The sequence below is a fragment of the Saccharopolyspora erythraea NRRL 2338 genome, assembly GCF_000062885.1.
GTDB lineage: Bacteria > Actinomycetota > Actinomycetes > Mycobacteriales > Pseudonocardiaceae > Saccharopolyspora_D > Saccharopolyspora_D erythraea.
Genome location: NC_009142.1, coordinates 859022 through 1089707, shown reverse-complemented (window position 1 = coordinate 1089707; position 230686 = coordinate 859022). Strand labels below are relative to the sequence as shown.

Here is a 230686-nt window from a genome sequence, read left to right as displayed (position 1 = left end):
CAAAATTGTTTTACGATCACGGTCCGGCCGGTTCTTTGATCGGTTTCGACTTCTTCGCGGAGGGGTAGGCCTCAAGCCAATGGGCCAGGTCGTCCCGTTACCTCAACGGAAAGTCAACAATGCGGAGCGAGTGTCGCCGCAGGTCCTGGGGGCAACTGGCGCGCCGGCGCCGGGGACCACGGGCCGCCGGTGAGGCGACTCCGGCAGGAGGTCGACATGAAATCAGGGCCTCAAATCGCCATGGCCGTGGCGGTGGGCTACATCCTCGGTCGCTCGCGCAAGATGAAACTGGCGATCACGGTCGGAGGAATGATGGCCGGAAGGCGGCTCGCGGGCAATCCCGCGAAGCTGCTCGAGCAGGGCGGCAAGTTGCTCGCCGAGTCGCCGGAGCTGAAGAAACTGACCGGTGACGCCAGGCAGCGGCTGCTGGAGGCGGCCAAGGGCGCCGCGCTGGCGGCCGCGAGCAACAAGATCGACTCGCTGGGAGCGAACCTCTCGAAGCGGGCCGAGGGCCTGCGCACGCCGCACCTCTCGGACGTGTCGGCGCCCAAGCAGGACACCGGGCAGGAAGAGCCGCAGGACGAGGCCGAGGACCGGGACGAGGAGCGGGAAGAGCGCCCGGCGCGGTCCTCGGCGCGCGGTGGGGAACGTCCCGCGCAACGCCAGGAGCCGGAACGCCGCAGCAGCGGCTCGGCGGGGCAACGCGCCCGGTCCGCCACCGCGAGCACCTCCAGCCGGTCGTCGGGGTCGAGCGGTGCGGGCCAGAGCCGGTCGGCAGGCCGGGCCAGGTCCGGCGGGGAGCGCCGGAGCACATCGACGCAGCGTTCGAGGCCCTCCGAGAGGAGGTCCACGGGGACTCGGGGTGATGACGATGGCTGAACCGGAGCACGGGCGCGCGGCGACGGGCGACGTGGGCAAGCTGCTGCAGGACCTGCCGCTCGACCCGTTGAAGAGCGGCCTGCAGGACCTGCTGGGCGCGATCGCCGAGCGTGCGGCGGGCGTGCTCACCGACAAGGTCGAGGGCATGACCGAGCGGCTGACCGAGTCCGCGGGCAACGGGGGCGCCGGACTGCTGGCCGCGGTGACCGGCGGCAAGGCGCTCGCGTCCGGGAAGTCCCCGGTGTCCGCCGCACTGAGCGCCGGACTGACCGGAGCCAAGGAGAAGGTCAAGGAGGCGGTCGGCTTGGGCGGTGGCGGCAAGGGCGGCAAGGGCGGCAAGAAGGGCAAGGCCAAGGTCGTCAACATCATCGAGACCAACGACTTCGGGCTGCCGCTGCGCGTGGTCTACGACAAGTGGACCCAGTTCGAGGACTTCCCCGACATGACCAAGAAGGTCGAGAGCGTCGACCAGCAGTCCGACGAGGCGGTCAACTGGCGCGCGCGGATCTTCTTCTCCCGGCGCAACTGGGAGGCCACGATCGTCGAGCAGGTCCCCGACTCCCACATCGTCTGGACTTCCAAGGGCGCCAAGGGAACCGTGGACGGCGCGATCTCATTCCACGAGCTCGCCCCGAACCTGACGCGCGTGCTGCTGGTCGTCGAGTACTACCCGGATGGTTTCTTCGAGAAGACCGCGAACCTCTGGCGGGCGCAGGGGCGCCGCGTGCGCGCGGATTTCAAGTACATCAAACGCCACATGATGACCCGCACGATCCTCGAGCAGGACGAGATCGAGGGCTGGCGGGGCGAGATCCGCGACCGCGAGGTCGTCAAGACCCACGACGACGCGCTCGCCGAGGAGCAGGAGCGGGAGCCCGGCCGCGAGGAGGAGGACCGCGAACGCGAGGAGGGCTACGCCGAGGACTACGGGGACGAGGAGGAATTCGGCGACGAAGAGGACGAGTACCGGGACGAGGACGAGGACCGGGAGTACGCGGACGAAGAGGAGGACCGCGACCACGACGCCGGCGAGCGCGACCGCTACGAGGAGGAGGAACACGCCGACGAGGAACCGGCCGAGGAGGAGGAAGACCGCAGCAGCCGCAGGCAGCAACCGACAACGTCAGGCAGGAGAGGGTGAGAGAGCATGACGCTCGCCAACACGCAGGCCGGAGGAGGCCAGGTCCAGCGCGGCGGAGCCGGTAGCAGCAGCCTGGCCGACGTCGTCGAGATGATCCTGGAGAAGGGCATCGTCATCGACGCCTTCGTCCGGGTCTCGCTGGTGGGGATCGAGCTGATCACGATCGACGCCCGCGTCGTCGTGGCCAGTGTGGACACCTACCTGAGGTTCGCCGAGGCCACCAACCGCCTGGACCTGCACGCCAAGGGCGGCAAGGACCTCCCCGAGCTCATGCAGGGCATGTCGCAGGGCGTGACCCAGGGCGGCGCGCACGGCAAGACCAAGGGAGTGCTCGACGCCGCCAAGGAGAAGATCGACGAGTTCCGCACCGAGGAGCCCGAGCGGGAGCGCCAGCCCGCGCGGCGCCGCGAGTCGCGCGGCCGGGAGCGTGGTGAGTCATGACCACGCAACCGCGGCACGACGCTCGCGAGCAGGGGGACGCGACCGCGGAGCGCGGCGTCTACGTCTACGGCATCATCCGGTCGCCGGACGACCTGCCCGCCGACCTCCCGTCGGTCGGCGACGACAAGGCGCCGGTCCGGCTGGCTTCGCACCGCGGGCTGAGCGCGCTGGTCAGCGAGGTGCCGCTGTCCCGGCCGCTCGGTACCCGCGAGGACCTGCTCGCGCACGAACGGGTGCTCGACACCCTCGCCGAGGAGACCACGGTGCTGCCGATGCGGTTCGGTTCCGTGGTGAGCACGGTCGACGCCGTCACCGACGAGCTGCTCGCACCGCACCACGAGCACTTCGAGTCGGTGCTGTCCGAACTGGACGGGCTCGTGCAGTTCACGGTGCGGGGCAAGTACGCCGAGGACGCGCACCTGCGCGAGGTCGTGACCGAGGAGCCGGAGATCATGCGGCTCCGCGAGTCGCTGCAGGACGTCGCGGAGGACGCCGGGTACGCCGAGCGGGTCCGCCTGGGCGAACTCGTGAACGAGGCCGTGGCGAAGAAGCGCCAGGCGGACGGCGAACAGCTCGTCCGGTCGCTGGGAGCGGCGGCGGTGGCCACCGCCTCGCACGAGGTCGGGGGCGTCGAGGACGCCGTCGACGCGGCGTTCCTCGTCGACCGCAGACGGGTGCAGGAGTTCGAGCTCGCCCTGGACGAGCTGGCCCAGCGCTGGACCGGACGGGTCTCGTTGCGGCTGCTCGGGCCGCTGGCGCCGTACGACTTCCTACCGGAGAGCTGACATGGGGCTTCTCAGCGCAATTCTCACGTTGCCGCTCGCGCCGGTGCGGGGCGTGGTGTGGATCGCCGAGCAGATGAAGAACCAGGCGGAACAGGAGTACTACGACCCCCGCGTGATCCAGCGGCAGCTCGCCGAGGTCGACGAGGCCCACGCCAACGGGGAACTGACCGACCAGGAGCGCGACGAGTTGCAGGACGGACTGCTCGCCCGGCTGTTCGAGGTGCAACGCCGACGCGGAGCAGGGGAGATGTGATCGTGTGGTCAAGGCTCGAGACGACGAGGCCGGGGACCGCGAGCGTCCGGCCGAGCGCACGAGGGCCCGGCGGACGAGCACGGACGCCGAAGGCCGTCGCAGGCGCACGCCGCGGGCCGAGGCGGAGGTCGGCCGGGAACGCCGCTCGCGCGGCGAACCCGACCAGGAACGCCGGTCACGCGGCGAGCCGGAACGGGAACGCCGGTCACGCGGGGAGCCCGATCGGGAACGCCGGTCACGCGGGGAGCCCGATCGGGAACGCCGGTCACGCGGGGAGCCCGATCGGGAACGCCGGTCACGCGGCGAAGCCGAGCGGAGGTCGGACCGCGAACGGGATCGGGAACGAGACGGCGACTCCCGGCCCCGGCGCAGGCCCAGGAGGTCGGAGCGCGAACCGGAGCCGCGGACCGGACGAGCCGACGAAGCCGAACGGGAACGCGAGCCCGAGCCGGAAACGGATGCCGAGCTGGAAGCCGAACCCGGCGTCGAGCCGGAAGTCGAGCCCGAGTCCGATGCGGAGCCGGAAGCCGAGCGCGAACGCGAACCAGAGCTCGAAACCGGAAGCGAACCGGAGCGCGAACCCGAACCGGAAGCCGAAAGCGAACCAGAGGCCGAACGCGAAACGGAGCCCGAACCTCGACGCGAGCCCGAGCCGCGCGCACCGGCGCGTCGCATCAAGGCCGCGCAGGCCGCGCAGCTCGCGCTCCAGCAGGTCTACGAGCTGACCGGCAGGGACACCGAGGGCGTCACCTCGCTCCAGCGCGGGGGCGAGGGCTGGATCGTCGGGGTCGAGGTGGTGGAGAGCCGCCGGATCCCCGACACCACCGACGTGCTCGCCGTCTACGAGGCGGAGCTGGACGAGGAGGGCGACCTCGTCTCCTACCGCCGCGTCGACCGATACGCGAGGGGGCGGGGCAACGAACGATGACCGGGTACGACGGAGAAGAGCGCAGGCCCGCCGCGGCCGGTGAGGCACGCGCGCCTGCCTGGTACGGGCAGCAGCAGCAGCGCGCAGCGCCGCCCGCGCGCCAGGAGGGCACGAACCTCGCCGACATCCTGGAACGGGTGCTGGACAAGGGGATCGTCATCGCCGGTGACATCCAGGTCAACCTGCTCGACATCGAGCTGCTCACCATCAAGCTGCGCCTGGTCGTGGCCTCGGTGGAGCGTGCGCGCGAGATGGGCATCGACTGGTGGGAGCACGACCCGACGCTGTCGTCGAAGCAACGGAACCTGGTCGAGGAGAACCGGCGGCTCCAGGACCAGGTGCGCGACCTGGAGTCCCAACGCGACGCGTTGCGGGGTGAGGCCGAAACCCCCGAGCTGGAGGACGACTTCGACGACCAGACCGAGTCGGCGAGCAGGTCCGGCCAGGAGCCCGAACCCGTGGACGCGGAGTACGAGGAGGACGAGGAGCGCGACCGTGGCTGACTCGGTGACCTACGTCTACGCGATCGCCCGCGGCCCGAGGGACGACATCGCCGCGGAGCTGGAAGGCATCGCGGGTTCCCCGGTGCGGCTGGTCCGCTCCGGGGAGCTGGCCGCGCTGGTCAGCACCGTGGACGCCGAGGAGTTCGGCGAGCAGGGGCTGCGCCGCAACCTGGAGGACATCCACTGGCTGGAGACGACGGTGCGCGGCCACAACCACGTGGTCAACGCCGCGGCGGCCGCCGCACCCGTCGCACCGCTCGGGCTGGCCACCGTGTACTTCAACGACGACCGGGTGCGGGCGGTCCTGGAGGAGCGCGCGGCGGTGTTCGGCGAGGTGCTGGACGAGATCACCGGACGCACCGAGTGGGGTGTGAAGGCCTACACCGACCCGGAAAGCGCACAGCCGGAGCGGGAAGGCGGCGGCGACACCGAGCGCCCCGGCGCGGCCTACCTCCGCAAGCTGCGCGAACGCCGTGAGAGCAAGGAGAGTTCGCGGCAGGAAGCCGTCGACCAGGCCGAACAGGTGCACGCGACGCTGAGCGAGCTGGCGCGGGCGAGCCGGGTGCATCCGCCGCAGAACCGGGAGCTGGCCGGCTACCGGGGCCAGATGGTGCTCAACGGCGCCTACCTCGTCGACGACTCCGCGACCGACGAGTTCACCTCGCTGGTCCGCGAGCTCGCCGACACGCACCCGGCGCTGCGCGTGGAGCTCACCGGGCCGTGGCCGCCGTACTCGTTCGCCGTGCTGCGGGACGGGACCTGACGATGTCGCAGCTCAGCACCCAACCCGCCGGCTCGACCGAACCCGCGCCCCGCCCGTCCGAACCCGTCCGCGCGTCCAACGAGATCGCGCTGGTCGACCTGCTCGACCGCCTGCTCGCGGGTGGGGTGGTGCTGACCGGGGACCTGACGATCTCGCTGGCCGGGGTGGACCTGGTGCGGGTGTCGTTGCGCGCCATCATCAGCTCCATCCGGGAGGGCGACACCGACCTGCGCGACTGGGAGCCCGACAGCCATGCCTGAACAACCCGGGACAGGTGGGCACGCCGGCCGGCTGCCGCACCGTATCGAGACCGACTCCGAGTCGGTGCAGCGCGACCTGGCCAAGCTTGTGCTGACCATCATCGAGTTGATCCGGCAGCTGATGGAACGCCAGGCGCTGCGCCGGGTCGACGAGGGCAACCTGCACGAGGACCAGGAAGAGGAGCTGGGGATGGCCCTGATGAAGCTCGAAGAGGCGATGGGCGAGCTGCGCGACCACTTCGGACTCACCACGGAGGACCTCAACATCGACCTGGGCCCGCTCGGCCCCCTGCTGCCGCGCGACTGAGGACGTGTCTCAGATGTGGCTTGCGTGATTGGTCGCCTGGTGGAACCTCAGCCGCCTTCTCGCTCCGGGATCTCCGACTGACGTATGTCCGCTAGGCCGCTCCCCTGGGCGCTGCGGCCACGCCGGACAGGAAGTCCCGCACCGCGGCCAGCCATTCGCCGGGGCGCTCGTCGGCGATGAGGTGCCCGGCGTCGATTTCGACCAACCGGGCGCCGGCGATGCCCTCCGCGATCCGCCGCGAGTTGTGGGGCGGCACGAGCGTGTCCCGCGCCGTGGCCACCACGAGCGTCGGGACGCCGATCCCGGGCAGGTCCGCGCGCACGTCGACGGTCCGCAGCAGCGCGAGGTGGTCGTCGGCCCCGGGAGCCTGCCCGTGCGCTGCCTGCGCGACGGTCTCCTCCCACGGCTCGACGGCGTCGAGGGACGCCGGGGTCAGGCCGTTGAGCAGCAGGAACCGCGACAGCGCGAAGTGGTCCCCCGTTTCGCGCAGCCGCTGCCAGAGGTCGAGCGTGAGCCGCAGGTGCCGGTCCGGATGCGTGAGCCCGGCCGTCAGGACGAGCGCGGACACCCGCCGCGGATGCCGGGTCGCGGCGCGGATCGCGACGGCCGTTCCCATCGAGTAGCCCAGGATCGCGAACGTCTCCACACCGGCGTCCACGGCGGTCGCGACCAGGTCGTCGGCGAGGTCGTCGAGCCGCAGCGGGCCGTCGGCCCTCGGGGTCGCTCCGGAACCGGGGTAGTCGGCCGCGACGACGGTGTGGTCGGCGGCCAGCTCGTCAAGGAACGGGAAGTTGCCCTCGACGTTCCCGGTGGCCCCGTGCGCGAGCAGCAGTCCCGGCCCGGACCCGACGATCTTGTGCGACAACGGCATCGCGGTTTCCCCTCACGGTCGTGCGGCGGGTGGTCGGCCCTTCCGCGGTCTGTGCCGTGAACGCTAAAGTCTTACATCGATGTCAGAGTCAACTCGCTATGCGCCGGATCTCATGAAGATCGGCGAACTGTCCCGCCAGACCGGCGTGAGCCAGCGCCTGCTGCGCTACTACGAGCAGCAGGGTTTGTTGTCGTCGCACCGCGCACCGAGCGGTTACCGGCACTACTCCCCCGAGGCGGTCACCGTCGTCCGCCAGATCCGGCGGTTGCTGGCCGCCGGGCTCACCACCGAGGTCATCCGCGACATCCTGCCCTGCGCACGCGGCGAGGTGCCGGTGCTCGACCCGTGCCCGGACCTCCTCGCGACCCTGCGCTCGCAGCTGAGCGGCATCGACGACCGCATCAGCTGCCTCCAGCAGACCCGGGGCGCGCTCGTCGACTTCCTGACCGCAGCGGAACGCGAGTCGGCCACCCGCTGAGCGGTTCGCAGTGCCGCAACGGGATCTGGTGGCCAGGTGGTACCCGAACGTCGCGACCGCGAGCGCGAGGCCCCACAGCAGGAACACGACTTCCGTTGCCGCGTAAGCCCAAACCCCACCCAGTTCCGCCCACGTCGTGGCGCCGACCGGCAGCGCCTCGGCGATGATGGCGATGCCGGGCAACCCGTAGGACACCAGCGCCACCGCCCCGGCGGGGACGACGGCGAGCGGCCTCGGGACCCGGCGTCCGCGCAGCAGCGGCACCGAGCGCGGGACGACCTGGCCCCAGCGGTGGGCGAGCCCCAGCTTCAGGAGCCCGCCGAACGCGCTGTGCGCATCCCCGGCCGCCGGACCCCGCCCTGTGCCGTCGTGGGGTCGGATGGGCGTACGCGGCGGCTGCGGCGCCGGTGGTCGTCGGGCTCAGCGTTCCGCATCTGCTGTGGGTGCTGGGCATCCCGTTCGGCATTCCCGCGGGTGGAACAGGGCCTCGGCAACGCCACCACCCGGTCGGCACCGTGACCGCTCGCGATCTCAGCAGCGCTCGACACCTCGGTCCGGTCGCACGCCGTGTAGCCCCACCGACCGCCCGCCGCCCAGTACAGGCGCAGCAGGCCGTACCCGACGGCGAAGGCCACCGCCGCACTCGCCCATCTGCGTGCCCACGCTGCGGTCCCACCTGGTGCAGCCGTCCTCGCCTCACCCGGTGCAGCCGTCCTCGCCTCACCCGGTGCGGTCGTCCTTTCCTCACCTTTGCCCATGCCACGAAGGTGCACCGGACCTCCCCCGCGAGAGGAAAGTTAACAATCCAGATTACCTAAACAATAGAGCAAGATTATTTCACTTGTTCTTACTCGTCCAGTCCGGCAATGTCCTTGCCAAGCGAACCGGCGAGGGAGGCCATCGTGGTCGGCAGTGGACGTGGACCGGCAGTGCGCATCGCGGTGCTCGCACTGCTGTGGGGGTCGGGTTTCCTCTGGATCAAGCTGGCGCTGAACAACGGCATGTCGCCGGCCCAGATCACCTTCGCCCGCTGCGCGCTGGGCGCGACCGCGCTCCTCGCGCTGGCGGCCCGGGCCCGTCAGCGCCTCCCGCGCGACCGGGCCACCTGGGGCCACCTGCTCGTCGCCGCCTTCTTCTGCAACGCGCTGCCGTTCTTCCTCTTCAGCATCGGTGAACAGACGCTCGACTCCGGTGTCGCCGGTGTCCTGAACGCGACGACCCCGCTGTGGTCGCTGCTGATCGGCATCGGACTCGGCACCGAGCGCGGGCTGCGCCCGGTCCGTTTGGGCGGTCTCCTGCTCGGCTTCGCGGGCACCCTGCTGATCTTCGCGCCGTGGCAGCAGACCGGCCTGCTCAGCTGGGCAGCGTTCGCACTCCTCGCGGCAGCGGTGAGCTATGCGGTCGCATTCGCCTACATGGCGCGGAAACTCGCCGGTCGGGGCACCCCACCGGTCGCGCTGTCGGCGGCCCAGCTCCTCACCGCGACGGGATGGAGCGCATTGGCGCTGCCCGTCAGCGGTGCGCCACCGGTCCACTTCGACCTGACGGCGTTGGCGGCCGTGGCGGCCCTCGGCATCTTCTCCACAGGCCTGACCTTCCACCTCAACTTCCGCCTCATCGAGGACGAAGGCCCCACCAACGCGGCGACCGTCGGCTACCTGCTCCCCGTGGTCTCGGTGGCCCTGGGCGCGGTCGTCCTCCACGAGGACCTCAGCGCCCGGGTCCTGACCGGCATGGCCGTCGTCCTCCTCGGCGTGGCCCTGACCCGCTGGCACAAGTCCACCCCGCAGCCGCGGTCGAGCCGGACGACGGCGCCGCCGGTGGCGTCTCAGTAGCTCAGCGTCGGGTACCAGTCGCCGCGGCCTCGCCGGGTGAGGTCGAGCAGGTGCCAAACCGGGGTGAGCAGATCGATGCCGCGCTCGTCGATGTCGTCGGCCATCCTCGGGTGCACCGAGTAGAAGTGGCGCACCGACCCGCCGTCGTCGCGGACGAACACCGACACCGTGGAGTCCTGGTTCCCCTCGGTGTCCTCGCTGCCCAGGTCCTGTTTGAACGTGCTGTCCTCGGCGCTGAGCAGGCGGACGTTCGTCCACCCCCGGTTCCTGGCGTGCGCGCGCAGCGAGGGCAGGTCGGCCGCGGCGACGACGGCGAAGTCGGCGTTCTGCCTGACGTGGTGGGCGATCCCGTTGAGCCCGTCGATCCACATCGTGCACATCGGGCAGGGCTCGGTCTGCTTCTTGCCGTACATCAGGTGGTAGACGAGCAGCTCACGCCCGGGGCCGGTGAACAGCTCGCTCAGCCGGACCGTGCGCGCCGGGGAGTCACCGGCGTCGAGGTCCTCGGGGCCTTCCTCGAACGCGTAGTCGTCGACGGCGGGCCCCAGCGGCAGCCGGCGGCGCAGCTCCGCGACCCGCTCGCGCCGGCGCATCAGGTCGATCTCGGCTCGACGCAGCTCCTCGCGGGCGTCGAGGTACTCGGCCGGCTCCCCGGTGAGGTTGGTCTGGCGCATCGCTGCCTCCGTGGACGGACGGCTACTGACCTGGTCACATGGTCTGATGGCACGCGGGGGCCCGCCAGACGGGCCGCCGCCGGGCCGATGCGGGACAGCTAGCGGGCGTAGCGGGCGGGCGGCGTTGCGGGTCGGCGGCATAGCGGGCGGGCCGATGCGGCATAGCGGGCGGGTCGGCGGCGTTCACCTTGCATGAGCGATCGGAAACCGCAGGCCCGGCTGGATGCGAAGACGGCGCGGAAGCTGCTGGCCGAGGAGCGCGCCGGCGCGACGGCCAGGATCAGCTCCCTGCAACGCCACCTGTCGTCCATCCGCGAGGTCTCGACGTGGACGGGCACCGACGACGAGCACGACCCCGAGGGCGCGACCATCGCCTACGAACGCGCCCAGGTGCAGGGCCTGCTCGCCGACGCCCGTCGCGACCTCGAAGCCCTGGACCGCGCCGCCGCCCGCCTCGACGACGGCACCTACGGCCTGTGCGAGCGGTGCGGGAGCCCCATCGCACCGGAGCGCCTGGAAGCCCTGCCCGCCACGACGACGTGCATCGCCTGCGCAACCCACCGCCGCTGAGCGCTGCGGCCGCCATCGCGGTTGTCAGAGCGGGGTTGACGGTCACCTGCTCCGCGCCCGGCGAGGACATCCCTTTGCATCAGAGTCCACTTCCAGCAGCTCGGGAACACCTGCCTTACCGCTTGGCCGCGCGCGGGTCGCCGAGATGGGCCACCAGGTCGCACGCCCGGCGTGCCCGCTTGCACTGGCAGGAGGACAGCACGCAGGTCCCGCTATAGCGTCCGGATCAGACGTTGAAGCGGAACTCGACCACGTCGCCGTCGGCCATGACGTAGTCCTTGCCCTCCATGCGGACCTTGCCCGCGGACTTGGCGGCGGCCATGGTGCCGGCCTCCAGGAGGTCGTCGTAGGACACCACCTCGGCCTTGATGAAGCCGCGCTCGAAGTCGGTGTGGATGACGCCCGCGGCCTGCGGGGCGGTCCAGCCCTGGCGGATCGTCCACGCCCGCGCTTCCTTCGGGCCCGCGGTCAGGTAGGTCTGCAGGCCGAGGGTGTGGAAACCGGCTCGGGCCAGCGCGTGCAGGCCCGGCTCCGGCTGGCCGATCGACTCCAGCAGTTCCCGGGCCGACTCCTCGTCCAGCTCGATCAGCTCGGACTCGACCTTGGCGTCGAGGAACACCGCGTCGGCGGGCGCGACCAGCTCGCGCAGCTCGCGCTGCTTGTCCTCGTCGGTCAGCACGCCCTCGTCGGCGTTGAAGACGTAGAGGAACGGCTTGGTGGTCAGCAGGTTCAGCTCCCGCAGCTCGACCGTGTCGGCGCCCTTGCCCGCCCCGAAGAGGGTCTGCCCCGAGTCGAGGATGTCCTTGGCCTCCTTGGCGGCCTCCAGCGCGGGACGCTTGTCCTTGTGCGTGCGGGCTTCCTTCTCCAGCCGCGGCAGCGCCTTCTCGAGGGTCTGGAGGTCGGCGAGGATCAGCTCGGTGTTGATCGTCTCGATGTCGCTTGACGGGTCGACCCGGCCGTCGACGTGCACCACGTCGGGGTCGTCGAAGACCCGGATGACCTGGCAGATCGCGTCCGCCTCGCGGATGTTGGCCAGGAACTTGTTGCCCAGGCCCTGCCCCTCGGACGCGCCCTTGACCAGGCCCGCGATGTCGACGAAGGACACCGTCGCGGGCACCGTCTTGGCGGACTCGAAGACCTCGGCGAGCTTGTCGAGCCGCTTGTCCGGCAGCGGCACCACACCGACGTTGGGCTCGATGGTGGCGAACGGGTAGTTCGCTTCGAGCACGTCGTTGCTGGTCAGCGCGTTGAACAGGGTGGACTTGCCGACGTTGGGCAGCCCGACGATTCCGAGGGTGAGACTCACGGGTGAAAAGTCTAGGCGCTGGGTCTGGACGATCATCGAGGCATGGGGGCCGGAGGCGCACGGCGGAGGCCCGCGGCCACGGCGGCAGCCGGGGGCGCGGCGGTCACGGCGGCAGCCGGGGACGGCGGTCAAAGCGGACGGCGGAGGCCGGAGGCGCGACGAACATGGCGGCAGCCGGGGCGCGCGACACTCGCGCCGGAACACGCCAGCAGCCGGACGAACAAGGCGGGGCCTGCGGACGGACCAAGCAGCGCGGGCCTTGCCGCTGACGGCGGCCCCGGCTGCCGGACCCCGCAGCGGGACGTGCGGCGCGACAGTTGCCCGCACGCACCCGCACGCCCCGCTCGACGGAGTCAGCGGTCAAGTCGAAGGAGTCAGCGACCGCTCGACCGGATCAGCGGTCAGTTGTCGTCCTGCTCGCCACCACCGTCCTGCTCGGGCTGCTGCTGTTGCGGGGGCTGCTGGGGCTGCTGCTGGTCGTCGCCGTCCTGCTGCTCCTGCTCCTGTTCCTGCTCCTGGTCGGCGGGCGGGGCGGTGTCGTTGCATCCCGCGGTGACCATCAGGGCGAACACGGCGGTCGCGACCGCCCCGACGACCTTCGAACCACGGGCGTTTCGGATCACGGATCGGGTCATGACACGACATTAGGGATGAATCGCCCGGTACGCACCCATCTTGATCGGATTCCCTCCCGGGCGGGAGGCGGACCCCTCCGGAGCGGGAGGTGACGGCCGCGGGTGCGGACGAGCATTCGTGGTGATCCCCTCCATACCCCCGGAGCCGCCATGGAAACCCCGCATCCCCGAACTCACGTCCACGCCGCCGCGGCGCTGGCCGCATCCGCGGTGACGCTGCTGGCCTTCCTGACAGCCAGCGTCCTCCCGCGCGGCGAGATCCTCTTCGTGATCCCCGCGTGGGTCACGCCCCTGGCCGCTGCCCTCGGCGTGACCGCGGCCGCGGCGATGATGTTCCGCCACCACAGCGTCACCACCGCCCTGACCGCCATCGCACTCGGCATGCTGCTGCTGGCCGCCGGTGGTGTGTTCTTCGACATCGCGATGCCGATCAACTACCTGTTCGTCGGCGAGCCGGTGCCCGACTGGCCGATGGCGCTCACCCGCGCACTCGCACTTGTCGCCGCGATCCTGCTGTTCAGAGCACTGGTCCGCTACCGGCGGCGAGCCCTCGCCCAGTGCCGCGACTGCGGCCGGAACTCCACTACTCCACCCGTCGAGCAGCGTCTCTGGCTCGGCTACGCGGGTTTCCTGTCCGGGCTGCCTTACCCGCTGCTCAAAACGCACTGGGCGCTGGGCGGCACGATCGGCCTCGACCACTCCGACCTCGCCCGCGACGGCTTCACCAGGGGATGGCTCGTGGTGCCCGCGGCGCTCGTCGGGCTCGTGCTGTCGCTGGCGCTCGTGCACCGCTGGGGCCGCGTCTGGCCCCGCTGGATCCCGGGCCTGGCCGGGAGACCGACACCGCGCGGCCTGCTGCTGTTCGGCGGATGGTTCGGCTCCGGGCTGCTGCTGACGATGGGGCTCCCGGCCGCCGTTCAGATGCTCGGGATTCCGGGGGCTCCGGCTCCCAGGCCGATCGAAGGCATGCACGCGTGGCCGCCGATGGTCTTCTACGGGAGCTGGCTGCTGTGGGGTCTGGTGCTGACCCCCGCCACGCGCTTCTACCAGCTGCGCACCCGCGGGCGGTGCGGACTTTGCGGGTTGGGGCCCGAACCGGCGTGAGCACCGAGGAGGATGCGGTGGTGCCCACGCTGTTGCGGCTCGTCCGGCCGTTCGCCGCCCGTTCCACCTACCTGCGATGGGCTCATCTGGTCCTCGGCTCGACGCTGGCGATCCCTTACCTCGCGCTGGCGATCACCGTGGTCGGTCCGCTGCTGGACCGAGGGCTGCTGATGCCCCCGCTGCCGGCGGGATTGGTGCTCGCCGTGCAGGTGGTCTTCGTGCTGGCGGCCTGCACGGCCACCGCGTTGGTCCCGGTCACGCGGCTGCTCGAAGGCTCGGTGTCGAAGGCCCTGATTGGCGGACCGGTCACCGGGCACGACATCGGACGCGCCGAGTCGTGGGCCGACCGCTGGCGCACCGCGGCCTGGTACCTCGTCCACCTGTCCGCCGGGACCCTGGTCGGCGCGCTGACGCTGGTGGTGCCGCCGTTCATCCTGGTCCTGCTCGTCTCGCCGGTGCTGGACAGCGCCGGACTCTTCCGCGCACACCCGCTCTACCAGTGGTTCGGCCTCGGTGAACCGTGGGCACCGCTGGCGGGACTCGGCCTGGTCGCCGCGGGTGTCCTACTGGTCGCCGGAATCGGGGAGCTGCTGAGCAGGCTCGCGCCGGTGCTGCTCGGGCCGTCGGCTCGGGAGCGGTTGCTGCACCGCGTCGAACAGCTCTCCGAACGGAATCGCATCGCCTCGGAGCTGCACGACTCGGTCGGCCACACGCTCAACGTCGTGACCCTGCAGGCGAGCGCGGCCGGTCGCGTGCTGGACACCGACCCGGAGTTCGCCCGGCAGGCGCTGCGGGCGATCGAGGAATCCACCCGCCGCGCGCTCGAAGACCTCGACCACGCACTCGGCGTGCTGCGCGCGGAGGCTCCGATCGACCGCAACACCGCGCCAAGCCTGCGCGACCTGGCAGGACTGGCCCGGTCGACCGACCTCGCGGGCCTGGAACTGCGGACCGACGTCCGAGGAGACGTGGACGCGGTCCCGCAACACATCAGCCGGGAGGCGTACCGGGTGGCGCGGGAGGGACTGACCAACGTGCTGCGGCACGCTGGGCCGGTCCCAGTCGACCTGCGCGTGGTCGTCGACGACGGCGAGCTGAGCCTCGACATGACCAACCCGGTCGGCTCCGCTCGCTCGAAGTGCCGGACGGGGCTGGGATCGAACCGCCGTTCGGGGCAGGGATCGAAACGCCGGATCGGGCTGGCTTCGAATCGCCGGTCCGGGCTCGGGCTGTCGGGTATCCGGCACCGCGTGCAGGCCCTCGGCGGCGAGATGAGCGCGGGCGCGGACGGTTCGAGGTGGCGGCTGCGGGTGCGCATCCCGCTACGGTCTTCGTCGTGAGCGTGACGGTGCTTCTGGTCGACGACGAGCCGCTGATCCGCACCGGCCTGCGGGCCGTCATCGAAGCGGAGGACGACCTGCGGATCGTCGGTGAAGCCGCCGACGGAGCGGAGGTCCTGCCGATGGTGCGGCGGCTTCGTCCCGACGTCGTGCTGATGGACGTGCGCATGCCCGCCGTCGACGGAATCCGCGCCACCACGGCGGTGCTCGACGCGGTCGCCGACCCACCGGCGATCATCGTCATCACGACCTTCGAGCACGACGACCACGTCTACGACGCGCTGCGCGCCGGCGCGAGCGGATTCCTGCTGAAGCGCACGCGCCCGGAGGAGATCGTGCAGGCGATCCGCATCGCGGCGCAGGGCGAGTCGCTTCTCTTCCCGGCGGCGATCCGGCGGCTCGTCGCACGGCGGGCACCTGCGGCGCGGCGCCCCGCGCCGACGCTGACCGAGCGGGAAGCGGAGGTGCTGCGGCTGATGGCCAAGGGGCTGTCGAACACCGAGATCGCAGGGGAGCTGTTCATCGGCATCCAGACTGTGAAGACCCACGTCGGCAACGTCCTCGCGAAGCTCGGCGCCCGCGACCGCACCCAGGCGGTGGTCTTCGCCTACGAGTCGGGCTTCGTGAGTCCGGCTTCGTAGCCGGGGCTGCGGCGCTGGGGTGGCCGATGCTGCGGTGTCTGACGCTGCGGTGTCGGGTTCGCTGCGGTGTCCGGCCCTGCGATCTGTGTCGCGGCGGTGTCGGGCTCTGCGACGCTCCGCTCGACGCTGCGGTGTCGGGTTCTGCGCGCGCAGCTGCGGCGGCCGGTTCTGGGGCGGCCCACGCTGGGGTGCCCGGCTCTGCGGTGTCCGATTTCCGCTAGTGGGGTGGGGCGGCCGCTGGGACGATTGGCGGCATGCTGGTCGCGGCGGAGCAAGCGTATCGGGCGGTCACCTCGCGGGACGCCCGCTTCGACGGTTGCTTCGTCCTCGCGGTGCGCACGACCGGGATCTACTGCCGGCCGTCCTGCCCGGCGCGGACGCCCAAGCCCGGCAACGCGGAGTTCTTCCCGACCACGGCCGCGGCGCAGGCCGCCGGCTACCGGGCATGCCGACGCTGCCTGCCCGACGCGGTCCCCGGCTCGCCGGAGTGGAACCTGCGCGCCGACCTGGCCGGACGCGCCATGCGGCTCATCAACGACGGTGTGGTGGAACGGTCGGGAGTCAGCGGCCTCGCGGCCCGGCTCGGCTACTCGGCGCGGCACCTGACCCGGGTGCTCACCGCCGAACTGGGCGCGGGCCCCCTTGGACTCGCCCGCGCGCACCGGGCGCACTCGGCACGCATCCTGATCGAGACCACGGACCTGAGTTTCACCGACATCGCGTTCGCTGCGGGGTTCTCCAGCCTCCGGCAGTTCAACGACACCGTCCGCGAGGTGTTCGGCGCGACGCCGACCCTCCTGCGCCGCCAGGCACCGAGGGCAAGCCGCCAAGCGCGGAAGGCTGGCAGTGGCGGGAGGTCCGTCGGTTCGGTACGGCGGACGCGTGCGGCGGATGTTGGGGGCATGGCGGGAACTGTGGGCGCGGCGGGAGCTATGCACGGGGCGGAGGCTGGAGCAGGAGCGGAAGCGCAAGGCGGAGCGGCAGCGGGAGCGCGAACTGGAGCGGGAGCGGGAGTGGCAGCGGGAGCTGGAGCGGCAGCTATGGGTCGGGCGCGAGAGGGCGCGGGGCCCGGAACGGGAGCGGCTGGTGCGGCAACTGGGGCGGTGACTGCGGGGACGGGGGTAACTGCGGCTGCGGGCGCAATTGCGAGTGCGGCGGCGGGGGCGAATGCGGTGATACCCGCGAATGCGGTGGCATCCGCGAGTGCGGAGGCATGTGCGAGCGTGGCGGCATCTGCGAGGACGGCGGGCGGGAATGGGGATGTCGCTGGGAATGCCGGAGTCTCGAGCGCTGCAGGGATTCTCAAGCTCCGGCTGCCATACCGCTCCCCCATCGACATCGAGGGACTGTTCGGGTTCATGGCCGCACGGGCGCTGAGCGGTGTGGAGGACGCCGGGCCAAGTCACTACACGCGGTCGTTGCGCCTGCCGCACGGCACGGGAATCGCGACGCTGCGCCCGGCGGACAAGCACGTCGCGGCCGCTCTGCGGCTGACCGACCTGCGCGATCTCGGCTCAGCGGTGTCGCGACTGCGCAGGCTCCTCGACCTCGACGCCGATCCCGTAGCGGTGGCGGACGTGCTCGGTGACGACCCCGCCCTCGCGCCGATCGTCCGCAGCGCGCCGGGCGTGCGAGTGCCAGGCAGCGTGGACGGCACGGAAATCGTGGTCCGCGCACTCGTCGGCCAGCAGATCTCGGTATCGGCGGCACGAACCACGCTCGGGCGCCTCGTCGCGGCCTTGGGAGAGCGGCTTTCTCACCCCGACGGAACCGTGACGACGCTGTTCCCCACCGCGGAGACCATCGCGAAAGCCTTGGCGGATAGAGCGGAGAACGTCCTACCCGGCCCCAAACGCCGCACCGAAACGGTGAGACGTGTCGCTGACAAACTCGCCACCGGCAACCTGCAGATCCATGCTGGCCGCGACGAGGCCGACCTCCGACGGGACCTGGAACGCATACCGGGAATCGGACCGTGGACAGCAGGCTACGTGTCCATGCGGGTACTCGGCGCCCCCGACGTGCTCCTCGACGGCGACCTGGTGCTGCGCAAGGGCGCAGCGGTCCTCGGCCTCCCGGCGGACGCGCGGAGCTTGCGAGCACACGCCGACCGGTGGAGCCCCTGGCGCTCGTACGCCGGGATGCTGCTTTGGCGCGCGGGGCGAAGCGGAGCGGTGTAGGGCGGCGGGTTTTCGGGGCAGCCGGCGGGGCATCGCGGGGCGCTTTCAGTGCGGGGGGCGTGGGTTTTCGAGGCAGCCGCCTTGGCATCGCGGGTCGCTTTCAGAGCGGGGCGCGTGGGCTTTCGAGGCAGCGGCTAATGCTGGCGGCTCACCTTGAGGGCGGGGGGGGGCGCGCGGGCTTTCGAGGCAGCCGCCTTGGCATGGCGGGTCGCTTTCAGAGTGGGGGCGCGTGAGACTTCGGCGCATCCAGCGGGGCTGGCGGGTCGCTTTGAGGGCGGGGGCGCGTGGGTTTTCGGGGGACTCACCCTGGCCTTGCGGGTCGCGTTGGGTACGGAGTTTCTGGGGCGCTCGCCGCCCCCAGGCCCCCGGCAGGTCTCCGGGATGAGTGGGTTTTCGAGGCATCCTGCGGTTTGGCGGGTGGCGGTTCTCATCCCGTCGACCTCCACGAGGGCTATCAGACCGCGTCAAGGGGGCCATTTCTCGAGGCAGCCTGCGGTGGGGACCGAGCGGGCCCCCTTGACACGGTCTGATCGGACTGGCGCCAGGTCGACGGGATGAGAACCACGGCACCGCAGTTGTTGTGCGGTTTCCCGTGGAACATGGGAAACCGCTGGTCGTCAGCGTTCCAGGACTAGGGTTGAGCCTGTTCGGGACTTGCGGACGCGCAGTCTGACGGCGATGCGCTGGCGCATCTCCTCGACGTGGGAGACCAGGCCCACGACCCTGCCGCCGGTGCGTAGGTCGTCGAGGGTGTCCATCACCAGGTCGAGGGTGTCGGCGTCGAGCGTGCCGAAGCCCTCGTCGATGAACAGGGTGTCCAGCAGGGCTCCGCCGGTCTCGGCTGCCACGACGTCGGCGAGGCCGAGGGCCAGGGAGAGGGAGGCGAGGAACGACTCCCCGCCGGACAGGGTCTTCGCCGGGCGGATCTTGCCGGAGTAGTCGTCGAGCACGTCGAGGCCGAGGCCGCCGCGGGTGCCGCGGGCGCCTGCGGCGTCGGAGTGGACGAAGGAGTAGCGGCCGTCGCTCATCCGCTGCAAGCGGCGGGTCGCGGCCTCGGCCACGTCCTCCAGCCGCGCCGCCAGCACGTAGGAGCGCAGCGACATCTTGCGCGCGTTCTGCCCGCGCCCGTTGACCACGTCCGCCAGGGCGGCGAGCTCCTCGTACTCCGCCTGCGCCGGACCGAGCTGCGCCCACGCCGCGCGCAGCCGCTCCGCGAGCTGCGCCACGTCGCGGTGCCGCTGCTCGGCGCGGTGCGCCATCGCGGCGGCCCGCTCCGCGGCCTCCCGCGCCACTGTCGCCTGCTCGGTGGCCTCTTCGAGGCCCACCTCGGCGTCCGGGTCGACGCCCGAGAGCTCCGCGCTCTCCAAGGTCGCGCGTGCGCCTGCGGCGCGCTGCTCCACCTCCGACAGTGCCCGGGACAGCTCGGTGAGGCGGTCGTCGCTGCGCTCGGCGGCGAATGCCGACTCGACGGTCTCGAAGCCCGCGGCCGTCGCCGCTTCGCGCAGGGCGTTGCGCTGGTCTTCGACCCGCGTTTCCGCGTCAGCGCACGCAACCCGGGCGTCGACGAGCCTTTCGAGCTTGCCCGCGAGGTCGAGCAGGTGCTCGCGACGGGCGCCGATACCGGGGAACTCGCCCCTGGCCTCTTCGAGCCGCGCCTCCCGTTCATCCACTGTGGACGACAGGGAGGAGTGCTCGGCGCGCGATGTCGCAAGCCGGGTGCGGACTTCCGCGACCTGCGTGGAAAGCCGCTCGGTCGAAGCTTCGAGGTCGGCGAGCCGTTGGGTGCGTTGCTCGCTGCGGCCCGCCTTGTCGCGGAGCGCGTCGCGCTCGGCGGTCAGGTCGGCGAGTTCGGTGGTGAGCTGCTCCTCCGTGTGCTCGCCGAGGCGTTCCCGCAGGCGCTCGCACGCCTGCTGCGCGCGTTGTGCTTCGGCGGCGGCCTTCTCGCGACGCGCCTGCGCCTGCTGCTCGACGGCCTGGGCGCGTTCCTCGTCGTCCGCGCTGACCTGGTCGTCGACCGGACGCCTTGGGTCCGGGTGCTCGGCCGAGCCGCAGACCGGGCAGGGCTCGCCCGTCGTCAGACCTCCGGCCAGCTCGGCGGCCATACCCGCGAGGCGGCGCTCCCGGAGGTCCTGCAACCGGTCGCGGGCCTGCTGGTGCTCGTCGACAGCCCGCTGGGCCGCTTGGGACGCGGTGGTGGATTCCCGTTCAGCTGCGGGGAGTTCGCGTGCGGCGGTGAGCTTGGCCGAGAGGTCGTCGAGCTTCGGGACGAGCGTCTCCAGGCGCAGTTCGCTCTGCTTGGACTCGTCGAGTTCTCTGCGCGCTTCGGCGATGCGCTCGGGTAGCGCCGCTTGCTGCGCCGTCAGCTCGGCCTCGCGCCGCGAGTCGGCCTCGATGCGGTCCGCGAGCTCGGCGAGTCGGCGGCGGTCCGCCTCCTGCTGCTCGGCCTGGGGAAGCAGCTGTGCGAGTGCGCCGGCCTGTTCCCGGTGGGCGCCCGCGAGGGTGCGCAGCCGGTCGATCGGCTCGTCATCGCCCACCTCGGAGCAGGCGGCAGCCGCTGCCGACAACTCGGACCGGGCCTGTTCGAGCGCGGCCGCGGAGCGATCGACCGACTGCCGTGCGGTGAGAACCGGAAGAACGCGCTGCGCGGCGTCCTGCTCGGCACGCCAGGCGTCGTGCTGTTCGCGGTTGCTCGCCAGCTCGGCCAGGTCGGCGTTGGCTTTGCGCACGCGCCGCACCTTGTCCGCGAACTCCCGTCGCTCGGCGAGCTTCGCCTCCGCCGCATCGCGTTGCCGACCGCGCTGCGCGTGCTCGGTGCGGGTGCTCTCCAGCTCGCGGATGCCGCGCTTCTCCAGCTCCTCCAGCCAGCTCGGGTGGTCCTCGTCCTCGGCGGGCTCGTTGCCCGAGACCTGGGAAAGCCGGGCGAGCAGCTCCCGCACCTGCTGCGTCTGCGACTCCAGTTCCCGGCCGCGCTCGCGCCTGCGGTCGACGAACCACTGCTCGACACCACCGAAGCGCTGCGTCGCGAACAGCTTCTCCAGCAGTTGCTCCCGTTCGGCGGTGTCGGCACGCAGGAACCGCGCGAACTCCCCCTGCGGCAGCATCACGACCTGGAAGAACTGCTCGACGCTCATCCCCAGCAGCCGCTGCATCGTGCGGGCGACCTCGTCGATCCTGGACAGCCCCTCCCGCGGCTGCCCGTCGGGCACCGCGTCCAGCCAGGTCAGCGACGCCTTCGCCTGCTGCGTGGTGAAACCCTCGCCGCGCTTCTTCGGCCGCTGGTACTCCGGGCTGCGTTCCAGCCGGAGCCGGTGGCCCTGGACCGTCAGCTCCAGGGCCACCTTGGTGGTGACCTCGGGATCGGCGGTGTCGCAGCGCAGCCGCTTGACCTCACCCCGCGCACCGGGAACCGCCCCGTAGATGGCGAAGGCGACCGCGTCGAGCAGCGTGGTCTTGCCCGCGCCGGTGTCGCCGTGGAGCAGGAACAGCCCGTCCGAGCCGAGGGTGTCGAAGTCGACCGACTGGGTGTCCCGGTAGGGCCCGAAAGCCGTCACTTCCAGGTGGTGCAGCCTCATCGTCGGACCTCCGCGATGTCCACGGCGCGAAGCGCCTCCTGCAGCAGCAGGCGCTCGGACTCGGTCGGATCGGACCCCCGGCAGTCGGCGACGAAACCCTTCGCGATCGTCTGGTCGTCGCGTCCGCGCACCGCCTCGGAGTAGCGCAGCGGCGCGGTCGCCCGACCGCCCTCCGGCTGCCACTCCAGGTGCACCGCGTGCGGGAACCGTTCTTGCAGCCGTCGCATCGGCTCCAGCGGGCGGACCTCGTCGGTGAGCGTCGCCGAGAGGTAGCAGTCCTCGTGCTCGGTGTGCTCGGCCGCCGTCAGCAGGTCTTCGAGTGTTCCCCGGACGGTCGCGAGGCGACGCGGCACCGGCAGCTCGCGACGCTCCACACCGGACAGTCCCCCCGCGTCGAGTTCCAGCAGCCACACCGACTTCCGGTGCGCGGCCTCGGAGAACGAGTACGCCAGCGGACTGCCCGAATAGCGCAGGTGCTCGTCGAGGCGCTGCGGACCGTGCAGGTGCCCCAGCGCCACGTAGTCGACGCCGCCGAAAACCGAGCCCGGCACGTCCTCGACGCCACCGACCGCGATCGAGCGCTCGGAGTCGCTGGAGTCGCCACCGGTGACGAACGCGTGCGCCAGCACGACGGAGCGGACCTGCTCCCCGCGCGGCGAAATGTCCGCGCGGATGCGGTTCATCGCCTCGGTGAGCACGGCCGCGTGGGTGCGCGCCTCGACGCGGGCCGCCGCGCCTGCGACATCGGCCGACGCCTCCAGCGCGTGCCGGGCCGGATCCGGTTCGAGGTAGGGAATTCCGTAGAACGCGACCGGCCCGTGCTCGTCGTCGATCAGCACCGGCTCGTGCAGGCGCGAGATCCTGGTCCGCAGGTGCAGGCCACCGGCGGAGGCGAAGTCGGCGAACGCGCCGACGCGGGCCGCCGAGTCGTGGTTGCCCGGTGTGACGACGATTTCGGCACCGGCGGCGCGGAGGCGCGACAGCACCCGGACGCAGGTCTCCACCGCCTCGCCCGACGGCACGGCGCGGTCGTAGAGATCACCGGAGACCACCACGACGTCGACGCGCTCGTCGGAGACCAGGTCGGCCAGTCCGCCGAGGACGGCCTCCTGGTCCCGGAGCAGGTCGCGACCGTGGAAGGTCCGGCCCACGTGCCAGTCGGAGGTATGCAGCACCCGCATGCGGCAAAGCTATCTACGTGGTCCGGAGAACGCGGCAACCCCCCAGGGCGCTTCGGCGTGTCGTGCACCGGTCACGGAGTGGGACGCCCGGATGGAGCAACCGCCACGCAACAGCCGTGCCAGGCCGGTCAGGCGGTGCGGGCCGCGGCGCTGTCGGTGGGGTTCGAGATGATGCGGTGCGGAGCACCGAGCGGCACAGGGAGCGGATGTGGGCACCGGCGTCCTGATCACCATCGTCATCGTGCTGACGCTGCTGTTCGCGGCGGCGCTCATGCTGGTCTGGCGCCTCTACACCGACAGCGCCCGGCGGGCCGACGAAGCGCTGCGCATGGTGGAGGCCGAACGGGCGCGGACGATGTCGCAGCAGGCGGCGCTGCGCCGGTACGAGGTCGCCTTCGCCTCCATCAGCGGACGCGGTGAGCTGGGCGAACAGGTCCTGCTGGAGACCGCGCGCTCGCTGGGACTGCGGGAGGACATCCACTTCACCCTGCAGACCGACCTCGCGGGCGGCGGCGCGGCCCGCCCGGACATGGTGCTCACCGTCGGCGGCGGCAGGCAGGTCCCCGTCGACGCCAAGGCCAGCCTCGCCGTCTGGGCGGAGGCGATGGAGACCGACGACCCCGAGGAACGCCGCGACGCGCTGCGGGTCCACGTGCGCAACATCCGCTCCCGGGCGGCGGAACTGGCGGGCAAGGGCTACCAGAAGTGGGCCGACGCGATCTACGGCTCGATCATGTTCGTGCCGTCCGACGCCGCCGTCATCGCCGCCATGGACACCGACCCGCAGCTGCTGTCCTGGCTGCTGGGCAAGCGCGTCTTCCTGTGCGGGCCGACCGGGTTCGCGGTCCTCGCCTCCGCCGCGATGTTCGCCGCGACCGAGCGCACCATCGCCTCCGACATCGAGCAGGTGCGGGCGCAGGCCGTGCGCGCCCAGCGAGCGGCGGCCGGCGCGGTCGAGGCGGTCAACCTCTCCAGCACGCACCTCCAGCGGTTCGTGTCCGCGCGGCGGCGGGAGCTCGACGCGCTGGAGGCGTTCCGCAGCGCGGCGCAGCCGCTGACCGACGCGGCCGGTGGCGCCACCCCCGTCGGCGAGGTGCGCAGGGACGAGGACGGGCTGGTCGGCAGCGCCGTCCCGGAGCTGGACGGCGGACGCGGCAACGGCGGGTACGCCAACGGCGGATAGGGGATCGGACCCGCCGAAGGCGGGGCAGGCAGCGGTGGGCCCGAAGTCGAGGTAGGCAGCGCGGCGAGCCGGTCGACGTGGTCAGGCAGCGGTGGACACGGCGGTGGTGGGCACGGCAACGGCGGACAGGTACCGCCCGACACGCCGGTTGGAGCGGGCGTGCCGACGGCAACGGCGGGTAGGACGACGTCCGACACGGCGGTGGTGACGGAGGCGAGACGAACCCTGTGCGCAAAGCGCCGCGCCTACCTGCCCCGGGAGCACGACCCCGGCTCGCGGCCACCGCCGATGGCGGCGCACGCGCCGCCGCCGGTGCTCAGCGCGCCAGGTGGGTGTCGACGAAGGCGACGGCGGTGTCGACGATGAGCGGCGTGCGCGGTCCGCGCCCGAAGCCGTGGTCGAACCCCTCGTACGGGTGCATGTCGACGGCGACGCCGAGGCCGCGCAGCTTCGCGGCGAAGTCGAGGCTCTGGTCGATCGGCACGATCGAGTCGCTGGTCCCCTGCTGGATCAGGAACGGCGGTTCGTCACCGGAGACGTTCTTGATCGGGCTCGACGCGTCGGCCGTCGCCGGGCACTCCAGCGGCACGCAGCCCAGCAGTTTGCGGACCGAGCGCTGCGAGTAGTCCCGCAGCTCCGGGTGCGAGACCTGGGCTTCGGCGCTCATGTCGGTCGGGCCGAACCAGTTCAGCACCCCGCGGATGCCGGTCAGCCCGCCTCCCGGCTTGCCCGGGTCGCCGGCGACAGCCGCGAGCTGCGACACGAGGTGCCCACCGGCGGAGGCGCCCCACAGCACGACCCGGTCGCCGTCCACGCCCCACTCACCGCCGCGCTGCTGGAGCCAGCGCACCGCGTCGGCCACGTCCACGACCTGGGCGGGAGCCTGCGCGACGCCGGTGAGCCGGTAGTCCACAGTGGCCACCGCGTAGCCGTGCCCGAGCAGCCGCTCGGCGGTCAGGGCCTCGGTGGTGGACAGGTCGGCGTCCAGCGTCCGCACCCCCGCGTCCCAGCCGCCGCCGTGGGCGTACACGACCAGCGGCACGGGTCCTGACCTGCGCTTCGGCAGGAAGAGGTCGAGCTGCAGGGCGCCGGAGTCGCGCTGCGCGTAGACCTCGCCGCGCAGCACGCGAGCGGCGCCGAGGTCGCGCCCGGCCGCGGGAGGGGCCTCGTCGGTGCTGGACGCCGCGGGGCGGGCGCATCCGGCGGCGGCCAGCGCGAGCAGGGCGACCGCCGCCGCCAGGACACGTCGTGCCACCGCCATCGGATCTGCCCTCCCCCTCCGCCGCACTGCACAGGGTGCGGAGACGGAGCGAGCCTAACAAGATCGCCCCTCAGTCCGCGGCGCGTTGCTCCTCGGCGAGGAAGTGGGCGATGCCGGTGGTGGCCTCGTAGAGGTCGCGGTAGTGGCGGTAGAAGGCGTCGTAGCGGTCGTGGTTGGCCGGGTTCGGCCGGACGGTGGTGGCGATCGGGTTCCACTCGTCGGGCGCGACGGCGGCCCCGGTGCCGACGCCGGCGAGCAGCGCGTCGCCGAAGGCGGCGCCGACCGTCTCGCCCGGCACCTGCTGCTCCTGCCCGGTGACGTCGGAGACGATCTGCGTCCACAGGCCGCCCTGCGTGCCGCCGCCGACCGCGACCAGCCTGCCCGCGGTGCCGCCGGCCTCGCTCATCGCTTCGAGGTTGTGCCGGACGCCGTATGCGATGCCCTCGAGCGCTGCCCGGTAGAGCTCGCCGCGCCCGTGGCTGGTCGTCAGGCCCGCGAGGATGCCCCTGGCGTCCGGGTCGAAGATCGGCGTGCGCTCGCCGGCGAAGTAGGGCAGCAGCAACAGACCTCGGCTGCCCGCGGGCGCCTGCGCCGCCTGCTCGACCAGATCGGCGAACTCGCCGTCCACCAGCTTGCGCAGCCAGTCGGTGACCGCGCCGGAGGTCGCCATCCCGGCCGCGAGGGTGTAGGTGTCCGGGAACGCCCCGCACGTGCCCCACAGCGCCGGATGCGGGTGCGGGTCGGTGAGGACCTGCACGAAGAACATCGTCGTGCCGTACATCAGCATCACGTCGCCGGGCTTGCGGACGCCGACGCTGGTCGCCTCCGCCCAGGCGTCGACGGTGCCCGCGGTGACCGGCAGGCCCTCGGGCAGCCCGGTCTCGGCCGCGGCCCGCGCGCCCACGTGGCCGACGACCTCGGTCGGCCAGGCCAGCTCCGGCAGCGGCAGGTCCGGGGCGACCCGCGCCGCCCATTGCGCCGACCAGTCCCGCGCGGCCAGGTCGTAGAGCGGGTCGCACTGGCTGGCCGAGTGGTGGTCGAGCACGTAGCGCCCGGTCAGCCGGTGCACCAGGTACGAGCTGCACATCAGCAGCATCTCGGTGCGCCGGTAGGTCTCGGGCTCGTGCTCGGCGAGCCAGCGGATCTTCGGCCCGACCGCCTGGCTGCTCAGCGCCGACCCGCCGCGCCGCAGGATCTCGTCGGCGCCCAGCTCCTCGGTCAGCGCGGCGATCTGCTCGGTGGCCCGGGTGTCGACGCCGTAGAGGATCGCCGGGCGCAGCGGGTTGCCGTCGCCGTCGGCGGGCAGCAGCACCGGCCCGATGCCGCTGACGCCAAGGCCGGCCAGCGTGCGGCCCTCGACCGCGGGCAGCAGCTCGGACACCAGCGCCCGGAAGTCGGCCCACCACACGTCCTCGGCGTCGTGCTCGACCCAGCCCGGGTGCGGGTAGGAGGTCTCGTGCGGCTTGGTCGCCCGGGCGACGACGCGCCCGTCGGCGGTGACCAGCACGCCCTTGGAGCTCGACGTGCCGATGTCGATGCCGAGCAGCACTGTTTCGGCCATCGCGAAGTCCTCTCCTGGTGGTGGCCGGTGGGTGAGCCGGTCCGGCTGGGACGCGTCGCGGCCGGACCGGTTCGGCTACGAGGATGCGTCAGCCGCGGGTCCACTCGTCGAGACGGATACCGAGCTGCTCGGTGACGGCGCGCAGCGCGGCGCGGTGGTCGCCCGGGATGGCGTGGATGTGGTTGGCGCCGAACTTCGACAGGAACACCTCGCCCGGCGCGTCGAGCCGTGCGAAGGCGTGCGGCCACTCCGGCGTCGACTGGTCCATCAGCACCTTGTTGGTGGCCTCGTCGTAGCTCTCGAACTCGCCGAGCATGAGCTGGAGCCGGTACTGGCCGTCCTCGCGCGTCAGCCTGCCGAGCGTCATCTGGCCGGGAGCGGCGATGTGCTGGACCGAGGCGCCGCCCGCCGGGAAGAAGAACACCTCCGGGTAGAAGTTGACCTTCGCCAGGTTCTCCGCCGGGTCGTCGCTGCGCGCGGCGAACCAGGTGGCGTGCTGGCCGGAGTTGCACAGGTCCCAGATGTCGCGGTCGGCGTGGTAGTGGCGGACGTCGGCGAACAGGACCGGGGTCTCGGCGATGCTCTTGAAGATCTGCATCGTCAGCGCCCCGTCCATGTCGGCCTCGGTGGCGCAGACGTGGGTCTTCTTCGGACCGTTCCAGTCGTAGGGGTCGTTGAGGAACGCCTCGGTGACGTCCATGGTGGCGAAGTGCTCGGTGAGCTCGGGCTGGCCCTTGATGCCGGAGAAGTCCAGGTTGCGCTCGGCGATGATGTCCCGGACCGCCATGTAGGAGCGGATCTGGCGCTCCAGCAGCTCCGGGGTGAGCTTCTTGCCGTCGTAGTGCACCCCGGCGGCGTGGCGCTCGATCCACTCGCGGGCGTGCTTGGCCTCGGCCTCGTCGGCCTTCTCCGCGCGCAGGACCAGCTCGTACTGGTCGATCTCCTCGACGTCGATGCCGAACTGGCGCTGCCACTGGTCGGTGTTGGCCACCGCGGTGTTCATGCCCATCGGACGGCCGCCGAAGCGGCCGAAGGTGGAGCCGTGCAGGGCCGAGACCGCGGCCGCCGCCCTGGCGTGCACGCTGATCTTCTCCGCCAGCTCGGTGTCGTCCGGAGCGCCCCACGCCCGGGTGTGCGAGCGGCCGATCTGGTCGAGCGCGCCGCCCGCCGCGAGCATGCCGACCAGGCCGGGCTCGGTGGGGTCGGTGCTGGCGACCAGCACCAGCGGGCTGCGGGTTGCGTCGGCTGCCAGCATCGTGAAGTGCGGGAAGGCCCAGACTGCGTAGTAGAAGACGGTGACGTCGACCTCGGAGGCGGCGACCTTGCGCGCCACCGAGGTGGCCAGGGTGTTGGTGGCGACCAGGTCGTCGCCCACGACGACCTCGTGCCCGGCCTGCTTCAGCGACCGGACGAGTTCGTCCTGCTTGGACTGGATGAACTCCGAGTTCCGCGCGTGCACATGGTCACGCCCGTCGGAGATGCTGATGACACCGATGCGAGCCACGGGTTCCTCCCAAGTTCTTCCAGACAGGCGGCGTTGACTGCTGAGAGCACGACGGCGGGGAGGGATCGCAGACGACCTGCGCCCCGGACGCCCGCGACTCCCCGGTGGCGGCCACTCGAACGGGAAGGTTTTTCACAATGCGCCGTACGAGCTATGAGCAATCGTTTTCTCGGACGCTATTCTCGTATAACACGGGCTGTCAAGGCTGACGCCCGGTGATCACGCGGGAAGAGGACAACGGGAGGAACGGTGGCGACGATCAGTGACGTGGCGACCCGCGCGGGGGTCTCCACCGCGACCGTGTCCCGGGCGCTCAACGGCAAGAGCACGGTCGATCCGGAACTGGCCGCCCGGGTGCTGGCGGCGGCCGACGAACTGGGCTACCGGCCCAACGGCCCGGCCCGCAACCTGCGCAAGCAGGAGACAGCGGTGCTGGCGCTGATCATCTCCGACGTGGAGAACCCCTTCTTCACCGCGATCTCGCGCGGTGTGGAGGACGTGGCGCACTCCGCGGGGTACTCGGTCGTGCTGTGCAACTCCGATGACGAACCGGACAAGGAGCGCGAGTACATCGACGTCGCGCTGCAGGAGCGGGTGGCCGGGGTGCTGCTGTCCCCGGCCGGCGCGGGCGACAGCGCCGACCTGCTCCGCACGCACGGGACGCCGGTGGTGGCGCTGGACCGGCCGCTGCCGAACTCCTTCGGCGACACGGTCCTGGTGGACAGCCGCGACGCGGCCCGGGATGCCGCGCTGCATCTCAGCGCGCAGGGCTACCGCGACATCGCCTGCATCACCGGCCCCACCGGTGTGCTCACCGCCGACGACCGCCTCGCCGGCTACCAGGACGGCCTGCGCGAGGCGGGCCGGACCGTCTCCGACGACCTGGTCCGGCGCTGCGAGTTCAAGGCCGCGGGCGCGAAGGAGGCGGCGCGGTCGCTGCTCACCCAGGACCCGCGGCCGGAAGCGGTGCTGGTGGCCAACAACGCCATGGCGGTCGGCGTGCTGGAGACGATGGCCGAGCTCGGCCTGCGAGCCGGCCGCGACGTCGGCGTGGTGGCCTTCGACGACGCTCCGTGGGCGACGCTGCTCGACCCGCCGCTGACCGTCGTCTCCCAGCCCGCCTACGACATGGGTGCCGTGGGGGCGCAGCTGCTGCTCAGCCGCATCGGCGGCGACCGCACCGACGCCTCGACCACCACCCTGTCGGCGCACCTAGTCACGCGGGGTAGCAGCTCCCGGAGCTGACGCCGTGGCGATGCGGGAGTGGCTCGACGGGCTCGACGAGGAGACGCGTGCCCAGGTGCGAGCGCTGGCGGCGCTCGTCCTGGGCACCGACTCGCGCGTGGAGCACGCGGTGAAGTGGGGCCGGCTGACCTTCGCCGTCGACGGCGACTGGCCCCACTGGGTGTGCGCGTCGCCGCGACGGCCGGGGGCGCGCGGCTGGTGTTCCACAAAGGTGTGCTGCTCGACGACCCCGAAGGGCTGCTGACCGGTTCCGGGCGCTACGTCCGCGAGGTCTCCCCCACCACCGCGGCGCTGCGCCCGGACGCGGTCAGCGCGCTGCTCCGCGACGCGTTCGCCCGCCGCACCGACCTGCTCTGACCAACTCGAAGGACCGCGCCCGCCGCAGCAGGGCGCACGTGCGGAAACGGGCCCGGTGGATGTGGACGAAGGGGCGCCCCCGGCGCCGGGGACGCCCCTTCAACGCGCTCATCCAGCCACCCCTAGCGCGAGTAGACCGAATACTTCGAGGCCGACCAGGCGGGTGCTCCCTGGACCGGGAACAGCTCCACCCGCACCGACTGCTTGCCGTCGGTCAGGCCAGGCGCCACGTCGAACTCGTCCTCGAGCCACCGGTGGTGCGGGTTGCCCAGCGGCTGCAGCCAGCGCCCGGCGGGCTGGCCGTCGATCCGCACGTCCACGGCCTGGTAGGCGTTCTGCTGGTCGCCGAGCCGCCGCAGCCGCACGCCCTCGCCGTTCGCGTCGACCGCCACGTCGAAGCTGATCGGGCCGGTCGCGGTCGTGGTTGCCCTGGTCATCGGCGACGGGTTGCGCCCGCCCTCGTAGGTTGCGTTCAGCGACGCGACAGCCTCGCCCTGCGCCCGGTAGCCGTGCCGGTCGCGGCTGGCCGGGTCTGCGAGGTCGACCTCGTCGGTGAGCCGCTGCTCGGCGGGGTGGCCGCCGTACCAGTAGGCCACCGAGCTGTAGTCGCCCGGCTCGTCGTTGAGCGGCCCGTGCTCGATGCCGGCCAGCAGCCCGTCGGCGAAGGGCACCGCGTCGGGCACCATCAGCCGGTAGGCGCCGGTGCAGTCGTAGCGGCAGCCGTCGGCGTTCAGCTCGTGCGACGGGTTGCCCGCCAGCGGCATCGAGAACGTCGTGCCGTCGCGGAAGTACCACCCGGCCTCGTAGTAGTCCTCGCTGCCGGTGCCGTGCCAGGCCGGGCTCGACGACCCGTTGACGTAGAAGCGCTCGTCGCCCTCCAGGTAGTTGCGCTGGTTGGCCGCTGCCTGGTTCTCCACCGAGAGCGGCCGCGCGGCGCTCCTCATCCCTGGCGGGATCAGCCCCCGCATGGTGTGCGTGACGCCGTAGAAGGTGCCCGCGCCCTTGGCGTCGACGAACGTCCAGTCCTGGCCCGGGGTCGTGGGGGCCCGCCGGTGCGTGGCGTGGAAGTAGCCGGTGTTGGTCCCGATCTCCATCGGCGCGCTGACCACCTCGGCGGTCGCGCCCCTGACCACGGCTCCTCCGGTGTTGACGATCTCGACGGTGGCGTTCCGGCTGAACGGCATCGGCCACCAGGCGGTGTACCAGCCGTCGAGGCCGGGGTCGACCGAGCTCATCATGGTCCGCACGTCGTGCTCGCCGAGACCGGTGCCGAAGAACTCGCCGATCGGGGCGTCCACAGTGGTCCTGCCGTCGAAGGTGATGCGCACCCGCGTCGTCTCCAGCATCGCGTCGGACGCCGCGACCTGGTCGGGCGGGAACCCGTAGCGGCCGACCAGCTTGGACCGCGCGAACACCGGGTTGTCGATGCGGTACCCGTGCGCGGCCTCCTCACCCGGGTGGGCCGGGCCGAGGTCGAGCACGTCGGTGCGCACCCACTCCCCGTTCACCTTGCTGTGGACGTCGTAGCGGAACTCGTTGACGTCCAGCGAGGAGGACAGGAACTGGTTGGCGATCTCGACCGAGGACTTGCCCGCGGTCAGCGCGGGCGGCACCTCGATGATCTGCACGCCCCAGGCGCCGGGCGCGGCCGCCCCGCTGCGCCACTCCCCCGCGGGCACGCCGTCGACGTTCATGCGCGCGACCTGGTAGGCGATCTGCGGGTCGTAGCGCCGGATCACCCGGATGCCCTGGTTGCCCGGGTGCACCGCCATCCGGAAGCGGCTGCCGCCGCCCTGGCCGTAGGCCATGCCGTCGTCGACGACCTGCGGGCTGGCCAGCACCTGCGGCAGGCGCACCCGGAGCTGGTTGATCTGCGCGGGCCCGCTGAGCTCGGCGACCCGCACCGACGCACCGGGCGCGAGTTCGAAGTCGCGGCGGGTGGGCCGCGCCCCCGGGGCCGACGGCTTCGGGTCGGCGACGCCGAAGCCGCGCAGCCTGCGCAGGACGTCAGATGCGCCGTCGGCGGGGTTGAACGTCTGCACACCGTTGCTGTCGGGGAAGGTGCGGGTGTTGACGTGGTAGAAGTACGGGTTGTTCTGCACGGTCACCCGCATCGACTCCCGGTAGGGCATCGGGACCTTGATGACCGCGCCGCCGGAGGCGTCGTCGGCGTTGCCGACCAGCGGCCACTGGAACGGTCCGCCGACCCGCCCGGTGACCACGTCGATCAGCGGCCGGTCGAGCACCACCCTGCCGTCGAGCTCGATGACGATGTTGCCGGTGCCGGTGACGTCGCCCCAGGGCTCCCGGGTGAACCAGATCGAGGAGATCTCGCCCGGCCCGGAGTGCTCGGCGATCACGCAACCGCGCTGCCAGGTGCGCAGGCAGGAGAAGGTGCCCTGGAATCCGTCGTTGTTGCTGCCGTCCCGGGCGAAGCTGGAGAACTGCCTGCTCTGCTCACCCCCGCGGAGCTGCGTCAGCCCGTTGACGTCGCGGTAGGTGTCCCAGCCGACAGCGCCCCGCGCGGCCGCGTTGCGCTGCGCGAACGCCGCTTCGGGGCTCAGGCCGGCGTCGGCCACGACGGTGGCCGCCGCCAGCGTCGCGACTCCCAGGTACACGCCGAACCTGCTCGGGCGACGGCGATACGCCGAATTCGCTTCCCTCGAGCCGTCTCTCATCCTGCTTGCCCTCCCCACACACGGCACCGTCCTCTGCGGACGGTGCCGTACCGGTTCCATCGGTCACGCGCGCGATTCGACTTCGCCTTCCCGGTTCGACTCGGGAACAAGACATCACTCGACTTTGTGCAAAAGGGTATGAGTGGGATCCGCCGCCGCAGTCCGAACACCTGTCGGTGCAACGGAAAACGGTGCGACGCATTCACCTGATAGAATGGTTGCCGGGCGGAGTAGCGCCGGACAACCCCCATCCAGGTGGCATTCGGCCATTCATTGCAAATCGGACTCACGGTCGGTCACGCGGTCGGCATCGTCAACCGACGCAAAGGAATTAGCTTCTCCACAATGGATGAAAACCGTAGTCCCAACGTGATCTGGGGGACGTGCTCAGGCGGACTCGCCGGTGCGTCCCGCGGGATTCTCCCCAGCGGGCCGCACCGGCGAGTGCCGGTTCCTGCTTCACGCGTCCGGGCGTTCTCGGCCCGGTTCAGCCAGGCGTGTCCGGGCGTCGACCGGGTGACCGTCCGGCAATCGGGTGACACTCAGCGGAGAAGAACTGGGATCCGCCACCTCGGCCGGACCGGTTCCCGATGCGGTCAGCCCTGGTTCAACCGCGTGTAGACCTGGGCCGCGTTCTCCCTGGTGACCAGTTCGGTCGGCAGCGTCTGCTCCTTCGGCACCGGCTGGCAGTCGATGAGCAGCTTGCGCGCCGCCTCGACGGCCTCCTCGCCGCCGGTCGGGTAGAGGTTGGTGGCCGACAGCCTGCCCTGCTCCACGGCCTTGATGCCGCCCGACTCGATGGGCAGGCCGTCGATGCCGACGAACTTCAGGTCCTTTCGCCCGGCGGCCTGGGCGGCCAGCCACGCGCCCTCGGCCATCGGGTCGTTCTGCGCGTACACCGCCTGGATGTCGGGGTGGGCCTTGAGCAGCGCGTCCATCTTCTGCTGCCCGACCGAGCGCTCCCACTCGCCGTCGGCGGTGTCGACGACCTCGATCTTCGACCCGGCTATGCCCTCCATGAAGCCCTTCTCGCGCTCGGCTGCGGGCGTGGAACCGGAGAGCCCCTTGAGCTGGACGATCTTGCCGCCCTGCGGCAGCAGCGTGTTCTTGAAGTACTCGCCGGCCTGCCTGCCGATCTGCACGTTGTCCGCGCCGATGTAGGTGGTGAAGGCCTCGCCCTCGACCTTGCGGTCGAGCACAACGACCGGGATGCCCTCGTTGTAGGCCTTCTTCACCACGTCGGTCAGCGGCGCCGCCTCGTTCGGCGAGATCATCAGCAGGTCGACCTTCTTGGTCATGAAGTTCTCGACGTCGCTGACCTGCTTGGAGTTGTCCTTGGCCGCGTCGGCGAACTGCACATCGAACTGCGGGACCTTCTCCGCGGCCTTGCGGATGTCCTCGTCCATCCGCACCCGGTAGGGTTCGGCGAGGTTGGCCTGGCTCATGCCGATCGTGTACTTGCTGTCCGGGCCCTTGCACGCCTTCGTCGGGTCCTGCTGCTGGACCTGGCCGGTGTTCTCACTCGTCGTACCGCAGCCGGCCGCGGCTATGGCCACCGCAGCGCACGTCATCGCGAACAAGGACCTCGTTGTCTTGCGCATCGTGCTTCCTCCCGGATGGTTCCCGCTGTGCGGCTACGACGTGGGGCGCAACCGTTGCAATGCCGCAGCCGCGACGATCACCAGACCCTTGATCAGCAACTGCATGTCGGTGTTGACGCTGTTGAGGCTCAGGATGTTGTTGAGGATGCCCAGCAGCAGCGCACCGGCGATCGTGCCGATCACCGACCCGCGGCCACCGGCGAGGCTGGTCCCGCCGACCACCACCGCCGCGATCCCGTCCAGCTCGTAGGCGATGCCGTCGTTGGGGCTGCCCGCGTTGAGCTGGCCCGCGTGCACGATGCCCGCCAGCGCCGCGCAGAACCCGGCGATGCCGAAGGCGATGATCTTGACCCGGTTCACCGGGACACCCGAGAGCCGCGCGGCCTTCTCGTTGCCGCCGATCGCGTACAGGTGGCGCGAGTAGGCGCTGGTGCGCAGGAACAGGATCGCCGCGACCGCGACCGCGGCGAAGATCAGCGCCGGGATCGGCACCACACCGCCGAAGGTGCGCTCGCCGAGCAGCGAGAACGCCATCGGTGCCTGGTCGGGTCCGTCGCCGTAGGAGATCTGCACCGTCTCGCCGCCAGACCACATGCGCGCGAGACCGCGGGCTATCTGCAGGCCGGCCAGCGTCACGATGAACGCCTGCACGCCGAGCAGGGAGACCGCGGTGCCCTGCAGGAGGCCGAACACGACACCCGCCAGCAGCACGATCGAGACCGTCGACAGCACCCCGAAGTCGCTGTTGATCATCAGCACGGCCGAGCCGACCGCGGCGAGCCCGAGCACCGAGCCCACCGACAGGTCGATGCCGCCGATCAGGATGACGAAGGTCAGCCCGATGCCGATGATCCCGATCTCCGAGACCGCGCGGATGATGTTGAACAGGTTGTCGCTGGACAGGAACAGGATCTCGCCGTCCTTGCGCGGCGAGAAGACCACCGCGGCCACGAACACCGCGAGCAGCCCGAAGAAGCTCTGGAATCGGAACAGCGTCTCGACGGTCCCCGCGCGCGAGGACCGCGGCGGCGCGGCGGGCGGCCCGCCGCCGGGTTGCGTGGCCGGAGTCGGGGCCCGCTCGTCGGTCCGGTCGGTCACCGCGCACCTCCCCCCGCGACGGGGCCGGTCCCCGCCGCGTCACCACCGCCGGCGGAAACCCTCTCGCCCATCGCGGCGGCCAACAATTCGGCTTCACCCGTCTCGGCGGTCCGGAACTCGGCCACACTGCGCCCGCCGCGCAGCACGACGACCCGGCTGCACACACCGACCAGCTCGGGCAGCTCGGACGAGGCCAGCAGCACCCCGATGCCCTGCGCGGCGATGTCGCTGAGCAGCTGGTAGATCTCGGCCTTCGCGCCGATGTCCACGCCGCGCGTCGGGTCGTCGAGCAGCAGCAGCCGCGGCTCGGTCAGCAGCATCCGGCCGAAGACGACCTTCTGCTGGTTGCCACCCGAAAGAGTGCCGACCGGGTCGAGGATCCTGCCGAGCTTGACCTTGAGCCTGCGGACGCTCTCCTGGGTCGTGCTCACCTCGGAGCGGCGGCGCACCAGCCCGCCGACGCCGAGCCGGTCCACCACCGAGAGCACGGTGTTGGCCATCACCGAGTGCCCGAGGACCAGCCCGGCCGCGCGGCGGTCCTCGGGGACGAAGGCGATGCCCTCGCGCAGCGCCTGGCGCGGCCCCCTCGGCCGCACCGTGCGTCCGCCCAGCGTCACCGTGCCTTCCCAGGTCCCCGGCGAACCCGCGCCGAACAGCGTCTCCAGCAGCTCGGTGCGCCCGGAGCCCAGCAGACCGCATAAACCGACGATCTCGCCGGCGCGCACGGTCAGGTCGATGCCGTCCGGCTCCCGCCTGCCCACGCGGGGCCTGCGCGGGCGGACCGCGAAGCCCGACAGCGTCAGCAGCTCGTCACCGATCTCGGTCTTCCCGGTGCGGAACATGGTCTGCACCTCGCGGCCGACCATCGCCTCGGCGGCCTGTTCGGCGGTGACCCGCCTGGCGTCGAACTCGGCGACCCACCGGCCGTTGCGCAGCACGGTCGCCCGGTCGGCGATCTGGCCGATCTCGTCCATGCGGTGCGAGATGTAGACGACGCCGGTGCCGCGGCGGCGCAGCTCGCCGATCACCGCGAACAGCCGCTCGACCTCGGTGTTGGACAGCGCCGACGTCGGCTCGTCCATGATCAGGACCTTGGCGTCGAGCAGCAGCGCCCTCGCGATGGTGACCAGCTGCTGCTCGCCGACCCGCAGCTCACCGACGGCGCGGGCGGGGTCGAGGTCGATGCCGGTGCGCTTGAGCAGTTCGCGGGTGCGGGCGGCCATCCGGCGCCGGTCGACACCGCCGAACCGGTTGCGCAGCTCCCGGCCGAGGTAGAGGTTCTCGGCCACCGAGAGCGCGGGCACCAGGTCGAGCTCCTGGTGGATCATCGCGATGCCGGCCTGCTGGGCATCGGCGGGCTTGCCGAAGCGCACCTGGCGGCCCTCGATCGCCACCGAACCCTCGTAGTCGGCGATGTCGCCGGAGAGCACCCGCATGAGCGTCGACTTGCCCGCCCCGTTCTCACCGAGCAGCGCGTGCACCTCCCCGGCGCGGACGGTGAGGTCCACGCCGTCGCAGGCCACCACGCCCCCGTAGCGCTTGGTGATCCCGGTCATCTCGACCAGCGCCGCTGCTGTGCTCATACGACCCCCAGTCGCGGTGGCATGCGCATGAGAAAACGATTGCCCGGACGCTAAGATGCAGGTGGGTCCTGTGTCAAGACTCACACGCTGGGCCTGGTGAACGGGCAGCCATTCGGCTGCACGGACATCACATACCGGTCACAACGGCAGGAACCGAACCGGTTCATGAGCAAGTTCGCCGACAGTGTCTCCGATCCCGGGTACTGGACCGTTACGGTTAGTACCTGTGACCGCCACCCGCGAGCGCCCGGACGCACCTGCCCCCGACAACGGCGCGCCTTCCTGGTCGGAACTCTCGGCTTTCGGCACCACCAGGGGCGTACCACTTTGGGGTGCATTGCTGCTGGCAGCAGTGCCCACCGCGGTGGGCACCCTGCTCGACATCCTGATCTGGTCGCAGCCGGGGCTGCTGTTCAAGGCATGCTTCTTCGTCGGCTCGATGCTGGCGGTCGCGTTCATCAAACGTGCCAACATGTTCGGCCCGATGGTGCAGCCGCCGCTGGTGCTGGCGATGGTCATGCCCGTGCTGGTGCTGCTCACCGGCAGCGGCACGCCCAAGGACGGCGGGCTGGCCGCCAAGGCGCTGGCCGTGGTCAACCCGCTGATCGGCAGCTTCCCGGTGATGGCCGCGACCACCGCGCTCGCGGTCGTGATCGGTCTGCTGCGGATGTACGTGCTACAGCGCTCGCCGCACGCCAACGCCGAAGCGGCCACCAAGCGGCGACCGCTGCCCAAGCTGCCGCCCGAGGACGGCGACACCCCGACCCGCAAGCAGGCCGCGGAAGGCCGCGCGAAGCGGTCCGCCGACCGCGACGCGCGCAGGGACGCCCGGCGCGACGCGAAGCTCGCGGCGGGCTCGGCGAAGATGGCCGAGCGCGAAGCCAAGCGCCCGCCGGAAGGCGGCGCGAAGCGCCCCCCGGAGCGAGACCCGCGCCGCGGCGCGGCGAAGCGCGGCGACGAGCGCGGGGCGGGACGCCCGGCGCGCGACGGCGACCCGCGGGCGCGCGGGCAGGCGCCCGGGCGCGGAGCGCGGGGCGCGGACCCGCGCGGACGCGCGGGCGACCCGCGGGCGGAGCGCGAGGGGCGCGCGGTGCCGCCTGGGCGGGGCGCGCAGCGGCCCGCGCCGGGGCGCGGGCGGCCGCCGGAGCCGAAGGCGGAGCCGCCGCGCCGGCCGCGCAGGCCGCGGCGCGACGACTCGTTCGAGTAGGCCGGGGCCGTCGGTCCCGCCGCGGGTGGCGGAGGGACTGACGGCGGCGTCCGGTCGCACAACACGCACGCAACAGGCCCGTGGCTCCGGTTGGAGCCACGGGCCTGTTCGTCATCGCGGGGTCACAGGACCCGTTCGGTGCCGACGCCTTCCGCCATGGCGTCGCCGTCGGCGTGCTTCGTCTCGGCGGTGCCTGCCGGAACGCCATGGCGTCGCCTGAGCGTGCGAGCGGGTCGACGCGGCGTCCACCGGCGGAAGCTTGACGGCAGAGGTTCCGCAGCCCTACCGGGCGCCGCGGCCCAGGCGGAGACGGGTCAGCGCACGCCCTTCGGGCCGTTCGGGTTGTCGCGCAGGTCCTTGCGCAGTTCCGGCGGCAGCGCGAAGGCGATCTTCTCGTTGGCCGTGGTGACCTCCTCGACATCGCCCCAGCCGCGCTCGGCCAGGAAGTCGAGGACCTGCATGACCAGCACGTCCGGCACCGAGGCACCGCTGGTGACGCCCACCGTGGTGACGCCGTCCAGCCAGGACTCGTCGATCTGCTCGGCGTAGTCGATCAGGTGCGAGTCGGTGGCGCCCGCCTGCAGGGCCACCTCGACCAGCCGCTTGGAGTTCGACGAGTTCTGCGAGCCGACCACCAGCACCAGGTCGCACTCGGAAGCCATCGCCTTGACCGCGACCTGGCGGTTGGAGGTGGCGTAGCAGATGTCGTCGCTCGGCGGCGCCTGCAGGTCGGGGAACCGGCCCTTGAGCTGGTCGACCCGCTCCATCGTCTCGTCCACGCTCAGCGTGGTCTGCGACAGCCACACCACCTTGGAGGGGTCGCGGACAGTGACCTTGTCGACGTCCTCCGGCTTGTCGACCAGCTGCACCCGGTCCGGGGCCTCACCGGAGGTTCCCTCGACCTCCTCGTGGCCCTCGTGGCCGATCAGCAGGATGTCGTAGTCCTCCCTGGCGAACCGGTTGACCTCCTTGTGGACCTTGGTCACCAGCGGGCAGGTCGCGTCGATGGTCCGCAGGCTGCGGCGCTCGGCCTCTTCGTGCACCGCGGGCGAGACGCCGTGCGCGGAGAACACCACGAGGGCGCCCTCGGGCACCTCGTCGGTCTCCTCGACGAAGATCACGCCACGTTCGCGGAGGGTCTCCACGACGTGCTTGTTGTGCACGATCTCCTTGCGCACGTACACCGGAGGGCCGTAGGTCTCCAGGGCCTTCTCGACGGTGATGACGGCGCGGTCGACGCCGGCGCAGTAACCGCGGGGCTTGGCAAGCAGCACCCGCTTGTTCGACGCCGCGCCGGGGCGGTCCTGGTCAGCGTGGTCGGCGGCCTGGGGCGAGGTCGTCATGCCATCCAGGGTACGGACCCTCCCGGATCGGGTCAGCCTCGCCGTCGGCGGGATCACCGGACGGTGTCCGCCGCGGTCCGCACCGTTCGCTCGTACGGACTAGTCGTGGCTTCCCGGGTGCGCATGCGGCAGGCTGTGGCCATGCGATCGTTCCCCCTGCCGGTGCGGGTCGCCGCCGGGCTCGCGGCCACCGCCGTCGAGCAGACCCGCCAGCTTCCGGCCACCCTGCTCGGGCTGCCGGTGACCGTCGTGAGCCAGGCGCTGCAGGTGTCGATGCGGGTCCAGCAGCAGATCACCGAGCTGGCCATCAAGGGTGACGAGGCTCTCGCGGGCCTGCGCACCTACGAGGAGCAGCCCGCCTGGGTGACCTTCGACGAGGACGAGGAGCCCGCCGCGCCGCAGCGTCCGTCGACGGCCGCGCCGGAGGAGGAGACGTCGCTGCTGGCCGACTACGACCGGATGAGCCTGCCGCAGCTGCGGGGGCGCCTGCGCTCCTACACCGAGGCGGAGCTGGCCGAGCTGCTGGAGCACGAGCAGGCCCACGAGAACCGCCCGGAGTTCGTGCGCATGCTCGCCAACCGGCTGGAGCGCGTGCGCAGCCAGTAGCCGGGCGAGCTGGGCACCAGGAGCGCAACCCGAGCGCTGGGCGGATGACGGGACTAGCAGCCCGGGGGTCGCGTGAGTCCGGCGGGCGGCCGGACCCGCCGGGCGTCAGCCGCGCGGGCTGTCGGCCAGGGCGAATACGCTCGGACGTCGCCGGCCCCGCAGCCGCCGGCGGGGCCCGAGCCCGGCGCCGCCAACGACCGCACGACCGAAGAGGAGCGGACCTGTCCTCCCCGACCAGCCCCGAAGAGCCGTGGCCCGTACGCACGGTGGCCCGCAAGATCGCCGACTGGATCAACCGGCTCGGCTCGATCTGGGTCGAGGGCCAGATCACCCAGATCTCCGCGCGCCCCGGTGCGGCCACGGCGTTCCTGACGCTGCGCGACCCGTCGGCCGACGTGTCGCTCACGCTGACGTGCTCGTCGGCGCTGCTGCGCAACATGGAGCCGCCGCTGACCGACGGCAGCCGGGTCGTGGTGCACGGCAAACCGACCTTCTTCGTCGGGCGCGGCACGCTGAGCCTGCGGGTCGACGAGATCCGCGCGGTCGGCATCGGTGAGCTGCTGGCCCGCATCGAGCGGCTGCGCCAGCTGCTGAAGGCCGAAGGGCTGTTCGACCCCGCGCGCAAGCGCCCGCTGCCGTTCCTGCCGAACAAGGTCGGCCTGATCACCGGGCGCGCCTCGGCCGCGGAGCACGACGTCCTGACCAACGCCCGGTTGCGCTGGCCGGCCGTCCGGTTCGAGATCCGCAACGTGGCGGTGCAGGGCTCCACGGCGGTGCCGCAGATCCTCGAGGCCCTCGGCGAGCTGGACCGGGTGCCGGAGGTCGACGTGATCGTGCTGGCCCGCGGCGGCGGCAGCGTCGAGGACCTCCTGCCGTTCTCCGACGAGGCGCTGTGCCGGGCGGTGTCGGCGTGCCGCACGCCGGTGGTCAGCGCGATCGGGCACGAGCCGGACTCGCCGCTGCTCGACCACGTCGCCGACGTCCGCTGCTCGACGCCCACCGGAGCGGGCAAACGGGTCGTACCGGACGTCGCCGAGGAGACCCAGCGCATCCACCAGCTTCGCGACCGGGCGCGTCGCGCGTTGCACGGATGGGTGGACCGCGAGCGCAGACTGCTCGACGCGCTGCGCAGCAGACCGGTCCTGGCCGATCCGATCGGGCCGCTCGACCGCAGGTCCGAGCAGGTAAGCGGGCTGCGCGACCGGGCGAGGCGGGCTATGACCTCGGTGCTGACCACCGAACAGCACCGGGTGGAGGGAGTTCGATCACGCTTGACGACCCTCGGACCTGCGGCCACTCTTGCTCGCGGGTACGCGATCGTGCAGCTCGTCGATCCGGACGGGGTGGACGGCGTGCTCAGGTCGGTCGACGAGGCAGGACCGGGAACCAGGCTCCGGGTCAGGGTCGTTGACGGGGCGGTGTACGCGGTCGTAGACGAATGACGGCGAGGACGGAGGAGCTGGTGCACCCGAAGCAGGAGCCCACGTTCCTCCCGTTGACCGTGGGCGTGGCCCGGTCGGCGGCCACCGAGCAGGCCGACCTCGGGCGGCGCGAGCCCGCCGGTGAGGTGTGGCGGCGGGCCGAGGAGGCCGACTCGGCGGCGGCGGGCTGCTGGGCGGCCCTGCTGGGCGGCTGCGACTCGGCCGAGCGCAAGTCGCTGCCCGCGCGGCTGAGCGCGCTGGCCGAGGCGACGACCGGCTACGTCGGTCAGCGGTGGTGGCTCGGGCACGGGTCGGCGCTGCGACGTAGGGTCGCGGAGGCGCAGTTGCGCATCAACGACGCGGTGCGCGAAGGCGACGGTGCCGAGTTCGCCGAGGCGTTCGTCGGCTACGACCAGGCGATCGCCACCGCGGTGGTGTCGGTGCAGAGCAGGCTGGAGAGTCCCACCCCGTGAGCGAGAACGACGCGAAGGACGAGCACTTCGACCCGGTGGCCGCGCACCCCGAGGTCGCCGAGATGGGCTACGAGGAGGCCAGGGACGCGCTGGCCGAGGTGGTCAAGCAGCTCGAGGCCGGTGGCCTCTCGCTGGAGGACTCGCTCGCGCTGTGGGAGCGCGGCGAGGCGCTGGCCGCGGTGTGCGAGCGCCACCTGGCGGGCGCGCGCGAGCGCGTGGAACGCGCCCTGGCGGCGGTCGAGGACGAGTAGCAGCGCGGCGCGGCCACGGCGGAAGCGCCGCGGGCCGGCGCACCTCGCGCCGGGCGGCGAAAGCGATGCGGGCTGAGAGCGGCGCGCCCGCGAGGCGGGGCATCAGTGACCGGGCACGCTGCCGTCGGCGGCTTTGAGTAGCACCCTGGAGATAGCCGACGCGGTCGGGCGCAGAGCCATCGCTTGCGCGCACGCGTCGTCGCGCCCGCAACACACGCACATCCGGTCACGCATGCTCTGCCAGATCCGTCCCGCCTCCAGCCGCCAGGCCCCGCGACCTGCTGCGACGCCGCGCGCGCTCGGGGACGCTCCTCACCGGGGGCGTAGTGGGCTGCCCCACGTGAGCCCGCTGGGGCCCCTCCGATCTGGGAAGATCTGTCGCAATGAGCCTGCGCGCGGCGCACGTCACACCGCGAACCGCGCCCGCGGGCCGTGGAACCTGAAGGAACCCGCTCACCACCGGGAGGCGCGATGAGCACGTCCACCACCGAAAGCCGCAACGAGGCCCCGGACCGCAACCTGGCGATGGAACTGGTACGGGTCACCGAGGCCGCTGCGATGGCCGCCGGTCGCTGGGTCGGCCGGGGCGACAAGAACTCCGGTGACGGCGCCGCCGTGGACGCCATGCGCAAGCTGATCGGCACCGTCTCGATGCGCGGCGTCGTCGTGATCGGCGAGGGCGAGAAGGACGAGGCCCCCATGCTGTTCAACGGCGAGGAGGTCGGCAACGGCGAGGGCCCGGACTGCGACGTCGCGGTCGACCCGATCGACGGCACCACCCTGCTGAGCAAGGGCATGCCCAACGCGCTGGCCGTGCTGGCGGTCTCCGAACGCGGCGCGATGTTCGACCCCTCCGCGGTGTTCTACATGGAGAAGCTGGCCGTCGGCCCCGAGGCCGCCGGCGTGATCGACCTCTCCGCCCCCACCGCCGAGAACATCCGCCGGGTCGCCAAGGCCAAGCACATCGACGTCTCCGACGTCACCGTCTGCATCCTGGACCGCCCCCGCCACGAGCAGCTGGTCAAGGAGGTCCGCGAGGCCGGCGCCCGCATCCAGTTCATCTCCGACGGCGACGTCGCGGGCGCCATCGCGGCCGCCCGCCCGGACAGCGGCGTCGACATGCTGATGGGCATCGGCGGCACACCCGAGGGCATCATCACCGCCTGCGCGCTCAAGTGCCTCGGCGGCGAGATCCAGACCCGCCTGTGGCCCAAGGACGACGACGAACGGCGCAAGGTCGCCGACGCCGGCCACGACGTCGAACGCGTGCTGAGCACCTCCGACCTGGTGCGCGGCGACAACGTGTTCTTCTGCGCCACCGGCATCACCGACGGCGCGCTGCTCAAGGGCGTGCACTACCGCGCCAACCGGTGCAGCACCCAGTCGATCGTCATGCGCTCCAAGTCCGGCACCGTCCGCATGATCGACGGCTCGCACCGCCTTTCCAAGCTCCGCGAGTACGCGAACGTGGACTTCGGCAAGGAGGGCGAGACCTCCCGGCACGGCCTGCTGCCCTGATTTCGCGGCCCGGCAGTTTTTCCCGCGTTTCACAGTTTCACCCGAAACCCGCCAATTCGGGTTTCGGGTGAAACCGCAGGAAATCGAGGGTTTTCCGGCCATCCGGAGTTCGTGGACGGCTAAGCACCCCGTTCCTTGGACGCGACGCACTTACTCCCTAAGTGGGTACACCTTTCGTGGAATGCCGCATACGGTCTGTGGCCATCCGGCGACCGGCGCCGGGGTTCACGGAAGGACTCCACGGATATGCGAAAGCGTTCCGTTCTTATCGGGGTGCTCGCTGCCGTCAGCAGCGCGATCAGCCTCCCAGCGGTTGCGTCCGCGGACGACGCGGGTGTGCGCATCATCGGTGGCCACGACGCCACCGAGGAGTACTCGTTCATGGCCTCGCTGCAGATCGGCGGCAGCCACGGCTGCGGCGCGTCGCTGATCAAGCCCGACTGGGCGGTCACCGCGGCCCACTGCGTGCAGGGCGGCAGCCCGTCGGACTTCAGCCTGCGCATCGGCAGCAACGACAACACCACCGGCGGCGAAGAGGCAGGCGTGACCAACGTCGTGACCCACGACTCCGGTGACATCGCGCTGCTGCAGCTCGACCACGCCGTGCAGGCCGCCCCGATCAAGATCGCCGCGGAGTCCGGCGCCCCGGGCACCGAGACCCGTATCATCGGCTGGGGCCAGACCTGCCCTGAGCAGGGCTGCGGCGAGGCCCCGACCATGCTGCAGGAGCTCGACACCTCCATCGTCGACGACGGCGACTGCACCAGCATCGACGGCCCGACCGAGATCTGCACCGCGAACCCGGGCGGCAACTCCGGCGCCTGCTACGGCGACTCCGGCGGCCCGCAGATCAAGGGCACCTCGGGCAACTGGGAGCTGATCGGCGCCACCAGCCGCGCGGGCAACAACAACCCGACCTGCGCCACCGGTCCGTCGATCTACACCGACGTGGTCGCCTTCACCGACTGGATCAACCAGAACACCGGCGGCTGATCCGGCCCACCGCCCGGGGTGAACCCCGAACAACCCGGGTCGCGGCGAATTCTCGCGGAACTCCCCAAACCCCACGCTTTCGCGAGCAATCGCCACCGGATCGGCTGACAGAGGCCGTGGGCGAATGCGCCGGAAACCCCGTCCGGCATTGCCGCCCGCGGCCTCACCCCATGTTCGAGGAATGCCCGGGGAACAGGTGGGCTTCGGGGTTGAGCGCGACCGCGATGTTGTTGACGGCGGTGGCCGCTTCCCCGAATCCGGTCGCTATCAGTTTCACCTTTCCCGGATAGGCGGCGACGTCGCCCGCGGCGTACACGCGTTCCCGACTCGTGCGCATCGTGCTGTCCACCCGAATCGTGCGCTTTTCGAGTTCGAGCCCCCAGGACTCGATGGGTCCCAGATCGGCGGTGAATCCCAGCGCGGCGACCACGGCCTGCGCGGGCAGCACCTGGCGCCGGTCGCCTGCCAGCGCGAGCTCGACCTCGTGCGGGCCCGCGTCGTCGCCCCTGATCTCGGCGACCTCGGCGTCGGTGATCAGCGGGACGCCCAGCCCCCTCACCTTGTCGACCAGGCCGGCGTGCGCGCGGAACCGCGCCCTGCGGTGCACCAGCGTCACGCTGCGCGCGACCGGGTGCAGGGCCAGCGCCCAGTCGAAGGCCGAGTCACCGCCGCCGACGACCACCACGTCCTGTCCACTGTGGGCGCCCAGCTCGGGGATGAAGTGCACGACGCCGCGGCCCAGCCAGTCGTCGGCGGCCGGCAGCGGGCGCGGGGTGAACTCGCCGATCCCCGCCGTGACCAGCACCGCCCCCGCCCTGACCGACTCGCGCTCGCCGACGTCGACCAGCAGGCCGCCCTCCACTTCGGACAGCTTCTCGGCGTGGCGTCCCAGCAGGTAGACGGGGTCGTACTGGGCCGCCTGCCGCACCAGCGCGTCGACCAGGTCGCGGCCGCGGACCTCCGGGAACCCGGCGACGTCGTAGATCATCTTCTCCGGGTACATCGCGGTCACCTGGCCGCCCGGCTCCGGCAGCGCGTCGACCACGGCCACCGACATCCCGCGGAAACCGGCGTAGTACGCCGCGAACAGTCCGGTCGGGCCGGCCCCGACCACGAGCAGATCGACTTCGCCTGGAACCGGGGTCATGCCCACCCCATTCGCTCGCCACCGTGCGGATGCTTCCCAGGCTAGACCCGGCAGACCCGCCCATAGCGCGCGAAATGCCGACGTTGCTCCGCCGTGTTGCGCAACTGCGCCCGGCAGTTGGCGGTACCTGGCCGGTAACCCCGCACCTAGCTTCGGCAGAACGGGTCTTTGAGCGGGAGAGGAGAGCCGTGAGCAAATCTTCACTGGTGCTCGGTGCTTTGGCGGCACTGGCAATGGGAATCGGGGCATTGCCGGCGACCGCCAACGCCGCACCCGCGCCGCAGGAGGGGCCGGGCACCCTGATCGTCGGTGGCCACGACGCCACCGAGCCCTACGGATGGATGGCCTCGCTGCAGCGCCAGGGGCAGCACAGCTGCGGCGCCTCGCTGATCGACGAGGAGTGGGTGCTGACCGCCGCGCACTGCGTCCAGGACGCCACTCCGGCGGACCTGGGCCTGCGCATCGGCAGCCCGGACCACACCGCCGGCGGTGAGCAGGCCGGTGTGACCGCGGTTGTGGTGCACCCCGACTACGAGACCAAGAACCCCAACGGTGACATCGCGCTGCTCAAGCTCGACCACGCGGTGTCGCAGGAGCCGGTCGAGATCGCCGAGGCGTCCGGCCCGGTCGGCACGGAGTCCCGGATCATCGGCTGGGGCGTGACCTGCCCGGTCCGCGGCTGCGGTGCGCCGCCCGTGCAGTTGCAGGAGCTCGACACCAAGGTCGTCGACGACGGCCAGTGCTCGCTGAGCGCGGTGGACGAGGGCACCGAGATCTGCACCGGCAGCTCGCGGCCGCTGACCAACGCCTGCTTCGGCGACTCCGGTGGCCCGCAGCTCGAGGGCACGCCGGGCAACTGGCGCCTGACCGGCGTCACCAGCAGGCTCGGCAGCCTGGTCCCGGTTTGCGGCACGGCGCCGTCGATCTACACCGACGCCACCGCCTACCGCGGCTGGATCAACGACGTCGCGGGAGTCTGACCTCTCGAGGCAAGCAGAAGACGCCGGTCCGGGGCGCGGGCCGGCGTCTTCTGCTTTCCGGGGGGTGCAGCCCGGACGCGAGCCCGAGAGATGCCGCACGTTGATCGCTCAAGAAGCCGGTCGCCGTGCCCCGAGTGGGGTCCCCCATACTGACCGGCCGGCCGGATCAGGGGCACACTTTCGCCATGGCTGAACAGGACTACCGGATCGAACACGACACCATGGGCGAGGTGCGGGTCCCCGCCGACGCCCTGTACCGGGCCCAGACCCAGCGCGCCGTCGAGAACTTCCCGATCTCCGGCCGGGGCCTGGAACGCTCCCAGATCCGCGCGCTCGGGCTGCTGAAGGCGGCCGCGGCGCGGGTCAACGGCAGGCTCGGCGTGCTCGACCCCGACCTGGCCGAGGCCATCGCCGCCGCCGCCGACGAGGTCGCCGAGGGCAGGCACGACGAGCACTTCCCGATCGACGTGTTCCAGACCGGTTCCGGCACGTCGTCGAACATGAACGCCAACGAGGTCATCGCGACCCTGGCCAGTCGCGGGCTCGGCCGCGACGTGCACCCCAACGACCACGTCAACGCCTCGCAGTCGTCCAACGACACGTTCCCGACCACGATCCACGTCGCCGCCACCGAGGCGGTGCTCACCGACGTGATCCCGGCGTTGGAGCACCTGGCCGCGGTGATCGAGCGCCGCGCGTCGGAGTGGACCGGCGTGGTCAAGTCGGGGCGGACGCACCTGATGGACGCGGTGCCGATCACGCTGGCCCAGGAGGCCGGCGCGTGGGCCTCGCAGGTGCGCTTCGGCGTCGAGCGGCTGCAGGCCGGGCTCGGCAGGCTCGGCGAGCTGCCCATCGGCGGCACCGCGGTCGGTTCCGGGCTCAACGCGCCCGACGGGTTCGGCGCCGAGGTGTCCCGGGAGCTGGCGAGGGTCACCGGCCTGCCGCTGACCGAGGCCCGCGACCACTTCGAGGCGCAGGCCAGCCAGGACTCGGTCGTGGAGACCTCCGGCAACCTGCGCGCGGTGGCCGTCAGCCTGAACAAGATCGCCAACGACCTGCGCTGGCTGGGATCGGGCCCGCGCACCGGGCTGGCCGAGCTGGCCCTGCCCGACCTGCAGCCTGGCTCGTCGATCATGCCCGGCAAGGTCAACCCGGTCATCCCGGAGGCGACGCTGCAGGTGGTGGCGCAGGTGATCGGCAACGACGCCGCGGTCGCCTTCGCGGGCGCGCAGGGCAACTTCCAGCTCAACGTCAACCTGCCGGTGATCGCGCGCAACGTGCTGGAGTCGGCCCGGCTGCTGGCGGCGGTTTCCCGGCTGCTGGCGAACAAGGTCTTCGAGGGGGTGCAGGCCAACGTCGAGCGCGCCCGCGAGTACGCGGAGGGCTCGCCCTCGATCGTCACCCCGCTCAACCGCTACATCGGCTACGAGGAGGCCGCCTCGATCGCCAAGCAGGCCCTCAAGGAGCGCAAGACCATCCGCGAGGTCGTGCTGGAACGCGGTCACGTCGACGCGGGCAAGCTGACGATGGAGGAGCTGGAGACCGCCCTCGACGTGCTCGGCATGGCCAAGGCGGACTGATCCGGCGACGGCCGTGGGTGCCCGCCGAGGCAAGGCGCCCACGGCCCAGCGCCAGCGGCGCGGGGTCGGCGGCGCGGGGTCGGCGGCGTGGAGACAGCGGCTCGTCCGGCGGCGCGGCAGCGACGACGCTCGGCGGCGGCCAGCGCCAACGGCGCGGAGACGGCGGCTTGGTCCAGCTCAGCAGCGATGGCTCGACTCGGCAGCGCGGGGCTGTCCGGCGGCGCGGCACCTTCGGCGATCGGCAGCGCGGCCCGGCGCCTCGGCACCTTCGGCGATCGGCAGCGACATCGCCCGGCTTGGAAGAGGCGGCCCGGCGCCAAGCGCCTCGGGTCCGACGGCCCCGGCCCGAGCCAGCAACGAGGGCTCGGCTCGGGAGCGCGCGGGACCTTCGATGATCGGCATCGCAGCTCGAAGACCCCCGCCGCCGGGCCGCGCTCCACTTGCGGCGTGGCCTGCCCGAACCACGCGCTCTCGCGACCTGCCGTATGGGAACGGCAGACCCCTAGCCCCCGTGCATCTGCTCCAGTGCCGCGCGGTGGCGCTGCCTGATCTCCTCCCCCGTCGCCGCGTCGGCGGCATCCGGCTCCGCCGCTGCCACGCCGTCCGGCTCCGCCGGCGCGCTGCCCCACCCGGACACCGATCCCGGCAGGTGCCACGCCGGTGGCTCCGCGCCGCCCGCCAGCGCCCACGCCGCCTGGCGCGCCGCGCCGACGGCGACGTACTCCGCGGGTTCGGGTACCACGACCGGCACGCCGAACACCGTCGGCGCCGCCACGCGCACCGCCTTCGACTGCGCAGCTCCGCCGATGAGCAGAACCCTGCGCACCTCGATGTCGGCCGCCCGCAGCGCGTCGAGTCCGGCGGCCAGCCCGCAGAGCATGCCCTCCACCGCCGCCCGCGCGAGGTTCTCCGGTGTCATGTTGTCGCGGCGCAGACCGACCAGGGTGCCGCTGGCGTCGGGCAGGTTGGGCGTGCGTTCGCCGTCGAGGTAGGGCAGCAGCGTCAGGCCGCCCGCGCCCGCGGGCGCCGCACCGGCCAGGCGGTCGAACTCGGCGGGGTCCGCGCCGAGCATGGCCGCGGTCGAGGTGATCACCCGTGCCGCGTTGAGCGTGCACACCAGCGGGAGGAACCCTCCGGTGGCATCGGCGAACCCGGCGATGGTGCCGGTCGGGTCGGCGCTGCCGCGCGGGGCGGCGGCGAAGACGGTCCCGCTGGTGCCCAGGGACACCACCACGTCGCCGGTGCGCAGGCCGAGTCCCAGCGCGGCGCCCATGTTGTCGCCGGTCCCGGCGGAGACCAGCGTGCCGTCCAGCGTCGTGCCCGCGGGTTCGGCGGGCCCGAGCACCCGTGGTGTGCGGGGAGTCCGGCCGCCGAACGCCATCGCCAGGATGTCCTCGCGGTAGCGGCCTTCGCGCGGCGACCAGTAGCCGGTGCCCGAAGCGTCCCCGCGGTCGGTCACCGGTTCCCCGCCGGTCAGCCGCGAGGTGAGCCAGTCGTGCGGCAGCAGGACGTCGCTGACCCGGTCGGCGAGCTCCGGCTCGTTCTCGGCCATCCACCGCAGCTTGGTGACGGTGAGGCTGGCGACCGGGACCGTGCCGACGGCTTCGGCCCACGCGCCGGGACCGCCCAGCTCCGAGATGAGGTCGGTCGCGGCGGGGGCCGAGCGGGTGTCGTTCCACAGCAGCGCGGGCCGCACGACCTGGCGGTCCTCGTCGAGCGCGACGAGCCCGTGCTGCTGCGCCGCGACGCCGACCGCCCCGACGTCGTCGAGCAGTCCGATCCGCGACAGCGCCGCCCACCACACCTCGGGGTCGGCGACGGTGCCCTCGGGGTGCGGCGCACGTCCCTGCCGCACCACCGCCCCGGTCTCGGCGTCGCACACGACGACCTTGGTGGACTGCGTCGACGAGTCGATGCCCGCCACCAGGCGGCTCATTCGGCACCTCCACGGCGGGCATAGACCGCGGTGGCCCATTCTTCGGACTCGGGTGTGATTCGCATGTGACCTACCGGGTCGTTCGGGGACACGACCTCGACGTCGGTGCCGAGGTCGCGGATCGCGTCGAGCTCGTGCTGCGGGGTGGCGTCGTCGGTGATCACCACGTCGAAGATCGCGGCGTCACCGTGGGCGTAGGTGGCGGTCTTGCCGAACTTGGAGTGGTCGGCCAGCAGGAACGTGCGCTCGGCTGACTCGTGCATCACGTGCTTGATCTCGGCGTAGTCCTGGATCGGGTGGTACATCCGGCCCCGCGCGATCGTGGTGACCGACATGAAGGCGATGTCGGTGCGCAACCGCGACAGCGAGCGCAGCACGTCCGGACCGGTGCACGAGTCGAACTCCGCGCGGTAGCGGCCTCCGGCGAGCACGACCTCCCGCCCGGCCAGGGACAGGATCCTGGCGATGGTCACCGAGTTGGTGACCGCCGTCAGCTCCTCGACCTCGCCGAGCATCCTGGCCAGCGGGAACAACGTGCTCGAGTCGTCGAGCAGCACCGAGGCCCCGGGCCGGACGCGGGCCGCCGCGGCGGCCGAGATCGCCTCCTTCTCGGCCGTGTGCAGACCTGCGCGGAAGCGGGTGGCGGTCTCCATCGTCTGCGGCGGGAAAGCCTCCACCAGCCCGCGCTTCTTGCGCAGCATCCGCCGTCCGGCGAGGTCGTCGAGGTCGCGGTGCATGGTCATCAGGCTGACCCCGAACACGCTCGCGAGGTCGCCGATGCGCGCCTCGCCGCGGTCGATGACGTAGTTCAGGACGTCCTGCCTGCGCTGCTCCACCACCGCCTCGGTCGGTCGCGCGTTGGACATCGCCGCTCCCCTCGTCATCCGCCGGCACCTACTCCTGCGGGCGCACGACGGTCTTCACCGCCGTCTCGTCCCGCGCGGACGCGGTGAGCGCCTGCTCTACCCCGGCCAGCCCGAACCGGTGCGTCACCAGCCGGTCGAGGTCGACGGCGCCCGACGCCGCCAGCGCGATCGCCGTCGGCCAGGTGTTGGCGTACCGGAACGTACCGGTCACCTCGATCTCGAAGTTCTGGACGTGCGAAAGCGGCAGCGGCAGCTCGTCACCGCCCATGCCCACCAGCACGACCCGGCCGGCCCGCGTGACGCGCCGGATGGCGTCCGCGGCGGCGCGGGGCGCGCCAGAACATTCCAGCAGCACCTCGGGTTCGAAGTCGATGGCCGACTCCCGCACGTCGACCGTTCCGGTCGCACCGAGCTCGGAGGCCAGCTCCAGGCGGCGCGGGTTGACGTCGGTGACCACGACCTCGCTCGCGCCGAAAGCGCGGGCGGTCTGGGTGGCGACCAGCCCGATCGGCCCCGCCCCGGTCACCAGCACCCGCGAACCCGGTCCGACCCCGCCCTTGCGGCAGGCCCACACCCCGACCGACAGCGGCTCGCACAGCGCTGCGGCCTCGTCGGTCATCGAGTCCGGGACGGCGTAGGCGAACTCCTCGTGCACCGCGACGTACTCGCAGAAGGCGCCGTCGACCGGCGGTGTCGCGAAGAACCGCACGTCCGGGCACAGGTTGTAGCGGCCCGCGCGGCACTGCGCGCACACGAAGCACGGCACGCCGGGCTCGATCGACACCCGCTGCCCCGGCTCGTGTCGCGACACCTCGGCACCGCGGGCCACCACCACCCCCGCGGCCTCGTGCCCCAGCACGAGCGGCTCGCGCACCACGAACGGCCCGATCCGGCCGTGCTCGTAGTAGTGGGTGTCCGAGCCGCAGGTCCCGACGGCGGTCACCCTGACCAGCACCTCGCGCGGCCCGGGCTCGGGCACCGGCCGCTCCTGCACCACCACGTCCCCGACACCGCGCAGGACCGAAGCGCGCATCTTCTCCGGGATCATTCCCCCGTCACCGCTCCCAGGGTCAGGCCGGTGACCAGCCACCGGCGTACGGCGAGTCCGGCGAGCACCATCGGCACCACCACGAACGTACCGATCGCGGTCAGCTGTCCCCAGTCGATCCCGGACTGGGTGACCAGCTGGCCGGCCGCGATCGGCAGCGTCTGGGAGTTCGGCCCGCTGAAGACCAGCGCGAAGGCGTGGTCGTTCCAGGCGAACACCAAGCAGAGCACGAAGGTGGTCACCAGACCCGATTTGGTCATCGGCAGCACGACGTGCCAGAACGCCTGCCACCGCGTGCAGCCCTCCACCTGCGCCGACTCCTCCAGCGCGGGCGGGAGCTCGGCGAAGAACGCGCTCATCAACCAGATCGCGAACGGCAGGTCGAAGGTCAGGTAGGCCAGCACCAGGCCAGGCACCGAATCGATCAGGCCCAGTCCCCGGAACATCAGGAACAGCGGCAGCACGACCGCGGCGATCGGGGCCATCCGGGTCGAGATGATCCAGAACGACAGGTGCTTCCTGCCGCGCATCCTGGTGCGCGCCAGGCCGTACCCGGCCGGCGCGCCGATCGCGACCGCGAGCACGGCGGAGATTCCCGCCGCCAGCACGCTGTGCAGGACGTACGGGCCGAGGTTGTTCGCGCCGGTGAACAGGTTCCGGTAGTTCTCCAGCGTCGGCGTGAACAGCACCTGCGGCGTGGCGGCGGTGACGTCCGCGCTCGACTTGAACGAGGAGAGCACCATCCAGCCCAGCGGGACGAGCGTCCACAGCAGACCGGCGCCGAGCACCAGCCACACCACCAGGCGCAGTCCCCGGCCGCCGCGTTCCAGCGGGCTTGCGGGAGTGGTCACCGGGTTTGTCCCTTCTTGTCCAGCAACCGCACGAAGGCGCGGGCGATCACGATGGAGACGGCGAGCATCACCAGGCCGAGCACGGCGGCGTAGCCGAGGTCGAAGAACCGGAACGCGGTCTCGTACAGCCGGACCGGCACGATCTTGGTGGCGTCGGCCGGGCCGCCGCCGGTGGTGACCCAGACGATGTCGAAGTAGCGGATCGCGTCCATGGACCGGATCAGCAGCGCGACCAGCAGCACGTTCGAGATCGACGGCAGCACGATGTGGCGCAGGCTCTGCCAGCCGTTCGCGCCGTCGAGCGCCGCCGCCTCGCGCAGGCTCGGCGGGACCGACGACAGCCCGGCCAGCGCGATCAGGGTGATCAGCGGCGTCCACTCCCAGACGTCCATCAGGACCACCGCCGCGAACGCCGAGTACTTGCCGCCGAGGATGTCGCCGGTGTAGCCGAGCGCGCCGAGCAGCCACGAGTAGAGGCCGAAGGTGGAGTCGGTCAGGAACCGGCCGAGCAGGCCGACGATCGCGGGCGCGACGAACATCGGCAGCAGGAACAGGCTGAGCACCGCGTTGCGGCCGCGCATCACCCGCCACACGCACAGCGCGAAGACCAGGCCCAGCAGCATCTCCAGGCCCAGCGTGAGGGCGAAGTAGACGCCGGTGCGCAGCCAGTTGGCGCCCAGGTCGGGATCGGTGAACAGCCGGGCCCAGTTGCGCAGCCCGGCCCATTCCACGCCCACCCCGCCGAGGAGCCGGACGGACGAGAAGCTCATCACGATCATCGTCAGGAACGGGATGACGCTCAGGGCCGCGAGCAGCAGCACGCCGGGCGTCAGCATCCGGGCCTCGAACCCGAACCGGATCCGGGACCGTCGCCGCGCCGGCTCGCTGGCGTGCTGGTCCGCAGGGCTGTCCACCGGGCGGTTCTCGATCTGCGCGGTCAGCTTCGTCGGCTCGGGCGGCTCGGCCGGCTGCGTCGGCCCGCTCGGCTGCGTCGGCTCGGTCCGGCTCATCGCGCGGCCACCCACCCTCGTGCCGTGATCTGGTCGAAGCGCCTGGCGGCCTCCCGCATCGACTCGGCCGGACCCGCGTCACCGGCGAGCATGCGGGAAAGCTGGGTGTAGATCGCCGTGTCGCACTCGTTCCACATCGGGATCTTCGGCCGCAGACCGGCGTTCTCCGGCTGCCACGCCTGCCGCACCGCGTCGGCGGCCAGCATGTTCGGCATCGCCGACGGCCGCCGCTCGGCAGCCTCGACCTCCGGCAGCGCGTACACCGACCCGCGCGTGGGCGTCCCGCCGCCCGCGGAGCTGCGCAGGTTGCGCAGCTGGACCTCCTTCGACGTCGCCCAGTTGACGAACAGCCAGGCCGCACCGCGCTCGTTCGGCAGCGTGTTCGCGCTGATGCCGATCCCGCAGCCGCCGTAGTGGTTGGCCGACCGCACCGGCCCCGCGGGCAACCGGGCGTAGCCGACCCGGCCGGGCAGCACGCTCTCGTTGTCGGCCGCGAACTCGTGCCAGTTCGGGCACATCGCGATGCGCCCGGCCCGGAACGCCGCGCCGAGGTCGTTCCACTCCCACGTGCGCGAGGCGGGGTCCGCCACCGCCAGGAGCTTGCGGTAGAACTCCGCCGCCTCCACCGCGCGTTCGTCGCCGAGCCGGCACGGGCCCGGGTCCACGGCGCCGATGCGGCCGATCTCGGTGCCGTTGCCGAAGTAGTCGCCACCGTGCGCCCACAGGACGTTGGAGAAGTCGCACATCAGCGAGTCGTGCTGCTTGGCCTGGTGCCCGGTGCCGTAGCGGACGTCCTCGGTGCGGTCGTTGAACCACCGCGCGATGGCGAGGTACTGCTCCCACGTCGTGGCGTCGGTCGGCATCGGGTCGAAACCGAGGTCGTCGGCCATCCGGGCGCGGTGCTTCTCGAACAGGTCCCGGCGGTAGTGCCAGATCATCGTCGGGCAGTCGTAGGGCAGCGCGAAGACCTTGCCGTCGTGCCCGAACCGCCCGGAGGCGTCGAGCTGCACCGGCACGAAGTCGGCGAAGTCGTCGGCGGAGCCGGGCAGCGCCGGGTCGTCGGCCAGCTCGCGCAGGTCGGCCAGCCCCTTCGAGTACGGCGCCAGCACCTGGTACGGGTCGGCGTAGATGACCTGGTACTGCGCCTGCCCGGATGCCAGGTCCAGGGCGACCTTCTGGACCAGCGCCGACAGCTCCAGCGTCACGATGTTGACCCGGATGCCGGTCAGCTCGGCGAACGGCCCGAGGTCGGCGGCGATCGCCGCGGTCGGGGCCGTGTTCTCCGAGATGAAGTTGAGCGTGGTGCCCGCGAACTGGCGCCACGGGTCGCCAGATGCCGTCCGCGGGGCGTCGCCGCGCGTCGAGCACCCTCCCAACACGGTCGCGGCACCCCCGGCGAGCACCCCGCCCAGCAGCCGCCGACGGCTCAGTCCCGGCTCCCTCACGTGCGCTCCTCGGGTGGATCGATGTGACCGATGCCATTTCTAGCACCGCTCCACGCATTTGTTAACACTTTTTGCGAGATCTATCGCTGGAAAATGTGAGAGATCAGCGGCCACGCCGACCGCGAACCGATCGATGCGACCGCCCGGCCGAAGTGGGAGGCTGTGGGCATGGCTCACCGGCTAGCGGACGCGACCAGCCCGTACCTGCTTCAGCACGCCGACAACCCGGTCGACTGGTGGCAGTGGTCGCCGGAGGCGTTCGAGGAGGCCCGCCGGCGCGACGTGCCGGTGCTGCTGTCGATCGGCTACGCGGCCTGCCACTGGTGCCACGTCATGGCGCACGAGTCCTTCGAGGACGAGGCGACGGCCGCGGTCATGAACGAGAACTTCGTCAACATCAAGGTCGACCGCGAGGAGCGGCCGGACGTCGACGCGGTCTACATGGAGGCCACCCAGGCCATGACCGGCCAGGGCGGCTGGCCGATGACCTGCTTCCTCACCCCGGACGCCGAGCCGTTCCACTGCGGCACCTACTACCCGTCGGCGCCGCTGCACGGCATGCCGTCGTTCCGGCAGCTCCTCGACGCGGTGGCCAGCGCCTGGCGCGAGCGCGGCGGCGAGGTCCGCCAAGCCGCTACCCGGGTGGTCGAACAGCTTTCCGCGCAGCGCACGGCACTGCCGGAGTCCTTTTTGGACGACGAGGTCATCGCCACCGCGGTCTCGCGCCTGCACGCCGAGTCCGACCCCGACCACGCCGGCTTCGGCGGCGCACCGAAGTTCCCGCCGTCGATGGTGCTGGAGTTCCTGCTGCGCCACCAGGAGCGCCAAAGCGCGCCGGGCAGCGGGCACACCGCGCTGGAGATGGCCGAGGCGACCTGCGAGGCGATGGCCAGGGGCGGCATCTACGACCAGCTCGCGGGCGGGTTCGCCCGCTACAGCGTCGACTCCGCGTGGGTGGTGCCGCACTTCGAGAAGATGCTCTACGACAACGCCTTGCTGCTCCGCGTCTACGCACATCTGGCCCGCCGCCGCGAGTCGCCGCTGGCAGAGCGCGTCGCCCGGGAGACCGCGGCGTTCCTGCTGCGTGATCTGCGCACGCCGGAGGGCGGTTTCGCGGCGTCGCTGGACGCCGACACCGAGGGCGTCGAGGGCCTGACCTACGTGTGGACGCCGGAGCAGCTCGCGGAGGTCCTCGGCGAAGCCGACGGCGCGTGGGCCGCGGAGCTGTTCGAGGTCACCGAGTCCGGCACCTTCGAGCAAGGGACGTCGACCCTCCAGCTCAAGCGCGACCCCGACGATCCCGCCCGCTGGCGACGCGTCCGCGACGCGCTCTACGAGGCCAGGAGCCGGCGCCCGCAGCCGGGGAAGGACGACAAGGTCGTCACCTCCTGGAACGGCATGGCCATCACGGCGCTCGTGGAGGCATCGACCGCGCTCGGCGAACCGGAATGGCTCGCCGCGGCGGAGCAGGCCGCGAAGCTGCTGGTGGAACGGCACCTGGTCGACCAGCGGCTGCGCCGCAGCTCCCGCGACGGTGTCGTCGGCGCCGCGGCCGGCGTGCTGGAGGACTACGGCTGCCTGGCCGACGGGCTGCTCTCGCTGCACCAGGCCACCGGCGAACCGCGCTGGCTCGACGTCGCGTGCTCGCTGCTGGACACCGCGCTGGAGCAATTCGCCGACAGCGACAACCCGGGCGCCTACTTCGACACCGCCGCGGATTCCGAGGAACTGGTGCGCCGCCCGTCGGACCCCACCGACAACGCGAGCCCGTCCGGTGCGTCGTCGCTGACCTCGGCCCTGCTGACCGCGTCCGCGCTCGCCGGCGGCTCCGCCGCGCAGCGCTACCGGCACGCCGCCGAGCAGGCGCTGTCGCGGGCCGGGCTGCTCGCGGAACGGGCGGCCCGCTTCGCGGGCCACTGGCTGAGCACCGCGGAGGCGCTGGCGCACGGCCCGCTCCAGGTCGCGGTTGCCGGCCCGGAGGACGACGGCGACCGCGCCGCCCTGCTCGAGGCCGCCTGGCGGCACTCTCCCGGCGGGGCGGTCGTGCTCGCCGGGGAGCCGGAGGCGACCGGCGTGCCGCTGCTGGCCGACCGGCCGCTGGTCGGCGGGTCCGCCGCGGCCTACGTCTGCCGGGGCTACCTCTGCGACCGGCCGGTGACCGGCGTCGACGACCTCGTGGAAACCCTGGGCCGCGTGCAGGTCCCGCAGAGCTGACCGCTGCCGCGCGGTCGGCAGCGAACTCCAACGCCGAGCACCACAGCCCCGCGGTCGGCGCCGGAAATCCGGTGGCGCCGCGGGGCGCCCGCTGCTGCACTGCGCGGCGTGGACGTCCGAACCGCCGAGCCCGGCGAACTCCCCCGCCTCCAGACCGTCGAGATCGCCTCGGGCGAGCCCTTCCGCGAGATCGGCATGCCCGAGATCGCCGACAGCCCGCCGCTGCCGCTCGACGCCCTCACCGCCTATCAGCGGGCGGGACGTGCGTGGGTCACCGTGGAGTGCGGTGAGCCGGTCGCCTTCGTCGTGGTCGAGCTCGTCGACGGCGCGGCGCACATCGCGCAGATCAGCGTGCATCCCGGCCACGCGAGGCGGGGCATCGGGCGCGTCTTGCTCGACCACGTCGCCGCTTGGGCGGTCGAGCGCGGCATCCGCGCGATGACCCTCACCACGTTCCGGACGGTGCCCTGGAACGCGCCGTACTATCGCCGTCTGGGGTTCCGGGAGCTCGGCACCGACGAGATCACCGCAGGGCTCGCCGCCGTCGTCGCCAACGAGACCGCGCACGGCCTGGACCCCGCCGCGCGGGTGTGCATGCGCCGCGAGCTGGCCTGATCGAGTTCTCCAGGAGCGCAATCCGGAGCCCTTCCACGGCACGTGCAAGCGTGTAATCGTGTAATTGGAAGGGGTGATGGCGATGAACGCGAGATTCATCCGCACCGCACGAGGCCGCCGGTGGGGCGGTCAACCCCCGTGGACCGGCGGCGGACGCGGTGGCCGCCGGCCGCCGGAAGCACCGTCTGCCGACGACGCCAAGGCGTGGTTCACCGGCCGCCTGCCCGAGGGCTGGTTCACCACGGCGCCCGAGGTCAGCGTCGACCGCGAGGAGATCCTCGTCGTCGGCGAGCTGCCCGCCCTCGACGAGGACTTCGCCGACGACGCCGCCCGCGCCGCGGCCGAGAGCGGCCGCATCGCCAGGTTCCGGGAGGAGACCCGGGAGGAGCGCATCGAGATCGCCCGGCAGGCCGAGCACCGCTACGGACGCAAGGTGTCGTGGGGAGCGCGGCTGGGCGGCGCTGAGGAGCTGTTCACCACGCTGTCGGCACCGGTCATGACCCGGTTGCGGCAGCCGGAGCGGATCGTGCTCGACACCCTGGTCGACGCGGGCATCGCCCGCTCCCGCTCGGAGGCGCTGGCGTGGGCGGTCCGGCTGGTGGGCGAGCACACCGAGGAATGGCTCGCCGAGCTGCGCGAAGCGCTGGCCAAGGTCGACGACCTGCGCGCCCAGGGCCCCGACCTGACCTGACGCATCGGGCCGGGAACCGCGCTCACGCGGTCCCCGGCCCGATGGGTCGAGTGGTCAGGAGTAGAGGGCCAGCCAGATCGCCACGTGGTGGCAGACGGCGGCGCTGGAGACCGCGGCGTGGAAGAACTCGTGGTAGCCGAAGGTCTTCGGCCACGGGTCCGGCCAGCGCGTGGCGTAGAAGATCGCGCCCGCCGTGTAGAGCACGCCGCCGGCCAGCAGCAGCACGAGCGCGGCGACGCCGGCGTTCTGCAGCAGGTCGGGCAGCACGAACACGGCCACCCAGCCCAGCGCGATGTAGACCGGCACGCCGACCCAGCGCGGCGCGTTCGGCCAGGCGAGCTTGAGCACCACGCCGCCCAGCGCGCCGCCCCAGACCACCGCGAGCACGACGGCACCGGTGGTCGGCTGCATCGCCAGCATCGCGAACGGCGTGTAGGTGCCCGCGATGAACAGGAAGATCATGGAGTGGTCGAGCCTGCGCATCCAGGTGCGGGCTCCGACCGACTTCCACGTCTTGCGGTGGTAAAGCGCACTGACACCGAACAGGCCGAGGACGGTCACGACGTAGATCGAGGTCCCCAGCGCGGCGGCGGCCGACACCGTCGACCCGGCCAGCGCGATCAGCGTCGTCCCGGCCGCGGCCGACACGACCAGGGACCAGAAGTGGATCCAGCCGCGCAGCCTCGGCTTGACGATCGCCGTCGGGCGGCGGGCGGTCATGGCGCTACTCACGCCACGAGGTTACGGGAGCGTAGGTCCGGCGGTCACCCGAGAGGCCGGTGACGTGCGTTTCACCGACTTGCCCAGGGACGCGGTCGCCGCCGGATGCGGCCCGCGTACTCTCGTCGGGCGTGGCGCTTAAGGTTCGGCTCCGAGAGTTCATCGTCGACATCTACGAACGGCGGCTGCGCCGGAAGCTCGACGTGTCGAAATCACCCCGGCACGTCGGCGTGATCCTCGACGGAAACCGCAGGTGGGCCAAGGAAGCCGGCTTCGACGTCAACCACGGTCACCGCGAGGGCGCGCGCAAGATCGCCGAGATGCTGGGCTGGTGCCAGGAAGCCGACGTCGAGGTCGTCACGCTGTGGCTGCTGTCCACCGACAACCTCAACCGCAGCAGCGACGAGCTGTCGGCGCTGCTGGAGATCATCGCCGGTGTGGTCGACGAGCTGACCGAGCCCGGAAAACCCTGGCGGGTGCGGATAGTCGGCGCGCTCGACCTGCTGCCCACCGAGACCGCGGCCCGGCTCTCGGCGGCGGCGTTGCGCACCAAGGGCCGCACGGGCATGCAGGTCAACGTCGCCGTCGGCTACGGCGGGCGGCAGGAGATCGCCGACGCCGTGCGCAAGCTGCTCCAGCAGCACGCCGAGGCGGGCACGACCATCGACGAACTGGCCGAGGTGCTCACCGTCGACCACATCGCCGAGCACCTCTACACGTCCGGGCAGCCGGACCCCGACCTGCTCATCCGCACTTCCGGTGAGCAGCGGCTGTCCGGTTTCATGCTGTGGCAGTCCGCGCACTCGGAGTTCTGGTTCTGCGAGGCGTACTGGCCCGCTTTCCGGCGGGTGGACTTCCTGCGCGCGCTGCGCGAGTACGCGGCGCGGCACCGCCGCTTCGGCGGCTAGCGCCGGCCCGGCGGTTCCCCAGCGCAGCAAAAGGCCAGGCCGTCATGGGACGACCTGGCCTTCTCCGTCAGCCGGTCCGCGCTCAGCTCTTCTGGCTCGGGTGGTCGACGATCGGGGCGTTGACGCACTGGGTGGTCTGAGTCGAGTCGACCTTGGCGATCACGCCGACGACGGCGATGTCGTTGCCGCAGAGCTGGATCGGCAGCGCGCTGATGTTGTTGTCGTTGAGGACGTTCACGCCGTCGTTGTCGGCGGAGTCGGCGTTGGCGACCGGGGCCAGCGCCAGCAGGCCGGCGGCGGCACCTGCGAGGATCGCAGCCTTCTTCAGCACTTCGTTCACTCTCCTTTGGTCCACGCGGGGAATTCGCACCAAGCGGTCCTCTTCGATGGGTCCGCGAGGTGGCACCGGAGTCTTGCGCACTTCCGCCGGTGAACAGATCCGGCAGGCCGTGCGCGACAACTCTTAACCCGATTGTGTGATCGGATCGCTTTTTCGCGCTATCCAGCCCGCTTATACCGGGAACTGGCTCGCGCGAAGCTTTTCAAAAGGAACGCAAAAAGGAGCGTCGGGCATCCCGACGCCCTCTCTGCTGGTGGCCGCCCGGGAAGAGCAGCCGAGATCGACCGACCGGCTCAGCGCTGGCTCGGGTGGTCGACGATCGGAGCGTTGACGCACTGGGTGCTCTGCGTCGAGAAGAGCTTGGCGATCACACCGACGACAGCGATGTCGTTGCCGCAGGCCTGGATCGGCAGCGCGCTGATGTTGTTGTCGTTGAGGACGTTCACGCCGTCGTTGTCCGCGGAGTCGGCGTTGGCCATCGGGGCCACGGCGAGCATGGTGGCGGCAGCGCCGGCGACAACCGCTGCTTTCTTAAGCACTTTTCTTGCTCCTTGACTGGATGGGGGGTAGGCGAGTGCGTATTCCTCGACCCGAGTACCCCAGTAGCTTGGCGAGGGGAAGCACCCGGCGAGAAACATAGCGATCAACGACTCCGAACAAAACCTCGTTAACACCATTGTGTGCTTTATTCGCCGCCCTCTAAAGCCGCGGCACGTCAGAATCCCAGGTAGACGCGTCGCGCAGTTCTGCGCGGTCGGCGAAATCGTGTGATCCGCGAGGTGCTTCCCCACGACGCGGCGCCACGCCGTAGTGTCGCCGCATGGCCCCCTCCGCTCTCGTGACCGAGTACGTGCGGCTCGGTCTGCGGTTCGACCGGCTGGTGCCGGGCTTCACCGACGCCTACACCGGCGACCCGGAGCTGCGCAGGAAGGTCCGCGACGAGACCCGCCCGGACCCGGCCGCGCTCGCAGCCCGCGCCCGCGGGCTGCTCGCCGAGCTGCCCGGCGCGGAGCTGGAACGGCGACGCGAGGCGTTCCTGCGCGCCCAGCTCACCGCGCTGGAGTGCGCCGGGCGGAAGCTGGCGGGCGAGCGGATGTCGTTCGCCGACGAGGCCGGGGCCTATTTCCAGGTGCGGATCACCCCCGGCGACCCCGACGACTACCGGCGCGCGCACCGCGAGCTCGACGAGGTGCTGCCCGGCCGCGGCGACCTCGGCGCGCGGATCACGTCGCTGCGCGAACGGAACCGCATCCCGCCGGAGCGGCTCCGGCACTGCGTGCTGGCGCTGTCGAGCGCCCTGCGGGACCGCGTGCGGGCCCGGTTTCGCCTGCCACCGCAGGAAACCGTCGACTACCGCATCGTGACCGGTGAGGTGTGGGGAGGCTTCAACCAGTACCTGGGCGACTTCCGCTCGCGTGTCGCCATCAACGCCGACGCCGGGCACAGCGCGGCCGAACTCCCGCACCTCGTCGCGCACGAGTCCTACCCCGGCCACCACACCGAGCACTGCCGCAAGGAAGCCGGGCTTGTCGACCGGCAGCGGCACCTGGAACACACGATCTTCCTGATCAACACGCCCCAGTGCCTGCTGGCCGAGGGACTCGCCGACCTCGGGCTGCACGCCGTCGTCGGCCGCGGCTGGGGCGCGTGGGCCGCCGAGATCCTCGCCGACCTGGGCGTCGCGTTCGACGGCGAGCTCGCCGAACGCGTCGAGGCCGCGATGGGCCGGCTGCTCGCGGTGCGCCAGGACGCCCTGGTGATGCTGCACGACGGGGGGAAGGACGAGACCGAGGTGGTGAACTTCCTGCGCCGGTGGCAGCTGCTGCCCGACGGCACCGCGCGGCGGCTCGTCCGGTTCATGGCCGACCCGCTGTGGCGGGCCTACACCACCACCTACGTGGAGGGATACAAGCTGCTGCGGACCTGGCTGGAGCTCGCGCCCGCCGGGACGGCGGGCTGCGAGCGCTACCGGCGGCTGCTCGACGAACCGCTGGTGCCGGAGACCATCCGCGAGGAAATCGCCGGACAGATCCCCATTTTCACCCGTTGAGAGCAGGGATTCCGGCTGGAGGGATTACCGGCGGTAGGCGCTTGTGCGTAAATGCCCTGGTACATGACGCGCAGTTGACGATTCGCTGAATCACCTGTGTGGCTGCCTGCCGAGTTCGGATCATGCAGGTAGCGTCCGCAGTGACGGGCCGTCCGTAGTGCAACGCCGTAAGCGGCCCGTCCGGGGAGGCCCTGACCGTGGCTGTAGGCAGGATCGGACGGTTCCCGTCCATCGTGGTCGCGCCAGGGCCGGTGCGTGGCCCTGCGGCCGCGGCGGACCGCCGAGCGGTCCTGCCCGGGGCACGGCAGGGGCAGGCCCGGCCCGCCGACGAGCGGGTGTGCGCGCCACGCCCGCGAGGGAGTAGCCGTGACCACACGACGTTCCCAGCCCCCAGCGGATCTCCCGGCCACGCCCGGTGATCCAGCGTGCCCGACCCGTCCGGAAGCCCCGGGCGAGGTCCGCACGTACGTCCTCGACACCTCCGTGCTGCTGTCCGACCCGTGGGCGATGTGCCGGTTCGCCGAGCACAGCGTGGTGCTGCCCCTGGTCGTGATCAGCGAGCTGGAGGGCAAGCGACACCACCCCGAGCTCGGCTGGTTCGCCAGGGAGTCCCTGCGCGTGCTCGACGACCTGCGTCTTCGGCACGGGAGGCTCGACGCCCCGGTCCCCGTCGGGGAGCAGGGCGGAAACCTGCACGTCGAGCTCAACCACTCGGACCCGGAGGTGCTGCCGCCGGGTTTCCGCACCGACTCCAACGACGCGAGAATCCTGGCCTGCGCGCTGAACCTGGCCGCCGAAGGACACCGCGTCACGCTGGTCACCAAGGACATGCCGATGCGGGTCAAGGCCGCGTCGGTGGCCCTGGAGGCCGAGGAGTACCGGGCGCAGGACGTGGTGTCGTCGGGCTGGACCGGCATGGCTGACCTCGACGTGCCGCCGGACACCGTCGACGTGCTGTTCAAGGAGGGCACGGCCGACCTCGACGAGGCGCGCGACCTGCCCGCCAACACCGGTCTGCGGCTGCTCGCCGGCTCGCAGAGCGCGCTGGGCAGGGTCACCGCGGACAAGCAGGTCAAGCTGGTGCGCGGCGACCGGGAGGCGTTCGGGCTGCACGGACGCTCCGCCGAGCAGCGGATCGCGCTCGATCTCCTGCTCGACCCCGACGTCGGGATCATCTCCCTCGGTGGCCGGGCGGGCACCGGCAAGTCGGCGCTCGCCCTGTGCGCGGGCCTGGAAGCGGTGATGGAACGCCAGCAGCACCGCAAGGTCGTGGTGTTCCGCCCGGTCTACGCCGTGGGCGGGCAGGAGCTCGGCTACCTGCCGGGCAGCGAGAACGAGAAGATGCAGCCGTGGGCGCAGGCCGTCTTCGACACCCTCGGGGCGCTGGCCAGCGGGGACGTGCTGGACGAGGTCATGGACCGGGGAATGCTCGAGGTCCTGCCCCTCACCCACATCCGCGGGCGGTCGCTGCACGACTCGTTCGTCATCGTCGACGAGGCGCAGTCGCTGGAGCGCAACGTCCTGCTGACGGTGCTCTCGCGGCTCGGCTCGAACTCGCGGGTGGTGCTCACCCACGACGTCGCCCAGCGCGACAACCTGCGGGTCGGCCGCCACGACGGGGTCGCCGCGGTGATAGAGAAGCTGAAGGGGCACCCGCTGTTCGCCCACGTCACGCTCACCCGGTCCGAGCGCTCGCCGGTGGCCGCGCTGGTGACCGAGATGCTGGAGGGCGACTTCACGCCGTGAGCTGAGCCCGCGATCGGGCGGCCGGTGCCCCGCTGGGAGGCACCGGCCGCTCGGCCCAGCGCGCCGGTCAGGTCGTCACCAGCGGGACCCGCAGTGGCCGGCGGCTCGTCGCCGGGGCTGACACCAGGAATGGCCGACCGGTCGGGCGTCAGGTCGACGCCCACCGGTCGGCCCTGGTCGTCACCAGCCGGACGGCAGCGGACGGCCCTCGGCGAAACCGGCCGCCGACTGGATGCCCACCAGCGCCCGCTCGTGGAACTCCTCCAGGCTCCGCGCGCCCGCGTACGTGCACGACGAACGCAGGCCGGAGCTGATCTCGTCGAGCAGGTCCTCCACGCCCGGCCGCTGCGGGTCCAGCCGCATCCGCGAGCTGGAGATGCCCTCCTCGAACAGCGCCTTGCGCGCCTGGTCGAAGGCGCCGTCGGACCGGGTCCGCGCGCTCACGGCCCGCTTCGATGCCATGCCGAAGGACTCCTTGTAGGCGCGGCCGTGCTCGTCGCGCTGGAGGTCGCCCGGCGACTCGTAGGTGCCCGCGAACCAGGACCCGACCATCACCGAGGCCGCGCCTGCGGCCAGGGCGAGGGCCACGTCGCGCGGGTGGCGCACGCCGCCGTCGGCCCACACGTGCTTGCCCAGCTCGCGGGCCGCGGTGGCGCACTCGGCGACCGCGGAGAACTGCGGACGGCCGACGCCGGTCATCATCCGGGTCGTGCACATCGCGCCAGGGCCGACACCGACCTTGATCACGTCGGCCCCGGCCTCGGCCAGGTCCCGCACGCCGTCGGCGGTGACCACGTTGCCCGCCACCACCGGCACCCGCGGGCTCACCGAGCGCACCGCGCCGAGCGCGGCGATCATCTTCTCCTGGTGGCCGTGCGCGGTGTCGACGACCAGCGCGTCCACACCCGCGCCCAGCAGTGCTTCGGACTTGGCGGCCACGTCGCCGTTCACCCCGACAGCCGCCGCGACGCGCAGCTTGCCGTCGGCGTCGAGCGCGGGGGTGTAGATCTCGGCCCGCAGCGCCGCCTTCGCGGTCATGACCCCCGCGAGCACACCGTCGGCGTCGACGGCGAGCGCGACGTTCCTGGCCTGCTTGTGGAGCTGCTCGAACACCTCGCGCGGCTTGGTCTCCAGCGGCAGCACCACCGGGCTGAGGTCGGCGACCTCGCCGACCCGGCTGAAGCGGTCGACACCACCGCAGGCGGCCTCGTCGACCACGCCCACCGGGCGGTTGCCGTCGTCGACGACCACCACGGCGCCGTGGGCGCGCTTGGGGAGGAGGTTCAGCGCGTCGGCGACCGCGTCGTCGGCGTGCAACACCAGCGGCGTGTCCCAGAGCGGATGGCGCTGCTTGACCCAGGAGACGATCTCGGCGACCGCGCTGGGGGCCACGTCCTGCGGCAGCACCACCAGTCCGCCGCGCCGGGCGATCGTCTCGGCCATCCGGCGGCCGGCGACCGCGGTCATGTTGGCGACCACGATCGGCAGGGTCGCGCCGGTGCCGTCGGCGGTGGCGAGATCGACGTCGAACCGGGACTCGACGCCCGAGCGCCGGGGCGCGAGGAAGACGTCGTCGTAGGTCAGGTCGGTAGTGGGCTGCTGCCCGTTCAAGAACTGCACGAGGTACCAGGATACGTGTTCGGAGGCGGTCTGTGACCGGGTCGGAGCCGCCTGGCTCGTCCCGCCGAGATCGCCGGATCGGCCGACGTGACCGATGTTGCCCGCGTGACCAGCGGTGTCGCTATACTGGCGGTGGCCGCGCACCGAGGTGCGTGGAAGTACGCCGGACCCCCCGCTGTATTGTGGGACCCCGGCCTCTACGTTTTCTGGGGCCGTTTCTCTTGCCCGTCAAGCGATCCAGATCGAGATCGTGGACGTCGCCGCGCCGAACTGGGCGATGTAGGCGGGTTCTCCACGCTGGTCCGCGCGCCGCACGCGACGTCAGCGACCCATAGCAGCGGTTCGCTGCCACCAGGAACGAAGCTGACCTGGATCCGCACCGACAGCAAGCGCTTGCGACGGCAGACCGCGACGAGCTCCTGGTCCTGCTTGTTGTTGCGGGGCTGCCTGCATTCGAACACGACCGGCCCCACGGCGTTCCTGTCCAGCTCCGGCAGCAGGGTTTCCATGCATTTGCGGCGTGCCCGTTCGGCACGCATCCGCTTCCCGCGGCCGATGACGGTGATGTGGCCGACCGGCAGCACACCCACCGCCTTGGCGGGGTGCAGCCGATGCGAGTGGTCGGATTCGTACCAGTGCAGCTTGCCGCCACCGGGGCGCAGGTCGCGCAGCGCGGAGCGGATCCGCTCGGCGTCGGCGAGGTCGACGATGCCGGCGGTGAGGACGTAGACGCCGAGGGTCAGGTCGTAGGACTCGTCGACGTAGGCGGCTTGGAACACGCGCAGCAGTGAATCGGGAACAGTTCGAGATCAAGCCGATGCACTCGGTGGTGTTTCCTGGTCGCAGGGGCTGCGCCCCCGCCTCAGAGCTCCTCGCCGCCGAGCAGGGGTTCGAAGGAGCGGTAGCCGTCGAAGTTGCGGAAGAACCGGCTGTAGAGCTCCGAGCCGTCGTCGAAGGTGGCGTCCTCGACCAGCCGGACGTCCACGACGTGGCGGAGCTTCCAGGTGATGTCCTGGTCGTTCTCGTTGCGGTAGCTGGTTTCCTGCTGCTTGCCGTACTCGGCGGCCTTCTCCCTGGCCTCCTCCTCCGACTCCGCCTTGAGCAGCACGAAGGACTCCTCGTAGAGGGGCTTGTCCGAACCCTCGGTGACGCCCTCGGTCACCAGCACGGCGACGTAGAAGTCCGGGTCCACGCTGCTCACCGGAGCCTGGAAGTCACGGGGGTCGATGGTGCCCGGGCCGATGTTGACCGACCCGACCTCTTCGGGAGTGCTCATGGCTCCAAGGGTCTCATCCGCCCTCCGCCGCACGCTGCGGCCCGCGCACCTCCCGCACCGCGTCGATGGTGTCGGCGGAGGCGGCGTCCTTGTCGGGGCGGTAGCGCAGCACCCGGGCGAACCGCAGCGCCACACCGCCCGGGTAGCGCGTGCTGGTCTGCACGCCGTCCAGCTCGATCTCCACCACCAGCTCCGGCACCAGGTGCACCGTCCAGTCGTCGCGGTGGGTCTCCCTGCGCTGGAACTCCTCGGTCTGCCAGGCCAGCAGCTCGTCCGTGAGCCCCTTGAAGGTCTTGCCGACCATGATCGGCGGCCCGCCGTCGGGGTCGCGCGCGCCGAGGTGGAGGTTGGACAAGTAGCCGCTGCGTCGTCCGTGCCCCCATTCCGCGGCCAGGACGACCAGGTCGAGGGTGTGCGACGGCTTGACCTTGCGCCAGGTGCGTCCGCGCCGCCCCGCCGCGTAGGCCGAGTCCAGCGACTTGACCATGACGCCCTCGTGACCGGCTTCCAGCGCGTCGTCGAAGATGCCCGAAGCGTGCTCGGCGTCGGCGGTCAGCACCGCCGGTATGCGGTGGTCGGCCGCGACCTCCTCCAGCGCGGTGAGGCGATCGCGCAGCGGGAGGTCGAGCAGGTCGCGTCCGTCGAGGTGCAGGCAGTCGAAGAAGTACGGGTGCAGCAGCAGGTCCCGCGGGCTCTGCGCGCCGAAGCGGCCCATCGTCTCCTGGAACGGCCTCGGCCGCCCCGAGTCGTCGAGCGCCAGCGTCTCGCCGTCGAGCACGATCGACCGGCAGTCCAGGCCCCGCACCAGCTCGACGAGCTCGGGGACGTGGCGGGTGATCTCGCGCAGCGTGCGGGTGTAGATGTGGACGTCGTCGCCGTCGCGGTGCACCTGGATCCGCGCACCGTCCATCTTGTACTCGACGCTGACCTCCCCCAGCTCGGTCATCGCCTCGTCCAGCGTCTCGGCCGGGGAGGCGAGCATCGGCCGCAGCGGGCGCCCCACCTCCAGGCGGAAACCGCCCAGTTCCTCCTCGCCGCCGCGCAGCGCGGCCTCGGCGGTCGCGGGCAGCCGGCCGGAGAGCATGAACGCGCGGCGCACCGCGTCGGGACGGACCCCGGCCGCGGCGGCGATCGCCTCCAGCATCACGCCCTCCAGCGCGCCCTGCCGCAGCTCACCGCCGAGCAGCCGCACCAGGAACTCCTGCTCCGCCGCCGTGGCCCGGGCCAGCAGGTCGGCGAGCAGTTCGGCTCGCCGCTGCCCGGAGCCGGCACCGCCGATCTCGCGCAGGGCGTCGATGGCGGCATCCACCTCCGCGACGGTCAGCGACGGCTCACCGGCTGCCGCCGGGTCGAGCGCCGACAGCGTCGCCCAGCCCACCCCGGCCCGCCCGCCGCGCAGCTCACCTGCGAGGAACGCCGTGCCGGGCCCGACCTCGGCTTCGCCGAGACGCGAGAGCAGCCCGGCGATCGCGGCGACCTTCGACTTGCGCGAGCGGGTCGCGGAGACCTCGGCGGACGTGCGCACGACATCGCTCAGAAGCACCATGTCCCCATGGTGCGTGCGATCACCGACAGCCGCCGGGGTTCGCGGGTGCGCACGCGAAGCGGCCCGCCCGACCTCGTGGGTCGAGCGGGCCGCTCGGGGTCGGATGCCGCTACTTCTCCTTGGCCTCGCCGGAGTCCTTCGCGACGGGCTCCGCCCGCTCCGCACCGGGTTCCGGCTCCGCCGCGCGCTCCTTCGCCGACGCCTTCTGCGCACGGGCGCGCACCTTGGCCGGCGCCGCCGCGGCGGCCTTCTCCTCGTCGAAGGTCGTCGGAAGCTTCTTCAGGTGCTTGGTCATCGACCGGATCAGGAACACGACCGCGATCGCGAACAGCACCAGCAGCAGCAGGCCGAGCGGGGAGGACTTGCCGAAGTCCTCGCCCTGGCCTCCGGGGTCCGGCGGCGGAGGCGCCTGTGCCAGGACGAAGGCGAGGGCCTCCTGGGCACTCATACCGCACACACCTTCTCTTCCACACCGGCGAACAGGTCGTCCTCCGGCAACGTCGTGTCCACCAGCGACCTGACCAGCTCGTAGTCCTCGGTGGGCCACAGCTCCCGCTGCAGGGAGGCCGGAACCGCGAACCACCGGCTGTTCGGGTCGATCTGGGTCGCGTGCGCGCGCAGCGCGTCGTCACGCACCTCGAAGTATGCACCGCAGTCGACCCGCGTCGTCACCCGCTCGTCGGGGTCCGGGCGGGAGGAGTCCCACTTGCCGAGCCACTCGCCGTAGGGCGACTCGATGCCGCGCTCGACCAGCGCGTCGTGGAAGAGCTGCATGCGCTTGCGGGAGAAACCGTGCGAGTAGTACAGCTTCAGCGGCTGCCAGGGGTCGCCCGCGTCGGTGTGGAGCTCCGGGTCGCCCGCGGCGTCGAAGGCCGCCATCGAGACCTCGTGGCAGCGGATGTGGTCGGGGTGCGGGTAGCCGCCGTTCTCGTCGTAGGTGATCAGCACGTGCGGGCGGAACTCGCGGATGACCTTGACCAGCTCGCGGGTGGAGGTCTCCAGCGGCACCAGCGCGAAGCAGCCCTCCGGCAGCGGCGGCAGCGGGTCGCCCTCTGGCAGCCCGGAGTCGACGAAGCCCAGCCACCGGTGCTGGACGCCGAGGATCCCGGCCGCCTTCGCCATCTCCTGCCTGCGGATCTCCGGCAGGTTCGCCACCACTTCCGGCCGGTCCATGGCCGGGTTGAGGATGCTGCCCGCCTCACCACCGGTGCAGGTGACGACCATCACCTCGTGGCCGTCGGCGACGTAGCGCGCTGTCGTCGCCGCCCCCTTGCTGGACTCGTCGTCCGGATGCGCGTGCACCGTCATCAGACGCAGCTTCTCGGCCATGGCCAGGCTGTCCCTCCTGCTTCAGCAACAACGTCGCAAGATCAGATCCGCGAACCGCCCCCGCCGGAGGCAGGGCGGACACCCCCGGGGATACTCAACGTGGGTGTCGGGCCCCATTGTTCCCAACGGGTCCGACGAAATCGGCGACAGGGCTCACCCTGAGCCCGCCGCAGGCACGAAAGGCTGACCCGGGTCGATGACAAGCCAGCGGTTACCGGAGGGCCGGTACGGCTCGCGTGCGCGCGGGCCCGCGCGCCCCGGAGTGCGCTGGCTGCTGACCGGGATCACCGTCGTCGTCCTCCTGGGGCTGTCCGTCCTCGGCTACGCCAATCTCGGAAGCGCCCCCATCGAGGGCAAGCAGACCGCCTTCACCATCGACGACGACAGCTCCGTGCGGATCACCCTGGAGGTCCGCCGCGACGACCCCCGGCGCCCCGCCGCGTGCGTGGTGCGCGCCCGCGCGGAGTCCGGCGACGAGGTGGGCCGCAAGGAAGTCCTGATCCAACCGGCGGACGACACGATCCGGCAGGAGACTGTGCTCCGTACCTCCGCCCGAGCCACCATCGGGGAGGTGTACGGCTGCACTTACAACGTTCCTGAATATTTGTCCACCTGGACACGGCCAACCGGGTGAAGCCACCGCCGCAACGCCGGATGCTGGGAAAATCCCGTCCACCGGCGTGGCGCTTCGTGCTATCGTCGGCACTAGGCACGGCCCCGCGAGGGCCGTGTTTTTCCGTTCCTGAGCATTCCGACAGACGGGGGCGGGAGTTGTCGGCTTCGCGGTAGGCGCGGAGTCGCCGTCGACGAGGAGTGGTGACCGTGAGCGAGACCCAGGTGACCTGGCTGACCCAGGATGCTTTCGACCGGCTCAAGTCCGAGCTGGACGAACTGGTCGGTAACCGCCCGGTGATCGCCGCGAAGATCAACGAGGCCCGCGAGGAGGGCGACCTCAAGGAGAACGGCGGTTACCACGCCGCCCGCGAGGAGCAGGGCCACCTCGAGTCCCGGATCCGCCAGCTCCAGGAACTGCTGCGCACCGCCAAGGTGGGCGACGTGCCGACCGAGGCCGGCGTCGCCAAGCCCGGCTCGGTGCTGACCGTCCGCTACGACGACGAGGACGAGACCGAGAAGTTCCTGCTGGCCACCCGCGAGGAAGGCGCGCACGGCGACCTGGAGGTCTACTCCCCGAGCTCCCCGCTCGGACAGGCGCTGCTGGACGCCAAGGAGGGCGAGACCCGGGAGTACGAGCTGCCCAACGGCGGCACCATGAAGGTGACCCTGGTGAAGGCGGAGCCCTTCACCGGCTGAGACCACCAGGCTCGACCCGCGCGGGCGCCCCGGTCACGACGACCGGGGCGCCCGCCGCTTTTCGTGCGCGGTCGTGCGCCGCAGGGCGTCGCGCCTGGTCGCACGCTCTGCGCCCAGTGACGCGACCGCCTCTGCGACGCGTCACTCCCCGTCGGAGGCCGCCAGGCGTTCCAGCAGCGGCCGGACCCGGGGCGGTACCGGCGTGGAGAGCGCGATCGACGTCGACGTCCGCCGCACCTCAGGCACCGCCACCACGTTGTCGATCACCCGTTGCAGGTCGGCGTTGGACCTGGCGACCATGCGCACGAACAGGTCGCCCTGCCCGGTGGTGGCGTGCACCTCGCACACCTCGTCGATGGCCGCCAGCCGAGCCGCCACCGCGGCCCGCTGCCCCTGGGCGATCTCCAGCACCGCGAACGCGGTGAGCCCGTAGCCCATGGCCGCCAGGTCGAGGTCGGGCGGGAAGCCCTGCAGGACGCCGCGCCGCAGCATGCGGTCCATGCGCGCCTGCACGGTTCCGCGCGCCACGCCCAGCCGCCGCGAGCACTCCAGCACGCCCAGCCTCGGCTCGTCGGACAGCAACAGCAGCAGCCTGGCGTCGAGCGCGTCGAGGGCCTCGTCCGCGCCGGTGTCGTTGGGAGCCACGTCACACCCCTTGCTCAGTCTGACCAGTTGGATCGGGAAATCGCCGCGAATGCTGAGCAATTTGTACAGCAGATCAAGGCTCTGTTGCTCACCGATCCCCTCCCGCCGCAGTCTGACGGTACAAATCTTGTGACTTGGAAATCGGGAGGGGCACCGTGACCGGCACCATCGACCAAGGCCAGAGCGGTCAGATCGACGACGTGACCTTCGACCAGATGCGCCAGCTCGTCGGCCTGGTGGACCACGACGCGTCCAAGGACCCGTTCCCGGTCCGCGCGATGGACGCGGTCGTGTTCGTCGTGGGCAACGCGACCCAGAGCGCGCTGTTCTACCAGGTCGCCTTCGGCATGGAGCTCGTCGCCTACTCCGGGCCCGAGCACGGCAACCGGGACCACAAGGCGTACGTGCTCAAGTCGGGTTCGGCCCGCTTCGTGCTCAAGGGCGCCGTCGACCCGGACAGCCCGCTGGCCGACCACCACCGCAGGCACGGCGACGGCGTCGTGGACCTCGCGCTGGAGGTCACCGACGTCGACAAGTGCGTCGAGCACGCCCGCGCGCAGGGCGCGACCGTGTTGGAGGAGCCGCACGAGGTCTCCGACGACAACGGCACCGTCCGCACCGCGGCCATCGCGACCTACGGCGAGACCCGCCACACGCTGGTCGACCGCAGCCGCTACCGCGGTCCGTACCTGCCGGGCTACGTCGAGCGCACCGGCAGCTACCGCAAGCCCGAGGGCGCGCCGAAGCGGCTGTTCCAGGCCGTCGATCACTGCGTCGGCAACGTCGAGCTCGGGAAGATGGACGAGTGGGTCGCCTTCTACAACCGCGTCATGGGCTTCGTGAACATGGCCGAGTTCGTCGGTGACGACATCGCCACCGAGTACTCGGCGCTGATGAGCAAGGTCGTCGCCAACGGCAACCACCGGGTGAAGTTCCCGCTCAACGAGCCGGCGGTCGGCAAGAGGAAGTCGCAGATCGACGAGTACCTGGAGTTCTACCGCGGCGCCGGCTGCCAGCACATCGCGCTGGCCACCGGCGACATCCTGACCACCATCAAGGCGATGCGCGAGGCCGGGGTGGAGTTCCTGGCCACGCCCGACTCCTACTACGACGACCCCGAGCTGCGGGCCCGCATCGGCGAGGTGCGGCTGCCGATCGAGACGCTCAAGGAGCACGGCATCCTCGTCGACCGCGACGAGGACGGCTACCTGCTGCAGATCTTCACCAAGCCGATCGGCGACCGGCCGACCGTCTTCTACGAGCTGATCGAGCGGCACGGTTCGCTGGGCTTCGGCAAGGGCAACTTCAAGGCGCTGTTCGAGGCGATCGAGCGCGAGCAGGAGCGCCGCGGCAACCTCTGACGGTCGCGGCACCGCTGACGGTGAGGGGCGGTCCGACCGCGCCGGGGCGCTCCTCACCTCCTGGCGACCACGACGAACCCCGCGGCCTCCAGTTCCGAGAAGACCTGTTCGCGGTGCTCGGGGCCGCGGGTCTCCAGGCTGATCTCGACGTCGACCTCGCCCAGCGCGAGGGCACCGGCGATCCGGGAGTGCTCGATGTCGATGACGTTGGCCGACAGCGCGCCGAGCCGGGCCAGCAGCCCGGCAAGCGAACCCGGCCGGTCCGGCAGCCGCACCCGCAGCGACAGGTAGCGGCCCGCCGAGGTCATGCCGTGCTGGATCAGCTGCAACATCAGCAGCGGGTCGATGTTGCCGCCGGAGAGGACCACGGCGGTGGGCGAGCCGAACTGCTCCGGGTGCTCCAGCAGTCCGGCGACCGCCGCGACGCCGGCGGGTTCGACCACCAGCTTCGCCCGTTCCAGGCACAGCAGCAGCGCGCGCGAGAGCGCCTCCTCCCCCACCGTGAGCACGTCGTCGACGAGCTCGCTGACGTGGGCGAAGGTCAGCTCGCTCGGCGCGGGGACCGCGATGCCGTCGGCCATCGTCCGCTGGGTGTCGAGCAGAGCAACCGGTTTTCCCGCCGCCAGCGACGGCGGCCAGGCGGCGGCCTGCTCCGCTTGGACGGCGAGCACCCGCACCTGCGGGTGCTCCGCCTTCACGGCCGCGGCGATGCCGCTGACCAGCCCGCCGCCGCCTGCGGGCACCACCACTGTCCGGACGTCCGGCAACTGCTCCAGGATCTCGGTGCCGACCGTGCCCTGACCGGCGATGATGTCGGGGTGGTCGAACGGGTGGATGAACTCGGCCCCCGTCGCGTCCGCGTGCGCACGCGCGGCCTCCAGCGCCTCCCCCAGCACGGCCCCGTGCAACCGCACCTCGGCCCCGTAAGCCTTGGTCGCCGCGACCTTCGGCAGCGGTGCGCGCTCGGGCATGAAGACCGTCGAGCGGATTCCGAGCAGCGAGGCGGCCAACGCGACGCCCTGGGCGTGGTTGCCCGCGCTGGCCGCGACGACTCCGGTGGCCCGGCGCCCGGCGTCCAGGCCGGCGAGCCGGACGTAGCCGCCGCGGAGTTTGAAGGACCCGGTGCGCTGGAGGTTCTCGCACTTGAGGTGGACCTCGCCCCGGCACGCTTCGCCGAGGACCCGGGAGTGCTCGAGCGGTGTCCGGCGCGCGATGCCCTCGAGCTTCTCACCGGCAGCGCGGATGCGGTCCAGGCCGACCAGGCGCATGCACCAATGCTGCCACCGGCGGCCCGAACCGACCGGGGTTCGCAGCCGTGGCACGCCGCGGGCATCGGCTGCCGGCGGGGCCGTTGTCTAGCAGGAATCTGTTGTACGCGGGGAAGTGCGGGGCCCGCGAACCGCCTGTCGGTGTAGCGGCTCTTCGGTACTCTCGAAGAACCGGTGTCGGCCGCCGATCAGCACGGCCGGGCCGTTCGCGCGGGGGCGAAGCGCGTGCGCACCGTCGGTCCTGGGAGGAAGCATGGCACGGCTGACCGCTACGACGGGCACGCTGCCGCTGATCTCCGGTCTCGCCGCGGCCACCGCGCTCTCCGGCCTCGCCATCTTCGCCGTCGTGCAGTCGGGCTGCGACGATCCCGGCAGCTACCGGACGCGCGACGGCGCGCTCGAACTCGTCGGCGGCTGCGTGCAGCCCGACGACCTGCCGGTCAACACCCGGCTTCCGACGCCGGCCCCGGGCTCGCTAGGCGGCACGCAACCCGCGCTGGCCCCCTGAACGCGCCGAGCCCCGGCCCTTCGCGGACCGGGGCTCGCGCGGCGTCAGTCCAGTGCGCTGAGCAGGTCCTCGACGAGGTCGCCTGCGTCCTCGATGCCGACCGACAGCCGGACGAGGTCGGAGGGCACCTGCAGCATCGAACCCGCCGTGCTGGCGTGGGTCATCCGGCCGGGGTGCTCGATCAGCGACTCCACCCCGCCCAGCGACTCGGCCAGGGTGAACAGCCTGGTGCGGGCGCAGACGTCTAGCGCGGCCTGCTCGCCGTCGGCGTGGATGAACGACACCATCCCGCCGAAGCTGCGCATCTGCTTCACCGCCACGTCGTGGCCGGGGTGCTCCTCCAGGCCCGGGTAGAGCACCCTGGCGACCTTGGGGTGGTTCTGCAGCGCGGCCACGACCCGCTCGGCGTTGGCGCTGTGGCGGTCCATCCGCACCGCGAGCGTCTTCAGCCCGCGCAGCGTCAGCCACGCGTCGAAAGGCCCGGGCACCGCGCCCGCGCTGTTCTGCAGGAACGCGACCTGCTGGGCGAGCTCGTCGTCGGAGGTCACCACGGCGCCGCCGACCACGTCGGAGTGCCCGCCCAGGTACTTGGTCGTCGAGTGCACGACGACGGCCGCCCCGAGCTCCAGCGGCTGCTGCAGGTACGGCGAGGCGAAGGTGTTGTCCACGACCAGCTTCGTGCCGGTGTCGTGCGCGAGCTGCGCCAGCGCGGCGATGTCGCCGATGTTGAGCAGCGGGTTGGTGGGGGTCTCGATCCAGATCAGCTTGGTGTTGGCCCGGATCGCCGCCCGCGCGGCATCCACATCGGACACCGGGACCGGCGTGTACTCCACACCCCAGCCCGACAGCACCTTGTCGATCAGGCGGAACGTGCCGCCGTAGGCGTCGTCGGGGATGATCAGGTGGTCGCCAGGACGCAACGTCGCGCGCAGCACCGCATCGGTGGCTGCCATGCCCGAGGCGAACGCCCTGGCGTGCCTGCCGCCTTCCAGCGCGGCAAGACACTCCTCCAGCGCCGTCCGGGTCGGGTTGCCGGTGCGCGAGTACTCGTAGCCCGAGCGCATCCCGCCCACGCCGTCCTGGGCGTAGGTCGAGGTCGCGTGGATCGGCACGATCACCGAGCCGGTCGTCGGGTCTGCATCCTGGCCCGCGTGGATCGCGCGGGTGGCGAAGCCGTCGGTCATACGCAGCAGCGTACGGGCCGGAGGCGGTCCCGCGCCCGGCGCCCTGCGCACGGTTGCTTTCGCTGAGCGGCAGCGATCGGCGCACTTCGAGCGGACGCGAAGCGGCCCCCGACCTCGGCCGGGGGTTCTAGCGGTCCTCGCAACACCTGCGACCTGTGGGAGTTGCGAGGACCGTGGCATGTGAGGGTGACAGTGCCGAGCTGAAGCAACGTTTCCTGGACCGGCTTGATGCGGTTGGGAGCGTCACTGTGGCGGCCCGTGAGCTGGGCCTGAACCGGAACACGGCCTTTGGTTGGGCCCGGCAGGCTGGGCGGCGGTCGATTCGGGCGTCGCGTCGACACCCACGGCGCGAGGAGTACGAGCGGTTGCGTTCCGAGGGTGTGGCCCGACGTCGGGCGGCCGAGCGGGTGGGCATCAACGAGCGCACGGCGAAGGACTGGGACTACGGGGTCCGCAAGAGCCGGAACGCGCGGACCTACCCGAACGGGGTTCGTGTCGATTACGCGGCGGGGACCAGCACGATTGTCGACGTGAACTCCGTGGCGCCCAAGCTGTCCGCACTGGACAAGCAGTTGCATCCTCGGCTGCTGACCTTGGTGGAGCGGGAGCGGATCCGGGACCTGCGGGCCGAGGGCCACTCACTGCGGGCGATCGGGAAGGCGTTGGGGCGGTCGGCCAGCACGATCTTGCGGGAGATCCGCGCGAACTCCACCCACGGCGCCTACCGGCCGTATGCGGCTCACCGAGCGGCGGCCGCTCGTCGACCGCGCCCGAAGCAACGCAAGCTGATCGCGCAGGGACCGTTGCGCCAGTTCGTGGTTGACGGGCTGCGCAAGCGCTGGTCACCGGAGCAGATCTGCCACGCTCTAGGCAAGGAGCATCCCGGCGACCAGAGGATGCGAGTGAGCGTGGAGACGATCTACCAGGCGCTGTACTTCCAGGCCCGCGGTGGTCTCAAACGCGAAGTACAGGCCGCGATCCGCACCGGCCGGACCCGCCGCAAGCCACGCCGCAACCCGAACCAGCGCACCGCGCGGTTCATCGACCCGATGGTGATGATCAGCGACCGCCCTGCCGAGGTCGAGGACCGGGCCGTGCCCGGCCACTGGGAGGGAGACTTGATCATTGGCGCTGGCAGCCAGTCCGCGATCGGCACTCTGGTGGAACGCACCACGCGGTACACCATGCTGGTCCACCTGCCGAACGGGCATGACGCTGAAGCGGTCCGGGACGGTCTCGTAGCGACTATCACAACGCTGCCGACTCACCTTCGTGGCTCGCTGACCTGGGACCAGGGAGCCGAGATGGCCCGCCACAAGCAGTTCACCATGGCCACCGACATGCCGGTCTACTTCTGCGACCCGGCCAGTCCCTGGCAGCGCGGCAGCAACGAAAACACCAACGGACTGCTGCGCCAGTACTTCCCCAAGGGCACCGACCTCGGCACTTACGGACCCGAGGACCTCGAGCACGTCGCCCAACAGCTCAACGGGCGACCACGCAAAACGCTCGGCTGGGACTCCCCAGCCGAGCGCCTCGCTATGCTCCTGACCGAAGCCAGTTGACCATCTGTGTTGCGACGACCCCTTGAATCCGCCGGCGAGGTCGGGGGCCGCCTGCGACTCGTTCAGCCGGACGTCACCACTGCGGCGGCTGACCCGGCTGCTGGTAGCCACCCGGCTGGCCGGGCTGGCCGTACGGCTGCTGCTGTCCGGGCTGGCCGAACTGCTGCGGCTGGCCGTACTGCTGCTGCGGCTGGCCGTAGGCACCCTGCTGGCCGTACTGCTGCTGCGGCTGGCCGAAGCCGGCCTGCTGGCCGTAGCCACCCGCGACGGCGGGCGCGGCACCCGCGCCGGCCACGTAGTCACGGGTACCCGGCAGCATCGCCAGGACGCCGAGCGCGATCGCGAAGATGATGCCCACGATCGCACCGAAGATCGCGTACGAACCCACGACGAAGATGTTGAGCAGCGACAGCACACCCCACACGCCCGCGGCGCCCACGACGAGCAGCGGGGCGATCTTGTTGCGCTTGAGGATCAGCACACCGCCGACCAGCAGCGCGACCGCCGCGAGCAGCGACACGATGTAGGAGAAGTACAGGTAGCCGATCGGCGGCAGCTCCGGCAGCGGGATGTCGGCGCCCATCTCGCCCAGCGACTCCTTCGCCCGCTCGGCCTGCTCGTACTGCGCGCTGAGCCCGCCGAGCATCAGCGTCGAGACCAGGTAGCCGATGGTGCCCAGACCACCGATGACGATCGCGATGATGCCGGCGGTCATCGCCAGCCCCTTGCTGCCCTGCCCCTGACCCTGCTGCTGCCCGTACGGCGACTGGCCGTAAGGAGCCTGGCCGTAGCCGGCCTGCGGCGCCGGGGCGCCGAAGCCGCTCTGCGGCGTCGCCTGCGGAGCCTGGAACCCGCCGCCGGGCGTGCCGGGCTGCGCCGGGAAGCCGCCGGGCTGGCTCTGCGGCGCGGCGGGCTGCTGCCCGAACGCGGGCTGCTGGGCCTGCTGCTGACCGGCCAGGCCGGGCTGCTCGTACATCGGCTGCGGCGGCTGCATCGACGGCGGAACGACCTGCGTCGAGTCCGACGGCGGCTGCTGAGCGGCCGGCTGCTGGGCCGGCCGGACGACCTGCGTCGCGTCCGCCCCGCTCTGCTCGCCCTGCTGCGGATCCATCCGCGACGAGATCATCTGGGTCGACTCCGGGTTCTGGTCAGCGCCGCCCGGCTGCTGGCCGGATCCCTGCGGCTGCTGGCCACCTTCCGGCGGCTGCGGAGAGGTCATCGGGCTTCCTAACTCCCTAAGGCATGGAAAAGCAAAGGTCGGGGGCGTGCGATCACACACGCTAGCCGATCGTTGAGCAGAGTAGTGCCGATACGTAACAACTCGTCATCTTCCGGCGATGAAACCGAGCACATCCTGGCGGGTCACCACACCGGCCGGCTTCCCGTCGATGAGCACCATGGCGCCGTCGGCGTTGGTTAGCGCGCCCATCGCGGAGCTGATCTCCTCCCCCGCGCCGATGGTCGGCAACGGCGGGGACATGTGCAGCTCGACCCGGTCGGCCAGATTCGCGCGGCCGGCGAACAGCGCGTCGAGGAGGTCGCGCTCGTTGACCGCGCCCGCGACCTCGGCCGCCATCACCGGGGGCTCGGCGTTGACGACCGGCATCTGCGAGACGCCGAACTCGCGCAGGATCGCCACCGCCTCGGCGACCGTCTCGTTCGGGTGCACGTGCACGAGCTCGGGGATCGTGCCGTCCTTGCGGCGCAGCACGTCGCCGACCGAGCCGCCGGCGTGGTCGGGCGAGAGGAAGCCGTAGGAGGCCATCCAGGAGTCGTTGAAGACCTTGGTGAGGTAGCCGCGGCCGCCGTCGGGCAGCAGCACGACGATGACGTCGTCGGGGCCGGTGGTCTCGGCGATCTTCAGCGCCGCCGCCACCGCCATCCCGCAGGAGCCGCCCACCAGCAGGGCCTCCTCGCGGGCCAGGTCGCGCGTGACGTGGAAGGAGTCGGCGTCGGAGACGGCCACGATCTGGTCGCAGATGTCGCGGTCGTAGGTGTCCGGCCAGAAGTCCTCGCCCACGCCCTCGACCAGGTACGGGCGGCCGACACCGCCGGAGTACACCGAACCCTCCGGGTCGGCGCCGATGATCTGCACCCGACCGTCGGAGACCTCCTTGAGGTAGCGGCCGGTGCCCGAGATCGTGCCACCGGTGCCGATGCCGGCGACGAAGTGGGTGACCCGGCCCTCGGTCTGGCGCCAGATCTCGGGGCCGGTGGAGTGGTAGTGCGACTCGGGGTTGGCCGGGTTCGCGTACTGGTTGGGCTTCCAGGCGCCGTCGATCTCGGTGACCAGGCGGTCGGAGACGCTGTAGTAGGAGTCCGGGTGCTCCGGCGGGACCGCCGTCGGGCAGACCACCACCTCGGCCCCGTACGCCGCGAGCACGTTGCGCTTGTCCTCGCTGACCTTGTCCGGGCAGACGAAGACGCACCGGTAGCCCTTGCGCTGGGCGACCATCGCAAGCCCCACGCCGGTGTTGCCGGAGGTGGGCTCGACGATCGTGCCGCCCGGCCGGAGCTCGCCGGAGGCCTCGGCCGCCTCCACCATCCGCAGCGCGATGCGGTCCTTCACGCTGCCGCCGGGGTTCATGTACTCGACCTTGGCCAAGACGGGGGTCGCCCCCTTGGCCAGCGAGTTCAGCCGTACCAACGGAGTGTTGCCCACCAGATCGGCGATGTGCTCGACGTAGTCCACGCGGGGATCCTCACCCTTCATCTCGCGTCCGTGCTGCGGAGCCTAATCGCACCTGGTTGTACCGCCGTTAACGCGCCCGCGACACCACGCGGTCGGGGAACGGTACGGCAGGAACCGGCTGCGCGCTGGGCCGCGGGGCGAGGATCGGGCGGGCAGCGGCGGGGCGATCGGGCGGTCGTCGGCGTCGGTCGGGGACTGCGTGGTGCGGCGCGCGCAACATCGTGCAGAACTGTCACGACACTTACTTCGGGAACGAATTTCGCACCTGCGGCGTCTTCCATGGTGAGCGCACCGAGCGGTGCGGGTGGTTCGCGTCCGGTGAAGGGGGAGGCATGATCGCGCTGAGAGCGCTTCGACTCGCCATGCTGGCCGCCGGGACCGCGGGCGGGCTTTCCGGGGCGGCGTGGGGACTGCTGAACGGCCAGTCCCGCTACGCCAGGCGGGTGATCGGCCCGCCGTCGAACATGCCGCTGCGCGCGGACGGCATCCACCTGCCCGAAGGCGTCGGCCCGGTGCCCCGCTCGGAACTGCCCGAAGGCGCGCAGCCGCTCGACCTCGCGGTCCTGGGCGACTCCGCGGCGGCCGGTCTGGGCGTGAACTTCCCGGACGAGCTGCTCAGCGTGCTGATCGCGCGCGGGCTGGCCGCCGAGCTGGACCGGCCGGTGTCCCTGCGCACACACGCGATCGTCGGCACGACGTCCCAGGAGCTGCACGCCCAGGTCGACGCGCTGCTGCCGCAACCGCCGCGGCTGGCGCTGGTGATCATCGGGGCCAACGACGTCACGTCCCGGCTGTCGGTCTCGACCTGCGCCGAGATGCTCGGCACCGAGGTCCGGCGGCTGACCGAGGCCGGGGTGGCGGTGGTCGTCGGCACCTGCCCCGATCTCGGTTCGATCCGTCCCATCCCGCAGCCGCTGCGGTCGCTCGCGAGCTCGTGGAGCCTCGCCCTGGGCCGCGCCCAGCGCCGGGAGGTCGAGGCCAACGGTGGGCACGCGGTGCCGTTGGCGGACCTGCTGTCGCCGGAGTTCCTCGCCAGGCCGGCCGAGTTCTTCAGCCCGGACCGCTTCCACCCGTCGGCCGCCGGCTACCAGGCGGCTGCCGAGATCCTGCTGCCCGCGGTGTGCGCGGCGCTCGGCGAGTGGGCGGGCGGGCCGCTGCCGACCGCGCCCACGCGGTCCGCGGCGGCGGAGGCCAGGCGGCCGACCAGCCGCATCGTCGCGCGGCTCAACCGCAGGTTGAGGAGCCGCACGGACACCGAGAGCTGAGCCGGGACGGCCGGCTGCGCGAGCCACCCGCGTCGGTCTCGCCGGTACGGCGCGCCTGTGTCCATACTTAACGGTCGGTCGGGGCATTGCCCGTGACGGGCATCACCGCGAATATGGTCGTCGCGGACATACAGTGACTCCACCGAGCCCAACGACACGCAGTGCCACTTCTCGGCGTACGAAGGAGTTCCCCATGACCGAAGCAGTGATCGTCGCCACCGCACGCTCCCCCATCGGCCGCGCGGGCAAGGGGTCGCTGGTGGACGTCCGACCGGACGACCTGACGGCGCAGATCGTCCGCGCGGCGCTGGACAAGGTTCCCGAGCTGGACCCGTCCGACATCGACGACCTGATGCTGGGCTGCGGTCTGCCCGGCGGCGAGCAGGGCTTCAACATGGCCAGGGTGGTGTCGGTGCTGCTCGGCTACGACCACCTGCCCGGCACCACCGTCACCCGGTACTGCTCCTCCAGCTTGCAGACCACGCGGATGGCGCTGCACGCGATCAAGGCCGGTGAGGGCGACGTGTTCATCAGCGCGGGCGTGGAGATGGTCTCGCGCTTCGCCAAGGGCAACTCCGACTCGCTGGAGGACACCCGCAACCCGCTGTTCGACGACGCCCAGGAGCGCACGCAGCGCACCGCCGAGCAGGGCGCGGACTCCTGGACCGACCCGCGCGAGTTCGACGCCCTCCCCGACGTCTACATCCCGATGGGCCAGACCGCCGAGAACCTGGCGCGGCTCAAGGGGATCAGCCGCGACGAGATGGACGACTTCGGCGTGCGGTCGCAGAACCTCGCGGAGAAGGCCATCGCCAACGGGTTCTGGGCGCGGGAGATCGTGCCGGTCACCACGCCGTCGGGCAAGGTCGTCGACGCCGACGACGGTCCGCGCGCCGGGGTGACCAAGGAGGGCGTCGCGGGCCTCAAGCCGGTGTTCCGCCCGGACGGCCGGATCACCGCGGCCAACTGCTGCCCGCTCAACGACGGCGCCGCAGCCGTGGTGATCATGAGCGACACCAAGGCCAGGCAGCTCGGCCTGACGCCGCTCGCGCGGATCGTCTCGACCGGTGTTTCGGGCCTCTCGCCGGAGATCATGGGGCTTGGCCCGGTGGAGGCGTCCAAGCAGGCCCTGGCGCGCGCGGGCCTGTCGGTCGGCGACATCGACCTGGTGGAGATCAACGAGGCGTTCGCCGCGCAGGTCATCCCGTCCTACCAGGACCTGGGCATCCCGCTGGAGAAGGTGAACGTCAACGGTGGCGCCATCGCCGTCGGCCACCCCTTCGGCATGACCGGTGCCCGCATCACGACGACGCTGCTGAACTCGCTGCAGTGGCACGACAAGCAGTTCGGCCTGGAGACCATGTGCGTCGGCGGCGGCCAGGGCATGGCCATGGTCGTCGAGCGCCTGAGCTGACGACCGGCCCGGTCACGCGCAGCGCCCGGTTCCCCGCAGGGGGCCGGGCGCTGCGGCGTGTGGGGGGCTTGGGTGCGCCTCGGCGGGACTCCAGCCGGGGCCTGCGGGCGGCCGTTCCACGTACTCGAGCGGACGCCTGCGGGGCCTGGGCCGACACGCGGACGGCGTGTCGGCGGCGCGCGGCACTCGCGCTCGTCGGCGGGTCCGACGCGCCGGGGCGCGTCGGGCAACGCTGCGCTCGGCCCTCACCGGCAGGTCGGACACGCCGGGGCGTGTCGGCGACACGGGGTGCTCGGTGCTCGGCTTCCTGACACGCGCCTGAGTGTCGGACCGCTGCGGTCGGACACTCAGGCGCGGATCGGCGGGTGGACACGCCGATGGCATGTCGAGGCGCGCGGCACCCCGCTCTTCGTCAGCAGCTCCAACACGCGGGCGCGAGTCGGCAACACGCAGCACTCGGCGCTTGCCAGCAGGCCCGACACGCAGGCGCGTGTCAGGGAGTCGCGGCACTCGGGATTCGTCGACAGGTCAGACACGCCCCGCCGTGTCGGGGGCGGGGCGTTCGCGCTTGGTCGGCGGGGCGGTCACTCCGGGGTGTGTCGGCGGCGCGCGGCACTCGCGCTCGTCGGCAGGCCGGACACGCCGGGGCGTGTCCGGGACACGCGGCACGCGCTCTCGGAACTACCACGGCCAGCCGCCGCCAAGCCGCAAGCTCCCATCCGGTCCGGCACAACGTTGCTCCTGGCCCCGAAACCAAGGTCCGCAAGACGAAGACTGGCCTCACGACGACAAGACAGACGCGGCAGTGTCTGAAAGGGCTCGCGCCACCAAGGAAAGCCTGCCTGATGAAGAAGAGTCCGCACGTGCGCACGCGCACCACCTCGCCCGCCCCGAACAAGGCCGGATAGAGAAAAACAAGGCCCGATATACACAAACGAGGCGCCGCCCTCCTTGCGGAGGACGGCGCCTCGAACCGCCTGGTTGCTACCGCCGGCACCAGCCAGCCGCAATCGCGACCACGCCGACCGCCGGCGGTCAGCCGGCCGCTAGTCGTTCTGGAAGTACGACAGCAGCCGCAGGATCTCCAGGTACAGCCACACCAGCGTGGTCATCAGGCCGAAGGCGATGTACCACGCGAACTTGGCGTCCACGCCGCCCTTGATGGCCTGGTCGGCGGCGTCGAAGTCCAGCAGGAAGCTGAACGCCGCGATGCCGATGCACAGCAGGCTGAAGCCGATCGCCAGAGCACCGCCGTCGCGCAGCCCCAGGCCACCTGACACGAAGAAGCTCGCGATCAGGTTGACCAGCATGAGCACCGCGACACCGGCGACCGCGCCGATGATCCACTTGGTCAGCTTCGGCGTGACACGGATCGCACCGGTCTTGTAGACCACCAGCATCGCCGCGAAGACACCCATGGTGCCCGCGATGGCCTGCATGACGATGCCGGGGTTGCCGACCAGCATCGCGAACAGGTAGCTGATACCGCCGAGGAACACACCCTCGACCGCCGAGTAGGCGATGATCAGCGCCGGGCTGACCTTCTTCTTGAAGATGACGACCATCGCCAGCACCAGCCCGATGATCGCCGCGGGCAGCGCGAGCCCGAGCGCGGCCGGACCCATCAGGTAGGTCGCCGCACCGGTGACCACCGCGAGCGCGAGGGTGATGGCGGTCTTGGTGACCACGTCGTCGATGGTCATCGGACGCGCGGTCTGCGGCGGCGCAGCCGGCGCCTGGCCGAAGGGGGTGCCGTAGCCGCCCTGTCCCTGGCCGTGGTTGAAGTTCGCGTACCCGCCGGTCGTCGGCAGGTTCTTGAACGCGGGGTTGCTCGTTGTGCGCAACTCATCCTCCTGGGCGTGTTTGCGCCGTCACCGGTACCAACGATCGGACCCACCGATCAGTTCCCGAGTCGGGTAAAGCAGACTTTACTCTCGATCGGCACGCGCGCCCCACCGCGTTGCAAAACTACCCCGTATCGGTTTGGACGCGCGTAACGATCACGTTGCGTCGCCAACCTCGGACTCCCGTTGCGGCATGTGACCGGAATCCGTCGGAACCAGCGCTCACCTGCGGCTGAACGGGCGACGACAGACGTCGATCCGCTGTTCGCTCCGCTGCTCTCCGTAGCTCCTTTCGATCAACCGAATGGACTCTTGTAGACACGTTCCGTAACCGGAAGTATCACGGCGGGTGTCCTTTGCTCACTGCCAGGGGTAAGCGCTTCGGGGAAAGCGAAGTATGCAGCGAGCACCGCGACGCCCCTTGTCTTCCGCGACCGAGACTGGAGCTCGCATGCGCACGTTCAGGAAGTTGGTCACGGCGGTACTGGGGTCCGCCGTGCTCGCAGGGGGGACGCTCCTGGCGACGCCAGGGGCTGCTCTGGCCGATCCGCAGGAAGGACTCGGCCACGAAACCAGCCCCGGTCAGCCCTACGTTGGAAACCCGCAGCCGGAGCGCGACTGGCTCGGCTCCTACGTCGTCAACGGCCGTCAGGTCTGGTGCGTGCAGTTCGCGCTGACCGCGCCCGGCAGCGGCGAGGAGTACAAGCCCGGCGACGAGCTGAAGACCAAGTGGGGCGAGCCGATCGCCGAGGACGTCGCGGCCGACATCTCCTACCTCCTCCTTCGCTACGGCACCACGCAGGACGCCGACAAGGCCGCGGCGCTGGCGCACCTGCTGCACTCGCGGACCTCGGCTCCGCGTGAAGGCCATGACGATCTGAACCCGGACCGCGGGTTCAAGGACATCGGCTACGACGTCGAGGGACACCTCGCCAAGCTCCCGCAGCAGGTCAAGGACGCGGTCACCGAGCTGCAAGACGAGGCGGTCGCCAACCGCGGTCCGTGGGAGGCCGGGCTCACCGCCCCCGAGCAGCCCCAGACCATCGGCCAGGCCGCCGAGTGGACGCTGACCGTGCAGCGCGCCGACGGCAAGGGCGTCGGCGATGTCCCGGTCAAGCTCACCGCGACCGACGCCGAGGTCGAGGGCCTGGCCGAGGACGGCACCGTCACCACACCCGCCGACGGCGGGCCGCTGGCGCTGAAGGTGACGCCGACCGGGCCGAACCCCAAGATCACCGGCGTACTCTCCGCCCCGGCCGACCGGCCGTACGTGCAGGAGGCGGTCAACCAGCCCGACAGCACCCAGCGCGTGGTCTCCACCGGCGGCGAGAAGCAGCTCACGATCGAGGACGCCACGACGGCGGTCACCGCGCCTGGCGCCGTGCACGTCGGCAAGGTCGACGCCGAGAGCCAGGCCGCCATCGCCGGCGTCGCGCTTCGCATCACCGCCGCCGACGGCAAGCCCGCGCTGCGCCAGGACGGCACCGAGCTGCTCGGGCCGGACGGGCAGCCCGCCGTGGTCACCACGGGCACCGACGGCACGGTCTCCGTACCGGACCTCAAGACGCCGCAGGACATCGTGATCACCGAGGTCGCACCGGCCAAGGGCTACGAGGACGCGTTCGACGCGGCCAACCCGCCTTCGGTCGCGGGCACCCTCCAGCCGGGCCAGACGCTCGAGCTGAGCCTGTCGAACCAGGCGAACACCCCCACCGTGCCCATCCGCATCCCGGCAGGCGACCCGGGCGCGCCCACCGGTGAGACCGTCGAGTTCGGCGAGATGAGCCTGCTCGCCGCCGGTGCGCTGGCGCTGGTCGCGACCGCCTTCGGCGGGTTCGCGCTGCGCCGCCGGGCGGGTTCGGCGAACGGGCGGAGGTGAGTCGTGCGACCCAGCAGGCGTCGCCTGGTCACGCTGCTCGCGGTGGGCGTGGTCGCGGTGGTGGCGGTCGTCGGCGTGGTCACCACCACCCTGCTCTCCGGAGGTACGCAGCCGCGGCCGCTGGCAGCCGGGCCTGCTCCCGCCGCTGAACGGCCCGCCCCGCCGCCCGTCGCGGAGGAAGCCCTCCCGCCGCAGCCGGTGCACGTCCCCGCCGGGCAACCGCCGGGCACCGTCCGCCTGCCGCGAGGAGGCACGGCGGAGCTGGTGCGCAAGGAGCTCGACCGCTCCGGGACCCTGCCGGTGCCCGACGGGGTCACCGAAGCGACCTGGTGGGGCGCGGGGCTGGACTCCCCGAAGGGCGCCACGGTCCTCGCCGGGCACGTGAACTGGAAGGGCACCACCGGCCCGTTCGCCGAGCTGTGGGACAGCTCGGCCGGGCAGGAGGTCACCGTCGCCGACGACGACGGCAGGAGCTGGCGCTACCGCGTGTCGGAGATCGTGACAGTGGACAAGGAGAGCCTGCCCCAGCGCGCGGCCGAGCTGTTCGGCCAGGGCGGGGCGCACCGGCTGGTGCTGGTCACCTGCGGCGGCCGCTACGTCGGCGGCGATACCGGCTACGACGAGAACCGCATAGTCGTCGCCACCCCGGTGGCCTGACGAGCGGAGACAGGCGGGGCCCGGCGTCCGCCGGGCCCCTTCGTCGTGTCGGCGGCCGGGTTCGGGTTGGCCGTGTGTTAAAGGGCGTCCTGTCGGCCCTCGCGTCGGCGGGGCGCTGTCAGCCCTCGCCTCGGGGCGCGCTGTCAGCCCGCGCGCGCCGAGCGCTGTCGGGCCTCGTTCGCCGGGCGCCCTGTCAGCCCTCTCGTCGGGGACGCTGTCGCGCCTCACGGGCGCCCTGTCAGCCCTGGCATCCGGCAGGCACGGCTGTCGCCCCTCACGCCCGCCGCGCGCCCTGTCGGGCCATGCGCCGCCACGAGGGCGGCCTGGTGAGCCCTCGTACTGTCCGGGCGCCCTCAGGCGCTTGGGCTCACCCGTGAACACACCAGTGAGCCCACGTCACCTCTTCCTGGCCGACATGCTCTGACAAGGCTCCCGCGTCGGTTCCGCACCGCGCCCGCCCGAGCGCCCGCACGCCCCACCCACCCGTACGCGAAAAGGCCCGCGATCCGTTCGGATCGCGGGCCCACGCACATCACTCGACGCGCCTAGCGTCGTTTCCGCTGCCCCTTCTTCGCCGAGGCGGCCTGCTTGCCGGGCCGGTTCTTCGACTGCGTCTTCTTGCCGCCGGGCCTGCCGCCCGCGCGCTGCCCGTTGGCGGACTTGCTCTGCGCACCGCCGCCGGTCTTCTCCGCGGTCGCCGTCTCGGTCCCGTTCGAGTCCGGCGACTGGACCACCGCCTGCGACTGCTTCGCGGTGGGCTTCTGCCCCGGCTTGGGCCGCGGGGCCTCCTTCTTCGCCGCGATCTCGGCCTCCTTGGCCTTCTGCTCCTCGCGGTCGATCTTGTTGGTCAGGAAGTGCGCCTGGCCCAGGGTCCAGAAGTTGTTGGCCATCCAGTACAGCAGCACCGCGATCGGCAGGAACGGGCCCGACACGATCGCGCCGACGGGCGCGATGTACATCATCAGCTTGCCCATCATGGCCGTCTGCGGGTTGGCCATGGCCGCTTCGGTCTGCCGCTTCATCGAGATGCGCATCGAGAAGAAGGTGGCGACCGAGGCGATGATCATCAGCGGCACGCCGACCATGATCATGTCGGTCCGCGTGGTGCCGAACAGCGCGAGCTCCTGGTCGGACTGGACGATCCAGTTCGACAGCTTGGCCCCGAAGATGTCGGCCTCGACGAACGAGCGGACGCCGTCGGCGTCGAAGATGTAGTTGCTGGGCGCGCCGGGCTTGAAGTCGCGCAGCACGGTGAACAGGCTCAGGAACACCGGGATCTGCAGGAGCGCGGGCAGGCAGCCGCCGAGCGGGTTCACCCCGTGCTCGGACTGCAGCTTCTGCATCTCCTGCGCCATGCGCTGGCGGTCGTTCTTGTGCTTCTCCCGCAGCTTCTGGATCTGCGGGGCGAACTTCTGCATCTTGCGGCCGGCGCGCATCTGGCTGATGGCGGGCTTGAGCAGCACCACGCGCAGCGAGAAGACCAGGAAGAACACCGACAGCGCCCAGGCGAAGCCGTTGTCCGGGCCGAGCACGAAGCCGAAGATCTTGTGCCAGAACCACAAGATGGCCGACACCGGATAGAGGATAAAGTCGAACACTCAACCACTCCTGGTCATCGCCCGGTCACGTCATCCCGGGGCGCACCTGCACAGCCGTACCCGCAGGGTCAGCTCTACCAGGGTGCCATGCCCCCGATCCGATCTCCGGCGCGGGCCACCGCGGCGGCCCCGAAGTGATCTCTTCGTGACCCCGGCGGCCTGATCGCACCCCTGGACGGGTGCTCGGGCTCAGGTGTCGCCCTTCGCCGCCCCGGCCGCCGACCACGAGCGCATCAGCAGCTCGACCGCGTCGACGACCACCTCGTCGGAGACCTCGTCCGGGGACAGCAGCCGCTGGACCAGCAGCCCGTCCTCCAGGGCGTGCACGATCAGCGCCAAGAAGGCCGGGTCGGCGGGCGGTTCGACGCCGAGGGAGGCGAAGGTGGCTTCGATGCTGCCCGCGTGCGCGTCCCGGGCGATGCGTTCCCGCTCCGCCATCTGCGGCCGGAAGGAGGGGGTGCGCAACGCGTAGAGGAGCAGTTCCGCCCGCAGCGAAAGCCAGCCGACCAGGTGTTCGGCCCGCTCCTTGTGCCACTCGCGCAACGCCGCGAACGGTTCCGGCTCCCGCGCGATGGCGGTGACCTCGTCCAGCTCCCGCAGCGTCCGTTGCCTGAGCAGCTCGACCACCAGTTCGTGCTTGTCGGCGAAGTTGCCGTAGAAGGCGCCGCGGCTGTAGCCGGCGCGCTCGGCGATCTGCTCGACCGACGCTCCGTTGACTCCGCGCTCGGCGAACAGCTCCGCCGCCGACTCGAGCAGCCGCGCCCGGGTCTCCTGCCTGCTCTCCTCGCGCGTAAGCCGCTTGCGGGCCACACCGGCCTCCAGGTCCGAATCCAGATGCGGAAGTGAATGTTAACAACGGCTGCATCGAACACCCCGTGTTCGATTGCCATCGCTCACCGCTCCCGAGTCTTCCCCACGGCCTCCAGGCAGCAGGCGACGAAGTCCTGGACCACCGGGTTCGTGTCGGCGGCCGGTGGCCAGACGATGCCGACGCGGCTGGGGCTGACACCGATGACCGGCCGGTAGACGACGCCGGGACGCGAGTAGAAGCGCGCGGCGGACTCGGGGGCGAGGGCGACGCCGTAGCCGTTGGCGATGGCCTGGAGCCAGTCGTCGGGCTGGTCGGTGGACGCGCCGATGCGCGGAGGGCGACCGTCGCGCTCGTCGGCGGCCAGCCAGTAGTCGCGGAACGCGCCGGTCTCGGGCGGCGCGGCGACGAACGGCTCGTCCCACAGCTCGCGGAAGGGGATCGCGTCGCGGGTCGCCAGCGGGTGGTTCGCGGGCAACGCGACGCAACGGGGCTCGGTGAGCAGGACTTCGACGCGCAGTGCTTCCTGCCCCGGGAACGGCAGCCGCAGCAGGGCGGCGTCGACCTCGCCTTCGGACAGCCCCGCGGTCGGCTCCGACCACGCCGCCTGCCGCATGTCCACCCGCCATCCCGGCCGCACGACGCCGAACCTGGCGATGATGTCCTGCGTCGGCTCGTTGGCGGCGCTGGCGAGGAAGCCGATCCGCAGCACCCGCGCCGCCCGGCGTGCCGCGCTCTTGGTGTCCCGCAACGCCTCGTCGCAGGTGGCGAGCAACGCGGGCGCCCGCTCCGCGAGGACCTGTCCCGCCTCGGTCGGCGCCATCCCGGTGCGTGACCGCGTGAACAGGCGCACCCCGAGCAGGGCCTCCAACTGCTTGATCTGCTTGGTCAACGCCGGCTGCGAGACGTAGAGGCGCTCGGCGGCGCGCGTGAGGCTGCCCTCCTCGGCGACCGCGGCGAAGTAGCGCACCAGCCGGGTGTCCACGTCCATTCCTACAGGTTATAGACACAGGTATTGGACGCCGATCCGGCAGCGCGTCACGGTTGAAGCGTCGATCGGCCAACATCCTCCGCCCGCACGGAAAGGAGCAGCGCGTGTTCACCGCCTACGTCACCGTGACGATCATGACCGCCCTGTGCAACCTCGCGGCCGCGGCCGTCGATTTCGCCCGCTCCAAGTGGGTTCTCGGAAACATGTCGAAGTACGGCCTGCCGCACTCGTGGATCTACCCGCTGGGCGCGGTGAAGACGGCGGGCGCCCTGGGTCTCATGGCCGGCATCGCCGTGCCGTGGATCGGAATCGCCGCGGCAGCCGGGCTCTTCCTGTACTTCATCGGCGCCGTCACCACCGTCATGCGCGCCCGTTGCCACTCCGACGTGCCCTACCCCGCGGCGTTCCTCCTGCTGGCAACCGCGTCGCTCGCACTCGGACTCACCACGACGTGAACCCGGAAACCGTTGCGGCGCAAGCATGAACCGCAGCCGGCCGCTGACGCCGGATTTCGGAAGGAAGTGGCCAAGGAGGCGAAAGGCCGTGAGTGCCCCCGGTGCGATTCGTACGACGTCTACACGATCCCGCGAGCACCGTGAGCTGCTGGTTTCCGCCACGCTGGAGGTAGTGCGTCGTCGCAGCAGCAGGGGCGATGGTGCTTGGTGACTGCGATACCCGTGAAGCACTGGCCGAATCCGCGCAGCGGCAGTCGCCAGCTAGGCCACACGATTCCGAACTGGCGTGGGGTGCAGCGCGTCTGGTCGCTTGGTCGATGGTCGTGGGGTGGTACTACCCTTTGCCCGATGGGCAGCGACGATCTTGTTGATGATCTTGCCGGGTCGGCGCGTGAGTGTCCGGCATTGCGGGACGCGGTTGTCCTGGCGGGTTGGGTCGACACGGGCCGGGCTGTGACGGCCAAAGGTGTGCTGCGCCGGGCGGACGTGCCGGCGGCGGGCCGTGCGCTGGGCATCGAGTTGCCGGAGCGGGTGCGCAGCGCGGCGGATGTGCCCGCGCTGCACTGGCCGTGGACGGCGGCACTCGGCGCGGGGCTGCTGTCCATCGATGGCGGTCGCGCCGTGCCGGCGTCGGCCCTGACGGGCTGGCGGTCCGCCAACGCCGACGAGGTACTCGACCTCTGGACCCGGGGTTTCGCGGCAGCCCTGACCGGCCTGTTCGACGACGATGAGGGGTCGGAGGGGCTGGAGATCGGCAGGCTCGCCCTGACCGTGTTGGCGAGCGACCCGGAGCCGACCCGCGCCGAGCTGGCGACTGCGATCAGTCACGCCATCCTCGATGCGGGGTACGAGTTGTACAGGACATTCGCTCGCGGGTTCGGCGTACGCGATCCGGCGGAGGTGACGTTGGAGCTGCTGGCGGCCTTCGGCACCGTCACCGGCACGCCGGGGCGGCGGATCACTCCTCTTGGCCGCTGGGCCCTGTCGGTGATCGGCACCCGAGGAGTGGCGTTGCTCGGCTCGTCCGACGACGCGGAAGAAGACGGGACGTACCAGCTCAAGATCGCTCTGCAGCATGTGCGGCCGGCGTGCTGGCGCCGCGTGCTCATGTCGGCATCCGCCACGTTGGGCGAGTTGCACGAGGTCATCCAGGTCGCCTTCGCCTGGGACGACGACCACCTCCACGGGTTCACTGTCGGACGGCGCCGGTACGGCGACCCGTACTTCGACTTCGAGTACGACGAACACGAGATCACCCTTGCCACCGCGTTCGCCCGCACCCGCAAACCCATCACCTACACCTACGACTTCGGGGACGACTGGCGGCACGAGATCACCCTGGAGAAAGTCGTCGAGCCGGCACCAGCCGCCACTGACCCGATCTGCGTGGACGGCCGTGGCGACGCACCGGTTGAGGACTGCGGCGACGACGAGGCTGCGTGGATCGCCTTCGACAAGGTCGGTATCAACACCCGCCTCGCCCGGCTGGGCGGTGGTGGGCAGGAGGCCCAAGCGCGACTGCGTGACGACATCGAGGTCATTCTCACCGACGCCTACGGCGAAGCCGAACAGATGACCGCGTTCCAGACCGTGCTGGACGAGGAGATCGACTTCCCGGTTCCCGCCACGTTGCTGGGTAACCCGGTCGTCGTGACCGGACTCGTCGAGGACGACGCCACGCTTGAGCTTCGCGCTCGCTGCAAGGGGAAGCACGCGAAGGGCCTGGTTTCCTTTGCCGATCTGGAGTTCCGGCCAGGTACCGTCGAGTCGTGGCTGCACGCCGCGTATGTCACCTACCTGGGCCGGTCACCGTCCGGGGTGACTCCGCCGTCCACCTGGGACGGCCTGACCCGCTGGTTGTCCTGAGCCATCGCTATCGGGTGGCGCGGAGAAGTTCAGCGAGACCTCGTCGTAGATCAGTGCGACGCTGCCGGACGCCGGCATTTCATCAGACAGTTGCGCCAGTTGCTCGGGTGCTGGACCGGTTTTCGCGGCTCGCTTGACAGTTCATTCATCGAGGTTGGCCAGCGCCCGCTGCCGTTGGCGGCGGTAGTGCTCGCGCAACGTCTCCTGCGCCTCGTCCGGTGGCAGCACGATCATGTCGGTGCCGACCTGGTCGATGAAGTCCGCGCGATGTTCGTTCTGAATCTCCCAGGCTCTCCGGAGCATGGCCGGGTTGCGGCAGAGCAGTTCCGGATAGGCGGTGAGCTGTTCCACGGCGGCCTGGGCGATCTGCCGCCGCGCCGACTTGGGGAAAATGGAGAAGTGCCCGGTCACCAGCCAGGCGTCGGTCCCGGGGTGCAGCGTACGATCCGTCCGACGAGGAACATGCCCGCACGGAGCTTGGTGAGCGCCTTTCGTCCCATGTTCGAGTAGACGCTGTAGACCACGTCGTCGACGAGGTTGTGCAGCACGACGGCGTCCCCGTCGAACCGTCGAACCACGCCTCGACGACGTCGTGCCACCCGAGCAGCATCTCCCGCTCAGCATCCGGCAGCGGCGGTCGCCGCTGCGCGACGAACCGTTCGAGCACGGTGCGGCCGTCGGACAGGCGGTGCTGCAACGCGAAGTAGTCGATGGCGAGGACGGCCGTGCTCTCGTCGAGATCGCCGTAGCGATCGGCCGCCTCGAAGCACGGCGTCCAATCGCCGCGCGAAGCGAGGGCTTTGGGCGAACGCCACGAGCTCGCCCTTGAGATCCCCGGCGCGGGCAATCAGATCTCCGACGGAGATATCACTGTCGGCGGAAGACGGTGTACGTGCGGTCATCGCGGTAACCCTATCGATTTGTCGCAACTCGACGGTGGGTCATGTGTACGACGATCTCCAGTCTGCGGAGGGGCTGGCCCGCCGGAGCCACCGGTGGGCCGTACGAGCCATTAGGGTTCGTCTCCGTCCGGCGCGAGGTCGTGGCCGTTCCAGGTGAAGCGGGCAGTGGTGACCGCGTCGCTGTCATCGCCGGTGATGAGCTGGTGGATGGCGATGCCGCTCAGCTCGGCGTATGTGCACCACTCATGGTCGGAGGTGAGCATGAGGTCGAGGTCGAGTGCGGACAACAGCGCGAACACCTGGCCGCGGTTGATGCTGTCCACGCCGACGAACACCTCGTCGAGCAGGATGAGACGGGGTGCCTCCGGCGCGGCTTCGTAGTGGGCGGCGACAGCCGCGAACAGGGGCAGATGCAGTGCGATGGCCTTCTCACCGCCGGACAGCGCGCCGTGCAGCTTCTTGGTCAGCAGCTGCCACCCCGCCCCGTTGGCGCGGTCGACCTTGACCACGAACCGGTGCCAGGAGGTGTAGTCGAAGACTTGCGCCAGCTGCTGTTCCCAGCTGGCAGCGGTGCCGTCGGCCTTGGCCTGTTCGATGCGGTCCCGGAAGAACTGGTGCAGCGACTCGCGGTCGGATTCGGTCAGCCGTACCGGGTCCTTGAGCAGCAGATCCCGCGCGGCCTTGGTGCCTGCCGGCAGATCGGGCGCCACCTGCCAGACGAGCTGGACAGCGACGTTCGACGCCGTGCGCACACGTTCCAGTCGCGCGTTCATGCCGTCGACGAGTTCGGTGGCCTGGCGGATCCGGTCGGCCAGATGACGACGGGTGCCGCCGGTGAGGGTCTTGTCGAACAGCTCGCGTTCCCGCTCGGTGATCTCATGGCGGCTGCGTTCCGCCTCGGCGCGCAGGATGGCGAGCAGCTCCGCCGCGCCGACCCGGACCCCGTCCACTACGGCGGTGAAGACTTGGACGTCCTCGTCGGTCTCCAGGTCGAGATCCGCCCTGGAACTCAGCGTGCTCCGGCACTCGTGGACCGACTCGGACAAGCGGTGCACGGCGTCGCCGAGGTTGTTCGGTGCGTGCGCCAGCGTCGGCCAGGCCGCGGCGGCCATGCGTGCGGCGTCGAGTGTCGCGCGGACCCCGTCGGAGGAGGTCAGAGTCGCCTTGAACCGCTCAAGATCATCCATACCGCTGTCGGCGGGAAAGACTCCGGTGGCCAGGTGGCGGAACCGGTGGGCCATGGTGTCGCGCTTCTCGACAGCCGCGTCCCGGTGTTCGGCGTCTGTGGTGCGGCGTGCGCCAAGTTCACCGAGACGTCCGGCGAGCCGGTTCAGTTCCTTGTGGGTGGAGGCGCGCTCGCCGCGCAGGTCTCCCAGCCGTCGCCGTAGGGCCTCGATCTCGGACTGAACCTGCCGAAAGTCAGCACCTACGGTGCCCTCGATCGCTTCGAGCTTCGCCACCAGCCGACGATGCTGCTTGTCGGCTTCGCCCGCCTCACTCTCACGCTGTTCCGCGATCGATCCGGAGCGGCGAGCCTGTTCGCCGAGCGCGCTCGCCTCACGTCGAGCCGACAGCAGTTCGGCGTAGCTGTCCAGCCAGTTTTCGGCCTGGTCTTGGAAGTTGCCGACAGCGTCGGACAGTTTCGCCACTGCCGCTCGATCGGCGGGTACGTTGTGCTGCGCCGCCAAGGCGGTCAAAGCGAGCAGGGCTTGCTTGACGTCCTTCTCGCGTTCGGTCACCACCCCAATCCACCGCCGAACCTGCGAATCCGCGGCATCCACATCGGCCCCGGCACGGTTGAGGTCCGTCGCAGACGCGTGAAGCTCACGATGGTCGGGCCGGGCTTTTCGTTCGCCGTCCAGAACATCGCGCCGAGTGCGTAGTGCCGCCAGCGCGGCTTCGTGCTTTGCGATCAGCCGGTCGTGTTCGTCGATGCGTTCGCGGAGTTCGTCGATCCGGCGCTGCCTGGCCCGCCGGCGTGCGAGAACACCGATGTGAGCAGGGTGCTCCTTGCTCCAGGTTCCGGTTACGTTGCCCAGCCGCCAACTGCCGTCGGCACCGATCGCGGCTGGATGCTCGGGTGGAAGCTCGTCGCCGAACGCGACGGTGGACAGCAACTTCCGCACCACATCGGCAGGCACTTCCGCGTCCTGCTCCGGAACCAGCACGTCAGCCAGCGACATCGGCACAGCGGCCAATACCGCGGGATCGGCGAAGACGTCGTGGCCCGCCACGGCTCCGTTGTGGCCGATCCAGGCGTCGAGCAGTCCCGACGCCTGTAGCGCCGCTTCGATCGGACCGTGCACGGTTTCACTCGTGGTGTCGGCGAAGTCGACGAGCCGCCACAGCGGTGCGCCCGTCATCGTGCTGCGGTCGGCAGTGCGCGACAGCGGCGGATCCGGCGGCAGGTCCTGTTCACCCGCGAGCCGGTCGACTTCGGTCGACAGCTGTTTCCGGTCCGCGCGAACGGCGTCCAGCCGGGCGCTGGTGCTCGTCTCGTCCCGGGTGATCGCCTCGAGCGCCGCGGCGGCGACGGAGTCGACGTGGGTGAGCAGGCCGGTCTCCGACTCGATCAACTCCAGCAGTGCATCCGGGTCGGGGAAGTGAAGTTCCCGGCAGCAGGATGCCCAGTCGCGAACCCGGGCACTCAACCGAGCGAGGGCGGCCTCGTGCTGGGCGGCTGCGGCTTCCCGTCGCTCCCTCGCCTGCGAAAGCACGGTCCTGGCCTGGTCGAGTTCGTCCTCGGCCTGCGTGCGGCGCTCCACGGCCCGGTCGTGGGTGCCGATCGCGGCACGGACCCCGTCCAGCTGTTCGTGCCTGCTCCGCACCGCGGCGCGGAGCAGTCTGCGCGGCTGCACGTCCGTGTCGAGTGACGCGGCGATCTCGTCGTGCAGACTCGTCATCCCGGCGCGCGTCGCGGCATGCGAGGTCTCGGTCTGCTGCGCTCGGGCCGTCTCGGCGCGCCTGTCGGTCTCCCGTGCGGCGTCGTGTGCGGCCTGCCGGTCCTTGTCGGCTTGCGAGCGCTTCTCGGCCGCGTCCTCGCCTACCGCGGTCGCTTGCAGTTCCGCGTCGGTCGTCTGCCGGCGGAGCCGGTCGTACTCCTCGCCCTTCTTGTACCTTTCGCTTTCGGTGAGCCCGGTGATCCTCGACTCGGTGCTCTCGATGTCGAGTTCCAGCGTTTCGGCACGCCACTCGGCCCTCGTCTTCGCCTCGGCGACCCCTTCGTACTCCTCGGCCGACTCCCGGGCGGTCCGCGTCAGCTTGTCGAGTTCGGTGGTCGAGGTGATCAGGTTGCCTGCCGCGGCGCGCAGCACCCGCTGTGCGTAGGACTTCTGGCGGGACGCAAGTGTCTTGGTGGCAGCCACCTCTTCGTCCAGGTTGGCGAGGCGTTCACGCTGCCGGTCGAGCCTCTCGAAACCTTCCGCGAGATCGGCGATCTCCTGTTGTCCCAGCGGAGGCAACGCGCGGGACAACAGGCTGGACAGCAGTTGCGGGTCGAGTCGCTGCGACAGCTTCGGTGTGCGCAGTTGGAGAAGCGCGGTGATCAGCGCGTCGTAGCGCTGCTCGTTGAGTGTCGGGAACAGAGTGGAGCGGACCGCGGCTCGGTAGTCGCCCGCGTTGCCGTGCAGAACACCGGAGTCACCGAGCCGTTCCTCCAATACCGCTTTGGTAAGGGGTTGACCGGAGTCGTTGACCAGCGTGACATCGGTGCCGATGCGCTGTCCGGTTGTGAAGTAGTCGGCGTGCGCAGTGGTGGTATTCTTGCTGGCCTGGAGCCTCGCACCGCAGGTGAACCACCGATCCGGACCGCCAGGCAGGCGGAACTCCAGCCAGACGTAGCCGACGCGGGTGGTGCCGGAGGCACCGTCGCCCATGAGGTTCCAGTGCATTGTCCGTTCGCTGGTGCCGAAGGTCGACAGCCGGTGGGCCCGCAGGCTCGCGTCGAACAGGAACGGCAGCAGCAGTTCGAGTGCCTTGGACTTGCCGCTGCCGTTCTGGCCGCGCAGCAGCAGACGTCCCTCGTGGAACTCGAACACCTCGTCGTAGTAGCGCCAGACATTGAGGATGCCCGCCCGGCTCGGTATCCATCTCGACGCGTTCACGATGCCTCCGTGTTCTGCGGGGCACCCGCACCCGGTCGGCTTACACGAGCGTGGAGCGAAAAAGTGTCGCTCATGACGCCTCCGTTGCGTCGGTGTCGCTTGTTCGGGCGGTGCCGAGCGCGTACCTCGCCGCGGCGGGCAGTAACTGCACGAGACCGCCGGAGACCTCTGCGAGACCGAAGTTCACCAGCACCTCAACCGCATCCTCCGCGAGTTGCCTGGGACCGTCCTCACCGCGATAGGTCTTGGCCCAGCGTGGAAACCTGCTGAGTATCCCCGCTACGACCAGTTCGAGCTGCTCGCTGGTCACAGGGCCGTCGATCTCGTCCAGCACCAGCAATGCGGCGACCTTGGCATTGCTGGTGTCGTCAGGAAAGCGGCTGTCGGTCGCCATCCCGTCCGGGTCGACGAACAGGATTCCTTCTGCACGTTCTTCGAGTACGAAACCGCCCTGCTCAGCGGCACGGCGCAACAGCTGTCTGCCGGTCGGAGATCCGAGGTAGGCGCGCTCGTCGTCGATGAGTTGATCGAAGTAGAGCACTGGGTCATCCACGAGCCTGCGGAAGATCGAATGCCGGAGCCAGAGGTTGCGCTGCACATCCGACGAGCCGCCGTCCCGATCCGCCGTGCCGTAGCGGCGCTCGCGGGAAAGCTCGGACACGAGCTCATCGAACCGCAGCGGCACCTCTTCGGCGGGCACCGCGAGTCGCGACGGTCCGGTTGGCGCCGCCAGCAGATGCAAGAGCAGCGTCGGATCGACCCGGTAGAGGACCTTGGCGTCATCAGAATCCACAAAGGACTCTGTGTGTCCGTCGACGACCTCAAGCACGCCGTAGGACTCAAGCAGCCGCAGAACGTCGACGAACGCCATCCGCTCACCTCGGCCGGCGGTGTCGAACGCGGCGACCACCTGATCGGTCGCGGTGGCACGGCTGACCCGGTCGGCGAGCAGACCGATCGTGGTCACCGGAGCCGCCAGCAGCTCGGCAGCCACGACGCACAACAGCACATACCGTCTGCGGTCGAACGGCGCACGCCCGGATCGCAGCCGCCTGGCGGGTCTGCTCGCGTCGGTGGCGGCCCGGACCTTGACCAGTCGTGCATAACCCAGCCGTGGTTCGACGACGAGCTTCCAGCCGCAGTAGTAGTCGAACCACTTGCCGATCGGCTCGTGCCGTCGACGGACCAGATCGAACGTCTCGGGGGAACCGCGTTCGGTGATCAGTGGACTGCCCAGCAGCGTCCGGATTCCGCGCGCGACCTCCTCGCGCTCGGCGATGACCAACTGGTTGGTGAGGTTGCTCATGCGTGCCCTCGGGCGCCAAGAGAGTTGATCTCGATCTCATAGTCCGGGCCGCTGAACACGCCGCGTGGTGTGGTCAGGTGGGCGACGGCTGAGTCCGACGGTGGCCGGAGCAGGATCTCGATCCGGCCGTCGGCAGTGCTGCCGCGTCGCGTCCCGGACTCGTCGGGCGCGCTCGAGAGCGCCCGCCCCAGCAGTTCGAGGAGTCGTTCGAAGATCCCGTGATCGAGTTCTCCGAACTCGGAAACCCGGACGGCACCACCGGTGTCGAGCAGGTTCCACGCCGCTTCGAGCTGCGCGCGTTCGGCTCGCGCGCGTTCGGCACGCTGTGCCCGCAGCGCCTTGACGTCACGCACCCGCCCGGTCCTGGCGAACCGTTCCGTCCTGCCAGCCGTGCGAAGCAATGGCGAGACCTCGACCGGAGGCGACTCCGACCAGGAAACCGACGGACTGACCAGCTCCGGGTCGTGATGGGCGAGATGTGCGTGCCGGGCGGAGCTGAGCCCGAAAACCGTCGACCACAGCCGGTGCAGATCCCGCTCGGGAACCACGGTGAACCATCGCGCCAGCTCACGGAAGTCGAGGACCGCGCTGCTCGCCCGCCTGCGAGACTCGGTGATCCGGTCAAGCACCTGAAGCAACGTGACGATCGCCCGGCGCGCCACCCGGTGAAGTTGCTCGACCCTCGGCGGCGTGCTGTCACAGGGAAGAAACCACGCGCGAAGACCTTCCCAACGGGCGCGCCGGTGTTCCAGCCACGCCGGTGCCGGGTCGGTACCGGAAAGCTGCGGTAGCTCCGCGCCTGCCAGCGCACGCTGATGCAGTTGCTCGACACCGTGGTCCTCGAGTCGGCCGATGCGGGTGGCGATGGCGTGCGTCCGATGCTCAAGGTTGGTCACGAACTCCTGGAGGTAAGCCACCGTCGACGCCTTGACCTCGTGGAAGGTCTCCAGGTCGGCGCCATCGGCCCGCAGCAGACGCTGGAGCTCGCCGTTGAACTGCTTTGTGTTGCCGCGCAGGGCGTCCAGGTGACTTTCCAGCTCGGTGAGGATGGCGAACACCTGCCGGTCGGAGCCGGTTTCGCCGTGCTCCAGCAGATCACCCAGCCGGTCCGAGATCGCATCGAGCACGGCAGTCTGCAACGCGCCACTCGATGCCAGCACGCTCATCGCGTGCACGACCCCGGCCAGCGCTGCCTCCCCTTGGCGGGTAAGGGAATACTGGAGGTTGCGTCGCTCGTACTCGGCTGCGGTCCGGTAGTTCTCGGAGTGGTTCTGGATGACGTCGACCAGGTTCCAGTCCCGCAGCTGCTCCAGCGCACTGGTCAGATCGCTGTCCTCCAGCGCGTCGAGCCAGCCGACCGAACGCAGGCGACCGCGGACGTCGTCGAGTCCCAGCGCGGTTTCGAGACGTTCGTTGGCCTCACCAAAGGCATGCAGCACCGAGACGTAGAGCTCGGCTCGGTCTCCGCTGGTGAATCGGAACATCTCCGGCGGGACGCGGACCGGTTCCAAGCGGCCTCCAGCAGGTGTCAGGCAGGGTGTCGCTGGGTGAGCTCGTCCAGCAGAGTAGTGGCCACCCGCTCTTCGGACACGGTCGTACCCATGCGGGTCAGGTGTTCGGCGAGTTCATCGTCCCAGGGTACTGGGGTGGTCCGGCCCACCGGCGGGCCGTCGGCGACCGCGGCCAGGTAGTCGCCGCTGCTCATCCGCCATGGCCGTGCTCCGGTCCTGGCGATGACGTGCGCGGCGATGCGCAGCCCCTCGCCGTCGAAGTCGCCGTGGTAGTGCAGTTCGCAACCTGCCGCCGCGAGTTTGCGCAGGAACAGGACTCCGGCGCTGCTGGGCCAACCCGAGGTGACCACGATGGGTGGGCAGGCAGCGCCGAACCTGTTGAGCGCGAGGGCGAGCATGCTCGGGTTCTCGAAGACCCAGACGCGCTCTGGAACACTGGTCAACTCGCTTGCCCGTATCTGGCGCAGGGTGAGCGAGCTCGGCTGGCCGGCGTCCGCGCAGAGTCGGAGGACCCTGCCAACGACGCTGTCGCCATCAACCCGCATGCCACCGGCGAGGACCACCGACGACAACTCGTCGTCGGTGATGCCCGCCTGCTCCCACAACGCCCGCCGCTCGGATGCGTCGACGGGGGACGGGCGGTCGTAGATCGCGGCCAGCGCGCGCAACACCAGGCCGGAACACCTGGTGCCGTCGTCAAGTGCGTGTGTGTCGAGCAGTGTCTGTTCGGCCAACACCGGCAGTGGGATGCCGGATGCGGGCAGCACCGCGAGAACCTTCAGCGCACGTTCGAGATCCTCCCTGGTCTGTGTGACCGAACCGCCGCTGAGTCCGGCCCGCCGCACCGCCGCGACCCAGTCGGACAGCGCTGGCTGCATGGCGACCACCGGATGGCCTTCCAGCCACGACCACAACTCGTCACGTTCGATCGCCGCGCGACGCCGGTCAGCGGCCTGATCGCCCACCGGGCCGACAAGCTCGGTCACGACCTCATGGACACCGACGCCAAGCGATTCCCGCAGAATCCGGTCGAGCACCTGCACTGAGACGGTGGTGTGTTCGCCGGGCAGCCGAGCCATGCCGAGCAGATCCGCCACGGCACTGCGTTGGTCGGCGTCCAGTGGCCCCACCCGAACCCGGCTGACCGGTCGCCCGGAGGACAGCCGGGCATGCACCACCCGCCACAGCGGCGCAAGCGTCGACGGCAGTCGCGAACGGAGATCCACAGTCCGTCCAAGATACCGGCCGCCCGCACAGCTCCTCGCGGCGCTCGGCCGGAACGCCAGCCATGCGCGCGGGGGGCATGTCATCGAAGAAGCTGCGGCAAACCGTGAAGATCCCCGACGCGAGGGGTGTCGGTCCAAACCCCTGTGAGCTGCTCATTTGAACTGTCTCTGCAGTTCAGGCGGGTCCCCGTGGCTGCCGTAAGTGCCCCCGGTCGGGTTCGAACCCCATCTACACGGGACCGCACCCGTCGCGAGCTGCTGGTTTCCGCCACCGTCGATGTAGCACGGCGTCGCCGAGGTTCGGGCGGTGATGCCCGATGACTGCCGAGAAGGTCATCGCCGGGTCCGTCACCATTGCAGGCTGACGGGCTGGCCTGTGAAGCCGTGCATGTTGGCATCGTCCGGGTGGCGGGCGCTGCGAAGGTGGCGCAAGCGCGGCTGAACCAGCCAGTTCCCGTGCGTCGGATGCACCCGTTCACCCGAGATGGTGTTCGTTGGTCTGCTTGCCTAGCCGATCTGCCGGTTCCGCACAAGTCGGGACCGTGGTTCTGCGATCATGCTCGCATGGTTGCCGTTATCAGGTGCGCTTCGGACGAACAAGAACACATCGAATTTTACGAACGGCTGTACGGGGAAAATTTTCCAGAGTGGTCATGGTTTACAAACCGCCGGAGAATTGAATGGAAGAAGGCTAATCTGGTGTTGATTTTGACCGGTTCCAACCGAGGGAATCCTGCGGTGAGCAGGTTAGGGTGGGCAAGAGTTGTCAAGAGAGTGGATGATCTAAATACGAAAATTGAAATAACTCGGATCTACAGGGTTGAACCCTCGCTTCCCTGGGGGCAGCTAATTGAAGCAATGGCTGCCGAGTATCGAGCTCGAGTCAGGCCCGAAGGTTGGCAGTCCGACAAGACTGGGAAGAATTTGGTCGCGGCTATGCTCAGGTTGCGTCCGAACTGGCGCGACCTCGCGAGTGCCATTGAAGGGATCAGAAGAACGCATTACCTTGGTGATTCAAATTCAGCTCAAACCTTGGCGCTGCAACGCGATGCATCCATCGGAATTAGCCGCATGGCTGGGATGGACATAACAAGCTTCTCTGAATGGAGTCCGCCTACCGATCCTCTCGCCGATAGCAGCATTCCTCCCAACTTTATTGACGGCTTACCGGGCACTAGCGCGCACGAAGATCAGTTGATCAATCGCGATATGGAAAACATGCTCGGCGTGATGAGTCAGGCAACTCGTCATGTGAACTGGCGGATATTCAGTCAGCGCCGCCAGAAACTGTTGGTCGTCAATGCCAACCGTGAACCTGCGGAAAGAATACTGGGAGTGGATATGATTTACTATAATATCACTCGTCAAAGTCTGGTGCTTGTTCAGTACAAGAAGCTCAATTCCGCAAAGAACGGATCTTATTATCCAAGTAAAGACGGCAACCTTGATCGAGAGTTAGAACGAATGCGTGAAGTCGACAAGAGGACGGAAGGGGGCCATCGGGAGGAGGGCGAGTTTCGGCTGTATTCCAAGCCTAGTTGGATCAAGATCTGCTACCCTAATCCTAATGTTCCAAGCAGTTGCGACATGGCCCACGGTATGTATCTCGCTCGCGAACATTTCGAGCAACTTCGTGTAGATGAAAGACTCAAAGGAAGTGGGGGAGGTGTTAGCTTCGGATACAAAAACGTTCCGAGCTACCTCGACAACACAATGTTCATTAGGCTGACCGAAACGGGGCTTATTGGCACCTCGGGGGCCTCCACTGATTTCTTGCATGAAGTGATTTGGCGCTCTTTTGACGAGGGCAAATCTCTGGCTGTCGGAATGTTGGACGGTGATGACCTCCCCCAGTCGGAGAGGAATAGTCTTCGGCGTAACAGCAAGTAGGTGACACTTGGTCGTTTTCAACTGGGAAATGTCGAGGCGCCGGCAGTTCGGATGAACGGATCACGATGCGTCTCGCTGCCATGTGCGGCTTTGCTGGGCACGCCCAGTTTCTTAGCAGAGGGCGGGGTCTATTTGAGTTGCCTCGTGGGGCCAATGCGGTTGGCGATTGAGGATCGCGTGGATCTGCCGCACGGGTGGAGTTTCCCATCGGCTTGCAGGCGGAATCGGCGCATTCGTAGTCGCCAGCACGCACAACATCTACGCGAAATCGCACTCGCCGTGAGCTGCTCGTTTCCGCCACCGTTGAGGTAGCTCGGCGGCGCCGACGTCCGGGCGCTGGCGCGTTGTGAGGACGCTCCAAGCGCCCGCCGTGCTTCGCGGAGGCGCTGGAGCGCGCACTCAGGTCAGGTGCTCGATCGCGACGTTGTCCCAGTGTTGCGCGAGGTACTCCGCGACTAACCGGCGGTGGCAGTGGTGCGGCTTGTCCTCGCTGCAGAGCAGTACCGCGTTGCCGAACTGTTCCCGCGGGACGGCATCCTCAATTCGCCGCTGTTCCATCAGCTCCAGGAATCGGTTTTCGTACATCGCCCAGCCGGTGCGCTGCTTCTTGTAATCGTCGAGCATGGGCTGCGTCGGGGCCAGATCGGGTCGATGGGTGTAGGACATACCGCAGAGTTCGCCGAGGAAGTACCTCAGGTCATCCCGCTTGGCGAAACCCGCCAGTTGCGAGACGTTGTTAAGCCGGATGTCGACCAGTGTCGTCGCTCCCGAAGCGCGCAACAGGCCGAAAAACTTCTCGGCGGACTTCTTCGTGAACCCGATGGTGTGAATCTTCATACCTCTGCTGTCCCCTCGCTGCGAAGCTCCTCGTCAATGTACGCGATCCGGTGTTCCTGACGGCTCAGCGCCTCTTCGAGACGCTCGACTGGCGTCCGGAACAGATCGGCCTCTGCCAGCCCGAACATCTCCATTAGACGCTCCATCGCCGAGGTATGGCTCTCGATCCGCCCGTCGCCGTGGATGTGCTCGATCGTGACGCCGCGCTCTGTGAGCACTCGCGCGATGAGCACCGTGCGATGGCAGTCCAACGGCTCGCCCTCAGTGCACATGACAGCGATCCGCTCGGTCTGTGCCCCCTTCATCAGGCGTTCAATGCCGCTGACGAACTCAGGCTTCTCAGCGAGGCGGCCATACTGCACCCGCCCGTTGACATAGCAGGTGGTGTCGTCTGTACGCGCTCCGAGTTCCTTGCCCAGGAAGGCGTACCTGATGCCGGCCTGGCGCAGACCGCGTTCCACCGAGCCCCGGTTGAACTGCGGCGTGAACCGGCTGACGGGGACCGAGCGCACATCGGCGACAGCCGTAACCTCGTGCTGTCGGAGCAGCCTTACAAAGCTCGGAAAACCATGTGTGGAGTGACCGATCATGAGTACTGTGCCTGACGTCATCGCCGGCCGCCCGGGTCAGCATCGGCGCGCTCGACGATGGCAGCCGCCAGCTTGTAGAAGTAGCCCTGGAACTCTTCTGCGAGGCTCACCGTCAGGAAGGATTCACCCAATCGGTATTCTCCAGGTCCCCTGTCGTGAAAATTCTTTTCATACACCGGGTCGGTCACTCGCAGTGCGTACGCATAGCGTGCATAGAGAAACTGAGCCCGCACATATGGCTTCTCGTTCGTTGACCACGGCATCACCTGAATTTTCACGCTGTCAACACGGATGAGCTTGAGTGAATCCTCCACTAGGCGCCCCTGCCCGGTCGGCACGCGGTCGTTCATCCCGGTGGACGAATGATGGCCGTTGATCCACAAACTTTCGGGGAGCTGCTCCAACGTGCACAGTTCACTCCACCCGATTCGACCGACCTTCTGCCACCGGACAGTGGAATCGAGGAGCCAGTTCTCCCGTTGGAAGCCGTCCGGCTGAGGCCCAAGCAGCGGCACGGAGATGTTGTCGAGCACCTGTGGTTCCGCCCCACCCTGATATTGCCGCTCGACAACGGACACTCCCTGACCTGGACGGTCGCTGACAGGACGAATCCACCTTTTCCACCCATTGACGACCTCGATACCTGCAACACAGCGCTCATTATTTTTGCGGGAATTCGCCAGACACACCAGTACCTTGGTTGCTGCCACCGCGCACCCTCCAAGCCCGTCACATTGAGCGTGCAACTCTAGCGAGAGCACGTCTCGGTTTGAGGGTGATCCCGCCCCGTTGTAATCAACCTGAGACCTTTTCCAGTGCGCGCCGACAAAGTGAGTCGAGCTCAACCCGATCAAGGTACGTCGATATCGGAGCACGTCCCTGATTACCGCTCGAAGGGACATCCGCCCCGCCCATCGAGCGAGCCTCGGTTCTCTCGCGCGACCAGCCGACTGCCACCGCAGTACTGCGCGGGTCCTCGACGCACCAGGGCACCACGAGGTATCAGGTTGTTACGTGCGCTGGGACGACGTAGCCGAGTTTGAGCAGGGCTTTGCCGACTTGAGCTTCTTGTAGGCGTAGACCGCGGGATGCCGGTCACCGATGAGCAGCCGGATGGGCTTACCGGTCGCCCGTCCCTCCTTACGGCGCTGGTCGGCGATCACCTTGGCGGCTGGTGCCGCGAGCAAGGGCTCTGCGGCGAGAGGCAAGCGAGGCAACGGCTGAAACGGTTTATCCAGAACTGCGCATCTTCTATGCTCCGCGCTACAGGCGCAGCGTACAAGGGGTCTACGTCAGTCAGCTTCCCCAAGGGATCAGTTGCGGTCAGGTTTACATGAAGTGCGGGGATCCCGGTCAAGGTCGTTGAAAGCGAGGACGCTGAGGTACAGGCCGTCCGGCTCAGCGCCTTCCCCGCTTGCGAGCCGGCCTGCGGACATGGGGGATGTTGGCGAACTCGAGCGTGGTGTTGTAGGAACGTAGGGTGCGGTCGAGCCGCAGCAGGCTCACCTGCGAGAGGGTGAACAACTGCTGCGGGTCCCATGAGCGTCCCGCGATGGCTAGCACCACCTTGGAGGGCTGGGCCTCGGGGCGACCCGGCGAGAGTTCCTGGATCTTCTCGTTGAGCTGACGAGCCGCGTCAGGTTCGTCCCGCAACGCCTCGGCTGACACTGCTGCCTGGGTGTAGAGATGGCTCGCAGCCGTTGCCGCCCCCAGCCACTTGATGTGTACGAGTTCGTCGTTCGGTCCCACGACGTCGCACAGCTCGAACTTCGGGTGGAACGGAGTATGGGCGAAGTTCCGGTCGAAGCACAGGTAGCCGTCGCGCTCGGCGACCTGATGGCAGTAGCTGTGCTCGTCAGCGTGTCCAGCCCGGCGGTTCCACACTGGGAACGTGAGCGTCGTGTTCTTCCGCGTGAGCAACTGTTCGACCTGGTCACGGATCCGCTCGACGTACTCTTCGCCGATGCGGAACCACTCCCCCTGAAAGTAGCAGTATCGGACGTGGTCGATGGTTGTTTCGAACACGATCCATCGCCGCAGCGACGTCGATGTGCCGATCTCCTCCGTTCCGGCGTCGTCGGCACAGGGCACGACCCGCGCGGTGCGGAGACGATGGAGTCGCACGTCGGCGGGCATGCCGCGGAATTGCTCGGAGAGCACATCGAGCTCCATGCTCGGTTCCAAGACCAGCGGACCGCTACCGCCGAGGCTTTTCACCTTGAACGACCACGCTTCCTCGGCTGCGCGGAGATCGTTGGCCGGCCACGCGATTCCGAGCGGGTGGTATTCGGCTCCGTTCGCGAGCGCCTCGGCCAAGCGTCCTTCGAGTCGAGATCGTTCGGGGTCACGGGATTTGACGCGCCGGACCAAGTGTGCGAACCGCAGCGAGGAGTCGTCGTCAGGCTCATCGACGATCTTGGTGATGGCGTTCAGATCGCTCAGCAGGGCAGTACCGAAGCGGGGAAGCGGCGCCTTGAGGTTGTCGCCGACCTCGATCTGAGGGTCCCTGCCGGTCTCCGTGCCGTAGGTGAGGTCGTTGAGATCGGCAGGGCCTTTGAAGCGGCTGACGAACTCGCCGTAAGGCTCCATTCCAAAGGAACCGACGTCGCCTCCGCCGGGGATCGATGTCTGGGTCGTCCGCGCGGTGATGTCCATCGCGGAGCGGGACACTGTGCGCAGGTGTGCCGGATCGAGTCGCCGGATGCCGAAGAGAAGCCCGAAGTTCTGCTCGATGACCTCGGCGTCGAGCAAACGATGGCCGTGACCCCAGATCAGCGCGTAGGTCCAGGGCGGCAACGGGACGAGCAGCACGCCGAAGGGCTGCGAACTCGGGAGGCGCACCGGCAGGCCGGTAAGCGAGTTGACGTGTGCGGCCCAGGACGGCTCGTCGGAGTGCATCCGCCCCATGACCAGTCGACACGTGACCTCGTCGAGCTGGACTTCGTGGTCTTCGAGGTCGTCCGCGGACGACGAATCGAGCAGACAGTCGGCAAGGTCCAGTTCCCCGTCGAGGCGGTAGAGCGAGACCGTGCTGCACGAGGTGCGTCGTGGCATGGGTTTTCCCTTCGGGTTGGAGGGGCGGCTGGGCGCCCGTGCTGGAGCCCCGGGCTGTGCGGGGCATGGAGAGCGGAGTGGAGCGGGAGACGTCGCGTGATCACGAACCAGTGAAAGCGTCGATATAACACCACAGCGTGAAAGCTCTGTCAAACATGCTTACGGGTCTGGGTCGTGGTGTAGCATCCGGCCTATGCGACGGATCTTGGGACGGGCGTCATGACGTCCACGCACGTCACCGCAGCCGACATCTCGCGTCTGGCCGGGGTTACTCGCGCCACCGTGAGCAACTGGCGTCGGAGGCACGCGGACTTTCCGGCGCCGGCCGGTGGTACTGACACCAGCCCGGCATATGACCTCGACGAGGTGCGGGAGTGGCTGTCGGCGCGCGGGCAGTTGCCCGGGTCGTCTCCGGCCGACGAGCTCCGTATCGTGTTGCGCGCGAGTCCAGATGCGGCGCTGGTACTGGCCGAGCTGGTGCCATCACTCGCGCGTGCCGATGCAAAGTGGCTCACCGAGCTGTACGAGATGCCGGAGGCGGCGCTCGTCGATGAGCTCGCGAGCCGTATCGGCGCGTCGGCGGCGCTCGACGCGGACGTCAAATCCCTGCGCGCACTGACGCACTGTGTGGCGGAGGACGGTGGCCGGGCGACGGTCGAAGTGTTTCGTGAGGTGCTGGTCCCAGACACCGCCGGTGCCTATGCGACGCCCCAGCCCGTCGCCGAACTGATGGCGAATCTCGCATCCGATTATCCGGAGTGCGTGTTCGATCCGGCGTGCGGCACGGGCGGGCTACTGTCCGCCGCTGTGGGCCGGGGCGCGAATCGCCTGTATGGCCAGGATGCCATCGACGTTCAGGCCACGTTGACCGACGTCAGGCTCAAGGTCGAGGCCGTTGCGAACGCTGCGGTCGCCTTCGGTGACAGCCTCCGTGCAGACGCGTTCCCCGATACCCGCGTCGACACGGTCCTCTGCAACCCGCCGTTCGGCGTGCGCGACTGGGGGCACGACGACCTCGCCTACGACCCGCGCTGGGTGTACGGGCTGCCGCCCAGGTCGGAGTCGGAGCTGGCATGGGTGCAGCACTGCCTCGCGCACCTCGAACCCGGTGGTCTGGCGGTCGTCTTGATGCCGCCGGGTGCGGCTGAGCGGCCGTCCGGTCGCCGGGTGCGGGCCGAGCTGATCCGCCAGGGCGCGCTGCGTGCGGTGATCGGGTTACCGCCGGGTGCCGCCCCGCCGTTGCACCTCAGCCTCCACATCTGGGTGCTGACCTGCCCGGATGAGGCTCTCGCGACCGGCAAGTCGGTGCTGTTCGTCGACGCCTCCTCCGGAAGCGTGTCCGATCAACGCATCGTGGAGCTGTGGCGGGACTTCGACGAGGCCGAGGATCGTTTCGAGGCAGTTCCCGATGTGGCACAACGCCTTTCGATCGTCGATCTGCTCGACGCCACCGTCGACGTCACTCCGGCTCGCCGGGTGCACATAAGGACCGCGATCTCTCCCAACGAGCAGGCAGAGCTGGCGGAAGAACTGCGGAAACGCCTAGGCCGCGCGTGCGACGAGCTGGCCCAGCTCGCGAGTACGCCAACGATTGACTCGAAGCAACCGTCCGACACACCGATGACGACGGTATGGTCGGTTTCCGAGGGCGAACCGATGACATGGCGCACCGCGACAGTGGCGGACCTGCTGCGTGGCGGTGCGCTCGCGCTGCACCGGGCTACGCCCACACATCGCACTGGATCCACACGAAATGCTGACGTCGCTTCCAATGATGTGGCAATCTTGACGCTAAGTGATCTTCGCGGCGAGCCGCGCCCGTCGGGATCGCTACGGGACAAGCCGGTCGAGCCCATCCGGATCGAGCGGGGGGACGTGATCATGCCCGAGACGCTGCAGGGCCTGAAGAGCGTTCCTGCGCGCGTGGCCGGCGAGGACGATACCGGGAAACTGCTGGGAGCCCACCTGTTCCTACTCCGGCCGGACCCCGAAAGGCTTGACTCATGGTTCCTGGCCGGATTCCTGTCGGCCGACGAGAACACGCATCGCGCCACGACTGGCTCGTCGATCGTGCGGCTCGACGTCAAACGACTCCGGGTTCCGCTTATGCCACCCGAACGGCAGCTCGACTACGGCAGAGCCTTTCGGCACCTGCACGCGATCTGGAGGGCGGCTGCACTCGCCAACGAACTCGCTGCCGAGACCGCCCGACAGTGGACCACCGGCCTGACCAGCGGAGCCCTGTTGCCGCCAGAAGACCAGCCCTGAGTACTGCACACCACAGAACCACCCTGATCGCGTGCGGGCGGTCCGCCCGCAATTAGGCAACATTGTCGATCTTCGATGACGACCGAGGGACAACGTTGAACACGAACAAGCACACCGAGTTGGCGAACCACGCCTGGTCGGTCGCCGATCTGCTGCGCGGTGACTACAAACAGTCCGACTACGGCAAGGTGATCCTGCCGTTCACGGTGCTGCGACGACTCGAATGCGTGCTGAAGCCGACCCGGGGGAAGGTCCTGGAGACAGTCGAGAAGTACCGTAATCGGGACCTCGACCCGGACACGTTCCTCCGCAAGGCGTCGGGCCACCGCTTTTACAACACCACGCCCCTCACGTTGAAATCGATCGTGGCTGACTCGTCGCATGTGGCGCGGAACCTCACACAGTACATCGGTGGTTTCTCCCCGAACGCCTACGAGGTCCTGGAGCGCTACGACTTCGCACAGCAGATCAAGAAACTTGACGGCGCTAACCTGCTCTACAAGGTGACCAGCACGTTCGCCGATCTGGATCTGCGGCCGGAGGTCGTCGACAACCACCAGATGGGTTACATCTTCGAGGAACTGATCCGGCGGTTCGCCGAGCAGTCCAACGAGACCGCAGGTGAGCACTTCACACCGCGTGAGGTCATCGAGCTGATGGTGAACCTGCTGATCGCCCCAGACGACGAGGCGTTGAGCAAGCCAGGCGTGATTCGCCGAGTGCTGGATCCGGCGTGCGGGACGGGCGGGATGCTCAGCGCCGCCTACGAGCACATCACCACGATGAATGCGGACGCGACCGTCGAGGTCTACGGGCAGGAGCTCAACCCGGAGTCGTGGGCAATCTGTCGGTCTGACCTCATGATCAAGGACCAGGACCCGGACAACATCAAGTTCGGCAACTCTTTCAGCGACGACGGCCACTACCGTCGGACGTTCCACTATCTGCTGGCCAATCCGCCGTTCGGCGTCGAGTGGAAGAAGGTCAAGGAGGACGTCGAAGGCGATCTTGAACAGCTCGGCGAGAACAGCCGGTTCTGGCCGGCGCTGCCGCGCATCAACGACGGGTCCCTGCTGTTCCTGCAGCACATGCTGTCGAAGATGAACTCCGTCGAGGACGGCGGCGGCCGGGTCGCGATCGTGTTCAACGGCTCCCCGCTGTTCACCGGAGCCGCCGGATCGGGCGAGTCGCAGATCCGCCAGCACATCCTTGAAAACGACTGGCTCGAAGCTGTCGTCGCGCTGCCGGACCAGCTGTTCTACAACACCGGTATCTCCACCTATTTCTGGATTCTCACCAACCGCAAGAGCCCCGACTACAAGGGCAAAGTGGTGCTGCTCGACGCCCGCGAGTACTGGCAGAAAATGCGGAAGTCGTTGGGTGATAAGCGAAAGTACGTCGCGTCGGATCAGATCGCCGAGATCACCCGCCTCTACGCAGAGGCACTGCAGGTGGCGAAGGACGAGAACCACCCGCTGCACGGCAAGGTCAAGGTTTTCGAAAACGACGACTTCGGCTACCGCAGGATCACCGTCGAACGCCCTCTGAAGCTGCGGTTCGAGTTCACCGAGGAGATCCTCGCCTCACTCGGCGAGGCCAAGCAGATCCAGAAACTCGACGACCCCGAGCAGTTCGTGGCCGCGCTGCGACCACTGCTCGGCCAAACCTGGTGGAAGAAGACCGAAGCCTGGCTGGCACTCAAGGACGCCATCGTCGCCGCCGGGCTCACTTGGCCCACCGGTGCCGCTTTCAACAAGGCTCTGCGCGACGCCATCGGCGTCCGCGACCCCGAGGGCGAAGTCCAGATCGCCAAGGGCGAGACCGAACCCGACCCCGAACTCCGCGACTACGAAAACGTGCCCCTCGACCAGGACGTTGAGGACTACCTCGAACGCGAGGTACTGCCGCACGTCCCCGACGCCTGGATCGACCACACCAAGACCAAGATCGGGTACGAGATTCCGTTCACCCGCCACTTCTACGTGTACGAACCGCCGAGACCGCTGGCGGAGATCGACGCCGAGCTGAAGGCGCTGGAGGCCGAGATCCAGGAACTGTTGGGGGAGGTGACGGAGTGAGCGTCGTTCCGTTGAAGTACGTTGCCTATATCAGGCCAGGACAAGCACCACCTTCCACTGAAGTTTCGGACTTGATTGATGGTCTTCCGTTTCTGCAAGGAAATGCGGAGTTTCAGGCGGCCCATCCGGTTCCTCGGTTGCAATGCGATACCGCATCGAAGATCGCGAAATGCGGTGATGTCCTGCTCTCAGTGCGAGCACCTGTCGGGGCGTTGAATATTGCCGATCGGGAATATGGAATTGGTCGTGGCCTTTGTTCCGTATCGGCTACTGGGTGCGACGCGAGGTTCCTCTGGTGGTGGCTTCACTCGGCGGGAGAACGCCTTGACGCTGTCTCGACCGGCACGACTTACCGTGCTGTTACTGGTGAAGATGTCGGCATGCTGCCGTTTCCTAGAGTCTCGTTGGAGGAGCAGCGGCGCATCGCCGACTTCCTCGACGCCGAGACCACTCGCATCGACAAGCTCAGCGCACTCCGCGAGCGGCAACTCGATATTCTGGAAGAAAAGGCTATGCGACGCGTGTACGACACGGTTCGTGGAACGGGTGTCGTCGGTGCTCGGCGCCCCAGTGGACTGAGTTGGCTCGGCTCGGTTCCCGTGCACTGGCGAGTCGCAGCCGTTTCGCACTATTTCGAAGTCGAGCTCGGGAAAATGCTTAACCAGGAGCGAGCGCGTGGCGATCATTTGCGGCCCTACCTGCGTGTCGCGAACGTGCAATGGGGCGTGGTCGACACGACTGAGCTAGCGATGATGGATTTCCCGCCCGAAGAGCAAAAGCGGTACCGCCTCCAACCTGGTGATCTTCTGGTCAACGAGGGCGGCAGTTGGCCCGGTCGAGCCGCGGTATGGAGCGGCGAGATCGAAGAGATCTACTATCAGAAGGCACTCCACCGGATCCGTCCGCGCGGGATGGAGTCGACATGGTGGCTTTACTTCTGCTTGGTCGCAGCTGAGCGCATGAAGGTGTTCCAAGTCCAGGGAAATTCGAGCACGATGACGCACCTGACTCGTGAGCAGCTTCGCCCCCAGCGCTTCCCGTTTCCAGATCTGGCTGAACAGGAACAGGCGGTCGAACGTCTGAAAGACGCCGAGGCCAAGGATCGTCAGATTCGACGCGTGTTGTCGCGTCAGCAAGCGACTCTCGCTGAACGCCGCCAGGCGCTCATCACTGCCGCCGTCACCGGCGAGTTTGACGTGTCCACCGCCAGCGGGCGAGGAATCGAGGAGTAGACCGATGAGCCCGATCCATCACGAGGCCGTGTTCGGGACGGCGATCGTCGACGCGATGCTGGAGCGTGGGTGGGAGGAAGGCGCCGGAAGCGATTACGACGCCGAACTTGGCCTGGACACCGCGCAGCTGTTCACGTTCATCGGGGCGACACAGCAGGCTGAGTGGGACGAGCTGCTCAGCTACTACGGCGATGATGCGGACGCGGCGCAGCGCGGGTTCGCGCAGCGGGTCGCGAAGGCGATCGACAACGACGGGGTCCTGGAAGTGCTTCGCAAGGGCGTGAAGGACCGCAGTGTCCGCATCCGCCTCGCCTACTTCAAACCTTCGCTGGTGGTCTCTGACAGTGCGCTCGACGACTACCGTGCCAACCGGCTTACCATCGTCCGCGAGCTGAAATACGCGGCCAAGCAGGCAGATCGGGACAACCGACTCGACCTCACATTGTTCGTCAACGGGGTCCCCGTCGCCACGGCCGAGCTGAAGAACCCGTTGACCGGGCAGGGCGTCGAGCACGCGAAGCGGCAGTACCGCGAGGAGCGCGACCCGACTGAACTGATCTTCCGGAACCGCGTAGTCGCGAACTTTGCCGTCGACCCCGACCTCGTGTTCGTCGCGACTGAACTGCGCGGCGAACGCACCCGGTTCCTGCCGTTCAACACCGGCTCCGACGGCCCTGGCAAGCCCGGCGGTGCGGGCAATCCGCCGACGACTCAGTTCGGGAAATACGCCACCTCGTATCTCTGGGAACAGGTGTGGCAGCCGGACAACTGGCTTGACCTGCTCGAACGGTTCGTCCACGAGTACCGTGAGAAGAGCGCGAACGGGCGGATCAAGAAGTCGTTGATCTTCCCGCGCTATCACCAGTGGGACGTCGTCAAGAAGATCACCGCCCACACCGCCCGCCACGGCACTGGCCACGACTATCTCGTGATGGCGTCCGCCGGATCCGGGAAGTCGAACACGATCGCGTGGCTCGCGTACCGGCTGTCCTCGTTGCACACGCCGGCCGATCCGGCGGAGCTGGACGCGGACGCACGTGCGAAGGGACTCAAGCCAGGTTCGCCGGTGTTCGACAAGGTCCTCATCATCACTGACCGCCGCAACCTCGACTCGCAGCTTCGCGCCACGGTGGGCAGTTTCGAGCAGACCGCGGGTACAGTCGTTGCGATCGACGAGAAAAACGGGTCGAAGTCCGAGCAGCTCGCGAAGCGGCTGTCGAGTTCGCAGGGCAAGATCATCACGGTTACCCTGCAGACGTTCCCCGCACTGCTGGACTTTCTGCGGAAGAACCCGACCGAGATCAAGGGCTCTCGGTTCGCGATCGTCGTGGACGAGGCGCACTCGTCGCAGTCCGGCGACGCGGCCGGCGATGTGCGCAAGGCGCTGCGCAACCTCGCGTTGGACGCCGACGACGACAGCAACGAGCCGGGCGCGACCGAGGCGAAGGTTCCCGCGGACGATCTTGAGGCCAAGCTCAAGCGACGCGTCGCCGAGCGCGCGAAGAACCCGAACCTGTCGTACTTCGCGTTCACCGCCACGCCGAAGTCGAAGACCCTGGAGTATTTCGGCACGCTCGGCGAGCGCGACGGCAAGGCCGCGTTCGTCCCGTTTCACACCTACTCGATGCGGCAGGCAATCGAGGAGGGGTTCATCCTCGATCCGTTGCGGAACTACGTCACCTACAACACCTACTGGAAGCTGATCAGCAACAACCCTGACGACCGAGAGGTCGACGCCGCGAAGGCGAACCCGCAACTCGCACGGGCCGCGGTGATGCACCCGTCGACGGTCTCGCAGCACGCGCAGGTGATCGTCGACCACTTTCGCGCCCACACCCTCGGGCGGCTCGGCGGTCGGGCGAAGGCGATGGTGGTGACCGCGTCGCGGCAGAGCGCAGTGCAGATGTCGCGGGCCATCAAGAACTACATCGCGGACCTGCAGAAGAAGGGCAAGCTCAGGGACGACATCGGGGTGCTCGTCGCGTTCTCGGGGACGCTGACCTACGAGAACGAGGAGGTCACCGAGTCCAAAGAGAACGGCGGCTTGCCGGAAACCGCGCTGACGAAGGCGTTCGCCTACACCCGCGCTGACGACCTCACCACGAAGACCGGCGGGGCCGGGCAGCCAGAGTACCGGATTCTGGTCGTCGCGGAGAAGTACCAGACCGGGTTCGACCAGCCGCTGCTGACGACGATGTATGTCAACAAGAAGCTAGGCGGGATTTCGGCCGTTCAGACGCTGTCGCGGCTCAATCGGACCGCCGATCGCAAGACCCAGGCCGACCTCGCGGTGCTGGACTTCGTCAACGAGGCCGGGGAGATCCAGGAGTCGTTCCGCCCGTATTTCGAGGACGCCGCGACGCTGCCGTCCGACCCGAACCTGCTCTATAACGCGCAGGGACGCGTGATGTCCCCGCCGATCCTGGTGGACACCGAGATGATCGCGTTCGTCGAAGCGTTCCTGGCCGCTGAACAGGCTTCGGGCGGCAGCGAGGCGAAATGGGCGAAGCTGCACGCCGAGCTGTATCGGCACATCGCCCCCGCTGTGCAGCGTTACGAAGAGCTTCTGAGGGACGAGACGCTGCAGGAACTCGCGGAACAGTTCCGTTTCGACCTGGGGGACTTCATCCGGAAGTACGGGTTCCTGTCGCAGATCGTGCCATATCAGGATGCCGAACTGGAGCGGCTGTACCTGTTCGGGCGGCACCTGCTCAACCGACTACCACACGGAAATAACGGCGGCGTCGACATCGGCGAGGTCGACCTCAGCCACCTGCGTGTCGAGAAGACCGGAGAACACGACCTCGGACTTGCACCGGACGGCACGGCGGAGCTCAGGGGCTTCGGCGACGGGTCTGGCACGAGCAAAAATCACGACAAGTCGCTGCTATCAGAGCTGATCGAGCGGTTCAACGATCGGCACGCCACCACGTTCACCGAAGACGACGTCGCGCGACCGTTCCGGGAAACCGTCCAGGACGAGAAGGTGCGCCAGGCCGCGATCGTCAACAACGAGGAGAACTTCGGGGCAGTCTTCGATGATGTCTTCGAAGACAAGATGGCTGACCACATCGACACCATCTCCGGCCTCGGCGACCAGTACTTCGCCCGCAGCGACGACACGTTCAAGAAGTCCCTGAATCGCAGTGCCCGCTCTGCGGCGTGGCGGCTCATCCGCAAGCAGGAGGGAATCGCCGACGACGTGGCGTAAGGCCCGACTTTCGTCGAATCGGTGGACGGACGATCATCCGGGCGGGATCATGTGTCACTGACGGTGACGATCGAGCCATGGAGGGTATGTCGTGGCTGACTCAGTCGGCGGCCGGTACGAGCTGCGCGACGAGATCGGCTCGGGCGGGATGGGCAGCGTCTGGCGCGCGTTTGACGGCGTGCTCGATCGCGAGGTCGCCGTCAAGCGGATCAGCCCGGAGACGATCGCTGCCAGTACGGCGATCGACGTGCTCGCGCAGCGATTCCAGCGCGAAGCGCGGGTGACCGCCCGGATCCAGCACCACGGCGTGCCCCAGGTCTACGACGCCGGCCTGGACGAGAACGCCGACGAGCTGTTTCTGGTGATGGAACTCGTGCGCGGCGTTTCGCTGCGCGCGTTCATCAGTCCCGGCGAACCGTTGCCGGTGAGCTGGGCTGCAGCGTTCGCCGCTCAGATCTGCACCGTGCTATCCCATGCGCACGCTGTACCGGTCGTGCACCGCGACCTCAAGCCGGGCAACGTACTGGTCACCACGGACGGAGCGATCAAGGTCCTCGACTTCGGGATCGCGGCGATCCTCCGCTCCGATGTCACACCGCTGACTGCGACCGGCGAGCGGTTAGGCACGAGTCAATACATGTCACCGGAACAGGTGCGGGGCGACCGCGTGACCCCGCACAGCGATCTCTATTCACTCGGGTGCGTGCTGTACGAGCTGCTGAGCGGGTATCCGGTGTTCGAGGGCGAATACGGCGCGCAGCAAATGTATCGGCACGTCGAGGTGGCGCCGTGCCCGTTGCGCGACGTGCGGACGGAGGTGCCAGCCGAACTGGATCGGCTCGTGCTCGACTTGTTGGCGAAATCGCCGGACCAGCGGCCTGTCGACGCCTATGAGGTGTATGAACAGCTGCTGCCGTTCCTTCCGGCACCAGGAAGCGTGCCGGAGACGACTGGCTCGATCCCGGGCGATATGCCGGATCCGACGCTGGTATTTCGTCGCCCCAACGCGCCCCGCAGCAGGCATGAATCGGGACCTGTGCTGGGCGGGGTCACGAGTGTGGAAGCGGAGTCGTCGGCATCGCGCGCACCGCGAACGGAGCTCCGGAACGCCATCAGCGAGGCGTTCCAGCAATCGGGCATCCTGTTGCGTGAGGATCGGCATGCCCAGGCCGCAGACGTACTCGAAGCTGCGATTCGGCCCGCCGGCGAGGCGCTTGGCGCAGAGAACCCCGAGGTGTTGGAGCTGCGCCTACGCAGAGCGATAATCATGGTCTTCGGCGGCGAGCACCGCGCGGCGCTTCCGGAATTCGACGCTCTCGAAGCCGCATACACCCGGACTGCGGGACCGACGAGCGAAAAAGCAGTCGAATGCCTGCGTCAAGCTGCAGACTGCCGAGCTGAACTGGGCCAGGTGACCCTGGCTCTGCGGCAGTTCCACGACGCGCTCTCCCGCATCAGAGCCACAGGCGGCGACGTATCCGAGATGGCCATTGAGGTACGCCTCGACATCGGCAAGCTCCACTTGTTGGAGAACAACCTGACCGAGGCCCGCGAGACACTACAGGCGCTCCACGATGATGTGTCGCTTGTTCATGGTCCCGACCACGCGGCTGCGCGGGAGACCGCGGAACTGCTGGAACGGACCCATGTGTGAGCTCAGCTTGAGTCGTACTAAGCGGTTCAACGATCTCATCGCTGCGGAAGCGTGGAACGGTCGTCGCAGCGTTCACTGGCTGGGGAAATCGCCGTAGCGGCACCGCTTGATCGCCAAGCCCCTCACCGGACTCAAGCCCCACCAGCTACGCGCCGATCCTGATGTCGGCCGGGTTGTTACCAAATCCAGCAGGGCGGTGTTGCAGCATGCGGCGATGGGATCCCCTCAACGAACAGCAGCTCGATGTGTTGAAGCGCGTCGATGCTTCTGAAGACCTTAGCGGCTCTGAGTATGGCCGGTTACGGCATTCTGCCAACGCTGTTCGCGATCGTGGGCTGATCACGATCAGTAAGCGTGGTGGTGTCTGGCGGGCCAAGATAACCGAGGCCGGACGGTTCTATCTCGATCATGGGCACCATCCTGACAACCCTCGTTACCGCGATCAGTCTGCTGAACCCGCGGGTCCGACAGTCGCTGGCACGAAGCCCAAGGGTTCCAAACCGACGCTGCCGGACGGGCAGGACGCCGACGGTGCCAGCACGCTCAAGAGGGAGGCGAACCGTCCAGCGCCGCATGCGACGGTACTTACCGCGCAGCGGCGGCGTGCGGCGGCGCTGAAGTTGGTAGAGCAGCTGGTGGCGAACAACCGCGTGGTGATCGAGGCGCCTGATGAGGATGAGGTTGCGCGCTGGCGCAAGGTGGTGGACTTCGCCAAGCGCCACGGTCTCGTTCCTGAGGGACATCATGTCGAGAAGACCCGGCAGTGGAACAGGACTCGGGACCTGCATATCAAGTTACTCAAGGGTAGCCACGCCAACACGAAGGGCGACACCCTCAATCTGTCGCGCGTGCCGGTGCCCGAATCGCTTCGGTCCCCACACCCCGTGGTGGCTGAGCTGCGCGATGACCAGGGTCGGTTGGTCATGCCAAAGGATCTGCGTCGGCGATGCCTGCTCATCCTTCAAGGGCTTGCCGCGGAGGCGACCAGACGCGGCCACAAGGTCATGAATAAGCCTGTCGCCGAGCGACATCACCATCACTACTACGGCTACGGAACTCGCCCAGCCGAGCCGCAGTACTCGCGTCGCGACGGCGAACTGAACGTCGTCGTCAATGACTTCAGCTACACGGTTACCATCCAGCAGGCGACCCCACAGTCCGCAGATCCGGCCAAGACGCAGCGCCTGCTCATCGAGCTCAACGGCTACAACCCACAGGGACGACAGGGCCGGTGGTCAGACGGAAAACGGCGCACTGTGGAAGATGGGCTCGCTGCCCTCTTACATGAGGCCGAGACCAGGGCAGTCGAAGACCGTCAGCGACAGATCGACGAGGAACGCGCCAAGGCCGAACGGAAGGTTCGGTGGGAACAGGCCATGGAGGTCGCCCGGCAGAAGGCGATCGAGGCCCATTACGCAAAGCTCCTCGAAAACCAGGTCGAACGCTGGCGCAGAGCCAACGAACTCCGAGCGTTCAGCGAAGTGCTCGAGCAGAGACTTGCCAATCCACGATCAGGAGATGGAGATCTAACCTCCGCTCGCAAGTGGCTCGACTGGATCACCGAGCACATCGGCAGGGAGGACCCCATTGAGCATCCGCCGGCCATGCCGAGCTCGCCCAAGCTCAGCAACGATGACCTCAAGCCTTACCTGAACGGTTGGAGCCCGTACGGCCCGGAATCGCACATCAACACCTGGCAACGTCGGTGGTAGAGCGGACACCGGGCTGTGGGCAGTGACTCCACTGTCTTTGGCATCATCGGCGGACACACGCGTCCGACGGCGATCACAGCCGGCCGAGAAGTGGCATCGCAACGGCCGGGCTTGGGACCTGTTGTGCGTCTCAGCTCTGCGGTGCGTCGAATCGCTCGGCTTTGACGCCCATCAGGAAGTGTTCCCAGACCGCGCGGTTGAAGACCAGCGTGTCACCGTTCCGGTCCTTGGTGTCCCGCACCCCCGCCAGTCCGGGAGCGCCCCCTACCTCCACACACGCCCCTTGCTGGGCAGAGCGGGTTGATGTGCGCCACCCAGTTAAGTTTTCGGTCACGCGTCGATCCCTTCCAGTTCTGCGGCTCGTTTCGTGATCATCTGGAGTGATTCGGTCGGGTCCATTGCCAGCTCTCTCAAGGTTGTCACCGCGCGCTGGTACGCGGCGATGTCTCGCGGGCCTTTGAGGAACGCGACGCCGCTGTAGTGCTCGAGCTGCACGATGGGCGTCGCCTTGGCGAACTCGAACAGGATGAACTGTCCGACATGCGCAGGGTGGAGCGTCCGCGCTCCGGACTTGATCACACGGACCGTCACGCGGTCGTTCTCGTCGACGACCTTCGCGACGTGTCGTAGCTGTTCGGCCATCACGCGAGGTCCGCCGAGGACTTCGTACAGTGCGCTCTCGCCAAGGATGACGTCGAAGTGCGGTGCGTCCGGCCGTGCCAGCAGGTTCTTGCGCTCCATGCGCATGAGAATCCTTGGGCCGGTTTCCTTCTCCGACATGTCGGACATGATCGCGTGCATGTACTCGGGGATCTGGAGCAGTCCAGGGACCAGGAAGGGTGCGACCTCTGTCATCGCGACGGCTGTCTTCTCGAACTCGATCAGCGTTGCGAGTTCTTGCTGGATTCCGGGGATGCCCGACGTGATCCAGTTTGGTGATTCGGTGTTGCGGGCGAGATCGACGATCCGCTCGTGTTCCTCGCCGGTCACGCCCAGGGCGGTCAGGTAGCTCGCGACGTCTTCGGGCTTGGGCACGGCTGCGCCGCTCTCGTACCGCGCGAGGCGCGTCTTCGGAATGTCCAGCAATTGGGCCAAACCGCGGATGCTGACGTTGGCCAGTTCGCGCCGTTCCCGCAGTTCAGCGCCCAGAGCGCGGGCTTGCGGGCTGCCTGAGCGTGTACCGGGCATGGGCCAAATCCTAAGGCAGGCGATCGATCAACGGATCACGCGATTGGATGTATTGACCTATGTCCCATGGGACACACTACTGTCGTCGGGACAAATGTGGTCCCGTGGGACATAGCGATGTAGAGCGAGGTGCGTAGCCGTGATCAGCCGAAACACCGTTGTTTCTGATCCCGACCCGCTTACGTGGCTCAGCACTTTCGGGCCGGCCGGACTGATCGTGCTGGGCTGCGGGCCGTCATGATCTCGGCGCGACAAGCGCGATCGATCGCGCGTGACTTGTCGGACTGGTGGGCGATCCTTCGTGGCATCGCCCGTGGTCGGCGGGCCAGGTTGCGACGGCTCCTGCACCGGGGCGGTGTTGGTCGTGGCTGAGTTGGTGCTGTGGCTGGTACCGCTGTCGTTCCTCGTCGTGATGTGGGTCCCAACGGCGCTCGACCTCGCTGGAGAACTCACCGAACTGTTTCTCGCGCACGAGCGGCAGCGCAGCACGACGCGCAGCGCTGACCGTGCGGTCCGGGCTCGTAGAGCCCGACACCCCGAGCCCGCACGAGTGCGCGGGACCTCGCCGAGCACCATCCCCCCTCGCGCTCGGCGAGCCATGCCAGCAGCGGGCACGTGTCCCGTCCCCGTGCCTGCTGCTGGCACCCACCGCGGCGGACGCCACCGGCTCAGGAGGCGACCGGTATGACGGTGATCCTCGCCCGGAACCGACACGCGACCGGCATCGCGCAGGCCGAGGTGCACGCCTACCTGCTCGACTTCGACGGCGACCCGCCGACAACGCTTCACGCCATATGCGGGCACGAACTTGTAGCAGCCGATGCCGAACAGGTCGACCGGTTCACGGGCATGCCGTGCATGATGTGCGTGCTGGCGGCGTTCGGCCGCGTCAACTGCGCTGCAGAACCACCGCCGGACCAAACCGATCCCCTCGCGTCGAAGCCGCGCGCGCCTCTATCCACGGTCGGAGCAGGCGGACTATCCGCAGCCAAACCTGGCCGCTTTGTCTACGGGGTCGCGTTGCGCGGTGATCGAGCCTCGCACCTCGTCGCACCGGAAGCGGTCAGCGGCAGGCTGGACAACCGCAGTGTCGTGCAAACACTCTGCTGCCACCTCGCGTGGGGGCCGTCGATGAAACCAGTCGACGGGTGGCCGATATGCGGCGAGTGCACGAAGATCGCACAAGGGACCGGCTAACGATGCCCACGTCACGAGAGCGCGCCGGAGTTCTTGCCGCCGGATACAGCGTGTCCTGGTCGGGACACCTCGGTGGTGACTGCACCGCCACACAGCCCGACTACGAACTGTCGTTGGCCGATCGCACGTCAGGCCGAGCGGGCAACTGCGCTGGAAGTCGCATTCAGCCGGACGCCCGTCACACCCGAGGTGCTCATGAAGCTCCTTGATGGCCTGCGGGGAATGTAGCCACCCAGGCAGAAGCACCAAGTCAAGTTAAGCCAGCAAGGGACGTACCGCATGCCCGACGAGAGCCCGCCGCCTTCCGGCTACCAGGAGGCGTTTAGCCAGAACCACCTCATAGCTGCCCACGCCACTGAACAGGAAGGTCCGGAAGCTAGCTGGGCTGCGCGGGGTCTGACCCCACCGCAAGAACTGCATTGCGGTCCTCGTGATGAGCAGTGCTGACATGCCCAGGTACCTGACACCACGGGAGGAACGCGAGCTGGCCGAGCAGCTGGCGACTGACTACACGGTCCACGGAGCGTCGATCCGCATCCTGATGTTCGATGTCGGCATGTCTTACGGCGCGGTGCACCTCCTGCTGACCGAAGTCGCCGGGATTGCTCTCCGCAAGCGAGGCGGGGCCAGCGACCACGCTCTTGCCCGCCGCGAGTTCGACGACCTCGACGCCCCCCATGACCTGGCTGCCCCCTTCTCGTGGAACTTCGCTAAGGGGGCGCGCATCACCGAACTGGCACAGCAGCACCAGCTCTACCCCTATACGGTCTGGCGTCTCCTGCTGCTTACCGACGTCCGCCGCCCGCGACGGCTCAACCGCGCCCCCTACGGAAGCCGACGTCGCGACCGCCTCTGAGCACATCTCCACGCCCCGAAGATGAGCGGCGCCCGAGGATCTCATTCCTCGGCGCGCCGCTCTGCGCTGTTCGGGTGATCACGACGGGACCTGAGTAGAAACCCACGTCTGGCTTCGTGGCCGCTTCGATACAGTCCCGATCACCACATCGATCACCACATTGATCACCAGGGGGAGGGACCTCGTGACCTTGCGTGTCGACCCCGCCACCATCGGCGGGTTGGCCAGCGATGTGCAGCGCTCGACCGACCAACTCGGATCCACGCCACCCGCACCCGGTATTGACGCTGGGCCGTCGAGCCCGGCGGTACTGGCGAGTGCGGCCGAGCTGATGCGCGCCGCAGCGGGGATGACCGAGGTCGCGTCGAGGTCGGCGGCCGATCTGGACGCGAACAGGGCGACCTACGCCGGCACTGAAGACAGCAACGAAGGCATGTTCAGACAACTGGGGCGCTGACGGACCGATGACACTGAATACCTGGGTAGCCGGAAACCCTGGCTCGGCGCGGGCAATGGCCGACTCCATGAAGAGGCATGGCGCAGGTGTCGAAGAGGTCGCCTCCGGCTGGCATCGGGTCAAGGGTAAAGCCGAGGGTGGCTGGGAAGGCCGCGCCTCCGCCGCTTTTCAGGGGTTTGCTGCCCAGCAGGGTGGTGATGGTGACGCGCTCGCTGGGTTGTTTCCCCGGTTTGGACAGGCGTGCACGGTGTGGGCCGACGAGATCGACACGGTCAAAGCCCGGATGGAACAGGCCAAGCAGGTTGCTACTGAAGGCCAGCTGATGGTGTTCGGCGACTCGATCTACCCGCCAAAGCCGTTCACCGGCGCACCGCCCGGCCCGGTCGACCCACGGGTTCCCGGGGCCGAGGATCGGGCGAATCAGCAGTCGGCGCAGTACGAAGCAGCGAAAGCCTTGCACGCCAAGCAAGAAGCCGCCTTCGCCGAAGCTCAAGCCACCGTCGCGCAGGCCCGTGGAATGGAGAAGGTCGCGCACGAAACCCTCTCCCGTTCGATGGACGCGGTCACGGGAGCCCTCAAGGACATCGGCCAAGCCGCCGAGTGGGGAAAGGCCGCCGCGGCGCCAACCAGCGCGGTGACTGCTGCGTTAGCTGGCGCGGCGATGGACATGGAGGCCCACGCGGCCAACGCCACACGTGCGGGATTCGAGACTGCGTTGCAGCAGGGCCCGGCGGCGGTACGTGGCTGCTGGGCCTCGTTGACGACTGCTCAACGGACGGACCTGATGGACCGCTTCCCGCAGATGGTTGGTGGTGCCGATGGAGTGCCGGTCGTTGACCGGGATCAAGCAAATCGGTCCGTGCTCGCGGCCCAGCGACAGGGTCTCGTCAACAAGCTCGATGAAGAACGTCGTCGTCTGAGAGAGGATCCCTACCATCGCCGTGGGATCAGCGACTCGGACTCGCAATATCGAATCTGGCAGTTGGAGGAATCACTCAAAGGAATTGATAGACTCCAAGAGAAGCTCGGCCCTTCCGCCGAACAAAGTGATTACTACCTTCTTGGTGTCGATGGAACGGTAAACTCTCGCGGCCAGGCGATCATCGCCTCAGGAAACCCGGATAACGCCGACAATGTGTTGACATCCGTTCCGGGCACGTTCTCGGACCTGGGCGACGCAATGGACTATGTAGACAGGAACGATCGCCTAGCCGAGCGCGCCGAGCAGCTCAACCCCGGCACGAAAACCGCCGCGATCACCTGGTCGGATTACAACTCGCCATCTGACCTTCTTAACGCGTCGGACGAAAGGTTTGCGAACGAGGCCAAGGGCGACCTTGCTCGATTCCAAGAAGGACTGCGCGCCACCCACAATGGGCCACCGAGCCACAACACCGTACTTGGGCACTCGTACGGATCGACGGTCGTGGGCTATGCCGCACGTGACCACGGCCTCTCATCTGATGAGATCGCCTTCATCGGATCGCCTGGTGTTGGAGTGGATCGCGCCGAGGATCTTGGTGTTCCTCCTGACCATGTGTGGTCTGGCACCTCCGGCCACGACATAATCGACACATGGACACCATCGCTGAGCCCGGGAGACATCGGCAATGGCTCAGATGACCATTGGTATGGTATGAACCCATCCGACCCGCACTTCGGCGGACAGATCTTGGAGACTGACCCCACCGCAGGGCACTCTGATTATTGGGATCGCGAGCAATCGATTGACTCAATATCCCGGGTAGTCGCAGGCAACAATAGAGAGATGCCGAGCAACCATGGATAACGGAAACTCCCATACGTCACCTCGACCTGTTGGCCGAACTGTAGGCAAGATCATTGCCCAAGTTGCCGCCTGGGTGTTCATAGCATTGGGTCTTGTCGTGTGGTACTCCATACTCACCACCACATTGAGCGGCTACGAAGGATTCGGCGTAGAGCAACAGATCGTCGTCTTCGCGATCGGTCTTTACGGAGTTTTGGCCGGAGTAGGTGTCGTAATATTGTTCGGTGTTTTCGGCACCAAGCGGGTTCTGCCGAAGGCAGCTCTCGCTGTGTATGTCTTGCTTCTTGTAGGTGTTCTCATCAGTGCCACGGTGAATGCCGAGCCGCCACCATCGTGACGCGCTGAACGCAGTGGGAACCACCGTCGGTGCAGTCATCGGCTGCATCTTCTATGCGCTGAGCGTCGTTGCTTGGCTGATCTCTGTGCCCATCTCGGCGGCGAGCCGCCTGGTCGGTATCTTCCGCGGAGACTCGCCGACCATGCAGATCGAGCACGAGCTCCTCGGCCTGTGAATCATCATCTACGTGATCCTGGCAGCGATGTGAACGATCGTGCTGCACAGCAGTCTGGGAGACGTCGACAGGCTGGCTCGCATCGCCCGCAACTTCTTCGCCGTGCTGTTCCTCGTCGCTGGGCTGGTCTGGCTCCTACCGTAGGAGCACATGACCCACAACACGTTTTGTTGATCGTTTGTCCCGTCCCGCCCGTCTTTTCGGAGTTCAGTGGTGCACACGGTCCGAAGGGCAGTGGATGGTGACCATGACTGACCGCAGACATGACAACGAGCACGGCCAACCGGTTGGTCCGGCAGACGTGGGTGCGGATGCGGCTGCGCGTGCCGTGCGTCCCAGGTCCGCAGGGGCATCCGCTGGGGCTGTTAGTCCGAAAACAGCAGGTCGACGGGATGGTAAGGCTGGCCGCAGGAGTCTCCGACTGAATGGTGATGCTCGGTTTCATTCCGCATCTGGCGCGGGGCGGCGGGGCCGGCCGCGTTCAGGCGAGCCTGACGGGGTGTTGTGGGCGCAGCTGACGCCTCGGGATCGCATGGTGTTGGAGCTTGTCGCCGAGCACCAGGTACTGACTACCGAACAGCTTCGGGCATTAATGTTTCCGTCGATCTCCCGGGCCCAGCATCGGTTGCTGGACCTCACCGATGCGGGCGTGTTGTGGCGGACGCAGCCGTACCGCGCCGAAGGCGGGTCGAAGCCCTTTCACTACCTGCTCGGCTATCGAGGTGCGGAGCTACGTGCCGCGCGGCAGGGAGTACAGCCACCACGTCCGATCACACATGCCGACAGACTCCGCCGCATACTTGAGTCACCGACGTTGGCGCACCTGCTCGGCGTGAACCAGTTCTTCGCGGATCTTGCCGACTACTGCCGCCGGAGCGGCCTCGGCTCGCCGTTTTCCGGCGCTGGGCGGCTGGAAGGCGAGGGGTTGCATTCGTGGCGCTCGGAGAAGTCGATCACGGAGTTCTACGAGCGCAAGGTCACCCCGGATGGCTACGGCTGCTGGTATCAAGGCGGCCAGTGGCTGGGGTTCTTTCTCGAACACGACATGGGCACCGAACCGCTGGGCAGGGTCGCAGACAAGCTCGACCGCTACACCACCTCGGGTGATCGCGCCTTCGATCGTTTCGACACGGCACGGCAGCTGGGCGGCATGGTGTTGATCTGGGTGGCCAGCAGGCGTCGCGAACAGGGTGTACGGAAAGTGTTGCAGGCCAAGCACTCTCCGGTGCCAGTGGCGACCGCAGCCCGTGACTGCGGCGATCCTGATGGCCCAGCGGGCGAGGTGTGGTCCGTGGTGACCGCTGAGCCAGCCCGCTCGCGCCGCGTCCGACTGGGCGAGCTGCCGAACATGATCGGCGGCACCACCGAGACCGGTGCCCCGATCGTTCTCAGCGAGCTGCCGGCGAGCTCTGCTGCGCCGTCCTTCGGCAGTGACCGGTTCCGCGACGGGCTCACCGACGAGATGGGTCAGGCCAACCGGCAGGAACTCGTTCTGGACGAAGTCCATACCACCGAACCTGATACCGTGGACGACACACCATATCCCGCACCTGGGCGCACAACGCAGCCTTGGTGGAAACCCCTGGGCTGAATTCACGTCTGCGTCATCGTTCTGGTTCTTACGTCGGCCGCCTGTTTGCTCATCAACGCTCGCGATCTTGACAGCCTGCTATCAAGATCGCGGACATCCGAGGTACACATGCACGTCCACAGCACCCCCGATGGGCCGCACAAGGATCGCATCGGCAGCGATTCTGAACCAACCCTGCATATTCCGTCTCCCCGTCCAGCGCCGGATGACAATGTCGCAAAACTCCCCCAAATAAGCTGCGACCAGGCGGTTTGGTGGTATGATCAGGAACTGCAACGCGGTGACACGCGCAGATTCTCCGGTTACGTCAATGCTATTGGCGGCACTGAAGGTGATCGGTTGCGCGAGGAGTTAGTCGCCGTTATTCGTGATCTTCTCGAGTGGGCGACCTGTCGTCGCGGCTCCAGTGAGAATCCCAGTGAGGACGGTAAAAATTGAATGACTCCATCTGATGAGGAACCCATCAATCCACCCTCCCCGGCGGTAGCGCGGCATTCGATGGAGCTGTCCGGGTCGGTTCCCGTTTCTGGGCCTTCGGGCTTGTCGGATTACGCGGTGTCGCCGCTGGGGATGTCCACAGCTGCACTGCTGCGGGACGAGGTGCGAGTGGCGTTCCTCGGACGGACCTCCACCGAGGACCAGCAAGACCCGCGCCAGTCGCTGCTGCGTCAGCTCGGCAACTGCAAAACGCCGATCCCGGACTCCTGGGTCATCGTTGCGCACTTCTACGACGTCGAGTCCGGGCGGATGGAACTCGACCAACGCGGCCGCGGTGAGAACTACGAACGGTTCGACATCCCCATTGCCCGCGACGGCGGCATCGCCAACCTCCTCGAAGAGGCCCAGCACCCGGGTCGCCGGTTCGATGTCGTGATCTGCGAAAGCATCTCCCGCGTCGCGCGCCGAGCCTTCGAAGGCATCTCGGTCGAGCGGGAACTGGAACGGGCCGACGTGCCGCTGTTCGCGGCCAATGAGCCGATCACGCTGTCGGGCAGCCGGGCCCAGCGGGTGTTGCAGCGGCGGATCAACCAGTCGATCGCCGAGTACGAGGTGATCAACACACTGGAGCAATCTTGGGGTGGGCTGTGCACACACGTGCGCGAGGGCTGGAACATCGGCAAACCGCCCTACGGCTACAAGGCCAAGACCTACCGCCACCCCAACCCCTCCAAGGCCGACAAAGGCCTGACCAAGACCCGGTTGGAGCCCGACGGGCAGCAAGCCGAAACCGTCGCGCAGATTGCGAAGTGGCGCTACCACGAGCAGCTCGGCTACGACACCATCGCCGAACGCCTCAACACAGACCACACCCGCTACCCGCCGCCGGTCCCGCCGGGCAAGCAGCGGGCACGGGGCGCATGGGGCAAGACCAGCGTCTACGAGATCCTGCGCAACCCCAAATACACCGGCTACCAAGTGTTCAACCGCCGCGCGTCGCGATCCAGGCGGGGCAAGGTCAACGACCCGGTCAAGTGGGTGTGGTCGCCCGAGCCGACCCACGAGCCCTTGATCCCGAAGTGGATGTTCGACGAGATGGCTGCCCGCCGCCAAGCCAAGCGCGGCTCCCGAGCGGGCAACCAGCACAACACCCACCCTCAGACACGGCGCACGTATCTGTTCCGCGGAATGATGTTCTGCGCCTGCGAACGACGGATGTTCGGAGGTGAACGGCACAGCAAGCCCTACTACCTGTGCTGGCCCCGCAACAACAACCGCGGGCGACCCGACAAGTACGAAGGCCACCCCAAGACCGTGTACCTGCGCGAAGACCACGTGCTCGACGCGGTGTCACGATTCTTCGCCGAGCGAGTCTTCGGCCCTAATCGGCGCGAGCTCCTGGCCGCCGACCTTGAGCGCACCGACGACCGCGCATCGCGTCAACGGCATGCTGAGCGCGAACGGTGTCAACGCCAGCTCACGGACATCGCACGTCGGCAGCACTCGATCCTGCAGCAAGCCCAGAACGGAGACCCCGACGACCCCTTCACCAAGGCACTGCGGGGTAGCTACAACGAGCTCGAGACCCAGAAACAAACCACGCTCGCCACCGTCGCCGAGCTGGATGCCGTGGAGGAGACCGAACCGAGCAGGCCCAGCGAAGACGACGTCGCCCTCCTGGACGCACTGCCCTACCTGGCGATCAATCTCGCCCACGCACCCGAAGCGCCACTCCGGCGGCTGTTCGAGATCACCCAGCTCTCAGTCAGCCTGCGCGACGGCAGCAACGAAGCCGCCATCACGATCAAGCTGCCAGCCGATTACCTACCCGCCATTGCCCCAAGCAGCGGAAACAATCAACGAAACAATGCCATCCACACACGCCAACCAGGCCCCCGGTGGTTGTGTAGATGCTGTAAGTGCCCCCGGTCGGGTTCGAACCGACACTTGGACGATTTTAAGTCGTCTGCCTCTGCCGATTGGGCTACGGGGGCTCGGTGGCGGGCGGTACCCCGTCCTTACCGGCGTACCGCGTGCACCACTGCTAACGGGTGGGACGTATCGACTCTGCACCTGGTTCCCCGTGAACGGAAAGCCCCGATCAGAGCATTGACGCCCTGCTGCGTCCCCATCTCGGCACCTCCCCTCACCACCGGTCCCGGCTCGCCGCCGCCACGGACGCGAGCTCGCCGAACCGGGTGCGCACCCAGCTGTGGACCTCGTCGCTGACCTCGGTGCACTCGGCGCGGTTCTCGAACCAGCGCCAGTCGCAGTTGACGTTGACCTCGAGGAAGACGGGCTCGCCGCGGGTCACCAGCAGGTCGAACGCGGCGACCTGGAGCTTCCAGTGGCGGCACAGCGCCAGCAGCTTGTCCGCGAGCGCGCGGTCGACCTCCACCCGCCGCACCACGACCGCCTCGGGGTCGACCCACAGCTGCGCCGGGTCGAGCTTCTCCACCCGGAAGGAGATCACCCGCTCGCCGACGACGAAGACGCGGAGTTCGAACTCGGCGTCGAGGTACTGCTGCACGAGCACCGGCGCCGGCTCCAGCGCCTCGTGCGTGCGGCGGATGTCCAGCGGGCGCGGGAAAAGTCCCCGCAGCGCGCCCGGCTCGGGTTCCAGCAGGTGGTGGCCCGCGGTCTTGACGATGCAGCGCCCGCCGCCCGGACGGGTGCGACCCGGCATCGTGGTGACCGCGGTGCGCGGCACCCGCAGCCCGAACGCCGCCGCGTCGTGCAGCTGGGTCAGCCGGTCCAGGTGCTCGCTGGAGCGCACCGGGTTGACCTGCTCCCAGTCCGAACGGCAGGCCAGCCAGTTCGCGACCGCCTGCCACTGCTCGCGCACGTAGGCGCCGTGCACGGTCGTCGGGTCGACCGGCACGGCGGTGATGTCGAAGTGCCTGCGCCACACCAGCACCGGACGCAGCAGCCAGCGCTGGAACTCGATCAGCGGCGCGTCGGTGTAGACCGTCAGCGCGAGGTCCAGGCAGCGGTCGGCGTCCACCCGCACCATCCGGATGTTGTGCTCGGCCAGCGCCAGGGAAAGCTCGTTCATCTCCATGTCCGCGGCGCGGGCCAGCACCAGGACGCACGGGACCGGGTCGACCGACCCGTCGCTGACCAGGTCCGCGCGGAACATGCGGTCCTGGAAGTCCAGGTCGGTGTCCGGTGACCGGAAGAAGTAGTCCTGGCCCTGCAGCAGCAGCGGCGTGGGGCGCACCGCACCCCCCCGGGCCGGAAGGGCGGAGCCGGGACCGAACGGTCGCGCGAGGTCCTCCTGCCGCCCTTCGGCCTCGGTCATCGTCAGTCGTCCTTCTTGCGGAAGATCCGCGCGGCTTCGTGGTAGTCGGCGGCGAAGTCCGCGACCGGGCCATCCTCGATCTCTCCGCTGCGCACCAGCGCAGCGAGTTCTTCAAGCGTCAAGGGATTCACCCCTTCCCACGCGAATCAGCCATCCTTTCAGGTGAAGACAAGGTCAAGTCTTCGATTACCCACTACGGATTGTCAAGGATAACCGGCCTCTCCGGTCCCCTGCACGGAGCAATAACGAGCCTGGGCCGGACATGAAAACGCCGCGTGCCCGGGCGGACACGCGGCGTGTCGGCGGATGCGCCGGCCTGCCCGGGACTCAGCTCGCGGCAGCCCGCTCGAAGTCGGCCTTCGGGTCCTGGATCTGGCCCATCGAAACCGCCTCGCGCTTGAACATGAACGCCAGCGTCCAGTCGATGATGATGCGCAGCTTGCGGTTGAACGTGGGCATCCGGCTCACGTGGTACGAGCGGTGCATGAACCACGCGATGAAGCCCTTGGCCTTGAAGCCGTAGACGTCGGCGACACCCTTGTACAGGCCCAGACCGGCGACCGAGCCGGCGTAGGCGTGCTTGTACTCCTTGGTCGCCTTGCCCCGCATGCTGGCCAGCACGTTCTTGGCGAGCTGGTCGGCCTGGCGGACCGCGTGCTGCGCCGACGGGGCGCAGGTGGCCGTCGGGTCGTCCTCGGTCTTGGACAGGTCCGGGACCGCCGAGCAGTCACCGGCCGCCCACACGTTGGACACGCCCTCGACCTGCAGGTGCGCGGTGGCGCGGATGCGGCCGCGCTCGTCCAGCGGCAGGTCGCTGTTCTTGAGCACCGGGTTGGCCTTCACGCCCGCGTTCCACACCAGCGTGTCGGTGTCGAACTCGGTGCCGTCGGAGAGCACCGCGTGGCCGCCCTCGACCGACTTCAGGAAGGTGTTGAGGTAGACCTTGATGCCGCGTTCCTCGAGCGCCTTGACGACGTAGACGCCCATCTTCTCGCTGACCTCGGGCATGACGCGCCCGGCGGCCTCGACGAGGACCCAGCTCATGTCCTCGGGCGTGATGTTCGAGTAGTAGCGGGTGGCGTACCGGGCCATGTCCTCGAGCTCGGCGAGGGCCTCACCGCCTGCGAACCCGCCACCGACGAAGGTGAAGGTGAGCAGCCGCTTGCGCAGCTCCTCGTCGTCGGTGTTGGCGGCGGCGTCCATCTTCGCCAGCACGTGGTTGCGCAGGTAGATCGCCTCGCCGACGGTCTTGAGGCTGATGCCCTGTTCGGCGAGCCCGGGGATCGGCAGGAGACGGGAGACGGACCCGAGCGCCACGACCAGCAGGTCGTACTCCAGGGTCTCGGAACCGGTCTGGGGGTTGTTGACCGTGACGACCTTGTCACTGTTGTTGATCTCAGTGACCGCGGCGGTGATCACATGGCACCGCTTGAGCACTCGTCGCAGTGGCGCTACCACGTGCCGGGGTTCGACCGAACCCGCGGCAGCCTCCGGCAGGAAGGGCTGGTAGGTCATGTGCGGCTGAGGGTCGACGACCGTCACGGAGGCTTCACGGCGCCCGAGCTTCTTCTGAAGGTGGAGCGCCGTGTACATGCCGACGTAACCGCCGCCGAGGATGAGAATCCGGGTGGGATCGGATTGACCAGCCATGCCGCAATGTTCGCACCACAGACCGGCGCAGCGCTGCGGAGACCCCCCTTAATGTGACGCCAGTCGCGAGTGTCGTCGATCACGATCGACGCTGGGTAGGCGCTCGGGAGCGGTGCGTACCCGGAAAGCGGATGCGAGGGGGCAAATCGACCGGCGTCCGTGACGGTGCCGCCACCCTACCGGACTTCGCGACGCGGCGCCGTGATCGACGAAACACCGCGGCACGCGCACCAGAGGCGAAGGTCCCGTTTCCTGGGCCCTTTGTGCACGTATGAGCCGGTGCACGGCGGATCCGACGGAAGTCGGGGCGGTGGGAAATCGTTCGACGGTCGCGCCGCGACGTCGGCTGTTCAGCGGAAATTTCCTTGCCGGGCATGGGAATCGTGCGATATACGCGCCGCCCCCAGTGCCTCTTCGCCCGTTGGGGCGCCTTGACACGCAGCCAGTTGGCTGCCTATTTTTCATGCAGCCAACAGGCTGCCTTTCTCGGTGATGCGCAGGGAGCTATGGACGAGGTCTTCAGGGCGTTGGCCGACCCGAACCGGCGCCGGCTTCTCGACAGCCTCAACGCCCGCAACGGGCAGCCGCTGCGCGAGCTGTGCGACTGCCTGGCCATGGCCCGGCAGTCGGTCAGCAAGCACCTCGCGGTGCTCGAGCAGGCCAACCTGGTCACCACGGTCCGTCGCGGCCGGGAGAAGTTCCACTACCTGAACGCCGCGCCGATCAACGCGATCGCCGAACGCTGGATGGACCAGTACGGCCGGCGGCGCGCGGAGGCACTTGCCGATCTCAAGCGAGCATTGGAGCCAGCACCGATGAGCGATTCCGCTTTCGCGTACACCACGTTCATCAGGACCACGCCGGAGAAGTTGTGGCAGGCCCTCACCGATCCGGCTTTCACCCGCCGGTACTGGGGCGTCGCCTTCGAAACCGACTGGCGCCCGGGATCGCCGATGATCTGGGAGGAGAACGGGCAACGCACCGCTGATCCGGAGCAGGTCGTGCTGGAGTCCGAGCCGTACCGCCGGCTCTCCTACACCTGGCACACGCCGACTCCGGAATGGGCTGCCGCCGCGGGCATCGACGACCTGCTCGCGACGCTCGCCGCAGAGAGCCGGTCGAAGGTCACGTTCGAGATCGAACCGCTCGGGCAGACGGTCAAGCTCACCGTCATCCACGACGACTTCCCCGACGGCAGCACGATGCGGCAGATGGTCAGCACCGGCTGGCCGCACCTGCTCTCCGACCTCAAGACGCTGCTGGAGACCGGCGAAACGCTGCCGTCGGTGCCGGACGAGGCGTGGCAGAGCTGAGCGAGCGGACTGGCAGGGCCAAGTGCCAGGCTGCCGAGGGAACGTCCGCACCGGGAAAGGCACGTCGATGTACGGCTACATCGCCTCGATGAAGACCAAGCCGGGCCACCGCGACGAGGCCGTGTCCCTGCTTCTCAGCGGCGTCGAGAACCTGCGCCACCACGGATGCGAGCTCTACGTCGTGAGCACGTCGGATTCCGACGAGGACACGACTGGGTCACCGAGGTATGGAAGAGCAAGGAACACCACACCGCCTCGCTCGAACTCCCTGAGGTCAAGGAAGCGATCGGCAAAGCCATGCCGCTGCTCACGGGCGAATTCACCGGTCAGTAAACATCGATCGCCGGAGGCCTGGGCGTCTGATCACACGGACAGCGGTTGGATCCGGTCCAACGTGTCAGCGAGGGCGTCCCTCTCACGTTCCAAGTCGTAGCGCGACTGAAGATTGAGCCAGAACCTCTCGGAGGTGCCGAAGAAGCGCGCGAGCCGCAGCGCCGTGTCGGCCGAGATCCCACGCTTGCCGTGCACGATCTCGTTGATCCGGCGCGGCGGAACGCCGATCGCCACGGCCAACCGGTGCTGTGTGACGCCGAGCGGCTCCAAGTACTCCTCGGCCAGGACTTCCCCGGGATGAACCGGAGGCATGACGCACTCGTCAGACATCGTCAGCTCCCTTCAGTGGTAGTCCACGATCTCGACGTTCTCGGGCCCGGCTGATGTCCACTCAAAGCGGATCCGCCACTGCTGGTTGATCCGGATGCTGTACTGGCCGACCCGATCTCCGTTCAGCTTCTCCAGTTGGTTTCCAGGTGGGACTCGCAGGTCTTCCACGGTCTCCGCCGCATCAAGGATGGCGAGCTTACGCAGAGCCGCCCGCTGAACCTTCGGATCGAGCATCCGCGAACGTCGTCGTTGCCATACACGCTCGGTCTCCTTGTCAGCGAAAGATCGCAGCATCATCTTAACGTAGCACGTTAATAACGGCAAGCGTTATGCACGGGGGTTGAGCCTCACCCGATCCCGGCAAGGTCCTTCGCCTGCTCAAGCACGGCGCGCAGCATCTCCGGGGTCAGCTTGCCGGTCTGGGTGTTGCGCTGGCTGACGTGGTAGCAGCCCAGCAGGTGCAGGGGCGGGCCGCCGTCGGCCGCGGGCAGCTCGGCGTGGGCGCCGTGGCCGAACTTCGGCCGCGGTGACGGGATCCGCCACGCGGCGGCGCCGAGGATCGGCAGCAGCGCCTGCCAGCCGAAGGCGCCGAGCACGACGACCGCGCGCAGCGTCGGCCGCAGCAGTTCCAGCTCGCGGGCCAGCCACGGGGCGCACGTGTCGCGCTCGCCCGGCGTGGGCTTGTTCGCCGGAGGCGCGCAGCGGACCGGCGAGACGATGCGCGCTCCGCGCAGCACCAGCCCGTCGTCGAGGCCGTGCGCTTCTGGCTGCGATGCGAGGCCTACGTCGTACATCGCGCGGTAGAGCACGTCACCGGACCGGTCGCCGGTGAACATCCGGCCGGTCCGGTTGGCCCCGTGCGCGGCCGGCGCGAGCCCCACGATCCCCAGCGCCGCGTCCGCCGGCCCGAAGCCGGGGACGGGCCTGCCCCAGTAGGGCTGGTCGCGGAACGCCGCCCGCTTGACCATCGCGACCTCCTCGCGCCACGCGACCAGCCGCGGGCAGGCGGTGCAGCGCGTGATGGCCTCGTCCAGCTCGCCGAGGTCGGCGGCGCCGCCCGCGGCCGCCGACGGGTCCTCGACCGGGTCGTCGATGAGTCGGGATGGTCCGGGGATCACCCCAGCCACCTTCCCAGAAACGGGAACGGTCCGCGTCTCGCGGCACGTAAAGTGCGGGGTATGGCAGCCAGCGAAGCGAACAACGACGAGGCCACCAAGGAAGCGACCGCTCCGGCCGAGCCCGTCGACGATCTGGTCAGCACGCACCACTCGATCACCGTGGACGGCGGCGAACTGCCCTACACGGCCACGACCGGGCGGATCGTGCTGCGGGAGGAGACCTTCAAGGACGGCAGGTTCGAGGGCTTCAAGCCCAAGGCCGAGGTCTTCCTCACCGCCTACGTCGCCGACGTCGAGCCCGGCACCAGCCGACCGGTCACCTTCGCCTTCAACGGCGGCCCCGGCTCGTCGAGCGTCTGGCTGCACCTGGGCGTGCTCGGCCCCCGCCGCGTGCTCTCCGGCGACGCCGGCGACCTCGCCGCCCCGCCCTACGGCCTGGCCGACAACGCCGAAACCCTGCTGGCGCACAGCGACCTGGTGTTCATCGACCCGGTGTCGACCGGCTACTCGCGCGCCGTCGAGGGCGGGGAGGCCACCGACTTCCACGGCTACGCGCGCGACATCGAGTCGATCGCCGAGGTCATCCGGCTGTGGACCTCGCGCAACAACCGCTGGCTGTCGCCGAAGTACCTGGCGGGCGAGTCCTACGGCACGCTGCGCGCGGCGGCGCTGGCCGAGCACCTGCAGAACCGCCACGGTCTCTACCCCAACGGCCTGCTGCTGATCTCGTCGGTGCTCGACATGGGCACCATCCGCTTCACCGAAGGCAACGACCAGCCCTACGCGCTGTTCCTGCCGACCTACGCCGCGATCGCGCACTACCACGGCAAGCACGGCGACCGCCCGCTGCACGAGGTGGTCGCCGAGGCCGAGGAGTTCGCCTCCGGCGACTACCCGCTCGCCCTCGCGCGCGGCGCGCGGCTGAGCGAGCAGGAGCGCGCCGACATCGTGCGCCGCACCGCGCGGCTGACCGGTCTGTCGGAGGACTACGTCGACCGTGCCAACCTGCGCATCGAGCACATCCGGTTCTTCACCGAGCTGCTGCGGGACCAGCGGCGCACCGTCGGCCGGATGGACGGGCGGTTCACCGGCTGGGAGCCGGACGCGGCGGGCGAGCACTTCTCCGACGACCCGAGCATCTCCGGCATCCGCGGCGCCTACGCGGCGGGCATCAACCACTACCTGCGCGCCGAGCTCGACTACGTCAACGACCTGCCCTACGAGACCCTGAGCAGCCGGGTGCAGCCCTGGTCGTACAAGGAGTTCGAGGGTGCGTCGGTGTCGGTGGTGGAGAAGCTGAGCGCGGCCATGCGCGCCAACCCGCACCTGCGCGTCCACGTCGCCTGCGGCTACACCGACGGCGCCACGCCGCACTTCGCCGCCGAGCACGTGCTGGCCCGGCTGACGATCCCGCCGCAGCTGCGGGAGAACATCGAGGTCCGCTACTACGACGCGGGGCACATGATGTACGTGCACGAGCCGTCGCGGATCCAGCAGTCGGCGGACCTGGCGGCCTTCGTGTCGGGCGAACGTCCTTAGTGGACGGACGACGCGCTCGGCGTTGACCGCGGCCCTGCTCCGGAGACGGAGCGGGGCCGCGTTCGTTTCTCGCCCCCATCCATAGTCGGCATTGTCCCCGGATTGTCCTTCCACGCCAGTGCGACTTCTGGCTCCAGATCGGTGCCTCGGGCCGTCGCGGCTGCAACGCGATGCTGAAAGCCGAGCAATGAGCCCCGAAAGCACGACGCCCGCCCTCCGGGTGGAGGGCGGGCGTCGCAGATGCGCGCGGATCAGGCCACGACGTGCGGGCGTTCCTCGGCGAAGTGGCACGCCGAGGGGTGCTCGCCCATCCGGACGGTGAGCTCCGGCTGCTTCTCGGCGCAGATCTCCTGCGCCTTCCAGCAGCGGGTGCGGAACCGGCAGCCCGAGGGCGGGTTGGCCGGGCTCGGCACGTCGCCGGTGAGCCGGATGACCTCCCGCCTGCCCCGCAGCGTCGGGTCCGGCACCGGGACCGACGACAGCAGCGCCTGCGTGTAGGGGTGCTGCGGGTGCTCGTAGATCTGCTCGTCGGTGCCGATCTCGACGACCTTGCCGAGGTACATCACCGCCACCCGGTCCGACAGGTGGCGCACCACGCCGAGGTCGTGGGCGATGAAGACGTACGACAGCCCGAACTCCTGCTGCAGCTCGCCGAGCAGGTTCATCACCTGCGCCTGGATCGAGACGTCCAGCGCCGACACCGGCTCGTCGCAGACGATCACCTTCGGCCGCAGCGCCAGCGCGCGGGCGATGCCGATGCGCTGCCGCTGACCACCGGAGAACTGGTGCGGGTAGCGCTGGATGTGCTCGGGGTTGAGCCCCACGACCTCCAGCAGCTCCTGCACCTTCTGCCTGCGCTGCCCCTTCGGCGCCACCTCGGGGTGGATCTCGAACGGCTCGCCGACGATGTCGCCGACGGTGCGCCTGGGGTTCAGCGAGGTGTAGGGGTCCTGCAGCACGATCTGCATGTCCCGGCGCAGCTTGCGCAGCTCCGAGCCGCGCATCCGGAACATGTCCCGCCCCTCGAACAGCGCGCTTCCGCTGGTCGGCTTCTCCAGCCGCATCAGCACCTGCGCGAGGGTCGACTTGCCGCACCCGGACTCGCCGACGACACCGAGCGTCTCGCCCTTGTGCAGGTCGAACGACACGCCGTCGACCGCCCGGACGTGCCCGATGGTGCGCCGGAACAGCACGCCCTGGGTCACCGGGAAGTGCTTGACCAGATCCCGGACCTGGAGGATCGGCTCAGTCACGGGTCATCAGCTCCTCCGCGAAGTGGCATGCGCTGGCCCGGCCCAGCCCGAGCTGGTGGAAGGCGGGCACCTCCCGGCTGCACCGATCCTCGGCCCGCGGACACCGCGGGTGGAACGGGCAGCCCGGCGGGACGTTGAGCAGGTTCGGCGGCAGGCCCTTGATGGTGTCCAGCTCCTGGCCCTTGAGGTCCAGACGCGGGATGGACCGCATCAGGCCCTCGGTGTAGGGGTGGCCCGGCTTGCGGTACAGCGAGTACGCGTCGGCGGACTCCACGATCCGCCCCGCGTACATCACCACGATCCGGTCGGCCACCTCGGCGACCACACCGAGGTCGTGGGTGATCAGGATCAGCCCCATGCCGCGCTCGCGGCGCAGATCGTCGAGCAGGTCCATGATCTGGGCCTGCACGGTGACGTCGAGCGCCGTGGTCGGCTCGTCGGCGATCAGCAGCTCCGGGTCCAGCGCCAGCGACATCGCGATCATCGCGCGCTGCCGCATGCCGCCGGAGAACTGGTGCGGGAACTCCTTCACGCGCTGCTTGGCGTTGGGGATCTTCACCTGGTCCAGCAGCTCGACGGCGCGGTTCATCGCGTCCTTGCGGGACATCCCGCGCCGCATCCGCAGCTGCTCGGCGATCTGGAACCCGACGGTGTAGACCGGGTTCAGCGCCGACAGCGCGTCCTGGAAGATCATCGCCGTCGACTCGCCGCGCAGCTCCCTGCGCCGCGCCTCGTTGGCCTTGAGCAGCTCCTCGCCCTTGTAGCGGATGGAGCCGCCGGTGATCACGCCCGGCGGGATGTCCAGGATTCCCATGATCGTCTGGGCGGTGACGCTCTTGCCCGAGCCCGACTCACCGAGCACGGCCAGCGTCTCGCCCTTGTCGACGTGGTAGCTCACGCCGTTGAGGACCTTGGCCACGCCGTCCCTGGTGCGGAACTCCACGTGCAGGTCCTCGACCTCCAGCAGCGGCCCCTGGGGCTTGTCGGAGGAGTGCTGGGAGGACTTCTCGTCCACAGCGGTCATGCCGGATCCTCCTACTTCTGCTTCGGGTCGAGCGCGTCGCGGACGGCGTCACCGAGCATCACGAACGCCAGGACTGTGACGACCAGGAACAGGGCGGGGAACAGCAGCAGGTGCGGCGCGCCCTGGATGTAGTTTCGGGAGTCCGCGATCATCACGCCCCACGAGACCACCGGGTAGCGCAGGCCGATGCCGAGGAACGACAGCGTGGCCTCCGCGCCGATGAACGCGCCGAGCGCGATGGTGGCGTAGACCATCACCGGCGCCAGGCAGTTCGGCAGCATGTGCCGCAGGATGATCCGCGGCGCGCCGGCCCCCAGCGCCCTGGCGGCCTTGACGTAGTCCTGCTGCTTGGCCGCGATCGCCGCCGACCGCATGATCCGCATCGCCATCGGCCACGACAGGATCGCGATCGACAGCACCACCTGGGTGACCACCCGGGTGCCGCTGGGCACCGCGACCTCGGCGTTGAAGGTGGTCAGGATGACGATGGCACCGAGCACGAAGGGCAGGCCGAGGAAGATCTCGGAGAACCGGGACAGCAGGTTGTCCGCCCAGCCGCCGTAGTAGCCGGCCAGCAGCCCGACGGTGGCACCGAGCAGCACCGTCAGCAGCGTGGCCATGATGCCCACGATGATCGAGGCCCTGGTCCCGTGGATCGCCCTGGCCCACAGGTCGCGCCCGAGGTTGTCGTAGCCGAACCACGCCTCGGCCGACGGCAGGTCGCGGGCCTTGGACAGGTCCTGGAAGTTCGGGTCCACCGACGTGAACACGCCGGGGAAGGCCGCGATGAACAGCAGGACGGCGATGATCGACGTCGCGATGATGAACAGCGGGCGCCTGCGCAGGTCGTGCCAGGCGTCGCCCCAGAGCCCGCGCGGCTTCTTCGCCTTCTGGCCGAGGGGCGCGGCGAGCGCGTCCCCGCCCGATCCGTCGCGCACGGCGGCGACGGCGACGTGGTGGGTGGATTCGGCAGGCTCAGTCATATCGGATCCTCGGGTCGAGAGCCGCGTAGAGGAGGTCCACGATCAGGTTCATCAGCAGGTAGACGATCACCAGCAGGGTGACGATCCCGGTGACGGTGGTCCCTTCCTTGGTGAGGATGGACCGGAAGATCAGTCCGCCGATGCCCCTGATGTTGAACACGCCCTCTGTGACGATCGCACCGCCCATGAGGGCGCCGAGGTCGGTGCCCAGGAACGTGATCACCGGGATCACGGAGTTGCGCAGCAGGTGCACCCCCACCACCCGCTTGGGTTCGAGTCCCTTGGCGACCGCGGTGCGCACGTAGTCCGCCCGGCGGTTCTCCATCAGGCTCGTCCTGGTCAGCCGGGCCACGTAGGCCATCGACAGGGACCCGAGGACGAAGCCCGGCGCGATCAGCTCGCCGATCGAGGGGTCGGAGCTGACGGTGGGCCGGATGATGCCGAGCTCGGTGCCGAGCGAGATCTGGATCACGAAACCGGTGACGAACACCGGCAGCGAGATCAGGAACAGCGTGGACACCAGCACCAGGTTGTCCAGGAAGCTGCGGCCCCGCAGGCCGGTCACGATGCCGGCGAGCAGGCCGATGACCGCCTCGATGATCAGCGCGACGAGCGCGAGCTTGATCGTGACCGGATAGGCGTTCTCGATCAGCTGGCTGACCTGGATGCCGGCGTAGGTCTCGCCGAAGTCACCCGTAAAGAGCTTCCCAAGGTACTTGAAATACTGGATGATCAGCGGATCGTCCAGGTTGTACTTCGCGTGCATCTCCGCGATGTACTCCGGCGGGCAGCCGCGGTCGCCGCACTTGCCGGCGAACGGGTCGCCGGGGATCGCCCAGACGAGCAAGTAGATGATCAGCGTGGTGCCGATGAACACCGGGATCAGCTGCAACAGCCGTCGCAGCAGGTAACGACCCATCAGGGCCTCCTCAAACAAGCCAGCGCGGGGCCCGGCCCGCCGGGTCTCGACGGGCCGGGCGCGCGTGCGGATCGTTACGGGTTGAGACGCACAGTGGTCAGGTCAAGCTCACGGTAAGCCTTGACCTCGCCCGCTGCGATCCGTTCCGAGAACCCGTACTGGACCGGCTGCGTCCACAGCGGGACGATCGGCAGGTCCTGACCCAGCAGCTTCTCCGCCTCGGCGTAACCCTTGTTCGCCTCCTCGATCGTGGGAGCCGCGTTCGCCCGGTCGAGTGCCGCGTCGAAGGCCGGGTTGGAGTAGCCGTAGTCGTTCGACGACGCCCCGGTGCGGTACAGCTGGGTCAGGAAGGTCTCCAGGTTCGGGTAGTCGGCCTTCCACCCGGTGCGGAACAGGCCGTCGAACTGGAAGGCGTTCGCCGTCTGCCGGAACTCGCCGAAGGTCGGGACCGGGGTGAAGACGACGTTGATGCCCAGGTTCTGGCGGATGCTGGCCGCGACGGCCTCGCTCCACTCGTTGTGGCCGCCGTCGCCGTTGGTCTTGACGGTCAGCGTGCCCTGGAAGCCACCGGCCTGGGCCAGGTACTGCTTGGCCTTCTCCGGGTTGAACTCGCAGGCCTCACCGCACTGGTTGGGCACGTAGCCCTCGACGGCGGGGGTGGCGAAGCCGTCCGCCGGGTCGCGGCCACCGGCGAAGACCGTCTCGGTGATGGTCTTGCGGTCGATGGACATCGAGATCGCCTTGCGCAGCAGCGGGTTCTTGAACCGCTCGTCGTAGATCGGGAAGCCCATGTTCTGGGTCAGCAGACCCGGCTTCTCCTTGGCGCGCTCACCGAGGTCCTGCTTCCACTTGTCGCCGACCAGGGCCGAGACCGGGATCGCGCGCAGGAAGTCGAGGTTGCCCGACACCAGGTCCTGGTAGGCACCGTCGAGCTGCTCGTAGACCTTGAACTTGGCGCCCTTGATCTGCGGCTTGTCCGCGCCGGCGTAGTTCTCGTAGGTGGCGACGTTGAGCTCGACGTTCGGCGTGCGGTCGACGAACTTGAACGGACCGTTGCCGATGGGGTGGTCCTCGAACTTCTTCGGGTCGGCGAAGAACGAGTCGGGAAGCGGCTTGTAGGCCGAGTAGCCCAGGACGACGGGGAAGATCGTGAAGGGGCTCTTGAGCTTGACCGTGAAGGTGTTGTCGTCGACGACCTTGAGGCCCGACATCTCCTTCGTCGGCGGCGTCGGCGGGGACGCGGGGCCGGCCTCGCCGTCGGGGTCCTTCGGGTGGACCACGTCGTAGCCGTCGACCTGCTCGAAGAAGCTCGCACCCTGGAAGCCGTTGGGGCCGTAGGCGGTGTAGTTCCAGGCGTCCACGAAGTTCTTGGCCTTGACCGGGGTGCCGTCGTGGAACGTCCAGCCCGGCTTCAGCTTGATGGTGAAGTTCGTGTTGTCGGTCGTGGTGATCGACTCCGCGACCGCGTTCTCGACCTTCAGGTCGCTCGCCCGGTACTCGACCAGGCCGGTGAACAGGGCGTCGATGATGAAGCCGCCGTTCTCCTCGGTCGTGTTGCCAGGAACCAGTGGGTTCTCCGGCTCGCCCCAGTCGAGGGTGACGATGCCGTCCTCACCCGAGGCGCTGCCGCCTCCGCCGCAGGCACTGGCGAGCATCGCCACCGCCATTGGGACCGCGACCAGAGCGGCCAAGCGTCCCTTTCGCATGTACGTCCTCCCGCTTCCACGTGTGCCCCGTCGGGGATTTTCGGGGGTCACCACGCACGGCGGCGTTCACCGCCGCGTCAGACGAGCGTAAACATAAGTGAGAACGGGCTCACAGCAATCCGCTGTCACAAAGCCGTCACCTTCTGGCTCGATCCAGAAACCCCGTCACTCAGAAGGTGGAATAGGACGACCACACTCCGGGAACTAGCTGATAGACAGGGCGATGCCGTCCAGGATGTCGTGTTCACTGACGGTGATCGAGTCGATTCCGGCGCGTTCCGACAGCTCCTCTGCCAGCACCTTCACCACCAGCGCGCCGCCGACGATCACGTCCACCCGGCCGGCGTGCAGGGAGCCGATCCCGGCGCGCTCGTCGTGGGTCATCGACAACAACTGCTCGGTTGTCCGTTCGAGTCCATTCCGGGATATCTGTGAAAGGTGAATGGCGGCGGGATCGTACTCCGGCAGATTCTGCGCGATGGCCGAAAGCGTCGTGACCGTTCCGGCGACCCCCACCCAGGTCCGGGCATCCGAGGAATCGACGGCGGCGAACGCGTCGTCCAGAATGCCGCGCGCGACCTTGACGGCCTCGCGGACCTCGTCCTCGGCCGGCGGGTCGCCGTGCAGGCTGCGCTCGGTCAGCCGGACGCAGCCGATGTCGGCGGAGTACGCGGCGGTGATGTCGGCGCGCACGCCGTCCCAGGTGCCGACCACCAGCTCCGTCGAGCCGCCGCCGACGTCGGTGACCACGAACGGCCCGTCCTGCGGGTCCAGGTCGCCGACCGCGCCGATGAACGACAGCCGCGCCTCCTCGTCACCGGTGATCACCTCCGCGTCGATGCCGAGGGTCTCGCGCACCATGGCGAAGAACTCCTCGCGGTTGGAGGCGTCCCGCGTGGCCGAGGTCGCCACCATGCGGATGCGCTCCACACCCTTGCGGCGCGCGATGTTGGCGTAGTCGACAAGCGCGGCCCGCGTGCGCTCGAGCGCCTCGTCGGCGAGCCTGCCGGTGGCGTCGACGCCCTGGCCGAGCCGCACGATTCGCATTTCGCGGTGGATGTCGCGCAGGTGCCGCGTCCCGCCGTCGGGATCCGAATCCGGCCCCGGGGAGACCGTCACGTCGGCGACGAGCAGCCGGATGGAGTTCGTTCCGCAGTCGATCGCCGCGACACGTGACATCGCTGGTCCTCCTCGATACGTGCGCCGGCCGGCCGCCGCAGGCCCGCCGCGCGCTGCGCGCTTGTCGGCCCCCACGCTAGTTGCGCGCCCGGCGGACGCACGCGCGTGGTACCGCAACGCCGTGTCACACGAAAGTGGAGCGCGCGGACTCCTTCGGACGGGTGACCCGTGGTAACTCAGCGCGCCCGGGGCGAGGGCGCGAACCGCCGGGCGAAAACGGGTGATCCAGGAGAGATTCACCCGCCTGCCAAGCCAACTCCAACCAGTCGAGCGACCTCGACCGGTGGTATCGCGGGCCCGGGCAGCGGCAGGCGGCGTCCCTCGCACCAGGAACACCGCCTGCCGGGCCGGCCGGTTTCACCCCCCGGACATCACCGCTGCGCGGGCGCGTAGTCGTCCGGCACGACGCAGGGCACCAGCGACCCTCCGTCGCCCGGCTCCACGTAGACGGTCGCGCCGGCGGTCGCCGCGGCGGGATCGGTGCGGCCCGGCGGGAGGTCGTTCCCGGCCGTCGGCCTGTCCTGCTCGGTCACGAACTCGCCGTTGTGCAGCACCGGCACCTGGCACGACGACGGCGGCCCCGGCTCCTCCGGCGGCGTGCTGCTGCCGGGCGGAGGCGTGCTGCTGTCCGGAGGCGGCGTCGTGCTGTCCGGGGGCGGCGTGCTGCTGTCCGGCGGAGGAGTCGTGCTCTCCGGCGGTGTGCTGCTCTCCGGAGGCGGTGTCGTGCTGTCCGGAGGCGGCGTGCTGCTGTCCGGCGGAGGAGTCGTGCTCTCCGGCGGTGTGCTGCTCTCCGGCGGGGGCTGGCTGCTTCCCGGCGGCGGCGTGGTGCTTTCCGGAGGCTTGCTGCTCTCCGGCGGGGGCTGGCTGCTTCCCGGCGGCGGCGAACTGCCCGGCGGGGTACTGCCCGGCGGGTTGCTCGACGGCGGAGTGCTCGACGGGGCGGGCGGTGGGGTGCCGTTCGGCGGGTGCGCCGTCGGCGTCGGAGAAGGCCCCGGAGCCGGCGCGGGCGCCGGCGCACCGGCCGGGGGCGGCGTCTGCGGCATCGCCAGGACCGCCGGGCCGTCGGGCAGGCGGTTGCCCTCGAGCACGTCGTCGACCTCCGGCGCCAGCTCCGACGGCGTCGGCGTCACGCCCTTGGCGTAGGCGGCGGCCCAGACCAGGACGGTTCGCACGTACTCGTCGGAATGGTTGTAGCGGAACACCGCGGCGGCCAGGTTCGCCGGCTCGCGCAGGTTCGTCCCCCCGGAGCACAGGTAGTCGGCCGCCGCGACGGTCGCGTCGTGCACGTTGTGCGGGCTGCTGACGCCGTCCCGGTTGCCGTCCGTCGCGTACTTGCGCCAGGTCGACGGGATGAACTGCATCGAGCCGACGGCCCGGTCCCAGGTCGGGTCGCCGTCGTACTGGCCGCCGTCGGTGTCCGGGATCGCCGCGATCCCCGGACCGCCGGAGAGCCGCGGGCCGAGGATGGCCTGCACGGTGGTGCCCACGACGTCGATCTCGCCGCCGCGGGCGTGCCCGGACTCGATGCGGCCGATGGAGGCGAGCACCGACCAGTGCACCCCGCACGACGGGGTCGACTCCGACGCGCGCTCCGCCGCCGCGACGTAGGCCGACAGCATCGGCTCCGGGATTCCCAGCGGTCCGCTGGGCACCTCGACCGCGGGCCCCGCACCGGTCGCGAGCCCGTCCGGGTCGCCTGCCCGGTCGAGCACATCCGGGCTGAGCTGGTCGGCCTGCGGAATCCGCCCGCCCGCGCCGAGCTCCCGCGGATCGGCATCCGTGCGCAACGCGCCGCCCGCCGTCGGGGCCGACGCGTAGAAGCCGCTGGAGGCACCGATCAGCGCGGCGGGCACGAGCAGGACGGGCGTGAGCGCGGTGACCGCCACCCAGCGCGATCTGCGCCTGCGTTGCCGGAAAAGCGGATTCCCCCTGCGCGGATGCTTCCTGCGAGCTGCCACTGCTCCTCCTGGTCGCCGGCGGAGTGACTCCTACGACCGACGCGCCACCCGGTACCCCAACCGGGACGCGGCCTCCTGGATACACCACCGCGGCAAGCAGCGCTCGGCGGCGACTCCGGTGTCACCCCTGTGCCGGGAAGACGGAACGGGACGGCGATGGCGTTGCCCCGATGGCGAGAAACCGCCGAGGAATCCTGTTCGCTCAGCTCCGGTGGCTGGAGACGAGATCGGCCGGACGCAGCCGCACCGGGAACGGTTCGTTGAGCTCCAGCCACTGCTGTCCCGCCACCGAAGCGGTCTCGGTGTAGCCGTCCAGCGGCTCCGCGGCGGAGGTGGGCGCGTCGAGGTCGACCGCGCCCCGGGGACCGAGGCGCCAGCACCGGATGCGCGGCTCGTCGGGGTCGATGACCCAGTAGTGCGGACAACCGGCCTCGGCGAACTTGGCCCGCTTGAGGTGCAGGTCGAAATGCCTGGTGCGGGGCGAGAGCACCTCGACGGCCAGCACCGGCGGACCGATCAGCGCCTGCTCGGTGAACGCGTCCCGCCTGCCGACCACCACGTCGGGGATGAGCACGGTGTCCTCGGCGAGGACGACGTCGACCGGCGCGGGCAGCACCTCGTGGGTCGCCGGGCACGCCGGTTCCAGCGCGACGATCAACCGCAGGATCGCGCGCTGGTGCAGCGGCCGCGGCGACGGGCTCACGACGAGGACCCCGTCCAGCAGCTCGTATCGGTGCCCGTCATGAGGCATCGACTCCAGGTCTGCCCGCGTCAAGGACCTGCCGGGAGGAAAACCGCGGACGTAGCCCATGGTGCGCTCCGCCTCTTAACTGTCAGTGACCGCAGGATGACTTCATGCGACGCTGCTGGAGTGGGCAGTGTATCGGCCCGCGCGTGGCACCGTTCGGCGAACCCGGCGAGCGGCCGGGCGCTGCTCCGAAGGCCGGGCACCGCCACGACCGGTCGGGCGAACGCGCGAAGTGCGGCTCAGCTCTCCGGCCAGCGCTCGGCGATCAGCTCCAGCGCCTGGTCGCCGAAGGGGTTCACGCCCGGCCCCTTGGCCAGGGCGTGCGCGACGTGCACGTGCAGGCACTTGACCCGGTCGGGCATGCCTCCCGCGCTGACGTCGGTGCCCAGCGACTCGATCGCGTCGCGCTCGGCGAGGTAGGACTCGTGGGCCCGGCGGTACTGCTCGGCGAGCTCGGCGTCCTGCTCGAGGTGGTCGGTCATCTCCCGCATCAGCCCCTCGGCCTCCAGCGTCGAGACTGCCGACACCAGCCGGGGCGAGGTCAGGTAGTACAGCGTGGGGAAGGGCGTGCCGTCCTCCAGCCGCGGGTTCGTCTGCACCACGGTCGGCTCGCCGGCCGCGTCGCGCGCCGCGACCGCGCGCAGCCCGCGCGGCGGCCTGCCGATCTGCCGCGCGATGACCTCGCGGTCGGCCTCGCTGATCGAGGACGTCCCGCCCGGCTCCGCGGCGTCCGCGCCCGGAGTCGATGTGCCCGCCAACGTCACTGTTCCTTTCCCGTCACCGAGTCCCACAGGCGTTCGTACCACGGCCTGCCGTCGCCACGCGGTTCGGCCGCGGGCGCGGGTGCCTGCGGTGCCGCGGGGACCTCCACGACGTAGGGCGTCTCGCCCGGCCGCACGTAGCCGAGCCGCGCCCTGGCCTCGGCCTCGATGCGGGCCGGGTCGGACAGCTCGGTCCGCCGCTGTTCGAGCTCCTGCACCTGCTGCACCAGCTCGACCTTGCGCTGCTCCTGCTGGGCCAGCTCCGCGCGCTGGCTGAGGTAGGTGCGCAGCGGCACCGACACGCTCAGCGCCATCGCGCACACCACGATCGCCAGGACCGCCGCGTGCCGGGTGGAGGAGAGCTTGAAGGCGCCGCCGCTGCTGCTGGACCTCGGGCGCGACCGGGCAGGCGGCTGCCCGCCCGGTCGCCCGCCCGAGGACCTGGGGGTGTTCCGGCGGACGCGCTCGGATCGCCGCGCCGCCGGGCTCTCGCCCCGGCGGCGGCGCTGGCCGCGGTCGCGTCCGCTCATGATCACGCCTCCGGTGTGAACCGCGGGAAGGCGAGCTCGCCCGCGTAGCGCGCCGCGTCACCGAGGGTCTCCTCGATGCGCAGCAGCTGGTTGTACTTGGCGACCCGCTCGCTGCGCGCCGGGGCACCGGTCTTGATCTGGCCGCAGCCGGTGGCCACCGCCAGGTCGGCGATCGTGGTGTCCTCGGTCTCGCCCGAGCGGTGGCTCATCATGCTCTTGTAGCCGCAGGACGTGGCCAGGTGCACCGCGTCCAGGGTCTCCGACAGGGTGCCGATCTGGTTGACCTTCACCAGCAGCGCGTTGCCCGCCCGGCGGCTGATGCCCTCCTCCAGCCGCTCCGGGTTGGTGACGAACAGGTCGTCGCCGACCAGCTGCACGCGCTCGCCGATCTCGCTGGTCAGCCGCACCCAGCCGTCCCAGTCGTCCTCCGACAGCGGGTCCTCGATCGAGACCAGCGGGTAGGCGTCGAGCAGCTCGCCGTAGTAGCCGGCCATCTGCTCGGCGCTGCGCTTGGAGCCCTCGAAGTGGTAGGCGCCGTCGCGGTAGAACTCGGTCGCGGCGACGTCCAGCGCCAGCACGATGTCGCGGCCCAGCTTGTAGCCGGCCTTCTCGATCGCCGAGGCGATCAGGTCCAGCGCCTCCCGGTTGCTGGGCAGATCGGGGGCGAAGCCGCCCTCGTCACCCAGACCGGTGGCCAGGCCCTTGGCCTTGAGCACCGACTTCAGGCTGTGGTAGGTCTCCGCGCCCCAGCGCACGGCCTCGGAGAAGGAGTCCGCGCCGATCGGGGCGATCATGAACTCCTGCACGTCGACGCCGGTGTCGGCGTGGGCGCCGCCGTTGAGGATGTTCATCATCGGCACCGGCAGCACGTGCGCGTTCGGTCCGCCGACGTAGCGGAACAGCTCCAGGCCGACCGACTCGGCCGCGGCCTTGGCCACCGCCAGCGAGACGCCCAGGATCGCGTTGGCACCCAGCCGGGACTTGTCCGGCGTGCCGTCGAGGTCGACCAGCTTCTGGTCCACCACCCGCTGCTCGATCGCGTCGACGCCGGCCAGCTCCGGACCGATCTCGTCCAGCACCGCCTCGACGGCCTTCTCGACACCCTTGCCGCCGTAGCGCTCGGCGTCCCCGTCACGCAGCTCAACGGCCTCGTGCTCGCCGGTCGAGGCACCCGAGGGAACCGCGGCGCGGGTGAGCGTGCCGTCCTCCAGTGCGACTTCGACCTCGACGGTGGGGTTCCCGCGGGAGTCCAGGATCTCGCGGGCACCGACCTGCTCGATGATCGCCACGTGTGCTCCTAATCAGCGTTTGAACTACGGACGTGTCGAGCCGCCCCGGCGTTGCGCACGCGCCGGTGGTGCGGGCCGAACGCCCGACGACCGGCTACGAGCCTAACCGGGGGCCGATCGGCCCCGCCGCAGACTCGCTCGGATCCGCCTGCGTGGCCGTCGTCATGCCGGGTACCCCTTGCGCGGCCTGCGAGAAGCATCGTGATCAGCGGTTTCGCGCCGACCGGGGACCGGTGCCCGTCCCGCCGGCGGGATGGTGCCGGTCACGCGAGCGCACCAGTGGGAGAACGGTCGTTCGGACGTGTACCACCATCCGGTCGGACGTCGAGGAACGGGCCGGTAGAACGTACCGTTGTTCACCTATGACCACCGAAGGCACCGTGGAAGCTTTCCGCCGGGCCGAGAGCCTGGTCGCGCAGCGGCGCCCGCTGGAGGCGATCCGCGTTCTGGAACCCGTCCTCGACATCGCCTCGGACAAGAAGAGCGTTCAGCTCCTGCTGGGTCGCGCCTACCTGTTCTCCGCCCAGTTCCGGCGGGCCGAGCTGGCGTTCCTGCGGGTCCTGGAGCTGGACCCCTCCGACCACTACGCCCGGCTGGTCCTCGGCCGCACGCTGCAACGCCAGGGGCGTCTCATCGAGGCCCGCACGCAGCTCCGGCTGGCCGCGACCATGAACCCCGCCCCCGCCTACCAGGAGGCGCTGGGCGAGATCAACGCCCGGATCGCCATCGACACCGGAGCGCGGTGACCCGCCCGCGGGTGGCCTTCAGCTGCGGCGCGACCCGGCCGCGGCGTAGCGCTCGGCCAGCGCGAACACCTTCTGCCCGTACTCCTGCGAGTTGTTGTAGGACATGACCGCGGCCCACCAGCCACCGCCGGTGGTCATGTTCCGGCCGCCGCCGCACAGGTAGCGCGCCGCGGCCATCGCCGCGTCGTCGAGGTTCTGCGGGTCGCCGAGCCCGTCGCCGTTGCCGTCGGTGGCCCAGTTGCGCCAGGTCGACGGGATGAACTGCATCGGTCCCACGGCCCGGTCGTAGAGCCGGTCGCCGTCCAGCGCCCCGCCGTCGGTGTCGCCGATGACCCGCACCCCGGGTGTTCCGTTGAGCGCGACGCCGATGATCGGCCGGGACGGCCGGGCGTCCTCGCGCAGCAGCGCGCCGCCGTAGCGGCCGTGGTCGGACTCGATGCGCCCGATCCCGGCGAGCGTGGACCACGAGATCCGGCATCCGGGCTGGTACTGCCGCATGGCCAGGTCTGCGTTGACGTAGGCGACCAGGGCGCGGGCGGGGATGTCGACGTCGGCGGAGACCCGGTCGGCCCACTGCCGCACCGGGTCGGTGCCCGGCGCGGACTGCGGGATCGGCGCCTGCTCCGGCGGAGCGACCGATCCCGGCGAGACGTGCGCGGGTTCCAGCTCCTGAACCGGTTGCGGACCGGCGACGGGCGCGGTCGGCGGCGTGCTCAGCACCGCGGTCAGCCCGACCCCGCCTACCAGCGCGGCCAGCAGGGCGAGGGCCACGCCGAGCCGTCCGAGCGCGGCGAGCACCCCCGCGACGCGTCGCCGGCGGGAGGTGGTCTCGATCACCCGACCCAGGCTACTCATCAGTAGCCGTCAGGACCACCACCGGCGGTGGCGGTCTCACGTCGCGGGCGGCGCCCTACCGCGCGACGGGGAGCGCCCTGCTCCGGCGGCCGTAGTCGTCGGCGCGGTCCAGGACGTCCTGGCCGTACTCGCGGCTGGCGTTGTAGTCGAGCAGAGCGGTCCAGAAGCGGTCCGGAATGCGCATGTCCCCCGCCACGTGGCACAGGTACTCGGCGGCGGCCAGCGCGGCGTCGTCGAGGTCGTTGGGGTCGGCGGCACCGTCGCCGTCGGCGTCGACGGCCCACTCCCGCCAGGTCTGCGGGATGAACTGCAGCGGGCCCACCGCCCGGTCCCAGACCTGGTCGCCGTCGAGCTCGCCGCGGTCGGTGTCGTCGATGCGCTTGACCCCCGGGCTGCCGTCCAGCGGCGGTCCGACGACCGGGATGCTGGGCCTGCCGGTGCGGTCGAGCTTCGCGCCGCCGAAGCGGCCGTGGCTGGACTCCACCGCCCCGATGCCGGCCAGCACCGTCCAGCTCAGCCCGCACTCCGGCGCACTCTGGGCGACGGCGGTGCTGGCGTAGCCGTAGGCCTGCAACGCCGCGCGCGGGATGTTGAGCGCGTCGGCCATCGATTCGGACCAGGGCACGAGCTGGTTCTGCGGCCTGGTCTCCGGGGTCAGCGGCGGCGAGCCCGCGGCCAGCAGCCGCAACGGAGGCGGATCGACACCCGGGTCGGGCGGAGCCGTGGCGGTCGGCAGCTCGGTCTCGGTCACCGGGCTCTCCCGCGTCGGCTGCGCGACGGGGACGGCGCACGAGACCGCCAGCGTCATCACCGGCGTCAGCCCCAACAGCACCCACTGCCTGCTCGGTCGCTGCCGCAAGGAGGTCCTCCTGCCGCGCACGCGGCGCGTGCGCTCGTAGTCGCATCGGGTTCGGGGCACGACCGCCCCAGCAGGCCCCGTGTGGAATGTCGCCGGACGGCCCGGTTTCGTGACCTGTGGAGCCGGCGGCGGCCATCACAGCGGGCCGCCGGGCACGGCCGGGGGAAGCTCACGCCCGGTCGGCCGAGGCCGACCGCCAGAAGTCGAGCCACTCCGGACCGGACAGCTCCGCGGGCTCCCGGCCGGACTCGCGGGCCTTGGACTCGGCGGCCCGCACCTGCCCCGCGAAGGCCAGCGCGACCGCGCGCAGCTCGTCCTCCGGGTCGGCGCCCGCGAGCCGGGCCCTGGCCGCCACCGAGAACAGCAGCTCGCCCGCGGAGTCACCGCTCGGGAGCACGTCGGCGGGCACTCCCGCGCGCTCGGCGCGCTGCACGAGCTTGGCCGCCAGCGCCACCGCCGGCTGACCCAGCGCGACACCATCCACAATGGACTCGCGCTTCTTCTCGGCCTGCTTGAGCTCCTCCCAGCGCACCTGCTGGGACTCGGAGTCGTGCACGTGCTCGGCACCGGAGAAGACGTGCGGGTGCCGCGAGACCAGCTTGCTCACCAGTTCGGCCGCGACCTCGTCGACGCCGAACGGGTCCGCGTCGTGCTCGGCGGCGATCCTGGCGTGGAAGAGCACCTGGAGCAGCACGTCGCCGAGCTCCTCGCGCAGCGCGTCGCGGTCGCGCTGCTCGATGGCGTCGAGGAGCTCGTAGGTCTCCTCGACGAGGTACTTGCGCAGGGTGTCGTGGTCCTGCTCGGCGTCCCACGGGCAGCCGCCGGGCGAGCGGAGGCGGTCCATCACGGTGACCGCGTCCAGCAGCTCCACCCCGGCGGGCCTGGGCGCTTCGACGAGGCGGGCGCCCGCGGCGTGCAGCGCGTCGGCCTCGGCGGAGCCGAGCTCGGGCACGACCAGGACGACGGGTTCCCGCGCGGCCCGCGCCAGCAGCTCGTCGACCGCCGGCGGCTGCGGCGCCTCCAGCGCCGCGCGGGTGGTGTCGGCCAGCCCCGCCTCGGCGTAGACGGCGGCGGCCCGCCGCAGCAGCGGCGCCGCCGCGGCCGGGAGCACTTCGCCGAGCCGGTCGTCGACCAGGACGACCGCGCAGCCGTCCGAAACCCGAAGCTCGCTCATGCAGCCATTGTCCCAGTCCGCCCGTGGCGAACCCCGCGGCGTGCGCCGAGGCTCACCGCCGGAGCCCGTGACCCGTCGAGGCGGTCCTGTCAGGTCGCGGCGGGCTGGTCGCCCCGCAGCCAGAAGCCGGTCGTCTCGCCCGCGTTCGGCGCGGCACCGAGCGCGACCCGGTCCCAGACGCCGTAGCGGGGACTGAGCCGCACGCCGACCCGGTCGGCGGTGATCCCGACGAGGTTCGTGCCGATCTTCTGCAGGCTCGCCTCGTCGAGCTGCGCGGCGATCGGCGTGGGCGCGGGGGTCGCGGTGTCGCGCTGCCGGACCAGCGCGACCAGCCACTGCCCGGACTGCGGTTCGAGCTCGAAGGCGACCACCGAGCCCGGCTGCACGCCGAACAGCGGCGTCGCGCCCGCCATCTGCCCGCCCTGGTCGGCGGCCCAGACCCGCTCGCCGGAGACCGCGCTCAGCCCCGCCTGGCGGTCGGCCTGCAGCAGCGCGGCGGCCTCCTGCGGGCCGCGCGCGAGCCGGCGCGCCTTGGTCTCGGCCTCGGCGCGGGTGCTGGCCTGTGTGTAGTCGATGGTGACCGACAGCCGGTCGACGTACTTGCGGGCGAGCTCGGCGGCCAGCAGCCGCGACCGGGTCATGTCCCGGATGTTGCCCTCGGTGAAGATCGTGCCCTGGGTCGCGGCGCGCGGTCCGCCCATCTGGTCGATCGCCGCGGTGACCCGCTGCTCGTCGACGCGCAGGCCCTCCTCACCGGCGGCCTGGCGGATCAGCTCCTGCTGGACGGTGAAGGACGCGAGCCTGCGGCCGAGCTCGTCCATCGTCCCCTGCTGCTGGAGCTGCGGACGCAGACCGGGCTCCTTGTTCAGGACCTCGGTGAACCAGGACTGCACCTGGCCGACCGGGATGCGGGTGTCGCCGACGATGGCGGCGGCGCCGGGTTGGCCGGTTCCGCAACCGGCGAGCAGGATTCCGGCGGTGGCGATCGACGCGAGCAGGCGCCCGTGGCGCGGCATGACGAACCTCACAACGATCACCCTCTCATGAAGTCACGCAACGAAGGAACCTCGCCACAGTCCGAAATCGTCCGACCTCAGCGAGTGTGATCCATCGCATACCGCGCCGGTCGGCCCGGAGCGGGTCTTTGATCTTCAAGCGGCGCAGCCGCTCGGCCCACCTCCGAAGAAAGGCCCTCAGGAGCGGGTCATGTTGATGACGACCTTCTCGCCCTGGACCTCGACGTCGTACTCGACCGCGGCGTCGAGTCCGACGGTCAGCTCCACCGTGCCGCCCTCGTTGTCGTTGACGACACCGCTCTTGGCGGTCGGCAGGTCGAAGGCCTCCGGGCCGGCTGTCACCCACGGCGAGCCGTTGGTCTGCAGCAGCACGTGCAGGAACTGCGAACCCTTCATGCCGTCGACGGGCTCACCCGAACCGCCCCACACCGGCTTCTGCTTGTCGACCTCGTGCTTCATGAGCTTGACCTCGGAAAGCTCCGGGAGAGCGCTGAAGTCGAAGACGACCCGCTCCTGGTTCCCGTGCTTGCCGCCGCGGATGTCGATCTCCCCCTTCTTCGGCGCGGCGAAGTTCACCGGGGCCGGGGCGGCGGGCGCGGCGGCCGGCGCGGGCGGCTGCTCCTGCGCACCGGCCGAGCACCCGGTGAGCGCGAGCGCGGACAAGGCCACCGAACCGAGGACGACTGCGAGCGTGTTGCGGACGGACATGGAGTGCGAATCCCCCTGTGCTTCGTTGATCATTTGCGTCTTCGCAAGCTCAGACGCACCGCGCGCGGAATGGTTCCCCTGAAGTCACAAAGTTCGGAGCTCGCGGCGGAAAGCGCTCCGGGTGGCGGGGATCAGGTGCAGTCGCGGCTCCGCCTCCGGGCCGCTGCGCTTGTGCACGGTCAGCACCGCCCCGTGCGCGCTCGCGTAGTAGTGCAGCGGGAAGTCGGCCACCTCCTCCCTGCCCCTGGAGTTCTTGCGCGAGGTGAAGACCTGCATCGCGAAAAGCAGTTTCGCGCCGTAGGTCAGGGCCTGCACCCTGGCGTGCTCGCGGTCGACCGGATCGTCGTCGTCCTCCTCGTAGACCGGCTCCAGCCAGTCCCCGCCCTGCTCCTCGCGCGCCGCCCCGCGGCTCAGGGGCACCACGGCCGCGCCGCCGCTGACCGGCCCCACGTCGGGCAGCAGCTCGAAAGCCCTGGTGTAGAGGGAACTCCAGCCGATCGGCTCGATGGTCACCACGCCTCCCTGCAACCTGGCGAACACCACGTACTCGTCGGAACCCGCGATGTGGAAGCTGCCGGGGACCTGGCCGTGGCCGTCGCGGGCGACGTACCAGCCGTAGATCCTGCGTTGCGGGTCACACAGCAACCGCATGGTGGTCAGCAGCGGACGCACCGGGTTGTCGACCACGGCGAGCCCGCGCTCGCGCAAGCCGGCCAGCACCCGGCCGACCAGCCGGACCCGTTCGCGGTAGGTCGCGCCGGGCGAGGTGCCCTCCAGACCCGCGGGCTTCGGCGCGTCCTCGCCGCACTCGCCCGCGTAGAGGACGTCGAAGGCCGGGTAGTCGAGCGTGACGGTGCGGTCGATGATGCTGTCAATCCTCGTCACCACCGGGCTCGCCCTCCTTCCGCTTCCAGTCGCCGAACACCGGCGGCGCCACCTTCTCGTCGCGAGCGAAGACCGCTTCCGGGTCGGTCTCCACCAGGTAGTCGGGACGCTTGCGCCGCTTCTCGTCGTCCTCCTGGCGGCCCCGTCCCGGCACGGTGCCGGATGCGGCGGCACCGCCCGCCCGGGTCGATCCGGTGGCGCCGGACCGGTTCGCGCCGGTACCTCCGGTCCGGCCCGTCCCGGCGCCGGGCTGTCGCGGGACGACGGCCCCACCCGCCGGATTTCCTCTGCCACCGCGGAAACCGCCTAGGCCGCGCAGCCCGGACAGGCCACCCGTGCCTGCGCCGCGCCCGTTCCCCTTGCCGCCGAACCGTCCGCCGAACAACCCTCTGCGCCCGGTGTCGCGGTCCACGCTCCGGCCCCCGGCCGCGGCGGCGCCGAACGCCGCACCGGCCGCCGCGCCACCGGCGGCCGCACCCGCCCCGCCGGTGACGTCGTCGGCCGTGCCCGGCGGATTCGCGCGCCGCCAGGCCGACTGCGTTCGCGCCGGAGGCTCTCCGGGCTCGGCATCCTCTGTGGACACTCGACCCGAGTCCCGGAAGTCCGCCCGGACATCACCGACTCGCTCGCGGTCGAACGCAGGCAGCCGCGCTCCCAGGTCGGCGGTCAGCCTGCCGTAGCCCTGCAGCGCCCGCTGGTTCCCCTCCTGCGCGGCGAAGTAGCGGGTCGCTTCGACGGCGTAGTCGATGGGCGCGAAGGGGTTGATCGGAGCGGTGATGCTCATCGTCGGCGGCTCGGGCGGCACGTAGACGACATGGCGCTTCGCGTTGTTGAAACCCTCGCTCTGCGCTTGGAGCGCGGCGCGCAGGGAGCCGGCCTGCTCCGCGAAGTGCTCCGACGCCCGGCTCAGCGGAGCGGTACCGGCGCCGGCGGCGGTTGCGGCCTCCCCCTGCCATGACGTCCGCATCCTGGCCAGCGCCGAGTTGATGGCATCGGCCGCTTCCCGGTGGTTCTCGGCGACCCCGCCCCAGCCCTGGGCCGCGTCGTCCATGCTTCCGGTGCCGGGACCGCCGTGGAACATGTTGTAGATCTCGTGGCCACCGAGCCCCTCGGCTCGGATGTCCGGGGTCATCTGCCGCTCGGCCCAGTCCACGACCTGGTCGAACTCCTCGGCGGTGGACGCGGCGGCCCGCTTCAGCCCTTCGACCGCGCCCCCTCCCGCCTGCCACGCTTTCTCGGCCATGTCCCGGACGTAGTCCAGTCCCCACCCCATGTCAGCTCACCCCAGCCCGGTCAGTGCACTCCCGATGCCGCCTTGATCGTCTTCATCACCTCGGTCGCGACCTGGCCCGCCCGGCCGCACGGCTCCCCCGTGGAGGGCGACCCGTTGCCCAGGTGGACCTGGGTGAGCACGACCAGGTCGTCGGTGACACCGACGGCCAGCTCGCAGGTGCCTTCCTCCTCCGGCGTGCCACCCGGCGTCGACCCCGCGGCAATGGCGGGGTATCCCTCGACCCTGGGAAGTTCGCGGAAGTAGGAGTACGCGTCGCGCCGCGCGTAGGAAAGCTTCAACCCGTCACCTCCGACCACGAAGGTCACGCGGAGCGAGTCCACGGTGTAGTGCGGTGGTCCGCCGATGTCGTCCCACTCGCACGAGGGACCGGACACGTCGGAATCCGCCTGCGGTGCACCGGCGATCCCGAGCGCGACGAGCTGTTCCGGGCTCAGCACGCGGCACGGATCCTGGTGGAGGCTCCCCGTCTCCAACGGTTTGTCCACACTCGGAGCGCCGTGCAGGTCCGGAGGAGGAGCCGGCGGCGGGGAGACCGCCGCCGGTGCACCGCAACCCGTGATCAGAACGCTCGTCAGCAGCGGAGCGAGCACCAGTGCGGACTTCTTGATCACGGCTATCCTCACCTAAAGAGCGAGTTCGCTATCTCGTCTTCTTGGGCGTCGTACGCACGCATGGAGGCCAACAGCTCCGCTATGAGGGCCTGGATGCCGTCGATGCGGGGCTCCGCCGCCCGTAGGTACGAACTGGCGGCCTTCGGCCCGAGCCGCTCGGCCGCTTCGGCGCTGTGGGGGTCCAGGCCGGGTGGGCGCACGTAGTCGCCGAGGAGTTGGGCCTTCTGCATCGCGTCGACCAGCGCCGCCTCGGCGTGCTGGAGGTCGGCGATCACGTGGGGGATCTCGGCGCGGTCCACCTCGAAGCCGACGCTGGTGGCCGCTCCGGCGCTCAGCGCCTGGTCGGCCGCGGCCGGGCGCTGGCTCGCACCGTCCGGCGACACGGCCAAGGACGCCTTCACGATTCCCATGGGACCTCCCGGGCTCCCCAAGGCAATTCGCCACAAGGACCGGCCCGAGTTTGACAGAGAGTCACCGAAGGAATCAGTGACCGTTGCGGTATTGATGGCCGTAGCTACCGGATTTCATGCTTATGCCGCAACTTCGGCAACTCCGCCGAGGAGCGATTTCCTCCGAGCAGTGGATACCTCGCTCGGTCACCCCGGGTTATCGTCCGCGCGCATCGGCGTCCAGCGGCCAAGCCCTGCCGAGGACACTACCGTCGCGCGGGCCGCGCGCAATGAGCCAGTTGGCATATTCCAGACGGGATCAGGACTGCCGACCGCCGCCCTGCGAACCCTCCTCGCCGGAATCCATTGGGCCGACCTCCAGCCGGAAGTCCTTGCCGTGGCGCTCGGTGCCCGCGATGACGGCCTGCTCCAGGACCTCGGCGCCCTTCTGGCCGCGCCGCATCAACGGGTCGTCGCGCAGGTCCTTGGTCAGCGCCACGCACAGCAGCACCATGACGATCGCGAACGGCGCCGAGGCGATGAAGGTCAGGTTCTGGATCCCGCTCAGCGCGTCCTCACCGCCGATGACCAGCATGATCGCGGCCACCGCCCCGGTCGCGGCACCCCAGAAGATCACCATCCACCGGGTCGGTTCGATCGTGCCGCGCTGGGCCAGCGTGCCCATGACCACCGACGCCGCGTCCGCGCCCGACACGAAGAAGATCGCAACCAGGACCATCACCAGCACTGTCGTGATCAGCGAAAGCGGCAGCGTCTCCAGCACCGCGAAGGTCTGTGCCTCCTCGCCACCGCTGCGGTAGACGTCGATGCCGCGGTCCTGGATGCTGATCGCGCTGCCGCCGAGGATGCAGAACCACACCAGGCTGACCGCGCTCGGTACCAGGATCACGCCGCCGACGAACTGCCGGATCGTGCGGCCCCGGCTGATGCGGGCGATGAACATGCCCACGAAGGGCGTCCACGAGATCCACCACGCCCAGTAGAAGATCGTCCAGCTCGACAGCCAGGTGTTCATCTCGGTACCGCCGGTCGCGCCGGACCTGGCGATCATGGTCGCGAAGTCGCGCAGGTAGACGCCGACCGACGTCGGCAGCAGGTCCAGGATGAACACCGTCGGCCCGACCACGAACACGAACAGCGCGAGCAGGGCGGCCAGCACCATGTTGATGTTGGACAGCCACTGGATGCCGCGGGCGATGCCCGAGACCGCCGACAGGATGAAGCAGATGGTCAGAACCAAGATGATCAGGACCAGCACGGTGCTGCCGACCCCGCCGATCCAGCCCGCCGCCTGCATACCGCCCTGGATCTGCAGGGTGCCCAGGCCCAGCGACGCCGCCGAGCCGAACAGGGTGGCGAACAGCGCGAGGATGTCGATCAGCTTGCCGATGGGCCCGTCGCAGCGGCGCCGTCCGATCAGCGGTGCGAACACCGCACTGATCAGCTGCTTGCGGCCGCGGCGGAAGCTGCTGTAGGCGATGGCCATCCCGACCACCGCGTAGATCGACCAAGGGTGCAGGGTCCAGTGGAACAGGGTGGTCGCCATCGAGACCTCGACGGCCTCGTCGGAGAAAGGCGGCACGGTCCCCGGCGGCGGGTTGACGAAGTGCGCCAGGGGTTCGCTGACGCCGAAGAACATCAGGCCGATGCCCATGCCGGCGCTGAACATCATCGCGATCCAGGAGACGGTGCGGAACTCCGGCTGCTCGTCGTCGGCGCCGAGCGGGATCGTGCCGTAGCGGCTGAAGGCCAGCCACAGGGCGAACACGACGAACGCGGTGGACGCCAGCACGAAACCCCAGCCGATGTTGGTCACCAGCCAGGACAGCGCGCTGCTCGCGGCCTTGCCCAGCGTCCTGGTCGACAGCGCGCCCCACAGGACGAAGAACACCGTGATGGCGGAGGTGACCCCGAAGACGACGAAGTCGGTGCGCGCCCGGTGCTCGTTCGCGCCCGCACCGGGCACCTGAACGAGATCTCTCTGCTCCGTCATGACGTCGCGCCTCCTCGTGACCATGGGAGTCGCGTCAACCGTCACTCGAAGGCGCGTTCCCGGCAACTCAGGAGTGCCCCCCGCCACGCGCGCCACTCCCGTGGTCTGACCTGCGAGGGTGACACCGGGCGGCGGACGCCCCCGGCAGGCGACCCCGGCGGGCGACCCCGGCAGGCGGTGCCGCGGAACGCGGCCCGACGACGGCGCCGGTGAGTCGGGCTTGTTTCACGATGCGGCGGTGTGAGCGCCGGACCGCTCCGCCACCGGCGCCCCTACGCGAACGACGTCTGCGTTCCCTAGCCCACCGGCGCCGGGCGCCCGGCCAGCGACTCGAGCAGCTTCGCGCACCAGTCCAGCAGCGCTTCGTCGCGCAGCGGCGGCGCGCCGATCCGGCCGCCCGCGGCGCCCTCGGTCGGCCGCGGCACCGAGACGGTGCGCACCGCGGCCTTGTACACCGCCTTGGGATACAGCCGCTTGAGCCGGACGAGCTGCGAGTCGGCCAGTTCCAGCGGCGCCGCCCGCAGCGACGTGCCCTGCTGGGTCACCTCCGTGACCCCGTGCGCGCGGCACAGCTGGCGGAACGCCGCGACCTTGAGCAGGCGCTCGACCGGCTCGGGCAGGGAACCGTAGCGGTCGGTGAGCTCGGCCCGCACCGCGTCGAGGGCCTCGGTGTCGCCCGCCGCGGCGATCTTGCGGTAGGCCTCCAGCCGCAGCCGCTCCCCCGGCACGTAGTCGTGCGGGATGTGGGCGTCCACCGGCAGGTCGACCCGCACCTCCGGCAGCTCCTCCTCGCCCGCCCCGGGCTCGGCCCCGGCGTGCCTGCGGAACGCCTCGACGGCCTCGCCGACCAGCCGCACGTAGAGGTCGAAGCCGACGCCCGCGATGTGGCCGGACTGCTCCGCGCCGAGGATGTTGCCCGCGCCCCGGATCTCCAGGTCCTTCATCGCCACCGCCATGCCCGCGCCCAGCTCGGAGTTCTGCGCGATGGTGGCCAGCCGGTCGTGCGCGGTGTCGGTCAGCGGCTTCTCCTCCGGGTACAGGAAGTAGGCGTAGCCGCGCTCGCGGGCGCGTCCGACCCGGCCGCGCAGCTGGTGCAGCTGCGAGAGGCCCAGCACGTCGGAGCGTTCCACGATCAGGGTGTTGGCGTTGGAGATGTCCAGGCCGGTCTCCACGATCGTGGTGCACACGAGCACGTCGTGCTCGCGCTCCCAGAAGCCCTGGATGATCTTCTCCAGCCGGTCCTCGTTCATCTGCCCGTGCGCGGTGACGATCCGCGCCTCCGGAACGAGCTCGCGCAGGTGCCGCGCGGCCTTCTCGATGGTCTGCACCCGGTTGTGCACGAAGAAGACCTGGCCGTCGCGCAGCAGCTCGCGCCGGATCGCCGCCGCGACCTGCTTCTCGTCGTAGGCGCCGACGTAGGTCAGCACCGGGTGGCGCTCCTCGGGCGGGGTGAGGATGGTCGACATCTCGCGGATGCCGGCCATGCTCATCTCCAGCGTCCGCGGGATCGGCGTCGCCGACATGGTCAGCACGTCGACGTGCGTGCGCAGGGCCTTGATGTGCTCCTTGTGCTCGACGCCGAAGCGCTGCTCCTCGTCGACGATGACCAGCCCGAGGTCCTTGTAGCGGACGCCGGTCTGCAGCAGCCGGTGGGTGCCGATGACGACGTCGACGGTCCCCTCGGCCAGGCCGGTGGTGGTCTGCTCGGACTCCAGCGGGTCGGTGAAGCGCGACAGGCCCTTGACCGTCACCGGGAACGAGCGCATCCGGTCGGTGAAGGTGTTGAGGTGCTGCTGGGCGAGCAGGGTCGTGGGCACCAGCACCGCGACCTGCTTGCCGTCCTGCACCGCCTTGAACGCCGCGCGCACGGCGATCTCGGTCTTGCCGTAGCCGACGTCGCCGCAGATCACCCGGTCCATGGGCACCGCGCGCTGCATGTCGGCCTTGACCTCGTCGATGGCGGCGAGCTGGTCGCCGGTCTCGGTGTAGGGGAAGGCGTCCTCCAGCTCCCGCTGCCACGGGGTGTCGGCGCCGAAGGCGTGGCCGGGGGCCGACTGGCGGGCGGCGTAGAGCTGCACCAGCTCGGCGGCGATCTCCTTGACCGCCTTGCGCGCCTTGGCCTTGGTGTTCTTCCAGTCCGAGCCGCCGAGCTTGTTCAGCGTGGGCAGCTCGCCGCCGACGTAGCGGGAGACCTCGTCGAGCTGGTCGGTGGGCACGAACAGCCGGTCGCCGGGCTGGCCGCGCTTGCTGCTGGCGTACTCCAGCACCAGGTACTCGCGGGTGGCGCCGCCGACGGTGCGCTGCACCATCTCGACGTACTTGCCGATGCCGTGCTGCTCGTGGACGACGAAGTCGCCGGCCTTCAGCGCGAGCGGGTCGACGGCGTTGCGGCGCCGCGACGGCATCCGGCGCATGTCCTTGGTGGAGGTGCCGCCGCGCCCGCCGGTCAGGTCGGCCTCGGTGAGCACCACGAGCGCGACCTCGGGCGCGGCGAAGCCGTCCTCCAGGCCGCCGCGGGCGACCGTGACCACGCCGGGCTCGGGTTCTGCGGTGAGCCCGTCCTCGGCCAGCCGGGCGGGCAGCTCGCCCTCGCGGAGCTGCTGCACCGCGCGCTGCGCGGTGCCCGCGCCCGCCACGACCAGCACCGCCGCGCCGCCGGCGGTGGTGTGCGCGCGCAGGTCGGCGAAGGCCCGTTCCACCTCGCCGCGGTAGGCGTCGACCTGCTTGAGGGCGAGCCGGACGACTCCGTCGTCGTCCTCGGTGTCCTCGCTGCTGAGCTGCGTCAGCGTCCACCACGGCAAGCCGGTCGACTCGGTGTGCGCGGCGACCTCGGCCAGGCCGCGGTAGGCCGAGGCGCCGAGGTCGATGGGCGCCCTGCCGCCGTCGGCGGCGACCATCCACGACGCCTCCAGGAACTCCTGGCCGGTGCGCACCAGGTCCGCCGCCCGCGCCCGCACCTTCTCCGGGTCGGCGACCACGACGTGCGTGCCGCCCGGGACCAGGTCGGTCAGCAGCCGCATCTCCCCCTCGCACAGCGCGGGGATCAGCGCCTCCATGCCCTCAACCGGGGCACCGCCGGCGATCTTGCCCAGCATCTCGTTGAGGTGCGCGTCGGCCTCGTGCTGCTCGGCGAGCTTGGCCGCGCGCTCCTGCACCTGCTCGGTGATCAGCAGCTCGCGGCAGGCGGGGGCGAACAGGGTGGTGTCCTGCGCTTCGGGCAGCGACCGCTGGTCGGCGACGGAGAACGGGCGGACCTCGGTGACCTCGTCGCCCCAGAACTCCACCCGCAGCGGGTGCTCCTCGGTGGGCGGGAAGACGTCGACGATGCCGCCGCGCACCGCGAACTCGCCGCGCTTCTCGACCATGTCGACCCGGTTGTAGGCCAGCGCCGCCAGCTTCTCGACCAGTTCCTCGAAGTCGTGCTCGTCGCCGACGCGCAGCCGCACCGGCGCCAGCTCGCCCAGCCCGGGCGCGATCGGCTGGATGAGGCTGCGCACCGTCGTGACGAGCACCCTGATCCGGCCGTGATCGTGCTCCTCGGGGTGGGCGAGCCTGCGCAGCACGGCGAGCCTGCGGCCGACGGTGTCGGCGCGCGGGGAGAGCCGCTCGTGCGGCAGCGTCTCCCACGACGGGAAGACCTCCACGCCGTCGGAGCCGATGAGGTCCGACACCGCGGCGGCGACCTCCTCGGCCTCCCGGCCGGTCGCGGTCACCAGCAGCACCGGGCGGTCGGCGGCGGCCAGCGCGGCGGCGGCCAGCGGGCGGGCGGCCGCCGGACCCTCCAGCACCAGGCGCGGCCGGTCCACGGCCTCGACGACCTGCCGGACGGCGCTGTCGCGCAGCATGGTTTCGAGCAGTCCGCGCAGGGGACCGGCCTGGCTCATGGCATCTACCTCGCACCGAACGTCTGAGAACGCGGACACACCCCTGCCCGGGACTTCGCCCGATGCGCCAGGGCTGCCGGTGGACATGGCTGCACGCACCAGTCGGGCGGCCGCTGCCGGGGGGTCGCCGGTCCAGCGTACGACTCCGCCCCGACGGCCTGCGCCCGGACCGAACGACAGCCGTTCGCCTATGACCGGTGTCACACTGGGCGGCATGCTTCGGTCCGCCGCATCCGCCCTGGTCTGCCTGGTTGTTCTCGCGGGTTGCGCCACCGCCGGCCCTCCCGTGCCCGCGCCGCAGGTACCGCAGGCGCCGAAGCCGGTGGCCGGCGGCGAACTGCGCGTCGAGGTCGCCGCCTCCGGGCTCCAGCACGGCTGGGACATCGGCTTCCTGCCGGACGGCAGCGCCCTGGTCACCCAGCGCCCGGCGCGGCTCGCGCTGCTGACGGGCGGGCAGGTCCGGCCGGTGGCCGCCGACCTCGGCGACGTCCTCGTCGAGGGCGAGGGCGGTTCCATGGGGCTGCTGATCCATCCCCGGTTCGCCGAGAACCGGCACTTCATCACCTGCCAGACCCACCAGGCCGGCGGCCGGGCCGTCGACGTCCGGCTGGTCACCTGGCGGCTGGCCGACGACGGCGCGAGCGCGCAGAGGGTCGGCGAGCCGCTGGTGACCGGGCTGCCGGTCAACCCCAGCGGCAGGCACTCCGGGTGCAGGCCCGGTCTCGCCGCGGACGGCGCGCTGCTGGTCAGCACGGGCGACGCCGCCCGTCCCGCGACGTCGCAGGACCGGTTCGGGCTCGGCGGCAAGGTGCTGCGGATGAACGTCGACACCGGCGACCCGCTGCCGGACAACCCGTTCGCCTCGTCGCCGAACCCCAACGAGCGGCTGCTGCTGACCTACGGCCACCGCAACCCGCAGGGCGTCGCGCTCCGGCCGGGCGGCCAGGTGTTCGTCTCCGAGCACGGGCCCGACCGCGACGACGAGGTCAACCTGCTCCGGCCGGGCGGCAACTACGGCTGGGACCCGTCCCGGGGCGGAACCGAGGACAGCTACGACGAGTCCGTGCCGATGACCGACCTGCGGCGCTTCCCGGACGCGGTGCCCGCGGTGTGGTCGTCGGGGCGCGCGCGGGAGGCCCCCTGCGGGGCGGCTTTCCTGACCGGACCGCAGTGGGGCCGGTTCGACGACATGCTCGCCGTGACCGCGTTGCGGGGCACCAAGTTGTCGCTGTACGCGGTGAATCCCGACGGGAGCGTGCGCGGCACCGAGGTGCCCGCGGCGCTCGACGGCACGTACGGCAGGCTGCGCGCTGCCCGTCAGGGCCCGGACGGCGCGCTCTACGTGACCACGTCGAACGGCGACGACGACAAGATCCTGCGCATCACCGCCGGCTGACACGGCAAGGCCGCGGCAGCAACCGGAGGTTCTGCCGGCCGCACCGCTACGCGAGCCTTTCCGACGCGGTGGCGGTCGGCTCCTCCACCACCTCCGCACGGGCGGCGGGCCGCGCGGCGACCGCGATCGCCACGGCACCCAGCGCGCTGATCGCGCCGAAGACGTAGAAGCCCCACGGGTACGCGATGCCCGCGGTCAGCAGCGCCCCGCCGAGCAGCGGGCCGGTGATCGCACCGATCCGGCCCACACCGGTGGTCCAGCCGAGCCCGGTGGCGCGGGCGGCGACCGGGTAGGCGCGGCCTACGAAGGCGTAGACCAGCACCTGGGCGCTGAACACGAAGAACCCGGCCATCAGCACCGCGCCGTAGAGACCGACCGCGGGCAGCCGCACGCTCAGCAGCGCGAGCATAACTGCCGCCGCGGCGAACCACACCACCGTCGAGCGCTTCACGCCCGCGCGGTCCGCGACCCCGCCGGCCACGACCAGCCCGAGCACCGCGCCGACGTTCAGCGTCAGCAGCAGGCCGAGCGAGGCGCCGAGCGGGTAGCCCGCGGCCCGCATGATCTCCGGCAGCCAGGTGTTGAGCCCGTAGACCAGGATCAGCCCGAGGAACGAGGCCACCCAGAACGCGACCGTGGACACCGCCATCCCGCCGCGGAACAGGGTCGCGATGTTCTCGCGCACCGAGGCCGGCTTCGCCGCGGAGTCCGCGGTGGCCCGGAAGACCCGCGACTCCGGCAGGTAGCGCCACATCAGCGGCACCAGCACCAGCGCTGGCAGCGCACCGGCGACGAACATCATCCGCCAGCCCACGACCGGGATCAGCAGCAGACCGAGCAGCGCGGTGAGCACCGCTCCCACGTGGTAGCCGGTCATGATCGTCGTTGTGGCGCTGCTGCTTCGGCCGCCCCTGGCGAACTCGGTCACCAGCGTGATCGCGGTGGGCAGGCAGCCGCCGAGGCCGAGCCCGGCCAGGAAGCGCAGCAGGCCGAACACCACGATCGACGGCGCCAGCGCGCACAACGCGGTGAACAGCGAGAAACAGGTGACCGACAGCAGCAGCACCCGCCGCCTGCCGACGAGGTCGGTGACGGTGCCGATCACCAGCGCGCCGACCATCATGCCGAGCAGGCCGACCGTCGAGACCAGCGAGGCCGAGGCCGGGGTCAGGCCCCACACCCGCTCGTCGAGCATCACCGGCAGCACCGTGCCGAGCACGACGAGGTCGAACCCGTCGAGCAGGACCGCCGTCCAGCACAGCGGCAGCACCCAGCGGGCGTTCCCGCGGTCGATCTTCCCATCACCCGGCACGGCAGTCCCCTCGTCGAGTCGCACGTGAGAAGGAGACTGACGTCACTCGGGTCATATGTCCAATACCACCAGGTAGCGTGCTCCATATCCGGGAGGTATGGCACGGCGGGAGGATGCGTGGAACTGCGGCACCTGCGCTACTTCGTGGCGATCGCCGAGGAGCAGAGCCTCACCCGTGCCGCCGCGCGGCTGCACATCGCCCAGCCGCCGCTGAGCGCGCAGCTCCGCAAGCTGGAGACCGAGCTGGGCGCCGTACTGGTGCACCGCACCGCACGCGGTACCCAGCTCACCGACGCCGGACGGGTGCTGCTGGAAGAGGCGCGGCGCATCCTGCACGAGGTCGACCACGCGGCGCAGATGACGCGCGAAGCGGGCAGCGGCCGCGTCGGGCGGCTCTCGCTCGGCTTCATCCCGTCGGCGTCCAACGTGGTGCTGCCGCCGATCCTGCGGCAGTTCAAGGCCCGCTACCCCGAGGTGCGGCTGCGCCTGCGGGAGATGCGCCCGGACGAGATCGTGGAGCGGCTGCACGACCGCCGGATCGACGCGGGCTTCTTCTACCTGCCCATCGACGACCCGTCGCTGCACGTGCGCAGCGTGGCCGACGACTCGCTGGTGCTCGCGCTGCCCTCCACGCACCCGCTGGCGGACTCCCCCGAGGTCGACCTGCGCGCGGTGGCCGGCGAGCCGTTCATCCTCCCGCCCCGCTACGACATGCCCGGCCTCTACACGAGCGTCACGCAGGCGTGCGAGCGAGCCGGGTTCACCCCGCGCGTCGTCCAGCCCGACGTGTGGCTCATGCAGACCATCGTCGGGCTGGTCGCGGGCGGGATGGGGATCGCGGTCGTCCCGTCGTCGGTGCAGCAGATCCCGCGCGCGGGAGCGACCTTCGTGCCGCTGACCGACGTCTCGGCCACCGCGCGGATGGCCATGGCCTGGCGGCGCGAGATCGGGACGCCGGTGCTGCGTTCGTTCCTGGACATCGCCGCGGCGGCACCGGAGCAGCCAGGCGCGGCCGGCGGGGTCCGGCCGAGTGCGTCTGACGCGCCCCGACCGGGCGCGGCCGGTCCCGCCCTGCCAGGCGGGACCGGACCGTCTCAGTCGAGCGGGGTGCCGACGTAGTTCTCTGCGAGCAGCGTCCGGCCCGCGCGGGAACGGGTGACGAAGTCGAGCTCGGCGCGCTGGCGGTTGAGGTCGAACCCGCTGGCCTCCGGCATGCGGTGCAGCATCGAGGTCATCCACCACGAGAAGTGCTGCGCGCGCCAGACCCGCGGCAGGACGGTCGCGGTGTAGGCGTCGAGCGCGCCCGTCTCGCCGCCCGCGAAGTACTCGGCCATGGCGCGGGAGAGCACGTAGACGTCGGCGATGGCCAGGTTCATGCCCTTCGCACCGGTCGGCGGCACGGTGTGCGCGGCGTCGCCGGCCAGGAACAGCCTGCCGTACTGCATCGGCTCGCACACGAAGCTGCGGAAGTGCAGGACCGACTTCTGGAAGATCGGCCCCTCCAGGATCCGCGCTCCCTCTCCGGAGACCCGGGTGTGCAGCTCCTGCCAGATGCGGTCGTCGGGCCAGTCGGTGGGGGTGTCGTTCGGGTCGACCTGCAGGTAGAGCCGCTGCACCGTGGGCGAACGGGTGCTGACCAGCGCGAAACCGTTCTCGTGGTGGGCGTAGATCAGCTCGTCCGACGACGGCGGAGCCTCGGCGAGGATGCCGAACCAGGCGAACGGGTACTGCCGGAAGTGGTCCTGGCGCGGCTTCGGGGCCGGGACCAGGAAGCGCGTCGTGGAGCGCGAACCGTCGCAGCCGGCGACGAGCACGGGGTGCAGCACCTGCTCGGTGCCGCCCTCGGTGAAGCGGATCGTCGGCGAGTCGCCGCCGACGCCCTCGACCCGGACGTCGGACACGCCGAACCGGATGTCGCCACCGTCGGCGAGCCGCTTGGCGATGAGGTCCTTGAGCACCTCGTGCTGCGGGTAGATCGTGACGCCGCGACCACCGGTGAGGTCGGCGAAGTCGATGCGGTGCCCCTGCCCGCCGAAGCGCAGCTCGATGCCGTGGTGCACCTGTCCCTGCTGCTTCACGCGGTCGCCGATCCCGGTGGCCGTCATCAGGTCGACCGAAGTCTGCTCCAGCACACCGGCCCGGATGGTGCCCTCGATCTCGTCCCTGGTGCGCGTGTCGACCACCACGGACTCGATCCCGTGCTGGTGCAGCAGGTGCGCGAGCATGAGCCCGGCTGGCCCGGCGCCGACGATCCCGACCTGGATCCGCATGGAGGTGGGTCCCTTCCGATGTCACCCCTGGCCTGCCCGCGGCGTCGGCCGCGGACCCGGCGGTGTGTGACCGCCGCTACAGGGTCTGGAAGACACCACCCTGCGCCCGGCGGTCGACCCGGCGGTACCGCTCTTTCCGGTGAACAGAAGACCCTCAAGGCCCCGGACGGGGCGTTGAGCAGCGCGCAGCGCTGTCCGGTCGAAGACCGGATGCGGCTTCCGGAGGCGAGGCCGTCCCGATGAGGGCATGGGGGTCGGCGCTTTCCCGGCTCCGCACACCCCTCATCCGGTCTTCGGGTTCCGCCCTGCCAGGGGCGTCGCCGAACCCAGCGCCCGTGAAATTCCGCGGGCCGCGGCCCGCACGGCCGGGACCAGCGTCATCGGATCGACCTCCGCCGCGGGCACGACGATCGACAGAGACGCGACGACTGTGTCGGTGTGGTCGCGCACGGGCGCGGCCACCGAGAGCGTCGACAGCTCGATCTGGCGGTCGCTGATGACGTAGCCGTCCCTGCGCACGTCGGCCAGCACTCGGCGCAGCCGGTCGGCGCTACTGATCGTGCGGTCGGTGAACCGCTTCAGCGGTGCGCGCAGAACCTCCTCCTGGAAATCGCCGTCCGCGTGCGCGAGGAGCACCAGCCCGACACCGGTGGCGTGCAGCGGCAGCCGCCCGCCCGGCCGCGAGGCGACCGGCACGGCGCCGCGACCGGAGAGCCGTTCGACGTAGACGACCTCGGTTCCGTCGAGTACCCCGAGCTGGACGTTCTGGTGCGTCGCCTCGTACAGGTCGCCGAGGAAGGGCATCGCGATCTCGCGCAGGAACATCCCGCGCGGCGCGAGCGCGGCCAGCTCGTGCAGCCGCAGTCCGATCCGGTAGTGCCCGGCCGCGTCGCGCTCCAGCGCGCCCCAGCGAGCGAGCTCGCCGACCAGCCTGTGCGTGGTCGTCAGCGCCAGCCCGCTGTGCCGGCTGATCGACGACAGGGTCATGGCCGGTCGCTGCGCGGAGAAGGCGTCGAGGATCCGGAACAGGCGGCTCGCCACCGTGGGAGCGGCGGTCCCGCGTTCCCGCGGGGCGTCCGGATCGTGCGCGGCCATGAGGCGAAACTACAGCTCACAGCCCGGCGCGGCGCGATCCAGGCGGACGGGCGGCGCGCGGCCCGGCCGGCGACGGCGGCTCGGCCACGACGACGAACCCGTGTCGCCACGGCTGCGCGGTCGCGGCGGCGGACGCGTCGTCGGTACCGCCGGCGGGAACGACGGCCGACCGGCTACTTCGGCCTGCGCAGGGTCGGCTTGTGCTCCAGGTGCGAGAGGCCGTTCCAGGCGAGGTTCACCAGGTGCGCGGCGACCTCCTCCTTCTTCGGCTTGCGCACCTCCAGCCACCACTGCCCGGTCAGCGCGACCATGCCGACCAGGGCCTGGCTGTAGAGCGGCGCCAGCTTCTTGTCGTAGCCCTTGGCGCTGAACTGCAGCCCGAAGATGTGCTCGACCTGGCTGGCGATGTCGTTGAGCAGGCTGGAGAAGGTGCCGCTGGTGCTGGCCACCGGCGAGTCGCGCACCAGGATGCGGAAGCCGTCGGTGGAGTTGTCGATGTACTCCAGCAGCGCGTGCGCCGCCTGCTCCAGCAGCTCGCGGGGATGCCCCGCCGACAGCGCGGAGACGATCAGGTCGAGCAGGTGGCGCATCTCGCGGTCGACGACCACCGCGTAGATGCCCTCCTTGCCGCCGAAGTGCTCGTAGACGACCGGCTTGGAGACCCCGGCGCGGTGGGCGATCTCCTCGATGGAGGCGCCGTCGAAGCCCTTCTCGGCGAAGAGCTCGCGCGCGACGTCCAGGAGTTGCTGCCGCCGTTCCTTGCCCGTCATCCGCACCCGCGCCGTCCGGGCGGACGTCCGTCCGCCCGCGGCCTCGGGCGCGCTGCGCCGTCGCCTCGCCACCACTCGCATCACCCTAGGTCGTGCTCGGTGGCACCACGTGCGCACCTGATGAAAAAGCCGCCCCCGCCGCGTCTCGCGGCGGGGGCGGCTGGGGCCCGCGGTCAGCCCTTGTAGTCGGTCACCGCGATCCGCGCGAGCCGCTTGTCGTTCGGCCAGCGCACCTTCCAGGCCCAGCCGACCTTCTCGAAGAACCAGATGATCCGCGCCGAGATGTCGAGCTGGCCGCGCAGCACGCCGTGGCGCGCGCAGGTCGGGTCGGCGTGGTGGGAGTTGTGCCAGGACTCGCCGAACGACAGGATCGCCAGCGGCCAGAAGTTCGCCGCGCGGTCGCGGCTCTTGAACGGCCGCTCGCCGATCATGTGGCAGATCGAGTTCACCGACCACGTGATGTGGTGCAGGAACGACACTCGCACCAGGCCCGCCCAGAAGAAGGCGGTGAACGCGCCCCACGGCGACCAGGTGACCAGGCCGCCGATGACGGCGGGCAGCACGAGGCTGGCGACGGTCCACAGCGGGAACAGCCGGTTGATGCGGACCAGTTCCCCGTCCTTGAGCAGGTCCGGGGCGAAGCGGTCCTCGTTGGTCAGGTCCCGCTCGAACAGCCAGCCCATGTGGGCGTGCCAGAAGCCCTTGGCCAGCGCGGCGGGCGAGCTGCCGAAGCGCCACGGCGAGTGCGGGTCGCCGTCGCGGTCGGAGTAGGCGTGGTGCCTGCGGTGGTCGGCGACCCAGGTGATCGCCGGCCCCTGGACGGCCATCATGCCCGAGATCGCGAGTGCGATCTTGACGCCGCGGTTGGTCTTGAAGGAGCCGTGCGTGAAGTACCGGTGGAAGCCGACGGTGACTCCCAGGCCGCTGATCGCGTAGAACACCAGCGCCAGCGAGACGTCCACCCATCCCAGTCCCCAGCCCCAGGCGAAGGGGATCGCCGCGATCAGCGCGGCGAAGGGAACCAGGACGAACAGGTACACCGACAACTGCCCGATCCAGGGGCGGCTTCCCGCTGTGAGCGGTTTCGGTCCGGACTCGGCGCTGGGCGCCTCTTGGGCAACGCTCTCGGTTGCTGCGGTCATGCTCTCTACCTCAACGGGGTCGGGAGGTGGGAAAACTGCTGTCATCGCCGGGAGAAACGGCCCTGAACACCTCCAGGCTACGGGACCGTAACCTACGCAAGCGTAAGTTGTTCGATGCCAAATCGTCACCCCCGGGGGCCGAAATGCCCGCGTGTCGCGGGTACCCGGGCGTGTCCGGCTCGTCCGTTTCTTCACCCGAAAGAGGGCTGACGAGCCGAAACCGGACCCGGGGCCACCGCGTCCCAGCAGGGTGCGAGCAGGACTGACGCCGTCCCCACCACTACCCGGCGCCGGGCCGAGGTCAACATCACTGGACAGGCATGTCACGATGTCGGCTGGACAACACCGGCCGCGTCGCCGGGCCGGTAGGCTCTGGCGGCGTTGCCGGGGGCGGGCCGACGGTGCGACGTGCCGGCCGTGCTCGCCGAGTCGGCAGGGCACGACGCACCTGCAGTGCCCGACCTGCCGGACGTTCCGGGGCCTCCCGGTATGCCGGCAGGGTCCGATCCGCCGTGGTGTAAAGGCAGCACCTCGGATTTTGGTTCCGATGGTCCAGGTTCGAATCCTGGCGGCGGAGCGACCGGCCCTCCTGGAGCACCCGTGACGACCGCCGGCGGCGGTCCAGCGGGGCCGGGAGGAATTGTTGACAGGGGGTGTGCGCCGCTGCACGACGAGACGACGGCCGTGCGCGAAGAAGCGGCAACCACGCTGAGCGAGGTCTCGGACGCGTGGTTGGTCGGACGCGCACGCGAGCTGAACGCCGTCGGTCAGCACAGCGACGCACTCGGCCAGCGCAGCACCGTCCGCGAGGCCGACAACCTGCTCAACGAGGCGCAGCGCCGTGGCGAGCCCCGGATCGTCGCCCAGCTCCTGCGCCACTGCGCGGCCATCCGGCTCTCGGTCCCCGACCTGCTCGACAGCGCCGACGCGCTGCTCGACGAGCTGCTCACCCACTCCCGCCGCCACGGCCTGCAGGTGCTGGAGGCCGACGCCCACGCCCTGCGCGGCAGGCGCGCGCTGCTGGCGGGCAGCGAGGACAGCGCGCTCACCGAGATCGCCAACGGCATGAGCATGCTCGACAACGAGCTGGCGCCCGACGCCACGCTCGGCCGCCGCTCGTGGGAACGCCTGCTGGCGCAGGCCCTGATCGACATCGGGCTGGTGCTGACCCAGCTCGGCGTGTACGAGATGTCCGACCAGGTGATGGCCCGCGCCCACCAGCGCATCCGGGAGAGCGGCGGGCCGCACGAGATCGCCGTGCACATGATCAACCGCTGCCGGATGCTGCTCGGCTGGGGCCTGCGCCTGGAGCGGGTCGGGCAGGTCGCCGAGGCCACCGACCGCTTCGCCACGGCATCCGCTATTGCGGTCGCCGTCGAGGGCCCGTGGCGGGAGTCGCTGTTCCCGCGGGTCGCCGACCGGCCGGCCTCGGAGCAGATGCCGGTGCTCGGCGCGGCGCACGCGCTGGCCCAGCCGCACGTCGAGCACATCGTGCGGCTGGAGGCGCTGCGGGACCTGGACCGCTCGATGCACCCGCGCGAGCAGATCATCATCGCGATCGCGCTGTCGCGGTGCCTCAGCGGCGCCGGGCGGGGCGAGGAGGCTGTGCGGCTGCTGTCGGAGACCCGCACCGAGCTCAAGGACGACACCTCCGAGCCGACCCTGCGGATCTCGCTGGCCCGCGAGTACGCCCAGCTCTCCGAGCTCGACGCCGACAGCACCAGCGAGGCGCTGCGCGACTACGCCCTGGAGCTGGAGACCGAGCTGTGGACCATGCGCGAGGTGCGGCTGTCCACCCTGGCCACCCGGCTGGACAACTACCGGCTCAACCACCGCCACGACGCGATCACCCGGCAGGCGCTGCAGGACCCGCTGACCGGGCTGTCCAACCGCCGCGCGCTGGACGAACGCCTCGACAAGCTGCAGGACCGGCACGACTCCCAGCCGCTGTCGGTGGCGCTGGTCGACCTCGACGGCTTCAAGGAGGTCAACGACCGCTGCTCGCACGCCGAGGGCGACGACGTGCTGCGGGTGGTGGCCAGCACGCTGCGGGACACGCTGCGCACCGACGACTTCGTCGCCCGCTACGGCGGTGACGAGTTCGTCGTCCTGCTGCCGGGCGTGACGCTCACCGCCGCCGAGGCGGCGCTGCAACGCACCGTGGAGGCCGTCGACCGGCTGCCCTACCAGCTCTCGCGGGGTGTGACGCTGTCGATCGGCGTGGTCGCGATGCGGCCGCAGGAGTCCGGCGGCCAGGTCCTGGCCCGCGCCGACGCGGCGATGTACCAGGCCAAGCGCGGCGGCGGCAACCAGGTCTCGGCGTTCCCCGGCAGCAGCGGTGCGCCGGAGGGCGCGCGGCACGCGGTCTGGACCCCGCCGGACGCGCGGTGAGCCCGGCCGGGCCCGCTGTGACCAGGGCCTCGATACCCGCTGCGTAGTGGGAAAACGCGCTGCTCGGAGCACACCGGCGGGCCGAGGAGCACCCGATGGGCGGTACCATCGCAGCGCCGAGCAAGCGGGCAGGGGCACCGGCCGCGGGTCCGAGGTCCCCCGGTTACCCTTCACCCGCTTGGACGCCACAAGCACGCGCCAGCCGGTGCGTCGGTCCCCGCAGCGAAGCCGACCCGCGGCCCGCCGCCAGGCGGCGGCTCTGCCACGGGCAGCTTCCAGAGACAAGGGAGAGCGCTGATGCTCATGGGCGAGAACGCCCGCCCCTCTGCCCCCAGTGCGTCCGGCGAGCCTTCGGCGAGCGTCAGCACGGTGGTGCTGGCCGCGGGCGAGGGCACGCGGATGCGTTCGGCCACGCCCAAGGTGCTGCACCGGCTCGCGGGCCGGCCGCTGGTCGAGCACGCGGTGCGGGCCGCCGCGGGCATCGGTCCCGACGAGCTGGTCGTCGTCCTCGGGCACGGCCGCGACGCCGTCGGCGAGCACCTCAAGGGCGTCGCCGACTCGCTGGACCGCGACGTCCGCACGGTGGTCCAGGAGGAGCAGCTCGGCACCGGCCACGCGGTCGCCTGCGGGCTCGAGCCGCTGGCGGGCCGGCTGACCGGCACCGTGATCGTCAGCTACGGCGACGTGCCGCTGCTCGACTCCGACACCCTGCGCGCCCTGCTGGCCGAGCACCGCGACGCTGGCAACGCGGTCACAGTGCTCTCCGCCGTCGTCGAGGACCCCACCGGCTACGGGCGGCTGGTCCGCGACGCCGCGGGCCAGGTCACCGGCATCGTCGAGCAGAAGGACACCAGCCCGGAGCAGGCGGAGATCACCGAGATCAACTCCGGTGTCTACGCCTTCGACGCCGAGGTGCTCTCCGACGCGCTGAGCAGGATCTCCACCGACAACGCGCAGGGCGAGCTCTACCTCACCGACGTGCTGTCCATCGCGCGTTCCGACGGCAGGCCGGTCGGCGCGCTGGTCTGCTCCGACCCGTGGCTGGTCGAGGGCGTCAACGACCGGGTGCAGCTGGCCCGGCTCGGCGCCGAGCTCAACCAGCGGCTGCTGCGGCACTGGATGCGCCAGGGCGTCACGGTCGTCGACCCGGCGTCGGTGTGGCTGGACTGCGACGTCGAGCTCGACCGCGACGTGGTGCTGGAGCCCGGCGTGCAGCTGCGCGGCGGCACCACGGTCGCGGAGGGCGCGACCATCGGCCCGGAGACGACGCTGACCGGCTGCACGGTGCACCACGGCGCGAAGGTCGTGCGCACCCACGGCGAAGGCGCCGAGATCGGCCCGGGCGCGGCGGTGGGTCCCTTCGCCTACGTGCGCCCCGGCACCCGGCTGGCGGCCAGGGGCAAGATCGGCACGTTCGTCGAGGTCAAGAACTCCCGGATCGGCGAAGGCACGAAGGTCCCGCACCTGACCTACGTCGGGGATGCGACCATCGGCGCGTACAGCAACATCGGTGCCGCGACGATCTTCGTCAACTACGACGGCGTGGCCAAGCACCCCACGGTGATCGGTTCGCACGCCCGCACCGGCGCGGACAACACGTTCGTCGCCCCGGTCGAGATCGGCGACGGCGCCTACACCGCCGCCGGTTCGACCATCACCCAGGACGTCCCCCCCGGCGCGATGGCGGTCGCGCGGGGGAGGCAACGCAACATCGAGGGCTGGGTGGCCAGGCGCCGCCCGGGTACCGCCGCCGACGAGGCCGCACAGCGGGCGCAAGCCGACCAGCGGTCGGAAACCGAAGTAACAACCACCAATCCGACAGAGTGACGCCCAACGCCGGGAGTCAACGGGGAGGGACGATGACCGTGAGTGCCATGTCTGCGACCCCGAAGAAGAGCCTCAAGCTCTTCTCCGGGAGCAGTCACCCGGAACTTGCCGAGGAGGTGGCCAAGCAGCTCGACGTAACGGTCACGCCCCAGGCCGCGTACAAGTTCGCCAACGGCGAGATCTTCGTCCGTTACGACGAGTCGGTGCGCGGCTGTGACGCGTTCGTCATCCAGTCGCACTGCAACCCGCTCAACGACGCCATCATGGAGCAGCTGATCATGGTGGACGCGCTCAAGCGCGCCAGCGCCAAGCGCATCACCGTGGTCATGCCGTTCTACGGCTACGCCCGCCAGGACAAGAAGCACAAGGGCCGCGAGCCGATCTCGGCGCGGCTGATGGCCGACCTGTTCAAGACCGCGGGCGCGGACCGGATCATGGCGGTGGACCTGCACACCGACCAGATCCAGGGCTTCTTCGACGGGCCGGTGGACCACCTGTTCGCGCAGAAGATGCTGGCCAGCTACGTGCGCGACACCTACCACGACCAGAACATCACCGTGGTCTCGCCGGACTCCGGCCGGGTTCGGGTCGCCGAGAAGTGGGCCGACGACCTCGGCGGCACGCCGCTGGCGTTCATCCACAAGACCCGCGACCCCAGCAAGCCCAACCAGGTCGTGGCCAACCGCGTCGTGGGTGACGTCGAGGGCAGGCTGTGCGTGCTGGTCGACGACATGATCGACACCGGCGGCACCATCACCAAGGCCACCGAGCAGCTGCTCGCGGCGGGCGCGCAGGACGTCATCATCGCCTCCACCCACGCGGTGCTGTCGGGCCCGGCGGTCGAGCGGCTGTCCTCGTGCGGCGCCAAGGAGGTCGTGCTGACCAACACGCTCCCCATCCCCGAGGAGCGGCGCTTCGACACGCTGACGGTGCTCTCGATCGCCCCGCTGGTCGCCGAGGCGATCCACCAGGTCTTCGAGGACGGCTCGGTCACCAGCCTCTTCGACGGCAAGGCCTGATCAGGCGCAACCGCAGCGAAAGGCCCCGGTCCACTCGGACCGGGGCCTTTCGCACTTGCGGTGCGTCCCCGCTCGGAGACTGTCTTTCGTCTTCGAAGCGGCGCAGCCGCTCGGCTCATCCTCGCGACCCGCACCGCCGCAAGATGAGTTCGAAGGCAGACCTCAGACGGTCGTGACGACCTCGTCGTAGTCCAGGCGCGGGAGCCGCTCGAACCAGGCGTCGGGCCCCGGCTTGCCGAGGTTGACCGCGACCAGGGCCTGCTGGCCCTCGGGGAAGAACTCCTTGGTCACCGCGTCGGCGTCGAACCCGGTCATCGGGCCCGCGGCCAGCCCGGCGGCGCGCACGCCGACGATGAAGTAGCCGATCTGCAGGCTCGCGTTCAGCAGCGCGTGCCTGGTGCGGAAGTCGTCGTCGGTCCAGACGTCCCGGGCCCCCGGGAAGTGCGGGAAAAGCCGGGGCAGCTTCTCGTGGAACTCGGTGTCGGTGCCCAGCAGCGCGACCAGCGGCGCCTTGCCGGTCTTGTCGCGGTTGCCCTCGCCCATCAGCGGCAGCAGCCGCTGCTTGGCCTCGTCCGAGCGAACCAGCACGACCCGCAACGGCTGCTGGTTCATCGAGGTCGGGCCCCACTTGACCAGGTCGTAGATGGCGCGGACCTGCTCGTCGGTGACGGGCTCGTCGCTGAAGGTGTTGGCGGTGCGGGCCTCGCGGAACAGCAGGTCCTGGACGTGCTGCTCGATCTCCAGGGCGGGGGCCTGATCGGTTGCCGTCATGGGCGTCCTCCTCGGGGGGGTGACAACGGGAGTCCCCGGGCGCAACGCTTTCTTGAGGCTTCAAATTTCTTGGCGGACCCTGGAGTGTCCCAACTCTCACTCGAACATGCCGATCATCTCGTTCGCCGCCACGCCGACGAACAGCCCCAGGCACAGCACGAGCATCGTGTTGGACAGCCACCGCGACCGGTGCGGCGCGGGCATGTGCGACTTCGAGTTGAGCAGGAAGAGCAGGGTGCCCGCCAGGAACGGCATGAACAGCGCGCCGAGCACACCGTAGATGATCGTGAGCTGGAACGGCTTGCCGAGGAACAGCAGCAGCATCGGCGGGAAGGTCAGCCACAGCAGGTAGATCCGGTACGGCGTGCTGTGCATGCCGGCCTTGTGGTCGTAGGTCTCGGCGGTCTCCTCCGGCGCCTCCTTCGGCATCCGCCAGGTCCGCCACCAGTCGGCGAACAGCAGGCTGACGCCGTTCCACACCCCGATCACCGAGGTGAACGCGACGGCGAAGAAGCCGACCAGGAACGGGATCCGAGCCCACTGGCCGTAGTCCACCGCCAGCCGCTCGCCGAGCGTGAGCAGTCCCTTGTCGCTCTCGGTCAGCTCCTGGCCGAGCAGGATCTCGGACCCGACCACCAGCATCGCGACCACGAAGATCCCGGTGGTGATGTAGCCGACCGCGTTGTCGGTGCGCATGAACGGGATCCACTTCGGCGACCGCCAGCCCTTGGCGAAGGTCCAGTAGCCGTAGGCGGCCAGCGTGATGGTGCCGCCCACGCCGCCCATCAGGCCGAGCACGTAGGCCACCGAGCCCTCCGGCAGCGTCGGAGCGAGGCCCTTGGTCAGTTCGAGCAGGTTCGGGCCCACCATCAGCGCGGTACCCACGACGGTCACGAACATGACGCCGACCAGCACCGTCATGACCTTCTCGAGCAGGGCGTAGCGGCCGAACCAGACCAGGCCGAGCCCGGCCAGCCCGCACACCACCGCCCAGCCGCCGACCGGCAGGACCGGGAACATCGCGTTCAGCGGCAGCGCCGACGCCGACATCGCGGTCGCGCCGTAGATGAAGCCCCAGACCACGATGTAGACGCCGAAGTAGCCGGTCGCCCACCGGCCGAGCGTGCGCCAGCCCGAGAGCATCGTGCGGTTGGAGCCGAGGTGCCAGCGCCCGACGGCCTCGCCCAGCGCGAGCTTGAACGCGGTGCCCAGCACCACCGCCCAGAACAGCGCGTAGCCGTAGCGGGCACCCGCGACCATGGTCGCGACCAGGTCGCCCGCGCCGACGCCGGTCGCCGCGGCCATCACACCCGGCCCCACCTGCTTGAGGCGCGCCTTCCAGGTCGGTTCCGGGACGCCGTTGCCGGCTTCCGGGACCGCGTTGTCACCAGAGCTCGCGTTGGCAGCCATGCGGGTCAACTTAACCCCGGCGAAGCGCCCATATGCCCCTCGGCGATCAAACCGTGACGAGACCGCGCGTTCGGATGACGCCCGGCCACCTCAGGGCGGGCGGGGCCGTGGGCGGCACCGGGCGAGGTCCTGCTGCCATCGCGCCCCGGCACCGCCCGCAACCCGCAGGCTCAGTACGCCACCGTGAACCGGGAGCGCGAGTGCGCCGCCGACTCCACCTCGTCGACGAAGGCGATCGCGTAGTCGTCACCGCCGATCGCCGAGACGCCTTCCTCGTCGGTCAGCAGCACGTCCCCGCCCGTCCGGTAGCGGCCGGTGCGCTCGCCTGGCGCGTACGAGCCGAAGACCGCCGCGGGACTGAGGTAGAACCAGTCGATCTCCGCGGGCGCCCGGCGGAAGGCTTCCAGCACCTCGGCGTGCGAGCCCGCCTCGTCCTTGAACTCCGCGGGGAACTCCGGGGTGTCGATCAGCCGAGGCCCGTCCTCCGACACGCGCAGGCTGCCCGCACCGCCCACGACACCGATCCGCGCGCCGTGCTTGCTCGCCGCCGCGAACAGCCCCGGCACCGCGTCGAGCAGCTTGCGGCCATCCTCCATCGGGCGGCCGGGGATCGCCACGGCGATCACGTCGGCACCGCTGGTCACATCGAGCACGAAAGCCTCGTCGTGCAGCGAACCGGCGCGAGCGCCGGGCAGCGAACCCACGTTGCGCGCCACCGGGACGACCTCGTGGCCGCGCGCGGTGGCCTCCCGCATGATCCGGCCGCCCGCGAAACCCGTCGCGCCGAACAACACCAGTCGCATCGCTTACCTCCTCCTACCGGGTACGACGCGACGGTATCGATTGGTAACCAGTGACTTCAAAGTGCTATAAGTACCGTGTGGTTACCAAAGACGGGACCGACGGCGCGCCACTGGTCGCCGACGTGATGGATCCGCGCTGCCCGACGCGCGTCGTGCTCGACCGCATCGGCGACCGCTGGACCACGCTGGTCGTGCTCTTCCTGGAGTCCGGGCCGCTGCGGTTCACCGCGCTGCGCAACGCGATCGGCGGCGTCGCGCCCAAGGTCCTCACCCAGACCCTGCGCGCGATGGAGCGCGACGGGTTGCTGACCCGCACCGTCCACGCGCAGGTGCCGCCGCGGGTCGACTACGAGCTCACCGCCCTCGGCAGGTCCCTGCTGGAGCCCATCCACGCCGTCACGGCGTGGGCCGAGCGCCACGTCACCGAAGTCCTCGACGCCCGGGACCGCTACGACGAAACCGCCGCGGCACAGCCCTGATCCGCCGCAGCCCGTTCCGCGACGCGGGTGCGTTCGGACGCTCCCGGGGCATCCGAACGCACCCGGAACCGCTGCGCCGCAGGAAGTTCCCGCGCGGTTACCGTCCGCGTCGCGCAACCCGATGCAGCGCGCTTTCCAAGCGCCTCTTAGACTGTTCGGGTTGCCTCGGCGAGGTCGGGCCGTTCGCCCGGCGTGATCGACGCGGCGGCATGGTGGCCGCCGACCCTTCTGGTCGGCACACCGGTGCCGTTCGCACACCGGGTGCCGCATCCGGCACCGCGTCGTCCCACGCCGCGTAGCGCGCCCCGCCGCCGCAGGCCAGCGACCCATCCACGTCCCGCCCGACGTAACGAGGAGTGCACCACCGTGTCCGAGGTCCGTCTCACCGTCGAACCGCGCACCGAGTTCGGAAAGGGTGCCGCCCGCCGCACCCGCCGCGCCGGCAAGGTCCCCGCCGTCCTGTACGGCCACGGCTCCGACCCCAAGCACCTGTCCCTGCCCGCCGTCGAGTTCGCGCGTGCCATCCGTGAGAACGGGCACAACGCGGTCCTCACCCTCGACGTGGCAGGCTCCAACAGCGAGCTCGCGCTCACCAAGACCATCACCACCCACCCGATCAAGAACTACATCGAGCACGTCGACCTGCTGCTCGTCCAGCGCGGCGAGAAGGTCACCGTGAACGTGCCGGTCGTGCTCACCGGCGAGGCCGGCCCGGGCACCCTGGTCACCCACGAGGTCACCGAGCTCTCGGTCGAGGCCGAGGCCCTGCACATCCCGGAGCAGTTCGAGATCTCGATCGAGGGCGCCGAGGTCGGCACCCAGATCACCGCCTCGGAGATCGTGCTGCCGCGCGGTGTCGTGCTGCAGACCGACGAGGAACTGCTGATCGTCAACGTCACCGAGGCCCCCTCCGAGGCGGAGATGGCCCCGGAGCTGGCTGAGGAGGAGGCCGCCGAGGGCGAGACCACCGAAGCCGCGTCCGAAGAGGGCTGACCCCCTGACGCCGGGCGGGCGGCGCGCCGCACCAGCGGCGCGCCGTGCCCCTTCCGGCCGAACCTCCCCAGGAGAGACGTCGTCTCGTGAGCACACCCGAACCGCTTGCGCTGATCGTCGGGCTCGGCAACCCCGGCCCCCGCTACGAGGGCAACCGGCACAACATCGGCTTCCTCGTCGCCGATGAGCTCGCCGCGCGTGTCGGCGGCAAGTTCAAGGCGCACAAGAGCGGCGCCGAGATCGTCGAGGGACGGCTCGGCGGTGTCCGCGCCGTGCTCGCGAAACCGCGCTCGTTCATGAACCTCTCCGGCGGCCCGGTCGCCGGTGCGGCGAAGTTCTACAAGGTCCAGCCCGGGTCGCTGATCGTGATCCACGACGAGCTCGACCTGCCCTACGGCACGGTGCGGCTCAAGCGCGGTGGTGGCGAGAACGGCCACAACGGGCTGCGCTCGATCAGCAAGTCCCTCGGCACCAAGGACTACCTGCGGGTGCGGTTCGGCATCGACCGCCCGCCGGGCCGGATGGATCCGGCCGACTACGTCCTCAAGGACTTCTCCGGCGCCGAGCGCAAGGAGCTCGCGTACTTCGTCGACCTCTGCGCCGACGCCGTCGAGTCCCTCGCCAAGGAGGGGCTGGAAGCCGCGCAGAACCGCTTCCACTGAGGCCGGTCGCTTCCGAGAGCGTGGTTTCCCGGCCGCCGCCAGGCCGCCGGTGCCGCTTTCAGTGCCTGGCTTTGGTCTTTGAAGCGGCGTAGCCGCTTGGCTCACCCTCACAACCGGCACCGCCGCGGGTTCTCAGGCGTCCTCTGGCGAGGACAGCTTTTTCGCGGCGTATGGCTCTATACGTGAGAAAAAGATTCCGGAGCCAGAGGACGCCTGGGTTCCGCCACCGGCACCACCAAAGCAAGGTGAGTCGAAGACAGGACTCAGTCCGCGGGCACCAGTTCCGCGGTGGCGGCCCGCCTGAGCTTGCCCGACGGGGTCTTGGGCAGGGTCCCCGGCCTGAGCACCACCACCGCCGACGGCCGCACGCCCACGGCGTCCACGACCCGCGCCGCGACCTCCTTGCGCAGCGCCTTCACCGCCGCTTCGTCGTCGGCGAGCTTGGACTCCAGGACGACCGCGAACCGCTCCCGCCTGGTCCCGGCCTCCTGCCGGACCGCGGCGGCGTTGCCCGGGCGGACCCCGTCGACCTCGCAGGCCGCGCGCTCGATGTCCACCGGGTAGATGTTGCGCCCGCCCATGATGATCACGTCCTTGCGGCGGCCGCAGATCACCACCTGCCCGTCGACCAGGTAGCCCTCGTCCCCGGTGTCCAGCCAGCCCTGCTCGTCCTGGGTCGCCAGCGGCCCGTCCACGGTCAGGTAGCCGGGGGTCACCGCATCGCCGCGGATGCGCAGCCTGCCGACCTCGCGTTCGCCGAGCCGCTTCCCGGCGTCGTCGACGACGTCGACCTCCAGTCCCGGCAGCGGCCTGCCCAGCAGGGCGAACCGCCGCGCCCGCTCCTCCCCGGCGTCCACCGGCACCGCGCGGCGCTGCTCCTCCAGGGCGCCTGCGTCGATCGTGTCGACCTCGATGCCGCACCCGAGCGGCGCGAACGACACCGCCAGCGTCGACTCCGCCATCCCGAACGCGCACACCATGCAGTCGGGGTCGAGCCCGAACCGGGCACCCGCGTCGGTGAACGCGCGGGCGGCGGCCGGGTCGATCGGCTCCGCGCCGTTGAGCGTGAAGCGCAGCGTGGACAGGTCGAACTGGCCCTCGTCGGCGCGTTCCATCCGGCGGCCGACCACGGCGTAGGCGAAGTTCGGCGCGGCCGTCACCGTCCCGCGGTGGCGGCTGATCAGCTCCGGCCACAGCAGCGGGCGGGCCAGGAAGTCGGCCGGGGTGACCTTGACGGCCTCCATGCCGATCGCCATCGGCACGGTCAGGCAGCCGACCATCCCCATGTCGTGGAACAGCGGCAGCCACGACACCGCGACGTCGCGCTCGGCGTCGAGCTCGGCGGCGGTGACCATGCCCCGCATGTTGGAGTGGAGGTTGCCGTGGGTGATCCGCACGGCCTTCGGGTCGGCGGTCGACCCGCTGGTGAGCTGGAGCAGCGCGGTCGCATCCTCGCCGACCTCCACCGGGCCGGCCGGCGGCTCGCCGTCGAGCTCGGCGAGCAGGCGGTGCTCGATGGCGTTCTCGCTCAACAGCCCGGAAAGCTGGTCGAAGGGAGGACCGAGCAGGACCAGCCGCGCCCCGATCATGCTCAGCACGCGCAGCGTGTCCTGGGCCCAGTGCCCGAGGTCGGTGCGCGGAGTCGGCTGGTGCAGCATCGTCACGCTGCCCCCGCTGAGCCAGACACCCTGCACGGCGGGCGCGATCAGGCCCGGGTCGGCGGCCAGGATCGCCACCGCGTCCCCCGGGCGGACGTCGTCGCGCAACGCTCCGGCCATCCGCAGGGCGACCGAGTGCACCTCGGCCCACGTCCGGCGCCTGGGGGCGTCCGGCTCTCCCGTCGTGAGCCCGCGAGCACCGTCTCCGGCGTTGGCGCGGGCGGACGCGACCACTTCGTCAACGAACCGACTCACGCTGGCAGCTTACGTCGGTGGTTGATCTGCGGACAGTCTCGATCGGGTCGCAGTCGGTTGTGGACGGTGCGGGCGGCCGAAGGCGCACCGGCCGGCCGGTGGTTCAGCCGAGCTGGTCGGCCAGCTCCATCCAGCGCGTCTCGATGTCGTCCTTCTCCTGCTCCAGGGCACGCAGGTCGGCGTTGAGCGACTGCAGCCGGTCCGGCTCGGTCGCGGCCTCGGCGAGCTTCTCGTGCAGCTCCGACTCGCGCTTGCCCAGCTTGTCGAGCTGCCGCTCCAGCCTGCCGAGCTCCTTGCGCGCCGCGCGCTCCTCCGCGCCGGTGAGCCCGGCGGCCCTGGTGGCCTCCGCGGCGTCCCCGGCCTGCTTGCCGACGCTCTCCTCGGCCGACGCCAGCAGCGACCGCCTGCGCTCCAGGTACTCCTCGATGCCGCCGGGCAGGTGCGTCAGCCGCCCGTCGCCGAACAGCGCGTGGACGCTGTCGCAGACCCGCTCGACCAGGTACCGGTCGTGGGAGACCACGACGAGCGTGCCGGGCCAGGTGTCGAGCAGGTCCTCCAGCTGCTGCAGGGTGTCGATGTCGAGGTCGTTGGTGGGCTCGTCCAGCACCAGGACGTTGGGCTCGGCCATGAGCAACCGGGCGAGCTGGAGCCTGCGGCGCTCACCGCCGGAGAGGTCCGAAACCGGCGTCCACTGCCTGCCCTTGCCGAACCCGAAGCGCTCCCCGAGCTGCGAGGCCGTCAGCTCGTACTTGCCCAGCGTCACCCGCTCGGCGACGTCCTCGATCGCCTCCAGCACGCGCCAGTCCCCCGGCAGGTCGTGCAGCTCCTGCGTCAGGTGCGCCAGCCGGACCGTCTTGCCCTCGATCCGCCTGCCCGCGTCCGGCTCGCGCTCACCGGCGAGCAGCCGCAGGAGCGTGGTCTTGCCGGAGCCGTTCACCCCGACCAGCCCGATCCGGTCGCCGGGGCCGATCAGCCAGGTCAGGTCCTCCAGCAGCACCCGGTCGGCGATCCGCAGGTCGACGTTCTCCAGCTCCAGCACCGTCTTGCCGAGCCGGCGCTTGGCGAAGGACACCAGCTCCACCGTGTCGCGCGGCGGCGGCACGTCGGCGATCAGCGCCTCGGCCGCCTCGACGCGGAAGCGCGGCTTGGAGGTGCGGGCCTTCGCGCCGCGCTGCAGCCACGCGAGCTCCTTGCGGGCGAGGTTCTGGCGCTTCTCCTCGGCCTGCTGCGCCAGCCGGGCGCGCTCGGCGCGGGCGAAGACCCAGTCGGCGTAGCCGCCCTCGTACTGCTCCACCCGGCCCTGCACGACCTCCCAGGTCCGGTTGCAGACGGTGTCGAGGAACCAGCGGTCGTGGGTGACGATCACCAGCGCGCAACGCCGCTGCAGGAGGTGGTCGGCCAGCCAGCGCACGCCCTCGACGTCGAGGTGGTTGGTCGGCTCGTCCAGCACCAGCAGGTCCAGTTCGCGCACCAGCGCGGCCGCCAGCGCGACCCGGCGGCGCTCCCCACCCGAGAAGTCGGCGACCGGCGTGTCCAGGCCCAGGCTCGTCATGCCCAGCCCCGTGAGCACGGACCGCACCTTGGCGTCGGCGGCCCACTCGTGCTCGGCGGTGAAGCCGTGCGGGTCGAGCACGGCGTTGCGGACCGTGGAACCCTCCGGCAGCTCGGTGCGCTGGGTGACCACGGCCATCCGCAGGTCGCGGGAGTGGCTGACCCGGCCCGAGTCGGGCTCCACGCTGCCCGAGAGGACCTCCAGCAGCGTCGTCTTGCCACCGCCGTTGAGCCCGACGACCCCGATGCGGTCGGAGGCCCCGACCCCCAGCGACACCTCGTCCAGCAGCGGACGCACGCCGTAGCTCTTGCTCACCGATTCGAGGTTGATCAGGTTCACCATCGGGTGTTCGTTACTCCATTGGCGGTCGTGTTGCCGGGCACGGGACATACCCATCCTCGCGTCAGCAGGGTGGAACGGTGCGGCTGGGGTGTGTCCTACGGCTGGAGGTTCCTGATGGGCACGGTTTTCGGCTGCGGGCTTTGTCCGGCCTGGGTCACTCCCGCTGTTGCGATCCGGGAACTGTCATCCGTCCTCTGGACGGATGGCGCTTCGCGCCTTCGAAGGCCCCATCAGGGGCCTTCGACCCATCGGGGGCCTTCAGGCATGTACCTGAGGCGGGGTCGGGCGGTCGGCTCGGTCGTCGGTGACCAGGCGGGCGCCGGGGACCGGGCCCTGGGCGACGCGGACCGTGCGGCAGACGCCCGCGCCGGAGAGCTCCGCCGCCACGCGCACCGCCGCGTCCGCGTCGGTGCACAGGAAGGCGCAGGTGGGCCCCGAGCCGGACACGATGCCCGCGAGGGCGCCCGCCTGCACACCCGCGCGCAGGGTCCGGCGCAGGCCCGGCCGCAGCGATACCGCCGCCGCCTGCAGGTCGTTGCCGAGCAGCAGCGCGAGCTGCCTGGGATCGCCGGAGGCCAGCGCCTCCAGCACCGGCTCCACCTCGCCCACCCGGTTGGGCCGGGACTCCTCGCGCAGCCGGTCCAGCTCGCTGAACACCCCGGGCGTCTCCAGGCCGCGCCGGTCCAGCGCGATCACCCAGTGGAAGGTGTGCCGGGCCAGCACCGGGATGAGCTGCTCACCGCGCCCGGTGCCCAGCGCGGTACCGCCCTGGAGGGCGAACGGGACGTCGCTGCCGATGTCCGCGGCGATCCCGGCGAGCTCGTCGCGCCCCATCTCCAGCCGCCACAGGTGGTTCAGCGCCAGCAGCGCCGCCGCCGCGTCCGCGCTGCCACCGGCCATGCCGCCGGCGACCGGGATGCCCTTGTTGATCGAGACCCGCACCCCCGGTTCGTCAGGGTCGCGGCCGCAGCGCTCGGCAAGTGCCCGCACGGCCTTCCACGCGAGGTTGCTGGGGCCGGTGGGCACCGAGTCGGCGCCCTCGCCGCGCACCTCGATGCCGGGCTCGTCGGCGATGTGCACGGTGACCTCGTCGGTCATCGACAGCGCCTGGAAGACCGTGACCAGCTCGTGGTAGCCGTCCTCGCGGGTGTCGCCGACCGACAGGTGCAGGTTCACCTTGGCCGGGACTCGGACGGTGATGGGTGTGGGTACCACGGAGAGCACCCTTAAAGCGTACGTGCCCGCGCGAGTCCGCCGCCGGGTTGTCCACGAGCGAAACGCCGACGCCCCGCAGGACGTGCCTGCGGGGCGTCGGGAACCACCGGATCCGGCGGTCGAAGTGCCGCGATCAGGAGGCGGGGACCACGCCCACGCCGCCGTAGGTGCGGTTGATGTGGTCCTTGACCTCGGGCGAGCGCAGGATCTCCGCCAGCTTCTTGATCCGCGGGTCCTGCACCAGCTTCGAGCTGGTCACCAGGCCGTTGGCGTACGGGTTGTCCTGCGCGCTCTCGACCGCGATCGGGTTCTGCAGGTTGGCCTTGAGCGCGTAGTTGCCGTTGACCACCGCGGCCGCGGCGTCGTCGACCGAGCGCGGGAGCTGGTCCGGCGAGAGGTCCTTGAACTGGATGTTCTTCGGGTTCTCCGCGATGGCCGCGTCCAGCCGGGTGCCCACGGCCGCCTCCGGCTTGAGCTTGACCAGGCCGTTGGTCTCCAGCAGCTTCAGGCCGCGGAACTGGTTGGCCGGGTCGTTGGACAGCGTGACGGTGGCGCCGGCGGGCAGCTCCTGCACCGACTTGAACTGCTTGGAGTAGACCGCCAGCGGCTCCAGGTGCACCGGCCCCACCCACACCAGGTCACCGCCGCGCTCGGACTTGTACTGGTCCAGGTACGGGATGTGCTGGAAGTAGTTGGCGTCGATCTCGCCGTTGGCAACCGCCTCGTTCGGGCGGTTGTAGTCGTCGAACTTCTCGATCTCCAGGTCGATCCCGGCCTTGGGGGCCAGCTCCCGGTCGACGTACTCCAGGATCTCCCCGTGCGGCTGCGGGCTCACCGCGACCGAGATCGGGGCGTTCGGGTCCTCCGCGGCGTTGGATCCCCCGCACGCGGCCAGCGCGAAGGCGGACACCGCCACCACGGCGGCAAGACGAACACGCATCGGTTGGTGTCCTTTCTGGACTTTCAGCTCGGGCGGCGGCCCGGTGGTCGACCGGGCCGCCCGCTCACGAGAGGTTCGCGGAACGGCGCCGGTCGACGACCTTCGCCGCGATGTCGGTGATCAGCTGCATCGCGAAGGCGAGCACGCCGAGGACGACCACGGAGCCGTACAGGATCCGGTCGTCGTAGCCCTGATAGCCGTCCTGGATGGCGGTGGTGCCCAGGCCGCCGCCGCCGATGGCGCCTGCCATCGCCGCGTAGCCGATCAGCGCCACCGCCGTGACGCCGACCGCGCCGACCAGCGCCGCCCGCGCCTCGCCGAGCAGCACCGTCCACACGATGCGCAGCCTGCTCGACCCGGTGGTGATCGCGGCCTCCACGACGGTGAAGCTCACCTCGCGGATCGCGTTCTGGGTCAGCCGGGCGAAGAACGGCACGGCGCCGATCGTCAGCGGGACGATCACCGCGGTGCTGCCGATCGAGGTGCCGATCAGCAGCCGGGTGAACGAGGCGAGCACGACCAGCAGCACCACGAACGGCACCGAGCGAACCACGTCCACGACCACGCCCAGCACGCGGTAGAGCACGGGTCTCGGGCTCAGCCCGGTGGGCGATGCCAGGTGCAGCAGCACTCCGAGCGGCAGTCCTCCGACCACCGCGAGCAGGGTGGAGACCAGCACCATGTAGAGGGTTTCGCCAGTCGCCTCCCCGAGTAGTTCCAGGACCTCCGGCCAGGGGGTCGCATCACTCACGCAGCAGCTCCGTCAACACAAACCGGCGCACGACGCACGTGCGCATCACGCTCGACCATCCACTTCAGCGCCGACTCCGCGCGCTCACCGCTGAGGCCGACCTTGAACTTGGCCACCGGCGTCTCACCGAGCCTGGTCAGGCCGCCGCCCAGGATGGACAGCTCGACGCCGAACCGGCTGGAGGCCTCGGGCAGCAGGGCGCCCACGGCGGCGAACCCGACCAGGACCACCTCGGCGACCACGTCGTGGCCGTTCTTCGACGGCTTGAGCAGGTCGGCCTGGCCGGTCTCGGGCAGCAGCGTCTCGCCGATCCGGCTGCCGGGCTCGGCGACCAGGTCGAGCACCTTGCCGTGCTCGACCACGCGGCCCTGCTCCAGCACGGCGACGTCGTCGGCGATCCGGCGCACCACGGCCATGTCGTGGGTGACCACCAGGACGGTGACGCCCAGCTCGGAGCGGGCGCGGTCCAGGACCGTCAGCACCGAGTCGGTGGTGCCCGGGTCCAGCGCGGAGGTCGGCTCGTCGGCCAGCAGCACGGAGGGCTTGGCGGCCAGCGCGCGGGCGACCGCGATGCGCTGGCGCTGCCCGCCGGAGAGCTGGTCGGGGTACACCGACGCCTTGTCGGTCAGCCCGACCAGGTCCAGCAGCTCGCCGACGCGGCTGCGGCGCTGCGGCCCGGCCATGCCAGCCGCCTCCAGCGGCAGCGCGACGTTGCCCGCGGCGGTGCGCTGCCGCAGCAGCGAGTCGCCTTGCGGCACAACGCCGATCTGGCGGCGCGCGGCGCGCAGGGCCTTGCCGTCCAGGGCGACCAGGTCGGTGCCGTCGACCCTGATCGCGCCGCTGTCGGGCTTCTCCAGCAGGGCGATGCAACGGGCCAGGGTGGACTTGCCGGCGCCGCTGGGTCCGACCACGCCGCACACGGCGCCCGCCGGCACCTCCATCGACACCCCGTCCAGGGCGACGACGTTGCTCTTGTTGTGCTGGAACGACTTTGTGAGGTTCTCGACTGTGATCACGATCGGCTCCGCATCAGCTCACACCGGCTCCGCGGACCTGCCCCGCGCAGCGCGCGGCGCGGCCTGGCGGCCGGAAGGAAAGAGGGGGTCGGGGAGAGGGACTACGAAGTCACGCCTCGCGACGACAGCCAGTCGTCGTCCGTCGCCCGTGATCGATGACGCGGCGCTGCGTCAAAAGCAACTTGGGGTATCCGCGGCCGGACCGTCCCCGCCCAGCGGGGAGCGCACGAGCGTGCGGGCTGCGTACCAGAGTCTTGGACACCACAACTCCATCGGTCCTGGCGTTAGCACCTGCCCGTCGGGTGGTTGCTGCGGCGTCGCGGAGCCAGGTCTCTCGGCCGCTCGGGATGGATTTCCCGAATAGTAGACCCCACTGGCCGGACCGGACGCAAGTTGATAGTGGTCACTTACCGAAATCGTTCTATACATCACACCCTCGGACGAGCGGGAATTTCCAGTCCCGCCAAGGTGTTTACGTGACCCTGCGTAGCTGAACGCTGACTGCTGACAAGCCGCCGATCGGGTGGTCTCAACCCGAACGCGGACCCCGGCCCGGCAACCCCGCCCGGATCTTCGGTTCCATCGCCTGAGAGCGCGACCTTCCCAGCTCAGCCACCCGCGACCCCTGAGCCTTTTCGCTGCCACGCCGCCCAAAACAGCGCTGGTACGCCCTACTCGGGGTCGGCTTCGGCGGCTTCCGCGATCCGGGCGAAGTCCGCGATCTCGAGCTGCTCCCCGCGCGCGGCCGGGTCGACGCCCGCCGCGCGCAGCAGCCGCTCCGCCCGCGCCGCCGAGCCGGCCCATCCCGACAGCGCCGCGCGAAGGGTCTTGCGCCGCTGGGCGAAAGCCGCGTCGACCACGCGGAACACGTCCGCCCGCGCCACCTCCGACGGCGGCTCCACGCGGGTGAACGACACCAGCCCGGAGTCCACATTGGGCACCGGCCAGAAGACGTTGCGCGGCACCGGGCCCGCGCGCCGCACGTCGGCGAACCACGCCGCCTTCGCGCTCGGGACGCCGTAGGTCCGGTTGCCCGGCCTGGCCGCCATCCGGTCGGCGACCTCCGACTGCACCATGACCAGGCCGTGCCGCAGGGTCGGCAGCTCGGCGAGCAGGTGCAGGACCACGGGTACCGCGACGTTGTAGGGCAGGTTCGCCACCAGTGCGGTGGGCCTGCGGTCGCCGAGGTCATCGGCCCGCACGCGCAGCGCGTCGGCCTCCACCACGCGCAGCCGGCCGGCCAGCGCCGGGGAGTACTCGCTCGCGGTGCGCTCCAGCCTCGCGGCCAGCACGGGGTCGATCTCCACCGCCGTCACCGCCCCGGCGACGGGCAGCAGGGCCAGCGTCAGCGATCCGAGGCCCGGTCCCACCTCGAGGACGACGTCCTCGGCGGTCAGCGACGCCGCAGCGACGATGCGGCGCACCGTGTTCGGGTCGTGCACGAAGTTCTGGCCGAGCTTCTTGGTCGGCCGGATGCCCAGCTCACCGGCGAGCCGCCGAACGTCGGCGGGCCCGAGCAACCGGGCACCGGCCGTCCCGGCACCCGGATGCGGTTCCGCAGTCCCCGGTTCCGCGGCGGCACGATCACCGGAAGCCGCGAGCTCCTGCTCGTCGGCCCCCTGCCCGGGTGTCCACCCTTCGGGTCTGCGCTGGTCATCCACACCGAAAAAGTACCCGGACCGCGCACCCGCGCTCATGGCGACCCGGCGCACCCGCCCTGGAACCGGAAAACGCGTGTCCCGTTCCCAGCAGCGCAGGGAACGGGACACGCGTTCAGCACGGGCATGCCCGCGTCGAGATCAGTCCAGGCCGAGCTTGGACGAACAGGACGGCCAGGCGCCGTAGCCGCCGCGGGAGTCGCGGACCTTGGTCGCGACCGCGATCTGCTGCTCCCGGCTCGCCTGGTGCGGGTAAGCGGCGTACTGCGAACCGCCGTTGGCGTCCCAGGTCTTCTTGTCGAACTGCAGGCCGCCGTAGTAGCCGTTGCCCGAGTTCATCGCCCAGTTGCCGGTGGCCTCGCACTGCACCAGCTTGTCCCACACGGCGCTGTCCGGCGGCTCCTTGCCGCCGACGCGCACGACGCGCGGCTCCGGCTCCCGCAGGATCCGCTCCCCGACCGCCTCGCGGTCGGTCTCCTCGCCGTTCTTGGTGGTGACGCGGGTGAAGACGATCTTCTCGCCCGGCTTGCCCGGCTTCTCGACCCGCTCCTCGCCCTTGAACATCGTCTTGTCGACGATCTCCTGCACCGGCGGCGGGATCGGCGTGGTGACGTTGACGACCGAGCTGCCGGTCCGGTCGATGCGGACCTCGGCGCCGTCGGTGATCTTCTGGTCCCCGCCGGGGGTGATGTGGTCGTCCGGGCCGATGTCGAGCTTCTGCTCGGCGATCAGCTCGTTGACGTCGACAGCGGTGGTGTCGAGCTGGCGGGGCTGGTTGGCGCCGTCGAAGACGGTGATCGACTTCTTGGTCTTGACGACCAGGTCCATGCCCTGCTCGGGCACAGCCGTCGCGCGGTTGGCCGACAGCCACGCCCCGTCGGAGCGCACGCCGAGCTGGCGCAGCGCCTGGTCGACGGTGACCGAGCGGACCCACTCCTCGCGCTGCTCGCCGTCGACGGTCAGCTTGAGCAGCCTGCCGCGGTCGAGCGTGATGGTGTCGCCGTGGTCGATCTTGGAGGTCGGCGACGGGCTGAGCGCGTCGTGCTCGCCGATCTTGATGCCCTCGTCGGCGAGGACCTCGCCGACGGTGCCCTCCCAGGTGTTGACGGTCCGCTCCTGGCCGTCGACCTCGACCGTGACGGACTTGTCCATCGCGGCGGCGGCGCCACCGGTGCCGGTCATCGTCAGGATGACCGCGGTGACCGCGCCCTTGAGGAAGGTGCGCTTCCAGGAGCTGATCGCCTCGACGACCTCCGGCGGCGGGCCGTCGGCACCGTCGGTCTCCGGGACGGTGTCCGGGATGACCAGCGGCGGCAGGACCGTGGTCTCGGCGTTTATGAGGCGGATGACCTCGTCGACGTCGATCTCGGCCGTGGCGAGCATGTCCTCGGCCTGCGGCCCGAGCGCGTCGAAGATGTCCTGCGGGGTGATCTCCAGCGCCCCGGGCGGGAAGCTCGGGTGGTCCTCGGCCGGGTAGGCCGGGTGCGGCCGGGAGTCCGGCCGGTCGAGCACACCGACGGCGCTGTGGCGGGCTGTCATCTCGGTCGCCCAGGCGTCGCGCTGAGCCGGGTGTCCGGGCTCCTGCACCTGCCCGCCGACCGGGGTGAACCAGTCCGTCGATGCGTCGAAGGAATCGGCCCAGTAGGCCTCGTCATATCCGGGATATCCGGTATGCGAACCGGGCGTGCCGCGTCCGTTCACAGGGTCGTTACCTCCCGAAGGCGGAAGTAGCGCTCCGGACGGGGACGTGTTCGGCGACCGCGTTCATCCGCGGTACCGGACACCGTTCATCCCCCGCAAGGGTGCGCATAACCTTCGTGCTTCGTTTTGCGTCCGACTCCCGTAGCCAAGCGCCGTCCTAGCCTGCCCCGAACGTGGCTGGTTCGCGGCTCCGGCTTCCCCGACGGACACCGGCGGCGACTAGCGGGTGTTCCCGACGACTGCTTTGTCATCGGTTACGAGGCCGAGACTCTAGCGTGATCAGGAGGTGGTGCCAAGAACCCGGATTCCCGCTGTGAGCTCCATTACCCCGATTTGCCGCGCAACTCCGTACCGTGCGTCACAACTGATCTTCGCCTTGGGCCGAAAAGCTGTCACCCCATTGCGCCGAACGGCGCAGAGATCAGGCACGTATCGGGCAAGTTCCGTAGCTATGAGTGACTCTTTGCGCTATGTCACAACGAGCCGGTACCGCCCGCTCCGACCTGGTTCGACCGGTTCTGCGCCACTTCGCCGAGCCGGAAGGTCCGTTCGGCGGTCTCGGTGGTCGCTACAACCAGTTCCTCGACGCTCACCCCACGGAGTTCAGCGAGCGCCCGAAGGGTGTAATTCGCGCAATACGGCTCGTTGGGCCTGCCGCGGTACGGGTGCGGGGTGAGGAACGGCGCGTCGGTCTCCACGAGCATCTGCCCGGCCGGGACCAGCCGGGCCGCCTCGTGCAGCGCCCGGGCGTTGCGGAAGGTCGCGGTGCCGGCGAAGGACAGAACGTAGCCCGCGTCGACGCACCGGCGCGCGAAGTCGGCATCGCCGGAGAAGCAGTGGAAGACCACCGTGGAAGGGGCGCCTTCCTCTTCCAGGATGCGCAGGATGTCCTCGTGGGCCTCGCGGTCGTGGATCATCAGCGGCTTGCCGACCCGCTTGGCGAGGTCGATGTGCCAGCGGAAGGCCTCCTGCTGCGGCTCCGGCGGCGAGTAGTCCCAGTAGTAGTCCAGGCCGGTCTCACCGACGGCGACCACACGCGGGTGCCGCGAGAGCTCCTCCAGCGCCTCGCGGTCGGCGTCGTCGAAGTCCTTGGTGCGGGTGGGGTGCAGCGCCACCGCGGCGAACACGCGGTCGTCCCAAGTGGACGCCTCTGCCGCCCAGCGGGCGGAACCGATGTCGTCGGCGACCGTGACGACCCGGCCGACGCCCGCGGCCTGCGCGCGGTCCACGATGGCCCGCACGTCCTCGGCCGTCGACGCGCCGCAGGCGTCGAGGTGGGTGTGCGCGTCCACCGCGGACGCCGGCAGCGCCTCCGGCACCGGCGGCAGCTCGCGCCTGCTGTCCCGCTTGCTCATCGAACCCTCCACAAGTAGCAGGGCACTCCCGGGAGGTACCCGGGAGTGCCCAGTCGTCACGGCAGCGGCGCGCTGCGCCTCACGACTTCTCGATCGGCGCCCACTCCGGCCCCGTCTCGCCCAGCGCCGCGTCGAGCTTGGCGAACAGCGGCGTGGGCTTGTGCAACGGACGTCCGACCTCGATCTCCGTGGACTCCCAGCTCGCCTGCTCGGCGGCGTAGTCGCCCATCAGCACCGGGTACTCGCGCTCGGGGACGTCCAGGTCGGACACCTCGCGCAGCTCCGGCTGAGCCGACCAGACGCCGGTGCCGCCGAGCAGCTCGTGCACCTTCTGCGCGGAGTGCGGCAGGAACGGCGTGAGCAGCGTGTTGGCGTCGGAGACCACCTGCAGCGCGGTGTGCAGCACCGCGTCGCGGCGGTCCGGGTCTTCCTTGAGCTTCCACGGCTCCTGGTCGGACAGGTACTTGTTGGCCGCCGAGACGACCCGCATGGCCTCCTGCGCGGCCGCCTTGAAGCGGGAGCGCTGGAGGTGGCCGCCGACGGTCTCGAAGGCGTTGCGCGACAGGGTCTTCAGCTCCTCGTCGGCGGCCCGCGGGGAGGTCGGCGCCGGTACCGCGCCGTTGTTCTTCGCGGCCATCGACACCGAGCGGTTGACCAGGTTGCCCCACTCGTTGGCCAGCTCGAAGTTGACGCGCCGGACGAACTCGTCCCAGGTGAAGTCGGTGTCCTGGTTCTCGGGGCCCGCCACCGAGATGAAGTAGCGCAGCGTGTCCGGGCCGAACTCGCGCAGGAAGTCGCGCACGTAGATCACGGTGCCGCGCGAGGTGGAGAACTTCGAGCCGCTCATGGTGAGGAACTCGCTGGAGACGATCTCGTCGGGCAGGTTGAGCTGCCCGTAGGGGCCGACCTCGCCGCCCTTGTCGCCCTGGCCGTTGTGGCCCATCAGCAGCGCGGGCCAGATCTGGGCGTGGAAGGTGATGTTGTCCTTGCCCATGAAGTAGTAGCCCTGGGCCGAGGGGTCGGTCCAGAACTGCTTCCAGGCGTCGGGGTCGCCGGTGCGGCGGGCCCACTCCACGCTGGCCGAGAAGTAGCCGATGACGGCGTCGAACCAGACGTATAGGCGCTTCATCGACTGGTCGCGCCAGCCGTCCAGCGGGATCGGCACGCCCCAGTCCAGGTCGCGGCTGATCGCCCGGGGCCGCATGTCCTCGACCAGGTTCTGGGTGAACTTCAGGACGTTGGACCGCCAGCCGGTGCGGGTGGAGAGCCACTTGCCCAGCGACTCGGTGAACGCCGAGAGGTCGAGGAACAGGTGCTCGGTCTCGACGAAGTCGGGCTTCTCGCCGTTGATCCGGGAGACCGGGTTGATCAGCTCGGCCGGGTCGAGCTGGTTGCCGCAGTTGTCGCACTGGTCGCCGCGCGCGCCGTCGTAGCCGCAGATCGGGCAGGTGCCCTCGATGTAGCGGTCCGGCAGCGTGCGGCCGGTGCTCGGGCTGATCGCGCCGGTGGTCGTCTTCGGGATGATGTAGCCGTTGCGGTGCAGCGCGAGGAAGATCTGCTGCACGACCTCGTAGTGGTTGCCGGTCGTGGTGCGGGTGAACAGGTCGTAGGACAGCCCGAGCCCCTGGAGGTCCTCGGTGATCACCCGGTTGTACTTGTCGGCGAGCTCGCGGGTGCTCAGGCCCTCCTTGTCGGCCTGGACCGAGATCGGGGTGCCGTGCTCGTCGGTGCCGGACACCATGAGCACCCGGTTGCCCGCCATTCGCTGGTAGCGCGAGAAGACGTCGGAGGGCACACCGAAGCCGGAGACGTGGCCGATGTGCCGCGGACCGTTGGCGTAGGGCCAGGCCACAGCGGTCAACACAGAGGCACTCATGTTCCATAGCCTACGTTCGGGGGGCGGTGCGCCTCGAACGGGTTCTGGTTTGCGCGGAGGTCGGATGTCGGCGACGAAACTGCTGGTACTCGGCGTGCTGCGGATGCACGGCCGGGCGCACGGCTACCAGGTGCGCAGGGAGCTGCTGTCCTGGTCGGCCGACCGGTGGGCCAACGTCCGGCAGGGCTCGATCTACAACGCGCTGCGCAGGCTGGCCAAGGACGGGCTGCTCGCGCAGGAGGAGGCCGAACCCGGCGAGGCCGGCCCCGAACGCACCGCCTACCGGCTGACCGAAGACGGCGAGGCCGAGTTCGACCTGCTGCTGCGGCGCACCCTGGTGGACCCGGACTCCGGTATCGCGATCAGCGCCGCGATCCCCTTCCTGCCCTTCGTAGGGCGCAAGGAGCTGATCGACCTGCTCTCCCACCGCAGAGTGAAGACCGAGTCGGCGCTTGCCACGACCCGCCACCTGCTGGAGGGCAACGACGAGATGGGCAAGCCCGCCCACGTCAGGGAGCTCTTCCGGCTGTGGGCGATCGGCGTGGAGGGCGACCTGCGCTGGATCGACGAGCTGGTCGGGCGGCTGGAGGCGGGCGAGTACCGGCTCGCGGGCGAAGCCGACTAGTCAAAGTTGACCAAACACTCGCCGGTGGCCCATGCTTACCGAGTAGTCAAACTTGACCAAAGGAGCCGCATGATCCACGCAAGCGGGCTGAGCCACCGCTTCCGGACGAAGCAGGGGCCTGTCGACGCCGTTCGCGGGGTGGACATCGACATCGCGGAGAGCGAACTCGTCGGTTTCCTCGGCCCCAACGGCGCGGGCAAGACCACCACCATGCGGATGCTGACGACCCTGCTGCCGCCGACGGCGGGCGAGGCGACCGTGGCGGGCCGCGACCTGCGCACCGACCCGTTCGGCGTCCGCCGCCGCATCGGCTACGTGCCGCAGAGCGGGTCGGCGGGCATGGACCGCAGGGTCGGCGACGAACTGCGCACGCAGGGCCGCTTCCACGGCCAGTCCAGAGCCGAGGCACGCCGGAAATGCGCCGAACTGCTCGACCGTTTCGACCTGTCCGACCTCGACCAGCGCCCGGTGGCGGCCCTCTCCGGCGGCCAGCGCCGGCGGCTCGACATCGCGCTCGGCCTCATCCACGACCCGCGCCTGCTGTTCCTCGACGAGCCGAGCACCGGCCTCGACCCGCACAGCCGCGCCAACCTGTGGGAGCACGTCCGCGCGCTGCGCGCCGGGCACGGCACGACCGTCCTGATCAGCACGCACTACCTGGACGAGGCAGACGCGCTGTGCGACCGGCTGCTGGTGATCGACCACGGCCGGATCGTCGCCACCGGCACCCCGGAGGAACTCAAGCAGCGGGTATCCGGCGACCTGGTGGTGTTCACCTGCGCCGACCCGGCCACGGCCGCCACCGCCGTGCGGGCCATGCCGGAGGCGACCGACGTCCGCACCGAAGGCGGCGAGGTCCGCCTCCGGACAGCGCGGGGCGACACCGCGCTCACCGCCCTGCTCCGCAGGCTCGACTCGGCGGGAATCACCCCGCTGTCCCTGCGCGTCGAGCGCCCCAGCCTCGACGACGTGTTCCTCGAACTGACCGGCCACAGCCTGCGGGAGGCATCCGTTGCGGCGTAACTCCTGGCCCACCGACACCTGGCTGGTCTTCCGGCACGCGCTGGACCCCACGCTGCGCAACCCGTTCGTCCTGGCGATCGGCCTGGTCCAGCCGCTGCTCTACCTGCTGCTGTTCGGCCCGCTGCTCGTGACCGGTCTGCCCGGGGCGTCGTGGGAGGGCTTCCTGCCCGGAATCCTGGTGATGCTGGCGATGTTCGGAGCCGGCTTCGCCGGTTTCTCCCTCATCCCCGACCAGCGCGCCGGGGTGCTCGATCGAATGCGGGTGAGCCCGCTGAGCAGGACGGCGTTGCTGCTCGGCAGGGTCCTGCGCGACACAACCCTCGTCGTCGTGCAGGCCGTGCTGATCACCGCGCTGGCAGCCCTGCTGTTCGGACTCACCGTCCCGCTCACCGCCATCCTGCTCGGACTCGGCGTGCTGGCGCTGCTGAGCATCACGCTGGCCAGCGCCTCGTACCTGCTCGCCCTCCGGCTGACCAACGAGTACGAGTTCGCCCCCGTGGTCCAGAGCCTGTCGATGCCCCTGCTCCTGCTGTCGGGCTTCCTGATCCCGATGGAAGCCGGCCCCGACTGGCTCCGACTGCTCTCGCGGCTCAACCCCATGACCTACGTGGTCGACGCCGAACGCAGCCTCTTCGTAGGCGAGGGAATGTCACCAACGACCCTCACCGGCATCGGCGCATCGGCAGCGCTGGCCACCCTGGCACTGCTACTGGGCACCCGCGCCTTCCGCACAGCGCACTAGCCAACACAGGCGGAGCCCGGTTCTCATCCCGTCGACCTGGCGCCAGCCCGATCAGACCGGGTCAAGGGGGCCCGCTCGCTCCCACCGCAGGCTGCCTCGAAAACCGGCCCCCTTGACGCGGTCTGATAGCCCTCGTGGAGGTCGACGGGATAAGAACCGCCACCGCACCACCGCAAGATGCCTCGAAAACCCACTCATCCCGGAGACCTGCCGGGGGCCTGGGGGCGGCGAGCGCCCCAGAAACCACCCACCCACCGCAAGCCGCAAGGCCGGGGTGAGTCCCCCGAAAACCCACGTGCCCCCGCTCCTCCCCCTCACTCCGTTCCGGGGAGGCACTGCACAGGTTCGGCGTTCGCCGGGTCGAGGGCGTTCAGCACCATCTGCCCGACGTTCGGGTCGAAAGCCACCGCGACGTGTTCGGCGAAGTCCCTCGTGCACACGTCCTGCAGCACGATGTTCGTCGCGTCCGGCGAGTCGAGGTGGCCGCTGGTGTACGGGGTGACCAGCTGGTCGTACTTCGTCATGACCGTCGTGTACTCGATTCCCGGCACCGCCGCGCCGCCCTCGTTGAGCTTCTTCATGAAGTCGGAGTCGTGGAAGAACTGCGTGCACGAGGCGCACAGGCCGTCGGCGACGTTGCCCAGGCCGGGGATCTCGGTGGTCAGCCGGTCGATGATCTCCGACGTGCTGTTGAGCGTCGTGCCGTCGTAGAGCGGGGTGAGCGCGACGTAGCGGCGCACGTTGGGGGCGCCGTCCAGGAACTTCAGGTAGTACTGCGGCATCACCGTCCCCTCGGAATGCCCCACGAAATCCACCTGCTCGCTCCCGTCACCTCCAGCACCAGGTCGACGAAGTCCGCGAGTTCTTCGGCGCTCTGCTCCATCGGCGCGAAACCGCCGGTGACCGGAGGCATCCCGGGCGGTCGTCCGTAGGTCAGGGCGAAGACGCAGTAGCCCTCGTCGGCCAGCAGTGGAGCGATGTAGGCCCAGTTGGTGGCGGCCGCTCCGCCCAGACCGTGCACGAGCACCACCGGCACCGGGTGCTCGTCGGACGGCTCGCAGCTCCAGTCGTTGGCTCCCGCCGGCGCCTCCTCAGCCGCCCCCGCCTCCGCAGTTCCGCCAGCTGCCGCCGCGTCCGCAGTTCCGCCAGCCGCACCGGCCTCCGCGATTCCGCCAACCGACCCGCCCACCGCGGTTTCGTCCGCCGCCACCGGCGGCTGGGCGCCCGCAGCAGGCGAGACTCCGCCGATCACGGTCACCGCGGCAGCCACGGCCACAACCGCGTTCCGAATCCGCATTCCGCTCACCTCGTCGTGATCGAAGCCGGCGCATTCCGGAACGCTGGCCTTTCGGAACACAACGGGGCGACACCCGGAAGGTGATGCTGATCACTGCGCCGCCACCCGTTCAGCCCAGCGCAGTCCCGATGCGGAAGTCTTCGCCGGTTGGTCGAGCCGGCCTCGTCAGGAGTCGTCTTCTCACTGGCCGGGCCGCCGCGACCGGTGCGGACTACCCGGTGTTCATACTGGCGGAGTGCAGGTTTTCACCCGATCGATCGTCGGCGGTGCGAGCGCCGAAGCCGTGTTGCGGCGGCTCTCGGACCGCGCCCGGCAACGCGGGCTGCCGCCGCCCGCCGCGCTGACCGGCGACTGGTTCGGGGGCGGCGCCGTGCTGGTCCCGTCGGTGTCCATCGGTCCCCAGGACGACCCGTTCGCCGTCCTGGACGCCTTCGACTCCGAGGATGCCGCGTCCACCGCCGATGTGCCGGAGGGCGCGGTCGGGGGCGGCTGGATCGGATACCTCGGCTACGGCCTGACCGACCCGGGAAGGCACGCCCAGCCCCGCAGGCTGCCGTTGTCGGCTTGGGGCTGGACCGACCACGTCCTGCGCCGCGACCGCGAGGGCCAGTGGTGGTTCGAGTCGCTCGGTCCCGCCGACCCCGCCCTCGTCGACGAGTTGACCGCCCTCGTCTCCGACGCCGACCTCGGTTCCCCTTCCGCCCCCGGTTCGTCGACCGATCTCGCTTCCCCCCAGCATTCCCAGTGGCAGGTGGGGCCCGTACGCCAGCCGGACGCCGACCTGCACCGCAAGGCCGTGCGGGGCTGCGTCGAGCAGATCGCGGCCGGCGAGATCTTCCAGGCCAACATCTGCAGCCGTTTCGCCGTGCCGTTCACCGGCGATCCGCTGGAGGTGTTCGCGGCGGGCAGCGAGCGGTTCCGCCCGGCGCGGGCCGCCTACGTGGCCGGCGACTGGGGTGCGGTGGCGTCGCTCTCGCCCGAACTCTTCCTGGCACGCAGTGGCGACGTCGTGCACTCCAGCCCGATCAAGGGCACGCTGCCGCGTCGTGGACCGCAGGACGACGCCAACGCGGAGCTGTTGCGGGCTTCGGCGAAGGATGTCGCGGAGAACGTGATGATCGTCGACATGGCCCGCAACGACCTTGGCCGCGTCGCGTCGACCGGTCGCGTCACCGTCCCGAAGCTGCTCGATGTGCAGCCGCACCCGGGTGTCTGGCACCTGGTCTCCGACGTGCGCGCCGAGGTCCCAGCCGGGCTGTCGAACTCGCGACTGCTGGAGGCGACCTTCCCGCCGGCGTCGGTGACCGGCGCTCCCAAGGTCCGGGCGCTTGAGGTCATCGGCGAACTGGAGGACGTGGCGCGCGACGTCTACTGCGGTGCGGTGGGCATGGTCTCCCCCGCGGCCGGCCTGGAGCTGAACGTCGCGATCCGCACCCTGGAGTACTCCAACGGCATGCTTCACCTGGGTGTCGGCGGCGGCATCACCGCCGACTCCGACCCGGAGCGCGAGTGGCAGGAGTGCCTGACCAAGGCCGCCCCTCTGCTGTCGCTGCTGCGCAGCGGCACCTCACAACAGTCGACCGACACGGCCACCGCCTCAACCTGCTGAAAGCCGCGCCTTTCCGCACGACGTCGCCGCAACGGCCCGCTGCCCACTTCGCCGCCCGACTCGGCACGCCACCACCGCCGGGCTACGCCCGCCGCCGAATCGCCGCCGCGCCGCCCTCCGGCCGCCTCAACGACGCGCGGCAAGCACGGCGTCGTAAAGCTCCTTCTTCCGCACGCCCGCCATCTCGGCGACCTCTGCGACGGCGTCCTTGAGCCGGACGCCGTCTGCGGCGCGCTCCTCGACCTGCGACACCAGCTCCGCCGGGTCCGACGTCTCCGCCGGTGCCGCTCCGCCGAGGACGACGGTGATCTCGCCGCGCACGCCGTCGGCCGCCCACTGCGCGAGCTCGGCGAGGCTGCCGCGGCGGATCTCCTCGTAGGTCTTGGTCAGCTCCCGGCAGACCGCCGCCGGCCGCCGGCCGCCGAGCACCTCCACGGCGTCGGCGAGGGCGTCGGCGAGCCGGTGCGGCGCCTCGAAGAACACGCACGTCCGCTGCTCGGCCTGCAACCGGGCGAACCACCGGCGCCGCTCGCCCTGCTTGCGCGGCGGGAAGCCCTCGAAGCAGAACCGGTCGGACGGCAGGCCCGACACCGCCAGCGCCGTGGTCACCGCCGACGGCCCCGGCAGGCAGGTGACCGCCAGGCCCTCCTCGACGCAGGCCGACACGAGCCGGTAGCCGGGGTCCGACACGCTCGGCATGCCGGCGTCGGTGACCAAAAGCACGCTGCGGCCGGCGCGCAGCTCGTCGAGCAGCATCGGGGTCCGGGTCGCCTCGACCGCCTCGTAGTAGCTGACGACCTTCCCGCCCGGCGTGACGCCCAGCGCAGTGGCCAGGGCCCGCACCCGGCGGGTGTCCTCGGCGGCCACCACGTCGGCGGATCCGAGCGCGTCGACCAGCCGGGCCGACGCGTCCCTGGCGTCGCCGAGCGGCGTGGCGGCGAGGAGCAAGGTGCCCGATCCGGCGACGAGGTCCATGACCCCAACCCTACGATCTGGGTGTGAGTGTCCTCGTACCGAACTCCGGTGGCCGTACCGCCGACGAGCCGGTCCAGGTCGGCCAGACGCCCCCCGTGCGGACGCCGGGCGAGGGCGATCCCCGGCACCTGCTCGACGTGGCGATGCCCGCCGACCGGCTCCGCGCCTGGGTGATCACGGTGGTCATCGCGCTGGCCGCGGGCGTGGTCCGGTTCTGGAACCTGGGCCACGCCACCGACGAGGGCACGCCGGTCTTCGACGAGAAGCACTACGTGCCGCAGGCGTGGCAGATGCTGCGCAACGGCGGCTACGAGGACAACCCCGGCTACGAGCTGGTGGCGCACCCGCCCGTGGGCAAGCAGCTCATCGCGATCGGCGAGTGGCTGTTCGGCTACACGCCGTGGGGATGGCGGGTGGCGGCCGCGCTGGCCGGGACGGTCATGGTGCTGCTGATCGTGCGCATCGCCCGCAGGCTCACCCGCTCGACGCTGCTCGGCGCGCTCGCGGGGCTGCTGCTGATCTGCGACGGGCTGAGCCACGTGCAGTCGCGGGTGGGGATGCTCGACATCTTCCAGGCGATGTTCCTGCTGGCGGCGTTCGCGTGCCTGCTGGCCGATCGCGACCAGGTGCGGCAGCGAATGTCGCTGGTCTTCGCCGACGGCCGCATCGGTGACTCGGTGTGGGGTCCGCGGCTCGGGTTCCGGTGGTGGCGCTTCGGCGCCGGGATCCTGCTGGGCCTGACCTGCGGGGTCAAGTGGAACGGCATCTACTACATCATGGCGTTCGGGCTGCTCTGCGTGTTCTGGGACGTCATGGCCCGGCGGGCGGCCGGGGTGCGCAGGCCGTGGTCGGGCACGCTGGTGCGCGACACGCTGCCCGCGCTGCGGTCGATGGTGGCGATCCCGCTGCTGGTGTACTTCGCGACCTGGGCGAACTGGTTCGCCAGCGAGACCGCGACCGACCGGCACGCGACGCTGGTCGCCGACGACGTGGGGATGGCGTTCCTGCCGGACCCGCTGCGGTCGCTGCTGTACTACCAGCTCAACGTGCTGGACTTCCACACGCACCTGTCCACGCCCGCCAACGACCCGCATCCCTGGGAGTCCAAGCCCTGGGCGTGGCCGATGGGCATGCGGCCGATGCTCTACTACTACGAGAACAACGTGCCGGGCTGCGGCCGCGCGAGCTGCGTCGAGGCGACGATGCTCATCGGGACGCCCGCGCTGTGGTGGATCGCGCTGCCGGTGGCCGCGTGGGCGGTGTGGCGGGCGACCAGCGCGCTGGACTGGCGCTACGGCGCGGTGCTGGTCGGCTACGGCGCGGGCTACCTGCCGTGGTTCCTCAACCTCGACCGGCAGATGTACTACTTCTACGCGACGCCGCTGGCGCCGTTCCTGGTGCTGGGGATCGTGCTGGTGCTCGGCGAGATCCTCGGCGGCGCCCGCGACCACCTGGAGCGGCGCAAGACCGGGCTGCTGGTCGTCGCGCTCTACACGGGACTGGTGGTGGCCAACTTCGTGTGGCTGTGGCCGGTGCTCAACGGCGACGCGATCACCCCGGAGCGCTGGCAGGCCGAGCTGTGGCTGCCGTCCTGGCGCTGAGCCACCACGGCGCGGCACGCCCGCTGATCAGCCGCAACACGGCACCGCAAGCCACTACAGATCGGTACCGCGAGCCGCTGCGTCCCCGTCAGCCCCTCTGAGCCCCCGCCACCCAGCCGAGCCGCGCCCCCCGCGCGTCGGCGCGCCGGGACCCCCAGCCGGACCCGGCGCGCCGCTGCGCCACTATGCCCGCGGGTCCCAGCGGAACCACCCGCGAGCGGCCACACCGCAGAGCAGCACCCACCCGAGCAGTGCCAGCACCGCCGGAAGGGCCGCGTTGACCTGGGCTGTCCAGTCCTGCGGCGTCATGGACAGCCGCACCAGCTCGGCCACGGCCGCGCCCGGCAGCAGCAGCGCCGCCCACGTTCCGCCCGCGCTGACCGACGCCCAGAGCGCCCCGCCGAACATGGCGAAGAAGAACGGCAGGGTGGTGATCTGCGCCTGCTCCGCCGTCGAGGTGCGACCGCTGGTCGCGACGCCCGCGAGAAGGCACATGACCAGGCCCCCGGCCACCGCGACGACCAGCAGCAGCGGGTTGCCGCCGAGCGGAGCGCCGAACGCCGCCGAGAGCCCGAGCACGACGGCGGACTGCACGACGCCCAGCACGGCCGTCGGGACCAGCATCCCGGCCAGCACCACGACCGGCGCGGGTTCGGCGCTGCACAGCCGCTTGAGGTAGAGGTCCTCGCGACGGCTGGTCAGCGCGGTGCTGGTGGTGAAGTAGACCGTGAAGCCCAGCACCGCCAGCAGCTGCAAGGCGACGGTCATGGCCCAGCCACCTTCGGCGGGCCGCGAGTAGGCGAGGAAGACGCCCATCACCAGCGGCAGGGCGGTCGCGCTGAAGGCGACGGTCCGGTTGCGGATCAGCAGCTTCCACTCGGTGGCGCCGATCGCGAGCAGTGCGTTGCCCATCAGACCGCGACCTCCCCTTCCCGCACGTCGTCCTCTTCCCGCACGCCGTGGAACACGTCCTCCAGCGAGGCGTTGCGGGCGCGCAGTCCGCCCAGGCGCAGACCGTGCTCGTCCGCCCAGCTCAGCAGCGCGTGCAGATCGCGCTGCAGGTCGCGAGTGGTGATCCGGTAGCTCCCGGCATCGTCCGCGCTCACCGATCCGCGCAGCCGCGGCAGCACCGCGGGCCGGGGCAGGACGAAGTCGATCCGGGCCTGGCGGCTGGCCAGCACGTCGACCAGCGACCCGGAGACCGCGATCCGGCCCCGGTGCATGATCGCCAACCGGTGCGCCAGCCGCTCGGCCTCCTCCAGGTAGTGCGTGGTCAGCAGCACCGTGGTGCCCTCGGCGAGCAGCCCGCGCACGACCTCCCAGGTCGCCCGCCGCGACTCGGGGTCGAGCCCGGTGGTGGGCTCGTCGAGGAACAGCAGCCGCGGCCTGCCCAGCATCGCCAGCACCAGGTCGAGCCTGCGGCGTTCACCGCCGGAGAGCCGCTTGACCGCGACGTCCCGGCGGTGGCCGAGGGAAAGCGCGTCCAGCGCGGTGTCCACATCGGATGCACGGCTGACCATCGAGCGCCACAGCCGGACGGTCTCGCCGACCGTGAGGTCTCCCGCGAAACCGCTGTCCTGCAACATGATCCCGACCTGCCTTCGCACTTCGGCCCGGTTCTGCCAGGGGTCCATCCCGAACACCCGAACCGTTCCCGCGGCCGGAGGCCGGTGGCCCTCGACGGTTTCCATCGTGGTCGTCTTGCCCGCGCCGTTGGTGCCCAGCAACGCGAACAGCTCGCCCTGCGCCACTTCGAAGTCGACGCCGCGAACGGCTTCGAAGTCCCCGTAGGAACACCGCAGCCCGTTCACCGCGATCACTGGTCCTGTCATGCCCCGAAGCCTCGCCGCGGGCCGCGCCCGCCGGTAGGGCGATCAGTCAGCGGCTCGGTCCGGCGTTGTCACCAGGACCGATGACAGATGTCACGGACTGCCGTGACGGCCGTCGGCAGACACCCCGCCGCGGATCGACGATGCTGTAGCGGTGCCCGACCCGACCGACGTCCGCCGACCCCGGCCGACCGGCAGCGACCCGACCGGCGTCCACCCGACCCCGCCGACCGGAAGCCGCCGAGCCGCCCAGCCCCACGTCCCCGCGCGGGAGGGCGAGAGCACCGCGCCAGGGGAACCGGAGTTCAACACCCGGCGCATCCTGCGCCTGCGCAGGCTCACCTGGTGGGCGATCGTCCCGACGGTTCCGGTGTTCGCTTGCGTCGCCGGCGTCTTCGCGGTGGTCGCCCCGGCCGAGACCGGGATCAGCACGATCCAGATCGCGGCGCTGGTAGCGATCCTGGTCGTGGTCGCGGTGGAGGGCACCCGGTTCTCCCTCGGCATGATGGGCGGGCTGGGCAAGCCGCGCCAGCACCCGCTGGAGCAGGCGGGCGCGTTCGCGCTGGCGGTGGCGGGCATGTGCTACGCGATCTGGCTCAGCCCGCCGAACGTGCTGACATGGACCCTGCTGCCGTCCGCGCTGGCGGGCGCGCTCGCCGCGGCGGCGCCCAGGCGCTTCCGGCTGCGGCTGGCCACCGGCCTGATCGTGCTGGTCGTCGCGGTGGGTCCGGTCTCCATGGTCCTGGCGGGCAAGCCCGAGCTGTCCGGATCGGTGCTGTCCTACAGCGCTTTCGTCTCCGGGGCCACGGTCTTCGCCATGATCTTCCAGGCGTGGGTCTGGGACATCGTGCTCGAACTGGACCGCGCACGCTGGGTCTCCGCCGAGCTGGCGGTGGCCAGGGAGCGCCTGCGCTTCGCCGCGGACCTGCACGACGTGCAGGGCCACCACCTGCAGGCCATCGCGCTGAAGGGCGAGCTGGCCGAGCGGCTGGTCGGGGTCGACGACGACGCGGCCCGCGCGCAGGCCGCGGAGGTCGCCGAGCTCGCCAGGACCGCGCTGCGCGACACCCGCGAGGTCGTGCACGGCTACCGGCGCACCAGCCTGGCCACCGAAATCGACAACGCCGTGGCGATCCTGCGCTCCGCCGACATCGACACCACGGTGGACGGTGATCCGGCGCTGGTGCCGCCCCCGCTGGAACCGCTGTTCGGCGCGCTGGTCCGGGAGGGCGCGACCAACGTCCTGCGGCACAGCCGGGCGCGGCGCTGCGAGCTGAAGATCCGCTCCGACGACGGGCGCGTGCGTGTCGTCCTGCGCAACGACGGCATCATCGGGGGCGGCGACTCCGCGGGCTCGGGCATCGACGGACTGCGCGAGCGCTTCGCGACGCTGGGCGGCCAGGTGCGGGCCGCCGGCCGCGACGGCTGGTTCGAGCTGACCGGCCTCGCCGACGAACCAGGGAGGCCGCGCTCGTGATCCGGGTGGTGCTCGCCGACGACGAAGACCTGATCCGCGGGGCCCTGGCGGCCCTGCTCGACCTGGAGCCGGACATCAGCGTGCTCGCGCAGGTCGGCGACGGCAGGGCGGCGGTGCGGGCGGTGACCGAGCACCGGCCCGACGTCGCCGTGTTCGACCTGGAGATGCCCGAGCTGGACGGCGTGCAGGCGGCCACAGAGGTCCGCCGGGTCGCCGAGCTGCCGATCGTGCTGGTCACCAGGCATGCCCGGCCGGGCGTGCTGCGGCGGGCGCTGGCGGCGGGTGTGCGCGGGTTCGTGCCCAAGACCACGCCCGCGACCCGGCTGGCCGCGATCCTGCGCGACGTGCACGGCGGCGGCCGCTACGTCGACCCGGAGATCGCGGCCAGCGCGCTCACCGAGGGCGCGTGCCCGCTGACGGCGCGGGAGCTGGAGCTGCTGCGCCACACCGTGCGCGGCGGGACCATCGCGGCGATCGCCGACGAGGTGCACCTGGCGCAGGGCACGGTGCGCAACTACCTGTCCGCCGCGATGGCGAAGCTCTCGGTCAGCACCCGCCACGAGGCGGCCCGCCGGGCCTGGGAAGAAGGCTGGATCTAGGGCAGCCGCCGAGACCGCGCCACCCCGGTGGGTGCGGCCCGCCGAAGCCCTACTCCCCGCGCGCCTCGGCCACCTGCTCCAGCAGGCGGTCGAAGACGCGGCGCAGCAGTTCCGGATCCGGGTTCGGCAGCCCCGACAACGCGCTCAGGTAGAGGCCGTCGCCGACCAGGCGCACCGTCTCGGCCAGCACCGGGTCGCCGATGTGGTCGGTCAGCAGCTCCGACCAGCGGCCGAAGACGCGGGCCAGCACCTCGGTGCCGTCCTCGCTCAGGCCCTCCGCGCTGCGCAGCGCCGCGATGACCGACCAGTACAGCGCCATCTCCTCGTCGGAGGCGGGCAGCGAGGTCTCCAGGAAGTACCGCACGACGTCGGCGCCGGCCCGCTCGGCCTGCGCGAACTCGGCTTCGGCGTCCTCGCTGAGCCGCAGCGTGAGCCCCTGCAGCATCGCCTGCTTCGAGCGGAAGTGGTAGAGCAGCCCGCCCTTGGAGACCCCGGCCTCGGCGGCCACCGACTCCAGCGTGACCGCCGCCGTTCCCTTGCGGACGAGGATGCGCTGGAGCGCGTCGAGGATGCGGTCGCGGGTGTCCCTGGCTGCCACGGTGGCACTCTACCGTCCGGACGGGCTACTATACCGTCTGGACGGTATAGAAAATGACTGAACAGAACTCCTCCCGCAACCACGACCAGACCGCGACCTCCAGCCAGGTCGCGAACGCCGACCCCGCCACCAACAGCGCCGCCGACGCCGGTCGGGAACCGCGTCCGGTGACGACCCGCAAGCAGTGGGCCGCACTCGGCGCGCTCCTGCTCCCGGTGCTGCTGATCTCGGTCGACAACACCGTGCTGAGCTTCGCGGTGCCGCACCTCAGCGAGCAGTTGCGCCCCAGCGGCAGCCGACTGCTGTGGATCGTCGACATCTACTCGCTGATGCTGGCCGGGCTGCTCGTCACGATGGGCACCCTCGGCGACCGGATCGGCAGGCGCCGCCTGCTGCTGACCGGTGCGGCCGGGTTCGGCGCCGCCTCGGCGCTGGCCGCCTTCGCGCCCAACGCCGAGCTGCTGATCGCCGCTCGCGCGCTGCTCGGCGTGGCAGGCGCGACCCTGATGCCCTCGACGCTGTCGCTGATCCGCAACACCTTCACCGACCCGCGCGCCCGCACCACCGCGATCGCGACGTGGACCGCGACCTTCGCGGGTGGCTCCGCATTCGGACCGCTGCTCGGCGGCCTGCTGCTGGAGCACTTCTGGTGGGGGTCGGTGTTCCTGATCAACCTGCCGGTCATGGTGGTCCTGCTGGCCGTCGGACCGGCGCTGATCCCCGAGTCGCGCAACCCGCGGCCCGGCCGCTACGACCTGCTCGGCGCGGGCCTGTCGCTGGCCGCGATGCTGGCGCTGGTCCTCGGCATCAAGGAACTGGCGGGCGAGGGCCTCACCCCGCTCGCCGCCGGCTCGGTCGTGCTCGCGGTCGTCGTCGGCGCGGTGTTCGTGCGCAGGCAGCGCAGGCTCGACAACCCGATGCTCGACCTGCGGCTGTTCGCGGACAGGCGCTTCAGCGTCGCGGTCTCCAGCAACCTGCTCGCGGTGTTCGTGATGGTCGGCGCGCTGTTCTTCATGACGCAGTACCTGCAACTGGTGCTCGGCATGTCACCGCTGCGCGCGGGCATCGCGCTGCTGCCCGGCATCGGCCTGTCGGTCGTCGGGTCGCTGCTGGCGGCTCGCCTGATCAGGCGGGTGCGGCTGGCCGAGCTGCTGGGTGCGGCGATCCTGGCGACCGCGCTCGGCTACCTGCTGCTGGTGCTGCTGCCGGTGCGCGACGGCGGCTGGATCGTGGTGCTCGCGTTCATGGTGGTCGGCCTCGGGGCGGGCGTAACCGAGACGGCGACCAACGACGCGATCCTCGGCAGCGTGCCGCAGGCGAACGCGGGCGCGGCGTCGGCGATCTCGGAGACCGGCTACGAGCTGGGCGCCGCGCTGGGCACGGCGATCCTCGGCAGCACGCTCACCGCGGCCTACCGTGGCGGACTCGACCTCACCGGCATCCCGCGGTCCATGGCGGAGGCCGCCGAGGACACCCTCGGCGGGGCACTGGCCGCGGCGGCCGAACTGCCCGCGGCGCAGGCCGAGCTCGTGCGGGAGTCGGCGTTCGCGGCGTTCACCTCCGGTGTGCACGTGACGAGCGTGCTCGGCGCCGTGGTCCTCGCCTACGCCGCGGTCCAGGCGTGGTGGATCCTCCGCCGATCCTGATCACGCAACGCCCGCGAGCCCTTCGGGTGGCCGTGGCGCCCGAAGGACTCGCGGGTTCCTGGACGGCGGTCAGGCCAGTTCGACGAGGGTCTTGCGCAGCGCCGAGACGGCGTCGACGACCTCCTCCGGCCGCACCGAGAGCGGCGGACGGCACCGCAGCGAGTCGGTCCCGGACGGCAGGAACAGCGTGCGGTGGTGGTCGCGGGCCACGGCGAGCGCGCGGTTGCGCTTGTCCGGGTCGGCGAAGCTGATCGCGCACATCAGGCCGCGTCCGCGCGCGTCGCGGACCACCGACGGGAACTCCGCGACCAGGGCGCGCAGCTCGCCGAGCAGCAGCTCGCCCATCTGGCGGCTGTGCTCGAAGAGGTCCTCGCTCTCGATCACCTCCAGGATCCGGGTCGCGCGCACCATGTCGGTGAGCGAGCCGCCCCAGGTGGAGCTGATCCGGCTGGCCTCGCGGAACGCGTTCTCCTCGACCTCCAGCACGCGCCTGCCGCCCATCACGCCGCAGACCTGCATGCGCTTGCCGAACGCGACGAGGTCAGGTTCGAGCCCCAGCGCCTGGTAGGCCCACGCCCGGCCGGTCAGGGCGCCGGTCTGCACCTCGTCGGCGACGGTGAGCACGTCGTGCTCCCGGCACAGCTCCTGCACCGCGCGCAGGAAGCGGGGCCGCAGGTGCCGGTCGCCGCCCTCGCCCTGGATCGGCTCGTAGACGAAGCAGGCGATCTCGCGACCGTAGCGGCGCAGCGCGGCTTCGGCGGCCTCCACCGCGACCCGCTCGTGCGGCAGCAGCTCGGGGTCGTCCCAGTCGTCGCCGGGGACGACGGCAGGACTGGGGATGCGCGGCCAGTCGAACATCGGGTAGTCGCGGATCTTCGACGGGTCGGTGTTGGTGAGCGAGAGCGTGTAGCCGCTGCGGCCGTGGAAGGCCTTCTCCAGGTGCAGCACGCGGCTGCCGCGGATCGCGACACCCTTGCGGGCGTTCACCTTGGTCTTCCAGTCGAAAGCGACCTTCAGCGCGTTCTCCACCGCGAGCGTTCCGCCGTCGATGAAGAACAGCAGCGGCAGTTGCGGGTCACCGGCCACCCGCCGGAAGGTCTCGGCGAAGCGGGCCTGCTCGACGGTGGCGAAATCGGGGTTCGACGGCTTGACGCGTCCCGCCCGCACCAGCGCCGCCTCGAATTCCGGGGTGCGCAGGCCCGGGTGCCCGTGCCCGAGCGTGGCCGAGCTGAAGAACATCGTCATGTCGAGGTATTCGGTGCCGTCGCGCAGGTCGCGCAAACGGCAGCCGTCACCGGCGTCGAGGTCGACCACGATGTCCATCAGGTCGCCGGTCACCTGGGCCTTGAGGGACGTGACCGCGTCGGCGGCGTCACCGCGCTGGGCGGGGATGTCGGTTCCGGTCGATTCCACAACTACGTCCTGCTGGGTCGTCACGATCGGCCTCCCGGCGTCGTCGCTTGGTCACGGTGGCGCCCGTCACTGTCAAGGAACTATTACATCAGCATCCCGCAAAAATGCAACGTTCTTCCGTTGAACGTGCGTCCTGACGAAAGATTTTCTTTCGCTCCGGCCGGGTCTACGGAAGATCGTCACGCTGCGTTACACACCCGCGGGCGCCCGGTCGCACGCCGCGGCCCCACGCACGCGCATTCCAAGATTGAATTCCCGGGAATGTGATCGCGGACGCCGACGCACGCGCGAGTCCGCTCGAAACTGCCGCTTCCGGAAGTGCCGCCGAATGGTCCAGGCCGCATTCGGTGCTACTTTTTTCAGCGCCACCGCGATTCTCCTGCGTGAATTCGCCCCCATGGCGGATTCGAGCGGCTGTCACCTCTCCCCGCAGGAGAATCCGCGGTGGCCCAGAACTCCGGTCCTGCTCGCACCTGTTCACACCCCGGTCCACCGGGATGACACCGCCACACAAACGGGTGAAACCGCCCCGAGCGCGGCGCGCCAGGCCAATTCAGGACGGCCGGGGAAAACGCGCGGATTCCGGCCGGGCGGCCAGTAGACGTCCCGGGTGAAAAGGGTGGTATTCGCACCACCGGGCAGCGACGATCGAACCAGGCAGCGGCGTGGGGAGATCACATGACGCTGGATCAGTTCGCACACCAGACGCGCTGGGTCGAGCACCTGGCCGACGAGGAGGCGGTGCGCACGCGCATCCACCGCCTCGCCTGCACCGCCGAGTTCGTGCGCACCTCGCTGACCGGCCCCGACGCCGCACCCGAGCTCCAGTCGGGCTGCCGCCGAGGTCAGGTACTGGTCGGGCCCCGGCTGGCCGCGCTGCCCGGCGTCCTGGAGGAGCTGGTGCTCTCCTCCACCCCGGACGTCGAGGTGCGCATCAGCACCGCGCCGCTGCACCGGGTCGTCGTCTTCGACGACCGGTTCGCGCTGCTGCCGTTCGACCTGACCCACCTCGGCCGGGGGGCTTACCTGTTCGAGAACGCCCCGGCGGCCCCGCACCGCAGCCTGTTCGACCTGCACTGGGACAACGCCCGGGAACCGGAGACGCCGGCCCAGCCCGGCCTGTCCGGACGCGAGCTGGAGGTCGCCCGCCTGCTCATCGACGGCGCGACCGACGCCGAGGTCGCCGACCGCCTGCACGTCAGCGCGCGGACCGTGCGCACCGCGGTGGCCAGGCTCCAGCAGCGCTACGGCACCAGCTCCCGGATGGCGCTGGGTTTCCACCTGGCCCGCGACGAGCGGATGACCAACGTGCTCATCCCCGCCCCGCGAGGCCGTCCGGAGGGCTCCGGCGGCCGGACTCGAACGCCGAGCTGAAGTCCTCGCCGAGCGCCTGCCGCACCGCGCGTTCGACACGGTCGATGTCACCCCGCTCGGCCGCGGGCAGCGGCGCCGGCACCGACGTCCTCGCCTCGGCCGCCGCCCCGAGCAACCGCGCCGCGAGCTCGTGCTCCCCGGCCGCCGACCGCACCGCGGCCAGCCCCTCCAGCGCGAGCGCCACGGCGCGGGCGTCACCGGTCCGGCCGGCCACGTCGAAGCCCTCCCGGTGCAGCGCCAGCGCCGAGTCCAGGTCACCGCGCTGCTCGGCGACGAACCCCAGCTCCGCCAGCGAAAGCGCGATCCCGGGCTCGTAGCCTGCGCGCCGGTTCCACTCCAGGGCGTGCCGGTGGTGCTCCTCGGACTCCTCCAGCCGCCCGCGCCACCGCGCCGCGATGCCGAGGCCCGTCTCGGCGTAGACAGCGGACGGCTCGTATGACTGCTCCCGCGCCAGCCGCAGCGCGCGCCGGTGCAGCTCGTCGGCCCGCGCGTAGTCTCCGCGCAGCATGGAGACCCTCCCGAGCTGCGCGAGGTGCCCGGACACCACCGACCACAGACCGAGCTCCTCGGCCGTGCGCAGACCCTCGCAGTGCAGGCGGGCGGCCAGGTCGTAGTCACCGGCGTCCATGGCCACGCCGCCGAGCACCCGGGCACTCCACGCCTGGCCCCACCGGTCACCCAGCTCGGTGAACAGCTCCCTGGCGCGCGCCCCGTCGCGGCCGGCGTCGCGGTCGTCGGACACGGCCGTCTGCTGCGCCCGGACCGTCAGCGCCGCCGCGACACCCCACCGGTCGTCGCGCTCGCGGAAGCGGCGGAGCGCCTCGTCGGCGAGCACGCGGGCGGCGGCCACCCGGCCGCTGCCGGACATGCTGAAGCTGAGCAGCCACTTCGCGTGGGCCTGCTCGTCGAGCGCGCCCAGCCGGTCGTAGAGCGTGAGCGCTTCCCGCGCCTGCGCTTCCGGGTCGTCGCTGGCCCGCACGAGGTAGTCCAGGCCGGAACGCCAGGTCATCGCCTTCGCCCGGTCCAGGGAGGCGGTGTCGTCGAGGTCGAGGGCCGCGGTGAGCGCCCGGTGGCCCTCCTGGTGCCTGCCGCGCAGGAACCAGTACCAGGCCAATGCGTTGACCAGCCGCAACGCCAAGTCCGACCGCCGCTGCCGCACCGCCCAGTCCAGCGCGGCCCGCAGGTTTCCGCTCTCGGCGTCCAGCCGCTCCAGCCACCGGCGCTGGTCGTGCCCGCGCAACCGCCGCTCGGCCTGCTCGGCCAGGTCGACGTGGAACTCGGCGTGCGCGAGCCGGACCTGGTCGGTCTCACCGGCCTCGGCCAGCCGCTCGAGGCTGTAGGCGGCGACGGTCTCCAGCAACCGGTACCGGAGTCCGGCCGCGCCCTCCGCGACGACGACCAGGGAGTGGTCGACGAGCTGCGCCAGCGCGCCGACGACATCTTCACCGCCCCGCCCGCACACCGCTTCGGCGGCGTCGAGCGTGCAGCCGTCGTTGTGCACGGCCAGCCTGCGGAGCACGGCCCGCTCCGGTTCGGCCAGCAGCTCCCAGCTCCAGTCGATCACTGCCCGCAACGTCTGCTGCCGTGCGGGGGCGGCGCGCGAGCCCGCCGCCAGCAGGCGGAACCGGTCCTCGAGCCGCCGCGCCAGCTCCTCGACGCCCAGCGCGCGCACGCGCGTGGCGGCCAGCTCCAGCGCCAGCGGCAGCCCGTCCAGCCTGCGGCAGATCGCGGCGACGGCCTCGGCGTTGTGCTCGTCGAGCGCGAAGCCGGGCGCCGCGGTGACCGCGCGTTCGACGAACAGATCCACCGCGCTCGACCCGGTGGCCGCACGGCCGGACTCGGGCACGTCCAGCGGCGGCACCGGGTGCAGCGCCTCACCGGGTACGCCCAGCGACGTGCGGCTGGTCGCGAGCACGCACAGCCCCGGCAGAGCCCGCAACAGAGCCTGGACCAGCGCGGCCACCGGTTCGACGACGTGCTCGCAGTTGTCGAGCACGAGCAGGATCTCCTTGTCCCGCAACGCGTTCACCAGACGCCGGACGGCGTCCGGCCGCTGCCCGGCGCCGAACGGCGTGACGAGGACGTGGTCCCGGACGTCGAGCACCTCTGCGACCAGCTCCGCCACGCGCCCGACGTCGTCGGCGCGCTCCAGCGCCCCCAGCTCGACCAGCCACGCGTCTTCACCGCGTTCACCGGCCACTTCCAGTGCGAGCCGCGTCTTGCCCACACCGCCCGGGCCGGTCAGCGTCACGAGCCGGTTGGCCCGCAACGACTCCCGCACTTCGGCGACCGCGCCGCCGCGGCCCACCAGCCCGGTGAGCGGGGTCGGCAGGTTCGAGCGCATCGCGGTCAACCCCGCGTCCTGCTCCAGGATCCGCTGGTGCAGAGCCATGATCTCCGGGCCCGGATCGACGCCCAGCTCCTCGCCCAGCCTCCCGCGCAGCGCCGCGAACGCCTCCAGCGCCTCGGCCTGCCTGCCGCTGCGGTAGAGCGCACGCATGTACGCCGCGCACAGCCGCTCCCGCAGCGGGTGCTCGGCCACCAGCGCCCCCAGCTCCGCGACCAGCGAGCCGTGCTCGCCCTCCGCCAGCCGCGCCTGCGCGTGGTCCTCCACAGCGGACAGCCGCTGCTCCTCCAGGCCCTCGACGACCGGGCGCGCGAAGTCGGAGTCGGCGAAGCCGGCGAAGGCCGGTCCCCGCCACAGCTCCAGCGCCTCGGCCAGCCCCCGCGCGTCGCGCGCGCCGGCGACCAGCGCCGTGAAGCGCAGCGAGTCGACGGCGTCGGTGCCCACGTCCAACGCGTATCCGGCCGGCCCGGACACCACCAGCTCGCGACCGCCGGGCTCGGCGTCGGCCAGCGCCTTGCGCAGTTGCGACACCTTGGCCTGCAGCGCGCCCAGCGGGTTGGCCGGCACCCGCTCGCCGCCCCACAGCTCCTCTACCAGCCGGTCCGCCGAGACCGCGGTCCCAGGGCGCACCAGCAGGCACGCCAGCAACGCGCGGACCTTGACCCCGGGCACCGCGACCGGGTCGCCCGCGTCGGTGCGCACCACGAGCGGACCCAGCACGCCGAACCACATGGGCCGACGATAGCCACATGGCAGGCCGCAAGCGGGTGGTAAGCGAACCGAAAGTCCCGCGCCGCATCGTGTCCCCACACGAACGAGGAGGACAGATGGGCACCACCACGGCATGCGTTCTCGGGATCTCGGGAAGCCTGCGCTCGGCTTCCACCAACACCGCGCTCCTGCGCGCGGCGGGCGCCCTGGTCGACCCGGCCATCGGCTTCCGGCTGTGGGACGAGCTGGCGACGATCCCACCCTTCGACGAGGACCACGAAGCCGAGCCGCCCGACCCGGTGCTGCGGATGCGCGAGGCCATCGACGGCGCGGCCGCGCTGGTGATCGCGACCCCGGAGTACAACGGCTCGATCCCGGGCCAGCTCAAGAACGCGCTGGACTGGGCCTCGCGCCCCTACGGCGACAGCGCGCTCACCGGCAAGACGACCGCCGTGATCGGCGCCAGCCCCAGCGACTACGGCGCCACGTGGGCGCAGGACGCCCTGCGGCGCTCGCTCGAGGCCGCCGGCGCGCACGTGCTCGACACCGGTGTCGCCGTCCCGCGCTCCGACGAGGCGTTCGACGCCGACGGGCGGCTCGCCGACGCGGCGCTGCACATCGAGCTCGGCGAGGCCGTCTGGACGCTGACCACCGCGATGACCGAGAAGGAAGGGCTGTGCGATGTCCGTTGACCTCAACCACACCATCGTCCACTGCAAGGACCGGCACGCCTCGGCGAAGTTCCTCGCCGACCTCCTCGACCTGGAGGTGCTGCCCGACCTCGGGCCGTTCACCCCGGTGGAGACGGCGAACGGGGTGACGCTGGACTTCGCCGACTCCGACGAGATCCGCCCCAACCACTACGCGTTCCTGGTCACCGACGAGGAGTTCGACCGGATCTTCGGCCGCATCCGCGAGGCTGGCATCGACTACTGGGCGGACCCGCACCACACCAAGCCGGGCGAGATCAACCACGAACACGGCGGCCGCGGCGTCTACTTCGACGACCCCAACGGCCACGTCCTGGAAGCCATCACCGCGCCGTACCAGTACCCGGACGCCTGACCTCCACAGTGGAGGGCCCTGCCTGCGCCAGGCGGATTCAAGGGGTCGTCGCAACACAGATGGTCAACTGGCTTCGGTCAGGAGCATAGCGAGGCGCTCGGCTGGGGAGTCCCAGCCGAGCGTTTTGCGTGGTCGCCCGTTGAGCTGTTGGGCGACGTGCTCGAGGTCCTCGGGTCCGTAAGTGCCGAGGTCGGTGCCCTTGGGGAAGTACTGGCGCAGCAGTCCGTTGGTGTTTTCGTTGCTGCCGCGCTGCCAGGGACTGGCCGGGTCGCAGAAGTAGACCGGCATGTCGGTGGCCATGGTGAACTGCTTGTGGCGGGCCATCTCGGCTCCCTGGTCCCAGGTCAGCGAGCCACGAAGGTGAGTCGGCAGCGTTGTGATAGTCGCTACGAGACCGTCCCGGACCGCTTCAGCGTCATGCCCGTTCGGCAGGTGGACCAGCATGGTGTACCGCGTGGTGCGTTCCACCAGAGTGCCGATCGCGGACTGGCTGCCAGCGCCAATGATCAAGTCTCCCTCCCAGTGGCCGGGCACGGCCCGGTCCTCGACCTCGGCAGGGCGGTCGCTGATCATCACCATCGGGTCGATGAACCGCGCGGTGCGCTGGTTCGGGTTGCGGCGTGGCTTGCGGCGGGTCCGGCCGGTGCGGATCGCGGCCTGTACTTCGCGTTTGAGACCACCGCGGGCCTGGAAGTACAGCGCCTGGTAGATCGTCTCCACGCTCACTCGCATCCTCTGGTCGCCGGGATGCTCCTTGCCTAGAGCGTGGCAGATCTGCTCCGGTGACCAGCGCTTGCGCAGCCCGTCAACCACGAACTGGCGCAACGGTCCCTGCGCGATCAGCTTGCGTTGCTTCGGGCGCGGTCGACGAGCGGCCGCCGCTCGGTGAGCCGCATACGGCCGGTAGGCGCCGTGGGCGGAGTTCGCGCGGATCTCCCGCAAGATCGTGCTGGCCGACCGCCCCAATGCCTTCCCGATCGCCCGCAGTGAGTGGCCCTCGGCCCGCAGGTCCCGGATCCGCTCCCGCTCCACCAAGGTCAGCAGCCGGGGATGCAACTGCTTGTCCAGTGCGGACAGCTTGGGCGCCACGGAGTTCACGTCGACGATCGTGCTGGTGCCCGCCGCGTAGTCGACACGAACCCCGTTCGGGTAGGTCCGGGCGTTCCGGCTCTTGCGGACCCCGTAGTCCCAGTCCTTCGCCGTGCGCTCGTTGATGCCCACCCGCTCGGCCGCCCGACGTCGGGCCACACCCTCGGAACGCAACCGCTCGTACTCCTCGCGCCGTGGGTGTCGACGCGACGCCCGAATCGACCGCCGCCCAGCCTGCCGGGCCCAACCAAAGGCCGTGTTCCGGTTCAGGCCCAGCTCACGGGCCGCCACAGTGACGCTCCCAACCGCATCAAGCCGGTCCAGGAAGCGTTGCTTCAGCTCGGCACTGTCACCCTCACATGCCACGGTCCTCGCAACTCCCACAGGTCGCAGGTGTTGCGAGGACCGCTAGAACCCCCGCCAGGCAGGGCCCTCACCCTTGCACGTCAGGAAGTGCGCGCTCGGTGAGCACCAGGAGCGCCACGGGGGATCGCGACGGCCGCGCCCAACGCCACCAGCAGCCACACCGCTTTGGACATCAGGTGCGCGTTGTACGGCATCCGCATCCCGACCCACGGAATGTCGAAGAGCGAGCGCGGAGCCACATTCCCCACATGCCCGGCCCTCCCCACCGCGGGGAAGCTCCAGCCACATCCCTAGGACCGGACGCCACCACCACTCGTGCCCCCCCGCACCCAACGCGAGCCAGTCCGTGTTCTGCCCGGTGGAGTTTCGCCAACGGAAGGCTGGTCCAAGACCAGGCCGGGAACGCTCCGGACCGCAAAGAGCTGTGAAAAGGTGACCACCGCACCGTGGGGCCCGCGGGGGCTCGGCCCCCGCGACAAACACGCGAAACGGAAAAAGGCTCGTGCTCTCCGCGAGCACGAGCCTGCCATTCCGTGGAGCTGAGGGGAATCGAACCCCTGACCTTCTCGATGCGAACGAGACGCGCTACCAACTGCGCTACAGCCCCCTTGTTCAATTGCCGTTGTAGCTTAGCAAGCCCCCTGAGAGCCCCTCGCACCACCCCCCGGAAAGCGGAAAGGGCCTGGTCCACCAGGCCCTTTCCGGATCGACCGCGGCTACTCGCCGACCGCTCTGCGGTACGGCTCCCAGGTGCGCTCGTCGAGCTCGTCGAACATCGGGTCCTCGTCGTCGATCTCCACCGCGACCGCGCCGGTGTGCGTCGACGTCGCCGCCGCGCGCCTGCGCGGGCGGTCATCGACCTCCTCCGGCTCTTCGCGCTCTGGGACGTCGTCGTAGTCGTCGACCTGGTCGTACTCGCCGTCCTCGTACTCGACGTACTCGCCGTCCTCGTCGGCCTCGCGGGCGCCGGAGATGCGCGCGAGCCTGCGGCTGCGGACATCCTCCTCGATGCGCACCTGCCTGCGCAGGTAGGCCAGGTAGCCCACCAGCGCCAGGTCGACGGCCCCGTGCAGCCACCACAGCATCGGCCACGCGAGCGCTGCGACCAGCGCGGTGCCGACCGCGGTGAGCAGGATCACCAGCACGATCCGCTGCCTGCGGGCGTACTTGGCCTTCGCCGCCAGCGCCGCGGCCTCGGGGTCGAAGCCACCGCGCCCAGGCCGGTAGCGCCGGCCCGCGCGGACGTCGTCGCTGTGCACCCGCCGCCAGCCGCCGTCGTCCTGGTACTCGTCGACGTCCACGTCGTCCTGGCCGGTGTCAGGCATCCCGTACGCCTCCTCCACCCCGTAGGTCCTCTGTGCAGCGGACGCTGCCGGGCGTCGACCGCTGCCGCGCCGGACCACCCTGGCCGCCAGCGCCGAGTCGGTGGTCTTGGACACTTCCTGGCGGCGACGGGCGAACATCGGCACGAGAACGACCAACCATGCGGCCGCCAGCGCAGCGAAGATCAACGAACTGAGCATGCCTCGCCACCTCCCCCTGGCTACCGGCAGCACACCTCTGCGGTCGCCACGCTAGCCACATCAGTCACATCTGTCTCGGAGCCACGCCGAACCGGCAGGTGTTGCACCCCGGTCCAGAAAAACTCACGTCCGGGGCGACCAGCCGCAACATCGACGCGGGCGTGTCGGTTTCCACACCGCTGAACAGCGCTGATCATGCCGCCGAACAGCTCGTTCGCCAGACGTCCGAGATCACCGGCAGGTTGCGCCAACCCACCGATCGGGTGAGCAAGATCTCGCCCTCGGAGCGGGTCTTCGACCTTGAACCGGCGCGGCCGAACCGGCAGCAAGGGGAGTTCAAGGCCCTCAGCCTCCGGACTCTCACCTAATGACCACCCAGGCGGCTCACGGACGCCGGGCGCGCCCCTCCCGCACCAGCGCCTCGACGGCGCCCTCCGGCACCTCTTCCACCGTCAGGCCGTAGACGTAGTGGTCCCGCCAGTCGCCCGCGACGTCGAGGTAGCGCTCGAACATGCCCTCCCGGCGGAACCCCGACTTCTCCAGCACCCGCAGGCTGGGCCGGTTCTCCGGGCGCACCGTCGCCTCCAGCCGGTGCAGGCCGACCGGGCCGAAGCAGTGGTCCACGGCCAGCGCGACCGCGGCGGTGGCGACGCCGCCGCCGGCGCGGCGCTCGGTGACCCAATACCCGATCCACCCCGACCGCAGGGCGCCGCGGACGATGTTGCCGACGGTGAGCTGACCGGCCAGCTCGCCCTCCACGGTGATCGTGAACGGCAGCGCCAGGCCCCGGCGCCCGAGGCTGCGCAGCGCGCTCCACTGCGCTGGCCAGGCCATGGTCGAGTTGCGCTCCTGCCAGCTCCCGATCGACGTCGGCTCCCACTTCTGCAGGTAGACGCGGTCACGCAGCCGGGTCCTGCTCCACGCCGCGCCGTCGCGCAGCTTCGGCGGGCGCAGCGCGACCGCGCCGGCACCGGTCAGCAGCGGTCCGAGCTTCGCCGGCCACCCCGGGTGGCGGCCGAAGCCCTGGAACGCGTCGGCATCGGGTGGATGGGCCATCGGCGCTCACGCACGCTGCGACAGGAAGCTGACCCGCACATCCTCGCCCACCGCGACCTCCGTGACGTCGTCGTCGACCAGCAGCAGGCAGTTCGCCTCGGCAAGGGAGGCCAGCAGGTGCGAACCCGAGGTCCCGAGCGGCTGCACCAGGTAGGAGCCGTTGTCCGGGTCGCGCAGCAGCTGCGCGCGCAGGAACCCGCGACGGCCCTTCACCGAGGTCACCGGCGAAAGCAGGCTCGCGGTGACGGTGCGCCGGTGCGGGTTGTGCTTGCCCAGCGCCGCCCGGATCAGCGGACGCACCAGCACCTCGAACACCACCAGCGCGCTGACCGGGTTGCCCGGCAGCACGAACGTCGGCACCTGGTCCGGTCCGAGCCGGCCGAAGCCCTGCACCGAACCGGGGTGCATGGCGATCCTGGTGACGTCGAGGACGCCGAGGTCGGCCAGGCTCCTGCGGACCTCCTCGCCGGCGCTGCCGCCAGCCCCGCCCGCGATGACCACGATCTCCGAAAGCAGCAGCCGCCCCTCGACGACCTCCCGCAGCCTGCGCGGATCGCTGCTGACGATGCCGACGCGGGTCACCTCGGCGCCCGCGTCGCGCGCGGCGGCGGCCAGCGCGTAGGAGTTGACGTCGTAGACCTGTCCCTGGCCTGGGGTGCGGTCGACGTCGACCAGCTCCTCGCCGACCGAGATCAGCGAGACCCTGGGGCGCGGGTGCACGAGCACCTTGTTGCGTCCGACCGCCGCCAGCAGCCCGACCTGCGCGGACCCGATCGGCGCACCGCGACGCACCGCGACGTCACCGGTCTGCACGTCCTCGCCGGTCCGGCGCACGAAGGCCGCCGACGGCACGGGCTGCCGCACCGTCACCTTCGCCGGGTTGTCGTCGGTGTACTCCAGCGGCACGACCGCGTCGGCGAGCGTCGGCAGCGGCGCACCGGTGACCACCCGGACCGCCTGGCCCGGCTGGAGCCGTCGCGGCTGGCGCGAACCTGCGGGGATCTCACCGACCACCGGCAGCGCGACCGGCGACTCGGCGGCGGCCTGCACGTCGACGCTGCGCACCGCGTAGCCGTCAACGGCGGCCTGGTCGAACCCCGGCAACGCGCGTTCGGCGACGACCTCCTCCGCGCAGAGCAGGCCCTGTGCCTCCGAGATCGCGACCCGCACCGGCGCCGGTCGAACGGCTGCGGAGAGAACCCGCGCTAGCTGCTCGTCTACTGACCTCATGGCTGTCGACCTCTCCCGGGGCGTGCCGGAAAGCCGTGGCCCTGCGAGCGGCGGCGTTCGGCGCTACTCCCTGTTCAACCTCTCGACGAGCCAGTTCCGCAGCCCCGGCCCGTACTCGTGATCCTGCAGCGCGAAGTCCACCGCAGCCCTTAGGAAACCGCCAGGATTTCCCAGGTCGTGTCGCCCGCCTCGATGCAGCACGACGTGGACCGGGTGACCTTCGGAGATCAGCAACGCTACGGCATCGGTCAGCTGCAGTTCACCTCCGGCGCCGGGTTCGATGCGCTGCAACGCGTCGAACACCGCCCGGTCGAGCAGGTAGCGCCCGGCGGCGGCGAAGGTCGAAGGCGCATCCTCGGGAGCGGGCTTCTCGACCATGCCCAGGACCCTGTGCACGTCCTCCTCGCCGGTGTCGGCCACCTCGAAGATGCCGTAGGCCGAGATCTGCTCCCTCGGCACGTCGAATGCGCACAGCACGCTGCCGCCGTAGCGGGCGCGGGTCTCGGCCATCCGGGTGAGCACGCCCGTGGGCAGCACCAGGTCGTCGGGCAGCAGGACCGCGACGGCGTCGTCCTGCTCGGTCAGCTTCGACTCGGCGCAGGACACGGCGTGCCCGAGACCGAGCGCCTTCTCCTGGATCGCGGTCTCCGCCTCGATCAGGCCCGGCGCTCGCCGGACCTTGGCGAGCAGGTCCGCCTTGCCCCGCTCGGACAGGGTCTGCTCCAGCTCCGGGTTCGGGCGGAAGTACTCGGTGACGGACTCCTTCTCCGGTGAGGTGACGATGACCAGCCTGCTCGCGCCGGCCTCGGCGGCCTCGGCGGCGACCAGTTCGATGGCGGGGGTGTCGACCACCGGCAGGAGTTCCTTCGGAACCGCCTTCGTCGTGGGCAGGAATCTGGTTCCGAGTCCGGCGGCGGGAACGATGGCGGTCCGGAACGCTGCGGCCGCGGTGAGCGTCGGGCTGTCCATGGCCGCAGAGCCTATCGGGCCAACTTACAGTGGGGTTGTGACCTCGATCGGAGATCTGTGTGAACAGAAGGCGCAATGGCGGCGCAAGCTGCTGGACCGCCGCGGAGCCACGAACGGAACCACACGTTCGGCCGAGGCGGCGGCGCTGGGCGAAGCCGTGCTGCGCTGGCTCGACGACCGTCCAGGGGCGACCGTCTGCGCGTACGTGCCGGTAGGCGGCGAGCCCGGCTCGCCCGAGCTGCTCGACGAACTGCGCGCGAAGGGCCACCGGGTGCTGCTGCCGGTCGTCGTCCGCTCGTCGCCGCTGGACTGGGCCGCCTACACCGGCCCGGACTCGCTGGAGCCCGCCGGCTACGGCCTGCTCGAGCCCAGCGGAGCCCGGCTGGGCCCCGAAGCGATCGGTGAGGCCGACGCGGTGCTCGTGCCCGCGCTGGCCGTCGACCGGCGCGGGGTGCGCCTCGGCCGCGGGGCGGGCTACTACGACCGCTCGCTGCCGATGGCGGCACCGGCGGCGGCGCTGGTGGCGGTGGTCCGCGACGAGGAGTTCGTCGAGGAGCTGCCCGGCGAGGACCACGACGTGCGGGTCGGCGCGGTGCTGACCCCTGGACACGGCGTCAGGGCGCTGTCGGCCTGACCTCAGGCCGGTGCGGCCTGAGAGGCGGTGGGCGCGACCTGCGGGTCTCGGGTGTGACCTAGGAGTAATTGCGCTACGCACCTGTTTTGAAGCATCATCGTGTTGGCACTCTGCCCGTAGGAGTGCCAACCTGATGATGTCGGAGGTTTCGGCCGTGCCCACGTACCAGTACGCCTGCACTGAGTGCGACCACCGCTTCGAGGCGGTGCAGTCCTTCAAGGAGGACTCGCTGACCACGTGCCCTGAGTGCACCGGCCGTCTCCGCAAGCTGTTCAACGCCGTCGGCATCGTGTTCAAGGGCAGCGGTTTCTACCGCACCGACAACCGGTCGAGCAGCAGCAACTCCGGGTCGGGCAACAACGGATCGGGCAGCTCCGGCTCCACCGGCTCGTCGACGTCCAGCGACTCGTCGTCCTCGTCGAGCAGCTCCTCGTCGTCGTCGAGCTCGGGCTCCAGCAGCACCCCGGCGGCTGCCGCTTCCTGACCCGCAGGGGCGCCACGCGGTGCCCCCGCGTACGCGATCCCGGCTCCGGCGCTTCGGCGCCGGAGCTTCGGCGATCTCGAGCGACCGCGCTCCCGGAAAGTCCGCTCGCCCGCTTCCACGCCTCGGCCCGCTTCCACGCCTCGGCCCGCTTCCACGCCTCGGCCCGCTTCCACGCCTGGGTCCACTTCCGCGCCTGGGTCCACTTCCACGTCTGAGGCCTGGCTCGACGCTTCCCCGGTCGGGCTGGACGTTCCGGGCGGCCGTTTCACGCTGCGGCACTCAGCTGTCCGTTCCGGCGTCCCCGGCACCGCGCTGCGGCACCCCGCTGTCCGCCCCAGCGGCCTCCGACTCCGCACCGTGCCACTCCGCTGTCCATTCCAGCGCCCACGACTCCGCGCTGCGGCACCCCGCAGGCCGCACCAGCGCCCACGGCTCCACGCTGTGCCACTCCCCTGGCCAATCGAGCGCCCCCGACTCCGCGCTGTGCCGCGCCGCTCTCCGCCCCAGCGCCCCCAGCTCCGCGCGTCCCCACTGACCTCTCATCCCCGGCCTCGCCACGGCCTGACGGACCGTCCCTCCACCTTTGCGACTTGGCGACCCGCCCGTACTCGCCTCCGCATCGCGTTCGCCCCGCCTCTCACCCGCTTTCCCTCCCCCAACGGCATTGCCGAGAGACGCAATCCCATCTCTCAAATTCACTCGTTCGTACCGCTGAATAACGCTTCCGGACTGCAACGACGACCATGCGGGTGCCGAGTTATCCACACCCACTTTGTTTATCCACAGATTCCAAATTTGCCTCTCCCCTGCCCGCCCGAATCTCCCTAGTGTCGAACTCGCCCCTTCCAAACACGCGAACGACAGGAGCGACCAATGGGCAAGAGGGAAACAGGGCTGGGTTCGAGAATGCGAACTCTCCTCCCGCCTGGCCGTCACGCGCGAACAGTCCTCCTACGCCGAGTCGGCGCGATATTGCTCGCCACGCTCGCCGCGGTCATGGCACTGCAGCCGAGGCCGGGGCCCGCGAGCGACGGAGTGCCGGTGCTGGTCGCGGCCCGGGACCTCGCGCCCGGCCACGTCCTCGAACCCGACGACGTGGCGCGGCGGACCATGCCTGCCGAACTCGCGCCCGGTGGCGTGCTGTCCGAGGTCGATGAGGCGACGGGTCGAGTGCTCGGCACCGCGTCACGCAGTGGCGAACCTCTGACCGACGTGCGGCTGGCCGGTCCAGCGCAGACGGCGTTGACCACCGGCGACCCGCGGCACGCCGCGGTGCCCATCCGGTTGGCCGACCCTGACGTGGCTGATCTCCTCCATCCCGGACGGCGGGTGGACATAGTCACAACTGCCACCCGATCGGGTAATAGTTCGGTGTTGGCCGAGCAGGCGCCCGTCATCGCCGTGCGCCCCACAGGTGATCGACATGACCAGGGCAGACTCATCGTCGTGGGCTTACCTGAAGGGCTGGCACCGGCCGTCGCCGCAGCCTCCCTCACCCAATCGGTGACCGTTACGCTCCGCTGAGCAGCCGTCATGGAGCCAACTCCCGTCGGTCACAACATCATCCGTCCGAGTACACCCGGACGGGGCACATGAATTGCGGAAAGGACAACCTGTGCTCAAGGGATTCAAAGACTTCCTGATGCGCGGCAACGTGGTCGACCTCGCGGTCGCCGTGGTGGTCGGCAGCGCGTTCACTGCTTTGGTCACCGCATTCACGACCAGCATCATCAAGCCGGTAATCGCGGCGACCGGAGGCGGCAACGTAACCGGCCTCTCCATTCAACTGGTCGCAGGCAACCAGCAGTCGATCATCGACTTCGCACAGGTCATCAACGCCGTGATCACGTTCTTCATCACCGCGGCGGTTGTCTACTTCATTTTCGTGCTGCCGATGAAAACGCTGAAGGAACGCCGCGAACGGGGCAAGGAAACCGAGGTCGCACCCACCGACGTCGAACTGCTCCTGGAAATCCGCGACCTGCTCCGCCGCGAACAGGGCCTGCCCGCGGTGAAGGGCCTTGCCCTCGAGGAGGCGTCCACCACGTCCACCCAGTCGAACGGCGACGGGCAGACATCGAGCAAGTCCTGACCACACTCCCGACCCCAACGCAGGTCCCCGCGTCCCACAGCCGCGACGGACACGGGGCTCGCCATGCCGGAGCGTCGCACGGTCGCACCCTGCGCCCGGGCATGGACGGCGCGGCGCCCTCGGCCGCGGACGCCCTTGGTCCTCGGCGGGCCGCCGACGTCGTTCGGCCCCAGCCGGCCGCGACGTGGTTCGCCGCCCGGTTCCCCTCAGCGGTGGTCGTCGTGGTGGGGAGGGCGGTTCTCGCGGTACCAGCGCTCGGTCTCGGTCTGCGCGGGACCGCGCTGCGACCGTTCGTCCGAGGTGGTGTCGGGGAGGACGTCACCGAAGACCTCGGCGAGCCGGCGCTTCCTGTCCGCTTCGGACGACCGGTTTCGGGACTGCTCTGTCACGACACCATCGTCCCTCATCGCAGGTAGGCGCGGAGAGGCGATGGGCAGGTCGCGTGTGCGCCGGACGGCGTAGGGCTTTCACCCAAAGGATCACGGTGACACCATGACGGCAGAGGGCATACGCTCGGTAATTGGAACTTAACGGGCAAAAGCCCGCTGGCGGTGGGGTCGTGCCGACGACGGACCCGTTCCTCGTCGGAGCGCTCCCGACCGCGGTCGCGCCGTTCAAGCCACGGGAGGCAGAGGATGGGATTCCTGGACAAAGCCAAGGAACTGGCCCAGCAGGCCAAGTCCAAGGCCGAGGATCTCGCGGAGAAGGCAGGCCCGAGCGCCACCAAGGGCCTCGACGCCGCAAAGTCGAGCTTGGACAAGGCCACCGGCGGCAAGTACCACGACAAGATCGAGAGCGTCAGCAGCAAGGTCGAGGAGACGATCAAGCGCACCCAGCACCGCGACAGCGCCTCCGGCTCGGACACCGACGCCGGCACCTCGCAGGCCAAGGCGCCGGAGGACACCCAGGACACGCAGTCGAAGTCGCAGGACACCTCGCAGGCGAGCCCTCAGGACACGACCCAGACCGGCCAGCAGGCAGCACCGCAGGACAAGCCGACCGACAAGCCCACCGACAAGCCGCAGGGAGGCTCCGGTCCCACCGGTTCCGCGAGCTGACCGGCCAACGGGCTTCGGCCGAGGTCCGGCGCAACAGACGGACCGGCTGACGGCTTGAGCGGAGCGGCCCGGTTTGAGCGGAGCGGCCCGACCTGGGCGAAGTGGACCGGCTGGGCAAGAAGGGCCTGCCTGAGCGAAGCGGACCAGCGCGCGAAACGGTCCGACCTGAGAAACGGACCGGCTGCGCAAAAAGGGCTGGTCTGGGCGAAACGGGGCGGCTGACCGCCTGCGCGACGACGAACCTGCCGGTTGGTCTCGCCAGCCTCCCCCAACCGAAAAGCGAGTGGAAACAGTGGTGGCGGCACCCATGGTTCGGGCGCCGCCACCGCGTTGTGTGCTTCCGGCCGATGCGACCGGGGCGAAACGTGCCGGGCAGAGCGGCCCGTGCCGGGTCAGGCCGTCTCGAGGCCGGAGAGCTGCTCGATCACGTGGGTGACCAGCGGTGTCAGCGTCGCCATGCCGTCGCGGACCGCCGACCGCGAGCCCGCCAGGTTCACCACCAGCGTGCTCCCGGACACCCCGACCAGACCCCGCGAGACCCCCGCGTCGACCGCGCCCGCCGCCAGGCCGGAGGCCCGCAGGGCCTCCGCGATGCCCGGGATGGGCCGGTCGAGCACACCCGCGGTCGCGTCCGGGGTGACGTCCCGCGGCGACACGCCGGTGCCGCCGACGGTGATCACCACGTCGACCCCGCCGATCACCGCGGTGTTGAGCGCGTTGCGGATGTCCACCGTCTCACCGGCCACCGCGACACTCCCGTCGACGATGAAACCGGCCTCCTCCAGCAGCTCGGTCACCAGCGGACCGATGCTGTCGTCCTGCTCGCCCTGCGCGACCCGGTCGTCGACGATGACGACCAGGGCCC

The 230686-nt window shown here is 70.2% G+C and carries 202 protein-coding genes, 3 tRNA genes, 3 pseudogenes and 1 riboswitch (1 of these 209 only partly in view); of the genes and pseudogenes, 94 read left to right on the top strand and 114 right to left on the bottom strand.

All coding sequences use genetic code 11. The annotated features are described in order from the left end of the window. The first annotated feature begins 216 nt into the window (after positions 1-216). Genes SACE_RS04770 through SACE_RS04725 form a run of 10 tightly spaced genes read left to right on the top strand, consistent with a single transcriptional unit; the run spans position 217 to position 6260 of the window. A complete protein-coding gene (locus SACE_RS04770) occupies positions 217-879 on the top strand; it encodes a hypothetical protein (protein ID WP_231850129.1) in 663 nt (220 codons plus the stop codon). After that, complete coding sequence (locus SACE_RS04765; RefSeq protein WP_021341547.1) at positions 872-2020, top strand: SRPBCC family protein; 1149 nt, start codon at positions 872-874, stop codon at positions 2018-2020. Before SACE_RS04770 ends, SACE_RS04765 begins: the two co-directional genes overlap by 8 nt. Positions 2021-2026: 6 nt before the next feature. Beyond that, positions 2027-2461: a gas vesicle protein GvpJ gene (gene gvpJ / locus SACE_RS04760; protein ID WP_009950233.1), complete on the top strand. Its 435-nt coding sequence runs from the start codon at positions 2027-2029 to the stop codon at positions 2459-2461. Then, positions 2458-3246: a GvpL/GvpF family gas vesicle protein gene (locus tag SACE_RS04755; RefSeq protein ID WP_009950234.1), complete on the top strand. Its 789-nt coding sequence runs from the start codon at positions 2458-2460 to the stop codon at positions 3244-3246. The genes gvpJ and SACE_RS04755 overlap by 4 nt, the downstream gene beginning before the upstream one ends. A gap of 1 nt (position 3247) precedes the next feature. Continuing rightward, the gene (locus SACE_RS04750) at positions 3248-3499 is read left to right on the top strand and encodes a gas vesicle protein GvpG (protein WP_029622070.1); all 252 of its coding nucleotides are present in this window, start codon (positions 3248-3250) and stop codon (positions 3497-3499) included. Between the two features lie 4 nt (positions 3500-3503). After that, the gene (gene gvpO / locus SACE_RS04745; RefSeq protein WP_009950236.1) at positions 3504-4427 is read left to right on the top strand and encodes a gas vesicle protein GvpO; all 924 of its coding nucleotides are present in this window, start codon (positions 3504-3506) and stop codon (positions 4425-4427) included. Then, complete coding sequence (locus SACE_RS04740; protein ID WP_009950238.1) at positions 4424-4930, top strand: gas vesicle protein; 507 nt, start codon at positions 4424-4426, stop codon at positions 4928-4930. The genes gvpO and SACE_RS04740 overlap by 4 nt, the downstream gene beginning before the upstream one ends. Then, positions 4923-5693, top strand: a complete 771-nt coding sequence (locus SACE_RS04735) for a GvpL/GvpF family gas vesicle protein (RefSeq protein WP_009950239.1) — start codon at positions 4923-4925, stop codon at positions 5691-5693. Before SACE_RS04740 ends, SACE_RS04735 begins: the two co-directional genes overlap by 8 nt. Before the next feature lie 2 nt (positions 5694-5695). After that, on the top strand, positions 5696-5953 hold the full coding sequence (locus tag SACE_RS04730) for a gas vesicle protein (protein ID WP_009950240.1): 258 nt from the start codon (positions 5696-5698) through the stop codon (positions 5951-5953). Further along, positions 5946-6260, top strand: a complete 315-nt coding sequence (locus tag SACE_RS04725) for a gas vesicle protein K (protein ID WP_009950241.1) — start codon at positions 5946-5948, stop codon at positions 6258-6260. Before SACE_RS04730 ends, SACE_RS04725 begins: the two co-directional genes overlap by 8 nt. Before the next feature lie 91 nt (positions 6261-6351). Here SACE_RS04725 and SACE_RS04720 read toward each other — a convergent pair whose 3' ends face one another. Continuing rightward, a complete protein-coding gene (locus SACE_RS04720) occupies positions 6352-7131 on the bottom strand; it encodes an alpha/beta fold hydrolase (protein ID WP_009950242.1) in 780 nt (259 codons plus the stop codon). 112 nt (positions 7132-7243) lie between these two features. On the opposite strand from SACE_RS04720, the gene SACE_RS04715 reads away from it, so the two are divergent. Further along, a complete protein-coding gene (locus SACE_RS04715) occupies positions 7244-7609 on the top strand; it encodes a MerR family transcriptional regulator (protein ID WP_009950243.1) in 366 nt (121 codons plus the stop codon). An 866-nt stretch (positions 7610-8475) separates the two neighbouring features. Beyond that, positions 8476-9444 carry a DMT family transporter gene (locus tag SACE_RS04705; protein ID WP_173401301.1) on the top strand — a complete coding sequence of 323 codons (969 nt, stop codon included), beginning with the start codon at positions 8476-8478 and terminating at the stop codon, positions 9442-9444. Here SACE_RS04705 and SACE_RS04700 read toward each other — a convergent pair. Next, a complete protein-coding gene (locus tag SACE_RS04700; protein ID WP_009950247.1) occupies positions 9438-10118 on the bottom strand; it encodes a DUF899 family protein in 681 nt (226 codons plus the stop codon). The two genes, SACE_RS04705 and SACE_RS04700, sit on opposite strands and share 7 nt — an antisense overlap. Positions 10119-10310: 192 nt before the next feature. Between SACE_RS04700 and SACE_RS04695 the strand changes: the two genes are divergently transcribed. Beyond that, on the top strand, positions 10311-10688 hold the full coding sequence (locus SACE_RS04695; protein ID WP_009950249.1) for a TraR/DksA family transcriptional regulator: 378 nt from the start codon (positions 10311-10313) through the stop codon (positions 10686-10688). Positions 10689-10914: 226 nt separating this feature from the next. Here the strand turns inward: SACE_RS04695 and ychF are convergent, their stop codons facing one another. Continuing rightward, positions 10915-11994, bottom strand: a complete 1080-nt coding sequence (ychF, locus tag SACE_RS04690) for a redox-regulated ATPase YchF (RefSeq protein ID WP_009950251.1) — start codon at positions 11992-11994, stop codon at positions 10915-10917. 401 nt (positions 11995-12395) lie between these two features. After that, a complete protein-coding gene (locus SACE_RS04685) occupies positions 12396-12629 on the bottom strand; it encodes a hypothetical protein (RefSeq protein ID WP_009950252.1) in 234 nt (77 codons plus the stop codon). Between the two features lie 150 nt (positions 12630-12779). Here SACE_RS04685 and SACE_RS04680 point away from each other — a divergent pair, with 150 nt between their 5' ends. The 6 genes and pseudogenes from SACE_RS04680 (at position 12780) to SACE_RS38620 (ending at position 17894) form a co-directional block, all read left to right on the top strand. Continuing rightward, positions 12780-13733, top strand: coding sequence for a hypothetical protein (locus SACE_RS04680; RefSeq protein WP_009950253.1), 954 nt, complete (start codon positions 12780-12782; stop codon positions 13731-13733). After that, positions 13730-15073 carry a sensor histidine kinase gene (locus SACE_RS04675; RefSeq protein ID WP_009950254.1) on the top strand — a complete coding sequence of 448 codons (1344 nt, stop codon included), beginning with the start codon at positions 13730-13732 and terminating at the stop codon, positions 15071-15073. The genes SACE_RS04680 and SACE_RS04675 overlap by 4 nt, the downstream gene beginning before the upstream one ends. After that, positions 15070-15714, top strand: a complete 645-nt coding sequence (locus SACE_RS04670) for a response regulator (protein ID WP_021341546.1) — start codon at positions 15070-15072, stop codon at positions 15712-15714. Before SACE_RS04675 ends, SACE_RS04670 begins: the two co-directional genes overlap by 4 nt. Before the next feature lie 254 nt (positions 15715-15968). Further along, positions 15969-16580: pseudogene (locus SACE_RS38630) on the top strand (bifunctional transcriptional activator/DNA repair enzyme AdaA); the annotation flags it as partial. A 16-nt stretch (positions 16581-16596) separates the two neighbouring features. Continuing rightward, on the top strand, positions 16597-16821 hold the full coding sequence (locus SACE_RS38625; RefSeq protein ID WP_197537814.1) for a hypothetical protein: 225 nt from the start codon (positions 16597-16599) through the stop codon (positions 16819-16821). Continuing rightward, on the top strand, positions 16755-17894 hold the full coding sequence (locus SACE_RS38620) for a DNA-3-methyladenine glycosylase family protein (protein WP_269453540.1): 1140 nt from the start codon (positions 16755-16757) through the stop codon (positions 17892-17894). The genes SACE_RS38625 and SACE_RS38620 overlap by 67 nt, the downstream gene beginning before the upstream one ends. Positions 17895-18511: 617 nt before the next feature. Here SACE_RS38620 and SACE_RS04655 read toward each other — a convergent pair. Continuing rightward, entirely contained in the window at positions 18512-21466 is a 2955-nt protein-coding gene (locus SACE_RS04655; protein WP_009950672.1) for an AAA family ATPase, read from the bottom strand. Continuing rightward, on the bottom strand, positions 21463-22647 hold the full coding sequence (locus tag SACE_RS04650; RefSeq protein ID WP_009950673.1) for an exonuclease SbcCD subunit D: 1185 nt from the start codon (positions 22645-22647) through the stop codon (positions 21463-21465). The genes SACE_RS04655 and SACE_RS04650 overlap by 4 nt, the downstream gene beginning before the upstream one ends. Before the next feature lie 271 nt (positions 22648-22918). Here SACE_RS04650 and SACE_RS04645 point away from each other — a divergent pair, with 271 nt between their 5' ends. After that, positions 22919-23830: a DNA recombination protein RmuC gene (locus SACE_RS04645; RefSeq protein ID WP_241868471.1), complete on the top strand. Its 912-nt coding sequence runs from the start codon at positions 22919-22921 to the stop codon at positions 23828-23830. 316 nt (positions 23831-24146) lie between these two features. On the opposite strand, the gene SACE_RS04640 is transcribed toward SACE_RS04645, so the two are convergent. The 3 genes from SACE_RS04640 to SACE_RS04630 form a co-directional block, all read right to left on the bottom strand. Further along, on the bottom strand, positions 24147-25091 hold the full coding sequence (locus SACE_RS04640) for an alpha/beta hydrolase (RefSeq protein ID WP_009950675.1): 945 nt from the start codon (positions 25089-25091) through the stop codon (positions 24147-24149). 70 nt (positions 25092-25161) lie between these two features. After that, positions 25162-26652 (bottom strand): FGGY-family carbohydrate kinase, encoded by a 1491-nt coding sequence (locus SACE_RS04635; protein ID WP_009950676.1) that lies wholly within the window; start codon positions 26650-26652, stop codon positions 25162-25164. 88 nt (positions 26653-26740) lie between these two features. After that, on the bottom strand, positions 26741-28156 hold the full coding sequence (locus SACE_RS04630; RefSeq protein WP_009950678.1) for an L-fucose/L-arabinose isomerase family protein: 1416 nt from the start codon (positions 28154-28156) through the stop codon (positions 26741-26743). A gap of 249 nt (positions 28157-28405) precedes the next feature. Between SACE_RS04630 and SACE_RS04625 the strand changes: the two genes are divergently transcribed. The 3 genes from SACE_RS04625 to SACE_RS37415 are packed head-to-tail and all read left to right on the top strand — an operon-like array spanning position 28406 to position 29758. After that, complete coding sequence (locus SACE_RS04625) at positions 28406-29401, top strand: LacI family DNA-binding transcriptional regulator (protein WP_009950679.1); 996 nt, start codon at positions 28406-28408, stop codon at positions 29399-29401. Between the two features lie 10 nt (positions 29402-29411). Next, positions 29412-29645 carry a hypothetical protein gene (locus SACE_RS04620; protein WP_231850032.1) on the top strand — a complete coding sequence of 78 codons (234 nt, stop codon included), beginning with the start codon at positions 29412-29414 and terminating at the stop codon, positions 29643-29645. After that, positions 29615-29758: a hypothetical protein gene (locus SACE_RS37415; protein WP_009950682.1), complete on the top strand. Its 144-nt coding sequence runs from the start codon at positions 29615-29617 to the stop codon at positions 29756-29758. Before SACE_RS04620 ends, SACE_RS37415 begins: the two co-directional genes overlap by 31 nt. A 122-nt stretch (positions 29759-29880) precedes the next feature. Here SACE_RS37415 and SACE_RS04615 read toward each other — a convergent pair whose 3' ends face one another. The 4 genes from SACE_RS04615 to SACE_RS04600 all read right to left on the bottom strand — a co-directional run bounded on the left by SACE_RS04615 (position 29881) and on the right by SACE_RS04600 (position 36718). Then, positions 29881-32376: a glycoside hydrolase family 172 protein gene (locus tag SACE_RS04615; protein WP_009950683.1), complete on the bottom strand. Its 2496-nt coding sequence runs from the start codon at positions 32374-32376 to the stop codon at positions 29881-29883. Between the two features lie 656 nt (positions 32377-33032). Next, positions 33033-34037, bottom strand: a complete 1005-nt coding sequence (locus SACE_RS04610) for a substrate-binding domain-containing protein (protein WP_011873218.1) — start codon at positions 34035-34037, stop codon at positions 33033-33035. A gap of 33 nt (positions 34038-34070) precedes the next feature. Further along, positions 34071-35135 carry an ABC transporter permease gene (locus tag SACE_RS04605; RefSeq protein WP_009950686.1) on the bottom strand — a complete coding sequence of 355 codons (1065 nt, stop codon included), beginning with the start codon at positions 35133-35135 and terminating at the stop codon, positions 34071-34073. Continuing rightward, positions 35132-36718: a sugar ABC transporter ATP-binding protein gene (locus tag SACE_RS04600; protein WP_009950687.1), complete on the bottom strand. Its 1587-nt coding sequence runs from the start codon at positions 36716-36718 to the stop codon at positions 35132-35134. Before SACE_RS04600 ends, SACE_RS04605 begins: the two co-directional genes overlap by 4 nt. 184 nt (positions 36719-36902) lie before the next feature. Here SACE_RS04600 and SACE_RS35730 point away from each other — a divergent pair, with 184 nt between their 5' ends. Further along, complete coding sequence (locus SACE_RS35730; protein ID WP_331386497.1) at positions 36903-37925, top strand: DUF6542 domain-containing protein; 1023 nt, start codon at positions 36903-36905, stop codon at positions 37923-37925. A 314-nt stretch (positions 37926-38239) separates the two neighbouring features. On the opposite strand, the gene SACE_RS04590 is transcribed toward SACE_RS35730, so the two are convergent. Next, positions 38240-39268 (bottom strand): 4-hydroxy-3-methylbut-2-enyl diphosphate reductase, encoded by a 1029-nt coding sequence (locus SACE_RS04590; RefSeq protein ID WP_009951023.1) that lies wholly within the window; start codon positions 39266-39268, stop codon positions 38240-38242. A 141-nt stretch (positions 39269-39409) separates the two neighbouring features. Here SACE_RS04590 and SACE_RS04585 point away from each other — a divergent pair, with 141 nt between their 5' ends. The 6 genes from SACE_RS04585 to SACE_RS04560 all read left to right on the top strand — a co-directional run bounded on the left by SACE_RS04585 (position 39410) and on the right by SACE_RS04560 (position 44530). Beyond that, positions 39410-39874 carry a lipid droplet-associated protein gene (locus tag SACE_RS04585; RefSeq protein ID WP_011873216.1) on the top strand — a complete coding sequence of 155 codons (465 nt, stop codon included), beginning with the start codon at positions 39410-39412 and terminating at the stop codon, positions 39872-39874. A gap of 266 nt (positions 39875-40140) precedes the next feature. Further along, a complete protein-coding gene (gene xseA / locus SACE_RS04580; RefSeq protein WP_009951027.1) occupies positions 40141-41316 on the top strand; it encodes an exodeoxyribonuclease VII large subunit in 1176 nt (391 codons plus the stop codon). After that, the gene (locus tag SACE_RS04575; protein WP_009951028.1) at positions 41313-41768 is read left to right on the top strand and encodes a hypothetical protein; all 456 of its coding nucleotides are present in this window, start codon (positions 41313-41315) and stop codon (positions 41766-41768) included. Before xseA ends, SACE_RS04575 begins: the two co-directional genes overlap by 4 nt. Positions 41769-41803: 35 nt before the next feature. Next, positions 41804-42019 (top strand): exodeoxyribonuclease VII small subunit, encoded by a 216-nt coding sequence (locus SACE_RS04570; RefSeq protein ID WP_372491252.1) that lies wholly within the window; start codon positions 41804-41806, stop codon positions 42017-42019. A gap of 471 nt (positions 42020-42490) precedes the next feature. Next, entirely contained in the window at positions 42491-43537 is a 1047-nt protein-coding gene (gene glpX, locus SACE_RS04565; protein WP_011873214.1) for a class II fructose-bisphosphatase, read from the top strand. 246 nt (positions 43538-43783) lie between these two features. Beyond that, positions 43784-44530: a S1 family peptidase gene (locus SACE_RS04560; protein ID WP_011873213.1), complete on the top strand. Its 747-nt coding sequence runs from the start codon at positions 43784-43786 to the stop codon at positions 44528-44530. A 163-nt stretch (positions 44531-44693) separates the two neighbouring features. Here SACE_RS04560 and SACE_RS04555 read toward each other — a convergent pair whose 3' ends face one another. After that, positions 44694-45677, bottom strand: coding sequence for an NAD(P)/FAD-dependent oxidoreductase (locus tag SACE_RS04555; protein ID WP_009951032.1), 984 nt, complete (start codon positions 45675-45677; stop codon positions 44694-44696). 248 nt (positions 45678-45925) lie between these two features. Between SACE_RS04555 and SACE_RS04550 the strand changes: the two genes are divergently transcribed. Together SACE_RS04550 and SACE_RS04545 are read left to right on the top strand one after the other, a co-directional pair. Then, entirely contained in the window at positions 45926-46657 is a 732-nt protein-coding gene (locus SACE_RS04550; protein ID WP_009951034.1) for a S1 family peptidase, read from the top strand. Positions 46658-46842: 185 nt separating this feature from the next. Continuing rightward, a complete protein-coding gene (locus tag SACE_RS04545; protein WP_009951035.1) occupies positions 46843-48237 on the top strand; it encodes a class II fumarate hydratase in 1395 nt (464 codons plus the stop codon). A 502-nt stretch (positions 48238-48739) separates the two neighbouring features. On the opposite strand, the gene xylB is transcribed toward SACE_RS04545, so the two are convergent. The 6 genes from xylB to SACE_RS04515 are packed head-to-tail and all read right to left on the bottom strand — an operon-like array spanning position 48740 to position 55393. Beyond that, complete coding sequence (xylB, locus tag SACE_RS04540; RefSeq protein ID WP_009951036.1) at positions 48740-50173, bottom strand: xylulokinase; 1434 nt, start codon at positions 50171-50173, stop codon at positions 48740-48742. Further along, on the bottom strand, positions 50170-51039 hold the full coding sequence (locus tag SACE_RS04535; RefSeq protein WP_009951037.1) for a DeoR/GlpR family DNA-binding transcription regulator: 870 nt from the start codon (positions 51037-51039) through the stop codon (positions 50170-50172). The genes xylB and SACE_RS04535 overlap by 4 nt, the downstream gene beginning before the upstream one ends. Before the next feature lie 28 nt (positions 51040-51067). Continuing rightward, on the bottom strand, positions 51068-52087 hold the full coding sequence (locus SACE_RS04530; protein ID WP_009951039.1) for an NAD(P)-dependent alcohol dehydrogenase: 1020 nt from the start codon (positions 52085-52087) through the stop codon (positions 51068-51070). After that, positions 52084-52938 (bottom strand): carbohydrate ABC transporter permease, encoded by an 855-nt coding sequence (locus SACE_RS04525; protein ID WP_009951040.1) that lies wholly within the window; start codon positions 52936-52938, stop codon positions 52084-52086. Before SACE_RS04525 ends, SACE_RS04530 begins: the two co-directional genes overlap by 4 nt. After that, entirely contained in the window at positions 52935-53948 is a 1014-nt protein-coding gene (locus tag SACE_RS04520; RefSeq protein WP_011873210.1) for a carbohydrate ABC transporter permease, read from the bottom strand. Before SACE_RS04520 ends, SACE_RS04525 begins: the two co-directional genes overlap by 4 nt. Continuing rightward, positions 53945-55393: an extracellular solute-binding protein gene (locus SACE_RS04515; protein ID WP_009950466.1), complete on the bottom strand. Its 1449-nt coding sequence runs from the start codon at positions 55391-55393 to the stop codon at positions 53945-53947. The genes SACE_RS04520 and SACE_RS04515 overlap by 4 nt, the downstream gene beginning before the upstream one ends. A 168-nt stretch (positions 55394-55561) precedes the next feature. Here SACE_RS04515 and SACE_RS04510 point away from each other — a divergent pair, with 168 nt between their 5' ends. The 3 genes from SACE_RS04510 to SACE_RS04500 all read left to right on the top strand — a co-directional run bounded on the left by SACE_RS04510 (position 55562) and on the right by SACE_RS04500 (position 58913). Then, complete coding sequence (locus SACE_RS04510) at positions 55562-57607, top strand: thioredoxin domain-containing protein (protein WP_011873209.1); 2046 nt, start codon at positions 55562-55564, stop codon at positions 57605-57607. A gap of 108 nt (positions 57608-57715) precedes the next feature. Then, a complete protein-coding gene (locus SACE_RS04505; protein WP_009950468.1) occupies positions 57716-58222 on the top strand; it encodes a GNAT family N-acetyltransferase in 507 nt (168 codons plus the stop codon). 76 nt (positions 58223-58298) lie between these two features. Further along, positions 58299-58913: a hypothetical protein gene (locus SACE_RS04500; RefSeq protein ID WP_009950469.1), complete on the top strand. Its 615-nt coding sequence runs from the start codon at positions 58299-58301 to the stop codon at positions 58911-58913. 54 nt (positions 58914-58967) lie between these two features. Here the strand turns inward: SACE_RS04500 and trhA are convergent, their stop codons facing one another. After that, the gene (trhA, locus tag SACE_RS04495) at positions 58968-59633 is read right to left on the bottom strand and encodes a PAQR family membrane homeostasis protein TrhA (protein WP_009950470.1); all 666 of its coding nucleotides are present in this window, start codon (positions 59631-59633) and stop codon (positions 58968-58970) included. 131 nt (positions 59634-59764) lie between these two features. On the opposite strand from trhA, the gene SACE_RS04490 reads away from it, so the two are divergent. Further along, positions 59765-60541, top strand: a complete 777-nt coding sequence (locus SACE_RS04490; RefSeq protein ID WP_009950472.1) for an isoprenyl transferase — start codon at positions 59765-59767, stop codon at positions 60539-60541. 82 nt (positions 60542-60623) lie between these two features. On the opposite strand, the gene SACE_RS04485 is transcribed toward SACE_RS04490, so the two are convergent. Both SACE_RS04485 and SACE_RS04480 read right to left on the bottom strand, forming a co-directional pair. Next, entirely contained in the window at positions 60624-60881 is a 258-nt protein-coding gene (locus SACE_RS04485) for a hypothetical protein (RefSeq protein ID WP_009950474.1), read from the bottom strand. A gap of 293 nt (positions 60882-61174) precedes the next feature. After that, positions 61175-61378 carry a hypothetical protein gene (locus SACE_RS04480; protein ID WP_009950475.1) on the bottom strand — a complete coding sequence of 68 codons (204 nt, stop codon included), beginning with the start codon at positions 61376-61378 and terminating at the stop codon, positions 61175-61177. A gap of 323 nt (positions 61379-61701) precedes the next feature. On the opposite strand from SACE_RS04480, the gene SACE_RS04475 reads away from it, so the two are divergent. Then, complete coding sequence (locus SACE_RS04475) at positions 61702-62931, top strand: DUF885 domain-containing protein (RefSeq protein WP_009950476.1); 1230 nt, start codon at positions 61702-61704, stop codon at positions 62929-62931. A gap of 366 nt (positions 62932-63297) precedes the next feature. Then, positions 63298-64677 (top strand): RNA 5'-3' helicase PhoH2, encoded by a 1380-nt coding sequence (locus SACE_RS04470; RefSeq protein WP_011873207.1) that lies wholly within the window; start codon positions 63298-63300, stop codon positions 64675-64677. Between the two features lie 180 nt (positions 64678-64857). On the opposite strand, the gene SACE_RS04465 is transcribed toward SACE_RS04470, so the two are convergent. The 6 genes from SACE_RS04465 to mca all read right to left on the bottom strand — a co-directional run bounded on the left by SACE_RS04465 (position 64858) and on the right by mca (position 70448). Further along, positions 64858-66297, bottom strand: a complete 1440-nt coding sequence (locus SACE_RS04465) for a GuaB1 family IMP dehydrogenase-related protein (protein WP_009950479.1) — start codon at positions 66295-66297, stop codon at positions 64858-64860. Between the two features lie 197 nt (positions 66298-66494). Continuing rightward, entirely contained in the window at positions 66495-67076 is a 582-nt protein-coding gene (locus SACE_RS04460; protein WP_009950480.1) for a hypothetical protein, read from the bottom strand. 83 nt (positions 67077-67159) lie between these two features. Next, a complete protein-coding gene (locus SACE_RS04455) occupies positions 67160-67573 on the bottom strand; it encodes a DUF4288 domain-containing protein (protein ID WP_009950481.1) in 414 nt (137 codons plus the stop codon). A gap of 13 nt (positions 67574-67586) precedes the next feature. Continuing rightward, positions 67587-69119, bottom strand: a complete 1533-nt coding sequence (locus SACE_RS04450) for an ATP-dependent DNA ligase (protein WP_009950482.1) — start codon at positions 69117-69119, stop codon at positions 67587-67589. Positions 69120-69228: 109 nt separating this feature from the next. Next, the gene (locus SACE_RS04445; protein WP_009950483.1) at positions 69229-69567 is read right to left on the bottom strand and encodes a hypothetical protein; all 339 of its coding nucleotides are present in this window, start codon (positions 69565-69567) and stop codon (positions 69229-69231) included. Then, complete coding sequence (gene mca / locus SACE_RS04440) at positions 69564-70448, bottom strand: mycothiol conjugate amidase Mca (RefSeq protein WP_009950484.1); 885 nt, start codon at positions 70446-70448, stop codon at positions 69564-69566. The genes SACE_RS04445 and mca overlap by 4 nt, the downstream gene beginning before the upstream one ends. 196 nt (positions 70449-70644) lie before the next feature. Between mca and SACE_RS04435 the strand changes: the two genes are divergently transcribed. Next, a complete protein-coding gene (locus SACE_RS04435; RefSeq protein ID WP_231849925.1) occupies positions 70645-71082 on the top strand; it encodes a DUF4307 domain-containing protein in 438 nt (145 codons plus the stop codon). Between the two features lie 188 nt (positions 71083-71270). Next, the gene (gene greA / locus SACE_RS04430) at positions 71271-71759 is read left to right on the top strand and encodes a transcription elongation factor GreA (protein WP_009950486.1); all 489 of its coding nucleotides are present in this window, start codon (positions 71271-71273) and stop codon (positions 71757-71759) included. A 141-nt stretch (positions 71760-71900) separates the two neighbouring features. On the opposite strand, the gene SACE_RS04425 is transcribed toward greA, so the two are convergent. After that, complete coding sequence (locus SACE_RS04425) at positions 71901-72404, bottom strand: Lrp/AsnC family transcriptional regulator (RefSeq protein WP_009950488.1); 504 nt, start codon at positions 72402-72404, stop codon at positions 71901-71903. 215 nt (positions 72405-72619) lie between these two features. On the opposite strand from SACE_RS04425, the gene hppD reads away from it, so the two are divergent. Beyond that, positions 72620-73765: a 4-hydroxyphenylpyruvate dioxygenase gene (gene hppD, locus SACE_RS04420; protein ID WP_044547780.1), complete on the top strand. Its 1146-nt coding sequence runs from the start codon at positions 72620-72622 to the stop codon at positions 73763-73765. Positions 73766-73818: 53 nt separating this feature from the next. On the opposite strand, the gene ilvA is transcribed toward hppD, so the two are convergent. Beyond that, a complete protein-coding gene (gene ilvA, locus SACE_RS04415; RefSeq protein WP_009950491.1) occupies positions 73819-75033 on the bottom strand; it encodes a threonine ammonia-lyase in 1215 nt (404 codons plus the stop codon). Between the two features lie 253 nt (positions 75034-75286). Here ilvA and SACE_RS04410 point away from each other — a divergent pair, with 253 nt between their 5' ends. Next, entirely contained in the window at positions 75287-75541 is a 255-nt protein-coding gene (locus SACE_RS04410) for a hypothetical protein (RefSeq protein WP_009950492.1), read from the top strand. Positions 75542-75585: 44 nt separating this feature from the next. On the opposite strand, the gene SACE_RS04405 is transcribed toward SACE_RS04410, so the two are convergent. Next, entirely contained in the window at positions 75586-76725 is a 1140-nt protein-coding gene (locus SACE_RS04405) for a cystathionine gamma-synthase (protein WP_009950493.1), read from the bottom strand. Between the two features lie 380 nt (positions 76726-77105). Between SACE_RS04405 and SACE_RS04400 the strand changes: the two genes are divergently transcribed. Beyond that, on the top strand, positions 77106-78290 hold the full coding sequence (locus SACE_RS04400; RefSeq protein ID WP_143538286.1) for an IS30 family transposase: 1185 nt from the start codon (positions 77106-77108) through the stop codon (positions 78288-78290). 73 nt (positions 78291-78363) lie between these two features. Here SACE_RS04400 and SACE_RS04395 read toward each other — a convergent pair whose 3' ends face one another. Next, a complete protein-coding gene (locus SACE_RS04395; protein WP_009944147.1) occupies positions 78364-79509 on the bottom strand; it encodes an MFS transporter in 1146 nt (381 codons plus the stop codon). A 105-nt stretch (positions 79510-79614) separates the two neighbouring features. Beyond that, positions 79615-80982, bottom strand: a complete 1368-nt coding sequence (locus SACE_RS04390; protein WP_009944148.1) for a cystathionine beta-synthase — start codon at positions 80980-80982, stop codon at positions 79615-79617. Positions 80983-81314: 332 nt separating this feature from the next. On the opposite strand from SACE_RS04390, the gene SACE_RS04385 reads away from it, so the two are divergent. Both SACE_RS04385 and SACE_RS04380 read left to right on the top strand, forming a co-directional pair. Further along, a complete protein-coding gene (locus SACE_RS04385) occupies positions 81315-82247 on the top strand; it encodes an SGNH/GDSL hydrolase family protein (RefSeq protein ID WP_009944149.1) in 933 nt (310 codons plus the stop codon). Between the two features lie 193 nt (positions 82248-82440). Further along, a complete protein-coding gene (locus SACE_RS04380; RefSeq protein ID WP_009944150.1) occupies positions 82441-83661 on the top strand; it encodes an acetyl-CoA C-acetyltransferase in 1221 nt (406 codons plus the stop codon). A gap of 1046 nt (positions 83662-84707) precedes the next feature. On the opposite strand, the gene SACE_RS04375 is transcribed toward SACE_RS04380, so the two are convergent. After that, on the bottom strand, positions 84708-85505 hold the full coding sequence (locus tag SACE_RS04375) for a Bax inhibitor-1/YccA family protein (protein ID WP_009944151.1): 798 nt from the start codon (positions 85503-85505) through the stop codon (positions 84708-84710). 451 nt (positions 85506-85956) lie between these two features. Between SACE_RS04375 and SACE_RS04370 the strand changes: the two genes are divergently transcribed. Together SACE_RS04370 and SACE_RS04365 are read left to right on the top strand one after the other, a co-directional pair. Continuing rightward, complete coding sequence (locus tag SACE_RS04370) at positions 85957-87384, top strand: SpaA isopeptide-forming pilin-related protein (protein WP_009944153.1); 1428 nt, start codon at positions 85957-85959, stop codon at positions 87382-87384. 3 nt (positions 87385-87387) lie between these two features. Further along, positions 87388-88041, top strand: a complete 654-nt coding sequence (locus tag SACE_RS04365; RefSeq protein WP_009944154.1) for a class F sortase — start codon at positions 87388-87390, stop codon at positions 88039-88041. Between the two features lie 545 nt (positions 88042-88586). On the opposite strand, the gene yidC is transcribed toward SACE_RS04365, so the two are convergent. The 3 genes from yidC to SACE_RS04350 all read right to left on the bottom strand — a co-directional run bounded on the left by yidC (position 88587) and on the right by SACE_RS04350 (position 91438). Continuing rightward, on the bottom strand, positions 88587-89615 hold the full coding sequence (yidC, locus tag SACE_RS04360) for a membrane protein insertase YidC (RefSeq protein ID WP_011873203.1): 1029 nt from the start codon (positions 89613-89615) through the stop codon (positions 88587-88589). 213 nt (positions 89616-89828) lie between these two features. Then, positions 89829-90449 carry a TetR/AcrR family transcriptional regulator gene (locus tag SACE_RS04355; RefSeq protein ID WP_009944159.1) on the bottom strand — a complete coding sequence of 207 codons (621 nt, stop codon included), beginning with the start codon at positions 90447-90449 and terminating at the stop codon, positions 89829-89831. An 83-nt stretch (positions 90450-90532) separates the two neighbouring features. Next, the gene (locus tag SACE_RS04350) at positions 90533-91438 is read right to left on the bottom strand and encodes a LysR family transcriptional regulator (protein ID WP_009944160.1); all 906 of its coding nucleotides are present in this window, start codon (positions 91436-91438) and stop codon (positions 90533-90535) included. 104 nt (positions 91439-91542) lie between these two features. Here SACE_RS04350 and SACE_RS04345 point away from each other — a divergent pair, with 104 nt between their 5' ends. Both SACE_RS04345 and SACE_RS04340 read left to right on the top strand, forming a co-directional pair. Beyond that, entirely contained in the window at positions 91543-91893 is a 351-nt protein-coding gene (locus tag SACE_RS04345) for a DoxX family protein (protein WP_009944161.1), read from the top strand. 348 nt (positions 91894-92241) lie between these two features. After that, positions 92242-93759, top strand: a complete 1518-nt coding sequence (locus SACE_RS04340) for a plasmid pRiA4b ORF-3 family protein (RefSeq protein WP_143538074.1) — start codon at positions 92242-92244, stop codon at positions 93757-93759. A 141-nt stretch (positions 93760-93900) separates the two neighbouring features. On the opposite strand, the gene SACE_RS04335 is transcribed toward SACE_RS04340, so the two are convergent. The 6 genes from SACE_RS04335 to SACE_RS04315 all read right to left on the bottom strand — a co-directional run bounded on the left by SACE_RS04335 (position 93901) and on the right by SACE_RS04315 (position 102891). After that, positions 93901-94170 (bottom strand): hypothetical protein, encoded by a 270-nt coding sequence (locus SACE_RS04335; protein WP_009944163.1) that lies wholly within the window; start codon positions 94168-94170, stop codon positions 93901-93903. Beyond that, positions 94167-94337, bottom strand: coding sequence for a hypothetical protein (locus SACE_RS37410; RefSeq protein ID WP_009944165.1), 171 nt, complete (start codon positions 94335-94337; stop codon positions 94167-94169). Before SACE_RS37410 ends, SACE_RS04335 begins: the two co-directional genes overlap by 4 nt. 434 nt (positions 94338-94771) lie before the next feature. Then, on the bottom strand, positions 94772-98764 hold the full coding sequence (locus SACE_RS04330) for a TIGR02680 family protein (RefSeq protein ID WP_009944166.1): 3993 nt from the start codon (positions 98762-98764) through the stop codon (positions 94772-94774). Positions 98765-98834: 70 nt separating this feature from the next. Then, positions 98835-100070 (bottom strand): TIGR02678 family protein, encoded by a 1236-nt coding sequence (locus SACE_RS04325; protein WP_009944167.1) that lies wholly within the window; start codon positions 100068-100070, stop codon positions 98835-98837. Further along, positions 100067-101581 (bottom strand): TIGR02677 family protein, encoded by a 1515-nt coding sequence (locus SACE_RS04320; RefSeq protein ID WP_009944168.1) that lies wholly within the window; start codon positions 101579-101581, stop codon positions 100067-100069. The genes SACE_RS04325 and SACE_RS04320 overlap by 4 nt, the downstream gene beginning before the upstream one ends. A gap of 17 nt (positions 101582-101598) precedes the next feature. Beyond that, positions 101599-102891, bottom strand: coding sequence for a TIGR02679 family protein (locus SACE_RS04315; protein ID WP_081468255.1), 1293 nt, complete (start codon positions 102889-102891; stop codon positions 101599-101601). Between the two features lie 300 nt (positions 102892-103191). Between SACE_RS04315 and SACE_RS37405 the strand changes: the two genes are divergently transcribed. Further along, positions 103192-104697, top strand: coding sequence for a hypothetical protein (locus SACE_RS37405; RefSeq protein ID WP_143538073.1), 1506 nt, complete (start codon positions 103192-103194; stop codon positions 104695-104697). Between the two features lie 399 nt (positions 104698-105096). Here the strand turns inward: SACE_RS37405 and SACE_RS04310 are convergent, their stop codons facing one another. From SACE_RS04310 to SACE_RS04295, 4 genes are all read right to left on the bottom strand, one after another. Next, on the bottom strand, positions 105097-105534 hold the full coding sequence (locus SACE_RS04310) for a DUF488 domain-containing protein (protein WP_009944171.1): 438 nt from the start codon (positions 105532-105534) through the stop codon (positions 105097-105099). Beyond that, positions 105531-106124, bottom strand: coding sequence for a DUF488 domain-containing protein (locus SACE_RS04305; RefSeq protein ID WP_009944172.1), 594 nt, complete (start codon positions 106122-106124; stop codon positions 105531-105533). The genes SACE_RS04310 and SACE_RS04305 overlap by 4 nt, the downstream gene beginning before the upstream one ends. 17 nt (positions 106125-106141) lie before the next feature. Beyond that, entirely contained in the window at positions 106142-106834 is a 693-nt protein-coding gene (locus SACE_RS04300; RefSeq protein WP_063712453.1) for a dual OB domain-containing protein, read from the bottom strand. Between the two features lie 688 nt (positions 106835-107522). Beyond that, entirely contained in the window at positions 107523-109178 is a 1656-nt protein-coding gene (locus tag SACE_RS04295; RefSeq protein ID WP_009944174.1) for a TIGR04141 family sporadically distributed protein, read from the bottom strand. Between the two features lie 219 nt (positions 109179-109397). On the opposite strand from SACE_RS04295, the gene SACE_RS04290 reads away from it, so the two are divergent. The 6 genes from SACE_RS04290 (at position 109398) to SACE_RS37400 (ending at position 121333) form a co-directional block, all read left to right on the top strand. After that, positions 109398-111446, top strand: a complete 2049-nt coding sequence (locus SACE_RS04290; protein ID WP_009944175.1) for an N-6 DNA methylase — start codon at positions 109398-109400, stop codon at positions 111444-111446. Positions 111447-111541: 95 nt separating this feature from the next. Then, positions 111542-113524 (top strand): type I restriction-modification system subunit M, encoded by a 1983-nt coding sequence (locus SACE_RS04285; protein ID WP_021341442.1) that lies wholly within the window; start codon positions 111542-111544, stop codon positions 113522-113524. Then, positions 113521-114756 (top strand): restriction endonuclease subunit S, encoded by a 1236-nt coding sequence (locus tag SACE_RS04280; RefSeq protein ID WP_011873191.1) that lies wholly within the window; start codon positions 113521-113523, stop codon positions 114754-114756. The genes SACE_RS04285 and SACE_RS04280 overlap by 4 nt, the downstream gene beginning before the upstream one ends. 4 nt (positions 114757-114760) lie before the next feature. Continuing rightward, positions 114761-117967, top strand: a complete 3207-nt coding sequence (locus tag SACE_RS04275) for a type I restriction endonuclease subunit R (RefSeq protein ID WP_009944178.1) — start codon at positions 114761-114763, stop codon at positions 117965-117967. 91 nt (positions 117968-118058) lie between these two features. After that, positions 118059-119621 (top strand): serine/threonine-protein kinase, encoded by a 1563-nt coding sequence (locus SACE_RS04270; protein WP_009944180.1) that lies wholly within the window; start codon positions 118059-118061, stop codon positions 119619-119621. Between the two features lie 206 nt (positions 119622-119827). Next, on the top strand, positions 119828-121333 hold the full coding sequence (locus SACE_RS37400) for a hypothetical protein (RefSeq protein WP_143538072.1): 1506 nt from the start codon (positions 119828-119830) through the stop codon (positions 121331-121333). Positions 121334-121463: 130 nt separating this feature from the next. Here the strand turns inward: SACE_RS37400 and SACE_RS36100 are convergent, their stop codons facing one another. Next, a complete protein-coding gene (locus tag SACE_RS36100; protein ID WP_021341440.1) occupies positions 121464-121667 on the bottom strand; it encodes a DUF397 domain-containing protein in 204 nt (67 codons plus the stop codon). Then, entirely contained in the window at positions 121664-122521 is an 858-nt protein-coding gene (locus SACE_RS04255; protein ID WP_011873189.1) for a helix-turn-helix domain-containing protein, read from the bottom strand. The genes SACE_RS36100 and SACE_RS04255 overlap by 4 nt, the downstream gene beginning before the upstream one ends. Positions 122522-123205: 684 nt before the next feature. On the opposite strand from SACE_RS04255, the gene SACE_RS37395 reads away from it, so the two are divergent. The 9 genes and pseudogenes from SACE_RS37395 to SACE_RS40040 all read left to right on the top strand — a co-directional run. Next, positions 123206-123718 carry a hypothetical protein gene (locus SACE_RS37395; RefSeq protein WP_011873188.1) on the top strand — a complete coding sequence of 171 codons (513 nt, stop codon included), beginning with the start codon at positions 123206-123208 and terminating at the stop codon, positions 123716-123718. A 433-nt stretch (positions 123719-124151) separates the two neighbouring features. Next, positions 124152-124574: a helix-turn-helix domain-containing protein gene (locus SACE_RS04250; protein WP_011873187.1), complete on the top strand. Its 423-nt coding sequence runs from the start codon at positions 124152-124154 to the stop codon at positions 124572-124574. 184 nt (positions 124575-124758) lie between these two features. Further along, complete coding sequence (locus tag SACE_RS04245; protein ID WP_231849923.1) at positions 124759-125031, top strand: hypothetical protein; 273 nt, start codon at positions 124759-124761, stop codon at positions 125029-125031. Positions 125032-125086: 55 nt separating this feature from the next. After that, positions 125087-126820 carry an alpha/beta hydrolase gene (locus tag SACE_RS39010; RefSeq protein ID WP_231849922.1) on the top strand — a complete coding sequence of 578 codons (1734 nt, stop codon included), beginning with the start codon at positions 125087-125089 and terminating at the stop codon, positions 126818-126820. Beyond that, positions 126813-127157, top strand: a complete 345-nt coding sequence (locus SACE_RS37390) for a hypothetical protein (RefSeq protein ID WP_143538071.1) — start codon at positions 126813-126815, stop codon at positions 127155-127157. Before SACE_RS39010 ends, SACE_RS37390 begins: the two co-directional genes overlap by 8 nt. Before the next feature lie 13 nt (positions 127158-127170). Then, the gene (locus SACE_RS37385) at positions 127171-127332 is read left to right on the top strand and encodes a hypothetical protein (RefSeq protein ID WP_009944191.1); all 162 of its coding nucleotides are present in this window, start codon (positions 127171-127173) and stop codon (positions 127330-127332) included. Positions 127333-127864: 532 nt separating this feature from the next. Continuing rightward, positions 127865-128923 (top strand): replication-relaxation family protein, encoded by a 1059-nt coding sequence (locus tag SACE_RS04240; RefSeq protein ID WP_081468257.1) that lies wholly within the window; start codon positions 127865-127867, stop codon positions 128921-128923. Positions 128924-129031: 108 nt separating this feature from the next. Next, positions 129032-129361, top strand: coding sequence for a hypothetical protein (locus SACE_RS37380; RefSeq protein WP_143538070.1), 330 nt, complete (start codon positions 129032-129034; stop codon positions 129359-129361). Next, positions 129362-130654, top strand: a pseudogene (locus tag SACE_RS40040) (recombinase family protein); the annotation flags it as partial. It lies immediately after the preceding gene. A gap of 57 nt (positions 130655-130711) precedes the next feature. On the opposite strand, the gene SACE_RS38610 reads toward SACE_RS40040, so the two are convergent. The 4 genes from SACE_RS38610 to SACE_RS04220 all read right to left on the bottom strand — a co-directional run bounded on the left by SACE_RS38610 (position 130712) and on the right by SACE_RS04220 (position 134312). Continuing rightward, positions 130712-131077, bottom strand: coding sequence for a hypothetical protein (locus SACE_RS38610; RefSeq protein ID WP_029621451.1), 366 nt, complete (start codon positions 131075-131077; stop codon positions 130712-130714). A 204-nt stretch (positions 131078-131281) separates the two neighbouring features. Beyond that, positions 131282-131355 (bottom strand) — tRNA-Leu (locus SACE_RS04230). Between the two features lie 152 nt (positions 131356-131507). After that, positions 131508-132662 (bottom strand): ATP-grasp domain-containing protein, encoded by a 1155-nt coding sequence (locus tag SACE_RS04225; RefSeq protein WP_009944195.1) that lies wholly within the window; start codon positions 132660-132662, stop codon positions 131508-131510. A gap of 327 nt (positions 132663-132989) precedes the next feature. Beyond that, on the bottom strand, positions 132990-134312 hold the full coding sequence (locus tag SACE_RS04220; protein WP_009944198.1) for an NAD(P)/FAD-dependent oxidoreductase: 1323 nt from the start codon (positions 134310-134312) through the stop codon (positions 132990-132992). Positions 134313-134818: 506 nt separating this feature from the next. On the opposite strand from SACE_RS04220, the gene SACE_RS04215 reads away from it, so the two are divergent. Continuing rightward, entirely contained in the window at positions 134819-135625 is an 807-nt protein-coding gene (locus SACE_RS04215) for an ArsR/SmtB family transcription factor (protein ID WP_009944200.1), read from the top strand. Between the two features lie 363 nt (positions 135626-135988). Here the strand turns inward: SACE_RS04215 and SACE_RS04210 are convergent, their stop codons facing one another. The 3 genes from SACE_RS04210 to SACE_RS04200 are packed head-to-tail and all read right to left on the bottom strand — an operon-like array spanning position 135989 to position 137382. Next, on the bottom strand, positions 135989-136288 hold the full coding sequence (locus tag SACE_RS04210; protein WP_011873183.1) for a HigA family addiction module antitoxin: 300 nt from the start codon (positions 136286-136288) through the stop codon (positions 135989-135991). 12 nt (positions 136289-136300) lie between these two features. After that, positions 136301-136582 carry a type II toxin-antitoxin system RelE/ParE family toxin gene (locus tag SACE_RS04205; protein ID WP_029621452.1) on the bottom strand — a complete coding sequence of 94 codons (282 nt, stop codon included), beginning with the start codon at positions 136580-136582 and terminating at the stop codon, positions 136301-136303. Positions 136583-136635: 53 nt separating this feature from the next. Further along, the gene (locus SACE_RS04200; protein WP_037303372.1) at positions 136636-137382 is read right to left on the bottom strand and encodes a uracil-DNA glycosylase; all 747 of its coding nucleotides are present in this window, start codon (positions 137380-137382) and stop codon (positions 136636-136638) included. An 84-nt stretch (positions 137383-137466) separates the two neighbouring features. Here SACE_RS04200 and SACE_RS04195 point away from each other — a divergent pair, with 84 nt between their 5' ends. Beyond that, the gene (locus SACE_RS04195; RefSeq protein ID WP_009944204.1) at positions 137467-138945 is read left to right on the top strand and encodes a S10 family peptidase; all 1479 of its coding nucleotides are present in this window, start codon (positions 137467-137469) and stop codon (positions 138943-138945) included. A 251-nt stretch (positions 138946-139196) separates the two neighbouring features. On the opposite strand, the gene SACE_RS04190 is transcribed toward SACE_RS04195, so the two are convergent. The 11 genes from SACE_RS04190 to eno all read right to left on the bottom strand — a co-directional run bounded on the left by SACE_RS04190 (position 139197) and on the right by eno (position 151295). Beyond that, positions 139197-140198, bottom strand: coding sequence for an ABC transporter ATP-binding protein (locus SACE_RS04190; RefSeq protein ID WP_009944207.1), 1002 nt, complete (start codon positions 140196-140198; stop codon positions 139197-139199). Further along, the gene (locus SACE_RS04185; RefSeq protein ID WP_009944211.1) at positions 140191-141222 is read right to left on the bottom strand and encodes an ABC transporter ATP-binding protein; all 1032 of its coding nucleotides are present in this window, start codon (positions 141220-141222) and stop codon (positions 140191-140193) included. Before SACE_RS04185 ends, SACE_RS04190 begins: the two co-directional genes overlap by 8 nt. Before the next feature lie 11 nt (positions 141223-141233). Then, positions 141234-142205, bottom strand: coding sequence for an ABC transporter permease (locus SACE_RS04180; RefSeq protein ID WP_009944212.1), 972 nt, complete (start codon positions 142203-142205; stop codon positions 141234-141236). Continuing rightward, complete coding sequence (locus SACE_RS04175; RefSeq protein WP_009944213.1) at positions 142198-143124, bottom strand: ABC transporter permease; 927 nt, start codon at positions 143122-143124, stop codon at positions 142198-142200. Before SACE_RS04175 ends, SACE_RS04180 begins: the two co-directional genes overlap by 8 nt. A gap of 74 nt (positions 143125-143198) precedes the next feature. Next, a complete protein-coding gene (locus SACE_RS04170; protein WP_029621453.1) occupies positions 143199-144830 on the bottom strand; it encodes a peptide ABC transporter substrate-binding protein in 1632 nt (543 codons plus the stop codon). 204 nt (positions 144831-145034) lie between these two features. Further along, the gene (locus SACE_RS04165) at positions 145035-146009 is read right to left on the bottom strand and encodes a Ppx/GppA phosphatase family protein (protein WP_009944215.1); all 975 of its coding nucleotides are present in this window, start codon (positions 146007-146009) and stop codon (positions 145035-145037) included. Between the two features lie 371 nt (positions 146010-146380). After that, a complete protein-coding gene (locus SACE_RS04160) occupies positions 146381-147967 on the bottom strand; it encodes a lytic transglycosylase domain-containing protein (RefSeq protein WP_231849921.1) in 1587 nt (528 codons plus the stop codon). A gap of 202 nt (positions 147968-148169) precedes the next feature. Next, positions 148170-148778, bottom strand: a complete 609-nt coding sequence (locus tag SACE_RS04155) for a Uma2 family endonuclease (protein WP_011873182.1) — start codon at positions 148776-148778, stop codon at positions 148170-148172. 176 nt (positions 148779-148954) lie between these two features. After that, the gene (locus SACE_RS04150) at positions 148955-149473 is read right to left on the bottom strand and encodes a DUF501 domain-containing protein (protein WP_011873181.1); all 519 of its coding nucleotides are present in this window, start codon (positions 149471-149473) and stop codon (positions 148955-148957) included. A 2-nt stretch (positions 149474-149475) separates the two neighbouring features. Beyond that, complete coding sequence (locus SACE_RS36080; protein WP_011873180.1) at positions 149476-150006, bottom strand: FtsB family cell division protein; 531 nt, start codon at positions 150004-150006, stop codon at positions 149476-149478. A gap of 2 nt (positions 150007-150008) precedes the next feature. After that, positions 150009-151295, bottom strand: a complete 1287-nt coding sequence (gene eno, locus SACE_RS04135; RefSeq protein ID WP_009944223.1) for a phosphopyruvate hydratase — start codon at positions 151293-151295, stop codon at positions 150009-150011. Positions 151296-151657: 362 nt separating this feature from the next. Here eno and SACE_RS04130 point away from each other — a divergent pair, with 362 nt between their 5' ends. After that, positions 151658-152041: a tetratricopeptide repeat protein gene (locus tag SACE_RS04130; protein ID WP_009944225.1), complete on the top strand. Its 384-nt coding sequence runs from the start codon at positions 151658-151660 to the stop codon at positions 152039-152041. 18 nt (positions 152042-152059) lie between these two features. On the opposite strand, the gene SACE_RS04125 is transcribed toward SACE_RS04130, so the two are convergent. The 11 genes from SACE_RS04125 to mfd form a co-directional block, all read right to left on the bottom strand. After that, positions 152060-152878 (bottom strand): lytic transglycosylase domain-containing protein, encoded by an 819-nt coding sequence (locus SACE_RS04125; RefSeq protein WP_009944226.1) that lies wholly within the window; start codon positions 152876-152878, stop codon positions 152060-152062. Positions 152879-152951: 73 nt separating this feature from the next. Further along, the gene (locus tag SACE_RS04120) at positions 152952-153755 is read right to left on the bottom strand and encodes a lytic murein transglycosylase (protein ID WP_011873179.1); all 804 of its coding nucleotides are present in this window, start codon (positions 153753-153755) and stop codon (positions 152952-152954) included. A 169-nt stretch (positions 153756-153924) separates the two neighbouring features. Then, a complete protein-coding gene (locus SACE_RS04115; RefSeq protein ID WP_009944231.1) occupies positions 153925-154929 on the bottom strand; it encodes a nucleoside triphosphate pyrophosphohydrolase in 1005 nt (334 codons plus the stop codon). Positions 154930-155018: 89 nt separating this feature from the next. Then, positions 155019-155966 carry a SurA N-terminal domain-containing protein gene (locus SACE_RS04110; protein ID WP_231849920.1) on the bottom strand — a complete coding sequence of 316 codons (948 nt, stop codon included), beginning with the start codon at positions 155964-155966 and terminating at the stop codon, positions 155019-155021. Positions 155967-156122: 156 nt separating this feature from the next. After that, positions 156123-156653 carry an AMIN-like domain-containing (lipo)protein gene (locus tag SACE_RS04105; RefSeq protein ID WP_011873178.1) on the bottom strand — a complete coding sequence of 177 codons (531 nt, stop codon included), beginning with the start codon at positions 156651-156653 and terminating at the stop codon, positions 156123-156125. An 84-nt stretch (positions 156654-156737) separates the two neighbouring features. Further along, positions 156738-157541 (bottom strand): ESX secretion-associated protein EspG, encoded by an 804-nt coding sequence (locus tag SACE_RS04100; RefSeq protein WP_009944234.1) that lies wholly within the window; start codon positions 157539-157541, stop codon positions 156738-156740. Continuing rightward, positions 157525-158811: a PPE domain-containing protein gene (locus SACE_RS04095; protein ID WP_009944235.1), complete on the bottom strand. Its 1287-nt coding sequence runs from the start codon at positions 158809-158811 to the stop codon at positions 157525-157527. The genes SACE_RS04100 and SACE_RS04095 overlap by 17 nt, the downstream gene beginning before the upstream one ends. 20 nt (positions 158812-158831) lie before the next feature. Beyond that, positions 158832-159443, bottom strand: coding sequence for a DUF3558 domain-containing protein (locus SACE_RS04090; RefSeq protein ID WP_009944236.1), 612 nt, complete (start codon positions 159441-159443; stop codon positions 158832-158834). Between the two features lie 8 nt (positions 159444-159451). Next, positions 159452-159853, bottom strand: a complete 402-nt coding sequence (locus SACE_RS04085; RefSeq protein WP_009944237.1) for a hypothetical protein — start codon at positions 159851-159853, stop codon at positions 159452-159454. Between the two features lie 298 nt (positions 159854-160151). Further along, positions 160152-161846, bottom strand: a complete 1695-nt coding sequence (locus SACE_RS04080) for a BCCT family transporter (RefSeq protein ID WP_009944238.1) — start codon at positions 161844-161846, stop codon at positions 160152-160154. Between the two features lie 296 nt (positions 161847-162142). Further along, entirely contained in the window at positions 162143-165730 is a 3588-nt protein-coding gene (mfd, locus tag SACE_RS04075) for a transcription-repair coupling factor (RefSeq protein WP_009944239.1), read from the bottom strand. Positions 165731-165944: 214 nt separating this feature from the next. Between mfd and SACE_RS04070 the strand changes: the two genes are divergently transcribed. Continuing rightward, positions 165945-167126 (top strand): PQQ-dependent sugar dehydrogenase, encoded by a 1182-nt coding sequence (locus tag SACE_RS04070; RefSeq protein WP_029621454.1) that lies wholly within the window; start codon positions 165945-165947, stop codon positions 167124-167126. Between the two features lie 46 nt (positions 167127-167172). Here the strand turns inward: SACE_RS04070 and SACE_RS04065 are convergent, their stop codons facing one another. Further along, positions 167173-168420 carry an MFS transporter gene (locus tag SACE_RS04065; protein ID WP_037303365.1) on the bottom strand — a complete coding sequence of 416 codons (1248 nt, stop codon included), beginning with the start codon at positions 168418-168420 and terminating at the stop codon, positions 167173-167175. Positions 168421-168555: 135 nt separating this feature from the next. On the opposite strand from SACE_RS04065, the gene SACE_RS04060 reads away from it, so the two are divergent. Beyond that, positions 168556-169557 (top strand): LysR family transcriptional regulator, encoded by a 1002-nt coding sequence (locus tag SACE_RS04060; RefSeq protein ID WP_009944245.1) that lies wholly within the window; start codon positions 168556-168558, stop codon positions 169555-169557. On the opposite strand, the gene SACE_RS04055 is transcribed toward SACE_RS04060, so the two are convergent. From SACE_RS04055 to SACE_RS04040, 4 genes are all read right to left on the bottom strand, one after another. Then, entirely contained in the window at positions 169533-170708 is a 1176-nt protein-coding gene (locus SACE_RS04055; protein WP_009944246.1) for a 4-hydroxybenzoate 3-monooxygenase, read from the bottom strand. The two genes, SACE_RS04060 and SACE_RS04055, sit on opposite strands and share 25 nt — an antisense overlap. 282 nt (positions 170709-170990) lie before the next feature. Then, positions 170991-171803, bottom strand: a complete 813-nt coding sequence (locus SACE_RS04050) for an IclR family transcriptional regulator (protein ID WP_009944248.1) — start codon at positions 171801-171803, stop codon at positions 170991-170993. 173 nt (positions 171804-171976) lie between these two features. Then, a complete protein-coding gene (locus SACE_RS04045) occupies positions 171977-172573 on the bottom strand; it encodes a TetR/AcrR family transcriptional regulator (RefSeq protein ID WP_029621455.1) in 597 nt (198 codons plus the stop codon). A gap of 173 nt (positions 172574-172746) precedes the next feature. Beyond that, complete coding sequence (locus SACE_RS04040) at positions 172747-173715, bottom strand: acyl-CoA desaturase (protein ID WP_011873173.1); 969 nt, start codon at positions 173713-173715, stop codon at positions 172747-172749. A gap of 506 nt (positions 173716-174221) precedes the next feature. Here SACE_RS04040 and SACE_RS04035 point away from each other — a divergent pair. The 4 genes from SACE_RS04035 (at position 174222) to SACE_RS04020 (ending at position 178952) form a co-directional block, all read left to right on the top strand. After that, a tRNA-Gln gene (locus SACE_RS04035) sits at positions 174222-174292 on the top strand. Positions 174293-174399: 107 nt separating this feature from the next. Beyond that, entirely contained in the window at positions 174400-176106 is a 1707-nt protein-coding gene (locus tag SACE_RS04030) for a GGDEF domain-containing protein (RefSeq protein ID WP_009944251.1), read from the top strand. A 303-nt stretch (positions 176107-176409) separates the two neighbouring features. Next, on the top strand, positions 176410-177933 hold the full coding sequence (glmU, locus tag SACE_RS04025; protein ID WP_044547771.1) for a bifunctional UDP-N-acetylglucosamine diphosphorylase/glucosamine-1-phosphate N-acetyltransferase GlmU: 1524 nt from the start codon (positions 176410-176412) through the stop codon (positions 177931-177933). 47 nt (positions 177934-177980) lie between these two features. Further along, positions 177981-178952, top strand: coding sequence for a ribose-phosphate diphosphokinase (locus SACE_RS04020; protein ID WP_011873172.1), 972 nt, complete (start codon positions 177981-177983; stop codon positions 178950-178952). Positions 178953-179114: 162 nt separating this feature from the next. On the opposite strand, the gene SACE_RS04015 is transcribed toward SACE_RS04020, so the two are convergent. The 3 genes from SACE_RS04015 to SACE_RS04005 all read right to left on the bottom strand — a co-directional run bounded on the left by SACE_RS04015 (position 179115) and on the right by SACE_RS04005 (position 181936). Next, complete coding sequence (locus SACE_RS04015) at positions 179115-179723, bottom strand: malonic semialdehyde reductase (RefSeq protein ID WP_009944254.1); 609 nt, start codon at positions 179721-179723, stop codon at positions 179115-179117. A gap of 96 nt (positions 179724-179819) precedes the next feature. Continuing rightward, positions 179820-181133, bottom strand: a complete 1314-nt coding sequence (locus SACE_RS04010; protein WP_009944256.1) for an Nramp family divalent metal transporter — start codon at positions 181131-181133, stop codon at positions 179820-179822. A gap of 170 nt (positions 181134-181303) precedes the next feature. Then, the gene (locus SACE_RS04005; protein ID WP_009944258.1) at positions 181304-181936 is read right to left on the bottom strand and encodes an NAD(P)-dependent oxidoreductase; all 633 of its coding nucleotides are present in this window, start codon (positions 181934-181936) and stop codon (positions 181304-181306) included. Positions 181937-182013: 77 nt separating this feature from the next. Here SACE_RS04005 and SACE_RS04000 point away from each other — a divergent pair, with 77 nt between their 5' ends. The 3 genes from SACE_RS04000 (at position 182014) to pth (ending at position 184070) form a co-directional block, all read left to right on the top strand. Continuing rightward, the gene (locus tag SACE_RS04000; RefSeq protein WP_009944259.1) at positions 182014-182415 is read left to right on the top strand and encodes a winged helix-turn-helix transcriptional regulator; all 402 of its coding nucleotides are present in this window, start codon (positions 182014-182016) and stop codon (positions 182413-182415) included. A 366-nt stretch (positions 182416-182781) separates the two neighbouring features. After that, entirely contained in the window at positions 182782-183408 is a 627-nt protein-coding gene (locus SACE_RS03995; protein ID WP_009944260.1) for a 50S ribosomal protein L25/general stress protein Ctc, read from the top strand. A gap of 86 nt (positions 183409-183494) precedes the next feature. Beyond that, positions 183495-184070 (top strand): aminoacyl-tRNA hydrolase, encoded by a 576-nt coding sequence (gene pth / locus SACE_RS03990; protein WP_009944261.1) that lies wholly within the window; start codon positions 183495-183497, stop codon positions 184068-184070. Positions 184071-184333: 263 nt separating this feature from the next. Here the strand turns inward: pth and SACE_RS03985 are convergent, their stop codons facing one another. From SACE_RS03985 to metG, 10 genes are all read right to left on the bottom strand, one after another. Next, the gene (locus SACE_RS03985) at positions 184334-185983 is read right to left on the bottom strand and encodes a fatty acyl-AMP ligase (RefSeq protein WP_029621456.1); all 1650 of its coding nucleotides are present in this window, start codon (positions 185981-185983) and stop codon (positions 184334-184336) included. Between the two features lie 103 nt (positions 185984-186086). After that, positions 186087-187877 carry an ABC-F family ATP-binding cassette domain-containing protein gene (locus tag SACE_RS03980; protein ID WP_009944263.1) on the bottom strand — a complete coding sequence of 597 codons (1791 nt, stop codon included), beginning with the start codon at positions 187875-187877 and terminating at the stop codon, positions 186087-186089. Between the two features lie 258 nt (positions 187878-188135). After that, entirely contained in the window at positions 188136-189092 is a 957-nt protein-coding gene (locus SACE_RS03975; protein ID WP_009944264.1) for a 4-(cytidine 5'-diphospho)-2-C-methyl-D-erythritol kinase, read from the bottom strand. Positions 189093-189225: 133 nt separating this feature from the next. Then, a complete protein-coding gene (locus SACE_RS03970; RefSeq protein ID WP_011873171.1) occupies positions 189226-190032 on the bottom strand; it encodes a MetQ/NlpA family ABC transporter substrate-binding protein in 807 nt (268 codons plus the stop codon). Between the two features lie 64 nt (positions 190033-190096). Further along, a complete protein-coding gene (locus SACE_RS03965) occupies positions 190097-190783 on the bottom strand; it encodes a methionine ABC transporter permease (RefSeq protein ID WP_011873170.1) in 687 nt (228 codons plus the stop codon). Next, on the bottom strand, positions 190780-191799 hold the full coding sequence (locus SACE_RS03960; RefSeq protein WP_009944267.1) for a methionine ABC transporter ATP-binding protein: 1020 nt from the start codon (positions 191797-191799) through the stop codon (positions 190780-190782). Before SACE_RS03960 ends, SACE_RS03965 begins: the two co-directional genes overlap by 4 nt. A 266-nt stretch (positions 191800-192065) precedes the next feature. Continuing rightward, a riboswitch (SAM riboswitch) is annotated at positions 192066-192153 on the bottom strand. A gap of 317 nt (positions 192154-192470) precedes the next feature. Next, positions 192471-193319 (bottom strand): 16S rRNA (adenine(1518)-N(6)/adenine(1519)-N(6))-dimethyltransferase RsmA, encoded by an 849-nt coding sequence (gene rsmA / locus SACE_RS03955; RefSeq protein WP_009944268.1) that lies wholly within the window; start codon positions 193317-193319, stop codon positions 192471-192473. Between the two features lie 279 nt (positions 193320-193598). Further along, complete coding sequence (locus tag SACE_RS03950) at positions 193599-195158, bottom strand: resuscitation-promoting factor (RefSeq protein WP_009944269.1); 1560 nt, start codon at positions 195156-195158, stop codon at positions 193599-193601. Between the two features lie 473 nt (positions 195159-195631). Then, complete coding sequence (locus SACE_RS03945) at positions 195632-196513, bottom strand: TatD family hydrolase (protein ID WP_009944271.1); 882 nt, start codon at positions 196511-196513, stop codon at positions 195632-195634. Positions 196514-196592: 79 nt separating this feature from the next. Beyond that, entirely contained in the window at positions 196593-198389 is a 1797-nt protein-coding gene (gene metG / locus SACE_RS03940) for a methionine--tRNA ligase (RefSeq protein ID WP_009944272.1), read from the bottom strand. Positions 198390-198453: 64 nt separating this feature from the next. Here metG and SACE_RS03935 point away from each other — a divergent pair, with 64 nt between their 5' ends. The 3 genes from SACE_RS03935 to SACE_RS03925 all read left to right on the top strand — a co-directional run bounded on the left by SACE_RS03935 (position 198454) and on the right by SACE_RS03925 (position 200779). Beyond that, positions 198454-199014 carry a PadR family transcriptional regulator gene (locus tag SACE_RS03935; RefSeq protein WP_009944273.1) on the top strand — a complete coding sequence of 187 codons (561 nt, stop codon included), beginning with the start codon at positions 198454-198456 and terminating at the stop codon, positions 199012-199014. Between the two features lie 69 nt (positions 199015-199083). Then, complete coding sequence (locus SACE_RS03930) at positions 199084-200037, top strand: ATP-binding cassette domain-containing protein (protein WP_009944274.1); 954 nt, start codon at positions 199084-199086, stop codon at positions 200035-200037. After that, positions 200027-200779, top strand: coding sequence for an ABC transporter permease (locus SACE_RS03925; RefSeq protein WP_009944276.1), 753 nt, complete (start codon positions 200027-200029; stop codon positions 200777-200779). Before SACE_RS03930 ends, SACE_RS03925 begins: the two co-directional genes overlap by 11 nt. Before the next feature lie 314 nt (positions 200780-201093). Here SACE_RS03925 and SACE_RS39005 read toward each other — a convergent pair. Then, positions 201094-202076, bottom strand: a pseudogene (locus SACE_RS39005) (lipase family alpha/beta hydrolase). A gap of 235 nt (positions 202077-202311) precedes the next feature. On the opposite strand from SACE_RS39005, the gene SACE_RS03910 reads away from it, so the two are divergent. Continuing rightward, positions 202312-203685, top strand: a complete 1374-nt coding sequence (locus tag SACE_RS03910) for an aminodeoxychorismate synthase component I (RefSeq protein WP_009944279.1) — start codon at positions 202312-202314, stop codon at positions 203683-203685. A gap of 126 nt (positions 203686-203811) precedes the next feature. Here SACE_RS03910 and rsmI read toward each other — a convergent pair whose 3' ends face one another. Beyond that, positions 203812-204660 carry a 16S rRNA (cytidine(1402)-2'-O)-methyltransferase gene (gene rsmI / locus SACE_RS03905; RefSeq protein ID WP_009944281.1) on the bottom strand — a complete coding sequence of 283 codons (849 nt, stop codon included), beginning with the start codon at positions 204658-204660 and terminating at the stop codon, positions 203812-203814. A gap of 23 nt (positions 204661-204683) precedes the next feature. Here rsmI and SACE_RS03900 point away from each other — a divergent pair, with 23 nt between their 5' ends. After that, entirely contained in the window at positions 204684-206261 is a 1578-nt protein-coding gene (locus SACE_RS03900) for a dolichyl-phosphate-mannose--protein mannosyltransferase (RefSeq protein WP_009944282.1), read from the top strand. Positions 206262-206444: 183 nt separating this feature from the next. Here SACE_RS03900 and SACE_RS03895 read toward each other — a convergent pair whose 3' ends face one another. After that, a complete protein-coding gene (locus SACE_RS03895) occupies positions 206445-207173 on the bottom strand; it encodes an ABC transporter permease (protein WP_009944283.1) in 729 nt (242 codons plus the stop codon). After that, complete coding sequence (locus SACE_RS03890) at positions 207173-208093, bottom strand: ABC transporter ATP-binding protein (RefSeq protein WP_011873165.1); 921 nt, start codon at positions 208091-208093, stop codon at positions 207173-207175. The genes SACE_RS03895 and SACE_RS03890 overlap by 1 nt, the downstream gene beginning before the upstream one ends. A 151-nt stretch (positions 208094-208244) precedes the next feature. On the opposite strand from SACE_RS03890, the gene SACE_RS03885 reads away from it, so the two are divergent. Further along, complete coding sequence (locus SACE_RS03885) at positions 208245-209567, top strand: sensor histidine kinase (protein ID WP_009944287.1); 1323 nt, start codon at positions 208245-208247, stop codon at positions 209565-209567. After that, complete coding sequence (locus tag SACE_RS03880) at positions 209564-210166, top strand: response regulator transcription factor (RefSeq protein WP_009944288.1); 603 nt, start codon at positions 209564-209566, stop codon at positions 210164-210166. The genes SACE_RS03885 and SACE_RS03880 overlap by 4 nt, the downstream gene beginning before the upstream one ends. Positions 210167-210215: 49 nt before the next feature. Here SACE_RS03880 and SACE_RS03875 read toward each other — a convergent pair whose 3' ends face one another. Beyond that, positions 210216-210764, bottom strand: a complete 549-nt coding sequence (locus SACE_RS03875; RefSeq protein ID WP_009944289.1) for a TetR/AcrR family transcriptional regulator — start codon at positions 210762-210764, stop codon at positions 210216-210218. A gap of 53 nt (positions 210765-210817) precedes the next feature. Between SACE_RS03875 and SACE_RS03870 the strand changes: the two genes are divergently transcribed. Then, entirely contained in the window at positions 210818-212410 is a 1593-nt protein-coding gene (locus SACE_RS03870) for an MFS transporter (protein WP_009944290.1), read from the top strand. Positions 212411-212479: 69 nt separating this feature from the next. Here SACE_RS03870 and lat read toward each other — a convergent pair whose 3' ends face one another. Continuing rightward, positions 212480-213847, bottom strand: coding sequence for an L-lysine 6-transaminase (gene lat, locus SACE_RS03865; protein ID WP_231849919.1), 1368 nt, complete (start codon positions 213845-213847; stop codon positions 212480-212482). Positions 213848-214501: 654 nt separating this feature from the next. On the opposite strand from lat, the gene SACE_RS03860 reads away from it, so the two are divergent. Further along, positions 214502-215197, top strand: a complete 696-nt coding sequence (locus SACE_RS03860; protein WP_009944292.1) for a helix-turn-helix transcriptional regulator — start codon at positions 214502-214504, stop codon at positions 215195-215197. On the opposite strand, the gene SACE_RS03855 is transcribed toward SACE_RS03860, so the two are convergent. Then, positions 215136-218276, bottom strand: a complete 3141-nt coding sequence (locus SACE_RS03855) for an AfsR/SARP family transcriptional regulator (protein ID WP_009944293.1) — start codon at positions 218274-218276, stop codon at positions 215136-215138. The two genes, SACE_RS03860 and SACE_RS03855, sit on opposite strands and share 62 nt — an antisense overlap. A gap of 95 nt (positions 218277-218371) precedes the next feature. Between SACE_RS03855 and SACE_RS03850 the strand changes: the two genes are divergently transcribed. Together SACE_RS03850 and SACE_RS03845 are read left to right on the top strand one after the other, a co-directional pair. Beyond that, positions 218372-218947, top strand: a complete 576-nt coding sequence (locus tag SACE_RS03850) for an NADPH-dependent FMN reductase (protein ID WP_011873164.1) — start codon at positions 218372-218374, stop codon at positions 218945-218947. After that, positions 218937-219320 (top strand): VOC family protein, encoded by a 384-nt coding sequence (locus SACE_RS03845; protein ID WP_009951654.1) that lies wholly within the window; start codon positions 218937-218939, stop codon positions 219318-219320. The genes SACE_RS03850 and SACE_RS03845 overlap by 11 nt, the downstream gene beginning before the upstream one ends. A gap of 63 nt (positions 219321-219383) precedes the next feature. On the opposite strand, the gene SACE_RS03840 is transcribed toward SACE_RS03845, so the two are convergent. From SACE_RS03840 to sepX, 3 genes are all read right to left on the bottom strand, one after another. Next, entirely contained in the window at positions 219384-220568 is a 1185-nt protein-coding gene (locus SACE_RS03840; protein ID WP_143538283.1) for an IS30 family transposase, read from the bottom strand. A 741-nt stretch (positions 220569-221309) separates the two neighbouring features. Then, a tRNA-Ala gene (locus tag SACE_RS03835) sits at positions 221310-221382 on the bottom strand. 109 nt (positions 221383-221491) lie between these two features. Beyond that, entirely contained in the window at positions 221492-222298 is an 807-nt protein-coding gene (sepX, locus tag SACE_RS03830; RefSeq protein WP_009950087.1) for a divisome protein SepX/GlpR, read from the bottom strand. A 98-nt stretch (positions 222299-222396) separates the two neighbouring features. Between sepX and SACE_RS03825 the strand changes: the two genes are divergently transcribed. Continuing rightward, positions 222397-222666: a hypothetical protein gene (locus SACE_RS03825; RefSeq protein ID WP_021341732.1), complete on the top strand. Its 270-nt coding sequence runs from the start codon at positions 222397-222399 to the stop codon at positions 222664-222666. A gap of 16 nt (positions 222667-222682) precedes the next feature. On the opposite strand, the gene SACE_RS03820 is transcribed toward SACE_RS03825, so the two are convergent. The 3 genes from SACE_RS03820 to SACE_RS03810 all read right to left on the bottom strand — a co-directional run bounded on the left by SACE_RS03820 (position 222683) and on the right by SACE_RS03810 (position 225553). Beyond that, positions 222683-223354, bottom strand: a complete 672-nt coding sequence (locus SACE_RS03820) for a GNAT family N-acetyltransferase (protein ID WP_009950089.1) — start codon at positions 223352-223354, stop codon at positions 222683-222685. A 6-nt stretch (positions 223355-223360) separates the two neighbouring features. After that, a complete protein-coding gene (gene glp, locus SACE_RS03815) occupies positions 223361-224584 on the bottom strand; it encodes a molybdotransferase-like divisome protein Glp (RefSeq protein WP_029622045.1) in 1224 nt (407 codons plus the stop codon). 63 nt (positions 224585-224647) lie between these two features. Beyond that, positions 224648-225553: a UTP--glucose-1-phosphate uridylyltransferase gene (locus SACE_RS03810; RefSeq protein WP_009950091.1), complete on the bottom strand. Its 906-nt coding sequence runs from the start codon at positions 225551-225553 to the stop codon at positions 224648-224650. A gap of 37 nt (positions 225554-225590) precedes the next feature. Between SACE_RS03810 and SACE_RS03805 the strand changes: the two genes are divergently transcribed. Beyond that, complete coding sequence (locus tag SACE_RS03805; protein WP_009950092.1) at positions 225591-226187, top strand: 5-formyltetrahydrofolate cyclo-ligase; 597 nt, start codon at positions 225591-225593, stop codon at positions 226185-226187. 154 nt (positions 226188-226341) lie between these two features. After that, positions 226342-226671 carry an FmdB family zinc ribbon protein gene (locus SACE_RS40035; protein WP_009950093.1) on the top strand — a complete coding sequence of 110 codons (330 nt, stop codon included), beginning with the start codon at positions 226342-226344 and terminating at the stop codon, positions 226669-226671. Positions 226672-226950: 279 nt separating this feature from the next. On the opposite strand, the gene SACE_RS03795 is transcribed toward SACE_RS40035, so the two are convergent. Then, positions 226951-227214, bottom strand: coding sequence for a hypothetical protein (locus SACE_RS03795; RefSeq protein WP_021341733.1), 264 nt, complete (start codon positions 227212-227214; stop codon positions 226951-226953). A 498-nt stretch (positions 227215-227712) separates the two neighbouring features. Here SACE_RS03795 and SACE_RS03790 point away from each other — a divergent pair, with 498 nt between their 5' ends. Further along, a complete protein-coding gene (locus SACE_RS03790; RefSeq protein ID WP_231849918.1) occupies positions 227713-228195 on the top strand; it encodes an SAF domain-containing protein in 483 nt (160 codons plus the stop codon). Positions 228196-228286: 91 nt separating this feature from the next. Continuing rightward, positions 228287-228763 (top strand): large conductance mechanosensitive channel protein MscL, encoded by a 477-nt coding sequence (gene mscL, locus SACE_RS03785; RefSeq protein ID WP_009950097.1) that lies wholly within the window; start codon positions 228287-228289, stop codon positions 228761-228763. A 206-nt stretch (positions 228764-228969) separates the two neighbouring features. On the opposite strand, the gene SACE_RS03780 is transcribed toward mscL, so the two are convergent. Next, positions 228970-229152: a hypothetical protein gene (locus SACE_RS03780; protein WP_009950098.1), complete on the bottom strand. Its 183-nt coding sequence runs from the start codon at positions 229150-229152 to the stop codon at positions 228970-228972. A 246-nt stretch (positions 229153-229398) separates the two neighbouring features. Between SACE_RS03780 and SACE_RS03775 the strand changes: the two genes are divergently transcribed. Further along, on the top strand, positions 229399-229821 hold the full coding sequence (locus SACE_RS03775) for an antitoxin (RefSeq protein ID WP_009950099.1): 423 nt from the start codon (positions 229399-229401) through the stop codon (positions 229819-229821). A gap of 392 nt (positions 229822-230213) precedes the next feature. Here SACE_RS03775 and SACE_RS03770 read toward each other — a convergent pair whose 3' ends face one another. Beyond that, positions 230214-230686: the 3' portion of a MogA/MoaB family molybdenum cofactor biosynthesis protein gene (locus SACE_RS03770; protein ID WP_009950100.1), read on the bottom strand. The gene runs 28 nt beyond the window's last position; the window shows 473 of its 501 coding nt (coding positions 29-501); its start codon lies beyond the right edge, outside the window — the gene reads right to left on this strand; the stop codon is at positions 230214-230216.

Excerpts from the sequence above, each read along its gene's own strand:
- SACE_RS04105 (WP_011873178.1), bottom strand. The coding sequence starts at position 156,653 with ATGTCCGTCCGCAACACGCTCGCAGTCGTCCTCGGTTCGGTGGCCTTG.
- SACE_RS04070 (WP_029621454.1), top strand. The coding sequence starts at position 165,945 with ATGCTTCGGTCCGCCGCATCCGCCCTGGTCTGCCTGGTTGTTCTCGCG.
- SACE_RS03775 (WP_009950099.1), top strand. The coding sequence starts at position 229,399 with ATGGGATTCCTGGACAAAGCCAAGGAACTGGCCCAGCAGGCCAAGTCC.
- SACE_RS04445 (WP_009950483.1), bottom strand. The coding sequence starts at position 69,567 with ATGAGTGCCCAGGAGGCCCTCGCCTTCGTCCTGGCACAGGCGCCTCCG.
- SACE_RS04290 (WP_009944175.1), top strand. The coding sequence starts at position 109,398 with ATGACGTCCACGCACGTCACCGCAGCCGACATCTCGCGTCTGGCCGGG.
- SACE_RS04310 (WP_009944171.1), bottom strand. The coding sequence starts at position 105,534 with ATGAAGATTCACACCATCGGGTTCACGAAGAAGTCCGCCGAGAAGTTT.
- SACE_RS04015 (WP_009944254.1), bottom strand. The coding sequence starts at position 179,723 with ATGACGGCAACCGATCAGGCCCCCGCCCTGGAGATCGAGCAGCACGTC.
- SACE_RS04380 (WP_009944150.1), top strand. The coding sequence starts at position 82,441 with ATGACCGAAGCAGTGATCGTCGCCACCGCACGCTCCCCCATCGGCCGC.
- SACE_RS04240 (WP_081468257.1), top strand. The coding sequence starts at position 127,865 with ATGGTGTTGGAGCTTGTCGCCGAGCACCAGGTACTGACTACCGAACAG.
- SACE_RS04680 (WP_009950253.1), top strand. The coding sequence starts at position 12,780 with ATGGAAACCCCGCATCCCCGAACTCACGTCCACGCCGCCGCGGCGCTG.
- mfd (WP_009944239.1), bottom strand. The coding sequence starts at position 165,730 with ATGAGCCAGGCCGGTCCCCTGCGCGGACTGCTCGAAACCATGCTGCGC.
- SACE_RS03810 (WP_009950091.1), bottom strand. The coding sequence starts at position 225,553 with ATGGACAGCCCGACGCTCACCGCGGCCGCAGCGTTCCGGACCGCCATC.
- mca (WP_009950484.1), bottom strand. The coding sequence starts at position 70,448 with ATGGCCGAGAAGCTGCGTCTGATGACGGTGCACGCGCATCCGGACGAC.
- SACE_RS04005 (WP_009944258.1), bottom strand. The coding sequence starts at position 181,936 with ATGCGACTGGTGTTGTTCGGCGCGACGGGTTTCGCGGGCGGCCGGATC.
- SACE_RS03895 (WP_009944283.1), bottom strand. The coding sequence starts at position 207,173 with ATGGGCAACGCACTGCTCGCGATCGGCGCCACCGAGTGGAAGCTGCTG.
- SACE_RS04315 (WP_081468255.1), bottom strand. The coding sequence starts at position 102,891 with ATGACATGCCCCCCGCGCGCATGGCTGGCGTTCCGGCCGAGCGCCGCG.
- SACE_RS04040 (WP_011873173.1), bottom strand. The coding sequence starts at position 173,715 with ATGACCGCAGCAACCGAGAGCGTTGCCCAAGAGGCGCCCAGCGCCGAG.
- hppD (WP_044547780.1), top strand. The coding sequence starts at position 72,620 with ATGCGCCAGCTCGTCGGCCTGGTGGACCACGACGCGTCCAAGGACCCG.
- SACE_RS04555 (WP_009951032.1), bottom strand. The coding sequence starts at position 45,677 with ATGACCCCGGTTCCAGGCGAAGTCGATCTGCTCGTGGTCGGGGCCGGC.
- SACE_RS03845 (WP_009951654.1), top strand. The coding sequence starts at position 218,937 with ATGTCCGTTGACCTCAACCACACCATCGTCCACTGCAAGGACCGGCAC.
- SACE_RS04500 (WP_009950469.1), top strand. The coding sequence starts at position 58,299 with ATGGCGATGAACGCGAGATTCATCCGCACCGCACGAGGCCGCCGGTGG.
- sepX (WP_009950087.1), bottom strand. The coding sequence starts at position 222,298 with ATGCTCAGTTCGTTGATCTTCGCTGCGCTGGCGGCCGCATGGTTGGTC.
- SACE_RS03935 (WP_009944273.1), top strand. The coding sequence starts at position 198,454 with ATGTCGGCGACGAAACTGCTGGTACTCGGCGTGCTGCGGATGCACGGC.
- SACE_RS04755 (WP_009950234.1), top strand. The coding sequence starts at position 2,458 with ATGACCACGCAACCGCGGCACGACGCTCGCGAGCAGGGGGACGCGACC.
- SACE_RS04410 (WP_009950492.1), top strand. The coding sequence starts at position 75,287 with ATGGCACGGCTGACCGCTACGACGGGCACGCTGCCGCTGATCTCCGGT.
- SACE_RS04635 (WP_009950676.1), bottom strand. The coding sequence starts at position 26,652 with ATGGCCGAAACAGTGCTGCTCGGCATCGACATCGGCACGTCGAGCTCC.
- SACE_RS04600 (WP_009950687.1), bottom strand. The coding sequence starts at position 36,718 with ATGAGCACAGCAGCGGCGCTGGTCGAGATGACCGGGATCACCAAGCGC.
- SACE_RS04655 (WP_009950672.1), bottom strand. The coding sequence starts at position 21,466 with ATGAGGCTGCACCACCTGGAAGTGACGGCTTTCGGGCCCTACCGGGAC.
- SACE_RS04455 (WP_009950481.1), bottom strand. The coding sequence starts at position 67,573 with ATGAGCACTCCCGAAGAGGTCGGGTCGGTCAACATCGGCCCGGGCACC.
- SACE_RS04080 (WP_009944238.1), bottom strand. The coding sequence starts at position 161,846 with ATGACGGAGCAGAGAGATCTCGTTCAGGTGCCCGGTGCGGGCGCGAAC.
- SACE_RS04165 (WP_009944215.1), bottom strand. The coding sequence starts at position 146,009 with ATGTCACGTGTCGCGGCGATCGACTGCGGAACGAACTCCATCCGGCTG.
- metG (WP_009944272.1), bottom strand. The coding sequence starts at position 198,389 with ATGAGTGCCTCTGTGTTGACCGCTGTGGCCTGGCCCTACGCCAACGGT.
- SACE_RS04020 (WP_011873172.1), top strand. The coding sequence starts at position 177,981 with ATGTCTGCGACCCCGAAGAAGAGCCTCAAGCTCTTCTCCGGGAGCAGT.
- SACE_RS04055 (WP_009944246.1), bottom strand. The coding sequence starts at position 170,708 with ATGCGGATCCAGGTCGGGATCGTCGGCGCCGGGCCAGCCGGGCTCATG.
- SACE_RS04705 (WP_173401301.1), top strand. The coding sequence starts at position 8,476 with ATGTCCTTGCCAAGCGAACCGGCGAGGGAGGCCATCGTGGTCGGCAGT.
- SACE_RS03890 (WP_011873165.1), bottom strand. The coding sequence starts at position 208,093 with ATGACAGGACCAGTGATCGCGGTGAACGGGCTGCGGTGTTCCTACGGG.
- SACE_RS37395 (WP_011873188.1), top strand. The coding sequence starts at position 123,206 with ATGACGGTGATCCTCGCCCGGAACCGACACGCGACCGGCATCGCGCAG.
- SACE_RS04700 (WP_009950247.1), bottom strand. The coding sequence starts at position 10,118 with ATGCGCCAGACCAACCTCACCGGGGAGCCGGCCGAGTACCTCGACGCC.
- SACE_RS04155 (WP_011873182.1), bottom strand. The coding sequence starts at position 148,778 with ATGGGCTACGTCCGCGGTTTTCCTCCCGGCAGGTCCTTGACGCGGGCA.
- SACE_RS04115 (WP_009944231.1), bottom strand. The coding sequence starts at position 154,929 with ATGAGCGAGCTTCGGGTTTCGGACGGCTGCGCGGTCGTCCTGGTCGAC.
- SACE_RS04475 (WP_009950476.1), top strand. The coding sequence starts at position 61,702 with ATGGCCCCCTCCGCTCTCGTGACCGAGTACGTGCGGCTCGGTCTGCGG.
- SACE_RS03855 (WP_009944293.1), bottom strand. The coding sequence starts at position 218,276 with ATGTGGTTCGGCGTGCTGGGTCCGCTCGTGGTGCGCACCGACGCGGGC.
- SACE_RS38620 (WP_269453540.1), top strand. The coding sequence starts at position 16,755 with ATGGGTCGGGCGCGAGAGGGCGCGGGGCCCGGAACGGGAGCGGCTGGT.
- SACE_RS04275 (WP_009944178.1), top strand. The coding sequence starts at position 114,761 with ATGAGCCCGATCCATCACGAGGCCGTGTTCGGGACGGCGATCGTCGAC.
- SACE_RS04740 (WP_009950238.1), top strand. The coding sequence starts at position 4,424 with ATGACCGGGTACGACGGAGAAGAGCGCAGGCCCGCCGCGGCCGGTGAG.
- SACE_RS04620 (WP_231850032.1), top strand. The coding sequence starts at position 29,412 with ATGCGGGAGTGGCTCGACGGGCTCGACGAGGAGACGCGTGCCCAGGTG.
- SACE_RS04385 (WP_009944149.1), top strand. The coding sequence starts at position 81,315 with ATGATCGCGCTGAGAGCGCTTCGACTCGCCATGCTGGCCGCCGGGACC.
- SACE_RS03970 (WP_011873171.1), bottom strand. The coding sequence starts at position 190,032 with ATGCGTGTTCGTCTTGCCGCCGTGGTGGCGGTGTCCGCCTTCGCGCTG.
- SACE_RS04610 (WP_011873218.1), bottom strand. The coding sequence starts at position 34,037 with ATGCGCAAGACAACGAGGTCCTTGTTCGCGATGACGTGCGCTGCGGTG.
- SACE_RS04205 (WP_029621452.1), bottom strand. The coding sequence starts at position 136,582 with ATGCTGCGATCTTTCGCTGACAAGGAGACCGAGCGTGTATGGCAACGA.
- SACE_RS04685 (WP_009950252.1), bottom strand. The coding sequence starts at position 12,629 with ATGACCCGATCCGTGATCCGAAACGCCCGTGGTTCGAAGGTCGTCGGG.
- SACE_RS04215 (WP_009944200.1), top strand. The coding sequence starts at position 134,819 with ATGGACGAGGTCTTCAGGGCGTTGGCCGACCCGAACCGGCGCCGGCTT.
- SACE_RS04450 (WP_009950482.1), bottom strand. The coding sequence starts at position 69,119 with ATGGTGCTTCTGAGCGATGTCGTGCGCACGTCCGCCGAGGTCTCCGCG.
- SACE_RS04045 (WP_029621455.1), bottom strand. The coding sequence starts at position 172,573 with ATGACGGGCAAGGAACGGCGGCAGCAACTCCTGGACGTCGCGCGCGAG.
- SACE_RS04695 (WP_009950249.1), top strand. The coding sequence starts at position 10,311 with ATGAGCGATCGGAAACCGCAGGCCCGGCTGGATGCGAAGACGGCGCGG.
- SACE_RS04770 (WP_231850129.1), top strand. The coding sequence starts at position 217 with ATGAAATCAGGGCCTCAAATCGCCATGGCCGTGGCGGTGGGCTACATC.
- glpX (WP_011873214.1), top strand. The coding sequence starts at position 42,491 with ATGAGCACGTCCACCACCGAAAGCCGCAACGAGGCCCCGGACCGCAAC.
- ilvA (WP_009950491.1), bottom strand. The coding sequence starts at position 75,033 with ATGCGCCTGGTCGGCCTGGACCGCATCCGCGCTGCCGGTGAGAAGCTC.
- SACE_RS03795 (WP_021341733.1), bottom strand. The coding sequence starts at position 227,214 with ATGAGAGGTCAGTGGGGACGCGCGGAGCTGGGGGCGCTGGGGCGGAGA.
- SACE_RS37400 (WP_143538072.1), top strand. The coding sequence starts at position 119,828 with ATGCGGCGATGGGATCCCCTCAACGAACAGCAGCTCGATGTGTTGAAG.
- SACE_RS04560 (WP_011873213.1), top strand. The coding sequence starts at position 43,784 with ATGCGAAAGCGTTCCGTTCTTATCGGGGTGCTCGCTGCCGTCAGCAGC.
- glp (WP_029622045.1), bottom strand. The coding sequence starts at position 224,584 with ATGAGGTCAGTAGACGAGCAGCTAGCGCGGGTTCTCTCCGCAGCCGTT.
- SACE_RS04180 (WP_009944212.1), bottom strand. The coding sequence starts at position 142,205 with ATGACTGAGCCTGCCGAATCCACCCACCACGTCGCCGTCGCCGCCGTG.
- SACE_RS04405 (WP_009950493.1), bottom strand. The coding sequence starts at position 76,725 with ATGACCGACGGCTTCGCCACCCGCGCGATCCACGCGGGCCAGGATGCA.
- SACE_RS04575 (WP_009951028.1), top strand. The coding sequence starts at position 41,313 with ATGACGGCGAGGACGGAGGAGCTGGTGCACCCGAAGCAGGAGCCCACG.
- SACE_RS37390 (WP_143538071.1), top strand. The coding sequence starts at position 126,813 with ATGGATAACGGAAACTCCCATACGTCACCTCGACCTGTTGGCCGAACT.
- SACE_RS03980 (WP_009944263.1), bottom strand. The coding sequence starts at position 187,877 with ATGGTGAACCTGATCAACCTCGAATCGGTGAGCAAGAGCTACGGCGTG.
- SACE_RS04545 (WP_009951035.1), top strand. The coding sequence starts at position 46,843 with ATGGCTGAACAGGACTACCGGATCGAACACGACACCATGGGCGAGGTG.
- SACE_RS04130 (WP_009944225.1), top strand. The coding sequence starts at position 151,658 with ATGACCACCGAAGGCACCGTGGAAGCTTTCCGCCGGGCCGAGAGCCTG.
- SACE_RS04225 (WP_009944195.1), bottom strand. The coding sequence starts at position 132,662 with ATGACCGAGGCCGAAGGGCGGCAGGAGGACCTCGCGCGACCGTTCGGT.
- SACE_RS04645 (WP_241868471.1), top strand. The coding sequence starts at position 22,919 with ATGCTGGTCTGGCGCCTCTACACCGACAGCGCCCGGCGGGCCGACGAA.
- SACE_RS04530 (WP_009951039.1), bottom strand. The coding sequence starts at position 52,087 with ATGATCCCGGAGAAGATGCGCGCTTCGGTCCTGCGCGGTGTCGGGGAC.
- SACE_RS04050 (WP_009944248.1), bottom strand. The coding sequence starts at position 171,803 with ATGGCCGCGCACGATCCGGACGCCCCGCGGGAACGCGGGACCGCCGCT.
- SACE_RS04195 (WP_009944204.1), top strand. The coding sequence starts at position 137,467 with ATGGCAGCCAGCGAAGCGAACAACGACGAGGCCACCAAGGAAGCGACC.
- SACE_RS04170 (WP_029621453.1), bottom strand. The coding sequence starts at position 144,830 with ATGCGAAAGGGACGCTTGGCCGCTCTGGTCGCGGTCCCAATGGCGGTG.
- SACE_RS04715 (WP_009950243.1), top strand. The coding sequence starts at position 7,244 with ATGAAGATCGGCGAACTGTCCCGCCAGACCGGCGTGAGCCAGCGCCTG.
- SACE_RS04350 (WP_009944160.1), bottom strand. The coding sequence starts at position 91,438 with ATGGACGTGGACACCCGGCTGGTGCGCTACTTCGCCGCGGTCGCCGAG.
- SACE_RS04720 (WP_009950242.1), bottom strand. The coding sequence starts at position 7,131 with ATGCCGTTGTCGCACAAGATCGTCGGGTCCGGGCCGGGACTGCTGCTC.
- SACE_RS04010 (WP_009944256.1), bottom strand. The coding sequence starts at position 181,133 with ATGGCTGCCAACGCGAGCTCTGGTGACAACGCGGTCCCGGAAGCCGGC.
- SACE_RS04585 (WP_011873216.1), top strand. The coding sequence starts at position 39,410 with ATGCGATCGTTCCCCCTGCCGGTGCGGGTCGCCGCCGGGCTCGCGGCC.
- SACE_RS04175 (WP_009944213.1), bottom strand. The coding sequence starts at position 143,124 with ATGGGTCGTTACCTGCTGCGACGGCTGTTGCAGCTGATCCCGGTGTTC.
- SACE_RS04295 (WP_009944174.1), bottom strand. The coding sequence starts at position 109,178 with ATGCCACGACGCACCTCGTGCAGCACGGTCTCGCTCTACCGCCTCGAC.
- SACE_RS04435 (WP_231849925.1), top strand. The coding sequence starts at position 70,645 with ATGACAAGCCAGCGGTTACCGGAGGGCCGGTACGGCTCGCGTGCGCGC.
- SACE_RS04640 (WP_009950675.1), bottom strand. The coding sequence starts at position 25,091 with ATGGCGGTGGCACGACGTGTCCTGGCGGCGGCGGTCGCCCTGCTCGCG.
- SACE_RS04340 (WP_143538074.1), top strand. The coding sequence starts at position 92,242 with ATGGGCAGCGACGATCTTGTTGATGATCTTGCCGGGTCGGCGCGTGAG.
- SACE_RS04510 (WP_011873209.1), top strand. The coding sequence starts at position 55,562 with ATGGCTCACCGGCTAGCGGACGCGACCAGCCCGTACCTGCTTCAGCAC.
- rsmI (WP_009944281.1), bottom strand. The coding sequence starts at position 204,660 with ATGGACCTCGTCGCCGGATCGGGCACCTTGCTCCTCGCCGCCACGCCG.
- SACE_RS04370 (WP_009944153.1), top strand. The coding sequence starts at position 85,957 with ATGCGCACGTTCAGGAAGTTGGTCACGGCGGTACTGGGGTCCGCCGTG.
- SACE_RS03820 (WP_009950089.1), bottom strand. The coding sequence starts at position 223,354 with ATGGCCCATCCACCCGATGCCGACGCGTTCCAGGGCTTCGGCCGCCAC.
- SACE_RS04730 (WP_009950240.1), top strand. The coding sequence starts at position 5,696 with ATGTCGCAGCTCAGCACCCAACCCGCCGGCTCGACCGAACCCGCGCCC.
- SACE_RS04305 (WP_009944172.1), bottom strand. The coding sequence starts at position 106,124 with ATGATCGGTCACTCCACACATGGTTTTCCGAGCTTTGTAAGGCTGCTC.
- SACE_RS03945 (WP_009944271.1), bottom strand. The coding sequence starts at position 196,513 with ATGAGCAAGCGGGACAGCAGGCGCGAGCTGCCGCCGGTGCCGGAGGCG.
- SACE_RS04250 (WP_011873187.1), top strand. The coding sequence starts at position 124,152 with ATGAGCAGTGCTGACATGCCCAGGTACCTGACACCACGGGAGGAACGC.
- gvpJ (WP_009950233.1), top strand. The coding sequence starts at position 2,027 with ATGACGCTCGCCAACACGCAGGCCGGAGGAGGCCAGGTCCAGCGCGGC.
- SACE_RS36080 (WP_011873180.1), bottom strand. The coding sequence starts at position 150,006 with ATGAGCGGACGCGACCGCGGCCAGCGCCGCCGCCGGGGCGAGAGCCCG.
- SACE_RS04535 (WP_009951037.1), bottom strand. The coding sequence starts at position 51,039 with ATGTCCAACGCGCGACCGACCGAGGCGGTGGTGGAGCAGCGCAGGCAG.
- SACE_RS04185 (WP_009944211.1), bottom strand. The coding sequence starts at position 141,222 with ATGACCGCTGTGGACGAGAAGTCCTCCCAGCACTCCTCCGACAAGCCC.
- glmU (WP_044547771.1), top strand. The coding sequence starts at position 176,410 with ATGGGCGAGAACGCCCGCCCCTCTGCCCCCAGTGCGTCCGGCGAGCCT.
- SACE_RS04650 (WP_009950673.1), bottom strand. The coding sequence starts at position 22,647 with ATGCGGGTGCTGCATACCTCCGACTGGCACGTGGGCCGGACCTTCCAC.
- SACE_RS04085 (WP_009944237.1), bottom strand. The coding sequence starts at position 159,853 with ATGGGAATCGTGAAGGCGTCCTTGGCCGTGTCGCCGGACGGTGCGAGC.
- SACE_RS03860 (WP_009944292.1), top strand. The coding sequence starts at position 214,502 with ATGACGCTGGATCAGTTCGCACACCAGACGCGCTGGGTCGAGCACCTG.
- SACE_RS03870 (WP_009944290.1), top strand. The coding sequence starts at position 210,818 with ATGACTGAACAGAACTCCTCCCGCAACCACGACCAGACCGCGACCTCC.
- SACE_RS03930 (WP_009944274.1), top strand. The coding sequence starts at position 199,084 with ATGATCCACGCAAGCGGGCTGAGCCACCGCTTCCGGACGAAGCAGGGG.
- SACE_RS39010 (WP_231849922.1), top strand. The coding sequence starts at position 125,087 with ATGGCCGACTCCATGAAGAGGCATGGCGCAGGTGTCGAAGAGGTCGCC.
- SACE_RS04325 (WP_009944167.1), bottom strand. The coding sequence starts at position 100,070 with ATGAGCAACCTCACCAACCAGTTGGTCATCGCCGAGCGCGAGGAGGTC.
- SACE_RS04255 (WP_011873189.1), bottom strand. The coding sequence starts at position 122,521 with ATGCCCGGTACACGCTCAGGCAGCCCGCAAGCCCGCGCTCTGGGCGCT.
- SACE_RS04095 (WP_009944235.1), bottom strand. The coding sequence starts at position 158,811 with ATGGGGTGGGGACTGGACTACGTCCGGGACATGGCCGAGAAAGCGTGG.
- xylB (WP_009951036.1), bottom strand. The coding sequence starts at position 50,173 with ATGAGCCGCCTGGTGGCGGGCATCGACTCGTCGACGCAGTCCACCAAG.
- SACE_RS04725 (WP_009950241.1), top strand. The coding sequence starts at position 5,946 with ATGCCTGAACAACCCGGGACAGGTGGGCACGCCGGCCGGCTGCCGCAC.
- SACE_RS04750 (WP_029622070.1), top strand. The coding sequence starts at position 3,248 with ATGGGGCTTCTCAGCGCAATTCTCACGTTGCCGCTCGCGCCGGTGCGG.
- SACE_RS04480 (WP_009950475.1), bottom strand. The coding sequence starts at position 61,378 with ATGCTCGCCGTGGCCCCGATGGCCAACGCCGACTCCGCGGACAACGAC.
- SACE_RS04590 (WP_009951023.1), bottom strand. The coding sequence starts at position 39,268 with ATGACGACCTCGCCCCAGGCCGCCGACCACGCTGACCAGGACCGCCCC.
- SACE_RS04520 (WP_011873210.1), bottom strand. The coding sequence starts at position 53,948 with ATGAGCCGGACCGAGCCGACGCAGCCGAGCGGGCCGACGCAGCCGGCC.
- trhA (WP_009950470.1), bottom strand. The coding sequence starts at position 59,633 with ATGACCGCCCGCCGCCCGACGGCGATCGTCAAGCCGAGGCTGCGCGGC.
- SACE_RS03850 (WP_011873164.1), top strand. The coding sequence starts at position 218,372 with ATGGGCACCACCACGGCATGCGTTCTCGGGATCTCGGGAAGCCTGCGC.
- SACE_RS37380 (WP_143538070.1), top strand. The coding sequence starts at position 129,032 with ATGCACGTCCACAGCACCCCCGATGGGCCGCACAAGGATCGCATCGGC.
- SACE_RS04765 (WP_021341547.1), top strand. The coding sequence starts at position 872 with ATGGCTGAACCGGAGCACGGGCGCGCGGCGACGGGCGACGTGGGCAAG.
- SACE_RS04210 (WP_011873183.1), bottom strand. The coding sequence starts at position 136,288 with ATGTCTGACGAGTGCGTCATGCCTCCGGTTCATCCCGGGGAAGTCCTG.
- SACE_RS04395 (WP_009944147.1), bottom strand. The coding sequence starts at position 79,509 with ATGACCTCTCCGCAGCCGCCGGAAGGTGGCCAGCAGCCGCAGGGATCC.
- SACE_RS04220 (WP_009944198.1), bottom strand. The coding sequence starts at position 134,312 with ATGGCTGGTCAATCCGATCCCACCCGGATTCTCATCCTCGGCGGCGGT.